Here is a 219,213-nt window from a genome sequence, read left to right as displayed (position 1 = left end):
TTATGTTGGATATGCTGCTGCGTATTTTGTTGCGTGTAGACTCGGAGGACGCTGCCCAGATAATTGGGAGATAAGTTGAGTTGCTGCGCCAGAAAACTGACTGTTGGAACACCATGCTCCTGCAATTTGTCCCGGTCAAACTGCGCGGAAAGGAGCTGTTCAAATCGTATGACAAGTTCTTGGGTTGATTTTTTTCGGGTGATAAACTGACGCTCGTAAAAACGCTCGGCATAAATAAGCAACCGCTCTATCTGCTTAAGGATCAGCTCACGGCTGAATTTGTCAATATTAGACTGATACTCTTTTTCAATGTTCTGGAGAATATCCACGATAATCGCTTCTTCCTTATCCGAAAGAAAAAGGGCCTCGTTGACTTCATATTGAAAGAAATCGTATGTATGGATATGCTTTGCCAATTCGCTGTTCCAAAGAAAGTCCGGATGGATCAGGAGGATCCAGCCACTAGGTTCGGTACGGATCTCTTGATTGATCTCAACTTTTAGAAATTGTAGGGGCGATACAAAGGTAAGTACCCTGAATCAAAATCATATTGTTGTTGTCCATAATTGAACTTGGCGTTTACATTTCGCTTTAATCCGATCGAATAAAAGTGCTGGATCCAATTTAACTTGGTGTCATTGATCGGGTAGTGTACCTGACTATAATCAACCAGACTGATTAATGGGTGTTCTGGCTTGGGCAGTCCGCAGAAGCTATGGAACTCCGAAAGGGAATGAAAGCGAAATGTATTCTCCATAATTGTAAATTTACGTATTTTATCCTTTGTTACTACCGGTTATTTTTCGATATCGGCTTTAAAGCGCTATTTAATGGGATTGCTCAAAACCAGTGGATACCGTATAACTTTTCCACTTTTCAATCTCGGCAGCCAATGTATTGATTTTATTTTTGGCAAGTTCATAAGCATCTTCACCCATCAGAAAATGAAATGGGGATTGGGTATTGTACTCAGCTCAATCAATAACACGGCTGCTCTTTGTGGATCATTGGCTTGATTGCCGTGAATCTGCTGTAGATGTGCGGCTTCGGTTTCCCTAGCCGATATGTAGTCTGCTATTGGATTCGCTGCGGTGTGGATGGAATTTTCAGATAGAAATTCAGTCCTGAAATAGCCTGGATAAACGAGCGTTGTATGGACACCAAAAGGCTGCATTTCGACCGCCAGCGCTTCGGTAAAACCAGCGACAGCAAATTTAGTGGAGCAGTATACGCCGAATGCAGGGAAATTACCCACCAGTCCGCCAATGGAAGCAATATTGAAAATATGTCCGGATTGTTGGCGACGGAAATAAGGTGTAATATGCCGGATGAAATTGAGCGAGCCAAAAACATTAACATCATAGTTGCGTCGTGTCTCCAGATCACTGAGTTCCTCTAGGGCACCTGTTTGCCCATATCCAGCATTGTTAACGAGGACATCGATCCTACCGAAGTAGTCAATGGCCGAGAGTACTGCCCGGTTGACATCTGTATCGTTGGTGATGTCTACCTCAAGGGGCAGAAAATTTTCATGATCGCCAATTTCATCTTCCAGCGCTTGTTTTGTTCGTGAAGTCGCCACAACAAGATAATCCTGGGTGAGCAATTCTCTTACTAAGGTTAGTCCAAGCCCTTTAGAGGCACCAGTGACAAACCATACTTTTGTGATTTCATGTATTTTTCTGTTTTAAATAATTTGATATTACAAAGGTGATGATTAGGTGTTTTTTGATGTAGGCAAATCGATGTATCTTGTAGTCAAATCGTGGATTCCCTATTTTTCAACGATTGCTTTTGCTTATTTCACGAATTAATTTCCCTATTCCCTCTATGAAGTGTTGAATTATTAAATTACCAGTTGTGTTATCTATAAGTTTATTTTTTATTAATAAATAGGGTGCTAAACCTGTTTATTTAGAGGTTGTGTGGTTTTTAATTAAATATTTCTTAATATTAAGGTAAATTATAAACCAAGTGAAAGTACCAACTTTGGTGCTGAATTCTAAACCAGACTAAAAATGCAGAAAACATTACTAATCAGTATGGCATTAGGGCTCTCATATCCCACGTGGGCTAATGTAGAGCGTAGTTATGTCAAATTGAACAGAGAGACGCAAGCTATTGCAGTCCAGTCTACCGTGAAAGGTGTGGTAAAGACAAAAACGGTGCAGCTATGCCCGGTGTCACCATCACCAATTTATCCAGTCAGAAAACGACATCTACCAATGCTTCGGGAATGTTTAACATCGAGGCTGCCAATGGTCAAAAGCTTAAATTGACTCAGGTGGGGTATAACGAGCAGGTTGTGACTGTCAACACAGCTCAATTACAAATTGTAATGGAGTCCAAAGATACCGAGTTGGAGGAAGTTGTCGTGGTCGGCTACGGAACGCAGAAGAAAGCAAACTTGACCGGAGCAGTTGATCAGGTCGGCTCAGAAGTTTTCGAAGGCCGCGTACTCGCCAATGCGAGCCAAATGCTACAAGGTGTTGTTCCCAACCTAAATATCGTCCCGGCTGATGGTAAACCTAACCGGGCACCGAGTTTCAATATCCGCGGTACCACGTCAATCGGCCAGGGCGGAAGTGCCTTGATTTTGATCGATGGAGTAGAGGGGATCCAGCTTCATTAAATCCGAATGATATCGAGAATGTCTCCGTACTAAAAGACGCTTCCTCTGCTGCAATCTATGGCGCAAGGGGACTTTCGGTGTGGTATTGATTACAACGAAGAGAGCGAAGTCGGGAAAATCGTCCATTAACTATTCCGGAAGCGGATCCTTCCAGAAACCAATTGCTAGACCCAAATTCGTAACGGATGGCTACGCGTATGCATCGCATTTCTTTACCGCCTATAATGCCTGGAATAATTATTCCTCTATCCCCAGTAAGCTGAATAAAACACAGATCTTTACAATGGACTGGCTCAACGAGTTCAAACGCCGCAAAGAGCAGGGGATTACGGATGAAATTACAGTCGATGATAAAGGAAATTACGTTTACTATGGTAATGAGGACTATTACGATGTCTTGATCAAGGACAATACCTTTGTACAGGATCATAACCTGTCGGTAAGTGGCAATACCGAAAAGCTGGATTACTACATCTCTGGACGTGCCTATGATTATAATGGGATGTACCGTTTTAATAGTGATAAATACAAGACCTACAATACCAGGGCCAAAGCAGGTTTACAGGTAAATGACTGGTTGCGGATCGCTAATAACATTGATTATAACTACGCGAAATACCGCGACCCTACGACGGGTGGTGAAGGGGGAATATCTGGCGTAATATTGCGGATGAAGGACATCCATCTTCGCCGATATTCAATCCTGATGGTTCGCTTAGCTTCTCGGCGGCCTATTCTGTGGGTGATTTTATCTATGGAAAAAATAGAACCGAAAGTGAAAATCGGGATCTCCGCAATACCACTTCTTTTGAGACCAAATTTCTTAACAATACCCTGCGGATAAAGGGCGATCTGACTTTTAGAAATCGCGATTTTAACTCGACCCGTGTACGTGTGCCTGTCCCTTATAGCACGCAAGAAGGTAAGATGCTCAAGCTGGAAACAGACATGAACAACAATATTTACCAGGTAGACCAAAACTGGAAATATCTATTTGGAAACCTTTACGGTGAATACGAAAAGACAATAGGTGACCATTATGTTAAAGGTTTGCTGGGGTATAATTACGAACAACGTGTCTATAATTCTTCCTATATCACGAAAACAGGCTTATTGACCGAAAATGTGGATAATATCAATCTGGCTCTCGGGCAAAATACAACCGCTACCGCTGGTTATAATAAGTATCGGAATGTTGGTGTATTTATGCGCGCCAATTATATCTTCAAAGATCGTTATTTATTTGAATTCAATGGGCGATACGATGGTTCTTCCAAATTTCCGACCAACCAGCAATGGGCATTTTTCCCTTCTGCCTCTGCGGGCTGGCGCATTTCTGAGGAACCCTTCTTTACGGTAGACAAAAAGATTATTTCTGACCTGAAATTTCGCGCTTCTTATGGTTCACTTGGGAACGGTAATGTAGACCCATATACCTATATGGATCTCTATGAAATCAAGATCATGGATCGTTTGTTGAATGGACAGAAACCTTCCTATACCTCGGTACCAAAGGTTATTCCCGATAATCTGACTTGGGAGACCGCCCGTACAGCTAATTTTGGACTGGATTTTCATCATTAAATGGCAGGCTGACCTTTACAGGTGATCTCTACCAACGTAAGACCTTGAACATGTATACCTTCAGCGTGGAGTTGCCAGATATATTCGGTGCGCAATCGCCAAAAGGTAATTATGCGGATATGACAACGAAGGGCTATGAATTGAGTGTTGCCTATAAGGACCGTTTCGACTGGAACAATAGTCCATTTAACTGGTCGGTGAAAGCTACTTTGGCGGATTATCGCTCAACCATAGATCGCTATGAAAATAAAGCCGGTCTGTTACAGACTGATCGTTATCAGACTGACCGATATTATGAAGGACAACGACTCGGCGAGATATGGGGTTATGTTACCCAGGGGCTTTTCCAAAATCAGGCGGAGATAGATGCGGCTCCGACACAAAAGGTCATCAAATCGTCCAATTCTGGTATTATCTATCCGGGCGATGTACGCTTTGCGGATCTCAATGGTGATGGGGTAATTGACTACGGAACAAATACAATCAATAGTCACGGCGATAAGACCATTATCGGTAACTACGAACCTCGTTATATCTATAGCTTCAATATCAATATGGACTGGAAAAATGTCTATTTCTCTACCTTCTTTCAAGGGGTTGGAAAACAGAATTGGTACCCAAGTAATGAGTCTATTTTTTGGGGGCAGTACAATAGACCATATAACAATTTACCCGAATGGCACCTCAATAATTATTGGACAGAAGACAATCCTAATGGATATTTTCCGCGATATGCCGGTTATAACGAGTCTATTAAAGCAACAGCCCAGACAAGGTACCTGCAGAATATCGCCTACATTCGGATGAAAAACATTCAGATTGGCTATAATTTTCCGAAATCTGTGACTTCGAAGCTCAAGATCAGTAGCTTGCGGGCTGGACTATCGGGCGAGAACTTATGGACTTGGTCGCCTCTGTATAAAAAAACAAAAGATCTTGATGTGGGCAATCTCATGAAATCTGACCCGGATATCAGTGATTCCAATAGTGGTGATGGATTTAACTATCCGGTGATGAAGAGCATTAGTTTTAATTTATCCATTGGATTATAATGTATTAAAAATGAAAAGAATCTTATTTATACCTATAATAGCACTCTTGTTCAGTTCCTGTGAATTGAACGAGCTACCGAAAGCATCGGCAACTGAAGAGGATATCTTCGGAACGGAGAATGGACTGAAAAATTACAGTAACTCTTTTTACCGGGATATCACCTCCAGAAGCGATGCTTTTAAAGGGGATGCGATGGCAGATTACGCTGCAGTAAATAGCTTGAATGATTTTATGGTGAAAGGTGCTTATTCTGCCGAAATCAGTACCGGCTGGAGCTGGACAGCCTTACGGAATATCAATCAGATGATCGTCAAATGTACAAGCCCGCAATTGAGTGATGCGGTCAAAAACAATTATATTGGCATAGCCCGCTTCTTTCGGGCCTGGTTCTATTACGATAAGGTAGTGCGCTTTGGTGATGTGCCTTGGGTAGATCATCCATTGACCGTTGATGAGACAGATATCCTTCATGCGCCAAGGGATTCACGTGAACTGGTGATGAAGCGCATTATGGAAGACCTGGATTTTGCCTATGCAAATATTACAGGAGACGGCGGGGATGGTACCTTAATTAATAAATGGACGGCATTGGGTCTAAAGACTCGTGTGGCCTTATTTGAAGGAACTTTTAGAAAATACCACAAATTAAACTTGGCGACAACACCGGCGGATTTCTTTAAGATGGCGGCTGATGCAGGAAAGATCTTGATGGAAACGGGACCCTATAGTGTGTATGTGGCCAATGATCCAAAGCTGTCACAGCGTCAATTATTTGTGAGCAACCAGCCTGTGAAGCAGGAAGTCATGTTCGGTCTTGCTTTCAGCAAAGATCAGGCATTGATGAACGATGCCAACTGGTGGTGGACCTCGGCGACCTACGGACCAAGACTGAGCCTGGTAAGACCCTTTATCAACAGCATTTTGAATCTTGATGGAACACCATACACCGATCGTCCTAATTATCAAACTGAGGAATTTTATGAGGAATGCCAAAACCGTGACTACCGGTTGGCACAGCTGATCCGTACACCAGGGTATAAGCGTGGGGGAGAGGCTGCCCCTCCAAATTTTGCAAGTTATACATACACGGGCTATCAACCGATTAAATATACCCTGGATGATCCTTATTATGATAACGGCGCCTATAACATCAACGCAGTACCTTTGATGCGTTATGCTGAAATACTGCTGAACTATGCGGAAGCGAAGCAGGAACTCGGGCAGTTGAATTTAACGGATTGGACTAAAACCATTGGTGCTTTGCGTGCACGAGCAGGAATCACTTCAGGAAATAATAGCTTGCCAACCAAGGTGGACAGCTATTTGAAAAATACATTTTTCCCGGATGTAAATGACCCTGTATTATTGGAAATCCGTCGTGAAAGGCAGGTTGAGCTAGCACTGGAGGGCTTCCGTTTCAATGATTTGAAAAGATGGAAAATGGGATCCTCGATGGCCAACCTTGCTTGGACAGGTATCTATGTGCCAGCATTGGAAAAACTGATGGACTTGGATCACGACGGCAAACCGGATGTGATTTTCTATGATGGTAGTAAACCTGCCTCTTCCATAACGGCACCGAGTGGAGTAGCTAAAGTTGCCATCGGTGGGGGAGTAAAATTTCCAGACCATGACAACGGATAATCACCTTGAATGGTATAAGGCGGTTCCGAGAAGCTGGGAAGATAAACAATACCTTTATCCACTGCCGGCTACAGCGATTGTTAAAAATTCCAACCTCATACAGAATCCAGGATGGACAAAATAAAAGCTTAGTTTCCAATTAACATAAAAAGCATCTCAAAAAGAGATGCTTTTTATGTTATTGAACCATTAGAATAATTTTGACAACTATCGTTTTGCAATAAAAAAATATCATTGTCGACACAAGTAAGCAAAGACTTATTTCACTCGTAAATCAGCTTTTAACACTTACTCCGGATGATGCTCCACTCGGAGTACATTTTTATCTCAATGATTCATACGCACTGGAAGCAGGCTCCATAGTACTTGTATTGAAAAAAGCTAACGCCGCTCCTGATAAACACCCACCTCATTCAGGACCACACGCTCTTTTTCGGGGCGGATACTCAAGCGTAATTTTGCCCCAATACCTCATCAAAGCGAAAGATCTTGATACGCCCCTGTGTGACCGGACTTGCCGCAAGGGGATACCATTTACCATCTTTAAAATAACTCAGACTATAAGTGGAGGGATTGTCCTTGCCTTCGGTAATGACAATACTGTTGAAGTTTTTGCTGCGTTCGAAATCCAGTTCATACCAGATCTCTCCTTTGGTAGATGGATTGGATACCCATGCGCTACCGAAATTGTCATCATTGGCGAAATCCATAATACTCATATCTTCAGCCCAACTGCTATAGGAAGGAACCTGCCTAGCGATGTTATGGTCTACAATCGGTGCTTGGTAGCTAGGTAATGCTTTGTAGTTGGGTGTTTTCTTGTAAAGTGCTCCGATGGTTTTTAAAGCATCCAAAGCGTTTTGATCCATCAGACCGTCACTGTTGGGTGCGACATTGAGCATAAAGTTGCAATAGGCATCGTTGTAGGGAATGACGAATTTCTCTACGAGTTCCTTCACATCTTTTACCGGCGTCGAAGGAAAAGATGTTTTCCAGAACCAGCTCTGTTGCAGCGGTAAACAAGCCATTGCCGGTAACTTATTATGTTCTTTGGAGATAAACTGTCCCGCTCCTGTTCGTAAGATTTGATATCTGTGTAAAATAAGGCGTCCCCAGGATATTTTGCTGAATTGAGATCCATCAATAGACACTTGGGCTGTAGGGACTTGACCAGATAATAAATGTCGTCAAATGGAACATCATCATACGAGATACGTGACCAAGGAGCATCCCAGCCGTCGATTACCAAAGCATCGATCTCACCATATTGTGTTAACAATTCAGTCAGCTGATCTTTGATCAACTGGATATGGGCTTTGGTGATGGTATGTGGACGTATCCCCTGATGCATGTCCAGGATGGAATAATAGAGCATGACACGCAGACCATTTTTACGGAAGGCGTCAGTAAATTCCTTGACAACATCGCGGTGCAATGGGGTGTTCATCACATTGTAATCCGTGGTTTTGGTGTTCCAAATTGGGAAACCACTGTGATGTTTTGTCGTTAGACAACCATAGGTCATATTGGCCGACTTGGCTGCTTTGGCCCATTGGTCGGCATTGAGTTTCGGCGATTTGAATAGCTCCAAAGGGGCATTTGGATCGGACCAGTCTTGCTCCATAAAGGTAGGCATGCCGTAATGAATAAACATGCCGAATCCCAGATTGACAAAATCAAGCTGGCTCTGTTCAAGTACTTTCTTTGAGAAATTTGACTGTGCATATACGATATTACTCATCAATAGGTAACATAAGCCGTAAAGTAAGGTCTGTGAAATTTTGGACATAATTTGCTAATTTGTTATCTGGTAAAGATACGATGCAAGAGATTACACTGTGCCTAACGGAAACCTAACGAATGCCTAATAAAAGGTTAATAGCTATTCCGAATAGATAAATAGATGTTATTTTTAACAGATGAACAGCGCCGATAGAAATATATACCCTTGGGCATTTGGTACCAGCTTCCTAATTCTGACTGTACTGATCGGCTTTTTGATTTTCAAAACCTACCAATTGGAAGATAAGAATTATCAGATCGGCCAGCTCAATTTGGTCCAGAATGCCTATGGTACCGCCATTATGGATGACAAGATCTTTCCTGGAGGAGATGCCTTATTTCAGACGGAACTGGTGCCTTACCTGAATACCTGGTTTAAGAAAGTGACGGATAAGTCGCCCGATGCAGTGCAGTATGGTGAGACCCGAATGGAATTATTTCTCAAAACTATGCGGACGAAACAGTCTTTGGACAGCATCTTTAAGCAAATCGTACAGCAACAAAAGCTCGATCCTGCACTCATTTACTTGTTCCATTTCGATAAGTTGGAACTTTACAATGCTGCGGATAATAGCTGGCAGGTCTTCTATGAAAGTGCCAGTGACGATAGCTCTGGAACCATCAGTGGTTCGCTCAGGAAAACCTCGCTCAACAATCGGGTGTTCCAGTTGGCGGTCAGTGATAAGGAGCCCATACCTTATCGATTTACCTATAGTCTCTATGTGGATTATGAGAACCGGAACTGGCGGATCATCCGGCAAATGGTACCTGTATTTTTGCTTTCCTTGGCCTGTATTGCTGTTATCGTGCTGCTGAGTTTTCGAACATACAAAAACTGGGTCAACCAACGTAAGCTGGCCGATCTGAAAACGAGTTTCTTAAACCACATGCGGCATGAATTTAATACTCCTTTGACAACAATCCTGGTCAGTGCACATAGCTTGATCGATAGGGACGCTAGTCTGGACAATAAAGAGGTGGTACAATTGGGACGGATTGTGGAGCGACAGGCGAAACGGCTCCGTGATTATTTTGAGCAGGTAATGGGATCTGTTGCATTACAAGAGCAGCAGGCTAAAATCATACAGGCTCCTATAGACTTATTGACAAGGGAGATCCTGGATGAATTGTGTCTTCGTTATCAAGGGAGGTTGAAATTGATTATATCCCACTTGAAAAGGATTTGCCCATACGGCTGGACGAAGGGTATTATTTCTCGATACTTGACAATCTGATTTCAAATGCTATCAAATTTAATGACCATCCGTGCAAGACGATTCGATTGAGCTGGGAACAGAAAGCTGAAAAGTATTGCCTCAAAGTTGAGGATAATGGACGAGGAATTGACTCTTCGGACAAGAATGCGTTATTTACGGCATTCTATCGTGGAAGTCTTCGGTGGGCAAGCCAGGACTCGGATTGGGATTATACTATGTGAAATCTTGTTTGGATCGGTTGGGATGGACAATTCGCATCGAAAATAACCTAAGTGGTGGTACTATTTTTTATATTTACATGGACAATGGGTCTTTCAATAGCAAAAAACAGGATTGATATCCTTTTGATCGAAGACGAACCCGATTTGGGCGAGGTTTTCTCGCGCTATCTCCGGTACAAGGGATTTACCGTGATATGGGAATGTACCGCGAAAAAGGGACTGGAAGCTTTTGGAGAGTGTGCAGCAAAATTGGTGATTATCGATGTGCAATTACCAGATGGGAATGGTTTCGATTTGGCCCAGGAGATCTTGCAGCTTAGAGCCGGGCAGCCGATTTTCTTTTTGACAGCCCTGCAGGAGCGTGCATCGCGTCTAAAGGGACTCTCGTTGGGTGCCGTTGACTATATTGCCAAACCCTTCGACATGGATGAAATACTGCTCAAGATCCGTAATTTATTGGCTGTGGCCTCGACTCCCGAAATAGTGCCCGAACGTAGGCTACAGATCGGTCAGCTGTGTCTGGATATGGAGCGCCATAGCTTGACTGATAAGCAGGGTAAAGCGCAAAAGTTGACCGTTCGCGAAGCGGAATTATTGCGTCATCTGATCCTTCATAAAAACGTATTGGTCAACAAGAAGGATCTCTTATTGTTATTTTGGGGAAATACGGATTTCTTTAATGGTAAAAGCCTGGAGGTTTTTATCTCGCGTATCCGTAAATTGCTTCAGCTCGATAATAAACTCCATATTGAAAGTATCTATGGTGCGGGTTATATTTTACACGAAAATAATTAGGTTTAACAAATTGCTATGCTATACGAAAATATCCTCAAAAATGTATCAAAGTGTATAACCTTGACAGATGAGGAAACTGAACGGTTCACCGATCTGTTGACCATACGGAAGGAACCCAAGAAAACGATGCTTCTGCAAGAGGGGGAAATCTGCCAGTTTGAAGGATATCTTCAGAAAGGCTGTGTACGTATTTATTATCTTGACGAAAATGGTTTTGAGGTGACTTTGGCTTTTGCGGTCGAAGATTGGTGGATCAGTGATATCGCTTCTTTCCATTATCATACAGCATCGAGCCTGTATATGGAAACATTGGAAGAATGTGAATTTTTGATGCTGACTCCTGAAACTAAAGAGAAACTACTGGAGACAATACCCAAGTTTGAGCGTGTCTTTCGTATGTTGGTACAGCGCCGGCTTGCTGTGCTCCAAAATAGGCTAATCCATACCATGGCCAAACCTGCGGCTGAACGTTATCTTGAATTTATCGACTTATATCCCACGATATCACAACGGGTACCGCAATATTATATCGCGTCTTACCTCGGTGTTTCGCCCGAATTTGTCAGCATCATTCGCAAGCGGCTGGCCGCAAAAAAATAGTTGTCAACCTATCAAGAAAAATGATTATGAGTATCGAAGAAAAGATTTTGGAAAGGCCTTTTTGTATTCTTGTTACGTAGATAAGGCTTTTGGTCATGAACAGTTTATTCCCGAACATGTGGTGATGTTCCAGCTATCTGGTGAAACACATTTTGACCATGAAAAAGGAAAGCTGGTGACAAAGGAAGGTCAGCTACTGGTTGCCCGAAGAAATCAATTGGCAAAGGCATTCAAATACCCATCGAAAAATACGGCCTATCAGTCTATTGCAATCTTGCTCCACACCGACCGGATCAAGAAGTATGCGTTGGATCATCAGCTCTCTTCGGATAAAAAGCAATCGACAGATATCAACATCCTTCTGAAAGGTGATGCGTTTATCAAAAGTTATTTTGAGTCGCTGGCACCCTATGCGGAAGCTTCGGATCGAGTCAGCCCACAAATGGAGACTATCAAAATATATGAATTGATCACCTTACTATTGGAAAGATATCCCTCGTTGAAAAATTTGCTATTTGATTTCTCCGAACCTTTTAAGATTGACCTGGAGGAATTTATGCTAAAAAATTATAAGTATAATGTTCCTTTGGAGAATTTTGCCAAATTATCCGGTCGTAGCCTAGCGAGTTTTAAACGTGATTTTGAAAAAATATTCCGCACCTCACCCCGGAAATGGCTGCAGGAGAAGCGTCTTTCCGAAGCCTACTTTCTGATTGAGAATAAACGGAAAAGACCCGTGGATATTTACCTTGATCTTGGTTTTGAAAACCTCTCTCATTTTTACGCTTCCTTTAAAGAGAAATTCGGAATAACGCCGGCGACAATTAATTCCATTGCTTAATCAGTTTTCCACCAGTAGTTGGGGCTGTTGTGGGGCTCATCCAGATCAACAACTTCACCGATGCGGGGGTGAGTAGGGGTTGTCGTTGTATGGATGCTTCTTTGGAAATACGCTCTAAGGGTTCGTACCAGGCATGATTGGCAAGGACAAATTTGGAGGAGTGTACGGGTAATAATTTTGCTGCCTGTAAATCTTTTGCCGCCTGTACCACTTCTTCGGGCATCATGTGGATGTATTTCCAACTCAGGTCATATTGTCCATTTTCGAGTATCGCCAAATCAAATGGCCCCAGTTTATCACCTATTTCTTTAAAATGGCTGTCATAACCACTGTCTCCACCTAGGTACAGTTTCCGGCTCGGCGTCTTTAAGACATAGGAGGCCCAAAGTGTATTAGCCGACCAAATGCTGCGACCTGAAAAGTGTCGTGCCGGTGTGATCGTTACATGAAATCCATTTCCTAGATCCACCTGATCCCACCAATCTTTTTCGATAATCTGATCGCTGCGGTAGCCCCAATATTCCAAATGTTCACCCACACCAAGTCCAACGATAATTTTGCCGACTCGGGGTTGCAGTGTTTTGAGTGTTTTATAATCCATATGATCGTAGTGATCATGGGAAATAAATAGGTAATCGATCGCTGGAAGCGCATCCGCTGTTGTTACATCAGCGCCTGCAAAGGCTTTGCCACTGCCCGGTATGGGCGATATGCTGCCGCTTAGTACTGGATCGACAAGGATAGTTTTCCCGTCTGCACGTAACAGATAGGAGGAGTGCCCCAGCCAGACCAAACCATTGGATTTGGTAAAAGACTGTCCCAATCGACAGGGACAGAAGGGATCTTATGTTTGGGACTGGTCTCAGCTGATCTTTTGAAAAAGTAATCGGAAAAGGCTACCGTCCAGCTTTGTGTCAGCTGCGGTGTTGGGCTGTTGTTGCGAAATTTTCCATCCTTGAATTGCTTCGATTGTTGGATACGTTTAAGTCTTTCACCTGAGGGTCTCTTGCCAAATTGGGGATGCATCATATAGCTAGTGATTAAGCCGATGAGAACAACAAGCGTTAGGGCTGACCATTTCAAAAATCGGAAGACGCCTTTGGCTTTGTGCTTTGTTTTCATCTTTACTTGTTTTACAATACAAAAATAGGTAGCCGAGCCATCTATTGTTTTTGTGTAAAGCTCAATTTTTATGTTCTGTATGGCTCACCCACCGTATGGGTATCTTATGTTGTTCGAGATAAATTCACTGTAGATCTATTCTGCTGGTTACAGAAGCTGACTAACTAGAGGTAATGGGTTTTTCTGGCTACCCAGTATCTTTATCCCTGGTAATGATGTATCCGTTTTATAAGGTTTAAAATAAAAGCCTTTGCGATCAGATCACAAAGGCTTTGTATAAAAGTTGACGCCAACTTAAAAACTATTTTGTTGACAAGAAATGCTATTGGTCAACAGATTTGAGCTGATCGGGATAGGGGATCTGTTGTCCCGTAGTTTTGTAGTTCGGCAACTGGGCTTTCCATGTCCGCAGCTGATCAGACAGTAGTTTGCTGAGCTCGCTAGTTTTCCCTTTCATTTTGGGAGCAAAGGTTATTAAGTTCACCGATATCCTCCCGCAGGTTATAGAGCTCCAATTTCCCCTGTTTCATATCGTAAAGTAACTTATAGTCACCTTGGCGTACAGCGGAGAAGAAATTGATACCTGGACCATCGGGAACAGTCCATTTATTGGGGACATTCCAGATAAGGGGCGACTATTCCAACTTTCGTCGTTCTTTCCCGTTAGCAGACTTGTCAGATCTTTCCCGTCTGGTTCTTGCTGTACAAGTTGGTACGCTTTTACTTTTGCCATTTGGAGGATAGTCGGAAATAGATCTTCGACCATGACCGGTGTCGAAGTACTGCTTCCGCTATGTCCGCTGGCCTGTTTAATCAGCAGTGGAATACGGATGCCACCTTCATAAAGAGAGCCTTTACCGGCCTTCAGGGGCAGATTTTGAGTATGGGCAGCGCCAGAACGTGGTGGGCTAAGGCTGAGCCCGCCATTATCACTCAAAAAGATAAGCACTGTATTATCGTATATACCTTTGTCTTTTAAAAACTGAATAATATCACCCATACTTTTGTCATAGCCTTCCACTAAAGAGGCGTAGGCGGCTTCGGTAGAATCCAGACCACGGTCAAGGTATCGCTGTACAAAGCGCGGATCGGGCTGAATCGGGACATGGACAGCATAGTTGGAGAAATGAAGGAAAAAGGGTTCTTTGCGGCGAATAGGTTCGGCAAGTGCTTTCAAGGCTTCCTGCGTCAACGCCTCGGTCAGAAAGGTGGAGGAGCCATGATATTCCATCAGGTCAGGTACAGCCTGGTAACTGGTTTTGCCTGGCAGATTCCCGTAGTTTTGCTCCCCATAGTAGTTTTGTGGATGCCCGGCTGAATGGCCCGCTACGTTGACCATAAAACCTAGATTGAGCGGACTGGCACCCGGAGTGCCAGCTGATCCCCAGTGGGCTTTACCGATATGGATCGTATAATAGCCGTTGGCCTTGAGAATACTTGGAAATGGTGTAGCATAGACCGTGTGGGGAATATTGGGCACGGGGCTTAACCCATTGATATTCCAGTCCGGTGGATTCAGTAGCTCATCCTTACTATCAGTGGGTGTATTGGCTTTGGGATTTGTCCAGTTTGTGACCCGGTGATGTGCAGCATTTAAACCTGTGAGAAAGCTCACACGTGAAGGTGTACACACAGGCGTGGCATAAGCATTGGTAAACTTGACGGCATCTTTGGCCAGTGATTCGATATGTGGCGTATGAAACTTCTCGTTAATAGCTGTTTTGGTGGTATAAAATGGTTCGGACATATCCTGCCAACCCAGGTCATCGACAAAGAATACCACAATATTAGGGCGTTCGGTTGCTTGGCGTTCCTGCCTGCGATTGACACTCTGGGCAAAGGCCCTGATCCTATGCTGCTGCATAAGAGCGATAAAATCAGTAATCTATAGTTTTTGAAGGACAACATAGAGACAAATGGTTTGCTATTGATCTAATTTGTTAACTCACTTTTCTTGCCATCAATGGTATTGTTCGAAATCTCACTGTGCGTAACACGCTCGAAGAATACACTTTTTTGTTCCAATGGAAGGCTGGATAAGCTGTATTTGTCTTGATTCGATTGCCGCGAAAAACAAGACCATCAACAGACTTCGCATAAAGTATGGGCTTATCAAAGGTCTCAAAGAGATTGTCTTCAATGATAATACCGCTATGAAAATACTTCCGTTGATTTTTAAGGTCCGGAATTTCAGGATAGATTGAGATAATAGCATTGGTAAACTGGAACATATTGGTCAGGGCATTGATAAATGTATTGTGTCTAATCACAATGTCATGACAGCTGCCGGTTTCATACCAGCCATTGGCGTCGCCACAGAGCAGGATCGCGGTACCGGAAGTATGGTCAAAGAGGTTTCGTTCGACAAGTGTTTTTCTCGGCGTGCTGAACAATGCACCACGTGCACGATTGTGACGAATGGTATTGCCACTGAAAACTACACGTGGCGTCCAGCTTAGATTTTCAATACCCATCGCTGTTGTCGCTGGGTCTATTACAGGATCAAGGGCCTGTTTAAACGTGATCTTAAATTCACGGATCGGATCATCGGCTTTATCCCGCAAGATCTGAATGGACTGAATCTGGTTTTTCTGACCCCAAAGTTCCATGGTACCTGACTGGATAAATTGGACGGTATCACCAGCATTGCCCCAATCGAATCCGTAGGATTGGTCGTGCATATAACGGCCGACCAGTGTTTTATCATCCAGACGCTTGGTGATTTTCAGGTAAGTACCATGGATGTTGATTGCGTCGTCCATCATATTTTCATACAGCCCATTTTTGGAGACGATAACGCCTTTACAGCCTGAAAAATGGGTCGCATCGGCCTGCGCGGTAAAATACCGGGGATCTTGATCGCCGCGTAGTGCCACTTGAAATCTGTCGAGGCTGATGTTTTCGGTGAGTTGGGCCAATAAGCCCATGCCTTCCGCATAATGCACGCTGATATTTTCAAGTCGAATATCTTTTCCTTTATGGACAAAAACACCGGGGCTGGGACGATGCCACGAACGCATAGCCACGACGGTGCCCGGAATAAGCTTTGGATTTTTCCATTGCTCAGCTTGGATAACACCCGGCGAAAGCTCGGTTACTTTTTTTGTTCCTACCCCAATATCGCTGGTATTGTAAACAATGCGTTTGGTTTTTTCCTCAAAGGCGATTCCGGATGTTGGGCGCATGGCCCAACCTTCGCCGGTATTGTAAAATACACTGTCTTTGATGGTATAGGTCACCCAGGGAGCTGTTTTGTAAACGATCGTACCATTGATTGTGTCATTCTTCAGGATCTGGACCTGGCAGATCTGCGGACGTTCAAAATCGATGTGTATATTTTTGAGTGTCAGGTTTTTATTTTCGATTAAGGCAATCGGTAACATTCGACCATGGTAAATAAAATCGGAACCTTGGCCATCGACTGTGAGGTTGTTACAGTGTTCAAATGCAATCCCTACTGTCTTGGGATTGTCCTGATCGTGGTTGGAAATATAGTATGTCCTTGACAAAGCTCCCTCAGGATAAAAGTCGTAGCGTCCCTTTCTGAATTTTAACACAAGGCTTTGTTTTCTATCGGTCTTCCCGAGAATGGTCTGAAGGACTTTATTGATTGCTGCGGAGCTGTTGGTCCCGGTGTTAGGAAGGATACCATAGTCGGAAAGATAAACGACCTTGGGGACTTGTGAAGCTATACTGTTTAGGTAAAAGCATGTTGCCAGTAAAATAATCAGTGTTGATCGGATCCAGCAGGTTGGTGTTTTCATATTGATTGTTGGTTTATGCGCTATTGTAGCCCATTGGATGAATGCTTGCCGAATATAGGTATTATCCCTTAACATCCCAATTCTACTCCGGTCCGTAGCGATATTTTTACCCGAAAGGAAGCAACAGAGGTAACCATCATATGTCGTTGTTGGTAGCGAAAAATAGGTTGTTTTGACGAGCTGTTAATAGTTGGATAAATGTTCTGTTTCTATCTAAAATTTTATATTTTTGAGATCAGGCTAAATCTAAATTGTGAAGGGATTATCGAATCGTTTTTTGCTGTGTTTTTGTTTTTGCTGATCTGCAGGATTGGAATGGCACAGTATGGATTGGAATTTGCTAGCCACAATAAAGAAGCTGACAAACGTACGAGCCTACTGATCGGCGCTCGGGAGTCACTGTCTTTTGAGCATAAACTCTCTATCGCTTTTGACCTGTCTTTTCTCCCCTTTCAACAGGATTATTTTGGTTATATCTTTCGGCTTATCACGGAGGATGGTGTCAATATTGACCTGATGTACGACCGGCGCCCTGATCAGGACAAACATTTCAAGCTGGTGGTAGGGGAGGATTTTACACCAGTATCTTTTAATATTCCGCCTACCCAACTGTATTACCATTGGACGCCAATGCGTCTGGAACTCGATGCAGACAGAAGGCAAGTCTATTTTGTGTGTGCTGGAAAACGGTATAGTTACAACTTGAACAAAAATTTAGGCACACGATTCAAACTTATATTCGGGGCAAATGCCATCAAAAATTTTCAGACCATGGATGTGCCGCCCATGCGACTGAAAGATATTAAAATCGAAGATAACGGCCGTTTGAAATTCCATTGGCCATTGGATGAAGTTGTGGGAAACAAGAGTTCGGATCTGCTGCGTAAGAGTAAGGCGGAAACCGTTAATCCCATTTGGATCAAACAACAACGCAGCGAATGGAAATTGCAGTCTACATTTACGCTTGAAGGACAGGCAAGCGTGGCCTTCGACCAAACTGAAGAAACCTTGTTTTTGTTGGCAACAAACGTATTGTGATCGGTAAAATTGGTGGAACTGACTTGCGTACGCAGGAATATGATAATGGAAAGCTCTTGCTTGTCAATGGCAGCCAGTCTTTATTTGATCCCCTACAGAAAAAAGTTCTCAATATTTCCATCGACCAGAAGATTGTTTCGGTATACGATTCAATCGCCCGTACCTGGACAAAACAATTTGATTTCCCTGCTGTGGGGACACACTATTGGTTGTTCAATAAATACTTCAGTCGCTCGGATACCAGTATTTATATGATTGGCGGCTACGGTCATTTTACCTATAAATCGAGTGTGTTACGCTACCATATTCCCAGTCAGTCCTGGGATAGTATCCCTTTACTGGTGATGAGATCTTTCCTCATTACCTGGCTGGAATGGGACAGGGCAAAGACGGGGTGTATCTCGCCGGAGGTTATGGCAGTTCTACGGGTGACCAGATGTTGAGTCCACGTGTGTCTACAGATTTTTAAGACTTGATTTTCAACGGAGGAAAGCCTTTAAAATCCATGAGTTTTCAGCGCAGTTTGCCGAAATGGTTTGGGCAAACAGTTTGGTTATTGATGATAACCGAAAGACCTTTTATGGATTGATTTTTCCCAATAATAAATTCAAAAGCCAGCTCCAATTGGTAGAAGGTAAGTTAAGGGGAACTGAAACCCAATTTTGGGAAACCCGATTCCTTTTGATTTTCATGATATTCGTTCTTTCGCTGATCTCTATTATGCACCAAAGTCGAAATCCTTTGTTGCCATTACGTTATTCTATGATGATAAAACCGATCTGACAAAAGCATCTATTTATACCTTGATGGGCCCACCTTTGGCAGCAGAGCAGGGGATGAATACTGTGGTAAATCCATTGACATTACGCTATATTTTGTATGCTGGCTTGCTCGTTATTGTCCTGCTGATCGGATGGTGGCTTTATCAAAAAAACGAGCAAGGGCAAGACTGTCCGCTCCGCAAATAACTGTCGATAAGGCTGTAGATTCTCCGAAAGCTGTTCAAGGGCAGCAGGAACAGGCAATCCAGCAACAGGAACTAGATCGTGATCAACAACACAAGGTGAAGGTATTCACTGCAGACACAATGCCACAACATACGGCTGGCATTTATCTTTTCGGCGGCGACATACAGATTGTAGATGGACATGGAAAGGAGATTACCAAAAAGTTTTCACCACTATTGAAAGAGCTGCTGCTTATCTTCATTATCTATACCGTACGCTGGGAAAGAGGGATCAGTTCTGAAAAATTGACTGAACTCTTTTGGTCTGACAAAACACAGTCAAGCGCACGAAACAATAGATCCGTAAATATTGCCAAGCTCAATAGCTTGCTGGAACAGCTGGGGATTTTAAGGTAACCAAAAAGAGTGGTTATTGGTGCATTGAAACAGTCGATAAAATATATATAGACTACCTACGTTTCAATCGACTGGTATCAAATAGGAAAAGTTTTACCGAAGCAGAAATTCGAGAGCTGCTGCATATTATTGATAAAGGCGGTTTCCTCTTCGAAGTGGACTACGAATGGCTCGACCATTTCAAAAGTGAGATGTCCATCCAAGTGTTGACGACCCTCGGCAATTTTATTGAAAGTCTTCTGGTCACCGAAAACGCTGAATTGATCATCGAGATCTGTAATAAAATATTCTATTTTGACGAGATAAATGCCGAGGCAATGGTTTATAAATGCCGTTCCTTGTTGCAGCTTGATACCACAGCTTGGCACTGCAGTGTTATGAAAATTTTGCCAGGTCTATCAGCGATTATATGGTGAGGCTTACCCAAAGAGCTTCAAGGATAGCCTGGAATAAAAAATATTAATATTTTAATGTGTTGATATACAGTTGTTAATGAGCGTTTGTGAGCTTTATTAATATTCTGTTAATCATCTGTTATACCCTGTTCCAATATATTCGTTTTCATACTTAATAACCAATCCAATGAAAGCGAAAAAAACTCTGCATTCTTCTTACAGGAATAATGGCTATGGACAGCTTGAGATAGGCATGCCCATTACGTCGAATAAACCTGTATAGCATTTAATAACCAATTTAAAACAATTTATGAAAACAAACTTCATTTTTAATGAAATCCCATTGCCGTGGCATAAACTCGGTAAGTATCCCCGACAATGGGCTTTGTCCTCGCTGCTGTTGCTGGCGCCGCTTGCTACGCTTGCGCAGCAACAACAGATAGAAGGTAAAGTGCAAGCCCGCAATGACAAACCTATTGCTGGTGCCTCAATTACCGATCTCAGGACGGGACAGACAACTTCTTCAGATAGTAAAGGCCGCTTTACAATAAATGCCATGCCTGGCGATAGACTGCAGATCACGTATGTGGGCTATCAGAAAACTGAAATGATCGTCGGACAACAACGGCTCATGGATGTACTGCTCAACGAAGACAATACCAGCTTGGAAGAAGTCGTAGTGGTGGGCTATGGTACGCAAAAGAAAGCCTCATTGACCGGGGCTATTTCTTCGGTCAATAATAAGGAAATTGCGGTCACCAAAAATGAAAATGTGGTTAATATGCTTGCCGGAAAGCTTCCGGGCGTACGTATCAGCCAACAATCGAGTCAGCCCGGATCCTTTGAATCGAATATCGATATCCGTGGCATGGGCGAACCACTCATAGTGGTGGATGGTATTCCCCGTGACAAAGACTACCTATCCCGTATGGATGCCAATGAGATCGAAAGTGTATCGGTGCTCAAAGATGCTTCGGCGGCGGTATATGGGGTACGTTCGGCAAATGGGGTGCTCCTGGTTACCACCCGAAGGGGAGCAGTGCAGATGGAAACTTCGAAATAAATTATTCTTACAATCGCGGTTGGCAGACGTTTTTATATGTCCCCAATACAGTGGATGCACTGGCTTATATGCAGCTTAAAAACGAACAGATAGGCCGTGATTTTAATAGCAATTATCCGGTTAAGATGCCCAATATCTTTGGCGAAACGGACTTCGAAGCATACCGCAGCGGTGCAAAAAGACATCCAATTATGTCGATGCCGCTTTTGATAAAGTATCGCCCCAGTATCAGCACAATTTGTCCATCAATGGTGGTGGTAAGAAAGTGAACTACTTTTTCAACTTGGGACATATGGATCAGATGGGAGCCTACAAAAGTAAAAGCCTGAATTACAACCGCTGGAATTTTAGATCAAATATTGATGCGCAGATTACCGACCGCCTCCGGGCTTCGCTCGATCTCGGTGGCTATGCAGATGCAACAAACCAGCCGCGCACGGATATCTGGGCGGTCTATAAGCAGGCCTGGCGTCAGCGTCCAATCGTGCCCATTTACGTCAACGATAACCCGCTCTATCCCAATTTTGAGATGATAGACAATGAAAATCCCGTTGTTGTGACGGACTCGAAACAGACGGGGTACCGCAAATTTCTGCGGAAGCAGTTCAATGGTATTATTGCGCTCGACTATAAAGTACCTTTTGTGGAGGGATTGAATGCTAAGGCAACCTATAACTACGATTTTAAATACAGTGATCATACGGATTATAAAAAGTCGTACTTCCTCTATAGCTATACACCACCGGTCTACGATGGGAATGGCCAGATCATTACACCCGAAAAGTATAATGCACATGAAAAGAATGCGCCTACAACAGTACGTCGAAGTGCCTATCCGGACACACATTCCTTAATGCAGTTTTCCCTGAATTATAACCGCCGCTTTGCGGATAAGCATCAGGTATCCGGCTTACTTTTATTTGTTGAAGAATATAATAAGTGGGATAGCTTCTACGCACAACGGGAGATTATGGTCAATTCCGAATACCTTTTTGCCGGGGAAGACAAAAACCAATTGGCCAATATGGAAGGGATTGGAGAGCGTACCGCAAGGGGACTTGTGGGCAAATTCAATTACGATTACTCGGGCAAATACCTAGCGGAATTCAGCTTTCGCTACGACGGGTCCTCTAAGTTTCCGAAAGAATCCCGCTGGGGATTTTTTCCTGCCGCTTCCTTAGGCTGGCGGATCAGTGAGGAGTCTTTTATTAAAGACAACTATAAATTTATCAACAACTTAAAAATCAGGGCTTCCTATGGTAAGCTGGGGATGACCGTTCGGCAGGAAATTATCCATCGACTATCGTGGGGTACGCACTAGAACCCAATGAAACAGGTTGGATTTTTGGCGGCAATCTTGTCAATGGTGCATTGCCGACCGCGATCCCCAATCCAAACTTAACTTGGTATACTTCCAAAACAGCTGATCTGGGCTTGGATCTTGATCTCTGGAACGGAAAACTGGGGATAATATTTGATTATTTTAACCGTAGTCGTACGGGATTATTGGCGACGAGCCTGGATCTTATTCCGGGGACAGTAGGAGCAAATCTTCCGCAGGAAAATTTGGAAAGCGATCGGACCTTTGGTTACGAACTATCCTTGACCCATCGCAATAAAATAAATGATTTCCAGTATTTTGTGAATGCACAGGTTTCATCAACAAAAATCAGTTTGTGGACCGTGTCGAATCCAAGGCCGGAAATTCATACGATAACTGGCGCAATCGTAATTCCAACCGTTATAAAGACATCTGGTGGGGGAAAGAATATGCAGGCCAATTTGGGTCCTATGAACAGATCTATAGTCACCCGACTATGGTCAGCAGTGGTACACTCCCTGGTGATTACTATTATCAGGACTGGAATGGTGATGGGCTGATCAATGATGCGGATAACCATCCCATTGCAACTTACAATATGCCTTTGATCAATTATGGGCTAAGTATTGGCGGCTCATGGCGCGGTTTTGACCTGGCGATGAACTTTCAGGGGCCGCGAAAGTATACGTCCAATATAGCGAGGTGCTGGCCGGACCGCTCCAGTTTGACGGTGGCGCATTGACGCAATTTTTGGATCGTTGGCGTCCAGCAACAGCCGGAACAGATCTTTTTAACCCAAGTACACAGTGGATCCCGGGATACTACCCATCGACAGGCTCAGCGATGGCCGAAGGAACCCGTGCGGTACAAAATGCATCGTACCTGCGGTTGAAAACATTGGAATTCGGGTATTCCGTACCCAAGGAGTGGCTCAAAATACTTAAAATCAAGAACCTCAGGATCTATGCCAGTGCGTATAATTTGCTAACCTGGACAGGGTTGAAATATACCGATCCTGAGCATCCCGGATCTGCTGGCGGCTCATCATCTGGAGACATTGACGTGTACAAATACCCGATCAATAAAACGTATAACCTGGGCGCATCCATTAAATTTTAATTTCAAAACGTACAAAACATGAAAAAATCAATCACGATGGCAATCATTGGCCTTTTCCTGTGTTCGGGGATGCAATCCTGTAAAAAATGGACCTGGATCCGCTTGGGGTACTGGGCGAGGATGCTCTTTTTGGAAATGAGGCTGGTGCACGTAAATACGTGGCCGGAATGTATAGCTACTTACCCATAGAAGACTTTGTCTATCATCCGGAACGTGGATTTAGATGGGATAACTATTGGCAGAATTCCGAAACACTGGCTGCTATGAGCGGCGAGATGACGGGGCAATTTTGGGGCGTAGCGGGCGCTCAGGGCTTTGGATACTGGCCTTACGACCGTATACGGAATGTTAATACCTTGATCGCCGGTCTGCCCAAATATAAAACGAATTATACGGAGCCTGGGTATAAGCAAATTTTGGGCGAAGCCTATTTTCTGCGAGCTTTCTATTACTTTGCCTTAGTCAAGCGATACGGTGGGATACCGATTATCACCGAGGTACAGGATCCTACAGGCGATAAAGAACAGTTGCAGGTAAAAAGAAGCAAGGAATCGGAGGTATACCGTTTTATTTATCAAGATTTACAGCAGGCAATGACACTGATGGCCGCAACGAGTGAACGGGGGCGAGCCAACAAGTATGTTGCGGCGGCATTATGTTCCCGCGCGATGCTCTATGCCGGCAGTATTGCCAAATACAGTGGGTATAGCAATCTGGCCGGAGATGCGACAGAAAAGGAACTGGTCGGTATCAAAAAGGAAGAAGCCGAATGGTTTTTTAAACAGGCCTACGACGCGGCAACACTTGTGCTGACCGGACCTTATAGCTTGTACAATAAGAATGCTCAGGACAAGGAACTCAACTATGTTAATCTATTTTTGGATCTGGATAGTCCCGAAGATATTCTTATCAAAGAATACAGCCTCACAGCACCGCACAACAATCGACTTAAGCACAGCTATGATGCCACGCATTTACCCAATCCGACTTTTTCGAGTGACAATGAGTCTGCGGCATACCCCGTATTGAATATGGTGGAACTCTTTGGCGAGCTGCCCATCACGGATGCGACCGGTAAACCCATTCGTTACTCTGACAGGAAACAACTTTATTCGGAGCTCGAACCACGGCAGCGGGCTACTTTTTACTTTTCGGGAATGGAATTGCGCGAGGGGCCGAGCGCCGTGCTTTTGACATCCAGCGTGGACTCTATAAAACTTTTCCGGGAAAGGCCGCCGATGCACAGATGGGCTCGGGAACCGCAGCGATCAACAGCGAGTCAAACCGGATCCTTGCCGGCCCAAAAATAGCCTGTACGATTACAACGGTACTAAGATCAATATCACGGGTGAGCACGGTATGTGGAAAGATGGGCATGCCAACAACACCCGCACAGGCTTTTATATTCGTAAATACATCAATTATAAAATGTCAACCAAGGATGTTAAGCTATACAACAGTACGCAGCCCTGGAAAATATTCCGGCTGGCTGAAATCATGCTGAACAAGGCCGAAGCTGCCTACGAACTAGGTCTGATCAAAAACGATGAAACACTCAAACAGGAAGCTTTTCAGTATATCACCCAAATTCGGGACCGTGCCGGAGCAAAGCCTTATCGCTACAATAGTGCTGCGGCTAACCTATCGGGCAAATATGGATATCCTCTGGACGGTAATCTACAATTTATCCGTGAGGAACGTGAGCGTGAACTTTGTTTTGAAAATCACCATTGGTGGGATATCCGTAGGTGGCGTATCGCCGATGTGGAGCTTAACAACTTTGTGCCCAATTCACTCATGCCTTACCTTGTACTGGATGAACTGAAGTATGCACCCAATGGTGAACGCATCAACTCCTTTATCTTTATCCGTGAAAAGGAGCCTTGGAACAAAACCTTCAACTTTGAGAAAAAATGGTATTATGAACCTATTCCGGGCGGGGAATTGAATAAAAATCCCAATCTATATCCGCAGAACCCTATTTATTAAATGAACGACAATGAGAACGTTATTTTTATATACAGCTTTGGCAGGCCTATTTTTTTAAATGCCTGTGCAAAAACAGATAACTACGATGGCCCCAATGCTAGCATGCAGGGTCAGGTGATCGATAAGGTGACCAAGAAACCTTTATTGACGGGGCAGGGTGAATTTAGTATCCGCCTGCTGGAAACCAGCTGGAGCGACAATCCAGCGCCACAGGATCTTGCTGTCAGGCAAGATGGCTCATACAGCAACAGCAAACTTTTTCAGGCTACCTACACGCTGCAGCCCTATGGTGGAGCCTTTTGGCCTGCTGAAAAAATCGAAGGCTTTCAATTGGGGGCCTCTGCCGAACAGAATTTTGAGGTGACACCTTACTTACAGATTAAAAATGTGAAATGGACCTTGAAAGCTGAAAATAAATTGATGTATCCTGCTCACTGACGGCTCCGGTTACGGCTGGGTTGCCGCAGGTCATCGAAGTACGCCCATTCCTGAGTTTGACACCTTACTGTGGCGCGGGAAATCGGATTGATGCTTATTACAAAGATGAATACCGGACATTGATCAATAAAAACTGGTCCGAGATCGGCGATATGCAGACTGGAGAAGGTAAGGAAACATATACCATCAACGGCCTGACACTTAAATCGGGATACACCTATTATGTCAGAATGGGGGCAAAAGTTCGTGACACGTACGAGAAATTTAACTACTCGGAGATCGAAGTGATCAAGGTCCCTTAATAGCAGCTGATGATCATCGCTGCGATATCCAGGTAAAGTTCCTCCATGAGGAGGAGCGTTTATTTGGTAAGAGATCAACGCGGATAGCCGATCAAAATTGCTATTGAACAGGCTGTTTCAGCAGGAATGATTTCATGATAAAACAATTAGTGAACAAAATAATATGAAGATGAATAAATTAATCAAAGCCGGTTCCAGCTGCCTATTGGGCATTTCATTACTTTTTACCGCGCACCTGAAGGCGCAGGAGAATCCTTTTATCAAACATATGTATACCGCGGATCCCTCGGCACGGGTATGGGCCGATGGTCGCCTGTATGTCTATGCATCCCATGATATTGCTCCGCCGCAGGGTTGTGATCTGATGGATCAATACCATGTTTTTTCAACTGCCGATATGAAGACCTGGACCGACCATGGCGAAATATTACGTGCGTCGCAAGTACCTTGGGGTAGGAAAGAGGGCGGGTTTATGTGGGCTCCGGACTGTGTTTTTCGCAATGGGACCTACTATTTTTATTTCCCGCATCCCAGTGGTACCGAATGGAACAAAACCTGGAAGATTGGGGTTGCCACCAGCAAGTCGCCCGCAAAAGATTTTGTCGTCCAGGGGTATGTGACCGGAGCAGATGCCTTAATTGATCCACATGTATTCATTGATGACGACGGTCAGGCATATTTCTATCAAGGTGGGGGCGGTGTGTGCAAAGCGGGCAAGCTCAAAGATAACATGATGGAAGTGGATGGTCAGCTGCAAAGATGGAAGGACTGGAAGACTTCCATGAAGCTTCCTGGGTACATAAGTATAAGGGGAAATATTATCTTTCCTATTCCGATAACCACGATGATAACCAGAAAGATGGTGTCAAAGGTGACAACCGCATGCGCTATGCGATTGGCGATAGTCCGCTGGGACCTTGGAAATCGATGGGGATTTATATGGAGCCGACAAACAGCTATACTAACCATGGCTCGATCGTTAAGTTTAAAGGCAAATGGTATGCCTTTTATCATAATAGTGAACTTTCACAAAAAAACGGCGAGTTCAATGATTGGCTGCGTTCGATCTGCGTAGACCGCCTGGAGTATAATGCTGATGGAAGCATTAAAAAAGTAAAGCAGACCGGACTTTTAACAGGGCCCAAATAATGTAAGCTAAGACAATAAATGTGGTCAAAAAAATTAACTTTAAGGGCGAAACAAATGTTTTGCCCTTAAACCATTAATCACTTAATAATTTAGAATGCTAAACAAGAATATCAATCTGAAACATAAAACCTTTCTACGGACAGTCTGTTGTTTCTCTTTTTTGTCTATCTTTTTGCTAAAAGGTTTTTCCCAATCCCAAAAGCCGAAAGACTTTGTGGATTATGTGAATCCATATATGGGTAATATCAGTCATTTATTGGTGCCCACTTATCCGACTGTTCACCTGCCGAACAGTATCTTGCGGGTCTATCCCGAAAGAGGGGATTTTACCTCGGACCGTCTCTATGGTCTTCCACTTATTGTTACAAGCCACCGTGGATCGTCAGCTTTTAATCTGAGTCCAATGCTACAGTTGCCCAAGGAGCTTAAACCTGTGCAGTTGTACAGTTATGATCAGGAAGAGATTAAGCCTTATCGCTATGCTGTTGTGTTAGACCAGGAAGATATTAAAGTAGATTATGCGCTGTCGCATCAGTCGGGTATGTACACGTTTACTTTTCCAGGCGCAGCGGCAAAATACCTGCAATTCAATTCGCGTGACGGGGAATTGAATTGGGATGGACAAGCCCTTTCGGGCAGTCAGGAAATTGGTAACGGCACACGTGTATATATCTATGCCGTTCCTGAGATCAAGCCGAGTGTGGTGAGTAAGCTCCAGGAAAACAGCTGGAAAAAGGTACAGGTGCAAAAGGCAGAAATGCCTGTCTGATCTTGCAATTTGATAAGGCAGGGGCCGGTTTAAAGATGAAGTACGGTGTTTCCTTTATCGATGCCGCACAGGCTAAGGTTAATCTAAACCGGGAGATTGCTGATTTTGATCAAGAGAAATTAGCGGAAAATGGCCGTAAAATCTGGAATCAAGCACTTGGAAAGATCGCTGTCGAAGGTGAGAGTGAATCGGATAAAAATGTCTTTTATACCTCTTTGTACCGCACTTATGAGCGTCCGGTTAATATTTCCGAAGGTGGTCGTTATTTTAGCGCATTTGATGGCAAGGTGCATTCGGACGAAGGTAAACCATTTTTTACGGACGATTGGATCTGGGATTCGTACCGCGCGCATCATCCTTTACGCGTTTTGCTGGACCCAGCTGCGGAGTCGGATATTCTCAATTCTTTTGTGCGGATGTCGGAGCAGATGGACAAGCCCTGGTTACCAACTTTTCCGGAAATCACCGGGGATAGTAGAAGGATGAACTCCAACCACGGTGTAGCAACTTTGCTGGATGCCTATCGCAAGGGAATTCGTGGTTTTGATATACAGAAAGCGTATCTCGCCGCAAAAGGAGCGATCACGGAAAAAACTTAGCACCATGGTCGGATAAGCCGGCGGGAAAAATGGATGACTTTTTTAAAGAAAAGGGATATATCCCGGCTTTGCACCCAGGTGAAAAAGAGATTTATCCCGAGGTACATGGTTTCGAGAGACGTCAGCCGGTAGCAGTTACCCTCGGTACTTCTTATGACCTGTGGTGTCTTGCGCAACTGGCGAACGAATTGGGTATAAAAGCGGATTATGAGCTATTTATGAAGCAGTCTTTCAATTACCGAAATCTGTTCAACGAACAGACTAAATTTTTCCACCCCAAAGATGAAAAAGGTAATTTTATCATGCCTTTTGACTATGTTTTCGCCGGAGGACAGGGAGCCCGGGAGTATTATGGTGAAAATAATGCCTGGATCTACCGTTGGGATGTACAGCACAATATCCCGGATCTGATTAATTTGATGGGTGGCAACCAGCTGTTTGTCCAATATTTGGATGAAATGTTTCAACAGCCATTAGGACGTTCCAAATTTGATTTTTATGCGCAACTGCCAGATCATACAGGAAATGTTGGTCAGTTTTCGATGGCCAATGAGCCCGCCCTCCATATTCCGTACCTCTATAATTACGCTGGACAACCCTGGATGACACAAAAACGCATCCATAAACTGATCGGCGAGTGGTTTAGAAATGACCTGATGGGGGTACCGGGAGATGAAGATGGCGGTGGTATGTCGGCCTTTGTGGTCTTTTCGCAGATGGGTTTTTATCCCGTTACACCGGGACTGGCATCCTATAGCATTGGGTCACCATTTTTCCGGAAAACAACGCTAAGCCTGCCAAATGGAAAATCTTTTGTGATTATCGGAAAAAACGCTTCAGCAAAAAATAAGTATATCCAATCAGCTACGCTAAATGGAAAACCATTGAATAGCACAGAGCTAAAGCATGCAGATATCCTAAAGGGCGGTACACTTGAGTTCATTTTGGGCGACAAAGCGAACAAAAACTGGGCAAATTAAAATCGCTCTTTTTGTTTGTCGGTAGCCGATACGCTGCTGGTTTATGGCTATTATATTACTGATAGCGCTGTTGCTTAATAAAAGGTCCTTTGGTCAATTGATCAAAGGACCTTTTTCGTTAAGTCATTTCCTTAGCTTATTTTTGTTGCATATAAAGCTTGCTCAAGCTAAAACATCTGGGATGTAATTTGGATAGATTTTCCTTTGATTCCTTCCACTTGGATCTGCTTACCGGCATAACTGATACAGATCGGTCCATTTTTGCTTGGGATAAGTTCGGCATTTTCAAGTACACCATTGCTCCACTGGATATTGACACTGATATTGCCGCGGGCTTTCAATCCAGTGATACTGCCTTTATTTATATGTTTGCTTAAAGCGGGTAACAATTCGATTAAATAGTTGTTGTTTTTATCGCGTACCTGACTCTGTAGGAGCATTTCGGCGATGGCAGCTGTAGCACCAAAATTGCCGTCAATCTGAAAAGGTGGATGATTGTCAAATAAATTGGGTAAGGTCTTTTCACTGATAAGATTGTAAAGCAACTTGTAGGAATGTTCACCGTCATGCAGGCGGTTCCACATATTGATTTTCCAGGCCAGGCTCCAGCCGGTGCCATGATCACCCCGGCTCAGCAGAGTCTTCTTTGCTGCTTCGGCTAGATCGGGTGTATTGGCAATGGAGATCTGATTGCTCGGATGTAGTCCAAAAGATGTGAGGTATGTCTGTGATTCACTTCCGTTTCCTGATAATCTTCGATCCATTCCATAATCCGTCCCGTCTCTTTGCTGATCTGTGTAGGGATCAGTTTTTGTAGGGCGGCCTGGCATTCTTGCCTAAAGTCTGGATCGTTGTCTAGCAAGGTCGACGCTTCAATATAGTTTTGTAGCAGATCGCGGATAATCTGCGTATCCATCGTAGCACCATATGTAAAACTGGAAACCTCACCTGAAGGTAAGATAAAACTGTTTTCGGGAGAATGGGAAGGATTGGTTGTCCAGTATCCCGCAAACGGTTTATCAGAAGGAATCTGTATCATGAAATCCAATATAAAGCGGGCGGCAACTTTCATAATGGGATAAGCCTGTTCTTTCAGAAACTGACGGTCGCCGGTATAGCTATAGTGCTCCCAGGGATGTTGCGCTAGCCATGCCGAGCCCATAGGCCAAATCCCCTGTACGCCATCCGCCGGAGCGGTATAGCCCCAGGCATCAGTAAGGTGGTGCACTACCCAGCCCCGGGCCCCATAAATGGTACGTGCTGTGCGTTCACCAAAGGGAATCAGGGCCGAAGTGAGGTCAAAGAGGGGCTGATGCAATTCGGACAGATTGGTTAGTTCCGCAGGCCAATAATTCATCTGCAAATTGATGTTGGTATGAAAATCGGCATTCCAGGGCGGGTCCATCTGCCAGGCCCATAGACCTTGCAGGTTTGCCGGCATATGCCCTGGGCGCGAGCTGCTGATCAACAGGTAGCGGCCAAACTGGAAAAACTTGCTGATCAGTGCGCTTGGAATCTGCTGTTGTCCACGTGTAAGCTTAATCAGTGAATCCGTGGGAACCTGCTTCCATTTTTGCTGCTCCGCATCGGCGAGATCCAACTGTACACGTTTGAAAAAATGCTGGTAATCCGCAATATGTGCTTGCTTTAACTGTTGATAATCCGATTTTGCCAATGCGTGCATTGTCTCACGACAGCTTACCAGCGGATCTATGCCAACTTGTTTTGCAGGATAACTGATCTGCTTTAAACCCGGATAATCTGTAGCTGCGGTAATCAGCAGCATGATCTCATCGGCACCTGTAATTGTTATCCGGCCAGCCGTGTTGGTCAGCTTACCACCTTTAAGAAAAACTTTTGCAATAGCGGAAAATTTGGTACCCTTCTCGCCTTCGCTGACTGACTGTCCGATCTGGCCTTGAAGCAGCAATTGGCTGGGATCTTTTGGATCTGTAAGACAAGTGAAATCCTGGGCACGCTTCCAGCTGAAGTTCAGGTCCAGTGCCTGCTTTTTGTTGGCACTATACTGAATGACCATAGCATTGGCCGGTGCCGAAATAAAGGATTCACGCGTGTATTTTATGCCCTTATGTTGGTAACTGCTCTGCTGTATGGCGGTCTCCAGGTCCAAGGAACGTTGATAGTGTTCAACGTGGAGATGCGGCATATCGAGCCACAATTCACCTAGCGATTGATAGGGCTTAATCCTTTTGGAATGCCCATCAGCGTGCTATCAGCCAGTTCGACGGCTTCCTTGTTTTTTCCTTCAAAGAGCAATTGTTGGATACGTGGAAGGTAGGTTTTCCTTTTGGGTTATTGGGATCCTGTGGCGCACCAGCCCATAATGTACTTTCGTTAAATTGGATACGCTCATCGGCAACTCCCCAAAGACCATGGCGCCAAGCTGTCCGTTACCCAGGGGCAAGGCTTCCTCCCAGACCTTCGCCGGACGCGTATACACAAGGCTTAGTGGAGCAACAGAAAGTTTTTCCAGGGGTTTAATCTGCGCTCGGTCGGTCCAGAATTGATCTATCTTTTGTTGCCGTTGACTAGCAGCTGTGGCATTGTTTTTCTGTTGTTGTGCCTGACTTTGGGTAAAGCATACGAGTACCAGGAGTGTACTGCTTATAAATTTTATATTCATCTTTTAGTTTCTTTTTGGTTGCGTAACGGGGGCTTCGGTTTTAGTCTTCAGGTATTTGCCAGCTTGTCCCGTTAACCAAAGATAATGATCATTGGGTAAATTATCTTCAATTCCGACAAATGAACCTTCTCCATTGAGCGGAACATCTTTTTGATGCAGAGTTTTGAATATGGCCGTACCTTCATCGACTTCGTCAAACATGGCAATATAGAGCATTTCGGCACCAATAGAAAGATTGTGCTGTAGCTGTTTCAATAAAAGTTGCCCGAGTCACGTGGTACAAAGGCGCGAGAACTTCCGGTCATATTGGTCCATGAAAAACCCGGAAAGCAGAGTGGAACATAGTCTACCTTGTTTTTTTGCACCAGTCCATGTCGGCTCGAATCAAAGGTTTGAACTGGTCAAATCCGGATTGATTATAACGGCCGACAAACCAGGGCATAATGATATCGGACTTTTGATCAAGCTGTGTAAGAAGGAATCAGATTCGGTGTCCTGGCGAAGTTCGCGCCAGTAGGTCGGAACACCCAATAGTACACTGTAGCCATTTTGTTTGAGGTAATTGACAATGCGTTCGGCTGTTTTGAGGTTATACTTGCGACCATCGTTGAAACCTACGCCCCAGACGGCAATCAGTGGTTTGCCCTGATGGAACAGGTAGGTATGCGCTTTATTGCGCCGTTTTAATTCCCATTTCTTGTCCAGTGCAGCCACATCATCCATTAAAATCTTCTCGTCACCGTCCTTGATACCACTGAGATCATACATGATACAGATTGCGCGGTCCGATTCATTGGCCGATTGAATGGCAGATTGCAGCACCTTGTTGAAATGATTTAACCCACTTGGATTGGCGATTTCGCCAACAAAACGTTGCATAAAAACGCCGTCAATACCATACTGCTTCATCCATTTAAAATGAAGATTGACGGAAGAATAATCATGGGCGCTGTACAATTTTGCGGGTTTGCCCGTCTTGGTCATAAAGGGACTGTCGTAGGTCTTTTGGTAGGCACTGACATCAGGCCAAAAGTCGATATTCGTTGACCCGGGCTGAAAACCATTTTTACCCCGATAATGGTACCACCCGCGATCGGCACCGTCTTGTGGACTATTAAACCAGCCTTGGTAACCGGCCATGACCAGACCCTTGTAGGAATCGTATTGCTTTTGAGCCAATAACATGTTTGCCGGCAGCAATACCATGCTGAGCACATAAAGTTTGAGCGTTTTAACTAGCATAAAGATCTATATTGTTTGTAACTCCCAATATCAACGGATACCATTAATAGTCCATTAACAAAAGCATTAATATACATAGAAGAACCAAAAGAAGGATGAAAATAAATGTATTCGACGATCTGTAGCAAGCAGTTAAAGATGACTACCGAGTCGGATGATGAGCGAGCGGATGGATATATTCAATGGTAAAACGGAGCATTTGACTTAACAGAAACATAATACTAAACAAACACTACCCACACATTTCTTTATGAATTTAGTGATGGGATCTGTACACCTGTCGATCAGCTCCGTAACAGAGATGAGCTAACTTCGGTTGGATTGAAAATATTCGCAGGGGCCACTTGCGCTTAGAGACAGACAGAGATATATCATTATATACGATTGAAATTATTAACCAGGGGTGAATTATCATAGCGCATCAGATCGTGAATTATTGGAAAGCTGTTGTCTTTATGAAGACCTGAAAGCTTATAATGAATTGGTGGCCCGTTATTCGCCCAAGCTTTATGCCGTTTGTAAGTATTATTTAAACGATACTTTCCTAGCAGAAGAGATTGCACTCGATGTTTTGTTCTGGCTTTGGAAGAAACGGCAGCAGCTCGAAATCCCCGTAAACGTATCGGCTTATCTGCACCGTGCTGCCCGCAATGCTGTCATCAGTCACCTGAGGAAACAAAGTCAGAATATTGTTTCGACAATTGAAAAATATGCTGAAGATGACGTTATAGAACAGCAAATGGCTGATTACGCTATTATTTGCCGGGAAGGAGAGGATCAGTATAAACAGCTTCTCGCAGAACTAAGCCCGCAGCGCAAAGAAGTCTTTGTACTCAGTCGGGAAGGTGGCTTCAGCTACAAAGAAATAGCACAGAAAACCAATCTTTCCATCAATACGATCGAAAATTATATTTCCTCCGCACTCAAACATTTTCGAAAAGGCATCTTGCCGATTATTATCCTCCTCCTTAGCCTGTTTGCTTAGTGTGTTTTTTAATTGCTGATTATCAGTTTGTTATTGTTTTTGTTCTTTTTTATTGATCACGGTAGGTGGTAAGCCGCTATTTCTGCGCCTACAGTAATGAAGGAGCAAATAATGGGCGAACAAATGATTACAAATGAGCTGTTGAAGCGGTATCTTCAGGGAAAATGTACACTAGCGGAGAAGAAGCTTGTTGCGGATTTTCTCGCAGATCCTGATCATACTGCTGTTCTTCATCGGTTGATGGAGACAGAAACAACATTTTTATGGGATCGGCCCGAAGAAGTCGAACCTATCGATGCAGCGAAAATTTCCGAATGGCAGCTGCGGTTAAAGGAAAGAATAGGACCAGTACAACCCATGGTCCAAGCCGAAGAAACGCAGCCCCAAGTAAAATCAAAGATCGTTGCTATTGGAAAGAGAACAATACGATATGTTGCGGCGGCAGTTCTATTCGTTGGGTTGGCCGGATTGATTTGGTCGCTAATGCAACGCGATGATTTTAAAGAAAATCAGACTGCTGACTTAAAAAGGAAATCGTCCCCGGAAGTGAAAAAGCTATCTTGAAATTGGCGGATGGATCCACGATCTCTTTGTCAGATGCAGCCAATGGAAACATTGTAGATCGAGGTGGCGTGAAGGTGCAAAAGACAGCGGAGGGTGAAATTGTCTATGCCGCTTCAAATAGGAATGCATCCCCGCAATCTTATAACAGTATTAGCACACCCAATGGCGGACAATACCGTGTCACATTGCCCGATGGAAGCAAGGCCTGGCTGAATGCGGCTTCTTCGCTAACCTATCCTGTGGAATTTGAGAAAAAGAACGTCGGGTAAAAATGACCGGGGAAGTGTACTTCGAAATAGCAAAAGTCAGTAACAAAAAAATGAACATATACCATTTTTTGTCGAGACCAATAAACAGGTGATCCAGGTGCTGGGAACCACCTTCAATGTCAACGCTTATGCCAATGAACCTGATGACTGCACAACGCTGGTGGAAGGGAGCGTGCGTCTGATTGCTGCGCATAGTGGAAAATCGGAATTGCTCAAACCTGGACAGCAGGCATTGGTCGGAAAAAACATGCAGCTCTCAGAAGCAGATATGCAACAAAACTTAGCCTGGATAAATGGGTATTTTATATTCCGTCGGGAGGAGTTAGGTAGCATTCTGCGCAAGATCGCCCGATGGTACGATGTCACGGTGGAATGCCCTCCTGAATTAAGCACAATGAAATTTACGGGAAAGGTATCCCGGAGTCAATCGCTATCGGCGGTAACGGAGATGATTGCTTCCATCGATAAGGTGAAATTGGAGATCAAAGAAAGGAGGATTATCGTGAAGAAATAATTACCCATTACCATGACATTGGATAAAAAATAAGCGGCGATGCTACCAACATCACCGCCCAAAATAGCTAAAGTCATTAAAAAAGATGTGTCGTCAATTTTTAACATTTACTATAACTACAAGACAAAAGTATGAATTTTCATCAAGTCATGCGTGTTATGAAAATCACCATGGTATTATTAACCTGTGTACTAGCACATTTAAGTGCAGCTACATATGGTCAGCGCCTAACTATTAATAAGCAAAAGACCCTTTTGGCTGATCTGATGGAACAGATTAGTGTGCAGACGGGCTACGATTTTTTTATGATGCAGAGATCTTTGATCATGCGCCACGCATCACGATTAATGTGGTAAATGCACCCCTAGAGCAGGTGTTGGAACGCTGTTTTGAAAAGCTCCCATTTGCTTACACGGTCAAGAATAGAATTGTAACAATTCGGCGTACGGATTTGGAAAGTCCAAGTGATGAAAAAAGACGAAACGTTGGATGCAGACCACTACGATCCGTGGGCGGGTACTGGACGGAAGTACAGGACAGGCATTGGCTGGAATTTCGGTGAGCGTCAAGGATACCAGGAATTCGACGTCAACGGATGCAAATGGAAATTTCACTATCGGAATTTCCGGACAAAATGGGGTATTGGTTTTGACCTCATTGGGGTATCAGCGTAAGGAGTTGGTCGTCAGTGCGAAACAGGTCGATATAACCGTTCGGCTACAATCTTTGAGTACAGCATTGCAGGAGGTCGAAGTTACCGTACAGGCCCGAAAAAGAGCGAATACTGAAGCATCAGTACTTGAAGAACGCCGCAAAGCATCCATTGTACAGGATGCCATCTCAGCGCAATTGATCGAGCGTACCGGTAGCAACACCACAACACAGGCTTTACAACGTGTGACCGGAGTAACCATAACGGATGACAAATATGTGGCTGTACGTGGACTGGGGACCGCTCGGTGATCGGTCAGCTGAATGGCGTACGGTTGGCATCTTCGGATCCTGACCGCAGTGCTATTCCACTGGATCTGGTCCCGGCTTCATTATTGGATAATATTACGGTTTATAAGACCGTTACACCCGATAAGCCTGCCGATGCGGCTTCAGGCATCGTCGAACTGAAAACCAAATCGGTACCAGAAAAGATGACGTTTGAAGTGATTGCGCAGACAGGCTTTAATTCCAATATTGGTGTTGGCGGCAAGTATAACAGTTTCTGGAATAGCGACATGGGCGTATTAGGTACGGCAATCAATAAGAAAGATCTTTCCAATGACTTTCTGAATCTATCCAAACAATATCCTAATGGTCTAAGCTCGATTCAGCAGCTGATTGCCTCCAGCAATTATAGTCCCGAAGTGCGCCAGGAAGTCAATCGCATCAATGGGATTATGCAGGGATTTGATCCCGTATTGACCTCGCAGACCAAAAGAGCACCACTCAATCAATTGTATTCCGCGACCTTTGGTAACAGTTACACCCTTTTTGATAAACATAAATTGGGCGTGATCCTCGGGGAAACTATTACCGACGGACAAGCAATATCTACGACGGAGACCTGACGCAATATAGCATCTACCAAGGTGTGGTCACAGGTAGCCCCTATATCTATAGCCAGCGCAAGATCCCCAATTTTACCACCACCAATAATATTGTGATGGGAAAATACCAGACCTATAAGGAAAACACAGGCGTCGAAACGCTCAACTATGGCCTATTGGGTGGTCTGACCTATCGTTTTAATCCTAGACATGAAGTGAGTTTTCAGTACCTAGGTAGTTGGGGTGGGGAGAATACGGCAACCAATCTGCGTGGCGGGTATTTCTATGCAGGCTTGCCCGGTGAAGTAAACAGTACCACCTACTCGCTAAAACAGACTTTTCGTACCCTGCATACCTTCAATCTGCAGGGCGAACATAAATTTTTAAAAAGTGATTATTCCCCACGCCTGAGCTACAATATGGCTTCTTCCAAATCCAACCAGAATGATCCCGATTACCGTTTTGTCAATATGGTGGACTACAAACCGCGCTATGGCGGTGCCATTGAACGGCCAAATATTTCACATCTCCCGAATACGGGCAATATAGACTATGTGTATACCGAACGCTATTATGCGTTAAGCTCGGGCTATGTCAATGGATTTGGTCCTTTTGGTATTCTTCAGGCTGATCCGAATGGACGGCGCTGGCGGAATCTGGACGAAACCAATTATAATTACAAAGCTGATCTGACGATTCCTTTTAAGTTATTGGGCCATAAACAGGAATTTAAAACAGGTTTCAACTACCTGAACCGCGAACGAAAATTTGGCGAAAACGTATTGTTTCTACCGGGATCTAATTTTACAAGTTATGGCGCGTATGGTCCCGGTAAATTCTCTTCGATTCCGCTCTATGATGTGGAAGGTAATCTGGACCGACTGGTCAGCAATGAGGTGGTTGGTGTGCGCGTACCTACAGGCGGGGTAGGCGAAGGTGACTTTCCTGTGGGGGCTTCTTGTACAACATCCAAAAATCACCAAACAATTACACCGGATTTTATGAAACCAATGCGTTCTATGGGATGCTGGACCTGAAACTGACGGACGAACTCCGTGTTGCTGGTGGATTGCGTTTTGAAAATACCAATATACAGTCCGCGGTGGATACGGCAAATGTGTATCTGGATCCATCACTAACAGCAGCCAATGCCAACGGGACCGTAAACCTCAATCCACAGAATCCCAATTCGGCCTATAAGCAGGGATACAAACCGTATTATTCAGTCAATGCAACGTATACCCTCAACGAGAACATGAACTTTAGGGTAGCCTTCAATACCACATTGGCGCGACCGGAATTACGGAAATTACCAATGTTTACGAATTTGACGCTTTCCAGATGGGCTTGGTCGTTGGAAACAGAAACTTAAAAACCAGTCGACCAAAAACCTGGATTTCCGCTGGGAGTGGTTCCCAAATAGCGGTGAAGTCATTGCTGTCTCGGCCTTCGGGAAAGAAATCAATGACCAGCTCGTGAAGGTATTCAGTCTGCAAACCCAGGGACTGGCCGCTACTTTCCCGGAATTTCCGATCATCCAATTTCAGAACGATCCCAATCGGGGCCGGGTTTATGGAGTTGAACTGGAATTGGTGAAAACTTAGGCTCATTCTGGGAACCCGCGCATGACTTCTTCTTGGGATCCAATCTGCTGCTTGCGCAGAGCAATATTAAGAAAACACCGGAGCGGCTTGCTGCCAACTGGTCTATCGACCGGAATGCACCGACCAATAGCCCGCTCTTTGAGCAGGCACCCTATAGTATCAATGCCTGGCTGAATTATAACAATAAAAAATGGGGTACGGATATCACAGCGACTTACAATACAGTAGGTGAAAGGCTGGTACAGATCAATCTTACGGGTGAGCCCGACCTCTATACACGACCATTCTCCATGTTGGACCTGGTATTCAGCCAAAAGTTGAATAGGAGGTTACTCTTCAAAGGCTATGCAAAGAATATGCTGAATCCGGCCATCAAAACGGTCTATGCCAATCCGGATACAGGTGGCAAATGGTATGGACGCGAATACCTAAACCGGAGTTACAAACGCGGAACAGAGATTATGGTTGGATTTACCTATAACATTTTATAAGTATGAAACAGCAAAAAAAAGGAACAAATGGACAATGCTTGAATGCGATGGGATGGATATCCCTGCTACAGGTCATACTGCTGTTGGTCAGTATTTTTGTCCTCTCCTGTAAACGGGAAAACTTAGATTATACCTTTGACTATAGACCTAACCCCGATGCTCAAAAGGCCTCGAATACACGTTTGGTCAATTTATCCGAGAATGCGCAGCTGATTGCCAATGGCGACAGTCTGACAAATTTCTTTGTGCCCCCACAGCGTTCGGGCTATATTCCACCCGAAGAGCTGACGCCACCGGGAACACGCTATTTTCCGAAAGATGGACGCTTGGGGCAGAGCTGGACCGTACCGCAAGATCTCTTTCAGACCGATGGCACGGTACGTTTCAGAACAACCTTTGTACCGATACCAACGAAGACGATAGCTTCTCATGATGTCGAATTTACGGTCCGCGATTCTTACGACGCTCCGAAGGACTATTACCTGCTGATCAATCACGAAAGCCGGGTGCAGAAACCGGATAGGCTGGTAGAGGTACCACGCAGTGTGACCGCTCCGAAGCGTCCGGATCATTTTAAAATCCGGATTATTAATTTCGCCAAGAAATTGATGCCTACCAGCTCCATGGAAGACATTACGGGACCGATTACACTAACTTATGCCGATGGAACCCCGTTAGCAACAGCACAACAAGGATTGCAAGCGATGCTTGGTCTGATTATGTGGAACTGCCTTATGGTACCTATCAGTTTAAACTGCTGACGGCTGATGGTAGGCAGATTCCGGCTGTTGGGCATACCTATTACAATAATATTGACCGTTTCAATTCAACAATGGAAATGGGTGGTGGTGCGATTAGCCGAATGTCTTCTGGCCAGACCTATGCACCGGTTCAGAATTTCCAGCCCGGCGGTATCTATACTATTGTTGTCCATCCGAAAGAATTTACCTGGACCACAGGGACAGATGATATCAGCGAACTACAAAATGGTTTCCAGATTATCGCCGATATCAGCGAGCCGCTCAATCGGACATATGCACAGATACAGCTTGCTAATACCATCACAGGACAAGATGCGGTGCTGCGGGCAAAGGGACAGACCACGGCTACCACAGCCTATGGCAAAGCATCAGATTATTTCCCTGTGGTCGCTGGTCAACAGCCTATTGTTATTGAAACAGCTTCAGGACAAGTTTTGGCTGCCATCGATGCCGAACTACAGGCCGGACAAAATTATACGGCGTGGCTTTACATGGATCCGGATAAAAAGTGAAGGTGTTATTAGCAGCCAATAACTTGGCGGGAACGGCCTATACAGGGAAAGAAGGTGGGGTAATAATGCGACAATAGACCGGTTCCGGTCCAGCTACATGTTTAATTTCCGTTTCTTGAATTTCTGTGCAGCTTTACCCTATGCCACATTCACTAATGGTGAGGGACGTCCTTTTGGTACAGGGGCAATGGATAGTGGTGTAAATATGGCTCCTGGCATTTTAAACATCCTGCAACCTTATACATCGCTGCTCTATAGTGCCTCCAATGATACGGGTGGTCCCTATCAGTTTATGGCTTACAGTTCGCTGCCAACACGCATTCCCGGCGATTGGCTGCAACAGGTCAAACCTTTGTCCAGTACGCAACTTGTTGCAAATCCCAAACTGTATACCGCTGTGGGACGTAAAGTTCCGCTGCATGAACCTGGTGTATATTCTATCGCGGTCATTGGTGATCTAAAAGGCACCACGGAAACCGACAAAGCGAAATTTATGGTAGTAAAACATACCAAATAACCATTTTTATGAAACACAAGATTTTAACTAGTCCTCTTTTTGCAGTTATCGCGTTATCGTTTGTTTTTTGCGTAGCTAGCTGCACAAAAACCGAATATAGAACCGTCGAAGACCCTGCCTATATCCGGGTATTTAATAATTTGACCTATACACTCACATTGGATAATAAAGAAGAAGCGCAGCCTTTTTTTTGCATGTTTATTGATCCGGAGTTTGATGCATCAGGCAAACCCATTGACGGATTGGCGATAGGTGATTTTTGGATAAACGGAATATTTATGCCGCACCCAATGCGGCACATGCCGGATTGAGCACCTCTAAATATAACCCAGAATACCCGGGTAAAGAACTGGTGCCCACGGCGCCGATCTTGAATGGTTTTGATCTGACGAATTGGGCGCAGGTGTCTGCGGGCAAACGTCGTTTTTTATTTATGGCACGCCCGATCAGCAGTGTGCCTTTTGCGAAACTGCCCGATGAGCAGCAGCGCAAAGTATTTCTGGATACAATTATTGATCTGTCCTCGCGTGAAGTGTATACATTACATATACTGCAGAAGGACTTTAAAACAAAGGAGAATGGACTCTATGTACGTCAGGAGACTTTTCATAAACAGGCCTTTTCGGATACCCTGACTTATGTTAATTTTTATAACCTGAGTGCCAGAGGTTTTCTACAGGCAGATCTTTCACAGAAATTGCCCGTGCCGGGAACAACAAGATCGTTGCGCTACGGGTTACTTGATACGATGAATATTTTTATCACGCATATTCAGCCAAGTGTGAACGCTGCTGGAGCGACAGTGCAGCAGCGTATTCCAAATTTTAGTTATCAATATGCTGGCCGGCTGCTACGGAACATTGATGCCCCTAAAGTGACGCCCTATTATGGTTTCCCGATCTTCTTGCAGGATAAAAATAAGGTCTATTCCAATACCTGGCAATATATCCAGTTTTTTGCACCTTCCATTGACCCGCGTACCGCAGGATCCTATCTCGAACCGCCATCGGTCCCGGGAGGGCTTACCGAACCTGCTGTTAAAGACGGTACTTTTGGTTATATGCTGATGGATCATGCACAGTATTCCCCAGTTATTACCTAAACACTTTTTCCCCGGTCTAACCGTCAATGTTCACTCAGGAACAGCTAATCCGCGAACTTTTGGTGTAGTCAATAGTATTGAAGTCGTCAACGGCAATGCCTTTCTGACCACAGTACAACGTAAATATCCGCAACCTATCTATTAATTATGAGACCTGATATTTTAGCTATGAGATGTAATGTATTCGTTCCGCTCGCCTTATTTTTCAATATTTTCTTTTTTTTGCGCCTGTAACAATAAGGATCTGGACGTATATGTCGAAAGTGACAAGTACAGCAATGCCGCCGATTTCATTGGTAACAACTATAACCTGACTTTGTTGTATGCTGCATTGAAGCAGGCAGATTTATTGAATCTGCTCAAAGAGGAGGGACCATATACTCTCTTCGCTCCAACGAATAAAGCTTTCAATGACCTTGGGATTGTTCGTGCCAGTGATTTCTCCAGCATGAAGCGGGATAGCCTACGGCAGTTATTGCTTTATCATATTTTGCCCCGAAGGTTGTATACCAGTGATGTACCACCCAATACCATTGACAACAAATATGTTAACATGATGGAAAAAGAACTGTTTATCGGTTATAAAACACAGAAAGTATGTGCGGAATGTAATTTAATTTCAGACTTATATGTCAACGGCTCTAAATCAGTTTCTGCGACACAGAATATTGTATTGGCGAATGGGGTGTTGCATGTCGTTGATAAAGTACTAAAATATAATCCCACCATACAGGATGTCTTGAATTCCAAACCTGAGTATAGCTTATTTATTGCGCTGCTCAAACGTATGGGTGATTGGGAGCGTCTGGGAGAACCTGTCAATACCACTGTTTTTGCCCCGATAACGCGGCTTTTGAGAAGGCGGGAATAACAGCCAATGATATCGCTCGTTTGGATCCCGGCAAGTATGGCAAACGATTGTCGCGTGTTTATCTGCTGTATAACCATTTCTTTCTTTCTGATATGGCGATCTATGGACAACTACCGGGCTCAGGCTATTACGGCAGTCCTTATTATCGTGCGCGCATCGTGGGGATGAATTATATTATTTTGGCATTTCCGCCAATACACCAATGGAGCCCTTTATTATTCACAGTCAGGCTCCTGAAGCCAATACTCCGCTCCGGATCAGCAATTTTCAGCCGGATTATCAAACGGATTATAAAGCGGATAATGGTGTTGTACATGGAATCAACAGCCTGTTGGTATTGCCCGAAGAAGCACTGATCAAGGAATCAACTAAGACAAATTAACGATGAAAAGCAATTTAAATCAATATATTACGCTTGCAATATTTGCTGTCCTGCTCTTATTTTCCGCCTGTAAAAAACAGAGTTTATGCCTGATGCAGTAGGCGAGAGATTCCGGCTCCAACATATCCTTCGCTGCTAGAAGGACTGCCGGACAATACCGGTTTGTTTAAAGCTATGTGGCAAAAGGCCGAAATGGATAACGTACTTGCGACCGAACAGGCGCAGGCAAAGCTAACCTTTTTGGTACCGGGCAATAATGCAATGGAAACCGCCGGATATACTGCCGCAAAAATACAGCGGCTCACAAAAGACTCCTTGCAGAACATATTACGCTATCATGTACTCAATGGAGCAATCAGTTCCGATCAGCTGTCGACGATCGGGCGGGACTTGACTTTTTTACCCTATTGAAGCATCCTAAATTTTTGGACGGTGAACCCCGAGATGGTACATTGGTTAGGACGGTACCTTATTTCTATCGGCAACAGCTGAGTGTGGAGCAAGGCAATCTGATTATTGATGGAAAGAAATTAAAAATCGGGTCGGAACTCGCCGTTGCACAGGGACATGTTTTTGTTATCGAACAGATGCTTAAAGCACCCAGCCAGCAGATGTACGATTTTCTGGTAAAGGATGGGCGTTTTCCTTGTATTTAAAGGCTATGGAGCTTAACAATATCGAGTATGCCAATGATTTTATGATGAATATGTTTCCAGGTTTTGGTTTACCAGTTCGTTTTATGCTCGATTGGAACTATTATTTCGAGGGGACTTTTCATTATAGTGCTGAGCGCCCTAGAAATGTCATCCATTGCACACTGTTTGCACCAACCGATGCTGCTTTCAACCGGATGGGCATTTATACCGAGGCTGATCTGAGGGCGTTGAATGGTCGGATAGAAACCCCATGGTATTATGAAACGAACCAATTGACTCCGGTGGATAGCCTGCTCAAGTACCAGTATATCGGTGGCGCGAGATTGGAGACAGGGTATAATGAAGATTATTCCATGGTTACGGTTGACGTGCAAACGGATCGTTTTCTAAATAATTCAACTATTTTTTCGCAGATGTTGGACAACAAAAAGCTGGCTGGGTTCAAGAATATCTACCATCGATTTTACCATTCAGGCAAGCATATACAGGTTGGCCATATGAAAAGCAAAGAACAGCCTGTGAACATTATCGAGGAAAATATCAACACCATTCAGGGGCCCGTTCATGTTGTCGACCGGATTATCGTACCGGATGATTTTAGCATGTGGCACAAGAAAAAATAGTAGACACCGTATAAACGATTAGACAAAAAGACATGAAATCAATGAAATACCTATACGCCATTCTATTGATGTTATCCCTGGTGAACTGTTCTAAGGATGCCATAAATCCAAAGGCTGATGTCGAAAAAATACCTTAAACGATGTGGTCCGGGATAACTTTGGACTGACCTATCTCGCGACGGCACTGTATAAAAGCGGGCTGAATAAAATGTTGATGCAGGATGGCTCTTACACCTTGCTGGCCCCATCCGACGATGCTTATAAGGCTGCTGGTTATCAAAATCCAGCCGTAGTATATGCTGAACCGACGGGTAAACTCGTTGAACAGGGCAATTACCATATCCTGAAAAATGTTGTGCTGTTTACAGGAAAGGATTTAAAAATGAATCAGGAGGAGGAAACGGTATTGGGTACCAAGGTGTATTGGAGCCGGGTGAAGCGCGGAAAAGATACGCTTACGACTATCAATGGCGGCCGACTGCTGCAAGCGGATACCAAGGCCGCGAACGGGGTAATGCAGGTACTCGACCGTTTATTGGTTCCCAATGTACATGGCAACCTGAAACAGGCGCTGGCAGCAAATGCTGATCTCAGTTTGTTTTACCAGGCTTTAAAGGTTTCGGGTCTATTGGAATCACTGGCGGGCACAACGAATTATACGGTGTTTGCTCCCAATAATATGGCGATCAAACAACTTGGCTATCCTGATCTGGAAGCGATCCAAAAGGCTGACCCCGTAGGACTGAAAAAACTACTGAGCTACCATATAGCCAAAGAACGCAAGTTTGCACAGGATTATTTTTGCTGACGCCTGATGGAACGACGAGTTATACCGAAACGATGCTGAATGAAAAGACCCTGACCATTAATTTACTTGGCCAATACAATGTGCCCAATAGTTTTACGGGGATAACCATTAAAGGTACCGGCAATTCTTGGGCACTAACACCGCTACGTATGGATGTACTTGCTGGAAATGGAGTCATTCATGTAATGGGACAGACACTCCAACAATAAGGTTAAAGACTGTATGTGATTCACGCAGATTTATAAAAATGTTTACATGAGAACAATCAAAAATACAATATATCGTTGGCTAGGGATACTTATTGCCATATTTCTGCTGCAATTACAGCCAACAAGAATTTTTGCTCAGGAGACTTCTGGCGCGCTGAGGGGCCGTGTGCTTGATGGGACAAAAGTGCCGATAGCGGAGCCTCCATCGAAGCTGTGCACACACCTTCGGGTACGAAATATACGCTGTCAGCAGACAAAGATGGCCGCTTTACCATCAATAATATGCGGATCGGCGGACCTTATCGCGTTACGGCTACAGCTGTAGGGCTGCAGCCCGATATACGGGAGGATATTTATATCCGTTTGGGGGAGCCCAGGAGCTTGAGCTCCTGCTGACTGCAGCAAACCAACGGATAGAAGAGGTGGTCGTCAGCGCCCGGGCAAGGGTCAACGCGCCGATACATTTGGCGCAGGTAAAAATATTTCGGGTGAGCAGATCAGGAATATGCCGACAGTATCACGTTCAATTACCGACGTTACACGCCTGACACCTCAGGGAAGCCGTGACAATAGTTTCGGGGAACCAATTTCCGTTACAATAACGTGACTGTGGATGGGGCAATCAACAACGATGCAATCGGTTTTTCACCTTCTTTGGGAGGACAGACTGGTACCTCGGGTATGGCCGGAAGCTCGACCCGAACCAATCCGATTTCTATCGATGCGATTCAGGATGTTCAGGTTTATCTTGCGCCCTATGATGTCAAGATCGGGAACTTTACAGGTGGTTCGGTCAATGCCGTCACCCGATCGGGAACAAATAAAATTGAAGGCTCCGTATATGGTTTTGGCCGCAATGCAGCGCTGACCGGAAAAGACAGGGTTGGTACATTGGGAAAAATGAACAGTGACTTCTACGACTACCAGTCTGGTTTCCGGATCGGTTTCCCAATTATTAAAAATAAACTATTCTTCTTCAGTAACGAAGAAATTGCGCGACGGCAGGATCCGACACAGCTGCTAGTTGGCACAGCTGAAACGGCGCAGATACTGAGTATGACGGATGCCGAAAAAATAGCAAATACCGTCAAAGAACGCTATGGTAACTTATTTGACGCCGGAACTGCTGGTTTGTATACCAATTGGAGCAAATCGGTCAAGTTCTTTAACCGTATCGATTGGAATATCAACACTAAGCATCAGCTAGCAGTGCGGAACAATACCATCCGCAGTTCGGCGACGCATATGGACCGCGATCAACAGGACTTTCGCTTTTCGAGCATGGCCTTCAAACAGACTAATAACCAGAGCAGCACCGTGGCTGAACTGAAGAGCCGGTTTTCAAACAATCTTTCTGCCAATGCAGTGATCGGTTATACAATTGTCAATGACAGCCGTGATCCGCTTTCGGACCCCACCTTGCCGCAGGTGCAGATTCAGGGACGTACCCCGGAACGACGATTTATATCGGTACGGACCGCGAAGCGAGTATTTTTGATATGCAGCAGCGGACATGGGAGTTTACAGCCAATTTAACCTGGAACACAGGAAGGCACAAACTGCTGTTCGGTACCCACAACGAGCTGTACAAAATTCGTTACGGATTTGTCAATAGCTGGAACGGGCGGGTGGACTACAACAGCATCGAAGATTTTGTTGGCAACAACCCGTATCGGGTGCGCGGTAGCTACAATTATAACAACAATACCCGCGACTATATTTTAGCGCACCCAGCGGCAGATTTTGCTGTTAATATGTACAGTTTGTATGTACAGGACGAAATCAGGATACACGATCGACTGCGGATCACACCCGGACTGCGGGCAGATTTGGCAAGCCTTCCGGAGATGCCCGGACTGAGTGATAAAGTGAAGAGTATTCTCTCGGATCCTAATTTTGGCACGACATATCAATATACCCCATTAAGCCGTCTGCGCAATGACTTTATGAACAGGGTACAGCTGTCTCCGCGGGTGGGATTTCGCTGGGAGGTGACAGCGGACCGGAAGTTGGTGTTGCGTGGCGGGGCCGGATTGTTTACAGGTCGGATTCCCTTTGCCTGGTTGGCTTATGCGTATTACAATACCGGAAATAGTTACGGTGCCTTTGACCAACGCGCAGATCAGAAACCTTTTGCTCCGGGCAGTGATGCAATACGTCCAAGTGAAAATGGCCTGGCAGATTTTATTGCTCAGAATGGTGCTGTCGTCAATGACCCGAATAGCGGAAAACGCAGGTCGATCTGGTGGATAATGGCTTCACACTACCGCAGGTATTCCGTGCAAGCTTAGGCATGGATTATGAAATGTCCGGTGACTGGAAGTTTACGCTCGAAGGGATCTATACCAAGAATATCAGTGATGTATTATTCCAGCAACTCAATACCTCCGATAATCCACGTTGGTACGGTTATGACCGCACACACCAACAACCCGTATACAGTGGTGCGGTAGATAGCCGTTTTTCGAATATTTACTTGTTGAGCAATACCAATCAAGGGTATAAATATAGCCTGACAGGAACGGTCGCGAAGAAATACAAAACTTTAAATACAACTGCGAGCTATACCTACGGCATGTCAAAAGATCTATCCAATGGGGTACGGAATTCCATGGAGTCGAATTGGCAGCTCAATCAGTCTCTGGTTCCTAACAATCCAGGTCTGGCCTATAGTAATTTTGATGTCCGGCATCGGATTGTAGCGAGTGTCGGTTATGATAAACTATGGCATCGTGCCGGACGGACAAGTGTCACACTGTTCTTTTCCGCGCAGTCTGGTTCGCCATTTACTTATGGTATTGTAAACAATAGCATACAGGGATTACCACAACAGGTATCGCTGGTCTATATACCGACAGCGTCGGAAGCAATCCGATATTTTAAGGACATTACCGATGGGCAGACAGCTGCACAACAAGCTGCCGCTTTCAATGCTTTTATTGATGCAAATGAATACTTAAGCGGACGAAGGGGCGATTTTACCGAGCGTAATAAAGCACGTACGCCCTGGAATGTACAGGCCGATTTGCGACTAGCGCATGAACTATCGGTTAATGGAAAGGGACATATTCTGGCATTTTCGGCTGATGTGATGAATCTGACCAACCTACTTTACAGGAAATGGGGAGTACAGTACTTTTCACCGAATACATTCAATTCCACCAGCTCGGTGGGGCTGACGCCGACGCTGTTTCCGCCACAGCAGAATGAGGGAAATTGGCCTGTATTTGAGTTCCGCAATCCCGGAACTCCTTATAGTATTGATTATTTTAATTCAAGAGCTCAGGTACAGCTCGGCTTGCGCTACTCATTTTAGATCGTAACACAGGATGGGGCATCCGGGGTTTTCTTGCTCCAGATGTCCATCTTGCTTAAATAGATAGAAAATTGGCTACCGGAATAGATAGAAAACAGCATAAGATGCTGATGGAGTGTATAGATAGACTACTTGAAAGTGAGACTGATCCACAGGAATGGCTCAAACGCAAAGAGGAACTGAAAGAAGCATTTGGAGAGTTACTCCGTGCGATACAACAGGTTGAACAATCCATCGTTAACTATAAAGTCTGTATGCCAGCATTCGGCCTTTAGCATCCAAAGCACATCGAAGGCGGGCTAAGAAATTATAAAATTCCTTTCTTGACAACAAAACTCAGGTTACTAATCGCGCGATAAGCGAGATTTAGGAAGGTTTGTTGAACACTATAACGCGTCTTAAAAACGGTTAAGCATCTTATGCTTAACCGTTTTTTATTTTCGAAATAATAGGTGATTTTTATTAATTATTTATGGAAATGACAGAAATTATCATCTTATATTAGAAGTTGTTCGGAATAGTGTATCTTTAATTACCTATTTCTGGAAATATAAACCGAATTAATCGTGCAGAATGAAGCGTATACTTCTCGTAATAACGGCTCTTATTGCCATTATTTTAATTTTTAATAAACTTATTTATAATGACCGGCTTCCACCGAATTATCAGGCCCTGCGGGTGGATGTAAATCGTAATAAAGCGGTAATCAATAGTATTTCCATGATGGATAGTAACTTTTCCGATCTCCGTGTATTCGATCGTATTTTAAAGGATAATAGAATACTGATGTTGGGGGAAATGATGCACGATGATGGGGAAACTTTTCGAGCCAAATCGAGGTTGATCCGCTATCTCCACGAAAAATTAGATTATAACATTGTACTCTATGAAGCCGGACAATATGATATGTGGCTCATGAATAAGGAAATGGAAAGTCCAACTATGCAGCTTCCTGAAAAATCTTTGGCTGGTCTGGGATTATTTGATTTCTGGTGGCGGAACAACGAAACGGATCCACTGATCAGCTACTATCAAAAGTCTAAACTATCCGGCAAGCCAATTACGCTCGGTGGATTTGATATTCAGTTTTCCGGTCGTTTACTTGCTGATAAACGAGCAAAGTTGCTCGAGGATTTTTGCCTTAAAAATAAGATCGATCTAAAAGATTATCCCTTATTAAAAAAAAAGAACTTAACAATCTGGAGTATCTGACCCTAGCCAGGTATGCGGATAGAAAACTTGATTCTACAGCTAAAAACAGTTCTTAAATGAAATAGGGAAATTGAGATATGCTTTTCAGGTCTCTGGCGGAGACGAGGAACAGCGGGTTTATAACCGATACCTCGCGGATATAAAATCTAATTATGAAAAATCTTGGTCGTATGCGCCAGGATCCATGGCAAGTATGCAGCTACGGGATTCCTTAATGGCTCAAAATCTCCAATACCAAATAGATTCTTTATATGCCGGAAAAAAATCATTATATGGTGTGCCAATATCCATACATTTTCGGCAGCTTATAACAAAGAATACCTTCCTTTGGGCACCTATATTAAAAAGAAGTATGGCCATCAGGCTTATATGCTTGACTTTGGTTCTTACGGACGGGAAAATGATGCGGGTCAAATCGTAGGAAACCCGGTAAATTGGCCATTGAAAATTTATTCCATCAAACAGGGGTACCTTATTTCTTTTTGGATCTACGGGGACTCCTGATACCACTCAGCTCAGGGGCCGTTTGTTTCAGTCATCAATCAAGGCATTGAGGAGGAAAGAAAATGGACAGACTATATTGATGGCATTTTTTATATTGATCTAAATAAAAGACCAACTTATCTCGAACGTTAATGGAAAGTATCCTAACACAACAGCTCAACTTTAAAATAGGCTCAAAAACCATTTTAAATAACATTGACCTCCATGTTCCAGACAAAAGTATCTACGGTTACCTTGGACGGAATGGTGCTGGAAAGTCTACTACTATCAAACTCCTCTGGGGCTTCTACGGACGAGGCTGATGCTATTTTTATCCAGGGACAAAGTTTAAAAGATTATCGTAGCGACATTTATGCAAATGTGGGCAATCTCATTGAAGCACCCTGCTATTACACCAAACTAACCGTTTTTGAGAATTTAAAATATTTGGATATCATCCACAAAAAGGGAGATAAGCGAATCGATGCGGTGCTCGAAATGGTAGATCTTGGAAGGAGAAAAAGAAAAAGCGAGTACCTTGTCGATGGGGATGAAGCAGCGGCTCGGAATTGCCATGGCTATATTTCATGATCCACAACTATTGATCCTGGATGAACCACTCAACGGGCTAGATCCACAGGGAATTGTTGAGATGAGGAATCTGTTTCGCTTGCTCAATGAACAGGAAAGACCATATTTCTGTCGAGTCACATTCTAAGCGAGCTCGAAAAGATAGCCACACATATAGGTATTATTGAGGGGGAAAAATGATATTTCAAGGAACCAAAAATGAGTTGTTACGTGAGGTGGAAAGGAGACTCTATTGCGGACTTCTGATGCTACACGTGCGGCCACGGTTTTAAATAATGCCAAATTTTCGGTGTTAAGAACCGATGGACAGACGGTGGTGGTGAAAATAGCAGATGACAATCAATTTGATCAGTTGATTAAATGTTTGGTGCAACAAAACATAGAAATCTATGGGCTAGAATCCCATAGTGCAGATCTTGAACAGATTTTTATAAACTTAATTTCCCGCTCGAATGACTAATACATTGTATACCGCCTTTTTGTCTGAAAAATATAAACTGCTCAGAAACCGTCAGATTTTTGGCGTCCTTATCGCGCCGGTATTGCTTATTTTCGCGATTGATGGTTATATTATATACGATATTATACGGTCGGGCAGTATAAGTGCGGTACCTAACCCCTGGAAGGTATTGCTAGGAAGATATGTCTTTCAGTTTTTTTATTTGCTGTACCCTATTCTGGTCGCATTGTTTGTTTATGCCTGTTGTGATGTGGAGTATAAGAACAACAATTATAAGGTACTGTTTACTTTACCGCTTGACAAATCGAAGATATTCTTTTCAAAGGCTGTTTTTATACTGCTAACCATACTGTTTTCTATACTATTTGCCTATGCAGCCTTCTTGATCAGTGGGTATATACTGGGTTTGATCTACCCAGTGCTTGGTTTCCAGAATTACGATTATAGGTTGGTGATTTTCTTGACCTTTCTGAAGCTTTTGATTACGCTGTCGGCGATTTCTATGATTCAATTGGCATTAAGTCTGCTATTCAGAAGCTTTATTTATCCTATTGGCGTGAGCATGTTTATGTTGGTTTTTTCGGTATTTGTGGCTCAAAAAAGCTTCTCTGACTTTATTCCTTACACGGGTACTTATAAGGCTTTTTGGATATAATGAATGAAAATGATGGCTTTGAAAGACTTGATTATAATAATATTGCTATGATCGTCTTATTTATGCTGATCAGTTTTTACATTTTCAAACGAAAGAGGCAATTTTAACAAGTGTCTTACACACTTTAATTTACAGCAATGGTCGTCTATTTTTGAAATGACGACCATTGTTATTTATTTTAATTCAATATTGTCTTGAGGTATTTTTCCAGTTCCGCTCCCCGCAGGTTTTTAGCGATAATAACCCCATTGGGATCGATCAGGAAATTGGTTGGAATAGCTTCGACCATATATCGCTTTCCAGCTGATTGATCGTCTTTGCTGTCAAGGACCTGGGTGAAGGGCATATTCTCTTCCGCGAGGGCCTTTGTCCAGGCTTTAGAATCTTTATCTATGGATACCGCAAGTACCGTAAAATTCTTTTGTTTAAAATTTTCAAAAGCAGCTTTTACATGCGGCATTTCTTTTCGGCATGGGCCACACCAGCTTGCCCAAAAATCGAGCAAGACATATTTGCCTTTATAATCACTCAGCTTAACTGTTGCAGCACGGTCGGATATCAGCGCAAAATCAGGTGCTTTTTCCCAATTTCTATTTTTCCAAGTTGTGCAAGAGACTGCTGCATCTGTTTGAGGTAATAGCTTTGTTGAAGTACCTCGGGACCAAATTGTCCGAGAAATTCTTGAAGCTCGGTAGCATTGTTGCGTGGAGTAAAATATTGGCTGGCGATAGTTGCATACACCATTGAATTCGGGTTTTCACTGATTTTTTCTGTAATCTCTTTACGCTGTATCTGATAGATCGAATCAATCTTTTGTCCTTCGCGTTTTAGCCACAGCTTATTTTCTTCCGTCTGAGCCTGTTTATTATAAGCATCGAAGGCACGATTGTACGCTTCGCTGCTGTTTTTAGCAGTTTCGTGCTGGGAAGATTATCATAAGTTTCTGTAAATGCCGTCATGGCCGGTGAACCGATGATTTTATTCTCCTCTAGGCTTCCATTCGTTAGTTTGGCATGTATAACCGTCTTGGTTGAACTAACCAAAAAGTGTATAGCCGGGCGTTTCATCGAGGGGCCAAGATTGCCCAAGCTCGGTACATGGATGCCATAAAAACGCTGATCTGTGGTATTTAATTTTGTTTCATACCGAAAACTGTCTTGTACGGATTGGAATGTACCGATCGTTTTCATATCTGCATCTAACAATCGGATCTCGCGATTACCCAAGCCCTCGATTCTGCCGCCGATGCTAACTTTTGTTTCCTGTGCCTGTGCTGTAAAAAACAGTAGCGCGACGCCGATGCTTAAATAGCTTTTTTAGTTGTGATCATATTTCTTTTTTAAGTATGCTAATAATTCTTCATGGTCGATATGTTGTTGGACAACTGTGCCATTCTCATCTATCAAAAATAATGTTGGCAGTTGTTTAACGTAATAGGATTGCGCAGCGGTATTATTGTCAAAACCTGTTAAATCTGATACCTGAATCCAGGGAATACCATCTTTTGAATCGCATCTAACCATAGTTTTCTTTTGTTATCCATCGAATAGGACACCACCTCAAATCCTTTGTCTTTGTACTGCTGATAGGTTGCAACTAGTTTACGGTTGGCAATACGGCATGGTGCACACCAGCTTGCCCAAAAATCCAACAGCACAAGTTTGCCTCTCAGCTGTTCAAGTTTAAATGTCTTTCCCGTACTAGTTTTTGAAGTAACTGCTGGTGCTTGCTGGCCAACGAGGTATTGACTCTTTTCTCCTGGCGGGATTTCAACAGTTCCTGATAGGTACTGTATTGTTCAAGCCGCTTATCTAGTTTTGCGTGCAGCTCTTCCAGTTGATTGTAATTCATGACTGCGAGGTAAGGTCGATACCAGTCAAGTACAGCTAGTGATTGTGGAAAAGCCGCAAGATAGCTCGTACGAATACTATCGAGCTGACTGTTGAATCCTTGCATTTGCAGTCCTAGACTGACCTTACCCTCTTCATCAGCTTTTTCGTAATTCCTGCCGATTTTTGAAAGTGTATCCTGGAGGTACTGGGAGTCGAGTTCATACCCTTTTTGATGCTGTTTTCAAGTCCACCAATGACAATATTAGGCCGGTTCCAACTTTCATAAAGCTGAAGGTTGATCACCGCATTTTCCAGATAAAGGTCCTGGCTTTTTCTGATGCCTTTGACTTGTATGCTAGCAGCGATGGGGACCGCTGTTTGTCCTTTAAATGAAAATTTGCCATCAACGATAGTCGCTGAATCCAACAACTTTCGACCTTTATCCATTTGATATAAATAGACTTTGCTGACGGATTTAGCGCTGTGGATCTGACCTGCTATCTGATAGGAGGTCTGTCCTTTGGAAATCTGGGTACTTAAAAGGAATACCCAAATTAAAAGTGTATTGTATAATTTCATCTTTAAATAATGCATTATGCTAAAATTTTATTTTCACTATCTCTTTTATCTGGGATTAGGTACGATATTACTGTTCATCAAAAGCACTTTAGGTGGAATTTGACAGATAAATTTTGGTGATCCCTGTTTTAAGGTATAACTGCCTTCCATATTTGCTCGCTTATAATCTTTTTTAAACAAGGGATCTTTGTCCAGACGTTTCATGTCAAACCAGCGTTGGCCACGGCCAAATAATTCGATCTGACGTTCTTGAATAACGAGTTTAAGTGCGGCTTCGGCCGTTGCCGTTTGAAGAGCTTTGAAATCACTGGGAGCAAATCTTTTTCACGAAGCTTGTTTAGGTAGGAGAGGGCTTCGTTAACTTTTCCCAATCGGGCTTGGCATTCTGCAGCGATTAACATCATTTCGGGAACACCGATGTTGAAGTTTAGTTCGCTACGGATATACACAGGGTAGGGCTCGGTCGTCGGTTTGCCATTGTTTTCCAGATTGGACCAAAAGAATTTGAAACGGAGATCGTTTTTGTCGACAATGGCCAATAGATCCGGTGAAATGCAGGTATTCGTCAAAGCGGTACCAAAAGAAGTGGTGCGATAAGCGATGCGCTCACTGTCATTTTGTGGTAGTGGCCTGTTGGTTGTGCCGCCATGAGGTCGTGCCGGATTGACGAAGGACCAGGTGTTATAGTCGATAAGCGTAGATTTGACAGCAAGGACTTTTTGGGCGTAAGCCAATGCCTCTACGTAATTTCCCATTTGAAGATAGGTACGGGCAAGGATGGCCTGTGCAGTTTTCTTATCGTTGCGAAGTATATGTTCCGCTTGTTCTGGTAGCAATTGCTCGGCCTGTGTCAAGTCATTTAAAATAAAATCATATACTTCCTTACTCGAAGCACGTTTGGGCTTGGCCTCCAGGTCTGGTTCTGTAAGAATAGGTACCCCGAGATCACTTGCAACGGTAGATGCTTGATATACGGGGCATATAATAGGATGAGATTGAGGTAAGCGGATCCACGATTGCAGTAGGCATCACCCTTAATCTGGTCTATACGTGTTTTCTCATTAGCTGGTAGTTTAGGAATATTTTGCAGAATAATATTTGCGTTGAAGATATTTGCGTAATTCGGATCCCAACCATTGTCAGGTTCGGGATTAACATAGAAGCTTTCGGCCCACATATAGGTTTTGGAGCTGCTGGTATTGAAGCCACTCTTGACATAGGATTCAGGCATATAGATGCCATCGGAAAGGCGCTCGAGTAGTGCATAACCCGATGAACTATAGGATGGGTTGCCTGATAGATCTTCAAAATCATCAACGGTTTCAGGAATAAATTTTCCTTTGGGGATAATATCCAAATATTTATTGCAGCTACTGAGGCTGACTAAGAGTAAAATGAGGCTACTTATTTTTTTATCATCTGAAGTCTAGGTTAAAGGGTTACATTAATACCAAAAGTGAAGACTTTGGGTTGCGGCAACTCAAGTCGTGCAGCTACTAAAGCCTCCGGATCAATACCTGATTTATTGGCTTTCCATACCCAAAGATTGTTGAACTGAGAGACCAGACGGATCTCGGAAAATGGAAGTTTTCCTTGCAACTGTGGACGTTTGAAAAGACATTTCCCGTACACGCAGGTAGGCCGCATCAATCACAGAGTTGCTGGATCTGGTCGTTAAAAAGAAGAAGTATTCATTGCTCAGATCTTCCCAGCCCGGGAAAGTTGGTATATCGGTGATCAGTTCATCTCCCGGAGAACGCCAGCGTTTGGCGATCTGATTATTATAGGAGCTGGACCAGGTAAGGCTGTTCATCTCAGGCATTTCCTTCCGCGCATAATGCCCCCAATTAAATACAGTATAGATCGATAACTGGAATCCTTTATAACGGAATTCATTGGACCAGCCGCCTGTGTAAAGTGGTCGTGAGCTACCATGGTAGATGAGTGATTCCAGTACAGGAACTCTGGTTTTATTTCCTTCGGCATCAAAAGTCTGTGGTCGACCTTGCTCGTCTAGACCTGCCCAACGATAGCTCCAAAGAGATTCCCTTGGATATCCTTCTAGGAAAGGCACCGTATTTTTAGGTCGATTGTTTGTTGGATCGCTATCCGTAATCTTATTTTTGGTCACCTTGCTTTTATTGAGCGCAAGATTTAGGTGCTGCTCCATTGAAAGCGCTATTTTTAAGATGGTAGCATTCAAGCCAAACTCAACCCCTTTGTTGATCATGTCCGCACCATTGATATAGGAATTGGTCATCCCTACCGTTGGGTCTAGATCCTGGCTCCCCAATAGATCATAGCTAAACTTGTGGTAATAATCTGCGTTGAGGGTGATTCTATCCTTTAAAACTCCTAAATCTAAACCGATATTATAGGTTTTGGTGCGTTCCCATCGTAATTTGGCATTTGGTGGATTATCGACCCGAGCAACATAATCGTTGGCTGTCGCATTAAAAAACCTCCTTGCAACTAGATAGGTAGAAGATTGGTTACTGCGGTCGAAATTTCCAGTCAAGCCCAGGGTTGCCCGTAGGTTTAATTGGGAGATCCAGTCGATATCGAAAAAGTGTTCATTGTCAATCAGCCATTTTCCACCGATACTCCAAAGGGGTGTCCGCTTGAATTTTGGATCTGATCCGAAAAGGTTGGAGTGATCATTACGCCAGCTTCCTGTGACTGTGTAGCGGTTATCGTAAGTATATGCTAACGTACTATAGAAGGAATATTCCCGATTTTCGACATAGTTATTTCTGACGTAACTGCTGTGATCATAAACATATGTTTTTCCTTCCCAATCTTTAATCCCAACATTTAAGGCTATAAGATCTATATTTTGTGAGTTCAGCAATTGATCGTTGTATCCATAGAGTCGGTTACGGTCTCCTTCGCTAATCTTTCTATTCAAATCGAAACCGGCAAGAACGTTGATATAATGTTTCTCATTAAATTTCTTTTCGTAATTGAGGAAATTGCGTGTCGATAGAAAGGTCGACTGATCGCTTCTTGTATCAAGGTAATCACCATAAGGGATATAGGCTTTTATACCATTATTTTTGTCAAGTACCGTATGTCGGTTCATAAAACTGCGTGTCGCGTAGCTATCCTTATCGTATTGATTTCGCCCATTCGTTGTTTCCCTTTCATAGACAAAATTGTTGGTAAGTCGGAGGCCATCCATGATTTTCCAGTTGAGCCCAAAGAGACTGCGTATAGCTAAACTGCGACTTTTGTTGTTTGCAAGCTGATTTTCTTCATATAAATTGAGTCCATTGTCCCGATAACCTAGAGACATTAATCGGTCATTTTCGACCTTGTTGTATTCTGCATAGCTCCGGATATAATTTCCTTGTTCATCCATCAGCATTTGATAGGGCTGCAAAGCGCGGATTTCGCCGGGTAGATCATTCATACCTTGCTGATCCCAACCATAAAGAAATCCGACATTGGTCGTTAGACTAACAAATTTGGCGAGATCATATTGCATACGATTGCTAAAATTGAAGGTTTTGGTACTTGTCCCCTGCAGCCCCGTAAGATCAAACTGTCCATTGACAGTAGTCATATGACGGAACTTGTCTGTCCCGCCAGAAATACCAATATAATGACTTTGGTTAATGGCCTTGCGGAGCAACAGTTTGTTGATTTGATCTTGATTATTGATCCCTGCTAAAGCTGCTAGTCGGCGATCGCGCTCTTCCAAACTGATTTCCTTACGATCGTAAGCGGTAAATATACCAATGGATTGGGTATAGCCTGAGGAGTTACCGTCATAGATATCGATGACAAATTCTTTGTCATATTGTTCTTTTCGTAATCGATAATTTCAGCGGAATTAGCGCGTTGCAAAGACTTATAGTCTGGACGCATCTGTACACGTAAGTTGCCCGAATAGGTGACGCTTGTCTTGCCTATGTTTCCTTTTTTTGTCGTAATCACGATGACACCATTCGAAGCCTGTGATCCCCAGATTGCCGCTGCTGCAGCATCTTTTAATACCGTTACTCCTTCAATCTCATTGATATTGGGTATGATGCTGGAGGCGAAGCCATCTACGATAATCAGGGGCTGTGTGCCAGCGCGGAGTGAACTACCTCCACGGATGCGCATATCACTGGCACCTTTCTCGTCTTTGTAAAAACTTAAACCCGGTACTGCTCCTTCCAGTGCGGTTTCTAAGAGTGTTGTTTCGTTTTTTGAAGTAATTGGAATCTAAGACGGTAGTGGATCCCGATGCATTGTTTTTGTTTAACCGCTGATAACCTGTACTAATAACCACTTCTTCAATACGGTTATTACTAAGTTCCAGTTGAACAAAAATGGATTTTTCGGGATTATCGACACTATATTCCTGTGGTTGATAACCCACGGAACTGATAATGACATGGACTGGACCCCGATCAACAGTAAATGCAAATTGTCCCTTCGAATTTGTCACCGTAGTCTTCTGTCCAGATCCATCGTCATAAATGATGGTAGCGCCTTGGATGGGATTCCCGACTTCATTGAGTACACGGCCGCGATAAGTGCTTTCTTGGATCTTTTTGTTTGGATCGGCCTCTACAATAATGGTCTTTTGTTGGATGCGGTATTTTAAAGGCAGCTTGCTAAAAAGCTTGTCCAGTACTTCATGAATATCACCCTTGACATCGACTGTAATCAACGTCTGGGAGAAATCTTTACCCTCCCAAAAGAAATGATATCCGTTTTCGTGTTTTAACTGTTCAAATACTTTAGTGAGTTTTTGCGCTTTGGCATGAACTTCAATGGTCTGACCAAAGGAATAGGCTGGGTTAGATTGCAATAGGTACAGACTGAGAAAAGCAATGCCAAGCTTTTTTGCCATAGGGCTGCGCATGCTCTTCCAAGCTAATTGGGTAGTTTTTTGATTCATAAGATTGATTAGGTAGGGTTACTTTACTTTTGTTTTAATCGGACAATAATTTGGTCGTTTCTGTTTTTAAATTCGACATCTAGTTTGTTTTTGGTTAATATATCGAGTACTTCATTTAAACTATAGGATTTGGAAATAGATCCATGATATTCTCCGGCCGGTATATGGGGATCAATTTCGAAATCTACCGGGTACCAGCGTGAAAGCTGCTGGCATACGGATTGGATAGACTCACCGTCGAAATTAAAGTAGCCTTCCCGCCAGGACTGCTGCTCGATGTCCAGTAGGCTTCTGAAATCCAGTTGTTGTGAATGTTTGTTTAAAATACTCTGCTGACCGGGTTTGAGCAAAACGGATTTCCTGACTGAGCGGTCGAGCTGGTTTGTTTCAGGCGGATAGATCCCTCGTATAAGCTCGTTGTACTGAAAGGATCTTCTTGATAATTTTTAATATTGAATTTTGTGCCTAAGACCTCGACTGTCTGATGTTCTGAACGAACAAGGAAATGTTTTCGTTGACCTTGTTCATTGACCTGTTTTGTAACTTCGAAATAGGCTTCTCCTGCAGTTCGACGTGGCGCTCATTTTGGTCCATATTGCCAAAGAAACGAAGTGTAGAAGCTGAATTGAGCCATACTTTTGTCCCATCAGCGAGAATAAGCTTGATATTACTCCCTGCTGGGGTTTGAATGGTCTGGATATCATTGTTAGTAGTCGCGGCGACGACAGGTCGGTAGATGAGGAATCCAGCTTTGTCTTTAAAGATAAGGAGTCCATTTGTTTTTAAGGTATCTTTTACCGCTAATTGAGCGAGATCAATGCGCTGGCCCAGTTTATTTGTCCAAATGGGCTGCGCATTCTTCACTGGCTGAATATTTGTGAGGACTTTTTCTGTCCCCTGTCGCTCGACCGTCTTTAACTGCCATAAGCTTAGGCCTATAGCACCGAGTAAAACGGCCGCTGCGGTCCATTTGATCCAAAGTTTTCGGATAGGAGCGGAAATATTTTGAGCTATGTTAAGGATAGGCAGCTGCTGTGCAATGCGGTTCAAGCGGAACTGCACTTCCTGCGCATCAACAGGTACTTGCTCCGATGCCGCCCGATTATACCAATCGAACAGTTCTTCAAGTTCCGCCTGTTTAATTTTACCATGCTGATATTTGTGTAGCAGCTCTTCTTTTCGCTTAGCCTCCATTGGATCGTATTAATGCTTTAGCTATATGACAATCTAAAGTCTCCGAGGATATAGATCAATTTTAATTTTTTTATCCGGCTATTAAAACAACGATCGCCTGTAGGAGCTTGCTTTTTAAAATCTTGAGTGCATTGGAGACTTGTAGCTTCGAGGTACCCTCAGAAATATTCAGCAGTGTTGCAATTTCTTTGTGACTTAATCCCTCTTGACGACTTAACTGAAAGATATGGCGCATGCGTTCGGGAAGATGGGTGATTTCTTGATCGATGATAGCACGGAGCTCCTTTTCGAGTATCCAGGATTCAGTCTGCTCATGGAAAGGAGGATTGTTCTGAGTGACATGATCGAGGTATTTATCGATGACTTTACCTCGGTTTAGTTTATTCAATACCTTGTTGCGGGTAGCACGATAGAGGTAAGAGGAGACGTATGCCTGCTCGGGTAGTTGAGCCCGTTTCTCCCAGATCTCAGCAAATAGTTCTTGAACAACATCTTCCGTTTCATCTAGATCGCGAAGAATTTGATAGGCATGTCGGAAAAGTACTTCTTTGTATTGATGAAATAAGAGGGCAAAAGCAGTATGGTCTCCAACCTTTATCAGCTGAAATAGATGCTCTTCTTTGATCTGATCCCCTTGCATGTTTTTTATTGGTAGCGTTGTTATTCAGGAGTAATATCGTCAATACCCGTTAATACTGCCAAATTTATAAATTTAATTCTATTTTTCTTTTTCTTTAGTTTACGGTATTTGTTGCCATTATTTTCGATCCAGTTCTTTCTTAAAGGTACTTGGTGACAGTCCATATTTCTTTTTAAATGCCGAGGCAAAATAGGAGGCTGAGGAGAAACCGACGTTGCTGTAGATCTCATTGATATTGAGTCCGTCAGCCATCAGGCTTTTTGCTTTTTTGAGCCTCCTTTCGACAATATATTCGCTGATGCTACAGTCGAGCAATTGTTTGACTTTACGATAAAGTTGCACACGGGAGAGGTTGAGCTCGCCAGCAATATCGTCGACACTCAGCCGCTGATCGGACAGTTTCGATTCGACAATAGCCGAAAAGCTATTGAGAAACCGTCTGTCGCTTTCATTAATGGTATCTGACTGGGGTGAATCAAATTGCTCGACATTACTACTATATTTTTCTTTAAGTTGATGCCGTGATTGTAGCATATTGGCAATCTTTGCCCGAAGGACTGCGGCATTGAAGGGCTTGGTTATATAATCATCTGCCTTCAGGAGGCTCCCTTCAAGGATCGTCTCCTCATTGGCTAATGCGCTCAACAGAATGACAGGAATATGGGCTGTCTGGTAGAATGTTTTGATGTCTTTGAGGATATCTAGTCCGTTGCCGTCAGGCAACATAATATCGGTGAGCACCAAATCTGGGAAATGTGCTTTCATCAGAGTGCCGGCCTGATGCGAATCCCGCGCTAAAAAAGATTATAGTCGTCTTTCAAGATAGATCTCAGGTAATCCCTGATTTCATCATCATCTTCAACAATCATAATGCTCTTCGATTTATTGGAATGAAAAGAGAGATTCTTATCAGAAGATTTTATTCCAGTATCCAGAAAGTCTTGTTGCTTGAACACCGGTTTTACACCAGATACAGTTGTTATGATCTCCTCCTGTTCATAATGGGTATTTCCGATAGGCATCCGAAGGGTGAAGATCGAACCATGGCCTAATTTGCTGCTGGCGGTGATCTGGCCATGATGCAGTTCGATGATCTGTTTGACGTAGGCCAGACCGATTCCGGATCCGTTCCGGCTGCCTGTTCCTTGATAGAAGGGATCAAAAATATGCTCGATATCAATGGGCGCTATCCCTAGACCATTATCCAGTACACGTAAGTAGAAATAATCTTTGAAGCTATTTTCTTCGAGTGAAATTTCAATTCTACCACTGGTAGCGGTATGTTTTATCGCATTGGAAAGGAGGTTGGATAAAACCTGCTCCATCAGATATTCGTCGATCCAGACCTCTTTGAGCATACTCTTATTGATGTAACTGATGGATATTCTGCTTTTTTGAGCAGTGGTTTAAAACTGTTGATGACCTGCTGAATAAAAGGGTCGATAGGTACAGCTGACACCTGAAGCTTTATTTTTGCTTTGTTGATCCGATGAATGTCGATCAGGTCGCTGACCAGTCGCTGCAGTTTTTTTGCACTCCTTTTGACCCGAGATAATTGCTCTTTGATATCTTCTGCTAGATCTTTTCGTATTTCGAGATCCTCGATAGGTGCCAGGATAAGGGTGAGGGGTGTTTTAAACTCGTGGGAGATATTGGTGAAAAAATTGTTTTTGATTTCCGCGGCCTGCTGAATCTGGCTATTCATTTCAACGATCTGTTTCTGCTGGGATAAGATCTCGCCATTTTGGATTTCAAGATGTTTATTTTTTTCCCAGTTGCTTTTGATCACAATAATAGAAATACCGCCAAATACAACTGCAAGCACCAAACTGACAACGAGAACATTGAGAACAGATTTTTGATTTTGATAAATCCGGTTCTGCTCAGTGATAAATTCCTGTCTTTTGTCGATGTCTACCTGTTGCTGTTGTATCTTTTGTGACTGTAGCGCCAATAGTTCGGCATTTGTTCTGTCGATCACAGCAGTAGCGAGGATATTTTCACGTCGATATTGTTGATTGTTGATAATCGCCAGTGCCGTTCTGATCGCTTCAGTTCCGCCAGTAGGGTAGAGCATAGAAGCATACATATGACCTTGTATAATCTGCTCAAGACCATTACCCGGTCCTGGCAGCGCATCTACACCAATGATTTTAATATCTTTTGAAGCTGCGCCTCATCCAGTGCTTTTTTACGCCCATGGCCATTTGGTCATTGAAGGTAAAAATAATATCACTTTGTGCCATTTGGACGATATGCTCGCGCATTTCCGTATAGGCTATATTCTTTTCCCATCCACCGTGGATCACAGCACTGACCTGCATGCCACTTACTACTGAAATACTTTGCATAAATCCCTTTTCACGCTCAATCGAGGCGGAGGTCCCCGATAAGCCGGTTACCAATCCGACCCTACCTTTACCCTGAAGGACAGCTTGGCTATATTGACCGGCTAGTTTTCCAATAGCAAGGTTGTCGGCACCGACATAAGCATTGTATTGACCCGAAGAGGTTTTGCGATCTGTTACGATCACCGGTATTTTGCGCTGGAATACCGAGTCAACGATAGGTGTAAGCGGTTCGGCCTCATTGGGTGATACAATCAACAGATCGATTCCCGCTTTGGTCAGCTCGCGTATCTGATCAATCTGAACAGCATTATTGCCTTGGGCATCGCGGTATAAGAATTCAATATCGGGATTAAAGGAGAGTTCCCGTTTCATTTCCTCAAGCATAGTTTGCCTCCATGCATCATTCCCGATGCACTGTGAAAAAGCAATGACCCGCTTCTTTTGCTGGTTTGCCGATTGGCACCCCAAAAAGCAACAGGACCAATATGCCACAGAAGGTATATTTTCCCATGTTTATTTCCCCTTTACTATCCGAATATACATCATTTCAGTTTTTTTAGATAATAAGCCGAAGGTTAGTGTATTCCTTACACTAAAAAGAGATGGTTGAAATATGTATCATTTTCTATAAGATATGTCTAAAAACTGAAAGTCTAAAAAATATGAATTAGTATAAGTTGTTGATGTGTAGTGTTTTGTGTTATTTCTGAAAATGTTACATAAATAAATGTTTTTGCTGTCTTCAAATTTAAGTAACCGTGAAGCCAGGGTTAAATTTGGGTTAATCAATTATAGATGATAAGATGAACAAAAACAAAGTATTAGCCTGGTCTTTTGTAGTGGCATTAGGCGGATTTTTATTTGGCTTTGATACAGCTGTTATTTCAGGAGCTGAAAAGGCAGTACAGGAGCATTGGCATTTGAGTGAGTTTCAACATGGGCTTACGATGGCCATCGCGTTAATAGGTACGGTAGTCGGTGCGGCATTGGGCGCGTTGCCTTCGGACAAGCTCGGCCGGAAAAATACATTATTTGTTGTAGCCGCATTATATTTTATTTCAGCGATCGGAAGTGCGCTGGCCAATGATTGGACAATTTTTATTTTATTCCGGTTTTTGGGCGGTATTGGTGTCGGTGTGTCCTCGGTAACGGCACCTATTTATATTTCCGAAATTTCACCCGCCGCTTCCCGGGGCAAGCTGGTGGGTCTCTTCCAATTCAATGTGGTACTGGGTATTTTGATTGCTTATTTATCAAACTATTTTATCGGACAGGTTGGGGAAGAATCCTGGCGCTGGATGTTGGGGTGCAGTGTTTTCCGTCGTTGCTGTTTTTTGTGCTGATTTTCTTTATTCCCGAAAGTCCCAGATGGCTGCTATTGCATAAGAACAACTTACCTGAAGCAACAATGATCATGCAGCGAATCAATTCTGAGGGCTATGAGCTTGAAATCGAGAAAATTCAGGCATCGAAAGATGCAATGGCAGGTGAAGGCAAATTATTTATACGGGAAAACGCCAGACCAATTTTATTGGCCTTATGTTTTGCGCTGTTCAATCAGCTCTCGGGTATCAATGCGATTATCTATTATGCACCGCGTGTTTTTGAAATGGCAGGCCTCGGTTCCCAAAGTTCCTTGCTTTCCACGGTAGGGATCGGAGTAATCAACTTTATTTTCACTTTGGTGGCTATCAATTTTATAGATAAGGTAGGTCGCAAAAACTGATGCTGGTGGGGTCTATTGATTGATCGTATCGCTCGCAATGGTATCGCAAGCTTTCTATACAGGGCAAACAACAGGATTTGCTATTACAATCTACCTGATGAGTTTTATTGCCTTCTTTGCCTTCTCTCAGGGAGCTGTGATCTGGGTGTTTATTTCCGAAATTTTTCCGAATGATGTGCGTGCCAAAGGCCAGACATTTGGCAGCTTGACCCACTGGGTAATGGCTGCGATTATTACTTTTTGTTTTCCGGCGCTGACAGAGATGCTCGGAGGTGGCGGCACCTTCCTGATTTTTGCGCTATTTATGATTTTGCAGCTTGTTTATGTGCTGAAATTTATGCCTGAAACAAAAGGACGGTCGTTGGAAGATATGGGGCAGACCATCAATCTGCATTAAGTATCAAGCTATTATTGATCCATTTGCTTATGCATACAAATAATGATGACAATGAAAAACCTGAATAAATCAATACAAGGAGTTTGTTTCGGCGAAGTTCTTTGGGATAATCTGCCGACCGGAAAAAACTAGGCGGTGCTCCGCTAAATGTTGCTTATCATCTCAATAAGCTAGGTGTTGTTGCACAAATGCTTACCCGTATCGGAAGGGATGAAAATGGATATGAACTGCTTACTGTATGCGAACAGCTGGGGATTCCGACGGCCTTCTTTCAGTACGATGACAGCTTGCCGACCTCTACCGTTGAAGTGACAATTGATGCAGACCGTAATGTACAATACGATATTGTATACCCTGTTGCCTGGGACAGAATTACAGCGGAACTGGCTGTACTGGAAGCTGTTTCCAAAGCTGACTTTTTGGTGTATGGCAGTTTGGCCTGTCGCGATGATGTGAGTTTTCAAAGCTTGTTGACCCTGTTAAAGGAGGCTTCCTTCAGGGTCATGGATGTCAATTTGCGTGCTCCTTTTTCGCTCCTCATCGGGTACATGAACTATTACGCTACGCGGATCTCGTTAAGATGAATGCAGAGGAACTGCATATTATCGCTGAATGGAGTGGGGCACCCTCAACGTACACAGATCAACAGCGGGTAGATCTACTGTTAGATTGTTTCTCTATTCAGGAAGCTATCGTTACCTACGGCGCTGCAGGAGCGGTATACCATCATAAAAAAGCAAATATCAGTTATCATTTTCCTGCATTGAAAGTACAGGTGGAAGATACCATCGGAAGCGGAGATTCGTTTTTAGCAGCTTTTTTGACCAAGCGGTTCCAGATGGCAGAAGGAGTAGCCTTGGAGGAAGTGCTCGAATTTGCAGCCACTTTAAGTGGGTTTGTGACGCAGAGTAGTGGTGCATGTCCTGCTTATAATGCGGCGGATATCAACCGCTTTCACTGGCTGAATCCCATCTTCCGTGATAGCGAACGGAAAATGAAACAGTAAAGAGCTTATGACGCAAAAAGGGAAAATGCGAAATAAGCAACAGCAAGAAAAATAATCAATTAATAATCTACTTATAATAACCAGTTATGTTTACAAGACAGCAAGCTATGTTGCTTCCGTCTTTGGCTCTCTTTTCAGTTGTTGCTTTTGCGCAGCAGACAGAAATTCGGGGCGGATTACGGACAGCGGAACAGCCGCTCCCATCGTCGGAGCGTCGTTAGTGGTCAAGGGAACCAGTCAGGCAACAAAGACAAATGAAAAAGGGGAATTTATGCTCCAGTTATCGGGCAACAACGGTACATTGAAATAACCTATGTTGGCTACGAATCCCAGACAATACTATTGGGGACAAGAAATTTTTAGATATCCGGTTGGTCAGTACCGAAAAAGGGCTCGATGAGGTAGTTGTCACCGGCTATCAGCGAGAGCGCAAGAAGGATCTGACCGGCGCTGTGAGCGTCGTCAATGTGACGGAAATGATGAAAGCCCCTGAAAATAATCCTATGAAGGCGCTTCAGGGGCGCGTAGCGGGTATGACAGTAACTTCTGATGGTAGCCCAAGTGGCGCAGCTACTGTACGGATGCGTGGTATCAGCTCGATCAACAGCAGCCAAGATCCACTCTATGTTATCGATGGTATACCGACACAAGGTGGGATGCATGAGCTCAATTCCAACGATATCGAGAGCATTCAGGTATTAAAAGACGCCTCCTCGGCAAGTATCTACGGCTCACGCGCTGCAAATGGTGTTATCGTGATCACAACAAAAAGAGGAAAACTCGGAGCGCCAAAGCTTACTGTAGACGCTTATGTGACCAGTACACATTTTAATAATCGCATGAAGGTGCTCAATGCTCAGCAGTATGGTCAGGCGCTGTGGCGGGCAACGATCAATAGCGGCGGTAATCCGAACAGCAATAATATCGGTTATCAATTTGAGTGGAACAACGATGCCAATGGCTTGCCGCAGCTCAACAATGTATTTGTATCCAAATATATCGATCGTGAACGTACGATGTATGCCGCAGATACCGATTGGTTCAATGAAGTTTCCAAACCAGGCCTACTCCAATCGTACAATGCGACTTTGAGTTCGGCTACGGAAAAGTCAAGCTCTTATTTTTCCGTAGGTTATCTGCATAATAGTGGAACACTTCGGTATACGGATTTCCAGCGTATATCAGCCCGGATGAATGCCGATTATAAACTGTTTGATGGTAAGTTGGTTGTCGGCGAGAATTTTACAGTGAACAACACGGGAGAGGTGCAGGTGCCCGGGGATGTGCTCGATCTATCCTTGAAGGCATTGCCGGTTATACCTGTACATACCGTAGATGGAATAGGTTGGGGCGGCCCTGCCCTTGGTATGAATGATCGTCATAACCCGATGCGCCTGTTGCATGATAACAGGAATAATAAATACAATTACTGGCGCCTATTCGAAAATGCTTACGCCGATTTGCAGCTTATCAAAGATTTGCATATACGCACAAGCTATGGCATAGACTATAGTAATTTTTACAAACGTAACCTGGAAGTTTCCTATCGCTCAGGTTTTATGAGTAGCAACAGAAGTGCTGTTAATATGGAACAGTCTCAGGGATTGAAGTGGACTTGGTCGAATACTGCAACATACAGAAAGGAGATTGACAGACACACGATAGATCTACTGGCTGGTGTAGAAATGAACCGACAGAACGATATTAATTTTAATGCATATACCGCGGGAGATGGAGCTTTCGCCATTGAAACACCAGAATACATGTGGCCCGGTGTAAGTACAGGCACAGCTGCCGTTGGCGGTGGTTCCACAGGTTTTTCGCTCCTTTCATACTTTGGAAAGGCAAACTACTCCTTTGATGACCGCTACCTGGCCTCTTTCACCGTGAGACATGATGGTTCTTCCCGTTTTGGAAAAAACAATCGCTTTGCGACTTTTCCGGCCGTAACAGCAGGATGGCGAATCTCATCCGAACGATTTATGGCCGGAACCAAAGATTATGTCTCCGATCTTAAACTGCGCGCCGGCTGGGGACAGACCGGTAATCAGGAATTGGCAACCTGGCGACCTATGGGCTCTTTGTACCTGAATATGGGGTGGGGATCCCACCTGGAATATTGTCGATGGTACCGCTTATGATCTTTCAGGTAACGGAACAGGGACTCTCCCTTCAGGGTACCGAAAATCCAGACTGAAAATAATGATCTAAAATGGGAAACAACGACACAGACCAATATCGGCTTGGACTTCACGCTATTTGGCCAGAGTCTCTACGGATCAGTCGACTGGTACATTAAAGCGACAAAAGATATGCTGATCAATCCTGCTTACATTGGTGTCGTCGGTGAAGGCGGCTATCGCTGGGCTAATGGTGCTTCGATGGAAAATAAAGGTCTGGATATTACGGCAGGCTACCGCAATAAGACTTCCTTTGGTCTGGATTATGATGTGACGGCAGTCCTTTCGTCGTATAAAAATAAGGTGACCCATTTGCCCGAAGCCGTGGAAAACTCCTATGGTGGTCGTCAGGGCGATAATATTATCGGTAGACCATTGGGCTCATTCTATGGCTACTTAACGGATGGGATCTTTCAGAATCAAAAGGAGGTGGATGATCATGTCAACCAGACCGGTAAAGGAATTGGCCGTTTACGTTATCTTAATGTCTATGGTGCTGATCAGCAGATCACAGATATGGACCGCACCTGGATCGGCAACCCGCATCCCGATTTTTCATATAGCTTGAATATTGCATTGAAGTATAAAGGATTTGATCTGTCCGCCTATTTTCAGGGGTGCAGGGCATAGACGTTGAAAACTGGTTGAAAAAACAGACTGATTTCTGGAGTGTCGATGATGTGAACTCCAATAAAGGTGTACGGTTACTTAATGCCTGGACTCCACAGAATCCGACCTCCACAATTCCGGCCTTGCAGACAACAAACAATAATGATGAGGGGCGTCTGTCCAATTACTTTATCGAAAACGGATCCTATATGAAACTTCGAAACCTGTCGCTTGGCTATACCTTACCAACGGCAACAGTTTCTCGTTTGCGGATGAACCGCCTACGTGTGTATGTTACCGGCCAGAACATGTTTACAGTTAAATCGAAGAATTTCACAGGTGTAGATCCCGAGAATGTAGGTTGGGGGTATCCGATCCCAACGACATGGACAGCGGGGGTAAATATTGGCTTTTAGAAGAGAGAACTAAAAGCCTTAGCGGATGAGAGGGTAATGGAGGAGACGGGGAACCAAAACAATAAATCCATGGAAATATGGAATATAAAAAAACAGAATTCCAATGAAAAAAATAACCAATAAAATCGCGATAATGATGGTGTTTGCGGGGCTGCTGTCCGGATGCACCAAGTTCTTGGATCAGACACCTAATGGCGTACTGAGCTCCGACCAGGTAAAGGAACCAGAAAGATTACTGACAGCCACTTATGCAGCTTTAGGCAATGATCATTATGATGTGCCTTTTAGTTTATGGCCTTATGGTACAGTACGATCTGATGATGCATATAAAGGCGGATCGGGACCGCAGGATATACAGACGTTCCATTTTCTTGAGGTCTCCAATAATGTCACGACCAATTTTGCTGAGGTGGATAAACTGTGGTTTCAGCTTTATGTCGCTATTTCACGGGCCAATACCACCATCAAAACGATTCAGGAAATGAACAATTTTGATGGCAAGGAAGGGAAGTTGGCCGAAGCGAAATTCCTACGGGGCACTTCTATTTTATGCTCAAAACGCTTTTTAAATATGTACCCTACATTGATGAAAATGTGCCAGTAGATAGCTATGAGACTGTGTCAAATAGAGCATTGAGCAATGATGCTCTCTGGCAAAAGATTGTCGATGATTTTCAATATGCAGTAGATCATTTGCCAGCTGTACAGACGGAAGTCGGTCGCGCAAATCGAATTGCGGCAGCAGCTTATCTTGCTAAAACATACCTGTACAAAGCCTACCGTCAGGATAGCGAGGAACGCCATGCGGTAACTGGAATCAATCAGGGAGATCTGGAAAAAGTATTGCAGAATGCAGACATCGTACTTGCATCAAACCATGCTCTTGAAGCAGATTTTGCCTTCAACTTTTTGCCGGGGAAATATGAAAATGGTACAGAAGCATTGTTTTCAATCCAATTTTCAAAGATGATGGTACGAAATTCGGCCGTGTGAATTTCTCGGATCTGCTCTCTGTTCCTATGGGTCTGGGCTGTTGTGATTTCAATAAACCTAGCCAGAATTTGGTGAACGTATTCCGTACAACGGGAAAAGGGGTACCGCTGGATAATTACAATACATTGAATAGCTTCAATGCATCGGAAAAATACGACCCAAGACTATTCCATACCGTGGCAATTCCGGGATTACCTTATAAATATAATACCAAACGCATTTACGAGGAGAGCTGGAACCGCAATCCTGCGGACTATTCGGTGTATGCATCGTTGAAGGAGAATGTCGATCCAGATTGCGATTGTTTTGTTCCAATGGCACCATTCTTTGCAAATACAAAAAACCGTATTGTACTGCGAGTTGCCGATGTCTTATTGATGCGTGCTGAGGCGCTGATAGAATTGCACCGTTCTGCCGAAGCTTTGCCGCTGATCAACCAGTTGCGTATCCGTGCAAAAAATAGTGCCACCATGACGGGCTATGCAACGGATAAAATGTTGGTAGAAACCTATAAAAATGGAGATAACATTATATGGAATGAGGAAAATGCACGGCAGGCTTTACGTGCGGAACGTCGTCTGGAATTAGCCATGGAAAATGGACGCTTCTTCGATCTGGTACGTTGGGGAATAGCAGAACAGACCATGAATGCTTATTATGAAACAGAGAAATCGCGTCGTTCTTATTATGCCACAGCTCATTTTACAGCGAATAAGAGTGAATATTTGCCTATTCCGGAAGCACAAATCAGACTGAGCAAATACCTATACAAGCAGAATCCGGGATATTAACTAACATACTAACCAATTTATACCAATGAGAACATTAAAATATAACATCGGAGTGGGGCTTATGCTTCTGTTTATAGGCTTGTTTTCAGCTTGCAAACAGGAAGTTGAAAGCGCTCTTGATCTAAATGCTGACGTAGACATCTTGTCTTTTAAAGTTGGTGCCGCCATAGGGACGATAGATCAGCAGAAAGGCAGCATCAGCGTGTTGGTACCAGCAGGAACAGATCTATCAGCGCTTGCTCCTGTAATTGCATTGCCCAGTGAAGCGAGGGTATCTCCAGCTTCGGGGCTGGCGCAAAATTTTTCCTTTTCTTCCACGACACCAGTCACCTATCGTGTGTATAACGGTAATTTGTACAATACTTATCAGGTTACTGTCAAAGAAATAAAGGCGGAAATAACGGCTTTTCGTATCGGAGACCGATCAGGACTAATTGATCAGCAAAATAAGCAAATCAAAATTTATCTGCCATTAGGAACAGACTTGAAAAGCCTCACACCATCTGTCGAGTTTACATCAGGAGCGAGTATTGCACCGGGATTGGGCGGATTTGTGAATCTGAGTTCCCCAGTAAAATATACGCTAACCTACAAGGGGCAAACATTTCAATATACTGTAACGGCCATACTCGGCGAGGAGCCAAAGCAGGTACTGACAATTTATAATGGTGAAACTGTTGTGCCGCATTTCGATGGTTTGGGTGTAAGTGGGGTAGACTCACCTTATGCTAATCCAAAAACGAAAGGTACCAATACCACTCCTTTCTGTGCATCCTTTATCAGAGATGCTGAAACAGGTGCTGGCTGGCACGGTGGCGCATTATGGAATGCCAATAAGGTAAATATTAACCCTGAAGCGTACAACCGTTTCTCTATCATGGTATTGAAGGATGTGGAAGGAGATGTACAGCTGGAGATCCAGTCGGATGGCGAACAGAATAAAGATTGGCTACGGGCAAGGTATGTGAAAGCACATGTCGGTGAATGGCAAGAATTGATCTTTGAGATCCCTGCTGGGAGAACAGCAAACATCAATAATATTCTTGTAATGCCCCATGAACATCCCAATGGACAACCTGTGGTTTTCCCGACCCAGCGGATGTATTGGGATGAGTTGAAGGCATTGCCAAAAGAATAGCCGGAGTAAATAATTGGAATATGGTTTTATTAGGAGATTTTAAATGAAAACTAACTTGTATTTATTTCCAGCATTATGCTTTATAGCATTGCTGACGAGCTGTAAAAGTGGGGAGCAGACCCTGCCTGTTGACAAACCTGATGGCCCTGCTTCGGTAGACCGATCCACCTCCTGTACCATGGTACAGGAGACAGGTATGTTTCAGACTTTTTATAAGCCACAGCAAGGATTTGTCGGTGATCCAATGTCTTATTATAATGTCGATGACAAAAAGTACTATTTGTTCTATCTCTACGAAAATGCAAATCGCCACCCGATCTATGTTACCAAAACCAGCGATTATGCAACATTTGAAGGCTTTACGGAAATATTGCCCGCTGGTGCTGCCGGAAGTCAGGATGAATGGATTGGAACAGGCAGCTTTATGAAAAGAGGTCAGACTTATTACTGTTTTTATACTGGTCATAACGGTAACCTGAATCCGGCTGAAAAGTGATGGTCGCAACATCGGCAGACTTGCTGAACTGGACGAAACAGCCTGGTGGGACAATACAGGCCAGTGTAGGCTATGATCAGAATAATTTTCGGGATCCACATGTATACTGGGACGAAAGTCGCGGTAGTTATGTGATGCTGGTCACGACCCGTAAGGACGGCAAAGGGGCGATAGCACGGTATGTGTCCACAGATCTGAACAGTTGGTCTATCATAGATCCTCTGTTGGCGACTGCAGCACCCGCAGTGGGTAAACATGAGATTGAAACGGATGCTGAAATATTGGAATGTCCCGATATCTTTAAAATGGGCAGTAAATGGTATTTAACATTTTCACGGATCAACAGGGATGAGCACCGGAAGACTTTTTATCGAATTGCTGATTCGCCGGATGGTCCCTGGAGGATCTGTCGTGATGCAGATGGTCATCATGAAACTTTCGATGGTTTATTTCTGTATGCTGGCAAGACGGCTACGGATGGAACGACACGTTATCTCTCAGGTTGGTGTTCAACAGGTCAGACGGTGAACAGCAACAATGAATTACCTTGGTCAGGAAGTTTAATCTCGCATACATTAGTTCAGGGACCGACGGGGAGATTATATCCAACCATTCCTGCTGCAATAAACAATAAATTTAATAAGGAACTGGCTTTTGAAAAGCTGAATGTCGTTGGAAATGTTTCTGAAAATAATAAAACATATAGTATTACTGCACAGTCTGACGCCAGAAGTTATGCACGATTCAACCGCAATACAGCTAGCGTTAAAATGTCGCTGACCATAGATGCTTCGCAATCAGATCATTTCGGTTTCTCTTTTTGGTGCCTGTGACGATCCTTCGGAGCTGTATAGTATTGCCTTTGATCTGACGTCTTCAAACCGTTGGGGTATGCCTGCATTATTTATGAATCGTGAAACGGGTCTCGGTGGAACAGCCGGTAAAACAGAAGTTAATTTTACGCCGTTGATTGTACCCGCCAATAAGGTCTTTGATGTGAAAATTGTAATCGAGAAATCGATCTGTGTGATTTACGTAAATAATAACGTCGCTTTTACCAATCGGATCTATAAAATGGATCAGAACCCATGGACCATTTATGCCGATCAGGGTACGATTAAAGTCAATACAATGAAAGTCGAGAAATCATAGGAATTTTAGCTATTTTATTGGCTAAGGCACGGTGAGGATAATGTGATATAAAACTTAATAAGATATGAATAGAATAAAGAAATATGGAACCCTCATGCTCTTTACGAGTTTGTTGAGTTCAGCTTTTGCTCAAGTAGGGCAGCGGGACATGAATGAGCCTGTTGAAAAATACCGGCCGATCTACCATTTTACCCCAAGCAGGGCTGGATGAATGATCCCAATGGAATGGTGTATCTTAATGGAAATTACCATCTCTTTTTCAGCATAACCCCGAAAAATCTGTTTGGGGTCCCATGCACTGGGGGCATGCCATTAGTAGGGATCTGATTCATTGGGACGAACAAAAATTGCGTTGTATCCCGATAGCCTGGGGACGATCTTTTCGGGAAGTGCAGTGATTGATAAGAATAATACCGCTGGGTTTGGAAAAGGGGCTATGGTCGCTATTTTTACGCATCACAACCATCAGGAGGAAGACCGAAAACAGGTCTGCACCAAAATCAGAGCTTGGCTTACAGCTTGGATCAGGGAGCAACCTGGACCAAATATAAAGGTAACCCAGTATTGCCAAATCCAGGAATCTGGGATTTTCGGGATCCAAAGGTGATGTGGTTCGAAAAAACAAAAAGCTGGATTATGACTTTAGCGACCAAAGATTGCATCACCTTTTATTCATCCAAAGACTTAAAAGAGTGGAAAAAGGAGAGCGAATTTGGTAAGGAAGTGGGCGCACATGGTGGAGTCTGGGAATGCCCTGACCTGATTCCAATGAAATATAACGGTGAAACCAAATGGGTATTATTGGTCAGCATCAATCCGGGAGGGCCCAATGGTGGTTCGGTAACACAATATTTTGTCGGTGATTTCGATGGACATCAATTTCAGCCCGCAGATACATCAGTCAAATGGTTAGATTGGGGGCCAGATAACTACGCTGGTGTAACCTGGAGCAATTTAGGAGAACGGCACCTGATGATCGGTTGGATGAGCAACTGGCAATATGCCAATGTGGTGCCAACGACGCGCTGGCGCTCATCTTCGACAATCCCACGTGAATTGACTTTGCAAAAGGTAGATCAAAAATATTATGTAAGCAGCACAGCAGCACCCGAGGTGGCTAAAGCATTTCAGTCTGTAAAAAATATCAGGCAAATCAATCAAAAGAACTAACGGTGCAAGAGCAGCTGCCACAAGCATTTCGGTTGGAGATCAATAAGCTAAAAGTACAGAATTTTAAACTTATTTTGTCTAATGCTGTTGGAAATGAGTTGGTTGTCGGTTATGACAAAGGTCAGGATGCCTATTATATTGATCGTTCAAAATCTGGCGAAATTGCTTTCAATGCAGATTTTCCAAAAGAAGCATAGCGGGGCGACTATCCAATAGCGAAACATTATCATTAAGCCTATATATTGATGTCAGTTCCGTAGAGCTCTTTGCTGATAATGGATTAACCGCAATGACCAGCTTGTTTTTTCCGGAGGAACCAATGACTCGGATACGTATTGTGGGCGATAATAACTTAATATTTCGGGATGTAAACATTGCCACATTCAGGGACAAATAAACCAATTACGCATAAAACAAGCGGGCCTTTTTTTTTTTAAAGGCCCGCTTGTTTTATGGCTTAATCTCATCGCAATCAGGTTACTATCACATTGTAAAATAAATACCTGATTAGCTAGAATAATTTTAAAGACTAGCTTCGATTTGATATATTTAACAGTTGTTTTGCGGGATGACAATTACTAGACCTAATTTGTAACGCCAATTTACTTTTTAGCGAAGGCTCTTTTGCGATGAACTTTTATGTATAACACAATATAATAATGACACTTAATTTTTTTAAATGGAAATGCGCAGCAGCAGTGGGAATGCTTTTGTGTATGACCGAGGGATCATTTGCCCAGACAAAATCAATACCTTATGAAGGTGTGCCCGGATGGACCGAAAGCCAGAATAAAAGGATGGAATGGTTTAGAGAAGCACGTTTTGGACTTTTTATCCACTGGGGCTGTATAGTGCAGCTGGGGGTAGTTTTGAAGGAAAGCAATATCCGCAACATTATGCCGAATGGATTCAGACCTGGGGAAAATCCCCAGCAAGCAGTACGCTGCGGTGCTGAAACCAAAGTTCACCCTGCGTTCGTTTGAACCTAAAGCCTGGGCACGTTTGGCCAAAAAAGCAGGAATGAAATATATGGTATTGACTTCCAGACACCATGAAGGTTTTAGCCTATTTAATAGCCAGCAACCATACGCTGTAAAAAATGATATTACAGGAAGTGCCAACTTATCCCCAAAAGGCCGGGATTTATATAAAGAGATCATGACAGCATTCCGTCAGGAAGGACTGAAAGTAGGTGCTTATTATTCTTTACTCGATTGGCAGCATCCAGATTCTTACGAAGCTTTTAATCTGAATCCTAACACAGATAATCATCAACCTGATCATAACCGTTACAAGGAGTATCTCTATGGACAGGTCAAAGAACTTGCTCAGAATTATGGTCAGCTGGATATGCTATGGCCCGACTTTAGCAGCAAACAACACCAGGGTGAGGCATGGGGAACAAAACGCATACTGACAGATCTGATCAAATGGCAACCCAATATCATTATCAACAATCGGTTTTGGGATGGGTTAGAAAACAAAAATGGTGATATTGGAACCCTGAAAATATATTCCACCAACAGGGCTTCCGGGGATGGATTGGGAGGTTAGTCATACCATGAACGAAAGTTATGGCTATAGTGCACACGATCAAAATTGGAAGAGCTTTCCTAAAATCATGCAATTATTTGTAGAAACGGTAAGCAAAGGCGGTAATTTTTTGCTGAATGTAGGACCGGATGGGGATGGAGCGATTCCCGCACCGGCGATTAAAATTATGGAGCGTATAGGTGATTGGATGCAGGTCAATAGCGAGGCAATCTATGGTACCACGGCAAGTCCTTTTCAGGCATTGGATTGGGGCTATTGTACGCAAAAAGAAGGTAAACTGTATTTACATATATTTGATCGACCTGCCAGCGGAAAAATTGATCTACCGATCAAAAACAAAGTCAAAGTCGCCTATGCGATGGCAAGCCCTAAAACCAAGCTGAATGTTACGATAGATAAGGGAAGACCTGTGATTCCGGTTGATGTTTTTGACATAGAAAAAGGACCGAAGGTAATTGTTGTCGAAATTCAGGGCAAACCGGATGTGGAAGAGAATTTGACGCAAACTCAGGCGGATGGGCGTATTGTGATGAATGCAAATAACGCTAAATTGCAAGATGGAAAAGGCCTTAAAATCATTGGTGCAACGACACATGATCCCAATCGTCCAAATGCCATCGGACAATGGAAAGATAGCAATGACCGGATCTATTGGGACATCAAAATCCAAAAACCGGGTAAATACCGTGTATTGATCAGTTATTTGCCAAATGCAAAACACAAAGGTAAGGTGATACTTTCGGCACTTGGACAGCAGCTTCCATTTGCTTTTGGGGCAGAAAATGGAACAGGATTTAAAGAAGTGGAACTGGGTATGGTGGAAGTATCGCAGCAGGTTATTGGCGAGCCGAGCACCAGGGTAACATTACAGGCAGCGGCAATTGAAGGTGATATGTTACCAGAAATTGCATCGCTTACGTTGGTGCCAGTGCAGGAATAAGTTACTTAGATAAGTACAATTGTGCCAGCTGTTTTTAACCGTTGAGCCAAAGTAGCCCCGGCAAATATATCTTGTCGGGGCTGTTTTTTGTTGCAAAACGTAAGCAGTAGTTACCTTCACTTGGTTCCCAATTTTCTTATAGCAATAAATACCGGAGGTAAAAATTGGGTTCCGTTTATTGTTTACTGTGTTCGATTATATACGTACTCGGTGGCATTCCATAATGTTTATGAAAATCTCTGGAAAAATTTGACTGTACGGTATAACCTACCATCGTGGAGATCTGTGTAATATTATATTCTTTCTGGGTAAGCAGTTCGGCCGCCTTTTTTAAACGTGATATGTTAATCAGTTCATTTGGCGTCAGATCAGAGAGCCCCTTAATTTTACGATATAAAGTCGGACGGCTCATATTCATTAACTTAGCAAGTTCTTCGACATTTAGATCGATATCTGAGATATTGTCATAAATTACGGTATTGAGCAAACTTATAAAGTCTTTATCAGGTGCGGAAACATTAATTTCGGCTAAATGTGCACTTGGAGAGTTGGTAAAGTAATTTTTAATTATTTTTCGATTGTTTAAAATATTACGTAGCTGTACCATTAAAAATTCCATGGAAAAAGGCTTTTCAATATAAGCATCTGCCCCGATCTTCAGCCCTTGAATTTTAGCATCCAGTGCATTTTTTGCGGTCAGGAATATTACTGGAATATGGCTGTAGAGAATATCTGTCTTAATGCGCTTACATAGTGCAATGCCATCCATAATAGGCATCATGATATCTGTCAGAACAAGCTGTACATTGTCGCGGTCCAATATCTCAAGAGCTTCAGCTCCATTGTTAGCTCTTAGGATGGTATAGTTTATTTTGAGTTCCTTGTTGAGGTAGGCGAGTATTTCCTTATTGTCTTCAACGATAAGAATCACCGGTTTTTCAGTAGCTTCCTCCTCTTTGGTGTACATTCCACGTTCTTCAGTCCTGTAATTTTCTTCGAGAAAAGGTTTGATATCGAGCGACTGTTCCTGAAAGATAGGAAGTGAAAGTAGAAAAATATTTCTGTGTTCTTCGGTATAAACTAGCGATAAGGAACCCTGATGAAGCTCCACAAGTGAGCGGGAGAGTGGAAGACCAATGCCAGTACCAGTATCTTTATCAGACTCATTAAGGCGATAAAATGGCTCAAAGATCTTTTCTCTTTTGTCAAAAGGGATGATTTCGCCATCGTTTCGAAACTCTATATTAAACATGATATCATCACTGTTGAAGGGAAGCAGTTTGATATGTACATGATTGTCGGCGTATTTTATGCCATTATGAATTAAATTTGTGAGAATTTTGCGCAGAGCCTCTTCATCTACAAAGGCTGTTAGTGTAACACGGGGCAAAGAAAGATCATAATGCAGCAGTTTTTCTTTTGCCAGGAGTTCAAATCATTGAATACATCGGACAACAAACTGTTGATATCCGTTTTAGTGAAAATAAGGCTCATATTATTTGTTTCTGCTTTTCTGAAATCTAAAAGTTGATTGGTGAGACGGATAAGCCTGCTGGTATTTTTCTCCATAAGAGCAAGATCACTCGCTGTTTCGCTATCCGTGAATTGTTGTGTGCGGATGAGTTTCTCGAGTGGCATTTTTATTAAAGTCAATGGCGTCCGGATCTCATGGGCGAGATTGGTGAAAAATTCAAGCTTAAGATTATATACTTCTTGTTCTTTTTACGTTCATAGTTGTCCATTTTCTGGGCATTATTTGCCTTAATAAGCAGGAAGTAATATCTTAAAATCAACAAAACAATGGTGCTAACAGCGAAGAAATAAGCAAAGTATGCCCATGAAGACAACCACCAAGGGGAGACACTACAATACGCAGTTCTTTTTCAGTTGGATTCCATATTCCATTATTGTTAGCCCCTTTAAATCTAAAGGTATAGGTTCCGGGAGGAAGTTTATTGTAATATATCCTTTGGTTGCCTGTAATATCCGTCCAGCCCTTATCATACCCCTCCATGATATAACGATAGGCATTGCTTTTTGGAAACAAAGCTCAAGGCTGCGATATTAAAACTGATATTGGAACTGTTATAGGACAGTTGAATCTCTTTTGATAGCGAGATGGATTGTTTCAGTATGCCATTTTCACGAACTGGTATGCTTTCGTTGTTGATCTGAATGTCACTAATGAATATAGGTGGAATAAAGCTATTCTTAATGGATTTTGTTGGGTTAAAGCTTACCATTCCCTTTATGGTACCAAAATATAATGTGCCGTCCTTATCTTTAAATGCTGAATTATAGTTAAACTGATCCGCGGGAAGCCCGTCTCTCGATGTATAGATGACCATATGGGGATATTTCCGTCCAGTCTGACCAATCCACCACCTGTTGATATCCAAATACTGTTATTATCGTCTTCCAGTACTTTAAATACTTGATTGGAAGGTAAACCCGATTCGGTCAGATAGTTGGTGAAACGCCCATCACGACGGTATTTTGAAAGACCACTTTCGGTACAAAACCAGAGATTTTTTTGCTGTCTTCAAATAAACCGTTGACGTAATTATTGACGAGCGTATTGCGCTTACCTTGTTCGGAGCTTAAATGTTGTATTTCGCCTGTACCGCGATTATATTGGTAGACTCCACTGCCATACGTATTGACCCAAAGTATACCATATTCGTCTTCGTAAATTCCTTGTATCCAGGCTTTAATGGGGAGGAGGTCAAAATTGTCATTGTGTTTATTGTAGCCATATAATGCGCGGTCTGTTCCTACAAACATGCTGTTGTCTCTGGACTTAAAGATGCAAACGGCGAAGCTGCTTTGCAAGGGACCTCTACCGATGCGGTCGTAGTGCTTTTTAATTCTCCGGTCTTTACGTCGAGTATATCCAGTCCATGTGTTGTGGAGCCTACCCAGAGTTCATCGCCGATTGTTGCCAGGCCATGGACATTGTTATGCGCAATACTTCCCTTTTTCCATTGGCAACAAAATGCTGAATCTGTTGTGTTTGAGCATCTATTTTGTTTAGACCACCATCTTCTGTACCTATCCAGAAATTTCCATAGTTATCTTTTTTTTTATATCGTGTACGATATTCCCTGATAAAGCAGATTTTCCAAATCCATATAAGTACTTTTTGAAATTGTCGAATTGGTTGCTGTATTGGTTAAAACCGCCGAAAAATGTTCCAAACCAGATGTTATCTTCACGGTCCCGATAGAAATTCAAAACAGCATTGTCCGATATGGCAAATGGATTGAGCAGATCTTTTTGATGTGTTGGCTCTGACCGGTATGAATGTCATAGGTATATATTCCCGTCTCTGTTCCGATCCAGTATACTGACTCTGCCTGTTGGATAATACAATTTGCCTGGATGACTTTTTGGGGTAATGGTTTGCAAATAAGTTTTTAAAGTTCCGTTTTTAAAATCAAACAGGTAGGATGAATTGATGGTGCCGACCATGAGCAGGGAGTCGTTGATGGCGTAGACGGTCTTAGTGTTGGCCAGTGCTTTCCGATTTGTTTTTTTGACTGCAATTTGAACAAACCTGCCTTCGTTGACCTGATACCGTTCTATCGTACTGTTAATATCTGTGGTCCACAGCCCGCCTTTTTGCTACTGGTAATGGCCACTAGGGTATTTTTGTTTTGATCAAAAGGAACGATCTCCGTCGTGTAAGGATTATAACGATAGAGTTTTCCCGCGGAAAGCAGCCAGATAAAGCCGGCGTATTCATGTATGGCATTTACCTCTCCAATCGGTATTCTATTGAATGGTTGGAAATTTTCCTTAACCGGATTGTAACAATAGGTCCCCGTGTTGTTCCCACCCATAGTACACCTTTGCTATCGGTAAGGATACTTAAAATAGATGAACTCCCGATGCTTGTGGGATCGGAAGCATTGTGCCTAAATATCTTAAATTGATTGCCATCAAAACGATTAAGACCATTCCTAGTCCCTAGCCAAAGAAAGCCCTGGGTATCTTGTGTAATACACTTAACAGAACTATTGGAGAGACCATCGTGGGGTTGATAATTTTTAAAATAGAACGATTGCGCCTGTAGGTTAGTCCATACAAGTAGGAGATAGAGTATAGGTATAAGGGTTATTACGCGCAAAATTGATAATGTATCTCTAAAAATAGTCAATAAAAAAGAAAAAAAAGAGTTTTGCTGATACACTGTGATATAAAATTGAGACGCTATGATTGGGGTTGCAGTAAAGATTTTCTCATTTTTATGGAACGATAATAACCAAATATAAACGTATGTCTTGCCCTAAAATTATGACAGTGAAAACCTGTAATCTTATTTTTCAGCGAGTTTCTTCTCAATGTTTAGCGTTGACGATGCTATATTTCAATGTCTTAACTTTTTGCACTGTTTCTAATTTGGTTTCTCTCGAAGTATGTTGTTTTAAGAAGGTCAGTTGTCGCTATTTGACGGGTGCCTAATGAAGCACGAAATTTTTGATTGCGATAGATTTTGAAATCACTTAACATTATTTGAACAGGACAAAGTTCAACATAATATAATCAATTAAACCACCAATTTAGAAGCGTATGAAAAACAAACTACTTGCGCAATGTGTAATGATGCCAGCATTACTGCTTACAACCTTTTTGCGGTAGCCCAGACTAGGGTGCTGAAAGGAAAGGTCGTGGATGAGACCCAAAGTCCATTGACTGGTGCTACCATTAAAGTAAAAGGGAGTACTACAGCAACAACCACCGATGCTGACGGTGGATTTTCAATAAATATCAGTACTGATGCGAAATCACTTGAGGTATCCTATATTGGCTATGCAACCAAGGAAGTGCCAATTGCAGGCAACGACATGACCATTGCACTTGAACCGGGCTCCAATCAGGGGTTGGATGAAGTGGTTGTTATTGGTTACGGTACTGCTCGCAAAAGAGACCTGACGGGATCTATGGTAACGATTGGTGCCAAGAATTTTAATAAAGGTATAATGACGAGCCCTGATCAATTGATTCAGGGAAAAACTCCTGGTGTAATGGTTATTAACAACAGGGGCAGCCGGGTGGATCAACCACAGTACGTATCCGTGGTAACTCATCGATCCGGGCGAGCAACAATCCGTTATTTGTACTTGATGGGGTGCCAATGTCAGGTAACTCTCCATTGCCGGAGGGTAGGGGCGGATTTTCCTCGGATAGAGGGAACCCATTGACTTACCTGAATCCAGGTGATATTGCAAGCATGGATATCTTGAAAGATGCTTCCGCTACAGCAATCTATGGGTCACGTGGAGCAAATGGAGTTGTTATCATCACAACGAAAAAGGAAAAGTCGGACCGCCGGAAATTTCTGTTGGTGCATCAGCGGGGTATCTACGATGCGTGAATATCCAGATGTGCTAAATGCGTCGCGCTTTAGAGAAGCGTTAAATTATTATACGCCTTCTGAAGTAGCAAATTCTGACTTTGGCGGTAATGAAGATGCTTTTAAAGCAATTACAAGAAAAGCAATTACCCAAAATTACTATGCAGATGTAGCCGGGGGTACTGAGCACGGGAAATATCGTTTATCGGGTGGATATCTAAACCAAAATGGTATTATCCGTGGATCCCAATTGAAGAAATATACAGCAAATTTTAGCGGTAATTTTCGCTTTTTGGAAAACAAAAGATTAGGACTTGACTTTGCTGTGTTTTTAACTCAAATGGATAACAAATATGCGCCAATCAACGCAACTGTCGGGTCAGAAGGTAATGTAATCTCCCAGGCGCTACAATGGAATCCAACAAGACCATTGCGCGATGATAAAGGCAATTTAACCTTTGTTAGTTCAACCACGCGTAATCCATTGACCAGTATCGAAGCGTTCAAGGACGTAGCAACGACAAACACCATGGTGGTCAATTTGGCGCCTTACTATAAAATTACGGATGATTTAGAATACCGATTTATCTATAGCGCCATGCGACAAACCGGTAACCGTGAGGGTATGTATAGAGCCGGGTTAATTGATCCATCGGCAGTGAATAATGAGCAAGCATTTATCTCTAATAATGGCGAGACAAATTTGCAGATGACACATATGCTTTCTTACAACAAACAAATCAACGACGACTGGAGTGTAAACGCTGTTGCTGGTTATGAGTATTTGGATTATAATTACAACAACAACATCTCATTCGGTGGTGGATTTAAGTATATGGGATTAGATTACTTTGATTATTTGCAATACTCGACAGTTTCAACCCGGGAAATAGCTTCTTACAGAAGTCCGACCAATCAATTGCAGTCATTTTTCTTACGCGGTGGATTTAATTATTTGGATCGCTATTTATTTACAGCGACAGCGCGACGAGATGGGTCAACTAAATTTGGTGCTAATAACAAATATGCAATGTTCCCATCCCTTGCGATCGCTTGGAATGTGGCGCAGGAAGATTTTTTGAAATCCAGCGGAATTTTTGATCAGTTGAAAGTTAGAATAGGATGGGGAAAAACAGGGAATCAAGAATTCCCTTCAGGTGCCTCCTTGAATAGATTTACGTTCGGCAATCAAAGTGTAGGTAGAGCCAACTTTCAAAATAGAGACCTAAAATGGGAAACCTCTACAACCCTCAATGCTGGTATTGATTTCTCTGTATTAAAAGGACGTTTGTACGGCTCAATAGACTATTTTAATAAGAAAACTACGGATGCTTTATTTGAACAAACATTAGCACAGGATGGCCCTGCTGGACGTATCTGGGTAAATTTGGATGGTGAAATTGTCAATAAAGGGGTAGAGATTGCATTGACAGGTACAATTGTGAAAAATGACAACTGGACTTGGGATTTGACCGGTAATGCTACATTCCTAAAAAATAGTGTGAGTGGTTTGGTCGGTTATTATGAAACTGGTGCATTGAGAGGACAAGGTTTCTCAGGTGTATTGGGACAGCGCATGGTCAATGGACAACCATTAAATGTATGGTATTTGGCCGATTATCAGGGTATTGATCCGCAGACAGGGACAAGTATGTATCGTGGTCACGACGGGAGCATCAATACAACGAATGACCCCGCTAGTAATAAATTCTATATGAATAGTCCTAATCCTACTACTTTGCTAGGTATTTCGACCAATGTTAGCTATAAGCAATTTTCTTTGGCGGCCAATATGAATGGTGCACTTGGGCATTACCTGTTCAATAACACTGCCGCGACAACTTTAGGCATCAGTAATTTGTCTTCCCGTAATATCGGCTCGGCTTTCTTTAATACATCTGTTAAAGAATCCACATCGAATTCAGCGTCAGCCTCAACACGTTATCTGGAAAAAGGAGATTATTTAAAAATGGCTAATTTGACATTGAGCTATAAGGTGGGCAACGTAGGAAAACACTTAAAAATTTAAATGTTTCCCTCACCGGACAAAACCTCTTTATCATAACTAAATATACAGGCTTCGATCCGGAGGTTAATACCGACGGTTCCAATAATGGTATCCCATCATTGGGTATCGAGTATTTGCCTTATCCTCCAGCCAGAAATATTCTATTGGGGGTGAACTTCTCACTATAAGTATATTGTTAAATGTCATTGGATAACAAAAATATAAGACAGATGAAATTAAGAACTTTATTATATATCGGAATAATCGGTTCAGTTGTTACAAGTACGTTCTCTTGTACAAAACTGAAGGAAGAATTTAGAGGCGAACTGGAGGAGGGAACATCGGCTATAGATCCGGGGCGCTCTTAGTGACTGCTTATAATTCTTTGAATACGCCTTATCAACAGGAGCAACGTTGGGTGATGCAGGAAATATCGACGGATGCGGCGATGGCCCCTACGCGTGGTGGCGATTGGGATGATAACGGAATGCACCGGGCAATCCATCTTCATACCTGGAATGCAGATAATGGTTATATGAATAATACTTTTGTCAGTTTGGGTACTGCAGTTTACAACGCAGGTGTTGTTGTGCGTAGCAATCCAAATGCACAGCAGGCTGCAGAAGCAAGATTTATCCGCGCTTTGGCTATGTTTGATCTCTTGGATCTCTATGGAGTAGTGCCTTTCCGACAGGGCCCTTCACTAGAAGATTTTAAAATAGCGCCAGATGTATTACAACCGCAGGCAGCCATTGATTTTATGGTAAAAGAACTCAACGAAATCTTAAGTAGTTTGCCCGCAAATGGGCCAAGAGCGGCTTATGTAGCCAATAGGAATGCCGCAAGAACATTATTGATGAAAATCTACTTGAATAAGGGTGCATTTTTAACTAGGCAAACCCCAACTTTTGCGGCAGAGGACATGAATAAAGTAGTTACTTTAGCCAAAGAAATCACCGCAAGTGGAGCATATACGGTATCTGCAAAAGGAAAGTATTTTGATAATTTTGCCCCGGATAATGATGAAAAATCGACTGAGAATATCTATACCTTATTCAATAAAAACGGAGAACGAGGCGGTAACGTGGATCGAACCTGGAATACAGTTGCCCATTATAATCTGAATCCAGGAGGATGGAATGGCTGGTGTACACTCTCGGATTACTATGATAAATTTGGAGCGACAGATGAGCGTAGAGGCATTTACTATGACTATCCAGCAGATACTACCTCAAATAGAACCAAGAAATTCCAACGTCAGAATGTAGGTTTTTTTGCGGGACAGCAATATAATTGAGTACCAATAAGCCGCTAATGGCTCGAAACCCTTCGACAGCACCGTTATCATTCACACGTGAAGTAACAATCAGAACTTCCGGGGCCACATTGGAAACCGCAGGTATCCGCCCAATGAAGTATGCATTTGACTATGCGGTGACTGGACAACGGAATAACGATTGGGTTGTGTTTCGTTACTCTGATGTGCTATTAATGCAAGCCGAAGCTGTGTTAAGAGGTGGGACGGGTTCTGCTTCAGAAGCGCTAGATTTAGTCAATAAAATTCGTACCAATCGTGGCGTTACTAACTTCACGACCTTGACGCTCGATAATCTATTAGATGAGCGTGCACGTGAATTGTATTGGGAAGGTTGGCGGAGACAAGATCTGATTCGATTCGGTAAGTTCTTATTAGCATGGCAAGAAAAGGCCGCAGATCCAGATCCAAAAACCTTGATTTATCCAATTCCTAGCCAACAGATTGCGGTAAACCCTAACCTGAAACAAAATCCAGGTTATTAATAAAAATTGCTTTAGCTGCGATGTTTACCGTAACTAAAGCAGTTCTGAGAGCGTATCGAAAGTCTTTAGATGATAAGGGACACCTTATCATCTAAAGACTTTTTCTTTGGCTGAATTGGATTGTAGGCAGTACAGAATTGCTCGACAAGTTATTTCTTTGAAGTTTTTGATGTGACTTCTTGAAGATGAAAATATTATCTTGTTTTTGATAAAAATAGTCACTTTAGTTGTGGATAACTAGCCAAAAAAGATTGGTAGCTTGATGGACGAAACTTAAGAATCTATCAGGGGCCGAGTTCCGATGTGATGATTGTGAACAGTGATCGCAAGGAAGCAAGACCATCTAAATGTAGAATATGATTAATGACATCCTACAGCGTGCACCGACTGACGAAAAAGAATTTTTTCTAGTCTATCGTTATTGGTATAGAAAATTATATTATTTTTTATACCACAAAACGCAGTGTTCGGATCTTGCTGAAGATGTTGTCCAACAAACATTTCTGATCGTTTGGGAACGTAAAAATGGGGCGGATCAGCGGGTGCTATTCAGTACACAGCTTTTTCAAATTGCGCGTACCAAGTTGATCGACGAACTTCGCAGACAGGCCTTAAACCGAAAATACGTAGATTTTGAGAAACCTTTTGTGCTGAGCCAGTATGAAGATATGGAAAGACGGATCGCCTACAAAGATGAGTTGGAATATGTCAAAGGGCTGATTGCGCAAATGCCCTTTATGAGGCAGCAGGTCTTTTATCTACATAAGTTTGAAGAGTTGAGTTACAAAGAAATTGCTGTCAAATTATCCATTTCGCCTAAGACCGTAGAGAACCACATCAGCATCGGTTTAAAATTCATTAAAAAATTTTTCAAATTGCTTTAGGGGATAAGGTAACCTTTATTCGTATAACAGTTAAATACCTGCTCGCAACTGGGTAGCAACTGTTATGAATCGTAAGCAATTATTAAATAAATTCCTGGCAAATCAATGCTCAGCGGAAGAGGCTAAACTTGTCTTCTCCTGGCTTAATGAGAACCCGAAATTATTGGATGATCTGATCTCGGAGGATGATTGGACCTCTTATATTGCACAGGAGAAAAATGTTAAGCGTAGGAACGGCAATATTTCAAAGATATTTACTGTTTTTGTCGTCTTTGGCTTGCTGTTTTTTTGCTCAAATCTGTTTGAGGAACGGCATGGTCAAATTGCACAAGACATCATCAGGAAGACCTATTATAATCCGTTATCTCGGCCCAAAGAAATTATTACGGACGATGAATCTCATCTTATTCTTGCACCGGGGCATTGGTGCAGGTCAGAATAAAATCAAATCTTGATTTCAGATATGTAAAGGTATTGGAGGGAAAAGTTCAATTTGAAGTAGCAAAAGATCCATCTAAGCCTTTTATTGTGGAGAGTGACCAATTGACAACAACCGCACTCGGAACACAATTTATTGTAAACTACACAAGCCGCTCTAAAGACGTCCTTGTACAGTTGCTGGAAGGAAGGTACGTGTGGCACATATCATGCAAAGTGCAGCGCAGGTAAAAATCCTGAAACCTGGACAGCAAATTCACTTCTCAGCAGCTTCGCAAATGGTTCTTTCCGACTTCGGAAACACTAGTAAAGGAACTGACCGTTTAGTTAATTTCTTACCACGGCTTATAAGTACAGCGAAAGAAAAAGAATATAGTTACCCAATGACGATTCATCAATCGACAAACTGGTTGGAAATGGAAGAAACTTCCCTGTCTGAAATTATCCAATATATCAATCATGAACTAGATATGCCCGTATCGTATGACTCGCTACTGGTCAGGAATTATCGTTTAAAAGGACGTTTCCGAAGGAATGCGACAATGGATTTACAGGATAAAACACAATTGGCTGAATCCATTCTACAATTGATTGTTGAAGTAAATCCGTTTAAGTTGGAAAAACAACAGAACACATATATACTCAAACCTAAAAAATAGAATTATGGTAAAACTCAACTTAACCAAGAAACCATTTTTGTTTTGCTGCTGCTGACACTGATGTCCTTTCAATGTCTGGCTGGAACGATCAATGGTATTGTCAAGAATGCTGCCGGACAGCGTTTAGCTGGGGTCAGTATTATATTGAAAAATGCGGAAGCAATTTTTCGACGAGCAGTTCTAGTGCGTCAGACGGGAGCTTTCGTTTTGCGGAAGTCCCCAATGCCAAAGGTTATGAATTGACCTTTTCCTATGTAGGTTATCAGACTTATGTAGAAAAAGATGTACAAGTGTCAGTTTCGGGTGCGACAACCCTTTCTATTATCCTGGAGGATCAGGTCAACCAATTGGAAGATGTAGTGGTGATCGGCTATGGTAAGCAGAAAAAAGTGATCTGACGGGGCCATTGCTTCGCTTTCGAGCAATGAACTAACAAAAGGTGGTGCCGTGAGTAATGTCGGGCAAGCATTGCAAGGAAAAGCTTCAGGAGTAGTAGTAACACAAAACTCGAAAGCTCCCGGAGGGAGTACATCTATTCGGATTCGAGGAACAAATTCCATCAGTGGAAGTAATGATCCATTATATGTTATTGATGGTTTCCCGACAAATAATGGGATCAATATCAACCCAGATGATATCGCCTCTATGGACATTCTCAAAGATGCATCAGCAACAGCGATCTATGGATCCAGGGGTGCAAACGGTGTTATCATCATTACGACGAAACGAGGTAAAACAGATCAAAATAATATTACTTATAGTGGTTATGTGGGGACGCAAAATCCGATTAATCCCTTCACTTTTTGGATGGCAAGCAATATATGAATCTGGCTAATGCATTGTATAAAGAAATTAAGGGGCGAGAAAATCAGGAATATGCAGTATACACAAAATCACAGCTTGAGTCGGATGTCAATACCGATTGGATAAAAGAGACGATGCGCAATAGCATTTTGCAGAATCATAACCTACAGTTTTCGGGAGGTGGCGAGAAAACAAAAGTATTGACAAGCCTAGGCTATTTTGATCAAAAAGGGTTCTGAAGACAACGGATTTTAATCGGGTATCGGGGCGTATCAATGTGGATCAAAAAGTTAACGATTTTATTCGAGCTGGTGCAACTTTGTCTGCCCAACGAGAGAAATCCAATATGCAGGTATATGATGGAAATATTTTGAATTCCAATGTATTGTATAGCATCCTGACTTATGATCCTACGGTTCCAGTGTATAACGCTGATGGTAGCTTTGGAAGGCCTCCAGGCGGACAAGGTGATAATCCATTGGCCAACTTAATTTCTCGAATCAACGACGTGCAACGCGACAAATTAAACGGAAATATCTTCGTCGAAGTCAATCCGATCAAAGAATTGACATTACGTATGAATGCTGGGACAGAGATCACCCATGATCAATTAGGCAGCTATCTGACCAGAGATTCTTATCAAGGGGTATCGACGATGGGGTTGCTAGTCAGGCTGACTATAATGAAACACATAATCTTATTGATTTTTATGCGACATACGCAAAAGTATTTAACGAAAAGCATAGCTTGAATGTGATGGGTGGTTATTCGTACGAAAAATATGTGCGTAACAATAAGGGCATAAACGTCAAAGGATTTTCGACTGATTTATTAGAGTACAATAATGTAGGGATGGCCTCAAGTATTACTGGTGTGAATTCTGCAAAATCTGAGAATCTTGTGATCTCTTTCTTTGGCCGTGTAAATTATGCTTATAACGATAAATACCTGTTGACGGCGACCTTAAGGCGGACGGCTCTTCACGTTTCAGCCCCAATCACCGTTGGGGAACTTTTCCTTCGGCGGCCTTTGCCTGGAAAATTAATAACGAAGACTTTATGAAAGAACAACAGTTGTTTTCAGATTTAAAGTTTAGATTGGGCTACGGTCAAACCGGAAATGACCGCGTGGCGGACTACGCTTCCTATGGTTTAATGGATAATGGACACTATACTTTTGATGGTGTCAATAATGCGGGTGGTGTAAAGCAAAATCCGAATTACCCCGAAAACGATAAACTAAAATGGGAATCCACCACGCAGTATAATGTAGGTGTTGATTTTTCATTCTTTAAAAATAGATTGGCATTTACCTTGGATGCTTACTATAAGAAGACAAACGATCTCTTAATAAGAAGTATACTACCATACTACACTGGATATAGTTCTGGACAGCGCAATCTGGGCACGATGAATAATAAAGGATTGGAATTTTCGGTAACCAGCAAGAATATGACGGGTGAATTTACCTGGGAAACAAAATTAAACTTAGCTATGAACCGCAATAAAGTTTCCAGTCTCGGTGGTGAACCCGATCAACTATTGACTTCTTCAAAACCAATGGGCAATGTCTCGGAGGAGGCTTATTCTGTGATCCGTGTAGGTGAATCGTTAGGATCCTTGTTTGGTTATAAATATCTTGGTGTAATTCAACAAGGGAGAAGTATGCTCCTCAACCTAACGCAGATCCCGGTGATCCGAAATTTGCGGATGTCAATGGTGACGGCACGATCAACTCAGCTGACCGTACAATCATTGGTCGGGGATATCCGAAATTGAATTTTGGTATGACCAATACATTTACCTATAAACATTTCGATCTAACTGCGTTTGTCTATGGGAATATAGGAAACGATATGCTCAATATGACGCGTATGAATCTCGAATGGCAACGGAGTACAGAAGCGTTAAATCGATGGACACCGACCAATACCAACACGGATATTCCAAGAAATGGATTTTATTATATGAGTTATGGCGGATATATCAATGATCATTTTGTTGAAAATGCATCTTTCTTACGCTTACGGAACTTGACATTGGGTTATACCGTTCCATTGAAAACGAAAGCAATTCAATCCATCCGTGTGTACGGCATGGCGGAAAACTTATTTACAATCAGTAATTACTCCGGTTGGGATCCAGAGGTGGATACCAAAGGTTATGAAAATGATGCCTTGGTAAAGAATAGGTCCGGAAATAACCAGAGTGCTAATGCCGGTGTGGGATTGGACTTCAATTCCTATCCTTCAATGCGTTCATTTACTTTTGGCGTTAGTGCCACATTTTAATATGTAACACCCAAAATTCTATACGACATGAACAAGATTAAAACGAATATAAAATATATGCTGGGAATAGCTGGACTAGCCTCTATTCTTACGGAAGTTTGCAAAGTTGCACCAAGCTCGAACCAAAGTTATATAGCGATCTAACAACTAAAAACGCCTATTCAACAGAAAGCGATATTAATGCAGCCTTAACAGGTATATATACAAGTTTGTCACCTTATCCCGGTGATGCTTATTTATATTATGCGGGATATCTGGTAATGATTACAGATTACGCGACTGACATAGGCTTTTCTACGGCAGCTGGAGACCCTACACGGATGAGTAATTTTACATACGATGACAATAACCGATATTTTAAGTTCAACTACCAAAATATGTATCAGGTTATCAGTAATGCGAATATGCTGATTGACCGTATTGAAAATGTAACGATTTCTGAGGGGCGAAAAAGGAAATTATTGCACAGGCGAGATTTCTGCGCGCTTTATCCTATATGGATCTAACAGATGCTTGGGGCCTGTGCCACTAATTACTACGGTTAAAAATCCTACAGAGAGCTACAATGAGCCCTTGGCTCCCGTTGAAAAAATCGACGCACAGATTGCAGAAGATTGTCAATATGCAATGGATAACCTTCCGGAAAAATGGGCCGCCGAAATTGGACGTGCGACAAAAGGTGCCGCGCTTACACTGATGGGCAAGATGTATATGCGTTCACATAACTATGAAAAGGCAAAGGTTTATATTGATCAGGTACTGGCGCTGCGGACCAAAGGGATATATAAATTAAACCCTGACTTTAAGAAAGAATGGTCTGATGACAATAAGGTGGATATGGGCTTGATCTTTGGAGTTCTACATGAACCTACATTAAATGGAGGCGAGATTACAAATCACTTTGGTCCAACCGATAATCCAGAAGTACCGGATAGATGGCAATATTACGGTGTATCATTGGATTTTTGGCGGAAGTATAGTGATCTCGATCCGCGGAAAAAATTCTTCTATTACAATTACGAGGGTAAAGCGGCACGTGATAAAAATACGAAACATGGATTTTTTTACATGTTACCAGCAAAAGGGCAGACAACGCCTCCTAGTGATACAGTGAAGTTTTTGCAAAATGTCGCTACAAAAAAACTCCTACGATATGGTCAACAACTCCTATCTTGATGGACGTACCATACAAGTATTTCGTTTAGCGGATGTGATTTTGTGTAAAGCGGAAATTGAAAATGCATTGAAAGGACCCGCAGCTGCATTGCCTTACATCAATGAAGTTCGCAAACGGGCTGGTGCACCAGCTTACGGTGATCATCCAGACTTTCCAGTACCGACAAGTAAGGAACAGATGATCGATGCATTGGTGGATGAACGTGGTTTTGAACTGGTATTCGAGTATAAAAGACGCCAAGACTTGATCCGATTGGGACGGTATGAAAAAGTGAGTAATGCCTATCTTAAAGGTCGCGGATTGAGGGAGAATGTTACTGAAGCAATGCGGTATTTTCCTTATCCATTGGAAGAGGCCCGTTTACATCAGGAAATGACTGCAGCAAATCCATCGCGATTGCCTAAATAATAATAAGACGGAATAAAAAAATTTGTGCAGATGAAATTCTTCAAAGCAATTATCGTATTAACGGCCATAGTGGCTGCCTCTGCCGGTTACTATTATTACAGCAATCAGGTAGAAATCGAAACGATTGAACTCACATCACCCAATAACCTGCCCCTTGATGAGGATATTCATGTACGTCTGAACAAAGCGGCGGATGCCTATGTCGAATATTGGAAAGAGGATGGTGGGCAGGTCCATCAAACCGTTGTGTCGAAATCGTCACTGAATCATAACTTTCATCTCTTGACGCTGGAACCTAATAGCAGTTACAAATTTCGGGTGGTCATCGATCAAGTAATCCCCGTCAAATCCAGTGAACAGTCTTTTAAGACAAGACCCCAATCGCCATGGATGGTGCATGATTGGATCAAAGCCGACCACCCTCATGATGAAAAAGCACTGGGGAATGGCTTGATATTATTATGCTATCGTGGTTATCCCGGTTATATGGCTATGGTCGATGGGAAAGGAACGATCAGATGGTATTGGCAAGATGAGAAATTGGGCGTGCGCCTAGCTTCATTAACACCAAGGGGAACAATTTTAGCCTTACTGGCTCCTGCAAGTAAAGATGAGTTCAATAAACCCAACCAACCGAGTAAGAAATCAACCAATGCGAGTTATTATCTGCGTAGCGGAAGGATCGGATTTGTAGGTGGAACTGTATTGGTGGAGATTGATCTGACAGGGAAGGAAATTACCCGAATCGATCTGGATAAAAAGGGGATCGTCATGCATCACGATGTACAGATGGATAAGCAAAATAATATCGTTGGTATCGTCAGGGACTTTAGAATAGATGATAGACCCGGTCATCCAAAAGATACGCTCTGGGGAGACGCTATAATGACTATGGATACCAAAGGCAATGTGTTGAAAAAATGGTCCCCCTGGAAAAAATGGGATATTCAGAACGATAAAAAATTGGATAGCCTAAAACATGACCGATTCCACTTTAACACTATTTCTTTTGACAGAGACAGCAATTACCTCACTTCATCTCCAATTGAAAATCAAGTTTGGAAAATTGATGCGAAAACGGGCGATATCCTTTGGAAACTAGGAAAGGACGGTGATTTTAAATTGAATGAAAAAGACTTGTTCTATTTTCAGCATGCACCGCATATCACCAAAACTGGTGAACTGCTTCTTTTTGACAATGGTGATTTCTCTCCTCGCGATAGTACAACAGCCAATAAACAGTCCCGCGCCATCGCCTTCAACCTTGACCAAAAGAACAAAACGGCAACATTGGCTTATGCGGCACCTATTCCTAAAAACAATTTACAGCAAGAATGGGAAGTGCTTATGAATTGGAGAATGGCAATCTGCTGCAAACGAGTTCAAAGACAGGATCGGTGCTCATAACGGATAAAAAGGCAAAGTACGCTGGGAGTTAAATGCCTATTTTATACCTTATCGTGCCCTGTATGTCCCCGAGGAAATTTGGAATAAATATCGAAAAAACTAATGCATAAAAAGTATAAGATCACCTTGAGCAGAATGTGGTATACTGCAGGTATACCACATTCTGCTCAAGATGACTTTAATGGCAATTAATAACTATTTACGTGTACTGGTTTTTGCGTACACCTAACACCTTGTATGATGAAGAAAAGAACAGCCTATAGTAAGCTGGCAACAATCCTTGCCGTATCATTATTCGTAAACGCTGTCCATGCACAGCTTGCTTATCCGCCTGAAAAGCAAAAATGGGATGCGGATCAACTTGGTAATCACCGTGCGGTTCTCAAGATAAACACAGATCAAAAAGAGGTTCAAGCTGTTATTCCTTGGCGTAACCGATGGGTTGAGGCCAATCAAGAGGTCATAATTGTTGATAGTGCAAGTAATCAACAGCTATCGTCGATTAATTATCTCTGGATGAATACGGAATCAGGAGGCTTACGTTTTCGTCCGACTTCAGGCAAGGGAATATATTATGTTTATTATTTACCTTATAAAATGGGTGGACGTAGCCGAAATTATCCGGATGCGATCTACTTGAAAAATTCGACGCCAGCACCGGCTCAAGCTGCAAAAATGGCGCTATTAGTTCCAAAGGTATCACTGTTGAACGGTTTGAAGCGGTAGATCAGTATAATAGCAATGATCCGATGGAAGTGCTGGCTACTAAAGCGGAGATCAAAAGCTTCTTGAACAGCAACGCAAAAGAAGATTATTTTGTTTTTCCCGAAAGACGGGAGTCTCCCATCAAAATGGAAAATAACCTTCCACAACTGTGGGTGAAGAAAACTAAGGTTCCGAATCAACTGGAGGAAAAGCGCAAAAAGGGGAATACTATGCTTTTCAATTGGGATTGTGGTCGCCGAAGCGAGATCTTCAAACAGTTCAGGTATCATTTTCGGATTTTAAGTCTAGCGATGGGACAATTATTGCTGCCAATAACTTGAACTGTTTAAATACGCAAGGCACGGCTTATACAGGAGAGGCGATGCATTTGACGGTGAATGTACCTGTGAACAAGATACAAGCCCTTTGGTGTGGCATGCAAGTGCCGGAAAATATTCCGGGGACTTATGTCGGCACAGCCACCGTAAAAGCGAATAATGCTACAGCCAAGAAGGTCAAGCTCGTATTTCATGTGACGGACAATGCCAGTGGACTGGCAAGTGTTGACCAACCCTGGAAAATGACTCGATTGCCCTGGCTGAATTCAACGCTGGCGCAAAAGAATACTGTCATTGCACCCTATACGCCAATTGCTTTGACAGCTGATTCAACCTTACAGCTCTTGGGACGTGAAGTTAAGTTGAGCGCAACTGGTCTGCCCAAACAGATCAGTACATTTTTTACGCCGGAAATGACATCGATCTCCACAAAGCCAAATATATTGTTGTATGAACCTGTACATTTTCATTTCTATCGTGCTTCAGACGGAAAAGAAATACAGCTACAAGCTGCAGGCGTTCAATTTAAAGAGAAAAATGAAGGGGAGTTTCGTTGGATAGCGAAAAATGAATCCGCTGACCTGACAATGGAAGTGGAGGGGAAACTAGAATTTGATGGTTATCTACATTATGTCGTTAAACTAACAGCATTAAATGATATCACTTTAAAAGATATCAATATGCATATTCCGGTCATGCCTGACAAAGCAAACTATTTTATGGGGCTAGGACAGAAGGGCGGAAAGCGACCGGAACAGCTTTCATGGAAATGGGATGTCGCAAATAAGAATCAAGACGGTGGCTGGATTGGTGCTGTAAATGCAGGACTTCAGTTTTCACTGCGTGATGAGCATTATTCGCGACCACTTAACACAAACTTCTATCTTCAAAAACCATTGGTGCTACCAACCTCCTGGGGTAATGAGAATAAAGGTGGAATAGATATCGGTCTCAAGGGCAAATCGGTTTTGGTCAATAGCTATAGTGGTGAACGTCATCTTAAAAAAGGAGCAGTACTTTATTATAATTTTAATCTATTAATTACACCATTCCATCCCATAAATACGGAAGCACAATGGAATGAACGCTATTATCACGCTTATAAACCGGTGGATTCGGTCGTGGCAAGCGGATCCAATGTTATTAATATCCACCATGCTAATGTGATCAATCCCTATATCAATTATCCATTTATCGCGACCAAAGAGATGAAGCAATATATTGATCAGGCACATCATGCAGGGTTAAAAGTGAAGATCTACAATACGGTACGTGAGGTTTCCAACAGAGTGTACGAGCTCTATCCTTTGCGGAGCCTAGGCACGGAGGTATTTTCACCTGGAAAAGGTGGCGGTTATTCTTGGTTGCAGGAACATGTGGGCAACAATTACATTGCCGCTTGGTATGTGCCCGAATTTAAAGATGCTGCCCTTATCAACAGTGGTATGAATAGATGGCACAACTATTATGTGGAGGGTATGAACTGGCTGGTAGATCATATCGGTATCGATGGGATCTATTTGGATGATGTTGCTTTTGATCGGGTAACAATGAAGCGCATCAAACGAGTGTTGACCAAAAATGGGAAATCCGGTCTGATTGATTTACATTCGGCGAATCAATATAATAAAAGTGATGGCTTTAACAATAGTGCAAATCTCTATCTCGAGCATTTTCCTTATATCAATAGATTATGGTTTGGAGAATATTTTGATTATGAAAATAACCAACCTGATTTCTTCTTAACAGAAGTAAGTGGGATCCCTTTTGGATTGATGGGCGAAATGCTTCAGGATGGCGGTAATCCGTGGCGCGGAATGATCTATGGGATGACTAATCGGATGCCTTACCAAAAACTGACACCGAAGGACTTATGGAAGACTTGGGACAATTTTGGTATCAAAGGAAGCAATATGATTGGCTACTGGTCACCAAACATTCCGGTAAAGACAGATAACGAGAAGGTATTGACAACAGTTTATAGCAGACCTGGAAAAGCGATGGTCGCTATGGCTAGCTGGGCCGATACAGATGTTGATGTACGACTAGTTATTGATTGGGATAAACTAGGTATTGATCCGAAAAAGGCGAAACTGTCGATTCCAACAATAGCCAATTTTCAGTCGGGTACAGTATATAAATATGGAGATAAGATTTCTATTGCTAAGAATAAAGGAATCATTCTGCTCATAGAATAATAGACGTAGTCAGTATATAGCGTGGAGCTATTCTAGGTTCCAAGAAAGTAAGGAGGAATGTTGTTGTTGTCGAACTTGCCAGAGGTTATATAAAAACTTTTGGTAGCTAGTGAATTAATGAATAAATAGATATTTCAATGAAAAAATGGATAGTGATATTATTGCTGGGCAATTGTGCGCTCAGGGTATTGGCACAGCAGCCCGCAAGGATTTCTGAAGTAAAAAAGCGTTATACGACATACTCGTTTTCGGATCCAGACCCGATTGCTTCAGCACAGAAACTTTATCCTTATTTTCGATTTGACGGTTTTACAAATACTGCCATTGAAAAGGAATGGAAGACCGTGATCTTGGAAAATGACTATATCCGGGTTCAGGTTATGCCCGAAATAGGAGGCAAGATCTGGTCTGCCTATGATAAAGTAGGAAAGCGGGATTATATCTATAACAATGGGGTTGTGAAATTTAGAGACATTGCGATGCGGGACCTTGGACAAGCGGTGGTATTGAAGCGAATTATGGAATTATTGGTCATACCCCAATACATCTACTCCCGTGGATTATCTGTTACAAGAGCATGCCGATGGCAGCGTTAGTTGCTTTATCCATGCTTTTGATCTTTTGAGCCGTAGCAACTGGACTATGGAAATTCGCTTAGAAAAAGATAAAGGTTATTTCTCCACGCGTTCTTTCTGGTCCAATAGCAATGCCGTCGAACAACCTTACTATACCTGGATGAATCTAGGAGTGGCGGCTGGCGAGGATTTGAAGTTTTTGTATCCAGGGAATAAGTACATCGGTCATGATGGGGATGCACATTCATGGCCCATTGACGATAAAGGACGTGATCTATCCAATTATCGAGAAAATGCATTCGGCAGTTCGAAATCTTACCACGTCCTTGGGGCACATAGTAAGGCCTTTGGGGTATATTATAAAGATCGCGATAATGGTATGGCGCGATATGCCCTGCGTGAAGATAAATTGGGTAAGAAAATATTTCTGTGGTCACAAGCGGGCGATGGTCAGATCTGGGAGAAGCTGCTGACAGATCAGAGCGGTCAATATGTGGAGATTCAAAGTGGTCGACTATTCAATCAAAATGTGCCGTCAAGTAGTTTAACCCCATTCAAACAAATCGGATTTGCCCCTATCAGAGTGATGCATGGACGGAGTATTGGATGCCATTTGCAGGAATAGGCGAACCGAAAGGTTTTCAATTATCAGCTGCACTACAGGTGAAGCAAGACGCAAAAAAGCTACTGTTGACCGTCGATCCCAAACGAACGCTACAGGACAGCATCTTTGCTCTCGACAGTAATGGTATGATGCTTGGGGGAAACTATCTGTCCGCGCAAGTGGGGAAGTAAAACATATTGTTTTGGAACTAAAGAGTGAAGATGTTCCCTCTTATCTCAAAATAGGGAAAGATTATTTTGATTTAAGACAGAATGAGCTTGCTGCTGCTTTGAATCGACCTACTGAATCAAGCAGTGGTACGACGATAGATAGCAATCAAACCAAATTATTTGAAGCACGGGATTTGCTCCGGTTTAGGCAATACGGTCTAGCAGAAGACTTGTTAAACAGGTTGACGGAAAAGCAAGTTTCCAAATTGGATTTCTTGTTGGAAAAGGTCAAACTTGCTTGGTTCAGAATGGATTATAGGCAATGTTATGACTATGCAGGTCAGGCGCTAGCGATTGATACATACCATGCTCCCGCTAATTATTACTATGGTCTGGCTGCGATTAAGTTGGGGAAGAAACATGATGCTTTGGACGGATTTGAAGTTGCATCGTTAGATCCTACATGGCGCAGTGCTGCTTATCTACAGCTTGCCAAGTACCACTACCGGATTAAGCAGGATGAGCCTGCGCTTGCCTATACCGAAAAAGCGATACTGGCAAACGCCTTAAATATAGATGCCCTACAATTGCAGCTGCTTATTCAGAAGCGAAAAGGAATAACGTTGGATACGGCTTTGTGTCGCCGCATTGCTCAATACGATCCTTTCAATGCTTTTATTCAATTTGAAGAGAAAAATGAAGTGTTATCAAGGCAGGAATTCGCTTCGGAAAAATGCTTTGAACTGGCTATTTGGTATGCCGATCTACACGAATATAAACGAGCGTCTACCCTACTTAATAAAAATAAACCGCATACAGAGATGTTATTGTGGTTGGCTTGGCTGACCAAAGATGAACCGATGGTGAGCCAAGGCTACCTAACACGTGCCGCAGCAAGCAACCCTGCCTTTGTGTTTCCTTTTCGAGAAGAGAGCGCACCGGTGTTTGAATGGGCCGGAGAACAGCTCAAAAACTGGAAAGTAGCTTATTTGAAGGCCCTACTTTATCGTTTCCGAAATCAAGGCGAAAAAGCAAAGCAACTATTAGCTGCCGTGACGACTGAACCTTCGGATTTTGGGGCTTACTTTGCCCTGAAATCCAGTCTTGAGGAAGATAAACAGATCGATATGTCTATTACAGCTATGCGACAAGCGGTAACCACGGAGCCGAATGAATGGCGATATGGCCTTCGTTTAGTTGAATTATTAAATAAAGGAAAACAGTATGACCAGGCGCTCCAGGTCAGTACAAAGTATCGCGACGCATTTCCAAAGAACTATATACTGACCTTGGCACATGTGCGGACTTTGTTGTTGAATAAAGAATATCAACGCGCTGAAGCTGAATTGCAAAAGATCGAAATACTTCCTTTTGAAGGGGCAACCGAAGGACATAACTACTATGTACAAACCAAATTAATGCTGGCTTATCAATACCTGCAGCAAAAAAGTATAAGGAAGCAAACCTGAAGGTGGAAGAGTCTAGAGCTTGGCCATCTCAACTCGGTGTAGGTGAGCCGTATCCGGATGAAAAAAACGAAATTCTGGCAGATTGGCTGGCAGCATATCTGCAAAAGAAAATTGGGAATAGTACCGGTGAAACAAATCTTCTACAGCAGATAAGCCAACGCAAGCAGTCCAAAAATAGGTACGAATCGCTACTTCAACAGGCGGCTATACAGCAATTAGCAAATAAGGGAGTTACGGGCGGCTGCGGGAAAGCTGCCCCTTAATAGACCAATCAAATGCAAACTTTTTGATCAGATACAAAAGATAATTTAACAGTGTATTGGCCGGAGTTGATCCGACGAATCTATTTTGAACAAGATCAACGTATGTTTTAACTTTGATAAAGTCGATAATGAGTTGTTGTTCTATTCGGTCGATCAGAAGGAGTTATACCATCGGTCATGCTATAGGGTCGGATTTTTGATCGCTTTATACTGAATCCGGATGGAGGTAATATTACCAACCGGTCTTCCGTCGTTTTAATGAACAATAGAACAATGTGTTATAAAAACAAAGCCCATACTTAATTTTAACAGTTAAGTATGGGCTTTATTTTTGTCGGGATGGCCGGATTTGAACCGACGACCTCCAGCACCCCATGCTGGCGCGATACCGGGCTACGCTACATCCCGAATTATTCCAATATAGATCTGAGGATCCTAAACTTGTTTTTTCAGGAATAATTTTTGGTGGTGCTAAAATAATAATTATTGACAAAAATAAAATCTAAATAAAAAAAAGGATGTCCAAATAAATGGTCGGACATCCTTTTTTTTTTTCTTCAATTCGTATCCTCCTGTGCACTTTTTCAAAAAGTCCATTCTCAGAGTACTTTTGTTATGGTATCAACTTCTTTTGAAACTGTTTTTGAGAAATTGCAGTTAGAATTTATACCCAACCATAATGCCGACCGTTTTGTTTTTGGCATCCAAAGTTTTGTCCACACTTGTGAATCCATGGCTGTAGTAAGCGTCTACTGTAAAGCAACTGACGTCAATACCGATTCCTGCTCTTCCATCAAGAGAGAATTTCTTATAATCTGTAGCTGCGCTGGATTTGACCGTCTTTAGATCATAATTTAATTGTGGCCCCAATAGGCCCCGAAGGCTGAAATCACCATTTTGCAAAAATGTATAACCGACTTGGAGTGGAAGATTGATCTGATAGAATTTAGGCGTCTTTTGTGTGTTTTCAAAAGTATATTCTTTTCGCAATAGACTAGCTCCAATGCCCGGTTGGAAGAAGATACGATCTCCAATCCGTGCAAATGCTGCAACAGAAACACCTACTTTGCCGTTATTGTCTTTAACGGATTTATTGCCAAATGACGTCATGTGATAGTTGCTCCCTATTTGTATGCCATAGGTAACTTCCTGTGCTTTTAATGTACCTGTTACTCCTAATAATGTCAATGCCACTAAGGCCGCTTTGATTGTTGTTTTCATCTGTGATACTATTTTTTTGTTATCTAGTTTTTAGTGTTCTTTTATTCTATGACAACGGAAAATCAGTATACCCTTAGAAAAAAACATTTTTCTATTTTTAGATAATTAACTTTAGTTCCAATCTTACATAGCTGATAGCACATTGTCATCATTTAATTCGACTGGATGTACATCTCGTAGGATCAACTCGAGTATACAGAGAGGATAATAGCAGTTTATACTGAAGAATTATGTTCTCGGAATATATGGAGGATAGGGGAACGATCGTACATATTGATCGATGACCTCAGGTATAGAAATAGCGTGTAATGGTTTTTAATAACTGGTTATTAGTAAGTTGATGGAGGGCTATTATCAGTGAGAAAAAAAAGTAAAAATAAATAAGGGTAATGACTACTTGTGTTGTCTTAGTATAAAGTAGATTGTTTAATCAAATGGTAGATTTGGCCAATGTCGGAAAATAAAGAAAAGAATTTCGAGCAGCTTTTTCGAGCGCATTACAAGGAATTGCATCGTTATGCTTTTAGATACTTGGGGGATAGTGATGGTGCTGAGGAAGTCGTACAGCAAGTATTTCTGAGGTTATGGGAGAAAGATTGGGAAGAGCAGATTCATACTTCGCTGAAAGCTTACCTCTATCGTGCTATCTATAATGAGAGCATGAATGTTCTCAAAAAGGAACAACGTAAGTTCAAATATCAGTCTTATGAACAACATAGACAGGAATGGGAGCCTGCGGTGGATGAAAGCAGTAAGGACCTGGATAAAAAACTGCAGGTAGCTCTGGCTGAACTGCCCGAAAAAGCAGGACGGTGTTTGAGCTGAGCCGCTTTCAGGAGATGAAATACAAGGACATTGCAACAACATTGGATCTTTCGATAAAAACAGTCGAAGGGCATATGAGCAAGGTCCTGCGTCATCTACGTGTTGAGCTTATGGATTATTTAACATTGATTATTTTCTATCTTATCTATATGCTATGAATAAGGAATTACTGGAAAGATATATCGTTGGGGAAACTAACGAAGCAGAGAATAATCTGGTACAACGCTGGTTGGAGGAAGATCCTGACAATAAAGCGGAATACCTAAAAGTGAAAAATGTATTTCTATCTTATCTATATGCTATGAATAAGGAATTGCTAGAAAGACATATGGTCGGGGAAACGAATGAAGCTGAGCGTATGATCGTAGAGGAATGGTTGGAAAAAGACGCTAATAATAGGGAGGCATATTTGCAAATGAAAAAATTATGGGATAGTCTACCTAAACCCTGGAGGTTCCAGAAGTGGATGTGGATAAGGCTTGGATGGATTTTAAAGTTGTTCGGGACAGGAGAGCATCGGAACTTACTGAAATCCCCAACAGGAAAACAAAACTGATTCAATGGAATTGGTGGGCTGCGGCGAGTATTTTGTTGCTATGCATGGTGGGATTCTATGTATTTGACCGTTCACAGCGAAAAGAAATGCATCTTGCCAGCCAAGACACAATACTTCAAGATTCGCTACCCGACGGGTCTATGGTGACACTCAACAAAAATACTGAGCTAGCGTACTCAAGCACCTGGAGCAATAAAAACAGAAATGTGGAATTGAAAACAGGAGAGGTGTTTTTTCAGGTGCAAAAAGATAAAAAGCATCCTTTTGTGATAGCAACAGGTAATACGAAGATCACAGTACTGGGGACAAGTTTTAATGTGCGTCGCATTCCCAATGCAACGGAGGTCATCGTCGCCACAGGATTGGTTAAAGTGGCTTATGCAGATAAAGAGATTTTCCTGCGACCAGATCAGATGCTGACGATCAGAGATGCAGATACCATGAAAGTTGAAAAGAAACCCGTTCAGGATAAATTCTACAAATACTATGTAGATCGTGAGTTTAATTTTGAAAATACACCTTTAAAGAGGGTTGCTGAGGTACTTAGTCATGCATATGATTATAAGGTTATGATCGACGATCCTGCTCTTGAAAAAATACCGTATACTGCCGAATTTAAACAAAATAGTTTGGCAGAAATACTCAAGGTGATGGCAAAGAGCTTGGACTTAAAGATTGAGGTCCGGGACAAAGAAATCCACTTAACAAGTAATAAAAAGCAATAACATGTTTTCGAAACAAAATCGTACAGATAGCATCATGATACTATTTTTATAAAGCGAATCAGGTTTTATATCCTATTCTTTCTGCTATGCTCCTTTCATTGGGGGCTAGCGCAGCAAAAGCTCGCTGCTGAAATTCAAATGCCTGCTTTCTCTAAAGCAACGGTTGGCGAAGTCTTTCAGCTACTAAAGGAACGGCAAGATGTGCTGTTTTCCTTCAATGGAAATATCTTACAGATGGATAGTGTCATTTACCCAAGGGCTTTTAAGGAAATTTATATGATTATCTCGATGGGATTTTGGGTAAGGAGTATAGCTTTAAAGAATTAGGGAAACATATCATTGTTCAATATACACCACAACGGATGTCGGTTGATTTTGAGGTACAGACCCCAAGGAAAGACAAGGTTGTGATCACAGGGTATATCAAAAATATCCGAACCAATAATCCGATATCCAATGCCAGTATTTTTGACCGAAGCGCTTTACTATCTACGTTGACAGACAAAAATGGTTATTTTGAATTGGATGTCAAGAAAAAAAGCAATCTGATCGCAGTGAATGTAAGTAAGGAGATGTTTCGGGATACCAGTGTAATGGTTATTTTTCCTATTGAAGCAAAAATAGGAGATAAAAAGAAACGTGAATACGGTTATTTCGAAGGCTATGAAGAAGATCATGGCCTTTATAAGTCTTTTTTTTGGCCGGATATTCCTGTCTCCTGCCCAACAGATCCAGAGCCTGAATCTAGGTGGTATGTTCTTGTATAGTCCCTATCAAATATCTATGACACCGGGACTAAGTTCACACGGCTTTATTAGGTCACAGATTGTCAATAAGTTTTCATTAAATATTATCGGCGGTGCAACCGCCGGAGTGAAGGGCGTTGAGCTCGGGGGTATTCAATATCAACCAATATAATATGCAGGGATTTCAGGTGGCAGGGGTATTTAATACTGTTGGCGGCAATGTAAGTGGAGTACAGTTAGCGGGGTAGGCAATCGGGTTTTGGAACCGTTAAGGGTGTCCAGATTGGGGGTATTGAATAAGGCTGATACGGTACGGGGTGTACAGATCGCTGGTGTTGCTAATACCGCAACGGAAGCTGCGGAACAACCCAATTAGCCGGTGTATTGAACAATAGCAGTGGAGATGTGGGCATCCAAATAGCGGGTATTGCAAATAAGGCAAAAAAAAGTAAGGGGTTTCAGCTCGCAGGAATAGTTAATATTGCCGATAGTAGTGATTACCCGATCGGTCTGTTAAATCTAATTAAAAACGGAGAAAAAAATCTGTCGTTGGCCATAGACGAGGATAGCTATCTTTCATTGCAGTTTCGTTCCGGAGGTCGGGTACTCTATAGTGTCTTATCTATTGGTACGGCTCTTGGCAACGATGGTCCTGCGAAATATACCTTTGAAGCAGGATTGGGTGCTGTACTGTTGAATAAGTCCAAGTTTGCACTCCGCGCGGAAATTACCACACGTAACCATTTAACGGAAAAATTTAAATCATTGGACAATCACCAATCTTCCTTTCGTGTGATCCCAGCATATAAATTGACCGATGCGTTATCGATATTTGTGGCGCCAAGTTTCAATTATGCTGAGCGGGATGAAGATGCTGTATCAGGCGGTGGTACCCAATGGAAAGCTTGGGGAAGAGACCGTACGAGAAACACGTTTTATGGTGGTGGAACAGCGGGGTTAATGTTAAAATTATAAAACTAAAACTATTTGGGTTGTACAACTGTTATATAAATAGCTTTTAAACATTTAACATTTTAGATAAGCGCCCTTTGTTGAAATAACAAAGGGCGCTTATGTGTTAACTAGTCCATAGACCAGTATGTATCATCGAGTTATAAATCTATGTTTTAGTTATGCAACAACTGTAGCAGTCTTCAATACATTCCGATAAGGATAGGAATGAAAAACATGTCTACGTGCAAATCGTCCCAAAGAATCGGCATTGACAAATTTTACATAGTCATTTCGTTGGACGCCAAAGTATTCATATTGACTGCCATCATGAAAGGTGATCGTCAATATCTGGGCTTTCCAATCAATATCTTGAATACCTGAATTCGTGATTGTCTCTGTATAGATCGGTAATTGTTGTTCAATTGTCTCGGGGCAGATGCTTACCAAAAAATGATAAGCTTCAATCATTTCTACACTCTTTTGTTCAGCAGCCAAACGACCTTCTTCGTCATTGACAAATTTATCCGGATGACATTCTTTCATGATCGTCCGGTAAGTGGATTTTAGGGTTTTGAGATCCACTGATTTATCCACATTTAACAACTTACGGTAGTCGGTAATTTTTTCATGGCGGCAAAGATATGCTTAATAATCAGATTATTTGCATTATCCTAGAAATAAGATTATTTTTTACCTAAGGTTTTTACATAGAGCTGTTCAACCTTCTCTCGGGCCCAGGGTGTTTTTCGTAGAAAAGTTAGCGAGGATTTAACACTCGGATTTTCATTGAAACACCGGATGGATATCCTTTGTCCCAGTTCTTCCCATCCATAATATTCCACTAAATACGCGATGATTGTATCCAGCCGTTTTCCGTGTAATGGATTATTGACTTGTTCTTGCATGTTGTAAAGTTAGAAATCTTTGTATACTTTATAATAACTTTTTATTGTGTTAAAATACCATTAAGCTTAATCCAATGGTATGTTAACTAAGAGTTTTTGAGCTGTGCTGCAAGCAAATCAAGCTGCTGATCGAGCTTTTCATCCCAGATATTTCCTACTGCATCAAGTTTTCCTTTCACCCCTGAATAAGAAGGTTCCTTTCGGGATCAAGTTGAGCACCAAGTCCCTGCATAATACGTTGTAGCTCGGCATGGCCCGTTTCCCCTGTGCTGATGCGGTAATAATACTGACGGGTTTTTCTGTAAAAATGGTCGTTGCTGCACACCATTCGAGTAGATTTTTCAATCCACTTGGGACACTGAAAATGTACTCTGGACTGCTGATCAATACTAGATCTGCATCCTGAATGACCTGACGCAAAGCGATGATTTCGATTGGCGGACGGGATGTACTTTCCTCTGGATCGAAATGTGGCAGTTCTTTCAGGCGGTCAAAGAGAATAAGATTGACCTCGGGGTTTACCTTATGTTGGAGATGACGTACGAGCTGATGATTGGATGAATGTTCGCTTGCGCTGCCTATTATCGCGAAAATGGTTTTCATTGAATATATTTACTTGTTGGGACTAAAGACCCTTATTTTTTAATCTATTAATTTGCCGACACTTCCGTGTCAATTTTACGATGTAAGATTTTGAAGCGACTAATTTACGATTATAGATCCATACGGTTGACATAGTTTTTTGCCTGAAGGTAATTTTTCCGCTCCAGAAAAAATAACAGTACAGTGGGGTACAGCGTGAAAATATGGCTACTATCGAACCTGTTTTTTTGTCCCGACAATAAGATCTCACAGATAATCATCACCAAAACAAATAGAAATAGATTGAGTATAATAATTGCTTTTAAATCTCTTTTTCGCGCAAATTGATACCGAATGAAACTAGGATAATCGATCGTCATAAAGGCAAGTTGGGCGAGTAGGAAGGTAATTATTCCAACAAGAAAAAAGATACCCTGGTTAGTATAGGATTGAGTGATTAGCGATTCTAAAGTGATGAAATCTGCGCGGAAATAGAAAAAACAGATGACACCAAGTAGGATAAAAAGTGAAAACTTATAACCTCTTTTCTCCATTTGGATCAGATTGGTTAATCTATTCAGCGTATCAAACAATTTGCAGATGATAGCAGTGATGACCAAACATACAATACTGTTGAGCTGAAAAGTGCCAAAAAGGCCAATGATATCATCTTCTGCGTCTGTTTGTAAATAAGTTCTTCGAATAATTAGAAAGAGACAAAAAATAAGGTTATAAATAGTCGCGTAAAAGAGACACGTTGTAGCATTAAAAGTCTTCGATCTTTCTTTTGTTGTTCAGCCTGCATTTCGGTTGCTTTGTCAACAGAAATAGCCGTGTGTTGTAAATTGAGTTGCTGTGGGCTATTAGGTCCTACACTGGGAGGATCTGAATGAATGGTCTGGACTTCACCTATACCTGATACCTGCTCAGAATTGGTTGGTTTCTCAGGATAGACAATAGGTTCATCAAGTTTGCTGTCAACGATTTCGGGTTCTATTACCTCTTCATTTTCTGGGGAAATTTTTGTGGCGTCAAATAGTGAATAGATTTCCGGAGCAAAAAGATAATAATCCCGATCCAGGCCACAGCAAAGACAGTAATAAATACCCATTTCATCATCAATAAGCGGATGCATAGGTAAAGTATTGGCGTGATTAAATAGGCCAAAATTCCTTTTGGACGCATTTTTCGATTATCTTTAAGCCACCGCAATACATAGTAGTTCAGTACAATACAGATAAATAGGGTGATTATAATTTCTGACCACATACAAATAACTATACCTAAAGATAAAAACTTTTTCCTTTTACGGATTAAGTTTATACTTTTGGAAACAGGGACGTAAATTAGCTTGAATACAGATTATATGCTTTTGTTATGAGAAATAAAATGGGGTACCGCCTGTTGTGGGAGCGTATTCGTACGGGGACGAGGCTGCATTTTTGATCTGTATGGGGCACTTTATCAGGAACTTGTTAATTTTGGAATCCGTACCTGTGGGGATACTGACTTGGCAAGTGAAGCGACGGATCAGGTTTTTGTCAAGATTTGGGAGAAAAGAACGCAGCTTGAACGTGTCGAAAATGTACAGTCCTACCTTATTACCTTTCTAAAAAGACGTATGCTACGCCTGATTGAAAAGCAACATAAAATTAATACTGCCCTTCAGAATGTAAAAGCGGAAGATGAATGGATTGAGATGCCTTATGAAGAGTTTGTAATCAAAGTGCAAACCAATGAGATTATTCAGATCCGTTTGAAAGAAGCACTGGAGAAGTTGTCTTTTCGCCAAAAACAATTGGTCAATCTAAAATTTTTTGAAGGTTATTCGTATGAAAAGATTTCTGAAATCACGCAGATGTCTGTCAAAACAGCGTATAATACGCTCTACGACGCGCTAAAAATATTGCGGGAGGAGCTTAAGGACATTTAATGCTAGCAGAGATAATCGTTGTTACAGGGTAACGATAGCCTATTTGTTGCACATTATACCTCATTTTTTGTGTTGTTTTTTAAAATAAATAGTTTGAATATCAGTGTTTTATAAAATAGTTTGTTTTTTCTTAGGAAAAAGATCTCTTCTTGGGCACTATAGGGTAAATATCCATTAGAATGAGCCAAAAAGATTATAAACAGTTAGAAGATTTTTGATTGACGATACTTTTCAAAAGTACTGTTCTGGAGAAGATAAAAACTGTATCCTTTACTGGCAACAATACTGCTTAAATCATCCAGAGCAGGCCGAAATGATCCTAAAAGCAAAACGTCTTTACCAAATTTTGGTCGGAAACCGAAAATCTATCCATGAACAGATGGAGAGATTGAAGACTGACCTCAAAGTACGCCAATTGAATCTGCACCTATCCGCCAGATTACCTGGCAAAAGTGGGGCGCTATTGCTGCAGTATTTGTCGCTTTGGTCGGGGGCGGATTATGGTACTATTCACGTCCAATGAATGATATTGCTCGACAAACGATAACAAACGTTGGTCAGGTGTATCAGACAAAGAAAGGTGAAAAGAAGACCTTTGAGTTAATTGATGGCAGTACCGTTACCCTCAACTCAGCAAGTAAATTGGAGCTGTCTTCGGATTTTAATGGTGAATTGCGCTTGGTGCGTTTGGTCGGTGAAGGTTATTTTCAAGTCGCAAAGAATAGAGAAAAGCCATTTATGGTGCAGGCTTCTGATTTTGATATCAAAGTTTTGGGAACGACCTTCAACGTGAAAAGTTATCCCGAAGAACCAACGGCTGAAGCTGTATTAGTGGAGGGGTCTATTGAGATGAAAAGCAAAGGGCAGCGTGAGAATTCCGTTGTCATTAAGCCAAATCAAAAAATTACGATATTTAAAAACCAAGCTGAACTTGCGGTAAATGCAAGTAAAGGAAATAAATCAACGTTAAGTAAGTTGCCCATTAAGGAAATTGCAATCGAAAATATCCCTGTAGTTGAGTCAAATACCACTGAAATACCAGATATCGCATGGAAAGAAAATAGATTGGAAATCGTGGACCAAGATTTCGAATCTTTACGAAGAACCCTGGAGCGCTGGTATGATGTGGATATTCAGCTTCAAAGTGAAGAATTGAAAAGATATCGCTTCACGGCAACCTTTAGCAAAGAAAATATTACTCAGGTACTGAGTGCTTTACAAAAAGTCGAACCATTTAAATTTGAACTATATGGGAAAAAATAACTATCTCAGAAAAATAAAAAGGATGGTGGACCAACACCATCCTTCATTGAAAAAATGATTAACCAAAAGCAGCAACATTGGGGCGTGCTGCTTAATATTAATTTTAACCAACACTAAAATATGATTAAAAATTGCTTATTGCAAATGCGCAATGGATATATTGTGCATTTTAGATTCATTATCCGGATGAAACTAGCCTTAATTATGACTACGTGTGCTGTAATCAATGTTTCAGCATCTGTATTTTCCCAACAAAAAGTGTCCTTGGATGTTCAAAAGACAAAACTGAGCAAGGTACTTAAACTGATCGAAGAGCAAAGTGATTATTATTTTGTCTATAATTCGACAAACGAGAATTTAAATAAAGAAGTGTCTGTCAATGTCAATAATACGAAGGTATTGGACGTGTTGGCGAAGCTTTTCAATAAAAGTGGACTGGCTTATTCAGTATCCAAAGAAGGACTTGTTGTGGTCAGTCAACAACAACAGGTTGTCGTTTCGGGTACGGTAACAGATGATAAAGGGAATCCGTTAGCGGGAGCCAGTGTACGTGTTAAAGGTACCGCTGTAGGGCGGGCGACAGATATTAATGGACGGTTTTCCATCGACGCCGCAACCGGCAATACATTGATCGTTTCTTTTGCTGGCTATGCATCACAGGAAGCGGCTGTGACGAAAGATGGCGATATGAAAATCATCTTAATCGAAGACAATCGCATGTTAAATGAGGTGGTGGTGACAGCATTGGGTATGAAAAAGGAAAAACGCTCTTTGGGATATTCTGTGACACAGGTTGCAGGAGAATCTTTGACTACAGCACGTGAAAATAACGTCATGAATTCACTTGTCGGAAAAGTAGCGGGTTTGGATATTAGTTCAACTTCTGGTGGTGCGGGAGCGGCTTCGAATGTAACTATACGCGGTGTTTCCAGTATCTCACAGTCCAATCAGCCTTTATATGTGATCAATGGTATTCCAATGGAAAGCAAACCTGTCGGTGTTGGAAATGCGAATTCCAGGGAAATTCAGGTAGTCAATGGGACAACGCGCCGGATCTGGGGATGCAATTAGTAACATCAATCCTGACGATATCGAAAGTATTTCGGTATTAAAAGGAGCTGCGGCTTCAGCATTATATGGTTCGCGTGCCAAAGCAGGTGTCATTTTGATTACGACCAAATCCGGAAAAGGAAATTCAATCGATTTTAACAGCAACTATGTAGCTGAAAGAATTATTGACCAAACGAACTGGCAAAAGGTATACGGTCAGGGTGCCAATGGTGAAAAACCAGCAGATGGTAAGGCTGCCGCACAGTTGGAGGTTCTAGCTGGGGAGCGAAATTGGATGGTAGTCCAGTGGTTCAGTTTGATGGTGTATCGCGACCTTATTCCTATCAATCGGGTAACCTTGGACGTTTTTATCGTACAGGCTCGACTTGGACAAATACTTTAGCATTGAACAAAACATTTGACGGCGGTTCAATCCGTTTCTCTGGTACGAATGTTAAAAATAACTCTGTTGTCCCGAATTCGGGGTTGAATCGACAATCATTTAATTTGGTCGGCTTGTTTGAACCATTGAAAAGGTTGACCATTGATGCGCGTTACAATATGATCTTGGAGCAAGTGAAAAATAGGCCTATGGTATCCGATATGTCGGGTAATGCCAATTTTAATGCGATGTTCCTACCAACAAGTGTCAATGTGAACGATTTAAAACCTTGGAAGAAAGAAAATGGGTTTGAGCTTCCGTTTACAACTGGTAATACCTATGCAACCAATCCTTGGTTTGCTGCTTACGAGTTTCAGAATAACACAAAAAGAGATCGTTCAATTGCCTCATTGACGGCGAAATATACGCTTGAAAATGGTTTATTTATCCAGGGACGTGCTGGTCGCGATGCCTATAATGATCACTACAGAAATGTTTTGCCTACTGGGACAGCTTATTATGAGTATGGAAAAATAAATGAACAGCAAACAAAATTTGCGGATATCAATGCGGATATCTTATTGGGAAAAGCGTTTAGTTTTGGTGATTATACAGTGACACCAAATATCGGTGCCAGCTATCGCAACACAAAAATGTCACAGTTAACGAACTCGGGAACTGATTTTATTATCCCGTTCGTTTATAATATATTAAATGCCAAAAATAAATCTGTCAATTACCTGGAAAGCGAGTCTGAAACGCAGTCTGTGTATGGTACAGCAGAATTCGCCTATAAAGATGTGTTTTATCTGACAGGTAGTTTGCGCTCGGATTGGTATTCTACTTTGGCAACACCAGGTTACGACAATAAATTGAATTCGGTTTATCCTTCAGTTTCGGGTTCATTTATATTTTCAGAGTATTTCAAACCTTCTTGGTTGTCTTACGGTAAATTAAGAGCAGGTTTCGCTCAGGTGGGGCAGGCTACTGATCCTTATCAGACATTATTGACCTACAATTTTAGAGGTGAGAATTTAAATGGAGCACCTTTGGGATCGATTAATAACAGGAATATCCCAAATACTTCGTTAAAAGCTTCAATTGCAAATGAGTTGGAAATTGGTGCTGAGCTTCGCTTGTTGAATGATCGTGTAAATCTAGATTTGACTTGGTACAACAAGAAATCCAAGAATGAAATTATCTTCAATACAACAACGCCGGCAACAGGTTATGCTGCGGCTGTATTGAATTCGGAGAAATGCAAAACAAGGGTTTTGAAGCATTACTTTCGGCAACTATTGTTAAAACCGAAAGCTTTAAATGGATTTCTTCTCTAAATGGATCCTACAATGACAATAAGATTATATCATTGGCCGATGGATTAAAGGATCAGTTGGTCGCTACTTCGCGTTCCAATGTAGGGTTTATTATGAATAAAGTAGGTTTGTCGGCATTTCAGGTAATGGCCTACGATAATAAATATGATAAGGATGGAAATATCGTAAACTTAGCTGATGGTTCACCTGACCGTGGCGAATTAAAGGCGTATGGCTCAGCAATGAATAAATGGTTTGCCGGCTGGAATAACGAATTTAACTATAAAAATTTCAATCTTTCTTTCTTAATAGATGGTAAATGGGGTGGTAAGTTATTCTCGGCGACAGATTATTATGGTTATATCTGGGGATTGCATCAAAATACGGTAGAAAGACGTGAAGAGATAGGAAGGGCAGCAGCTAAATATTATGAAAATACGGCGAACAACGTTTCTAAAAACTTTGTTAATAGTGCCGACTTTATAAAATTTAGACAGGTTATCATTGGTTATACCTTCCCAACAGCAATGTTTAATAATAAAATAAAATCCTTGAATGTAAGTGTTGTGGGACGGAATCTCTTTACATTGATGCGTAAAACCGATAATATTGATCCTGAATCAAGTTATAATGCAACATTCCCTGGGCTTGAATTGGGAGGGGTACCGGCTATCCGCACGTTTGGAGCAAACTTAAGTGTTAAATTTTAAATCTAAATTGAAATGAAAACAATGATTAAACCTATTATATCTACGCTTGCCCTAGGTCTCCTATGTGTGATGGGAAGCTGTACAAAAGATTTTGAAAAAATAAATACTGATCCAATATCTTATGGTAAGGAGACTTGGGATCCAAATTATACCTTGTCTTCATCTCAATTATTCTATACGGGTAGTTTTGACTTCGCTTACGATACCTGGCGTGGAAATTTAATTTACTCAGCGACTATGATGCAAGGATTGTCTACAGTAATCAGTTATTGGGCAGGTGATAAATATTTGCTAAATGAAGGGTATACTGCAGCTTACTGGGGGAATGGTACTGTCGGGGCATATATCGAGCAGGTTCGGAATATCCAGGACGTTATTGTCAACACAAAGGATAAACCAGAATTAAACAACTTATATCAGGTAGCAAGGATCTGGCGTGCAGTTATTTTTGCAAGACTTACTGATCTCTATGGTGATGTGCCCTATTCTGAAGCTGGTGTTGGATTTTATGAAAAAATTTACAAGCCCAAGTTTGATAAGCAACAGGATATCTATACAGATCTACTAAAAGAAGTGGATGAAGCGGTAGCCGCTTTAAAAACAGATGGTGATAGGGTCTTTGGTGATGTTATTTACAAGGGAAATATTGATAAATGGAAACGTTTTGGAAATTCTTTTTACTCCGTCTAGCAATGCGCCTGGTGAAAGTAGATGAGACCAAAGCAAAACAATATGCGACAAAAGCTGTAGCGAATACATTGACTAGTAATACTGAAAATGCTTACATCTCACACGATGAAAGTGGTTCGCGTGTAACTCAGAATAGAAATTCGCAGGTGCTGTTGGGTGATGGAGGACAAGAATGCTATTATGTAAAGTGGTCAAATACCTTTATTGATTTTCTGAAGAAAAATAATGATCCTCGTTTAGGTTTAGTGGCTGTGACCAAATTATATTTAAAAGACGATGTCAAAGCACAGAATCCGGATTATGTAAGTAATGCCGCTGTTCAAAAAGGAATGCCAAATGGAAAAGATTTAAGTTCTGACCCTAAGTATAAAATTAGCAGTGATCCAAGTTTTACCACATTCCCAGATTATTCATCACCAAATCCGAAGATGATAAAGCGGAATGGTGTGACATTTATCCTGACATATGCAGAGACGGAGCTGTTGAAGGCAGAAGCTGCACAACGTTGGGGGATTGGCGGTTCGGCTGCTGAACATTACAAAAATGGACTGAAAGCGTCTATTACATATTTGAATCAATATGATTCAGAATTAGCTGTTACCGACGCGAGTGCTGAATCTTTGCTGTTGCTAATCCTTATGATGCAAGCAAGGGGTTGGAACAGATCAATATGCAGTATTGGGCACATACGATTACCATGCTGGATTTTTATGAAACTTGGGCCAATTGGAGACGGACAGGATTTCCAAAGCTGACTCCTGTAAACTATCCTGGAAACGCTACTTCGGGAACTATTCCACGTCGTTTTCCATATCCTTCTACAGAGGAGGCTATCAATGGCGAAAATTTTAAAGCTGCAGCAGCAGCAGTGCCCGGCGGTGATAATCTTGCCGGCCGGGTCTGGTGGGACAAATAATCACAATGGTTTGTTTTTTATGAGGCTGAACTTTCGTAGTTTGGCCTCTTTAAACCCTTTATAAAATACTATGAACCTAAAAAATCAAATTTTACTAATCGTGGCCTTGCCATGTATTGCTCTTTCGTGTAATAACGCAGTTGATAAAACGAAGGAAAATGAGACCACAAAAAACAAAACATTGACCGGAACGTACAGACTCTTAGAAGCTAAGACTATCAAAGGGAAAGATACCGTGACTGCTTTCACTGATACAAGCAAAACCGAAATGTTTAAAATGTTTAACGAGGATCATTTTTCATTTTTCAATCATGATAAGGAAAAGGAAAAGGAAAGGAACCTCATTTTATTGCGGGTGGCGGAACTTATTCTTTTGATGGTAAAAAATATCAGGAGCGATTGCAATACTGTAGTCTACGTGATTGGGAAAGTAAGAAGTTTGATTTTGAATTGGAATTTAAAGGGGACACACTTGTCCAGCACGGGGAAGAGAATTTGCCCGAATTGGGGGTAAAACATACGATTATTGAGACTTATCTGAAAGTGAAATAAAAGCGCTCTAATTGAGGAGTCCACAAAACTTCATTAAGTATATTTTGTTAATGCAGGCACCCACGGTATTTTCCATGGGTGTTTTTTTGTTGATTTAAAACCTAAAAAACAGATTTAATGCTGTTCACCAATAGCATGTTATTTATTTTAGAAAAAAAAATAAAATTAAATTGCAACATTTTCCAAAACGATCCGACTATACAATAGAAACATAGGAATTAACAGTATTAAATAGTAAACGTGCAAAACCAACTTAGCGATAAAGATTTATTAGCGATGTGCCAATCCGGTAACGAGTCGGGCTTTGCACAACTCTATCATCGCTATGCGAAGAAGATTTTTAACTCGATCTATCGGATTTTGTCAAATCAGGAGGAAAGTGAGGATATTTTGCAGGAGACTTTTGTAGAGTTTTTCTCAAAATCGGATAAATGGCAGGCGGTACTTAGTGTTGAAGCTTGGTTGAGAAGGATGGGCGTGAATAAGGCTATTTCTCTTTTACGGAAAAATAAGCAATATTATACACCTATTGATGATCTGGAAATCCAGGATGAAGGCGAAGATGAACTGTTGGAAAAGGAGTGGCGAGAATGTCGGCTGACTGATTTGGAATCAGTCATTGATCAGCTGACCGGGATACCCAAGATGGTGATCAATCTGTATCTTTTTGAAGATATGAGCCACGATGAAGTCGCGGAATCTTTGGGAATGACAGCGGTAGCGGTGCGTAGTCAATACCATCGCGCCAAAAAGAAAATTTACGAACAATTGAAGGAGAGGTATAATTATGCGGGATAATTTGAAGGATTTTGTGAACACCAATCGGGATGCATTTGACCATAAAGAACCGTCAGCGGATTTATGGAATAAAATCAGACCACAGGTTGTTCCTCCGGTACAGGAAAAGAAGATTAAACCTTTGTGGCGATGGGCAAGTATTGCGGCAGCTACATTATTGGTCGGAGCTGCGGCTTTTGTCATCTTCAATCAGGAGAAAAAGGATGATCATATGGGCAGAGTAGCAGATTTGAAATCTGTCCCTGTTCAAAAAGAGCCAGTGGACATCCTGCGCCCATCTCAACAAGAGGTCGTGGTAGACGCTGGTCAGAAGGAACCGATACGGTCAATACAGACGATGACAAGTACGCAAAAATGCATCGTGCAGTTAACAAGACTGTGCAAAAGGTTCCTGTAGATAAGAAAGAAGGGCTTGAAAAAGATTATATGCAAATGCTTCAGGACTCTGTTTGGGCAAGTACACGATTGGCAGCCGTACTCGCACTCCAAAAACAAGGAAATCTGAAAAAGGATGCAGCGCAAGCATTAGAAAAAATAGCCGTTTCGGATGAGAGCAGTAATGTGCGTATGGCAGCGATTGAGACCTTGCTGGACGGAATGACACCAGAAGTTAGGCAACAAAAGGTTCAGGACTTTTTGTCGCACAGAATGATCCTACATTACAGGTTGAGCTGATGCAGATGATTGCACAAAGAGATGAACCGGAAATAAAAAATAGTACAAAGGATAAGCTGAACGCGATTGTAGAGGATCCCTTTACATTGAAATTTGTGAAAGAACAAGCTTATGCCGTACTGTTGCATCAATAGAACAAACAATATATACGATGAAGCTGTAGAGACGTGCTAAGCTAAAGGAATAAACCTCCAGGCTTCATCACTTTAATAAAAAAATGGGGCTTGTGAGCTCATGAATACCATTGAAAAATGGACTAGACAGTAATAATTATGAAGATGAAAAAGATAAGAATAATGATTATGGGAATGGCACTGCTCTTTGCTAATGCGTTGCAGGCCCAAATAACAGAGAATGCAGAACGTGCCGTTCCGCCAAAGGCACCTAGACCTCCTAAGACAATGCGAATGCCATATGGTGACAGTGGGAAGAGAGTTTGGAAAGAAATTAAAGTCCCCAATGTTGGTGAGAAGCTATTGCTGAAATTTGACAATGTTTCTATTGAAGGCTATAATGGAAAAGATGTCGTGATTACAGCGAAGGTGGAGGTGCAGGAAGAGAACGACCGGGCTAAAGGCTTACGTGTGGTCAATGGTTCTGGCTTGTCCGATAATTCGGGAATGGGAATGAACATTCAAAATATTGCTGGTGTTACGGAAATCAGTATGGTTGGAATGCCATTGGAAGATTCTGTGCATGTTCGGGTTCCTTTTGATCTATCGATTAGTGTAAAAGGTGGTCGTGGAGGGTTCTTTAATGACGGTGGTATTGAAATAAAAGATATTAAAGCCGAGGTTGAGATCTCTAGTACAATGGGGATGTTAAGGTGATCAATGTCACTGGGCCGCTCAATGTGAAAGTCGCCCAAGGAGATATTGTTGCTAAGTTTGTGCAGCCAGTCAAAGGACCTATTTCACTCATCGCAGCAATGGGTGCGGTAGACGTAGCCTTCCCGGTAAAATTCGGGGCTAATGTAGATATGAAGACCTCAATGGGTAATATTTATGCCGCGGATGAGTTTCAATTTGAAAAGCCTGTTGAGGAACCTAAAAGTACTTACAATATGTCAAATACTGTGAAAGGGAAAATGAATGGTGGCGGACAGGATGTGATCTTGAAGACTTCTATGGGGATATTTATATTAGAACTCAAAAATAGCATGTGAAGTCCTGAAATAGGTAGGTTATTTTTGATTCACAAAAACCTTAAATACTTAATTGGTATTTAAGGTTTTTTTCTAAATAGAGCCTTGAAATAGTTAGATTATTTTTTTGTTCCATACGAACTAGATATTGATCATGTTCATCTTCATATAGAATCTGAACAACCCAGCCTAATTCATGGGCTATTTTGATCAGTTTATCCTGATCTAGATAAAGCCATTTGAAGGATTTCCCTTTTGTCCTTTATATTCGTATTGATATTGGATCTCCCAAAATAATGGTTGGGTTTTTGATGTTATAATCCTCGTAGAGATAACCGATATCGGATGAATCAAAAATAAGCTGCCCCTATCAGTCAGGAGCTCTTTACTATGCTGCAACAGCTTTTTAAAACCATCAATGTCGCCAGCGATACCCACACCATTCATAAGAAACAAAAGCGTATCGTACTTTTGTCCACTGAATTCATAGAAATCTTGGCATATGATATGTTGCACACCACGCTGTTGCATGATATGACAAGCTGTTTGCGATATTTCCAGCGCATCGACCTCAAATTCCTTTTCTTGTAGATATAAGCTGTGACTGCCTACGCCGGCCCCACATCTAATACCCGGCCGTCACAGAGCGATAATCCGATGAATTCCAGTTCTGGAAAATCGTCAGCATCCCTAAAGAAAACTTCTACTGGCATTTCGTCTTGGTCGCCATAGCTTGTATGGAGTATTAAAGGGAATTTTTCTTCTTGATGGATAAAGTAATCATCCAGGGCCTCACCATATACGTCTCTATACATTGTCATTATCAATCATTAATACTTTTTTGCGATATAGATAGAATCTTCATCACCCGTGTGCTTCATAGGTTCATCGGATAGTTTGATGACTGGGGTCCATTGATCATCTTCGGGAAGAGCATCGGTCATTTTAATGACAATATTCATAGGTCTAAGTCCTACATCGTTTGTAAAGTTGGTCCCCACACCAAATGAGTGTAATATTTTGCCCTCGCAGTAACTTGCTATTCTTTCGACTTTGTCGTAATCTAGGCCATCGGAAAATATAATTGTCTTGGACAATGGATCAATACCATTTTTCTTGTAGTGTGCAATAACCTTGTCTGTAAACTCCAGCGGGTCACCACTGTCGTGACGTACTCCGTCAAATAATTTGGTAAGCTTTTTATCGAATTGCTGAAAGAAAACTTCCGTTGTATAGGTATCAGACAGGGCAATTCCAAGATCACCGCGATAAACATCTGACCAGTGCTCCAATCCTAAGAGGTTGGCCATTTTGTAGCCATATTTTGCCGCATGAAACATAAACCATTCGTGTGCGTGGGTGCCGATCGGTTTGGTTTCATATTTCATAGCCAGGTGAACATTACTGGTTCCGATAAAGGTTTTTTCGCCGTATTGTTTTAATGTACGGACAACCAAGTCGTGGACTTCATAGGAATGTCTTCTACGGGTGCCAAAATCGGCAATCGTGATATGTAGTTTTTATATTTTTCGATTTTATCTTTGGCCGTTGCAATAACCTCTTCATCTGATGCGCGAACCAAATCCTGAGATTCATAGAAAAGCTCACAGATCAGTGACATGAGCGGTACCTCCCAAAGAATCGTTCGATACCAATACCCTTCGATAACAACTTCGAGATCGGGACCATCCTGCGTGATTTTTATTTCATCAGGATCATACCGATAACCTTGTAGAAAATCAAAATAGGTTGGATCAATGTAGGGACAAGTCCGCGCAAAAAGGCTTTCTCGGCTTTGGTAAGCCGCAGGTCTGCCATTTCATTTACCGCTTCCTTTAAAAGAATGTCAAATCCTTCTGGAAACTTATGATGTCCCCGATTGATAAAGTGGTAGCGTGCTTTTGCCTTTGGAAATAGCTTGACTACCGCATTTTGCATCGTGAATTTGTAAAAGTCGTTATCTAATATAGAGGTGAATGAAGCCATCTTTATTAATCTGATTTTTGTTTGAAGCTGTAAATTTACTAATTAACATGAAAATGTGCGGATTGTTCATCATAAATAAAACAAGAGTCCATACGAGTTGATGCAAAAAAATGGGTCAGTGATGTGCTGACCCATTTTTTTACTTTATAAATTTGATCTGTTATCGTGTTCTTGAACTACCTCCTGAACGAGTTGATCCTTCAGATGATCTGGTTCTTGGAGCTGAAGAACTTCCTGAATTTGAGGAATTCGATCTTTCAACTGTAGGAGCTGAGGACCGTGTTCTGGTATTCTCATAACTTCTATTTTGCGCCGGCTGGCTGGGTTGCGCTGCAGGTTGACTGGAGCGCGATCTGCTGTTGCCAGTGTCATAACTTCTATTTTGCACCGGTTGACTAGGTTGTGATACAGGTTGACTAGCACGTGTTCTAGTATTACCAACATCATAATTTCCATTTCGTTGCGGCATTGTAGTTGGCTGCCCACTACGGGACGAACCTGCGTCACTTGTATTGCTAGTGCCTGTTCTTACTCGTGTATTATAGTCCGAATTTCGGCTATTGACAACGCCGCCGTTGTCAACAGCATTTCCTTGTCTGGTTCTACTGGTAGAAGTAGGGTTATTCGTATTTGATGGATTCGACTCTCTGCCGGATCGGGTTCTAAAATCGTAATTGTCTGAAGTAGCTGTTGTACCTACATTATTTCTGTTGTTCGAACTATTGTCTCTTGTACGTCCATTCGTATTACTGGAGCTACGTGTAGATCCGCTATTATTATTCGCATCATTGCGTGATCTTACCGAAGCATTACCGCTATTGTCAATATACAGCTCACGATTTCCAGATCTGGTATTGATATTATCCCGGTTGGAAATGACACGATTGTTGCGGTCCGAAATTTCACTATTATTGCTACGTGTTCGAGTTGATGCGTCCACAACATTGGTTGGACGTGCAGATGAACGTGTGTTGCGGTCTACACTTGGACGATACATATTGATTTCGCTTGATCTTGTACGGCTATTACTACTACGCACCGATCCTGGCCGATCTACATTGTTAATACGGTTTACGTTGACAGTTCTGCCTGTATAACGCTCGATGTCAGATTTACGCGGGCCGCCCACATAATAGTTATTATTGATGATCGTTGTATTGTTGATCACCGTGGTTCTATTATAAATGCTGTTATAATTTCGACGGTTCACATAATATCTATCCATGTTGCGGTTCATAAAATGATTGACCGAAACAAAGGTCCAGAAGTTCATTGGGATATTGACCGAGACATTGATATTCATGCCCGGACCTAATGGAGCCCAACCATAATAATCATTGCTTTGGCGCCAGTTTACCCACGCCGGTCCCCATTCGTAATCTGGAACCCATCCCCAACCATAACGATCGTTGTAGTTCCATCGGCCATAGTGGAAAGGAGCCCAGCCCCAATCGTAATTGGAGACCCATGTATTACCATAATCTGTCATGGACCAATAACCATTGGTTGCATAAGGCTGGAAGTCTGGCCCGGCATCAGGAATCCACACATATCCATAATTTGGATCATTCACCCATTGTCCGTATGGTGAAAGTTCATCATAGAACGTCTGAAATGAAATACCAGAATTGTTGTAGTTATTATAACCTGTATATCCTCCTCTTTGAGCCATCGTAGTTGTGCAACTTGTAAAGGAAGCAACACCGATCAATCCCAGTACCCAATATTTTATGTTTCCTAAATTTTTCATCTTCGTAATATTTTAAGTAAGACAAAACTCTATGCTATTGTCTTTGTTATTATGACAGCATAACGTATTAAATGGTTTAATTGGTACACTATAAATCTGATTTTTTTATATAAAAGTCAAATTGATGATCTTTTTACATAAACGACAATTTTAGATACATATTTTTTATTTACCTTTACCGCTCGAATTGTTACGTGTTTGTTGAGCATATGAGGTGTTTTATGACACATTAATTTGACATAGACATATTTTTAAATGGCTAAAAAACTTCAGACTTTTTTTCTAGAATTCGCAAACATTCATCGTTTCTTATTACGGTTTTGGCGCGAATTAGTAACTCCACCATATGAATTCAAAGAAATTATACGCCAATGCTATGAAATAGGCTATAAATCTTTGCCTTTGATCAGCTTAACCGGATTTATCGTTGGTTTTGTTTTTACGAAACAATCGCGTCCTTCGTTGGAAGAATTTGGTGCAACCTCCATGTTGCCATCGCTGATTTCAATTGCGATTGTTCGTGCCTTAGCGCCCTTGGTAACTGCTTTGATTGCATCGGGTAAAGTGGGGTCGCAGATTGGGGCTGAATTAAGTTCGATGAATGTGACTGAGCAGATAGATGCAATGGAGGTGTCAGGTACTAATCCTTATAAATATTTGATTGTAAGTAGAATTTTAGCTACAACTATTGGTATTCCTGTGTTATGTTTTTATGTGGCGGGTATTGGCCTTTTAGGTGGTTATCTGAGTATGATGAGTAAAGATGACTTGAGTTTTTTGAGCTTTTTTACGCAGGTATTTGAAACAATTGCCTTCAAGGATTTAGGCGCTATGGTATTACGTGCTGTAATATTTGGCTTTACTATTGGGGCTGTAAGTTGCTATTGTGGTTATTTTTCCTCTAAAGGTACAGAAGGAGTAGGTAAGGCAGCCAATGCGGCTGTGGTTGCTTCGATGTTTCTTGTCTTTATTGAGGAGATCATTATTGTTCAGATTTTGTCGTTCTTTGGATAGTGGTATATGGAAAAGGCTAAAGTAAATATAGATCATTCTCAGTCAGTCATTGAAATCAGAAATGTGAGTAAATCTTTTGGGGATAACCATGTACTGAAGGAGGTTAACCTAGATTTATATAAAGAGGAAAATCTAGTTGTGTTAGGACGTTCGGGTACAGGTAAATCAGTTTTGATCAAGTTGATTTCTGGATTATTAAAACCTGATGAAGGAACAATTGATGTATTGGTGAATCTGTCACGTCATTAAATGACCGTGAGTTGCGTGAGTTACGATTAAAAATTGGTTTTTCTTTCCAGAATAGTGCACTCTATGATAGTATGACGGTTCGTGAGAATTTGGAGTTTCCATTGGTGAGAAATAAACGAAATCTCACACGATCTGAGATTAATCATGCTGTGGAGGAAGTGTTGGATGGTGTAGGTTTATCTCAGGCCATCAACCAAATGCCATCTGAATTGTCTGGAGGTCAACGTAAGCGGATTGGTATTGCGCGTACCTTGATTCTTCGGCCGGAGATCATGATGTATGATGAGCCTACAGCAGGTCTCGATCCGATCACTTGTTTGGATATCAATGGATTGATCAATGAGGTTCAGGAGCGGTATAAGACATCATCAATTATTATTACACATGATTTGGCCTGCGCGAAGGAAGTAGGTGATCGTATTGTAATGCTATTGGATGGTAAGTTTGAAAGACAGGGGTCTTTTGAAGAAATTTTGATACAGATGACGCACGTGTTAAAGCGTTTTATAATTATAATTTTATTCTATAATATACATGAGTAAGGCAGAAAATAAAAGAGCAATCATTGTTGGTGTTTTTGTTTTTTAGGCGTATTGATTCTTTTGGCCGGGATTTTTATTTTAGGCAGTCAACAAAAGAAATTTACAAGAAACATCGAGATCGCGACTTCATTTCCTGATGTTGCGGGATTGAAAGTAGGAAGTAATGTTTGGTTTTCTGGGGTTAAGGTGGGGATCATTAAAAATATCCACTTTAAAAGTGTACAGGATGTCGAAGTTGTTTTAACTATTGAAGAGAAATCTGCGGAATATATTCGCAAAGATGCTGTCACAAAATTGGGCTCCGATGGATTGATTGGTAATAAAATTGTTGTTATCACTGGGGGTCTCAAAATGCACCTACTGTGGAAACTGGTGATTTTTTAAGATCAGCGAAAACTGCAGACATGGAGGCCATGATGGAAACATTGCAAGTAAATAACGAAAACTTGGCTAAGATTACGACTGACTTTGTCGAGATATCACGTGGTTTGGCTGATGGTAAAGGCATGGTTGGTGCAATGTTGACCGATACTGCTATGGTGAATACGTTACGTGCGAGTTTACTGTCCATCAGCGCTGCAATGAATAATGCCAATAAAGCATCTGCAAATTTGGTTACATTAACAAATTCGCTGAACAGCAATAAAGGGTTGATCCACGATCTGACTACCGATACTGCTATCTTTTCAAATTTGCGTCAGTCTGCAGCGCAGTTGCAGGGTGTGTCGCAGACTGCAAATGCATTAATCAATAACTTGAATAATGCCTCTAGTCGATTGAACGATAAAGACAATGCGGTCGGTGTCTTATTGAATGATCCTGCTTCAGCAAATCAAATCAAGTCAGCCATTAATAATCTGAATTCTAGTACTGAAAAGTTGGATGAGAATATGGAAGCTTTGCAACATAATTTCTTGTTACGAGGATTCTTTAAGAAAAAATGAAAGAGAACGCTAAAAAGCAGAAGCGCTTAAGGCAGATAGTGTGCAATAAGTTTTAGTAAGAAGATATGAAAAGGCTTTACGCTTGCGTAGGGCCTTTTTCGGTATTTCAATCCGATTATTTTAGATAATAACAGAGGTTCGCGTAACCTTTTAGTATAGAAGAAATGAATAAATCTGAAATTACAGATAAAGAGGTGATCTTTGAAGATAATCATCTGATAGCGATTAATAAAAAAGCGGGCGATATTGTGCAGGTTGACGAAACTGGGGATGTTTCATTGGAGGATATGGTGAAGATCTATCTGAAAAAGAAATATGACAAGCCCAATGATGCTTATGTTGGTGTCATTCATCGTTTGGATAGGCCTGTCAGCGGCATGATTCTTTTCGCGAAGACAAGTAAAGCCCTCGAACGTATGAATAAGTTCTTTCAAGACCGGATGGTGAAAAAACTTATTTTGCAATCGTGCGGCAACGCCCACGTAATGCTGAAGGTAAATTGATCAACTGGTTGATTCGAAATAGACAGACAAGAGTAACGAAAGCATTTCCGCGTGAAGTGAAAGGTGGTACCTACGCTGAATTGGACTATGCAATAGTGGGTGAATTAAATGGATTCTACCTCTTGCGGGTTGAACCCCTAACAGGTCGTACACATCAGATACGAGCACAGTTGGCAGCAATGGGTTGTCCTATTGTTGGCGATAACAAATACGGGTATCCAAGAGGAAGTTCAATGGGAAGTATCTGTTTGCACTCACGGTCGTTAGCGTTTACACATCCCATTAAAAAGAAAAGATGGAATTGGTAGCCTCATTGCCGCAAGATGGTTTTTGGGACAAATTTGAAGTATTGGTGGGCTAATCGCTAAATTTTCAGTAACTTTGGACTATGAAATGGTTTAAATATCTACTCGTAATATTTACCCTAAGCTGCTCGACAGTATCTATTTCTCAAGCACAATGTGCGATGTGTACATTGACTGCTGAGAATTCTACCAAAGATGGTAATATGCAAGGACGAGGGTTGAATGATGGAATCTTATTTTTATTGGTGATTCCCTATTTGGCAGCAGCAGGACTGGGGTATCTGTGGTATAAGAAATACCGTAAAAAGAATTCTCCAACCAAGAAATTTATTAACGAGATAAAGTAGACTCTGATGCCGACATCCAAATTTCACGCAATGATACATTCCAAATGTCCTAGATGTCATGTTGGAAAAGTATTTGAAGGAAAGGTCTATAGCCTGCGGAAGCAGCAGATGAATGACGTTTGCCCGCATTGCGGTGTTAAATATGAAGTTGAGCCGGGCTATTTTTATGCGGCGATGTATGTCAGTTATGCTCTTTCTGTTGCTGAGATTGTATCTGTATCTGTTGCTATTGCGATTTTGACCGGAAGTGAGTCTCCTTGGCTCTATTTGGTTGGCTTGGCGGTTACTATTTTCGTTTTTGCTCCCTTTAATTTTAGGTACGCGAGATTGATCCTATTACATTTCTTAACGCCTAAAATAAGTTATGATCCACGTTATGAATTAGCTTTGGAAATTGGTGAAAAGGATCAGGAATCCAAGAAAAATAAGATGAATTAAGAATTTTAGTTTGTATACATACTTAAAAAAATAAAGAGCGCTAGAGCTCTTTATTTTTTTAAGTATTTCATTGTACTGTCGAAAAGGAAAACTTTGTCCTTGTACAGCTCTGAAATAAATTGTTGCAATGGTATCAAATGTACCTGTTGGAAGTCTGCAATATGTTCTTCAGAAGGTAAAACTACTTGGATGCAATAAGTCATTCCTTCATGGGGCGACTGGAGCATTTCGAGGAAATGCACTTGGAATTTTTGGGATTGCACGATATTATCCTGAATCCAAGAAACGATGTCATTGTGGATCGTTTCTTCTGCTATAACAGAGACATTGTATAAAAACATAAACAAAAATACGGTTTTATACGCTATTTTTGAATATTACGTTTAATTACTATATCTTGTAAAAATAAGGTTGCATTGACTGCAATTTGGTATTTAATTACAATATTTGAGTTAATTGATAAGGACGCATTTGGGATTATGAGGTTGCAATTTTGGACTGTTTTATTTTTTTGTGCATTGACTATGTTGGGATGCCAACAACATAAGGTTGATCCTATACCCATCAATCAATTCTTTTCCACACCTGAAAAATCAAATTTTAAGATTTCCCCTAATGGTCGGTTTATTGCCTATATCGGCATGGACAATCATTGCAAAAATATCTATTTGATTGATTTGAAGCATCAGGATAGCTCCAAGCAATTAACCTATCAGAATGATATCAATGTAAAATCTTTTGCCTGGAATAACGATTCTAAGATTTCTTTTTTGACAGAACAATCTTCCCAAGACAGTTTGCGTTTGTATGCTGTGGATATTAACACTGAAAAAATCTGGGCATTAATTAAGCCAGTTCGTGCGCGGTTTAGATGGATTCATTCGACGGTGTCTGGTGGAGAGGGTTTTGTTGCGGGGATTAATGATCGTGATTCCTCTTTTTTGATCTATATCGTATTTATTTGGATGGTCGACCACGTGAATTGATCTTACAAAATCCGGGCAATATGAGCTCCTGGATTGCTTCCAATGATGGACAGATACGTTTGGCTATTGCAAACGATTCCGTACAACAATCTGTTCTTTTCCGTCCTTCTGAGAAAGAACCTTTCAAGGAGATCATACGTTGTGATGTAGAAAGTAGTTTCACTCCGCTGGGATATAAAGACAGTTCAAATAGTATTATCTATGCACTATCGAATATAAACCGTGATAAATTGGCCTTGGTGAGCTATGATCTGGTCAATGAAAGGGAACTGGGCGAGCTTTTTAGCCATAAAGAGGTTGACATGAGTCCAGGAGGTTATTTTCCGAGCTAAATCGCTTGTTGTTTGTAAATTATACAACCTCAAGGCAAAGCAGACATTTTTTCGATGAGCAGACAAAGCGGAAATATGATGAATTGTCTAAGCAGATTGATGGTTTTGAATTCCAAGTTCTTAATACCGATGCTTCAGGCGAAAAAGTGATTATTAAAACCTATACAGATGTTAATCCTGGTGGAATTTATTTTTATGATTTTACCACAAAAAATTGACCAAATTAACCGATAATAATTCTGATCTTAAAGACAAGGAGTTGTCTCCAAATGAGTTTATTACTTATAAAGCGAGAGATGGGGTAGAGATATCCGGATACTTAACCTATCCAGTTCATTCCAATCGAAAAGATCTTCCAATGGTGGTATTGCCACATGATGGACCAAATGGGCGTGAGGTGTGGGGCTTTGATAATGAGGCACAGTTTTTGGCAAACAGAGGATATTTGGTTTTTCAGATGAACTATAGAGGCTCGACAGGGTTCGGAAAAAGTTTTGGACAGCAGGTTTTAAAGAATGGGGCGGAAAAATTCAAGATGACATTACTGATGGAGTGAAGTGGCTGATCAAAGAGGGGATAGCGGATAAGAATCGTGTCGCTATTGTCGGAAAGGGATTTGGGGATACTCTGCGCTTCATGCTGCTTGTTTCAATTCGGATCTTTATAAATGCGCGGTTTCTTATTCGGGATATACAAACCTATTCACCTATTTTAGGGACATTCCACCTTATTTTAAATCTTATGTACAGAAGATGTATCAGATCGTTGGTAACCCTATCAGGGAGGCAGAGCTGTTTAAAAATATATCGCCTGTTTTTCATTCTGATAAAGTAAGGATCCCTGTGCTGTTGGTTCAAGGTGGAAAAGATCGGTTTAGTTCTGTGACGGATGCCAATCAATTTGTTCAAAAATTAAAGAACAATAATGTTCCTGTGCAGTATTTTCTAAAGGAAGATGAAGATAGGACCTTTAAAAAAGATGAGAATGTATTTGGCTATTATAATGAGCTGGAGCGGTTTTTGGCAAAATATCTAGCAGACTAGAGGCAGCATATGAAAGCAGAAAAATACAGCTATCGAAAAAATTACGGATTATTGTTGATGTTTTTATCGTCATCAGTGGCCTTTATATTTTTGCGCTTTTTCTATCTAGAAATTATACTGAATCGCATATAAAAATGAATTTACGAATAGAAAATCTGAAATTTTTGATCAGACTCTGATTCCTTTTAACGACTTTTTTTTTCAAAATAGAATCCCCGAGGTGTCTTTTTACCAAGGTTTTCTGGATTCTGTACAAGCGGAAAAATATGCATATAGTATTTTAAGTTCTTATCCTTTTGTACGTGAAATAGGTTTTTTTGATCTGCAATTCAATAATGATCATAATTTGAACTATGGTTTTATCGTTAATAACCTGCGGATTCAGCCCAAAACCATCACCTTTTTTACGGTGTCCCGATCGGGATTGAATAAAAATACAATTCTCGACCGTGCTCAAATGGGGCTGCATTCTGAGGAAATTAATAATATTGGGGTTAAACTTGCTACTTATATTGATAAGCTTCAGGCAAATGCGAAGCTTTCTGATAAGGATATTTTAAAGGTATTTTATACGATCAGGCCGGGGCAGATTACGTATTTAAATATACCCAGGGTTAATGATCTGATTGTTTATAAATCCATTATGGAAGGGAATCTAGATCATACTGTCGGCTATGAACAGGATATGTTCAACTTTCAGATTGACCCAATGTATTTGGAGGTGAAAAATAGTTATGCAAATCTTTACGAAAAGGTAGCGATTGTGCCATTGGTCGGCGCGCCAATTACACCTGAGGACGATGAAATTTCAACAGAAATGCCATTGCCCGGAGCTTTGGCTGATTATAAATTGCTTTTCAGATCGAGTAAAAGTTTTCTTTCGGCAGAAATAAATCGTAGTTTTTGGCCTGTACTAGGTGGCATTTCATTGATTTACATTATTTTAATAGCAATTCTATATTTAATTTATAGAAATTTAGAAATTAACGGAAGACTTTTTAAATTGCAATATGATTTTATTAACAATTTGACCCACGAGTTTAAAACACCTGTTAGTGTAATAAAAATTGCCGGGAATAATATTAAGAGTACACAAATACTTTCCGATGAGGAAAGAAAAATGTATGGTAATATATTGGACCAGGAGGCTGATCGGCTCAATAATCTAATGAATAAATTATTGTCTTTTAGCCAGATTGAAAATAAAACCATTAAATTAAACAAAGAAGAGGTCGATCTGGAGGAATTTACCGAAAATCTGGTTGCTTCTTCAAGAATAAAATATGCTGACTTTAAAATTAGCACAAAAATTGATGTAAGAACATCGATGCTGGCAGATCCAGTGTTATTAAGTAGCGTGTTTCAAAACATGATAGATAATGCCTATAAGTATTCGAAAGCGGGGCATAAAATCTTGGATATTACGATACAACAAAATAAGAAGAATTTTGTTATCACTTTTAAGGACGAAGGGATTGGGATAGAGAAGGCGGAGTTTAACAATATCTTCAAAAAGTTTTATAGAATAAAAAGTCAATATAATCAGCAAGGAAGTATTGGTTTAGGTTTGGCTTTCTGTAAGGAAATCACTGAGTTTATAGGTGGGGACATTACAGTCAAAAGTCAATTGGGGCAAGGCACTACCTTTACGTTGGTATTTCCGGTTTAAAAAATAAATTTAAATATGAATAAAGACATCACTGTTGCTGTTATTGAAGATGATGAGAACTTACGTTTCTTGGTAAAACATCGATTAGAATCTGAAGGCTATCAAGTCATCCAAAGCGGAAATGGGAATGAAGCAGAAAGTTTAATCTTGGAAAAGAGGCCCGATGTGGTCCTGTTAGATTGGATGCTCCTGGAAAAGAAGGTAACGAGATCTGCGAAGATGTCCGTAAAGCAGGATTTGAGAATATCATTATTATGATGACTGCTAAATCCCAGGATGTGGACAAGATTGAGGCTTATAGCTTTGGTGTGACGGACTATATTAGTAAGCCGTTCAATATGGACGTGTTGATTGCTATGATAGATAATAAGGTGAAGTTTTTTCTTCCTAAAAATAGTCCAGAGATCTACAAGTTTGGGCAGACAGAGCACCACAAATATCCATTCATTAATCCGTGATGGTAAAAAGGTTGAACTAACTATTCTGGAAAACAGAATTTTATTGCATTTTCTTCAAAATTTGGGTCGGGAGATTACACGTGAGGAATTGATGGAAGTGGTATGGGGCTATAGTTCAAATGTAAATACACGTACGTTGGATATGCACGTTGTGCGCCTGCGGAAAAAGATCGAAACAAACCCTGATAAGCCGCATTATCTGCAAACGGTGAGAGGGTTGGGTTATAAATTTGTTGACGAAGAGGAGATTTGATTATATTTGATAGATAAGAATTTGTTTTGTTGAAAACAATTATTATCTTCGTATAGATTGAAAGCGAGACCATGTTTCCCGACGAGGGTAATATGGTCTTGTTTCTTTTTTAAAATGTAGAAAATAAGAAAAAAGATAAAATTATGGCAGAAGTAACTTATTTTACGGAAGAAGGATTGCGTAAGCTGAAAGAGGAACTAGCTTATCTGAAGACGGAAGGAAGATCTAAAATTGCCAATGCAATTGCAGAGGCTAGGGACAAAGGTGATTTGTCTGAAAATGCGGAGTATGATGCTGCTAAAGAAGCGCAGGGGCTTCATGAAGCTAAAATTGCCAATTTGGAAAACACATTGGCTACAGCTCGCTTGATTGATGAATCCAAATTGGATACATCGAAAGTATTGGCTTTGTCAATTGTTAAGATCAAAAATAAAAAAATGGAGCTGTGATGACTTATCAATTGGTTGCTGAGTCTGAAGCAGATCTTAAATTAGGTAAGATCTCTGTTAAGTCACCAATAGCGCAAGGGTTATTGGGTAAATCGAAAGGTGATACTGCAGAGATTGAAGTGCCTGCAGGTAAGATCGAATTTGAAATTGTAGAAATTTCAAGATAATATATGTCGGTTATGTGCGGTACGCCATAACCGCACATCCACAAATTAACTTTATATTAAGAAGGTCGGGTTCTAGCAATCGCGACCTTTTTGTTTATATTTGTTGTGAACATCATAAGTATGTTACGTATGGTCGTTTTTATAAAATGTATTTAGATAGGAAATATTAGACATTAGACTTTCCTTATGCAAGCCGATGGCTGGTACAACCCGAAGTCTCAATACCCAATACTAATATCTCAATACGTTATTACAAAAAGAATTTATTCCAATATAGAATAATATGTCAACAATTTTTTCAAAAATCGTTGCTGGAGAGATTCCAGCTTACAAAGTTGCAGAAAGTAATGATTTTCTAGCCTTCTTGGATATCAGTCCTTTGGCAAAAGGTCATGTACTGGTCATCCCGAAGAAAGAAACAGATTACATTTTTGATATCGAAGATGATGAATACATGGCGCTTTGGGTATTTGCGAAAATTGTTGCACAAGGGATAAAAAAGGTAATTCCATGTGTTAAGGTTGGTGTGGCTGTCGTAGGATTGGAGGTTGCGCATGCACATATCCATCTTGTTCCGATCAATAAAATAAGTGACCTAAATTTTGCTGGGCCTAAGTTAAGTCTAGGTGAAGACGAGCTTCATCAGATTGCTGAGACTATCCGTGAGTCCATTATTAGCATAACTGCACAAAATCAATAACAAGATTATATTACACTTGATTTACTTTCGTTTTTTAGAAGAATACTATATTTGTACTTTGTTGTTTTAAAATTGTACAGGGATAAAAGTAGGTTTGGATTCTAAAATGAAGAAAACAACATTGATTTTTACTGAAAGTTATGCATGAACTTTTGTTGTCATTTCAACAACTAATGAATCCCGAAGAACTTTTAAGTTCGGGAGGGTTTTATTTAGTTATTTTAATCGTATTTGCCGAAACAGGTCTGTTTTTTGGTTTTTTCTACCCGGCGATTATTTATTATTTTTAGCGGGATTGTTTTGTCTCAATAAGATTGACGTGAGTATTTACACGCTTTGTTTGGGCTTGTTGGGGGCAGGAATATTGGGTAATTTTACAGGTTATTGGTTCGGTTATCGAGCCGGTCCCATGTTATTTAAGCGAAAGGATAGCATCATCTTTAAGCGGAAATATGTGGTGATGGCGGAAGAATTTTACCATAAATATGGAGGAACAGCATTAATTATAGGTAGATTTGTCCCAATAGTTCGTACTTTTGCTCCTATCTTTGCGGGTGTTGTAAAATTAGATTTCAAAAAATTCGTTTTATATAACGTCAGTGGAGCTTTAATATGGGTCTTGATATTGACTCTTTCCGGTTATTTCTTGGGGATGGAGTTCCCATGGATTATCCATTATGTTGAATATGTTGTCGTTGGGATGATCGTGGTCGCATTTTTGCCTATTGCAATTACTTTGCTTAAAAAGCGAATAAAAGACAAAAGAAACAAACAAAATATACAGTAAAATAAAAAATGAGTAAACAAAACCCTTGGCACATGGTTTCTCCAGGTGAGAATGTGCCAAATGCCGTAAACGCTATCATTGAGATTACAAACGGATCCAAAGGAAAGTACGAATTAGACAAAGAAACAGGTTTGTTGCTTTTGGACAGAGTAATGAGTTCATCTGTTGTCTATCCCGCCAATTATGGTTTTATTCCACAGACTTATTGCGATGACAAAGATCCTTTGGATATTTTGGTGATTTGCTCGGTTGATATCTTACCTTTAACATTGGTGGAAGCGCAAGTTATTGGTGTAATGAATATGGTTGATGGTGGCGAGCAAGATGATAAAATCATTGCTGTTGCCAAAAATGATCCTGTATTCAATTACATTAAAGACATTGAACAATTGCCGCCACACACAATGAAGGAAATTGTACAATTCTTTGAAAGCTACAAAGCTTTAGAAAAGAAACACGTTATCGTTGAAGGGGTGAAAGGACGTGAAGAAGCACAAAGAATCTTGATAGAAGCTATTGAGTTGTACAAAACAGAATTTGTTAACAAATAACCCCAGCATGGCGCTCGATATTTTTGGACATTGTTTTTAGTATTGGCCAACGGTTTTTTCGTTGCAGCTGAGTTTGCTATTGTCAAAGTCCGAGTCTCCCAAATTGAAGTTCAGGCGAAAACAGGTAGCAAAGTTGCTACAATTGCCAAAAGTATAACGGAGCATTTGGATGGTTATTTGGCCGCTACACAATTGGGTATTACACTTTCTTCTCTGGCTTTAGGTTGGGTAGGGAAGCTGTAATGACCCAGATTGTGCAGGGCGCATTGGGTTTCTTTGGTGTTGAATTGACCGGTAGCATAGCAACGAAAGCCGGACATGTGTTAGCCTTTGCGATCATTACCGTATTGCATATTGTTTTTGGTGAGTTAGCTCCCAAGTCAATTGCAATTCAAAAACCCGTTGCGACAACAATGAAGATTGCGGTCCCACTGCAATTTTTCTATTTTATCTTTAGACCCTTTATTTGGATCCTGAACGGTTTTGCTAATTTTCTGCTTAAAATTTTAGGATTTGAAGTAACAAAAGGTGAATCTGCCCATTCTTCTGAGGAATTACAATACCTTTTAGATAAAGGAAAAGAATCCGGAGCATTGGATATTTCTGAGCATGAGTTGATCAAAAACGTCTTTGATTTTAACGAACGTATCGTAAAGAATATTATGGTACCGAGGACTAAGATTGTCGCTGTTGAGGTGACCGCAGATGCATCTGAATTGATTGAGACGATGACCGAGGAGGGCTATTCACGTATTCCGATCTACGAGGATAATATCGATCAGATTGTTGGTATTGTGCATACCAAGGATATCCTTCCGCTTTTGGCTAAAGGCAAAGAAGTGGTGATGAAAAATATCATGCGGAAACCATACTTTATTCCTGAAACCAAAAAAATCAATGATTTGATGGCTGAGTTTCAGCAACGACGCCTTCAATTGGCTATTGTGCTCGATGAATTTGGAGGTACAGCAGGGATGGCTACCTTGGAGGATATTGTGGAGGAGTTGGTAGGTGAGATCCAAGATGAGTATGATGAGGAAACACCTGTTGTCGAACGTATCTCTGAAACAGAGTATATGGTAGATGCGGGAGCTAGCATTCATGATGTGAATGAGTTTCTTCCGATCGAATTACCAGCAAGCCAGGATTACGATACCATGGCTGGATTGGTCAGTGAAATCTTTGATAAAATTCCTGAAGTAGGTGAGCGGAAGCAAGAATATGGTTATGTATTTACAATTATCCGCAAAGCCCAACAGAATATTGAATTTGTCAAACTGGAATTGGTCGAGTCTGCTGACGATGATGTAGCGGAATAAGGCCACAATGAACAGTACATGCAGTTATTTTTTACACCGGAATTAAATCCTTCTTTAGAAAACTTTATCCTCTCTGAGGAAGAAAGCAAACATGCTATTCGTGTGCTTCGCATGAATACGGGAGATCGCTTATATTTAATAGACGGTCGGGGCGGGCTGTACGAAGCTGAGATTATAGATCCACATCCGAAACGTACTGTACTTCGCATTTTAAGTATCAAGGAGAACTACCAACAGCCAAACTATCATTTGCATATTGCTGTTGGGCCGACCAAGAATATCGATCGTATTGAGTGGTTTTTGGAGAAAGCTACCGAGGTGGGGATTCAAGAGATTACACCTATTATCTGTGAACATTCAGAACGCAAGGAAGTAAAGTTGGACCGCTTGAATAAAGTCATTGTATCAGCCATGAAGCAATCTTTAAAAGCGTATTTACCTCAATTGAATCCCGCTGTATCGTTTAAACAGTTTATAAAGGATATTCCGAAGGACGGTACCCAAAAAGCGATTGCGCACTGTGTTGATTCCGATAAGAAATATCTAAACCAAATAGTTGAAGCAGGACAGCATTATATTATTTTGATCGGCCCAGAAGGTGATTTTTCAGCAGAGGAAATTGATTTGGCTTTAGCGGCGGGCTTTCAACCGATATCCCTTGGGGATGCACGTTTACGTACGGAGACAGCAGCTTTGGCAGCTTGTCTTGAGACCTCACTAATCAATAGATAAATCTGTACGATAAAAGATCAATGTGAACCTAATCTATTTCGATAGACAAGATTCAGCATTGATGATATGCTGTTTCTATTTATTTTGCAAGCTCAGCATCTATGATCTGGATTTCGGAGTTTCCTTTAAGAGGATCCTTTGTAAAAACCATCTTTCCTTTTAGTTTGATAGGATCTTCAGAGAATTTAATTGCCCCACCCTTTAAGGTTACTTCTACCATGGGCGGGATTCCGTTGGAACCACAAAACTGACACTGCATAACAGGTAGGACAGACATCATAAAGTTCTTGTGATTACGTCCACTATGTAGTGGTACCATATAGCCCGGTAATTCGACCACTTTGTTTTCAAGCGCTTTGAGCTCTTTTGGATAAAAAGGAGTATAGACCTTTTTAGCGCCGTTATAGGTTACTTTGTAAGCCATTTTATCAATAGCATCCCATGTTTTGTTCATCATGGGGTGTGATCGGGTACATCGGGATTATTACCAATCTGTGCCTGTGCTTGTATAAAGAAGCATATAAATGCGAATGCTGTAATAATTTGTTTCATCTGTTTTAGTATTGAGTATATCGTATTGAGCATTGAGATGTTGGTGACGCAAATTTAAGATTTACCTCGTATATGATATTCGTACGCTTTTACCCCAATTATCCATTTATTCTATTTTTAACCTATTTGTTCGACAAAGTTCCTGATATACTTGTCTTATAAGCCTTGATTGCTGGAATTAAAGCGGCTAGAATGCCAATGAGACAAGCTACTAACAAAAATACCAATTCTTTTGGATGTAACTTAAAAGCTTCGATAAAATCTGCACTCTGGCTTGTTTGGTTGCTGATATAATATAATGCCAAATGTGCCAATAGCAAACCTATCAGTCCACCGACAATTGTTATGGTCAAACCCTCGAGCAGGACAATGTTGAATAATTTGCCCTTAGAGGCACCGAGTGTACGCATAATAGCAAGATCATATTTACGTTGTTTCAGTGCATTATAGAGATTGATAAACACGCTCAGCCCCGCAATGAACATAATGACATAGGCAAGGATGGCTAATGAGTCTATTCCTACACCTAGGAGTGAAAACAGACGTGTACTTTCCATTGCTGGAGAAGCAGCCTGCATATCTGTTTGTTGATCGATCATTTTGGGCAGTATACCAATAGCGGCAGGTGACTGATATTTTACTAAGATAGCCGTTATTTCCAGTCCGTTTTGTTTAACCATATCGGCTCCAATAGATTTGACAAATACACCTTCCTCTTCATGATCATGGTCGTGATCTGCGTGATCGTGATGCTTTTTTTCTTCGGTTGTCGTCTGAACTGAAGAATTTTCCGGGAGGTCTTCGCCGTGGTGATGTTGGTGTGCTTTGACAGTCTCTTGCCCATCTTCTTCGCGTTCACGTTGTTCTTTCTGTGCCGGAGTTTCCTGGTCGTTGTGTGCATGTGCAATACCATGCACATCCCAAACGCTTTCAAGGTTGGTCAATATGAGGTTGTCCGTTACGTTGTTATTTTGCTTTAGAATACCGACGATCGTAAAAGGGTGTTCGTCATGGCTATGACCATCTTTGCTCAGTCCATGTGAGCTGTTGATTTGGTCGCCTAGTTTAAAGTGGTGTTTTTTTGCGACCTGCTCACCAATAACAACTTCAAAGTTTTTTTGCCAAATGCGCCCTTCGTTTATTTTAGTATCGTAAATCGTCAGAAAGGAAGAATCTGTCCCCACAATACGGTGTCCTTTAAAATTATCGCCCAGGGATAGCGGAACCGCCAATTGGACAAGAGGATTCTGGCGTAATGGTTCGAGTTCATCTAAGGGGATATTTCCTGTTGGATTGTCGATATGATATACGCTGGATAAGATCAATTGAAGTGGACTACCTTTGGCTCCGATGACAAGGTCAATGTTCTTACTGTTGTTGTCGAGTTGCTTTTCAAATGTTTCACCTGTGATGGAGAGCACTGCCAGTATGGAAATTCCAAAAGCTGTCAGTAAGATACTCAAAAACAGAACCAAACTGTCTACTTAAATTTTTCCAAACCAACTGTATCGTGTTCATAGCAAATGTTGAATAAAAAGGGTGAGAGATATGGGCTGTAAGCAATTATTTTAAGAGATACATTTTTGAAAACTGATCCTTGATCCGTTTATCGTGTGTTGTGATCAACAACGTTGAGCCAGCGGTATCTGCAATGCCCAAAAGAAGTTCTAGTACACGATTTGTATTATTATCATCTAAAGCTGCTGTGGGTTCATCCGCAATGAGTAGGGCCGGTTTATTAATGACACTACGTGCAATCGCGGCACGTTGCAATTGACCACGGCTCAGTTCATTTGGATAGGCCGCGGTTTTGTGGTCCAACTGCAATTGTTTCAATACCTGATGAATCTCATCTACATCGACTTTTTTACCAGCCAGCGACTGTGCCAATTTGATGTTTTCTAGCAAAGTTAAATTTTTGAGAAGGTGAGCTTCTTGGAAGATAAACCCAATATATTGCGATCTGAACTTGTCTAGTTTGCTATTTGATAATAGCGAAAGATCCTGATCATTAATTTTGACAAGGCCCGTATCAGGTCGGGATAGACCGCCTAACATATTCAGCAAGGTCGTTTTCCCTGTACCTGAATCTCCTAATAGTAGTGTATGTTGTCCTTTCTCGATATGTATGTCAGGAAATTCGATGCTTTTTGCATTGGTATATCGGAATGTTAGCTGCTCAGTAGATACGATCGGATTGCTCATATGCTCAAAAATTGAAAATATATTCAAACTTAGAGAAATTGCTTTGCATATGCAATATTATTGCAATAATAAGATCATTCTTGCTTCTAAACAATAATATGAACGAACATCTATTCTTATCGAATTACAATGATATGTTTAAGTAAATGTACTAAAACCTAAAACTAACCTTTATATGTTAATAACTTTTCGACTTAATAATTTTATTACACTTCATTAATATCATCTCATCGAAATAATGGAATAATCGCTCAAATCCTGCTTCAGGTGGGTTTTTGTCCAAAATCTTAATTTAAAATTTCCAAAGTAACATTAAATTAACAAGTGGTTTACGTAATGGTAATTCGTTGTTAATGTTAATATAATATTCTGCCAATAGCTTTGCAGAAACAAAAACAAAATAAATTGGAACCACAATTACAACTTAAAAGAATCGCTGCTGCCATTACGTTCGTCGTAGCTGCGTCAACAACAGTTTATGCACAAGGGAGTGGGAAGGTTGCAGGTAAAGTTACAAATGTCAAAACAGGAGAGACCATCGCGGGGTGACGGTAAAGGTTCTTGGCACAGCACGTGTAGGAAGTTCGGATGTAACAGGTAATTATAATATTCCTGCAGTACCAGCAGGAAAGTACACATTAGAATTTAGCTATTTAGGTTTCGCAACTAAGCAAATCACCGATGTAGAGATTAAAGATAAGGATGTAACGAATTTAGATGTGGTTCTTGACAATTCCGAGGGAAAAGTATTGGATCAGGTAGTGATTACAGGTACATTTAAAAAGAATCAATAGGTGCATTGTATGCACAACAGAAGAATAGTATTTCAATTTCAGATGGTATTTCAGCTGAAGTAATTAAGAAAACACCAGATAAAAATACGGGTGAAGTATTAAAGCGTGTTAGTGGTGCAAGTGTTCAAGATAATAAATTTATTATTATCCGTGGACTAAGTGATCGTTATAATTCAGCATTGCTAAATAATAGTCCGTTGCCAAGCACGGAATCAGATCGTAAAGCATTTTCATTTGATATTATTCCTTCTTCACTGATCGATAACATTGTTATTAGTAAAACGGCAAGCGCTGATTTACCAGGAGATTTAACAGGAGGCGCTATAAATGTAAAAACAAAAGACTTTCCTGACAGAAAATCTTTTGAGGTATCTGTTGGTCTTGGGTATAATTCTTTGAGTACTTTTAAAGATTTTTATGGAAATAAGAGAACAGTTGGGAATTATTTTGCGACGTTGAATCCTGATAATAAACTACCAAACAATTTTCCAGGGTCTTTTCAAGAATATTCCAATCTGAATCTTAGTGATAAAGTAAATTATAGTAAACAATTTAAAAATACTTGGGTAACTGAAAAACTCGAAAAGTACTACCGGCTCAAAATGCACAGGTTACATTTGGTAATTCCTATCTACTTAGAAATGAAGGTAAATTAGGTGTTATCGGATCCTTATCCTACCGTAATTCTGAAACAATTTCACCAGAAGTAAGAAATGACTTTAATACTCTTGATCAAGGTAAAGATCTTAAAATTTTTAGTTATAATGATACATACTATCGCTTCAATTCAAATATCGGTGCATTGGGTAACATATCATATATCAAAAATGATCTTAAGCTATCCTTTAAAAATATCTTTAATCAAGGTTTAGAGCAATCCTATACTCAACGAGAAGGATGGTTTGATGATGGAACGAAAGAGATGAGGAAAGTAACCTTACTGGAAACGGTTCAAAAAAGAATGTTTAATTCTGTTTTCGATGGAGAGTATTTACTTAATAACGATAAACAATCCAAACTTTCTTGGAATCTTTCTTATAGTAACGTAAATGTGGATCAACCAGATTTGCGAAGAACAATTTATTCGAAAAAAGAGGGGAGCGATCCTAATAGTCCATACGCTGCTAGTGTAGGTACAATACCTTCTCCATCAGGAGCTGGTCGGTTTTATAGCTCATTAAATGAAAATATTTATGGTGGGGCTGTAAACTGGTCTATATCGACAAAATTTTTAGGTCAAGAACAAACTTTTAAAACAGGAATTTTAAAACAAAATAAGAAACGCACTGTCGATGCTAGAGTTTTGGCATATAGGGATTTAAGCGAAAGTACAACAGATCAGCAGAATTTATTAGCTATGCCATTGGATAAGATTTTTGCTCCAGAAAATATTTCCAATAAAACCCTGATATTAGAGGATATTACAAACCCAGATAATTATTATGAAGGTACAGGTGATCTAAATGCAGCCTTTGCAATGCTTTCGGGGAAAGTTACAGAAAAATTGAAAGCTAGTTTAGGTGTTCGTTATGAAAATTACAAGGAGAAATTGCTTACTGGAGCATTAAATTCTAGTGAGGAAAACAATGTAAACAATACCTACAATGATTTCTTGCCATCACTTAACTTGACATATGAACTAAATTCAAAAACCAATTTGAGATTTAGTTTCTCTAATACCTTAGCGAGAGCACAATTTCGTGAATTAGCATCTTTTTCTTTTTATGACTTTGTGACTGGTATTACAAAAAAAGGAAATCCAGATGTTAAAAGAACAAGAATTTCAAATTTTGATTTGCGCTATGAGTTTTACCCCAGCCTCGGAAAACTGATCTCAGTTTCGGCATTTTATAAAGATTTGAAAGATCCGATTGAATCAAATATTATTTCAGGATCTTCTCCAGCAAGTAAGTTAATGTCCTTCACGAATGCTCCGAAAGCATATATATTAGGAGGAGAAATTGAAATCCGTCATGATTTTGGATTTATTGATCCAGATGTAGAGTTTTTCAAAAATTTGGTTTTTAGTACAAATGCAGCGATTATGAAATCAGAGGTGAATTTTGAAGGTTCTCAATCGACTATGGAAAATAAAAGATCACTATATGGACAATCTCCTTTCTTATTGAACTTGGGTCTTCAATATTCATCTGATCGCCTTTTGACGCGAATTTGTTCTTTAATCGTATCGGTCGTAGAATAGATATAGTAGGATTTGGACGCTATGAGAATGGAAATTTTATAAGCGAATATCCTGATATCTTTGAAGCCCCGAGAAGTGTTTTGGATTTCCAGCTTTCCAAAAAAATTTGCTGCAAAAAAGCTGAGCTAAAATTAAATGTTGGAAATCTATTGGATAGTAAATCTATTTTCTATCAAGATGTAGACAAAAGTGGAAAGTATAATGAAGCGGGAGATCGTTTAATAAATTCTATTCAATATGGTAGAAATGTATCTCTTTCATTTGGTTATAGATTTTAAAGATTAAATAAATATTAGTTAACATTAAGGTTACACTTGGCGCGTAGCTTTGAAAAAAAACAAATTATGAAATTAAACATGAGTTCAAAATGGTTTGCATTAGCTTTAGTAGCGACCTCAATGAGTATTGCCAGCTGCAGTAAGTCGGATCCAAACCCAGTTGACCCTAATCCTAATCCAGGAAATGGAGATGTTGAGGTAATTGAAGGAAAAATTACGAGTAACAAAGTTTTAAGTGCTTCAAAAACATATTTGCTAAAAGGATATGTACAAGTAATGGATGGTGCGACCTTAGAAATACCTGCAGGTACTATCATAAAGGAGAGAAAGCGACAAAAGCCGCTCTGATTGTTGAAAAAGGTGGTAAACTAAAAGCAAATGGTACTGCTGATAAGCCAATTGTATTTACTTCGGACCAAACAGCGGGAAATAGAAACGTGGGAGATTGGTCAGGTATTATTATATGTGGTAAATCAACAGTGAATTCTGCTGATGGAACTTCTCAATATGAGAGTGGTGTATTAGGTGCAAATGTTGCAACTTATGGCGGAGGAACAAATCCAGTGTTAAATGATAATTCAGGAGAATTGACTTACGCACGGATTGAATTTGCTGGAAATGCAATTCAGACGGATAAGGAAATTAATGGATTGACCTTATGTGCTGTAGGCTCTGAGACTAAGATCCATCACATTCAAGTGTCTTATGGTGGGGATGATGCTTTCGAATTTTTCGGCGGTACAGTAAATGCTACGCACCTTATTGCGTACAGAAGTACAGATGATGATTTTGATTTTGATCAAGGTTACTCAGGTAAAATCCAGTATGGAATTTCTATTAAAGATCCTATTATCTCAGATGGAGCGGAACTTCACGCGGTATTGAATTGGAAAATAAGGCTGCTGTGGCAAATAATATGTATTCGAAACCCGTATTGTCAAATTTCACTTTTATTGGTCCTGGAACCGAAGGAAATGAAAAACACGGTGCCTCGGTACACTTTGGATTAAATAGTCGTATGGTATTGGCTAATTCAATAATTGTTGGAGCAAAAACAAATGCGATAGAATTTAATTCTGATTTTCCAGCGGCGGAACTAAAAGCAGGTCGATCTATCTTATCTAACAATATGGTATTTGGAACGGCTGCAAATTATTCCTTGAAAGATGTTACGTCTTTTGGATCGGTAGCCGATTTGACGGGTTATTTAAATGGATTTGGTGATTTCACTGTTGCAAATGTAGCCGCAGCGGGTCTTACCAGTACAAGCATTTCAGCGCCAAACCTTCTATTGAAGTCTGATTCACCAGCATTAGGAAAAGCTAAGTATGAAGGTGATTTAGCTTCTTTTACCAAAGAAACTTTTATTGGTGCAATGGGTACAACAGACTGGACAAAAGGATGGGCTAGTTGGGATCCTAAAAACAATAAATACTAGAATAATTATAGTTTAGTAAAATAGAAAATCCTGCCTATGGCGGGATTTTTGTAACTCTTTTGGAATATTTCCTTATGTAGTCAAATAATTTAAATTTAAAATTATGAGAAAAAAAATATTAAAAAGTTCAATCAGGAATAGTACTCTTCTAAAGATAGCATCCCTAGTGTTATTGTTAAGTTTGTCCTGTAGTAAAAATAACAAACTTGAAAATGCAGAAGAAATCAAAGAGGAAAACGTTTTACGAAAAACAAAAGCTACTGCGATTACAGATCAAAATGAGCAAAATGCTAATAAAAATTGGAAATGGGATGATCCAGCTTTAACAACAGTGAAATTATATTTTAAGCCAAAGATTAATAATCAACCTAGTCCATCTATTGAAAGATCATTGCCTTGGTTTATCGCTGGTAATCCTATAAATAATAGTGATAAAGATTATCGTTCCGAACTTGGTTGGGTATTATATTTGAAAGACTTTGGAACTCCTGATAGACCAGCTCAAACACCATTTTTTGCTTTATATAATAGATACTCAGGTGTTTTAAGGTTCTTTGTTTATAATTATAGAACGCAGGATCTTAATGAAGGATCAAAAACTTATTATATCGGAAAACTTAGCTATACTGATCCAGATAAACATAATGGGACATTGTCCTTTTTGGCTCCCCTGAACAATTTGTTGTTGATAAGGAAAATAAAAATACATCGTTAATAAGTATTACAAAAAAGACCGCAAGTGATATTTGGATGAATTTTGATTTTCTACTTGCTAAACCTGCAGAACTGGCTGAACTTCCTGCTGAAAGTGTGAATTTGAATTTAAATATATTCGGAGCCAATGAGACGGAGTTAAATCTTGGGTCGGATTTTTCTAATATTACAGCAAAATCTGTCATTGGTGGTGCAGGTACAACATCGGATTTTTCCAAGTTTATCAATGGCGGAGTGGAATATACTACTTCTGGTGGCGCTTTGTTGAGTCGATAAATAAACTACAAACATTGACTGCTACAAAAGTCCAATCTAAAGCTGATTTATCAGTGAAAGCAGGAAATGGTTTAGAGACTCCTAAGGTTCGAGCTGCAATCCCCGTTGCAACTATTGCCGCAGCAGTTAGTGTAGTAAAAGGAGTATTTGGATTTGTTAAGTCTTTTGTAGGGGGATCAAAATCTGGAACCAATACGCAAAGTTCTTTACAATATAATGGCATTGTCAATACAACGGGAACTGCGATTCTATCCAATAATTTGTATAATATCCAATTTAGCCTAGATAACCGTAGCCCAATTTCTCCAAGTTATTATATTCCTCTATATGAATATCCAATTGGAATTTTGAGGGCTCTTCCTCCAATTTCGGATACATATGGAACGGGAATTTATTTTGAAGAAAACCAATACTATTGTGGTAAGCCAATGCCGTTGGATGTTTTAAAACAAGCGACATATGCCATTAAGCGTACCGCCTTGCAGAATATCTATAGAGATTTTACAAATGAGTATCGGGGATTGGAACCATATATCCGATTAGATAGTATAAACTTAACTTTAATAAATCGTAAGTATTCAGGGGATGGAGTATTACCGAATTCATTTGAATATTTTCCGAAGGGGTCTACTCCTATAGAGCCAAGAAATTTTGATGTGATGAATGAATTTACATTTCCAGATAGTAGGAATTCTGGTTGGAGACAATATTATCCATTCACTCAGTTAGGACAAGAATACTTTTACGTAAAAAAATGGTATTATTCTAATTCCCAGTTTGCATTTAATATATTTAATGATCCGTATCAATTGCATAAACCTTCATTAGGTATATATATAAAATTTACTATTACTGATCCTAATTATCCAAATAATGAGTCAAGAGAAAGGGTCATTTTTAAAGTTGTGGATTTATACAGATCTACCAAACAAAATTTGAATATTAAAGGATGCCCTGTTATAGATTATAATTAACGCAATTTTAATAAATGAAAATCCTGCTAATGGCAGGATTTTTTTGTCGCATTTTGGGTGGATATTTCGTTATATAGTCAAATAATATAAGTTTTAAATTATGAAAAAACCAATCTATTTATTTGTATTAAGTATTGTCCTGTTTTTTGGGTGCAAAAAGTCAGATGATAAGCCTGACACTGAACCTGATGGACTTAAAATAGAAATAAAGGGAATTTCTGGATGGGGTGATATTGTAAATGTCATCATTGATAAAAATAAGACTGAAATTAAATATCCGAAAAGTCTTGTTCCAGAAGCTAAAAAGATAAAGTTTACAAAACGAGTGAGGCCACATTAAAGCAGTTGTCGAGCTATATTGATAGGTATAAGTTAATGAATGCAAAAATTCAGGAATGCGCACGCTGTGCAGATGGAACGGATTATGTGATCACAATAAAATATGAAGGTAGGGAGAACACGGTTACTATTGCAGCTCACCGTACAGATGGTAAATATGCCGATCTATTGGATTTTATTGATAAACTTTAATAACTAAGCGTTCTTATTAGTTTGTTTTACAAACCTTAAATAAAAATCGAAGAACTTAGTATTATTGGTTTTCGCTACAATTTACACTGTTTGTAGCTTTCGGAACAGTATTTTACCTCGGTTCATAATGGTATACAATCTGGTAGGATTGTTTTTTAAGTTCATCAGATAATTGACCTATAGCCAAACTTTGCGCTTGCGGAGTAGGTTCACATACTGAATAGTATTTTCCATTATATAAAATAGCATCACCGATAGGCTGTTCGAATTGAACGGCCATGGTGATATGTGTGGGGTACAAGAGTGTGATCATTGGGAGATTGTAAATCTCTTTGACCAAGTAAAAGAATAGTGCTGCACGATCGTCACAGTCGCTATATTTATTTAATAATGTCTGTTCTGGGGATAGTCGTTTTCTGTCCCAAAATTCTCTTCATCATTTTCGTATAGAAAAGCATAACGTGTAAACCGCATTAAATAATCTACGCCTTCTTTTTCTTTCTTCCCTTTTAGATTTTCTTTCAGAGCAGGAACCAATGATTGATAGGTTTCCTTACTCAATGGAATATTGAAGTAGGTCTCGAAATCAACTCCAGGATAGTTTTTAAAAAGATCACTGATATCATTGTTCAATTTAACATTAAAATGATAGGCTTTATGACCATAATTGAATGCAATTTGTTTTTCAACGTAGTTTGCAGGTACAAAATCCGGCAGCTTTGTGATTTTATAGCTGAAATCGTTGGTTGCTTCCGGCACTTTAATATTTACAGGGATATAGGTGTCTGCTCGTTGAAATAGTTTTCCATAATCATGAAAATTTAAACAGGTATATTTTTTACCATCAACTTCAAAAAAGGAATATCAGAAATATCCTCATTGTTTTGAATAAAAAGACAATCTGATTATTTCCTACTGCCAAACGCGCATCATATCCAGATTTGCACATCAGAAACCATTTGTATAGCGTGTAACGTGCATAGTTCTCCGCTTTTGGTGCAATTTGTTGTGCTGTGCGACGCACAAGCTGATAATATACCCAGTCGTTGAGGTGTTGTTTATCTTTGTATTCGAGTAAACTATTTACCAGATTATGGTATTCTGCCTGATCGGCAGTTTGGTAGAACTCCTGTACGCGAGCTCCCGTTAAACTATCATTGAATGGAATATTGAAAGATGGGGGACATTAATTGATACTTTTCCATCGTAAAAATCGAAATCATGATGCTGCGCCCTAGCAATTTGTAGACTGCATGTAAACCAATATAAAATGGTCAAAAAGGCAATATGGCATCCTTTGATATTCAATTATTAATAATTTGATAACATTAGTGTAATATAAATTTAACAATTATCGATGCTTTTTCCAAGGATTTAGGAAAAATGTTTTTGGATTACATACTAGGAAATTTTAATTGTATGTTTTTAAGACCGTGGAGTCGTGGTGTTGTTAAATGTATAATACAATGTTAATTTTAATTTAATATTTGTTCTTTATTTTTAATCTAAATGTAAAAAGGTTATTAACTTATAATATTTAATTTGTATGGTAAAAGTGGATCTTAGAAAAATTATTTTCTATTCATTATTTTTTTCTCTTTTGTTTGTGTTGAGTTGCAGAAAAGCGGATATGAAAAATGATAATAGCATCGGTTCAATCGATCATTCAAAAGTTAAGGCGGGAATACCATCTTACTATTTCGATTGGGAAACTGCTGATTTTATGCCTGGGCCAGCGGGGAGTCCAAAAGTTTTGGTTCCTTGGGCGTCAGGCGCAAATAGGAGTTTTCCAGATGAACTAGCTTTTGATTTCAAGAAGAAGGATGGTTGGGTTCTGCTTTACAATTCATTTAACCAAACATTTGAGTCATCTCCGAAATTTTTTACGTTATACAATAAGTTTAATGGACTTATTCGGTTTTACCTCTATATCCCACCGGGCACACCCGCTCCGTCTTCTTATTTTAGTGATGGACTATCCATCGCTGGTGGCGGAAAAAGTTCGATTTTGAATTTTGGTAACGATGTCGCTGATATCACAAAGACTGTAGGGTCAATTAGTCGAATCCAAAACTTTCAGCTTCAGGCCACGGGCTCTTGGTATTTGTCACAATATGAACTTGCGTATGACCCAAATATCAGTCAATTGACACCGGAAAATATTGTCTTTTGTGGAATACAGCTGCGACAAATCTTTCTTCGGTGACCTTAAATGGGGAAACTAGCGGTAGTTTGTCTGGGACTATTGGAACTGAGAGTCCCGGAGGATTCAATTTGGGGAGCTTATTGGGAAATGTAGCAAACGGAGTGTTATATGCAACAGGAGTAAAAGGAATAGAGATTCTTAAAATAGGGAATAAATCAATAAATGAAAGTCTCTTAGGAGGGGCTAAGAGCGGACTTTCGGGGCTGTCAAAGGCTTTTTAGTGCTATTTTAGGAGGTACATCTACCAGCCCTCAAGTGGTCAATCTTACCTTAAAAACAAAATCAAAATTAGAGGGAAATATATCAAATGTTAGTGGTATTACTAATCTATCGTTGGCAGTCCCAGGTTCGTCTAATATACAAAATTCAGCGGGGTATATACCTTCATATGATAAAAAATTAGGCGTGGTCAATATGTTGGAGCAACCGAGAATTGTTTTCAGTAAAGACAGTGTATGGTATGGTATTGGAAATAACCTTAAATGGAAAGATGGTAGTTATTTAGGTGGGCCAATTGTATCATTCAAATACCGATTTTATAATTATTTTGACAATAAGAAGAAACTGGTTTTTAATCCCGAGCTCGTCAATGAAGGAGTAACGTTCAAAGTTTTACGAGAAGATATTGTCGTACCTTGCGATAGTATAGATTTAGCGACTTCGAACTATACTGGAAGAGACAAATTGAAACCTTTTTGGAATATTACGGTTTTGAATTTGAACCGGATTCCCATAGTGGTGTTTATTCCGATATTGAATTCATAAGTAACCGTAATTTCGCTGTTTTTGGGTCAAAGGACTCCGAAACATCGGCGGTAGGTGTATTAACAAGCTGGATTTGGGAAAATAGATATGTGAGTGGTGTTCGTTATACAGACAATGTAAAAGCTAAAGAAGCTTTTATTAGATATACAATATTAGTAACTCCTCCTAACAACAGTGCACCAATCACTATAGTGAAGTCTTTTAAAGCGAATGTAGTAAGGTTGTAAAGAGCTACTTTTCGGATGTAAATTGATATTTATATTCCCCGGTTTGCCTTCTGTTGCAATAAAAATTAAAGAAAAATAGGGATGTCCGACCTTTGAAGTGACCCCAGAAAGTTGGACATCCTTATTAATTACTGACTTGCGATTTTTAGGTTTTAGTTTCTCCATTTTCTTTTTTAATTCGTATCTTCGTGCAATGGATAATTTTATTGTTTCTGCACGTAAATACCGCCCGATTACCTTTGATTCGGTTGTAGGTCAGCAACACATTACGGGTACCCTAAAGAATGCAATTCACAACAATCAGTTGGCGCAGGCATTTCTATTCTGTGGGCCACGTGGTGTTGGTAAAACTACTTGCGCCCGTATTTTAGCCAAAACAATAAATTGTGAACGGATCTTACCTGGAACTGAGCCTTGTGGCGAATGTGACAGCTGTAAATCCTTCCAAAACGGTAATTCTTTTAGCATTCACGAACTCGATGCCGCATCCAACAACTCGGTAGATGATATCCGTAACCTCATTGATCAGGTCCGTATACCACCTCAGGCAGGAAAATATAAGATTTATATCATCGATGAGGTGCACATGCTCTCACAGGCCGCTTTCAATGCATTCTTGAAGACATTGGAAGAACCACCTTCTTATGCGATTTTTATCCTTGCAACAACCGAAAAACATAAGATTTTGCCAACGATTCTTTCACGTTGTCAGATTTTTGATTTCAACCGTATAAAGGTGGAGGATATGGCAGGCCATCTGGCGAGAATAGCTGATCGTGAAGCGATCGCTTATGACCAAGATGGTTTACATATCATTGCGCAAAAGGCAGACGGTGGTCTTCGTGATGCATTGTCTATGTTTGATCAGATTGTCAGTTTCTCGAATAAAAATGTAACCTATCAGGCTGTTATTGACAACCTGAATATTCTGGATTACGATTATTATTTTAAGCTAACGGATTCGATCTTGGCTGAAGATGCTGCACAAACGCTCTTGACATTTAACGAGATTTTGAATCATGGTTTCGATGGAAGTCATTTCATTGCTGGTTTATCAGCCCATTTTCGGAATCTGTTGGTGGCTAGAGAGCCGGCGACATTAAAATTATTGGAAGTTAGCGATAGCATACGTCAAAAATACTTACAGCAAGCGCAGAAAGCTTCTTCGGGATTTTTATTGTCCGCATTGAATATCTCAAACCAATGTGAAATAAATTACAAAACAAGTAAAAACCAACGCTTACAGGTAGAACTTGCTTTGTTGAAAATGTGCCATATCGCAAGTGCCATTAAGTTAAGTCAGCTCGGTTCTATACAGGTTCCTTCAGCAGCTGAAGGAGTAAAAAAAACTCCCTGAGTCTGTAGTCTCGCAGGCAAAGGAAAGTCCTTCTGCGGCAGCACCTTCTGGAAATCCAGTGCAAAATGCGACTCCAGCACCCGTTGTATCAACTCCCACGCCTGTATCCAACCCACAAACAACAGTTTCCAATCCCCAGACTTCGGCTGTTAAACCCGAGGTAAAAAATGATGTCGTTTCAAATGTACCACCAAAAGTAAAAAAGGAGGATGGGGGCAACTGCCTCAGCGATTATTCCATCATTACCGGATTTGAACACTATTTATGACAACAACTCGGTTGCCAAAGAAGGTGATGAGCCTGAATTAATAAGAGGTACCGAACAACGTGAGGTAAGCTTTAATCAATTCATAGCCATTTGGAATGCCTATGCTGAGCAGTTGAAGACTGAAAATAAAATCAACCTGTATACGATGATGACGACTACGCAACCTCGTTTGAACGGTACGTTGATCGAGATTGATGTCGAAAATGGCGTACAGATGGATGTACTGCAAAGCGCGAAAGTGGATGTGTTGAATTATCTTCGGGTAAAACTGCAAAATTTTGCGCTAGATCTACAAGGTGTGATGATGGAATTCACGGTTTCCCGCAAACCGTACACTTCGCAGGAAAAGTATCAGGCTATGGTAACCAAAAATCCGCTTTTAGATACTTTGCGTAAGGAGTTTAACTTAGGTTTAAGCTAAATCGACCATTCTAATTCCTGTTAATTTTTGTACCTTTGCAATCTCTTCTATTTGGAAGGTAATATTTAGTTTTATGATGCAAGGAAATTTTCAGAGACGTGATCGCGATCACGGCGAAAGACGTGAAGTAAATCAGATGGTATTCGGTATCCGTGCCGTCATCGAAGCGATCGATAGTGGTAAAGAAATTGAATCGTTATTTGTGCAACGCGGATTAAGTGGTAGCTTGATTCTGGAACTGAAATCCTTGTTGAAAGAACATGATATTGCTTTCCAGCAAGTGCCTATTGAAAAACTGAACCGTATCACACGGAAAAATCATCAAGGAGTAATTGCGGTTATATCGCCAATTACCTATCAAAATATTGAAGATCTCCTACCTCAGATCTATGAGAAAGGTGAAACTCCTTTACTTTTGATGTTAGATGGTGTAACTGATGTTCGTAATATGGGGGCTATTGCACGTACGGCTGAATGCTCAGGTGTGCATGCGATCATTGTGCCGAAAAAGGATCTGCTGAAATAAATCCGGATGCAATTAAAACATCCGCTGGAGCATTGTATAAAATTCCGGTCTGCCGCCATGATAGTCTTTCAAAAGTGGGTAAATTTCTGATAGATTCAGGAGTGCAATTGGTTGTGAGTACAGAAAAAACAACGTCGAGTATCTATGACGTGGATTATACAGCACCTACCTGTGTCATCATGGGCGCTGAGGATGTCGGTGTATCGAATGATTTAATCCGTATCGCGGATAATCTTGCCAAGATACCAATGTATGGCGAAATAGGCTCTCTTAATGTGTCTGTATCGGCTGCCGTTGTTATTTATGAGGCAATTCGTCAACGTCTGCCTAAGAAGTCGTAAGAACAAAATTCTGCTATATAAAATAGCCTTTGTCAGAGACAAAGGCTATTTTTTTGAATATCGATCTTATTGATTTTTACTTTAATATTGAAGCAAAAGGGTTTTGGTTCAATTTTATACCGCTCTTGCTGATCCTTATTTCAATCTGCAGACGAAAGTCTGATCCAGATCCCGACATCTTACATGCTTTATTGTTTGTCCCTGATAAATAGATTTGTTTATTTATTTAACTAAGTATTGTAAATCGCTTCAACCTCTTTTTCGTACTTCTGAAGAATGATTTTTCGCTTCATCTTTAAGGTGGGGGTTAATTCACCCGTCTCTATTGTCATTTCGTTTGGAATAATTGCAAATTTCTTGATCTGTTCCCAGTTACCAAAATTTTGATTGATGCGATTGAGTTCGGACTCAATCTGCTGTTTAACTTCAGGATGGTTCAGGAATTCTATTTTTGACAATGTTGCCAATGAAAGAGCGGAGTTCTTGCTCCATTCCAAAAGATTGACATAGTTTGGAACAATTAAAGCTGCGGGAAATTTTCGCGATTCGCCGATCACCATGACCTGTTCAATAAAGGAAGATTCTACGATCTTGGACTCAAGCTGTTGGGGAACAATATATTTGCCGCCAGAAGTCTTGAACATCTCTTTCTTGCGGTCTACTATTTTAAGAAACTTGCCGTCAACCCATTGACCGATATCTCCAGTATATAGCCAGCCATCTTTGAGTACCTCAGCAGTGGCTTCTTCATTTTTATAATAGCCAAGCATATTGTTTTCGCCTTTGGTGAGGATCTCCCCATCTTCGGCAAGTTTGATTTCAATATTAATCAATGGTAGACCTACTGTACCGATTTTCATCCCTCTTTTAAAGCAGTTTACAGCAATACAGGGGCCTGCTTCGGTTAGACCGTAACCTTCATAAATAGGGATTCCGGCAGCCATATACAAACGGATTAATCTTTCTTGTAAAGCAGCACTGCCCGATGCAACCCCTTTGATGTCCCCACCCAAGGCCTCCCGCCATTTTGAAAAGACGAGTTTTCTTGCGATACTTAATTTGATAGCATACCACCAAGAGCGGTTCTCTAATGTGTATTGCTCACCAACACGAAGAGACCAAAAGAATATCTTGCGTTTGAATCCAGTCAGCTTTTCACCGGTTGCAATAATTTTCTCATATACTTTTTCAAGTACACGGGGCACAGCTGAAAAGATATGTGGTCGGACTGATTTGAAATCTTCGCCAATGGTATCCATCGACTGGGCAAAGAAGATTGTTAAGCCCTTATACATATAGACATATTGGAAGACACGTTCGTAGGCATGGCAAACGGGCAGAAAGGAAAGTGCTCGGTCTCCGCGTCCGACAGGGAAGGAGTACTCACTACTCATGGTATCGGCCAATAGATTGCGGTGAGCCAGCATAACTCCCTTCGGATTTCCGGTTGTACCTGATGTATAAATGATAGAAGCGAGGCTCTCGGTACCGACGGCATTTCGAAGTGTCTCAAGCTGCTCATCAGTGATGGAAGTACCATTAGTAACGAAACTCTGCCAATGCGGTATATCCTCTTCTTTGTCTAAACTAAAAATATGTTCAAGGAGCGGACATGAGTCTCTGATCGAAGTGATCTTCGTATATAGCTTTTTGAACTTACGATACAGTTTTTAATCTCAGCATGATTGAATATATAGCTGTAATCTGATTCAGAGATATTTGGATAAATCGCGACGACGACAGCACCGATCTGTTGGATTGCAAAATCAAGAATATTCCATTCGATGCGGTTTTCACTGATTAAAGCAACTTTTTCACCTACTTGGACACCGAGCGCAATCAGACCTTTGGATACCTGATTGACACGTTCAATAAATTCTGTATTACTTACTGCTACCCAATTCGCTCCGGCTTTGTAGGAAAACATAGGAAAGCCAGGTGCAGTTTCTTGTTGCAAATAGGCTAAATCAAATAATCTTGTTGCTGTTGGCATTGTGAAAATCCAGTTCGTGTAATTAAGCTAATTTACGTTTTTTTGCGGAGATTAAGGCATGTGAACAATGGAATAAGGCACATTAAGATAGCGATAAGGTGGAGGGTATTTGGGGTTTGGATGTATGAACTACTATAAAGAAAAAGACTCTGATCTGCAAAGCCGGGGCTTTCCAAATCAGAGTCTTTATACGCTTATCTAAATACTAAATCTAGTATTTGCTTTTAGATTCTTTACGTTTACCTGAGAAATCACGGAAACCTCCGCCATTGCTACTACCACGGTCACGTTTTTCGCCGCTGAATCCGCCTTCACGTCTTCCGCCACGGTCACCGCCTCCGTATCCACCTTCACGTCTTCCACCGCGATCACCACCACGGTATCCGCCTTCGCGTCTTCCGCCACGATCACCACCACGGCTTCTTCCACGATCACCACCACGGCCTTCGCTTCTAGCTTCACCAGATACTTCGATACGTACTTGACGACCGTTGTAATCTACACCTTGGAATCCTTGGAATACTTTCTCAACTTCAGCATCTTGTACTTCAAAGAATGTAAACACACCTTTTAAGTCAATTTTACCGATAGATTTTCCGGAGATATTCGCGTTGTTACAGATAAAGCCTAACATGTCTCCACGAGAGAATTCATCTACTGAACCTAAGTTCATGAACAAACGGGTATAACCTTTTGAACCTTCACGAGAACGACCATCACGTCTATCGCCACGATCTTCACGAGAACCTTCACGGGCTTCGATATTTAAATCTGGAGCGTTTTTATAATCTAAGAAACGGTTGAATTCAAGGGATGCAAATCTTTTGATGATATCTTCTTTTGAAAGAGATTCCAGATTTTCCATAATTGCTGGCAAGAATGGACTGATTTGCTCATCATTTACTTCAACGTTTTCAATCTTTTTAACGATTGAGAACAACTGTTTTTCGCATACTTCAGCACCTTGAGGAACTTGTTTTTTCTCAAAAGGCTTACCGATGATCTTTTCAAGATGACGGATTTTGCTGAGTTCTTTTACGTTTACCAAAGAAAGAGAAATACCAGTTTTACCTGCACGGGCAGTACGACCTGAACGGTGCGTATAGTTTTCTGTTTCATCAGGTAAAGAGAAGTTGATAACGTGAGTTACATCACTTACATCAATACCACGAGCGGCTACGTCTGTTGCGATCAATAATTGTAAACTACGGTCACGGTAACGTTTCATTACTTTATCACGTTGTTGTTGAGACAAGTCACCGTGCAGCGAGTCTGCATTGTAACCATCTTTGATCAACGCTTCAGCGATATCCTGTGTTTCGATTTTTGTACGACAAAATACAATACCAAAGATATCAGGGTTTGAATCCACAATACGTTTGAACGCAGCATATTTATCTTTTGCTTTGATCAAATAATAGTGGTGTTCGATGTTGGCATTACCGGTGTTTTTGTACCTACAGTAAGCTCAACAGGATCGGTCATATAATTCTTTGCGATACGACGTACCTCAGAAGGCATTGTCGCCGAAAATAACCAAGTTTTTTTCTCGTCAGGAGTTTCTGACAAAATGTTGTTGATGTCTTCTTTGAAGCCCATATTGAGCATCTCATCCGCTTCATCTAATACAACATATTTAACATTTGAGAAATCAATTGCATTTCTGCCAATGATATCCAACATACGACCTGGGGTCGCAACTACAATTGCACTCCACGTCTAATTTGACGTAGCTGGTCTGAGATATTTGCACCTCCATATACAGCAACAACATGTACGTTGTCAACGTATTTAGCAAATTTTTCTAAATCTTTTGAGATTTGTAAACATAATTCCCGAGTAGGGCAAAGGATTAATGCCTGTGGGTGTTTTTGAGAAAAGTCTAATTGCTCTAATAATGGAAGACCAAATGCCGCGGTCTTTCCTGTGCCAGTTTGGGCTAATCCGACAAAATCGTCGTTACCAGTCAATAAAACAGGAATGGCTTTTTCCTGAATTTCAGAAGGTTTTTCGAAACCTAATTCTGAGATGGCATTAACAACTTCCTCACGGATTCCCAGTTCTAAAAATGGGTTCATGAAATATTATATACAATAGGCACTATTGCCTAAGGCGTTGCAAAGGTAAAAATAATATTTGAATAATCAAAGAATTTAAATAATTGATTTTTAATGAGATTGAAGATTGCAAATTAAGGGGATAAAAATTTATTCGCGGTATATAGCTAGTGACCGACTGAAAAGTATTATTTTGATTGTAAACTATTTTGCTTTTTTGTACTTTCTTTATTCATTTATTAATAAAAACTTAATATCTCAACCTTATTTTTGGTATTAGTATGGATCAGATACCAATTATATATCAGCAATGGCTAAGGGCTATTAAAGAGCGGAATGATACGAATGCTTATGCTGAGTTATATCAGTATTGTTGGAAAGATCTTTATCAACATGCCGCCCGGCGTATTCTTGATTCGCAGGATGTAGAAGATATTCTTCAGGAACTGTTTGTTCAGTTTTGGGAAAAACGTCATACGATCGATATCCAAATGAATCTTCCTGCCTATCTCAAGGGAATGCTCAAATATAAAATTATAGATTTTTTCAATTCCAATAAGGCAAAGGATAAACTCTTGGATCATTGGAGTAAACATATTTTCGATTACGTACAGCATCATCCGGAAGAACTTGAAACTTACCTCATGCTAGAAAAGATGCTGGAAGATGAATTAGAAATTATGCCGCATAATATGCGGCAGGTACTCTTGTTGAAGTGGGAGCATCTATCAATTCGTGAGATAGCACTGCGGATGGGACTCTCTGAACAAACTGTAAAAAATAACCTTACCGAAGCATCCAAAAGACTGAAGAAAGCAATAATCGGCTATCAAAATGTTCAAGATGGCAGTTTTACCCTCCTGCTTATTTTTGTTCTGGAAGAGCTCTCAGGTAAATGGCAGCCGTCTGGTGGTCATTGCAGCATTAAAAATCAATTTAACAATTCTTTTATAAAACGTTAACTATTTATTGAAGTACTTTCCAGCTTTTTTGAAGACTTGTATATAAACAGCAGGCAAAAAGTGAAAAGAAGAATTTTTGAATCCTTAATCTATAGATATCAGCAGAACAAAGCCAACAAGGCTGAGCAGTCCCTGATTGATCGCTGGTATGATACACTTGATCAGGAAGAACTTCCTGCAGGAAGCTAGATGAGGTTCAGTTGTGGAATAGCATAGAGCAACGGATCGGAAGTACTGCTCCTAAAAAATCAACGGTTCGGAAAATAAGCTATTGGAGCGGAGCAGTTGCCGCAAGCCTGCTGTTGTGCTTTGGTATTTTATTTTGGAAAAAACAGCATGATCTGAATTTCTCCCGAAGAGAATCGAATTTAAAACCGGGTTACCGGATTTTTGAAACAGGGGCCTCGCAACGTAAACGGGTACTTTTGGCCGACGGATCAACCGTTGTAATGAACGCATATTCCAAAATTAAATTGGATACCGTCTCTTACGATAGGCGGGACCGGGTTGTCGAGCTTATGGCTGGAGAGGCATTTTTGAGGTCAAGAAAGATTCTACGAAAGCTTTTATTGTGAATGCCCAACAAATACAGACAAGAGTATTGGGTACCTCATTTACCGTGAAAAACTATGCGGAATTGGATGATATATCGGTGTCTGTATTTACAGGTAAAGTGCAGGTCACCGCCAATAATAATCCACTGGGTGTGCTGACCCGTGGGGAACAGATTCGGTATACCAAAAATAACCACAATAGCAATCAGGAGACTTTTGATCTAACGACACGTAATAGCTGGATTGAGGGAAGAGTTTACCTTAAGCAAAGCAGTTTTGCAGAGTTGGCACTGGCGGTTAAAAATATCTATGATGTAGATATTAAAACTGACGACCAGCGGATTGCTCAACAACGGTATAGCATGCCGATATCAAAGCAGCTGTCCTGGACGGCAACCCTCGAAAGTATCAAAGCAATTCATCACAATAAATCCAGGAAGGAGGGCAGGATAGTGCATATTTACTAGTTTGGGGATAAAAACAGAGCTGACGACGGCCATCGTCAACTCTGAATCATACACCATTTGGAGATGGTATAAATAACATATACAACAACTTATAGAGATATTATATATACGTATACAAATTTATGAAATTTAAGCAATACGTTACGCAAAACGGTATTAAGTTTATGATAAGGACATCGTTGGTAGGTTTACTTCTTTCGATCGTATCGGCCGAAATGCTTTTAGCTTCGGGCGCATACGGCCAGTTACTCAATAAAAAGATTACAGTTTCTTTTAGTGAATCCAATATTCCAGCGGCTTTCGAACGTTTGGAATCCCAAAATATACATATCGCTTTCGATGCTGCGAAATATAATCTGGCAAAGAAAAAGGTAAATGCCAAAATTTTTAAAAGTAACAGCGTTCGGGATGTCATGCGTTATCTGCTCAGGAGACTGACCTGATGGCTCAAGACAACGGTGTTTATATTACATTGGTCGAAAAGCCGGTACAGCAGGATGGGCGTATCTCAGGTAAAGTTATTGATGATCGCGGTCAGCCTTTGGCCAATGCCAGTATCAAACTGATCGGTGTCAATAAATCAACACAGAGCGGTATCGATGGGAGCTATCTTTTGAATGCTGAACCGGGAACCTACATACTGGAAGTCAGTTATCTCTCTTACCAGACCCAACGTATTGAGGGGTCAAAATACAGGCTGGACAAAGGACTGGATTAAATATTGCCATGAAGACGCTGGTAAATGCGCTGGAAACGGCTGTTGTCAGCGTATCGTTTAAGAAAGCTTCCGTAGCTGGATTGTATGCGGTACAAAAAAATGCAGCTTCGGTGACGGATGGAATATCCGCCGAACAGATCGCCCGCACACCAGACAATGATATGGGGCAGGTTTTAAAACGTGTTACCGGATTGACGACTGTCAATAACCGGAACGTCATTGTACGGGGATGTCCGACCGCTACAATCAGGCCATGCTGGATGGGGTGGTGATTCCGAGTACTTCGCAGAATAGACGTGATTTTTCCTTTGATATTATTCCGACAGAGATGGTGAGCTCAGTGGTGGTCAATAAAACGGCAACACCGGATGTATCCGCTGAATTTTCGGGTGGACAGGTTTCTGTGAATACATTGGATATTCCGGAGAAGAATTTTACGACAATACAATATGGGATAGGTGGTAATTCCCGTACAACTGGCAAAGACTTTTATCGGCTGGGAGAGCGACATACGAGTGAATATTTCGGTTTTTTCGACAAATCGTCTAAAATGCCCGATGGAATAAAAACTTGGCAGTGGAACAGTCGGGCGATACAATTGGATGCGCCTCCCGGCTATATTTTGACTGATCCTGAATTGAACAATACCCCTTTAAATCCAACGGAGTTTGGCGATGCAGTGAAATATAACGATTTAGATGCTATCGCACAGTCCAAGCGTTTTAATAATGATGCATTGCGACAATATAAGTATAAAGCATACCCCAATCAGAATATGCGTTTTTCGCTTGGACGGGTTTACGAATTAAATAATGGACAGCGATTAGGGTTTGTGGCATCCGCAAATTTTAGAAACGAACAAAACATTACTGCATTTAATAATGTACGTAATTCGGTAAGTATCAATAATTACATTGATAGTATAGGTCTCGGTGACAATGGAGCAGGAACATCCTATCGCTTCAATAGCAGTGGCGGATTAATGGCCAATATGGGTTGGCAGGGACAGGTTTTTAAAGTTTCCTTAAAGAACATGTATGCGCGTACGTACAGTGATATTTATAATGAGTCTATTCAAAAACCTTATAGTGATTCTAATCCTGAAGTAAGCAAACTGATTTATCAATTGCCTGAAGCAATGTCTTTGCAGCAACACCAATTGGTAGGAGAATATCAATTGCCGTGGGCAATAAAAGCTGAAGGAATGATTACTGTTAACAAAATCAAACAGCAAATTTTGGATGAACGAAAACTTTCCTATAGGGTAACCACTATGATAGATGATATTCCTTATTTTCAAACCCCGGGGCTATTAACTCACCGTAGTTCATCTGTGGTGGGGATTTTCAGGGACTCTCGAAGATGGACAAATATCGATGAGACAGATTATAATTGGAGCGCGGCTTTTTCGCGAAAATTCAACGAAAATACAGCTGTTCCAACGTTGGTGAAATTAGGCTATCAGGCCTGGTCTAAGAAGAGAGCGTTGGATTTATTTAATTTTGTCCCTTGGACGAGAGCATGGGCAGAGGGTACTACGAATCAATTGCCTCCCGAGATAGAAATCCCTTATGCTCAGTTATTCAGCGCTGATAATATTGGCAATGGAAACGGGCAGGCCTATTACTACGCAGATGCATTGGGCGGTCGATATTATGATGGTAAAATGTCTTCACAAGCAGTGTATCTGATGGCAGATCAAATGCTATGGCATAAATTGCGTTTGGTATATGGTGTTCGTGCAGAATATTTTAATTTAAACTCTAAGCAGGAAGAATTATATAGGAGAACTTATCAGGATGAGCCAGATCCCAATGACGTCCAAAGGCATCGTTTTGGTGTAAAAGAAAATAACTGGCGGTTTTTGCCCTCTATTAATGCTACCTATAAGGTAACATCCGATTTCAATATTCGAAGTAGTTATTCAAGGACAGTAGTTAGGCCAGATTTTAGAGAAGTGGGCATGTTTGCCATGTATGATTATGAGTTAGACGGTTACGTTTATGGAGAGCAAGTTAAATCCACCTTGATCGATAATGTAGATCTTCGATTTGAATGGTATCCATCTCCGGGGAAATAATTTCAATAACAGGATACTATAAATACTTGGATAAACCCATAGAACTTGTTCATAGCGGGGGAACACGTATACTTTCGCCAACATGGAAAATGCGAAAAATCTTGGCCTTGAAATGGAGATTAGGAAAAATTTGACATTTCTATCGGATCAGGACTGGTTAAAAGACCTATTTATATATGCCAACGGAACATTGCTCAAATCGAAGGTTAATGTCTTAAGTCATTGGGAATGGATTAATAACCCTGAAACTCAGGTTGCTGAGCGTATTCAACAACGCTACCCCAATCAAGATAGGCCACTTATGGGGCAATCACCCTGGTTGGTGAATTTAGGCGTAGGATATTGGGGGAGCTTTTCGGGGTAACGGCAAGCTATAATCATCGGGGTATCGCACAAATTTAGCGAATGTTAATATGAACAATGTCGAATATGAGTTGGCCCCAAAACAATTGGATGCACAACTTTATACGCGTTTTCTAAAGGGAAAGATGGAAGTAAAATTCAATATGGCCAACCTATTTGATGAATGGACGCGGTATTATATGAATATTCAAGATTATGAACAAGATGATACAAAATTTTATGTATTGAAAAAGGTAAATCTATAAAATATAATAAAGGAGAGGGGGATATTATCACCTATCGCAGAAGAGATGGGCGAAGGTTTAATCTCTCATTGACTTATAATTTTTAAAAATACTAACTGCGCGAGGCAGGTTCATTCTAACCCATAAATACATTAAGCAGCGTTCCAAGACTTGTCCATTAGCACAATCTGGAAGATATTAAAATTTATCATAATGGGGAATGAAAAACTATGCAACTATAGGAATAGCTATCCGCTATAGAAGCATAGTCTAAAAAGTGATCTTGTGATGGCTAAGTTATGTAAAAGTTAACAAAAATGAAAAAAATCTTAACGCTAGCAAGTGTATGCGCAATCGCATTGGCATCTTGTAACAAGGACAACTTGGCTCCGGTAAATGGTTCAACAGCTGGATTACCATCTTTACCTCAAGCAACAGTTCCAACTGATGCTAATGGTGTAATCACTGCAACAACCCTTACTTCGGATAAAGTATGGAAAATCGATGGCGTAGCTTTTGTAAAACCCGGTGCAACATTGACCATCCAACCAGGTACTTTTATTACTTCTGGGGTAACTAAAGCATATCCAGATCAAATCACTGGTATTACACAAAACATCAAAGGTGTATTGGTTGTCCCTAAGACTGCAAAATTAATTGCTAATGGAACGGCGACAGCGCCTATTGTATTTACTTCGCCGAATGCAGCTGGATCACGTAATCCAGGTGATTTCGGAGGTGTTGTTTTGTTGGGATCATCTACGACAAACCAACCTGCGACCAAAAGAATTGAAGGCATTCCTCAACCTGTAAACGTTGATGTTACGTATGGTGGTTCAGTACCTGCGGACAATTCAGGTTCGTTGAAATATGTACGTATTGAGTTTGCAGGTTACAACTTGACTGCTGACAATGAAATTAACGGTTTGACTTTAGGTGGTGTTGGTTCAGGTACTACATTGGAAAATATCCAAGTTTCTTGGGGTAAAGATGATGCTTTCGAATTTTTCGGTGGCACTGTCAATGCAAAAATTTAGTGGCACTTTCAAATGATGATGATGATTTTGATTTTGACCATGGTTATACAGGAACAATTCAATATGCTTTATCCTTAAAAGATCCCAATTCAACCAACAGTACTTCAAGCGGTAGCTCAGATTCAAATGGTTTAGAATCTGATAACGAAGCAACCTCACCTTGGTCAGCTACACCTAAAACACGTCCAGTATTGAAAAACTTTACTTTTTAGGTATTGATAATGCTTCGGTAGCTGGTACTAAATTAAAATTTGGTAACCGTTGGAGAAGAAATACTGAATTAGATATCCAATATTCAATTATCGCTGGATATGCTACAGGTGCTGCTTTCCAAGATGGAGCTACTGGAGTATTTAGCAACAATGTGGTTCAAGCTTATACTGCAGCTTTTAGTGGAACTGCTCCAGGTACGGGAAATTCAACTAATATTGGTGCAACACCAAATAGCTATTTATTATTGGGAGGTGCTGGTATAAATCCTTTTACACAACAACTGGTGCAGCTAGTTTTGATGTATGGAACTTAGTGCCGTCTTCAACAAGTCCTGCCGCTGGTGTAAATTACAAGGGTGCTTTTAATCCTGCTGCAACAACTTTGTGGACAGATAATTGGACGAAATTTACTCCAAAGACTTATTAATCATTATTTCTAACTTCTATGATCCTGCCATATTCCATGGCAGGATTATATTTTTTGTTATACTAAAATCATACTATGAAAAGCCAATTAATAGCTTTTATTTTATTTCTGGCATTCTTTATTTTCTCTTGTCAAAAAGGAGAACATATCGAAACTTTCCAAAAATTCACTAATGTCTTTATCAAAGATATTAATTTATTGATTGGGCCAGACAAGGGTAAATTGTTGATCGATGAGCATGCAGTGTCTGTTAATAACAATTCAATAGTAAAAATAATTTCTGGAGAAAAGAAATTTACACTCTTGGATAGTGCTGGAAATATAATATTTAATGAAACTATCATTATTAAAGACAATACAGATACGTTGCAATATGTAAAGCTAACAAATGATATTCCCCAAGTTTGATAAAGATGAAAGCAGAAAGTCGGGTCGAAGGGAAGGTGAAAATTCGAATCGTAAATGGAAATAATGAGTTGAACACACTATTGGGAGGAAAGAAATTCCACTTGGTTTTCTACCATGTTGTAGAAAGGTTATCAGGGCCACCTTCAAGAAGAAGAATTGTCTATAGTGCGAAAGGAGATACATTAAAAATATTGGAAAGACCTTACCTGCAGATTATCAGTCTCTAACGCTGCCGAGTGCAGATGTTCTTTACAACTATGGTTTTTACGGTAGGGCACAAATCCTAAAAGAAGATTTCAAACCACTTTTGATCAATGGTATGGAGGCTTATTATGGGTATTCTGTAGATTATCATAATTATGGTGTCTTAACCTCATTTACCACCAATAACTCGGGAACAGCCAATAGCCCTGCTTCTAATATCCCAACATTTTGGGAGTTTAATGGTCTAGAGGTTGCATTTGGCAATTAAAAATATTTAAATTATGAAAGGCATAAACGAAATCAAATACCAGCGCTTACTCCATCTGATGATCGAGATGCAGTATAAGTTGGCATCTGAGGATGACGAGGTGCTGATCAAAAACTACAGGCTGAAGGTGAGAATTTAAAAGCTTTATACCTTCATTATTTAAAGCTACTGGATGAGATAGGTACGGTGGTGAAAAACTATGAGCTCAAAGAACGGCAAGTCCGTTCGGGCTTATTATCTAAACGTATTCGTCTGTTATCAAAAAAAATGGAACTGAATCAGCTATTGCTTCTTGGGTCTCTGCGATCAATTCCTGTGCACGTTAGTTATTCTTTTTATTTGGTTTTTAGTGAATGTTGAGAGGGGATAGAGGAAATGTCATAGGTATAGCGCGATAGCTGCTTCCGTAATACGATGAAGTTAACGTTTTTGTACTAGTGTTAGCCTTTTTGTTGATCGATTGAGTTGTCTTGTTCTGTATGATGTTAAACACTTGTTGTAGTAAAGGGTCTTTTTCATCGCCAAAAGGAAGTAAGGGCAATTGTGCAAACTCATCTGTATGGTAATGCGGGATGAGTCCAGTGCTGTAATCTCCTAATCCATCTTTATTATAAATCTTGTATACCAACGGCATCAGCAACCAAGCACGTTGATTGCCATTGACCTGTGATGGTGAGGAAAGGGTCGTCGAAGCCATATCCTTGCCCAAAGTTTTTGTACCAATCTGAATGACCTCGATATAAGGTTTTAAACTGTTGATCAACATCTCCGAAGCGGATGCGGTATTGGGGCCTGTGAGTACAAAAATTCGCTTTAATTGCAGTCCGCTCTTTAGAGCTCTTCTGCTTGAAAGCTATAACCTTCGGGTTGCTGAGCTAAAGCAGATTGAAAGGTCTCCTCGCTGTTGCCCAACTTTTTGTTGCCCTTGAATTGGACAAATACATAATTCGGCGCAATATCAGCAAATGTTAATGCGCAAAAAGAGGCAAAAGCTACTTGTCCTCCAGTATTATAGCGAAGATCAAGAATCAAATCTTGTACTAGGCCAGCTTTGAGTTTTTGGATGGCCTCCAATACCGAATAACCACCGCTGAAATCAAACTGGCTTAAAAATAGGTACCCTACCTTTGTTTGCTTATGAAAGATCTGAGCTGTGTAGACTACTGGTTGGGATATGTAGGAAGCGGGCAACTTCATTTTCTTCCCATTCTGTAACTGCAATTGGATTGAAGGTAATTTCAATGCCGCTTCCAATACCGGAGCAAAATTGTATGCAGCTAAGGGCTGCGCATTGATTTGCTGGATGGTGTCTCCTCTATGCAGGCCAGCTAAGTCGGCTTCTGAATAGGGAACTACCTGTGTCACCAGTTGCATGGTCTGACCATTGTGCTGAAGCTGAGCTATATCAAACCCAAAGGTATTCGAGAGCGTGTTGCCATAAGTGTCACTGTTGAGCGCTTGTAGAATGGTAGAATAACGGTCGTCACGATACAATAGGTTTTTGAAAAAGATATTCGGCTTGTCATCGAGTGTAATTTGATTGGGCAACTTACTGTTCCAATAATAATATTGTTGCATCTGCTTCAAGGTCCATTGATTGATCGCTTCATTTGACCCCGGTTCGTTCAGTGGCGGGTCTTTTTCACAGGCGGAAAAAATCAGCGAAAAAAAGGGCTAAAACAAGAATTTGTGGTTTACGCATTTTTTAAGATCTTAGCTTAATAAAAATACGAATAATGTAAGTTTTGTTGGTGTTATCTTTTTGTTGTTCAAATGTTTATTTACTTTAAACACAAGAGAGATGTCAAATTTAGCCTGTTGATTCCACAAGAAAAAAGGCATCACTCTTAAGTGATGCCTTTTGGTTTGTATAGATCGAATATTATCGATTAATAAAGTGTGAACTCTACACGACGGTTTTGTTGACGACCAGCAGCATTCTTATTAGATGCAATTGGTTGGTCAGGACCGTAACCTGTAGCTTCTATACGAGAAGCATTAGCGCCTTGAGATACTAAATAAGATTTTACTGACTCAGCACGCTCTTTTGATAAACGCATATTCAATTCACGTGAACCTGTATTATCTGTGTGGCCAGCTAATTTCAAGCTAAAGTTTTCTCGATCAACAATTCCGCAACTTTGTTCAATGTTGCATAAGAAGTAGGACGGATAGTTGCTTTGCTCAAATCGAATTCTAGGTTTTTGATCGCATCAGCAACAACTTTTTGTCTGCTTCCGTAACAACAACTTTTTCTACAATTTTAGTTTCGTTTTTAACAAGAATCGGACAACCTGATCCATCTACCTGTACACCAGAAGGAGTACCTGGACATTTGTCGTATTTGTTGGCCACACCATCACCATCATCATCTTTTAAATCACTGTTCAAACCATCCAATTGACTTTGTAAAGCTTGATTCTTAGCGTTTAATGCATCATTTTGAGCTTTTAAATCATCGTATTTTAATGTATAGTCATTGACTAATGTCGCTACCGGATTTGAGTTGTTCAATGCTGGTTTGCTACCGCTTCCCAATGCAAATTCTAGACCACCGTGGATATAAGTGAATAGGTCATTCTTGTATTGGCCTCCTTGGATACCATCAAAGTTTTGGTTAACCCAATTCAATTGGTAACCTAATTCAAAGTTGATACCCTTAGCAACTGCAAATTTGAAACCCATATCCAGTGGTACATAGATTTTAGAGATACCATCTGCTTCTACTGAAGTAGAGCCCGTAGTTAAGGTTGTTTTGCTGTTCATGACACCCACACCGATTGATGCATAAGGTTTGATGAAACTATTGAAAAATCTCCAGTTGGTATTTGCTGCTAGGAATTCTCCAGATAAAGCCGCCGACCAAGGTGTTTTTGCTTCGAATGATTGTGAACCATCCTTGAAAGCACCACCTGTTTTACCGCCGAAATAAGTTGCCTTAATTCCAAATGAAGGAGAGATTTGCTTTTTGATGTAAGCACTATAACCTAGGTTCCATGCTAAATCATCGTATCCTTCACGGTTGAAACCAGCAATGTTAGTTTGGTTTGTTACACCTGCACCGATACCGATCGACCATGTTCTGTATTGTGTAGCAGAACCAAAAGGAGTTGTTCCTTCAATCGATGCTACCTTTGCAGTTTGAGCAAAAGCGGAATTGGCGAATAAGCCTGCAGTTGCGAAAGCAAGTGCTAATTGTAAATTTAGTTTCATAGAATTTGTTTGTATAAACCGAGGCAAAAGTAATAGGTTAAAAATTAAATTCCTAATCGGTTTGTAGTTTAAATATGACAAAGGGTAAATAAAATGGTATTTTACTGAAAAATACCATTTTATTACGTGTAATTTATTAGCTATTAATAAAGTGTAAATTCTACACGACGGTTTTGTTGACGGCCAGCAGCATTCTTATTAGATGCAATTGGTTGGTCAGGACCATATCCTGTCGCTTCGATACGTGAAGCGTTAGCACCTTGAGATACCAAGTAAGCTTTTACTGACTCAGCACGTTCTTTGGATAGACGCATATTCAATTCACGTGAACCTGTATTATCGGTGTGGCCAGCTAATTTCAAGCTAAAGTTTTCTCGATCAACAATGCTGCAACTTTGTTTAATGTTGCGTATGAAGTTGGGCGGATGGTTGCTTTACCTAGATCGAACTCTAAGTTTTTAATCGCATCAGCAACAACTTTTTGTCTGCTTCTGTGACCACAACTTTCTCTACAACTTTAGTTTCGTTTTTCACAACAATTGGACAACCTGATCCATCGACTTGTACACCAGAAGGTGTGCCTGGGCATTTGTCGTATTTGTTTGCTACACCGTCACCATCATCATCTTTCAGGTCATTGTTAATTCCATCCAGTTGACCTTGTAAAGCTTGATTTTTGCATTAAGAGCATCATTTTGAGCTTTTAAATCATCATATTTTACCGTGTAATCATTTACAAGCGTAGCTACCGGATTTGAGTTGTTCAATGCTGGTTTGCTACCACTACCCAAAGCGAATTCTAGACCTGCGTGAGCATAGGTGAATAAGTCATTCTTATATTGTTGAGTTGGTCCAACTTTATTGTCAAATCGTTGATTTGCCCAGTTCAACTGGTAACCTAATTCGAAGTTGATACCTTTGGCAACTGCAAATTTCAAACCGAAGTCTGCGGGTACGTAGATCTTAGAATATGAATCACCATATTCGCCTCTGTTTCCGCCAGCAATTGCTGCTGTCTCTGCATTCATTACCCCGACACCAATTGATGCATAAGGTTTAATGAAACTATTAAAAAACCGCCAGTTGGTATTGGCTGCAATAAACTCACCGGATAAAGCAACTGACCAAGGTGTTTTTGTTTCGAAGCCTGTTTGTTTATCACTGGCTTCATATCCTGAAGTCTTTCCGCCAAAGTAAGTTGCCTTGATTCCGAATGAAGGGGAGATTTGTTTTTTGATATAGGCACTGTAACCTAAGTTCCAGTCCAACTTGTCATAACCTCCATTATTGAATTTAGCAATGTTTTGCAAGCTCGTTACACCGGCGCCTACACCGATAGACCAAGTCCGGTATTGTGTTGCCGGACCAAATGGGGTAGTGCCTTCAATTGATGACTGCTTTGCGCTTTGGGCAAAGGATGCGGTTGAGATGATTCCTGCCGCTACTAGTAATCCTGATTTTTAAGGCTAATTTTCATAATGTGTTTTTGTAAAATTTTCTACTATAAAATTCTTGTTAAATTAACTCATTGACTACTCTTGCAATAAATTTGCCAAAAATTATTTGGTCAGCTTACTCGACCGAAAAAATTTGGCACCTCAATTTCGAAAGCCATGTGCTTAACAATATTCTCAGTAAAAATGTTTTGAAAAAAGTTTTCCTACTTTTTGTAATCAAAATCACATCAATATCTTCATCTCGAATAATCGTATGTATACCATTTGCAATGTTCTCCCTTGAGCCGGCAAAATAGCTTGGTGCTTTAACGATATAAGAGATGTCTTCTATACCAGTCTCCGCTATAATCTGTTCAATCCACTTTTCAAGATTTGATCCTAAAATGTTGATTTCTAGTTCATTTTTGTTGATATGGATGAGTTGTAAATGAAAATCTTTTCCATATAATGGGATTGCCTGTTTGAGGACTTCCAGCTCACCAGGTTTAAAATTTGTCAGCAGCGCGATGTTATCTTTTTTAATTTTACGGCATTTTTGGGGATCGCTAATACAGGGATTTTTGACTCTTTAATGACGTCATAAGTATTGCTTCCAATCAGTACAGATTCAAGTCCTGTGACTCCTTTTGTACCCATAATCACCGTCTGGTAGTTCTCTTTTATCTCCTGTTTTTCCAGTGATTCGGCTAAAATTCCATTCGTAAATAAGGTCGAAATTTTTATCGAAGGATATTTTTGTAGAAGTTCAGCGACAAGTTTCTCCATCTTACCACGGGCGTCCTCTTCGGTAGGGTCTATTAAATGCTTCGCATTTGCGAATTTGTTTATATGTGAAGTGAAGGAGTGGAAGAGTGTAATTTCATCATGTGTTTCCTGAGCGATCTGAGCCGCATAGTTTGCTGCAACTTCCGCATTTTCGGAAAAATCTACGGGTATTAATAATCTAGACATAGCGATATACTTATTATGCTTTGGTAAAAATATGGGAACTAAAGGGTGGCTAAATAATGCTTTTGCCACTGATCTGGTGAAAGTACGTTCAAAAAGGATTTTCTTGAACGTGTTACGAGTAATATCTTGATTTTTTCGGTATGGATCATTTCATTGATCACTTCGGGGACAGTGTCCAGGTCCTCAATGTCGCCTTGTATCGAGTCAACTTCGATGGCTATGTTGGTCACACCAATGTATTTTTGATTTTATATTTCCATACCTCCAATTTATCTTCTATTCGGTTTTCCGAAGAATGATCATAATGGACATGCATCAGTTTTAATTCAAAATCCTTACCCATTATATTGACGAAATCCTGGACAGTCTGTACTTCTTCTTCTTTGAAGTTGGACAATAAACCAACCTTGTCAACCTGCTCAAACGATGCTTCTGTTGGAATGGCCAAAACAGGTATTTTTGCTTTTTGCTAATGACGTAAGTTGTGCTGCCAATAAGTTGGCTATCATCATTGGTAATACCTTTTGTGCCCCATGATGACAAAATCAAAACGATCAGGTGTGGCCATTTCAGGGAGAGTTTCTGTGATCATGCCACGTTCGCATTGGGTAGTCACTTCAAGAGTGACATGTGTCGATTTTATCTGCTCTGAAAGATTTTTAATAAGGACATCAGCTTTAAATATGGGGCTTCGCTTTCCAATGGAATCAGTTTCTTCCTCAAATACAGCCGAAGCAGAGGTATAATTGTGATAAAGGTGGATGCTGTAGCCTTTTGAATAGCTAGATCCACAGCATAATTTACCGCATTGTTAGAATGAGCCGAAAAATCTACCGGTAGTAGAATGTTTTTTTCATCTGTTTAAATTATTTATAAGTGTTGTTCTCATCGGTATAAATGAGCTCGTTTCACCTGGTTTGTTTGTTTAGTTGTGATGAAGCCATCAAATTTATCTTTCTCAATTTTTTAGAACCCTCTTTCCCTATCAAATGTAATAAAACAAACGCAATTGTGAATGACTAGCAGTCAAAATGTTTTTATTGTTTAACGTATTAAATCTGATCCCGATAGCACAAAGGTGGCTAACATTTAATGCTTTTAAAATGTTGCATTTAATGCATATTTGTGATTGCGGTCATCCCGCAAATAGGACAATCCTGTCTTTCTGAATCTTATGTCCTGATTTTTTTGTTTGAAAAGTCAGTTGACGATGAAAACTGGGCATTATTAAAATCATTGTGTCATGGTTATTATCTCGTATTCTACATTGCATAACAGACCAATTTTGAGTAAGTTTGCACATATTTTTAGATAATTAAATGACAAGTAGAGAAATTCGTCAAGCCTTTTTAGACTTTTTTAAAAGCAAGGGGCATCAAATAGTACCTTCAGCACCAGTAGTTGTAAAAATGATCCTACATTGATGTTTACCAATGCAGGGATGAACCAGTTCAAGGATTTATTCTTGGGGAAGCACCGATTAAATTTCCACGTGTTGCAGATACACAGCGTTGTCTGCGTGTTTCAGGTAAGCATAACGATTTAGAGGAAGTCGGTATTGATACTTACCACCACACTTTATTTGAGATGTTGGGAAACTGGAGCTTTGGGGATTACTTTAAGAAGGAAGCTATTGCTTGGGCTTGGGAGCTATTGACCGAAGTATATAAACTTGACAAGGATCGTTTATACGTGACTATTTTTGAGGGCGACGCAAGTGAAGGTTTGGACCGGGATATGGAAGCGTTTGATTTCTGGAAACAGTGGATAGCTGAGGATCGTATCTTGCTTGGTAATAAAAGGATAATTTCTGGGAAATGGGAGAGACTGGTCCTTGTGGACCTTGTTCTGAAATCCATTTTGATATGCGTAGTGCGGAAGAACGTGCGGAGGTCACAGGACAAAGCTTAGTTAATGCAGACCATCCACAGGTGATTGAAATATGGAACTTGGTCTTTATGCAATTCAATCGCTTGAAGGATGGGTCACTCCAATCTTTACCAGCTAAACATGTGGACACAGGTATGGGCTTTGAGCGTCTTGTCAGATGTATCCAAGGTAAAACCTCAAATTATGATACGGATGTCTTTACGCCGACTATTGATTTTATTGCGGATAAGTCTGGTATAAAATATGGTTTAGATGAGAAGACTGATATAGCGATGCGTGTAGTATCTGATCATATCCGTGCGGTAAGTTTTGCGATAGCAGATGGACAATTACCCTCTAATAACAAAGCTGGATACGTAATCCGCCGTATTTTACGTCGTGCGGTACGTTATGCTTATACATTTTGGGGTTCAAAACGCCATTTATTCATGAGCTTGTTCCAGTTTTGGCGGCACAATTCAGTGGCGTATTTGATGAATTGATCCAACAACAGGATTTTGTTCAGAAAGTAATTTTAGAGGAAGAAGTATCGTTTTTAAGAACTTTGTCCACTGGTGTACAGCGTTTTGAGAATTATGTGGAAGATCATAGCGTTATTAATGGTGATTTTGCGTTTGAATTATACGATACATATGGCTTCCCAATAGATTTAACAGAATTGTTAGCACGAGAGAAAGGATTATCTGTTGATATGGAGGGTTTTAAACAGGCGCTTCAGGTTCAAAAGATCGTTCCCGTGCGGCAACAGCAATTGACACCGGTGACTGGATTCTTGTCAATGAGGATGAGGGGTTTGAATTTGTTGGTTATGACACCTTGACCGCAAAAACAGAAATCGTAAAATACCGTAAAGTTGTCGCAAAAAATAAAGAGCAGTACCAATTGGTTCTTTCCGTCAGTCCGTTTTATGCTGAAGGTGGAGGCCAGGTCGGTGATTCTGGTGAATTGATTTCAGAGGAAACAGGTGAAAAGATCTACATTACGGATACAAAAAGGAAAATGGAATTTTCGTTCATTTTACCAATAAGTTGCCATTGGATCTGCAAGGGACTTTTATCGCGGAGGTTGACAGCACCAAAAGATTGGATACGGAGAATAATCATTCTGCAACCCACTTATTGCATGCTGCACTAAAACAGGTATTAGGTACGCACGTGAATCAAAAAGGTTCATTGGTCAATGCTGATATCTTACGTTTTGATATTTCTCATTTTGCAAAGATGAGTGAGGATGAGATCAAAGAGGTAGAGGATATCGTGAATGCTAAAATTCGGGAGAATATCCCGTTGAAAGAAGAACGGAATGTACCTTACCAGCAGGCTTTGGATTCAGGTGTGACAGCTTTGTTTGGTGAGAAATATGGTGATTTTGTTCGTGTGATTACTTTTGAAGATAAATTCTCAAAAGAGCTATGTGGCGGTACACATGTGAAAGCGACGGGGCAGATCGGATTCTTTAAGATTGTCTCTGAGTCAGCCGTTGCGGCAGGGGTGCGTCGTATTGAGGCGATTACAGGAACTCGCTCAGCGGCGGTCATTCGTGAACATTTTGAATTGGTACAGCATCTAAAAGAACTGATGAATAGTCCGAAGGACTTTGTGTCTGCTTTGGGTAAGATCATTGACGAAAATGGAGCGCTGAAAAAGAAATTGAAAAAGCATTACAGAAAAATCTTTAGCATTGAAATCGGATCTGGAAGCTAAGATCGAACAGGTTGGCGATATCAACTTCTTGTCGACGTTGGTGGATCTGCCGAATGCTGAAGCGGTTAAAACCCTAGCTTATGCGCTGAAGGGAGCTGTCAATAATTTATTTTTGGTTATTGGAGCGGAATTCGATGGAAAGCCAAGTTTGACAGTCGTAATTTCGGATGATTTAGCAAAAGAAAAAGGTTTAAATGCTAGTAACATTGTTCGTGAATTGGCAAAAGATATCCAAGGTGGTGGAGGGGGCAACCTTTCTTTGCGACAGCCGGAGGTAAAAACTCAGCGGGATTAAAAACAGCTGTTGAACGGGCGAAGGAATTTTTAAGTTAAATTTGAGTATTTAGATCGGAGACTTAGGATGCTTGTTGAATAGACTTCAAACGTAGTGGATGTCTCCTCTAAAATTCTACTACATGAAACTATCCTATTTAGTCAAACCGAGTGTAACGAGTTCACTAATTCCGCTGAAGGGCAAATTGTGAATGAATAATCACAGGTGGTATAAATAGGATAGTTTCTTTAAAAGGAAACCGAGTGCAAGACATTTATATTATAGATGAACCTATGGCACTCACAAAACGATATACAAATGAAAAAGGCAATTTTTTTAGTAGTTGGTGTGGTTGGATTAATGTTTGGTTGCCAGAATAAAGAGCAGTTTACCATCGAAGGAAATATAGAAAATCCTGGTAATATAAAAGTCGTCTCCTTGTATGAGGGAGAGACCAAGCTGGATTCTATGTTTTTGGTGATAATAACAAATTTCAGTTTGTTCGTCAAGCTAGTCAATCGAGATTGTTGTCGCTACGTGTCGGTAAAAATCGCTATGACCTAATTGCTTCTCCGGGTGAGACAATTTCATTTAAAGCAGATTTACATAAGGATGTTAATGATTATCTCGTTGAAGGGTCTGAATTGTCGAAAGCGATCCAGCCATTTGCTAAGGAACGAAATCATCGCGATTATGTGCAAGATTCTTTACAGGGTGTCTTTTCCAAATTAACAGCAAATTCAACTGCTGATGAAATAGAAAAACTTCGTGCAGAATATAAGGCCAAATTTGCGGATGAACTTCGCGACTATACCAACAAGGCTGTCGATTTTTCCGCTAAACATAATGACCTGGCTGGATTTTATGCCATCTCAACCTTGGATCCTGAAGTAGCAGAGGCAGAAATTATTGCTTATGCAGATAGAATTAAAAACGAATTCACGGAAAATAGATATGTGACTCAATTTAAGGAGGAAACCCAAAAGCTGAAGAAAATGGCTATTGGTCAACCTGCACCGGAGTTGACGTCATTTACGCCTTCTAATAAAGAGGTGAAGTTGTCTAGTTTTAAAGGAAAATATACTTTGGTTGATTTTTGGGCTTCCTGGTGTATGCCTTGTCGTCAGGAAAATCCGAATCTTGTCAAGTTATATAATACTTATCATACCAAAGGTTTTGATATCCTCTCTGTTTCATTTGACGATAACCCTGGCTCATGGATGCGGGCTATTGCGGATGACAAGTTGGCTTGGACACATGTATCTGATTTAAAGGCTTGGAGTTCACCGATAGTCATAGACTACCGTGTCAAGGCATTGCCTACTTCCTATATGCTCGATCCAAATGGTATTATCATTGCAAAGAATCTGCGTGGCGAGGAACTAGCCGATTTTTTGAAGAAAACAATTAAGTAATCAATGTGTTATTGTTAATTGAAATATTACTTAATAATTTGGTAACATTAGATTAACTGATTGTTATCATTTTGTTCATATTTTAGCAGAAAAATAAGACAAATGAGTTCTTCGAAACAAAAGATTTTAATTGTTGATGACGAAAAAGATATCTTGGATTTAATTGCATTCAACTTAAATCGTGAAGGTTATCAGGTCTCTACAGCGCAAAATGGGGAAGAGGCAATACAAGTTGCCAAGCAAGTAAACCCCGATCTGATCATCTTAGATGTGATGATGCCTAGGATGGACGGTATTGAAGCTTGTCGCATCATGCGTGCTATGCCTGAATTCAAAAGTACCTTTATGGTGTTTTTGACAGCCAGAAGCGAAGAATATTCAGAAATTGCCGGATTTCATGTTGGAGCGGATGACTATATCGCTAAGCCAATTAAGCCCCGAGCACTGATGAGTCGTATTAATGCGATCTTAAGAAGAAATGCTTCGGAGGAGTCTGATTCAAACGCACAGGATAAAATCGAGATAGCTGATCTGGTTATTGATAGAGATTCTTTCTTAGTTTACAAAGGAGAGCAAAAGATTGTGCTTGCCAAGAAAGAGTTTGAATTGCTTTACTTGTTAGCTTCCAAACCAAATAAAGTTTTCACAAGAGAGCAGATTTTAAAAAGTATTTGGGAGGACTCGGTGGTTGTCACCAATCGGACAATCGATGTACACATCCGAAAGCTCCGCGAAAAAATAGGCGACGATTACGTCACTACCGTAAAAGGAGTAGGTTACAAATTTGATAAAGAATAATAGAAGAGGCTTAGGCCTCTTTTTTATTCTCTTATTTGGGAAACTCTTTGACCGGATAACTTGATATCACGGTAACAAATCTTTACTTTTGACAGATACCAAAGTAAAGAGATCAACATGTCATCTATTCTTATAAAATCTGCGCAACTTGTTAACGAAGGTAAAGTTGAGACTGCTGATATATATATCAGCAATGGTCGAATCGAAATGATCGCTCAGGAGATAAATCATCCTGCGGATCAGGAAATCAATGCTGAGGGACTACATCTGTTTCCGGGATTGATTGATGATCAGGTTCATTTTAGAGAACCGGGGTTGACCTATAAAGCGGATATATGGCATGAAAGTCGTGCTGCGGTAGCAGGCGGACAACCTCCTTTATGGAGATGCCAAATACAGTTCCCAATACCCTGACGCAGGAGTTGCTCCAGGATAAATATGATATTGCCGGAAAGAACGCATTAGCCAATTACTCATTCTTTATGGGAGCGGCCAACGATAACTTGGAGGAGGTATTGAAAACTAATCCACGTGATGTCTGCGGTATAAAGGTGTTTATGGGGTCATCCACTGGGAATATGTTGGTGGATAATGAAAAAGCTTTGGAAGGCATCTTTGCTAATTCGCCTACATTGATCGCTACACACTGTGAGGACGAAGCAACAATCAAGGCTAATCTGGCGATATTTAAGGAACAATATGGTGAAGACGGATTGAAGATTGAAATGCATCCGTTGATCCGCTCCGCTGAGGCTTGTTATTTGTCTTCATCCAAGGCTGTGGAATTGGCCAAAAAGCATGATACAAGATTACATATTTTACATATATCAACAGCAAGAGAGATTGAACTATTCCGGAATGATATCCCATTAAAGGATAAGAAAATCACTGCTGAAGCTTGTATTCATCATTTATGGTTTTCTGATCAGGATTACGTAACAAAGGGAATTTTATCAAGTGGAATCCTGCTGTTAAGACGGTCAATGATCGTGACCATATTCTTAAAGCTGTATTGGATGGACATATTGATGTGATAGCGACAGATCATGCCCCACATACTATAGAGGAAAAAACACAGCCATATGCATCGGCTCCTAGCGGTGGCCCCTTGGTTCAACATGCTTTACAAGCATTATTGGATATGGTCAAAGCTGGTAAAATGACCTTGGAACAATTGGTTCAAAAGTCTGCGCATAATACTGCTACATTGTTTCAGGTTGAGGATCGCGGCTATATCCGTGAAGGCTATTGGGCGGATCTTGTACTCGTGGATCTGAATAAGCCATATACAGTTTCCAAAGAAAATATCCTTTCTAAATGCGGATGGTCTCCTTTTGAAGGACACACGTTTAGTTCAACCATTGAACATACCATTGTATCTGGTAAAGTCGCATTTTCTAAAGGGCAAATTATTGAGAAAGGTGCTGGAGAGCGTCTGTTGTTCAACAGATAAGTTGTCATAATATGGAAAAAAGGGTTTTTATTAAATCAATTGCTTTGGGCACATTGGCCATTCCGGTATTGGGAGCTGGGCGCGCTACAGCAATCGCAGCGGAGTTTGCAGGGGCGGCTACTTTGCTGGCAAAGAAGCTATACCCAGGGGATACTATAGGGTTGATAACTCCAGCAGGTGTATTGGACGATGAGGAATCGATCATTATCGCACGCGAGATCTTTGAAACATTGGGTTTTAAAGTGAAGGAGGGAAAACATATCCGTAGCCGTTACGGTAATTTGGCGGGGACAGATCAGGAACGTATTGCTGATATACATGATATGTTTGCTGATAAGGCTGTCAAAGCAATAGTCTGCATAAGGGGAGGTTCGGGAACTTCCCGTCTTTTGGACAGACTTGATTATAAGATGATTGCTCAAAATCCTAAGATTTTGTTGGGATATTCTGATATAACTGCGTTAATCTTGGCTTTGTATGCGAAAACTGGACTTGTTACTTTCCATGGAGCGGTTGGTATAAGCACTTGGACAAAGAAGCTGGCCGAGGCCTTTAATGCACAATTTGTAGCGAATAAGCCTGCGGTATTTGAAAATCCTAAATCGAAGGGGATAATATTGTACAGACGAAAGACCGGATAGCTACAATCTCCCCAGGTGTTACTGATGGGGTGTTGCTGGGCGGGAATATGACCGTATTGACGGGCTTATGTGGTACCCCTTATTTACCAGACTTTAAAGATAAGATACTTTTTATTGAGGAGGTCGATGAAGATATGGAACGCGTCGACCGGATGTTTTGCCAGTTGAAAAATGCAGGGATATTGGCAGTGATCAAAGGTTTTATTTTTGGGAAATGTACCAATTGTAAACCATCAGGAGGCTATGGTTCTGTGACATTGGATCAGCTATTCAATGATTATATTAAACCCTTAAATGTGCCTGCTTATAGCGGAGCTGTCATTGGGCATATTGCAGAGCAATTTATCCTTCCGGTAGGTGCAAAGGTGAAAATGGATGCATCACAAGGAACGATTACCTTAATTGAGGCAGCCTTAAAAGATTAACATGAATTTAGTGAAAGAAGATTTTATCAAAGCCTTTTCTTTATATGAAGAAAAGGCTTTGCAGCATAGACGATTTAAGCATGCTGATATCTTGCCACTTTTGCAAGGAAAAGAGGTCAGTAAGCAATTTACTGTTGAAGAGATCGGACGGTCAGTGGAGGATCGTTCAATTTTTAGATTGAAATATGGGCAGGGGCCGATAAAGGTACTGTTGTGGTCACAGATGCATGGCGACGAGCCTACGGCAACAATGGCGTTATTTGATCTGTTTAATTTTTTAACGGGGAGGTGGATGGCTTTGATACCTTTCGAAAGGAAATAGCAGAGAAACTGACTTTATATTTTATTCCGATGTTGAATCCTGACGGCGTGGAGCGTTACCAGCGTAGAACGGCAATGGATGTGGACATGAACCGCGATGCACGTGCAGTCGCTACTGTGGAAGGGGCTCTGTTGAAAGAACAAGCAATGTTGTTGAAGCCAGATTTTGCTTTTAATCTTCATAATCAGAATAATTACTATAATATTCCAGGTACGGCCACCCCAGTAACAATTTCCTTGCTGGCCCCGGCATATGACTATGCCAGAAGTGTTAATACGGTTAGGGCAGATGCCATGCGGGTAATTGTGGGAATCAATAAGATATTACAGGAATTTATCCCGAATGCTGTCGCGAAATATGATGACGAGCATACCCCTCGTGGTTTCGGGATAATTTTCAAAAATGGGGTGTAAGTACCATTCTAATTGAATCAGGAGCCTATGTCGGCGATCCTGAGAAACTGGAAGTTCGAAAATATAATTTTATTGCATTATTGCATGCCTTTCAGGAAATTGCCAAGAAATCTTATCTGAACCATGATATTGCTGCGTACCACAAAATTCCATTGAATGATGAAAAATTACATGATCTAGTGATCCGGAATTTATCCATCGAAAAAAATGGAAAAAAATGTTGGTAGACGTGGCGGTTCGGCAAAATGAAAAGACAGTTGGACGAGATTACTACGTGGAAGCTGTAATTGAAGATATAGGTGATCTGCAGGACTTTCATGGTTATATTGACATCGATGTAGAAGGGCTTCAATTCATTCCGGCAAAAATACATAGCGATCAGCTATTGTTATTTGGAGAATTAACCTCATCATTTGTAGAAAGCCTATTGAAACAAGGGTATGGAACAATTGTGGTTTCTGATAGTTTAGCGCAAATTAGGTTACATTCTTTTCCTATCCAAGTGCGGAGCGATGCTAATTTTCTAGCTGACAGCTGTCTTCGGCTAGGTGGGGATGCCCATTTTTTCATTGGATCCGAAAAAGAGTTACAATATGCATTGATAAATGGTTATCTGATCAATTTAAAGCAATCGATTGATAATAAATCAAAAAATGTAGTGAAATAATACTGTTTTATCGCTTGAAATAATATTTAGCCCATAATTCTATGGGCTTTCTTGTGTTTTTTTGTCTTTTTATGCCTTGTTTGGAATTAATTAAAATACAACAAAAATTTTACATTAAATTCTAATTAATTTATATTTGGCGCTAGAATCTACTAAGTAAGAGAGACTAACTTAAAACCATCCCACTAATTATGTCAGAAAAAACAAAATTATTTTTCGCATTGACTTTAGTAGCGTCAAGTGGATTTGCATTCGATGTGCATGCTATGCCGAATACTGCAAATACAATTGAGTACAAAGTCACACAACAGGAGATTACCGGTCAAGTCAGTGATAAGAACGGACCCATTGTAGGAGCTTCTGTCAGTGTCAAAGGATCTGCGATAGCGACCTATACCGATCAGCAAGGGCGTTTCAAATTAAGTAAACTGAATCCCGGAGCAATTATCGTCGTATCCTACGTAGGCTATGGATCTAGGGAAGTGAAATATGAAGGCCAATCAAACCTGTCTATTTCTCTAGATGCCACATCAACCGATTTGGATGAAGTGATGGTTGTAGCCTATGGTACGGCAAAAAAATCGACTTTCACAGGATCCGCGACTGTAGTTAAAAAAGAACAGCTGGAAAAAATAGGCGGTTCGGGATTTGCTGAAACTCTCCAAGGGATGAGCCCAGGGGTCAATGTAACTAACAACGAAGGTAACCCGGGTGGTGATTCACGTATTCAGATTCGCGGGATCAGTTCCATGAGCGGTTCATCCAATCCATTGTATGTGGTGGATGGTATGCCTTATGACGGGCAGCTGACTTCGATAGCGCCTTCCGATATTGAATCTATTACAGTACTGAAAGATGCGGCAGCTTCTTCGCTGTATGGATCTAGAGCGGCCAATGGTGTTATTGTGATCACCACAAAGAAAGGTAAAAGTGCTAAGCCTACCCTGAACTTTAAGTCTACCTGGGGCACCTCAGATAATGCTGTTGGCAATCCCACCAAAGCTACGCCGGAAGAACAATTGTTGAACACTTGGGAGGGGATGTATAATGACCAGTTTTACCGTTATAACAGAACTTCGAAAGAAGCAGGAGATTGGGCATCTGAGAATGTACTGGGTAAGCTACTGAAAAAAGCAGCGCCGGTGTTTACGTATCGCCATTTAAAGATATCAATGAAAATTATGTACTTCATGATGGAAATGGAAATGCGTATATCAACCCCAAATTGGAAAAGATCTGGAATGAGTCGGACTATGACTATTATGGTGCTGTATTCTCACGCAAATTAAGACAAGAGTATAATCTGGATGTGAGCGGTACCGCTGGAGATGGAAAAACTAACTATTTCCTGTCTTCGAATTATTTGGATGACAAAGGTTATGCAATGGCTCAGTATTTTAAACGTTATGGCTTTAGGGCTAATGTGACATCACAGGTGACCGATTGGTTGCAGCTTGGTGGAAATATGTCGTTCTCCTCTTCTAAACAGAATCTCTCCGGAGCCAGTAGAGCCCTAGACTTTAGTACAACCCTGACGTCGCCGTGGCTACGTAATGCTGACAATACAGATTGGGTGTATTCCGAGAAGACGGGACGTCGTATGTTTGATTATGGTACCTATGGAAATAATTTTTTTGGTATCCATGTGTTGAACAATGGTGGTGACTACTGGGATAATCCGAATGATGAAGGATTTACCAACAACCAGCGCAACATGATATCAGCACGCTACTTTGCTGGAATAAAATTGCCATACAATTTAAACTTTAAGTCAAGCATTAGCATAGATAATAATATTTATAAAGAATTTACCTATGGTTCAGCTGTGCATGGGCCTGGACAACAAGCGCCTTACGGAACGAGTGTATTGACCAGTGGTGGAAATGCGGGGCGTAGAAATGATGAAACTCGTGCTGTCACTTTCAATAATATCCTGAGTTGGGAGCAGGATTTCGAGCACATCATTTGTCAGCATTGGCTGGTCAGGAATCCTATACTAGAAATGCTGTTGGGGATAATGGTTATGGTGAGGGTATTATGCAATTAGGTCAATATGAGTTGGCTTCGACAACGACCAATTGGTCTGTCGGGTCTTATAAAGATCGTTATGCCTTATTATCATATTTGGCTAAAGTGGATTACAACTATAATGATAAGTATTTTGCTTCGGTCTCTTTCCGTCGGGATGGATCGTCACGTTTTCACCCAGACAACCGTTGGGGTAATTTTCTGTCCGGTGGGCTTTCCTGGAAGATATCAAAAGAGAACTTCTTAAAAGATGCGACTTGGTTGGATAATTTATCATTCCGAAGCAGTTACGGTACCACCGGAAATGACCGGTTGATCCGACGCAATGGACAAGGAGTGGCTACCGATGAGATTCTTTACGGCTATCAGGCATATTATAGTGCTGATAACCTCTATGGACTACCGGGATTAAAACCTAATACTGTTGCCGCACCTGATCTGCAATGGGAAAAAAATAAGCAGTTTAATATTGCTGCAGATTTTGCTTTCTTAAAACGTTTTTATGGAACAATAGAATATTATTCAAGAAATTCTTCCGATCTCCTTTTTTACAGGGAGTTCCCTCTTTCAGCACAAGCGGAAATGCGATTGGACAAAACTCAAATCTTGGAAATTTGAAAAATAGTGGTTTTGAATTCTCATTAGGTGCTGATATTTTTAGAAAAGATAATTTTAGCTGGAAAGTTGATGCCAATTTATCAACCTTAAAAAATGAGATCACTTATTTACCAGGCGGTGCTCTTACGTTTAATAATCGCGGTGCCGGTTATCGTCTAGAAGAAGGACATTCATTGTACGATTTCTATATGGTGAAGAACGCTGGTGTCAACCCGGATAATGGTAATATGCAATATTGGGTGAAGGATGATAAAGGGGCTGGAAAATTTCCGAAGACTATGTTGGTGAGGTCACATCTGATGATTATCAGTGGATCGGTTCGGCATTGCCAAAAGTATATGGTTCATTGACCAATAGTTTTAAATTACATGGACTGGATTTCTCCTTTATGTTCTATTATTCGCTTGGCGGGAAAATGTATGATTACTCCTATTCTGAACGTAGTACACTCCGCGGTGGTGTGGGGTGACGCAGGATCTGGTACAGGATCGTTGGCGTAAACCGGGTGACCAGGCCCTATTGCCAAAATGGTCGGATGATAATTATGCTGCGACACGCAGGGCTTCTGACTTTTATATTTTTGACAACGATTATCTGCGTTTGCGGAATATCACACTGGGTTATTCCATCCCGAAAAATACCTTACAAAGAATAGGATTATCCAATGTCCGGTTTTTCGTGTCAGCAGATAATTTATTGACTTTTGGTTCAGCCAAAAATCGGTATACCGAACCAGAGACCGGCTTGTCGGGTAATAACTATAATGGTAATGCGGATACGGATAATGGTCGGCAAGGAGCAAGGAGAATCTATACTGGTGGCTTGCAGGTTACATTCTAAGGATAAATTAAATCGAGGAAAATTATAGGAACCGGCCATCTGACTGACGTATAGATCAAGTGAAACAGGTCTATGCAGGATGATAAGGTTGCTAGTATAAAAAAATATTAATGAAAAAGATATTCAAGACCATAAACTTTACAATTTTAGCATCTTCATTGCTGTTCATGGGGAGCTGTAAAGACTTTTTGATGCCAATACCTCTGTCGATACCGAAGAGGGGACGGCTTTATCCAGTGCAGGGCAGTTACAAATGGTGCTGACTTCTGCTTACCGACAACTATATTTTAATGATCAAGGTGCAGACCGTGTTTATGCGGGATTACCGGGATTGCAAATGTATGTGGATCTAGGTGGAGCAGATATTGTCAGCCATACCAACATGGGGGAATCAGGTTGATACGTATAAATATGAACCAGGGAGGACACAGACTACAGGCACTTCGGATGCAATTTGGTCAATGATGTATAAAATTATCAATCAGACCAATAAAATTATCCACGCTGTGCCTGCAGCACAGGGAGATGAAGCAATTAAGAATCAGATTTTAGGACAAGCTAAAGCTATTCGGGGAATCTGTTATTTTCATTTGATCCAGAACTATCAACAAACCTATATGATCGCCAAAGAAAAGAAAGGCGTGATATTACGTTTGGATCCGAAGGAAGATCTTAACTTGCCTAGGGCTACCGTACAACAGGTCTATGATCAAATCCTGGCTGATCTTGGCGAAGCGAAAGCACTGTTAAAAGGATTTGACCGCCCGGATAAATGGACGATTAATGAGGATATCGTTTCTGGGCAACTAGCGAGAGTCTATCTTGTGATGAACAATTGGCAGGGCGCCTTGACTGAAGCTTCAACAGTTTATAATAAATATAGTCAACTAATGACACGTGACCAGTACCGTAGCGGTTTTGATGATGCGATCACCAATGCCTATCCGGAAGTTGTCTGGGCAATGAAGTTTACAACAACGAATAATTTAGGGGCGGTACGCAGTTTAATTTCTGGTATAACCAAGATGAAAAATATGGTGAGGGGTATACAGATGGGCCGATTTATGCCTTCTTGGATTTCTTCGCAGATGGACAGTACGAAAAATTGTTTGAAAAGACAGAAGATCGTTACCAATTCTGGAAGCGTACGAAAAATGCAAATAAAGAATGGTCTACCAAATGGGCATACGATAAATATAAGCATTATGGTGATGCCAATGGTGCGGTCCAAGGAAACACACGACCAGAGGTTACACTGATGCGCGGTTCCGAGATGCTACTGATTATGGCAGAGGCAGCTGCCCACTTAAATAACGGAATGGGGCTTGCTTACCTTAATCGTTTACAAACAGCTAGGGGGTTAAAAATTTAACTAAAGCAGCTACGGGAAATCCTCTTTTAGAGGCAATTTACGTGGAACGGCGCAAAGAATTACTTTGTGAAGGTGTGACTGGTTTATATGACCTGCTTCGCTTACAAAAACCTTTGACGCGTATTCAGGAAACTCCTACTTATGTGGAGGGACATTATACTTGGGGAATGACCAACCTGGATGGTTATGATCCAAAGAGCTCAAACCCAATCGGGACATTACCTTCTAATGATTACCGCTTTATCTGTCAGATTCCACAGTTAGAAATGACAAGAAATACACAGTTAAAAGAAAGTGATCAAAATCCGTTTAAAGGGCAGTAATTCGAAAGCGTATTTACAATCAAAAAAGCACCCCGAGCCGGGGTGCTTTTTCATTGTAGAGATGGCCTATACAACTAGTAACTCGGGTTTTGTTGATTTGCGATAGCCGGATTCGCATTCATTTCATCTAAAGAAATTGGAAGAATCGTTTTGAAAAAGTTCGGTCTATTGTCTTAGGTCTATTGGTTGTGCTGATATTACCAAGATCATCGTCAAATGTGATCGACTTATTCCAGCGCATCATATCGAAGAATCGATGGCCTTCACCTAAGAGCTCTTTGCTTCTTTCGTCAGCTATCATATCCAAAGTAACTGTATTGGAGGTTGCGGCATCCAGTTTTGGAGATCGTTGACGAATAGCATTCAAATAGGTTGCTGCAAGGTTTTTGTCTGGAGATGGTTTCAGTAAAGCGGATTCAGCAGCGATGAGGTACACTTCTGAAAGGCGAATGACTTTGATATTTACGGCAGTACTATTTGCTGGTGAATTTTTGTCTCCGGCAAGGGTAGTGCTTCCACTATACTTGTACAAAGCGCCCAGATGTGTGCTGCCAACCTCATCAGATCCCATTACTCCCCATCTCACATCAGTGTCGTCAGTTTTAAGTTTCGTTAGGAATGGGTCTGCGGCGATAAAATTTCCCAAAATAGCCGCACTTCCATGTCCTTTCCTACGAAACATTGCCCCAAGAGAATTTACACCCGCATCGGCTTCATTGGGATAGACACCAAGTTCAAAAATTGATTCTGTACCAAACATGCTAGTCCAGGATTTTACCCAGTCAGCGTTGCTGTACAAGGTATACACTTTGGAGTCGATTATCTCCTGAGCAGCTTTTAGCGCATTGTCATAATCGTTCATGTAAAGATAGACACGTGCTTGCAATGCTTTATTCGCAAAATAGTTAATATATCCGTTTGCTTTTGATTTAGATAATAAGCTTTCAGAATCTTTAAGATCTTGGAGAATCTGCTTATAATTTTCATCGACAGAGACGCGTTTTTCCTGTGCGTTGTATTCAAGTACTTTGGTTACATTGGGAATACCCAAGGATGACTTATCCATATTATATGGCTTGCCATATAATCTCACTAGATCAAAATTAATTAATGCTCTAGCTGTTAATGCTTGTCCTTTATAGGAAGCAAAATCTTCCGTTGAACCGGCGTTGACCAGTTTATCTATACTTGCTAGGAGATTATTAATTTGTACCAGTGAGTGGAATCCTTGGATCCAAATGTTAGCATAGGGATTTGATGATGCAGAATGATTAAATACGTATAAGTAGTCGTAACCTCGTCCTTGCGAGGCGATGGTAAAGTCCCCACCTTTTGCATCCGCATAAAGTGGGAAATTTCTACCATAATAATCAACATTTGCCATTTTGCTCATTAGTCCATTCATAATAACTTTTGCATCGGCTGCAGTTTGTATAGATGTATTGGAATCTCCCATGTTTGTAGGAGTGACATCCAGAAAATTACTGCAGGAGCTAATTGCTAAAGATATAGATATGCACGAGGCGATAAAAAGCTTTTTCATATTACTGTTTTTTGTCCATTAAAAACTAAATTCAACACCAAAAGTGTATGTTTTTGCCAGTGGTGTTTCCCAACCGCGGGTACCAAATTGATTCACTTCAGGATCCATGTATTTGTACTTGGAAAGCGTGAGCAAATTACTGCCATTAAAATATAGTCTAGCATTTGAAATTCCGGCTCTACTCAATAATGTATTTGGTAATCTATAGCTTAGGGAGATATTTTTAGTCTGATATAGGAGGCGTCAAATAATTGTCTACTGCTAATCTGGTTGACATCTTCTAGATCTCTACCGGTTACCATGGGATAAGTTCCCCCTGTGTTTGATGGTGACCAAGAGTCTTCAACAAAGTATTCTGAATGGATCCGTTCCCAATAATACCCATCATCTGCGACATCTTTTGATGTAGCATCATATAGTTTGCCGCCTATCTTGTAAGCAAAGTTCAATCCCAATGAAAAGTTTTTATAGTCAATATCCGAATTTATACCACCATATAATTTGGGATTGGCATTTCCAATAATTGTCTGCTTCGCATTTTTATAATTATAAGTTGCTGCTTTCCCATTAAACATGAATTCACCTGTGGTGCCATCATTGGTATACCATACATTTTTTCCATTGGTTTGGTCCGTGCCAGCCCATTCCAGTCCAAAGAAAGACAACGCAGATTCACCTTCACGGTATACGTACCTTGCCCTATTATCTCCACCGGTAGGGTCAAACCAGACAATATCTTGTCCGCCGTATAGTTTTGTCACTTTCGATGAAATAAAAGTCGCATTAGCACTTAAAGTCCATTTCCAGTTTTCATTTTTAACAATATCCGACCCTAGTTCAATTTCTAAGCCTTTGTTGTTCATCTCACCCACATTTCTCAGTATAGACTTAAAACCCGTGATTGTAGAAATCGGAACATCCTGTAGCAGACTTTTTGAATCCCTATTGAAATATTCGAGTGTACCAAAGAGCTTGTTGTTAAATAACCCGAATTCCAAAGCGATGTTGGTCTGGTAATTTAATTCCCAGGCGACGTCCGGATTACCCAGGTTGTTTAATCCGCCTCCAGGTTGTGTCATATATTTATTGGAATAACTGGTCAAGTTTCTCCAGGCATAGTTACTTGTGGTAAAGTTCCGTTAGTTCCGTAAGAACCTCTAAATCTCAGGTTATTGATTTGTTCAATGTCCTTGATAAAAGATTCTTTTGCTAGATTCCATGAAGCTGCGACCGACCAAAAATTGCCCCATCGCGGACCAGGTCCTAACCGTGATGCACCATCCCTTCTAAAGGAAGCTGAGGCAAAATACCGTTCATCAAAATTATACTCAGCTCTGGATAAAATGGACATCATGTTGAAGCCTTCTGAATATGCGGAGGCATCCAAAATACCAGCAGTAGCGACTGTATGAAGAGATGAAGAGGGAAGATCTTTACCTGTGGCACGAATAAAATCTGTGGTGTTTTTTCAGCCTCGAAACCTGCCAATAAACTCAAATTGTGCAGACCGAAGCTTTTGTTATAATTGGCAGTTGTGGAGGAGACTAATTTCTCGATGGATGTAGAAACTTCGGTGACACGACCATTGTCTGCCATGCCATTATAATGTTTGGCACTGTAGTAAATATGGTCTTTTACCTCTGTATTATCGTAAGAGAAAATCGTTTTCAGGGTTAGCTCTGGTAGGAGCTTTAAAGTCAACGATTCTATGGCGGAAATTTTGCTCGTTTTTGATGAGTTCTCCCATTCTTTGTTGTAGTATAATGGGTTATAAGCTAGACTGCCATAGCGGGCAGTGTATTCTTTGCCTGTTTTATAATCAGTTGGCCAATACATCTGCCATAAAAGATTGCGCGTTTGATACAGGTAATTTGTTCCTGTATTTCGCGTATCGTTCATGCCAATTAATTTGTTCTTTGCGTAGTTGATATTGGATCCAAATTCTAGGTATTTTCCGATTTTCTGTGTTAAATTGACCCGTCCATTAATGCGGTCAAAATTATTTTCAATAATCCTGCTTTTATCTTGTGTATAGTTCAACGATGCATAGTAGTTTGTCTTCTCCGTTGCTCCACTGACCGATATATCGTTGGTGTTAAATATACCTGTTCTAAATAATGCTTTATTCCAATCGTAGTATTTTCCGTCGCGGTTTTCCATTCCGTCAGTTTTTCCCGAAATATGGACGTTCTCCCATTGTGATGTGCCATCGGTACTAAATTGGTAACCATGGATACCAAATCCATAGGCAGGATTTGGTTTGCCATAATTTGCAGAATTGGGATTCCATTCCAATGAATTCAGGCGGTTGAGTGTATTCTTGTTTGCTTGCTCTGCTGTCTGGCCTGATGCTATCCGAGAATCATATAGGATGCTATAGAGCATATTGATCTGGTCTTGTACAGAAGCAGTTTCATTATTTTTTGTGGCCCAGGATGGGCTTATGCCGATCGAGGATTTAACGTTGATCTTAGGCTCGCCATTTTTTCCCTTTTTGTTGTAATGATGATTACTCCATTAGCCGCCCGAGATCCATACAAAGAGGATGCAGCAGCATCTTTCAGTACGGAGATTGATTCGATGTCACTTGGATTCAATGTACTCATTACATTGTTTGTATTGACGATGTAATCGCCCATTTGCCCAACACTTCCGGAGATAACTGGGACGCCATCAATCACATATAACGGATCGTTGGACGCGTTCATTGATCCAATTCCTCGGATACGTATGGCCGAGGTAGCTCCCGCTTGACCTGATCCATTTGATAGTTGCAAACCAGCGACACGTCCAGTTAATGCTTTTTCAAAAGATGTGACCGGTTGTTTATCTATTGCATCAGATTTTACCTGTGCAGCCGAGCCTGTATAAGTGCTTTTTTGCAGTACCATAGGCAATGACGATAACCTCATCTAAGGCTTGTTCGTTGCTGACGAGTGTAATGCTGATCGTTTTCCGGCCATTAACCTGAACCTCCTGCGCATTATAGCCAACAGCAGATAGCATTAGTGTGGTATTCGAATTTGCATTGAGTGTGAATAAGCCTTGTTCGTTGGTGGATGTTCCTTGGCTGGATCCTTTAACATTTATGGTAACTCCACTGATGGGATTTCCATTGCTGTCGGTGATTTTTCCAGCAATCTGAATCTGTTGCGCGTATAGTGACTGCATCGAACTACAGGCTATGAGACACAACGTTGTGAGCACATGTTGTTTCATAAAGTGTGAATTGATTAATTTAGTTTGTTAATATCTTGGTAAAATTGGCTATTGGTTACAACTCCGATAGCGATTCAATGCAATGTTTTTCTTTAAGACAAAAAACATTGCATTGAATATAATGTTATTTTCTTAAAATTCCAATTCCAGGACGGTCCGGCAAGATGCAGTTTCCGTTGATCACTGTCATTCCGTCGTAGATATCATTATCGATCAGTAATGCCCCATCTAGATCTGCCCAGTCGGTCAATGGTGCTAATTGCGCTGCGGCGCTGATGGCACATGAGGTTTCAGTCATGCAACCGATCATTACTTTCATTTCGAGAGAACGTGCAAGTTCGGCCATTCGTTTGGCTTCACGCATGCCTGTGCATTTCATCAGTTTGATGTTGATACCACTATAAACTCCTTTTAGGGCAGGTACATCAACCAAACGTTGACAGCCCTCATCCGCAATTGTTGGTATTGGACTATGTTCAGTCAGCCAGGCATTATCATCAATCTGTTCTTTGGGCATGGGTTGTTCAAGGAAAGATACATTTCGCTCAGCTAGCCAATGAGCCATTTCCAGCGCTTCTTCCCGCGTTTTCCAACCTTGATTGACATCTGCACATAATGGACGGTCAGTGACCTGACGAATGGTGTCAATGATCATCTTATCGGTATCCAAACCCAATTTTACTTTTAGGATCTTAAATTGATCCGCTTCAGCGACCTTTTTACGGATCATATCCTCCGTATCGATGCCGATAGTGTAGGACGTCGGTGGAATAAGATCGGGGTTTAATCCCCAGATTTTATAAAACGGCTGGCCCATAATCTTACCAAGTACATCGTGCAATGCGATGTCTATGGCTGCTTTTGCTGCAGTATTTTTGTTGCTACTTGATCTATATAGTGTAAGATCTCTTCGGTTTGGAAAGGGGAGTTGAATGCTGATAGATCAATTTGATTTAAAAAAGCCATAACACTTTCCTGCGATTCACCAAGGTATGGTGGCATGCTGGCCTCACCATAACCTACAATGCCATCGTACTCCAGTTCGGTCAACACCACAGGTGTTGTACTTCGGCTGTAGGAAGCAACAGTGAAAACATGGCCTAGTGTTAACGTATATGGACGGAACCGTAATTTAAAAACCCCAAAGTCTTTGCTGATCCATTCAGATTGGTTGCTCATCTTGATTTATTTGTTGATGTAATAATTGCTTTCAGCGATTTTTTGAATTGCGCTATCTTTGGCTCCAAGGTAACGGCGGGCTGCTACCACAGTACGTGTTTGGAAGTCGTCGTAATCTGGCGAATCTTTTAGCATGCTGTTTATACGGACTAATCCTGCAGCATGAATAAAAGTACCATTGCCAATATAAAGGGCTACATGGGTTACCCGGGCGTTGGGATTACTGTTTTTACCAGCAGCAAAGAAAAGTAAATCTGCAGGTTTAAGGTTTTTGAGTGCTTTGCTCGCATCGAAATGACCCTCATTGTCTAGAATGTCTATCTTCTCGCCGGCCAGTACCTGTTGCGATGCATCTCTGGGTATAACAAAACCATTCATAAAGAAACTTGTTTTGGTAAAACCACTGCAATCGACTCCTTTAACGGATGTTCCACCCCATAAGTAAGGTAGTCCCAACATTGTTTTTGCGCTTGCGATAATATTGTCGGCCGTAGGGGTACGCGTATCCAACCAGTTTTTTAAGGTTAGACTTTCAGATTTCTTGATATATCCTTTTCGGCCATCGGGGTAAGCAATCGTATAAAAGTTGCCTTTCTGTCCTGTTAATTTTAAGATGTCGCCATAAACTAAATCCGATACCCGTAGGCTCTTCTCATCGGCTTCGGTATAGGATTTGCCAAATTCATTGGTGTAGATCAGTTTGTCCGCTTGTCTCCAGCTGTCAATTTCAGTTTTATCCATTACAGCTATTGAAGAGCTAGGTACCCATGCGATATAGCCGTCGGGTGTCCGTACACGGTATTCACCACTTTTTTTCTGCAATAAATCTACTTGTGTGCCCAGTAAGACCTGACTTGTCAATTCTGCGGCATTATTCGGATCGGTACGCATGTTGGCAACGGACAGTCTTATTACGCCGTTAGTTTTACCTTCGACACTCGCGTCAGGTAATAGTTGGATTTGGATATTAGCGGATATTTCTTTCGCTTTTTGTTCGAGTACGAACTTCGCATCTTTTCGGTTGTTTCGAGGATATATTGATTTTGTGGAATATCCGCTTTCTGAATGGCCACAATTTTCGTTCTGCGATCTGGTGCAAATTCACGTTTTACGTTTTCTTGCAATTCTTTGACTTTGAAATATGTTGTGGAATCTACCTGCTGTGCATGGCCATGACTTGTGCCAATAAGACTTGCACATGCTAAAATGGCGAATTTTAGTGTGTTTTTCATGCTGATTAGTTTGTTTCTAAAGATAGGATTAATTCACAATATAAATCAATGTTTATTGTCGATTTTTAAGTGATTGGAATATTGTGTTGCTAAAAACGAATCTTTAGGCCTAATTTTAATTAATTTGTCTATTTGCTAAAACCATTTTGTATTATTGCTTATTGATAGCGAAATCAGCTTTTTTGGTGATTCTCCTTCTGAAGATAAGTCAGGGAGCGATTGAGATCCTTTTTGGGGCCAATAGGCATGCTAAAAAAGCAGATATTCTTGTTCCCGATTTCGTTGGATTGCAAGCGTAATTGAGCGGTTTTATCATGCAATTGTTACGATAATCCAATAGGAGGTAGGAGCATCTTAGAATCATCGTTATGGAGCATTATGCTCATGAGAATCAAAAAGTAGTATATCCATGTTTGGAGGGTAGGAGGCTACTCAAATGAAACAGGGGTTAAAAGATAAATAATTTACATATGAGTTCTAGACGTAATTTTATTAAGCAAGGTTTTATGGCGGCTACGGCTATAGGTACCTTGAGTGCATTCGATACAAAAGGGTTGACGATTGCATCTAGTGTCAAGGTGAAGAAATATCCTATCGTGATATCGACATGGGATTTTGGGATAGCGGCAAATAAAGCAGCATGGGAGATCTTGTCGAAAGGTGGAAAAGCGCTTGACGCTGTCGAGCAGGGTGTACGTGTACCCGAAGCGGATTTGAAGAATATGACTGTAGGTAAAGGGGGTATCCAGATCGTGATGGACATGTGACCCTAGATGCCTGTATTATGGATGCTGATGGTAATTGTGGCGCAGTGGCTGGTATGGAAAAAATTGGTCATCCGATCTCCGTGGCCCGTCTAGTGATGGAGAAAACACCACATGTCATGCTTGTTGGTGAAGGGGCATTGCAATTTGCATTGGAAAATGGTTTTCAAGAAGAGAATTTATTGACGCCAGAAGGGGAGAAAGCGTGGAAAGAGTGGTTAAAGGAGAAGAAATACAAGCCTGTTGTTAATATTGAAAATAAAACTTTTGCTGCGGAGCGCCTACCAGGCAATCAATACAATCACGATACTATAGGTATGTTAGCCTTGGATGCCAACGGAAATATCTCCGGAGCCTGTACGACCAGCGGAATGGCATTTAAGATGCATGGCCGGGTAGGGGATAGTCCGATTATCGGAGCTGGACTCTATGTGGATAATGAAGTTGGAGGGGCTACTTCGACCGGTGTCGGTGAAGAAGTTATTCGAAATGTTGGTAGTTTTTGGTGGTTGAGTTAATGCGCCAAGGATATTCACCTGAAGATGCCTGTAAGGAAGCGGTAATGCGTATTGTGAAGAAAAAGCCCGCAATTGCCAAAGAAATACAAGTTGGATTTTTGGCGATTAACAAAAAAGGGAGTATGGAGCTTATGCATTGCAGGAGGGATTCTCTTATGCTGTTTGCGACAGCAAACAGCAAGATCTATTGATCAAAGGAAAACATTATTATTAGTAACTAGAGATATTAGTATCTAGATATTAGATTTTAGATGTGAGATTTGAGACAAAGGATCAGGGACTGGTTTAACAAGCGTCCGGATTTGATGTTCAGCTTAATCTTTGTTCTTTAATCCAGATCTTATGCTCCATAATCCTTATTATTCTTTAGTCTCTTTTAGAATACGGGTTTAGATAGAAGTATTAAATTTATTATTGATTATCTTTGTATAAGCGACGTTAGCGTGAGAACAATGAGATAACAAGTATGTCAAGGGCTTAAAAATCAAAGTCTCAATACTCAATACTAAATACAATAAAAATATGAAAGCAACATTTGGAGGTGGATGTTTTTGTGTACGGAAGTGATTTTCCAAAATACCGAGGGAGTGACATCCGTATTGCCTGGATATATGGGAGGTCATATCGATCATCCTACTTATGAACAGGTCTGTACAGGTACAACCGATCACGTAGAAGTGGTGGAGTTGGAGTATGATGATGAGTTGGTCAATTATGAGGATCTGTTGAAAATTTTCTTTAAGACTCATAATCCGACAACATTGAACCGCCAGGGTAATGATGTGGGTACGCAGTATCGTTCTGTGGTCTTTTATCACAATGAAGAACAGGAAATCTTAGCAAAAAACTTTATTGATGAGTTGGAAAACGAGGATGTCTATGAAGATCCAATTGTAACAGCGGTTGAACCGGCATCAACATTTTGGCTTGCTGAAAATTATCATCATAATTATTTTAATGATCATCCTGAGAACCCGTTCTGTTCGGTGGTCATTGCGCCGAAACTTCAAAAGTTCTTAAAGGAATTTAAAGCCTAAAAGCTTTATATAGGAGCTTTGTGTCAAGCATAGCGAATTGATAGTGGGCTGTTTATTAGAGGGGGAGGAGGATTGAAACAAGTCCTTGGTTACCTTTGAGAACTAACAGTGATCAATAACAATATAAAAGGCTCGAATATATATTCGAGCCTTTCCTTTATGCGGATTACTTATTGAAAAATGCTGTTAAAACATTTCCATTTGCCCTTTGTCATCAATTTGGATGTCGTCAGGATTAGTGATCTCTAATTTGATGTCATCTTCTTTTTATCATTGGATGCATCTGTCGCAGTTTCAGTAGTTGCAGCCTCCGCCTTTGTCTCTTCGGATTTTGTTTCTCCGTCTATAGAAGCTGCCTCCGTTTTTTCTTTCCTTTCTCACTGAGATCCTCATCTGCAGTAATTAAGGCAACAGATTTTACGGTATGGAAGGAAAGACGATTACCTTGCGCCTTTATGCCTTTGACATCAATGATTTCAGTCAATGGTTGTTCCAGCGTTTCCTCCGTTTGAGATTTACCTTTTAGAATATCTAATTTGACTGTAGGTTCAGCCGCATTGCTCATTAGAACTAGTTTTGAACCAGGTTCTTCATTGATAAACGAAATGCGTTTACCAATAGGCTGGTCATCAAATTTAAAACGTTTGACGAAATAGGTGCCGCTCTTACCATCTTGATGTACTACGGTATAAACATGTTCAGGATAGAATTTCTCAATACGGATCATTTTCTCATCAAAGTGGTTGCTAAGATCGAAGTTCGATAACTCGTAGCTACCATCAGAAAGTACAACCAATATTTTATCATCACCATCAAATTCGCCTAAATATTGGCCGCGTTCATCTGCATTTAAGCGTTTCATGATAGTGTCGTACCAAATTTTTCGTCCGGCAAGTGTTGAAATACCGGAGCTTTTGAAGGCGATTTTCTTGACTGGGTATTTGGAAACAATATTTCCTTGGGATGCACGACCTTTAATGGCAATTTCAGCGAAATCCATGTCGAAATTCAATTTGCGTAATTTCGTGTGCGGTTTGAGCTGTATATTGACAACTTCTGCCTCGCCGTTTGGATTAGCAGTGAAATACAAAACTTTTGATCCTTTAGATCCTTTGGATACGTCGTATTCCTTGTCGCGGGTAACGCCAACAACAGAAAAACGTTTGATATAACTTGTACCAGTTTCGCCTTCTTTATAGATAACGTTGTATATCGTGCGTTCGTCACCTTTTTGAAGACCGCCACATGAATAATCCCTTTACCAACAAATACTTTATCCTGAATCTTGCTGACGACATATTTGCCATCTTCGCGGAAAACAATGATATCATCTATATCTGAGCAATCGCATACGAACTCATCTTTCTTCATTCCTGAACCGATGAAACCTTCTTCACGATTGACATATAGTTTGGCATTGGCTAATGCAACTTGCGTTGCCTCAACCTTATCAAAGATGCGTAATTCTGTTTTGCGCTCACGATCTTTGCTGTATTTTTCACGCAATTTTTCATACCAGGCAATGGCATATTCGGTCAACTGACGCAAATGACGTTTAACTTCTTTGATCTCATTTTCGAGCGTCTTCATCGTTTCGTCTGATTTTTTACGTCGAAACGTGTAATGCTACTCATTGGTTTATCGATCAATTTCTTATAGTCCTCAGGAAGAATTTCACGATAAAACTGTTCAAAGAATGGCTCAAACAAGCGATTTAAAACCTGAACGACAGTATCAAAGTCACCGGCATTTTCATAATCGGCATGTTTGTACATCCCTTCTTGGATGAATATCTTTAATAAGCTATTGAAGAAGATTTTTTCCTGAAGATCATTTAAACGGATCTCTAGTTCACGCTTCAATAGATTTTTGTGTTTTTGGTGTTTTCAATCAAGATGTCATTGACACTCATAAAATGAGGCTTCTCATCCTTGATGACACAGGTGTTTGGAGAGATAGAAACCTCACAAGCTGTGAATGCGTATAGTGCATCGATCGTAACATCAGGAGATATTCCCGGTGCTAAATGCACGATGATTTCAACATTTCCAGCCGTGTTATCTTCGATTTTCTTGATTTTGATTTTACCTTTTTCATTTGCGGTGACAACACTTTCGATAAGCCCGCCAGTGGTGGTACCAAAAGGAATCTCGGTGATCGCTAAAGTCTTTATCCCGCTCCTCAATTTTAGCACGCACACGGATCTTTCCGCCACGTTGACCTTCGTTGTAGTTAGACACATCGGCCATACCACCTGTGGGAAAATCAGGAAGAATATTCGGGCGTTCGCCGTTCAGTACCTGAATTGAGCCATCAATGAGTTCAATAAAGTTGTGCGGCATAATCTTGGTCGCTAAACCTACAGCAATACCTTCTGCTCCCTGCGCCAGAAGCAAAGGGAATTTAACAGGTAAAGTGACTGGCTCACGATTACGTCCATCGTAACTCTGTTGCCATTCCGTCGTTTCGGGATTGAAGACAACTTCATTTGCAAATTTAGAAAGTCGTCCCTCAATATAACGTGGTGCCGCCGCCGAATCGCCAGTAATGGGAACCCCAGTTACCTTGACAGTCAATCAATAGATCTTTTTGTCCCAACTGTACCATGGCATCTCCAATGGACGCATCTCCATGTGGGTGATACTTCATGGTGTTACCAATAACGTTGGCGGCCTTATTATATCGTCCGTCATCCATTTCCTTTAAGGAATGGAGAATACGACGTTGTACGGGTTTCAAGCCGTCATTTATATGGGGTACAGCTCTATCCAAGATCACATAGGACGCATAATCCAAAAACCAGTTCTCGTACAGTCCAGATAAAGGTATTGTCTGACTTCCGCCCTCTGTTTTCCTGATCCTAATTCTTCTTGGTTATCTTCCGTTGGGAAGTTTGTTTCGTCACTCATTTACTCAGCAATAGATTAAATTGTACAATACAGAAATGTTCAAAATTTTATTTTATTCGAACGTGTAAAAATACAAAACCATTTTGTTTTATCCCAGTGAAACTATGAAAAGTTAAAAAAATTAGTTTTTAAAGCTAACATAATTAGTTTGATTTAGCGTCTTCGACCAGATCATACCAAAAACAACGGATATCCCAACGGTCGAAATGAAACTCTTCGGTGACCTGAAAACCCACTTTTTCCAATACATGTCTTGATCCCTCGTTTTCGGTATGGGTGATGGCATGGAGCTCGAAATGAGTCAGATGCTCACGATAATACTGCATACAGGCTAATGCCGCTTCAGTAGCATATCCTTTGCCCCAGGATTCCATCCTGAAACGATAGCCGAGGTCCAGGAATCCGATACGTCCATTTTCCAATTCATCAATATATTTAAATCCTGTCCAGCCGATCCATTGATTGCTTGATTTTTCAACGACTCCCAGTCGGCCAATACCATATTTTTCATATTGTTGCAGAATGAGAGCGATCGCTTTTTCCATATCTTCGATGGATTGAACAGGCTCTTTATTGAGAAAGGTATGTACCTCAGGCTGTGAATCCATAGCAAAAAAAAGTCCTTATCGTCCATGCTTATCGGACGGATGATTAGACGTTCGGTTTCTAATGTGGGTAGGTATTTTTCCATCTTATTTCTTTTGAGTTTTACAGGGCTTCAAAGCCAGAGTTTATCGATATCTTTTTTAATATTTTTTCCTTCATTTCTTCTTCAAAATCACCAAACTGTTCTTTTTGACAGATTTGCTGATCCGGCCTTCTTCAAGGACCAAGATCTCATCACAGGTATCCTTTAATGTCGAAAATATATGCGATGAAATCAGGATGGTTTTGTTCATGGATTTTAGGCGTAGTATAATTTCGGTTAGGATAATACTGCTTTGTAAATCTATCCCGTTAAAAGGTTCATCCAGAATGTAGAAACTGTTGTCCTGAAGCAGGGTTGCTGTCAGCGCCAGTTTCTTTTTCATCCCTGTAGAATAGGAACTTGCATACTCTTTCAACGGTAGCTCGAAGATATTTCTTTCATCGAGGTTTTTAATGCTTTTCCCACGGGCATCGGTAAGGAGGTAGATATACTCTTCACCCGTCAGTTTTGATAAGAAATACGGATCTGATGTTAGATAGCCTAGGTGGTTCTTAAGTGGTTCTAAGTTCGCATTGATCTGCCCTGAAGCTGTTTCTAAACCTGCTATACAACGAAATAAGGTTGTTTTTCCAGCACCGTTTTCGCCTACGATACCGTAGACCTTTCCGTCCTCAAAAGTAAAGGTGACCTCGTGCAAGACCTGATGCTGACCAAAGGATTTACTGATATGAATAAGCTCGATCATAAATAGTTTTTAGATTTTTGAGGGCTTTAAAGTAATAGAAAGGTAATAATGCCAATATCAGTGGATAGAAGCTGAAACATAATACCAGTGCAAAGCCCTCCGGAAAATTGATCTCTCTAGGATAAGCGACATATTTTAAGGTAATAGCAAAAGGGAGTAGGAATAGTATACCACCCAATACAATTAACGCATTAAACCATTCTGCTGAAAAAAAAAAAACGTATGTCACTATGAGCGGGAGAACAAATAAAAGGCATTGCAGTATTCCACGTCTAAATTTACCCAGGAGAAATCTGGCCGGCGTTTCTCGGCTGCTCCAAAGATAAAATACGGGTTCTGGTAGCTGATAATAGAACATAGAGGTTAGTGCTATACCTACTACGCAAAATAGAACGAGGTTGGGGTTGGTTACATAGAAACCAATTGCCGCCAGCATATACAAAACGAGAATCAGCAGATAGCTCCTTCGGAACCCGATAATAAATTCAAATGGTTTCTTTGCGAATGGGGTTGGGAGGGATTTGCCAAGAGTTTTAAAGACCAAAAGGCAAATATAACAGCTAAGGCAATGAGCGCGAGGCTATATAACCATAGCCCTCGAAATAGAAAAATAGCAAGGGTTGGCAAAATGACGATGTTATTTTCCAGTAGTCTGATCGTGTAAAAATCTTTTTTACTAAAGGTATTTTTCAGAAAATCGTTCCTATTTTTTTCGGTCAGGAGAAAGAGTAATTGGAAGTTGCTAAGCAGTAGGGCATAGCTCCCAAAAACAGGATACTGTAGCAGCAGGTAATAGGCCAGATAACAGGCTCCCAGTAACAAAAGTGGTGCAACCATTATCGGAAGGCCAGTCGCCTTAAAATGGCGTGTCAACAATTTATATTGAAGCTTTAAATAATTATTTATCATTTGCTATCTGTTTATAAATAGTCATGCAAGCGATCCTATCGTCTGCTAATTGTAATAGCTATAGATCGGATGATTTTTATTTGTGCTACTCATTGCAAAATTTTCTCGATTTATAAAAATCAATCTCATATCTTTTTTATATCTAAAACTAAGATTTTCTTTGCCAATTTAGCATATAGAGTAAAGCGATCACGAGTACGACGGCATTTGCATACATAATTTGTGGAATGCGAAGAATAACATCCGCATAATATAATCCAGCGAGGAGCGCCCCAAGACCAATTCCCGCTTCGAGTGAAATATACATGGTTGCGACCGCCTTGCCGCGATGTTCAGGGATACTCAGGTCAATAGTCCAGGCGTTAACCGCGGGAGATAATATACCGGTGCCAATACCATAGATGCTCGCTCCAATCATCATACCGATAAAGCTATCCCCAAAACCAATCACCACCAAAGCAATGGCAATAATCACTATGCCTGTGATAATAACTTTTGGCCTTCCATAGCGATCGGAGACCTTTCCCGAAACAAAGCGTATCAAGACGGATGCGATTGTAAATGCCAGGAAAAAAAGACCCTTATTTTTAAGTCCTAGGTGTTCACTCCAGTCTGGTATAAGGGTCAGGATTACACCGTATGCCGTATAGGATAGAAATGTAACTATTCCAGCCGGAAGTGCACGCCATTCAATGATATCCTTTCGGTCTATTTTCAGCATGGAAAGGTTGAATCTTTCCTTTTTGACAAGGGTTTCCTTCATATTGATGACAATGAGGATTGATAATAAAGCCATGAAGGAAGAGGAGTAAAACATGATGTTAATTCCAAAAGCGTCAAAAATTGCGCTCCCTATTGCAGGGCCTACTGCGGTGCCGACACTGAATGCAAGCCCATGCATTCCCAAGGCTTCGCCCCATCTTTTTGGGGACAAGATCCGCAACATAAGCTGAGGTGGATGTAGGCTTAAAACCGGTCGAGAAACCGTGGATCAACCGAAGAAACAGAAAGCCTGCGACGGAAGTTAAGATCGGATAAAGAAAACCACAGATAAAACAGACGATGGATCCGATGGCCATGACGGGTACACGGCCCCAGCGATCGGTCAGCTTACCGCTGAATGGTCTTGAAATTCCGGCAGTCAATGTAAATAATGCGATGATCAGCCCCTTGTATTCGGCCCCACCCAAACTACTCAGGTAATTAGGGAGCTCTGGAATAATCATATTGAAACTCGAGGAGAATAGGAGTGAGCTCAGGCAGAGTAAAATAAATTGAAGCGTATAGATGGATTTCTGTTCAGATGGCATTTTAAAACAATTGTCGTGCATGAATATTTCTTCAAGTCTGCGATACCGTGGAAGATACCTTTACTTTTTGAAGAGTAGGTCAAATGTACAGCTTTTGAAACGATTAAACTTTTTCTTTTGTTCAAAATTTTAAAATCCTTTCAATGGTAACATAAAAATAATCATGCGGAAATCCACTTGACACAAATTTGTATATTTGATCTTCACCAGCGATAGAAAACTCTTTTATTGGCTGAACATTAAGAAACCTCCAATTGGTCATATGTTAAAAGAAAAAGAAATCCAGGGGTCTATTTTGAGATTCCTGTACTAAATATGGAGCGGCAGTTCATTTTTACAGTGAGTTGTTTGCCTTTACCTTTGATCAGGAAGAATTTGATGGAATTCAGATGGCTTACTTCCCTTTTGAGGAAAAGCTGTCGGGGATTACCGGTGCGTTGGCAAAGGGGGAAATCTATCAGCCTACGCATCAGGGGGTACTGCTTTATTTGCATACTGAAGATCTGGAAGAGACCTTAAAAGGGCAGAAAAAGCTGGCGCAAGGATATTATATCCTGCCACCTTTCACAAAGATTTAGGTTTTGCAGTCGCTGAAATAGAGGATTCTGAAGGAAATCGGATCGGACTTCATCAACGTTTATAGGGTGTTTTTGGAAATAAATTCGCTAAACCAGCTGCCGCCGGACGATCTCGCTGCAAAATATTGTTGTTGCAACGGCAACATTCAGCGATTCCGCTTGGCCGATACGGGGTATGGTCACTGCTTGATCTATTAATGTTATAATTTCTTCACTTATACCATTGCCTTCATTTCCCATGACGATCAATCCTTCTGTACTCCATTCGGTCTGGTAAATGGATTGCCCATTGAGCAGTGCGCCATAGACCGGTAGATCTGTTGAAGAGATAAATTCATGCAAGTCTATATAATGAACCTGTATTCTTGCCAATGAGCCCATAGTCGCCTGCACAACTTTTGGATTATAAGCATCTACTGTGCCAATGGAGCAAATGATATGTTTGATCCCAAACCATTCCGCTGTGCGAATGATGGTTCCCAGATTACCGGGATCTTGTACATCATCAATACGATATTGTAGCAATTTCTTAGATCACTTACTTCGACCTGTTGTTGTTTCGGAAGTTTCACCAGGGCTAGAACACCCTGAGGAGATTTTAGGGTACTAATCTTTTGGAATTCAGCCTCCGTCAGTTCATGGGATTTTATATTATGCGAGATTTTACCCACTTTTGTGTTTGCGTCGTCTGTATAGAAAATCGACTCAACCTGGTAGCTCGATGAGATAAATTCCTTGACGGACTTTATGCCCTCAACGATGAATAAACCATGTTGTTTTCTATACTTTTTGTTTTGTAGAGACGTTATTAGACTGATTTGCGCTTTTGACAACATTTTTATTGATGATTAAGTACCCTCGTTTTATCGGATTTGCAAGTATAATGCTTTTGACGCTATTTTTGCATCTTGCCGATCTTCAAAATATATAGATGACGACCAAGCCCTGGTTACAAAAATACAGATTTCCGGTGTTTCACCAGCATTGAAAGAGTCTTCCGAAACCTATATATCCAATCAGATAAAACCTAATTCGAGGGTCAATCTATTTATTTACAATACCTTCAATACTACAAAAGGACGCTATAAGACCAAGAAAATTCGAAATGTAGGCGAACCACCCCATTTGCTTGACTCAGCAATGGTTGACCTTTCCGCTAATCAGATTAGACGTTTTTTGTTTACTAAGGGATATTTTAATGCCAAAGTCAATCCCGAGATTACAGTTAACAAAAAAAGAGCGCATATCAATTTTAACGTCGATGAAGGAAATGCATATCAAATTAGGAACATAGAACGGAAATTTGAAGATGGGGATGCCAAATGGTTATTTGATCGGATATCCTACCAAAAACTAAAGTCAAGCCCAATACACAATATGATGCCGCCAAATTACTGGAGGAACGGGAAAAGTTATATGTTGTTATGCGTAACAATGGGTATTATGACTACTTGAGGCAATATATGCGTGTGGGTATTGACTCTACATTGACTGGAAACTTGATCGATTTAAAAATAAATGTAGAAAATCCCAGTGATTCAACTATACATAAAAAGTATCAAATTGATAGTGTATATATGACTATTAGGAATTATGGGGCAATGTCAAAGAAACCAGCTCGCCGTATAACTGATTCTGTCAAACGACTTCTTTTTGTGGATGAAACAAATAGCTTTCGCTGGAAACCATTGGAAAGGTATATGTACCTACGATCGGGAAATTATTATTCCTTGGCTGAAGAAAATAAGTCTTATGATCGGCTTTATGAGATGAACGGTTTTCGGTCTGTGAAAGTGCAGTTTGTGAAAAAGATTCCAATAAACTCGATGTTCATTATGATTTCGTCCCGCGGCCACGAATGGGTAACCAGATCGAAGGAGAGTATACTTTTAGTTCGGGGATGAGCGGTTTTAATATCGGAAATACGTTTTCACAGCGTAATATTTTTGGTGGTTCTGAGCAATTGGAGGTGAAGTTGCGGTATGGTGTGCTATTTGATCCTCGTTTGGCAGGGGGCTTTCGAGTAAGATATTCAATAATGATTTTCAGGCGGGTGTCAATTTAGTAATTCCACGACTCATGGTACCTTTCCATATTAATCCAGGTGGCAAATTTGGTTTACCAAAAACAACATATTCGATGACTCTTCAGTTGTTTGATCAGGATCGTACTTATTCCAACCGCTATTTTATTACTTCGCTGAATTATTCCTGGTATGAAACAGAGAACAAATATCATAGCTTTACCCCGATAGTATTGGAATATCGGGATGGGAGGTTAGATTCAAATTTTCGAAAAAATCTCGAACAGGAGGGGTATCAATTGTATGTACGTAGTAATGACCGTCAATATTTCGGATTGGGAACGCAATACACCTTTATTCTGAACGGAAAAAGCTGACGAGCAAGGAAGATTTTCAATATTTCCGTGGTACAGTAGATATCAGCGGTAATGTGTTGGATCTGATCAGTAGTATTGCTAAACTACCGGCAAATGCCGATGGTGAGAAAAAATCTTTGGTGTACCGTTTTTGCAATATGCGAAAACCGAATTTGATTATCGTTTGTACCGTAACCTTGGCGGAAATAGACAATTTGTCTTTCGCTTTAATCCGGGGATCGCAATTCCGTATGGTAACAATTCGAAGTTACTGATATTTGAAAAGAGTTTTTATAGTGGAGGGATGAATGGTATACGGGCTTGGCAAGCACGAACCCTAGGGCCTGGCGCATACAATAGGCAAAATTTGAGCGAAGATCTTCGTCTGAATCTAAGGAATTTAGATCAGTTGGGAGAGATCAAATTGGAGGCTAATGCTGAGTATAGATTTCGCATCTTAAATAATTTTTTGGGGGCCAAGATGAACGGAGCAACGTTCGTTGATATGGGGAATGTCTGGCGGCTAAAAAGATGACGATTTAAATCCTGGCGGCGAATTTAAATTCAACAAGTTTTTGGGACAGGTAGCCATTGGTACCGGTTTTGGACTACGCTTTGATTCAGATTACTTTGTGATCCGTCTGGATGCAGGATTAAAGGTAAAAGACCCTCAGTTTTCAGGAAGCAATCAATGGGTCATCAAGAATTTCTTCGATTCAAAAGAATTTAAGGAGCAATATTATCAGACCCATAAACCGGACCGTTATAATTTTATACAGTACAATTTTGGGATAGGTATGCCGTTCTAGGGAACACTATTTTTTTATAAAAAGCTCACTCACCTAGATTACGACTTTGACGTACTGATATTGAATGCTAGCCCTAGCCTAAGAGATTCTTTAGGCTGGAGAAGATTGACTCAAAGATCTTGCTTAAATCTAATCCTTGTGAGTGATTGAATATAAAGAAAACGATTGCCAGTGCAATGGCTGTCATGATTACTTTTTTAAACATGTAGGCGATACCTAATACAATAGCAGGGATGATCAAAAACATCAATCCACTGATGGCAAAAGGAGAAAGCCCATTATCAGTCTTATAGATGTAAAACAGGCGACCTTTAGATTTCTCTTGGTTTTTGTGATTAAAAAATACAAAGGTAGACGATTCGATTTTTTGATTTGGAACAGCTACACCATCGTGAAATTGGAGCGCCTGAGAGAATCCGTTAATGGTAAACATGTAGTTTCCATTGATAGTCTCATTGGTATTACCGATTGAATCCAAAGCGACCACCGCAAGTTTTCCGTTTTTCGAAAGATTCTCTTTTATTACAAAGTCTTGGATATTCTGCTCCTGAGCACTTGCCCAGAAAGGTATCAGTAATAGAAAAAATAGAACCTTTTTCATCTTATTTATATGCTTTTAAATTTTAACTCACCTGTAACAACAGGTCTGACTGATTCCCTTATATCCAGATCTACTATGGAGATAAGTTCATACTGGATGTGTTAAAGAAAGTCCAGTCAAAATGAGAATGCAATTTTAGGAATTTTAATCTTCTTTTGGAAATCTTAAATTATTCGAGGACTGATTCTAATCGAAAACTTCCTTTTTGTTCTCAAATCTTATGGCTAATTTTTCCTTTCGGTGAAGCTCGGATTCTCCAACTTATCTTTTAGTCTATTGATATTAAGTTTCTTCGAGAGATTGCTCCTTTTCATTCTGTCCCCAAATCAAGATGTCAGCAATATTATCTACCTTAAATTCTGCCGCTAGATTGTCCAATTTTTCGGAGAAAGAATGCAGTTGACTTAGCAAGGTGATGAAAGCATTTTTGTGGTTTGATAATCAAGTTCGATTTTATTTTTTGAAAAATATGGAAAGAAAGGTTCGTCTTTATCGTCGTAGAAAATGGTAATCCTTTCTTGATTTTTGGTGATTAGGGGTGAAGGGTGGCACTCAATAACGAAAAATCTTCGAAATTTTCATTTAATATTTTTTTCCATTGTTGGATTTCTTCCATTAGACCACAGCATTGTGGATACAATTCAATCTGTCCATTAATGGAAATTGCATACCCTCCAAATAGTGAGCAAGAGTCTTTTATGGGCATGTCTCCAATATGTAGTTTGATTATTGTTCTTAAATCCTCGATCTTAATGTCAAAAAGTCTATATTGATAAATTCCCATTGCGATTGGATGGGGATACCAATATAGTTTTTCCTTAATTCATTTTCTTGATATAGATCCCATTCTTTCGTATTCGTAAAGGAAGTTCCCTCAGGTACTCTATTGTTTTGGGCTCCCTTTGTGGTAGGAAGTTCAATCAGCGGTATAAAATCTATTTTGTCCGTTAACTTCATTTGTATTGAATCTCATATATCCTAGTCTTTTGGGAGGACTTGCCATCAAAAGTACAATGTAAGAGAATACATTGTACTTAACAAATTTCTAGTTTAAAAAACAGAAGCAAAAAGCAACAATAGTGGGGGCTAGTCATTGCCGGATTCGAACCGGATAATCTTGTTGATTTTACAACTTCATTATTCCTCCCCTTAACGGTGACGAAGTAACTATCGTTTACGGCATTCTGTTTAGAATCAGAAAGGCAGCTGACGAAAAGAGTTTTTTCCGACGTTTTCGATATCGTCTATCTAGAACTGATCGGAAGCAGGATTTGAACCTGCCATTGGACCGAAGTAACTCTTTTCTACGGCACTTATCCAATTTTATCATAAAGCAAGGTAACTAACGAAAAGAGACTGTTTTTCCTGCTCTACCAACTGAGCTACTCTATATACCTATAGAGACAGGACTCGAACCTGTGACACGGGCAACCCAAATGCGAAGTAACTCTTTTCTACGACACTTGCTTATTTTATTCCTTTGATTAATCCCGCAGCCAAATTACTGCAGGATGATCTTATATTTCCACTTGATGGATCTGTTTGACTGCAGATAGGGCGTTGTCCATGCCAGAAAGTATATCAAATACTTTATCCGACCAGCCTGCTAACAGATAAACATCATTTTGTTTAACATCTATGGGCTGTTTTCCATATCCCGCCAAATCGAATAGGTAGAGTTTCGCCGTTGGAGCTAAACTTTTGTAATTATTCCATGACCTCTCTAAAGAATTGCCATTATGATTACTATCCCATAATTGACAGTCAGTAAATATCATTACTTTATCCACAATCTTTTTCTACGGATTAGATCGTCCACGACCAGGTATCCATTTGTCGAATAACCCACTTCACCTTCTCGTTTGTAATACTCCATTACATTCGTCAGCACCTGATGTTTAGGCATATTGATTATCTTGTATGTATCGCCGAATATCCCTGTTGTTACATCTTTACACTGTGATTGTAATAGCATCGCTAACATTAGGCCCACATCATACAGTAAAACCGTACTTTTTGCCGAAATAGGCTTTTGCATAGATCCTGAAACATCACAGGAAATCACAACCGAAGTCTCAAAACCGAAGCCTTTTATATTTCTGGCACTGCATAATGTGGCATCTTCTAGTGCAGTCAATACAGTTGACGTTAAACCCGATTTCAGCACTTTCAACTCTCTATAAGCTGAAAGAAATCTGAACGGAAGTTGCCTAGAGTTGAGTACTGCTTGCTCATTCGATAGATAATTGCAGACCATCAACACATGTTGTGCTGATGCGTTAGCCTCCAGTATATTACGGAGATTTCTGAGCAAAGCCATATACCCCATTTTTTTACTTTCGATCAACTCTTCCCATTTTCTGGCGAAAGCATCAGATCTGGCCAGGGTGTTATCAAAATTTTCCTGACCCAATTTAGAAAGTTCCGTTTCCCAAGTATAGGGGTCGAAAGATTATCCGCTGCGATTCGGTTAAAAATAGCCTGCTGTTGATCGTTCTTAGGACTAGGGTGTACAAGAAAAAGCGCATCTTTTAACTTAATTTCAGCTTCCCTGTTATATTTTGCAAACTGGTATTCATCAAATCTGTTAAAAGAGGCTACAAGACCTTTTTGGATTTGCTTGGAAAGTCTACTTAACTTTTTCGCTCCATTTCTGTTATTTGCAATCTGGTAATAGGCCAGAAGTTCAGTTATCTCGTCAGCACGCAATACTACCCGGCTCACTGTTTTACTAACGATCGACTCGCCAGAGGCTTTCTTCGCTAATTCGACAGCTAGTACTATCGGGATGGACCTTAAGTTCATCACTGTACGTGCATAGACGGCGAGTTTGGCAACAAATATCGATTCGCATGTCATGACCAACTCCTTGATTCGATTTAATCTACTGTTGCCGCTTTCATAAAATGAATCATGCAATCCAGTTGTGACTACCGTAGTATACAATTCCAGTTCTGGTGTCATGAGGTAAGCCTTTGCTTTTTCATGATTCGTAACCAGCTGTTTTTTAGTGTTAAGGAAGTTGAATTTCATAATCATTACATTATCGTTAAACATTTGTGCCAGACTATTCTGAACTGACATTACAAAATTGCAAGCTGACCTACGCGTTATATGTGCGCAATTAGAGGTTAATGTGTGATTAATGTTTATTTTGCTGATTATTAGATTTTTATTTTTTTATTTCGAAAATAAAATGGCTTTGGATAAATGAGTACGCAGACTTATTGCGTAGTTATCTTGTGGGGTAGCGCTAATTGATATAACAACTTTAGATAATTACTTGTTTTGTAGGGTAAATATGCCATTAGAAAAAAATATGGTGGATATATAATACTTTGTAAGCTAGGGGTAGTTCTTTGAATATGTAAAAGGATAAATATTCAGAATACTGACCTGAGCTTAGCTCGTATTTTTTGATAATTCCCACCCTTTTGGGTAGAATGCTAATAAATTGGTTAATGTTCAGGAATAGATATCGAGCAATAAGAACGAGTTAGTGCCCCAATATGGGATGGCGTTACGATAAGCTAGACATTGCATTTATTCAACAGAGTCAAGAGCATGTTCATTAGCGGATAAAGTTACCCGTTGTATTTTTTGCTTTGTTTTTTCTTCGTTTGCCCCACCAGATTAAGAAACCAGTGATGGGCAACGTTGTACTGATGAGTCCGGCTATAAAGGTAGAAAGCTTCCCAATCTGACCAAACCATTGCCCCATATGGAGTTGCCATACCCAATTCTCCACCTTATTGTGTATATGCTCTTCTTTTTTATAAGATAGGGGATCCGGAATATTTGTCAAAGTAATAAGTATAATTGTTTTCGTCGCTTTTCAAGCCAGCACGATCTGCAAGATTGAAGGCAAATACGCCTGATTTTTTAATCATATACCCAATATTTGATCACTTTTTCTGTGGTTGTACTTTAAATAGTTGATCCATCAGCGGGAAAGCATCTATAAAATGTTTGGTCTTATCCGCTTTTGGGAGATCACGATGCCAATCGACAGCGGTAGCTCCAAGAGATTTCATTGTCAGGTTCATCATGGGTTGAAAGAAAATAATTAATCCGGTCATCCCAAGTATAAAACATAAAATTAAGGAGTAGAAACCAAAAACATTGTGGATGTCATAGTTAAATCGCTTGAATTTGGCTTTCCATCGTACGGTAAAGCTGGCTTTTCGGGTGGTTTTGGTCCAACGTTTGGGCCACCAAAGAATTAACCCCGTTAATGTGCTAATGACGAAAATAATGGTCGATAAAATGACAATCCAACCCCAATAGATCCTAACTTCATATGGGCGTGCAGATGTGCCATAATAAAGAAAAAATGAATTGTCTTGTCGTATTTCAGGATCTCACCGGTATATGGGTTCATGTAGATCATCGATAGCCGGATATTCTTGGGGTCGAAACCGTTGATTATAACACTACGGTCGGGGGCATTGTAATAAAGGACATAGGATGGCAAGATCCCTGGTATTTTTTTCTTCTGTATCTCCAGCAGTTGTTCTAATGTCAGCTTTTTTCCGCGTTTGGTGTGATATACTTTGCTGATCCTGCAGAAGCTTCGATGATCTCGTCCGAATATACGATAATGGTGCCCGTGAGGCATACAAAAACCACAATCAAGCCCGATACCACACTTGGCCAGAGGTGTAACCAATTGGCCAAGCGTAATAACGTGCTTTTCTTCTTTTCTTTTTCTTATAAGCGTTCATAGAAACTTAAAATCGATAAGATACGGTTCCCAATATGGTTTTTGTAGGTTGCGCATACAACCAGAAATTGGTGGTCATATAATGTACATTTGTTAGGTTGTTGCCTTTTAAGCTTATCCTGAACTGATCCCTTTCGTAAAAGAGATTTGCATCCAACAAAAAGTAGCCTGGCATTTTAAAGGTATTGAAATCGTCTCCATAAAAACCATCGGAATAGTTACCGCCGACCCCAAATCCAAATCCTTTCATATGTCCGGATTGAATGCTATAGCTCGTCCAGAAGTTGCCTACGTTGAATGGGGTGCCCTGAGGTCTATTGCCTATGGTCTTTTCATCACCTTCGGTAAATTTGGAGTCGTTATAGCCGTATCCCAAAATGAGGTGAAAGCCTGCAAATGGATTGGCCGTAATGTCAAACTCGAACCCGCGACTTAGTCGTTTGCCATTCTGAACGGTCGATGTTTTGCCATTTTCAGCTACAACAGAGAAAGGTACATTCTTAACGTCGATATTATAGTAAGAGGCATTACCATGTAGTTTTTTATTAAAGAGTTCGTATTTAAAACCGAATTCATATTGATTGGCTTCCTGTGGTTTGATCGTTGCAGCATTGAATTGCACACTCTCGATCATTAAATAGCCATTGTTGAAACCGTTGGTATAATTCCCAAATAGGGAAAGCTGATCCGAAAGAACCTCATAAACGGCACCAAATTTTGGCGAGAAATAAGTTTCTTCGAAATCAGATACTAAATTTTTATAGCGGTCCATACGTAGTCCTGCATTCAGGTGAAGACGATTGTTCAGGCTGAAGACATTTGAGAGGTATACCCCATAAGTCTGAAATTTTGTGTTGATTTCGCTTTCTGCCGCAGAACCAAACATTGTCTCAACCTTGGACATATTAATTGTAGGTGTGGTTCCAAAGCGGTCTACCTTGTCATAAAAATTCAGCATCTTACGTGTCGTTAGATATTTATCGTTGTTGTAGTCTACACCGATCAATATCTTATTTTTCCAATTTTCGCCGGTGTAAGTACCTACAAAATTTTGTTGTAAACTGGTTGAGACGAAATGGCTGGGGATACGCATAATTCTTCGCCCAATGGTATCTTGTGTCAAGGGAACTACAAAGAGATAATCGGATTTGTTCGTTGTATTTGCACTGGATACAACAGTCTGTGAATTCCAATGATCGGACATTTTATAGTCCGCAGTGGCCAGCATATTCAGTACATTGGATTTCATGGTCAGGTCATTGGAAGAAAATGATTTCTTGACATCCCAGTTGAAATCCTTTAGGCTATTGAATCCTTTAGGAGATAGCCAACAGCAATCATGTTACGCTCGTTCTGACTCAATTCAGCTTCGATATTTAAGGTCAACCTATCGTTGACTAGAAAGCGGAGGGCAGGGGCAATGAAAGTTGTATTGTCAAGCCCAAAATCCTGGAAGGTCTTCCCGCGTTGGAATGCGCCGTTCACACGAAATAAAACGGTTTTACTATCATTGACGGGGCTGTTGAAATCAAGGGTCAATCGGCTTAGATCATAGGCACCGTAGCTCAAGCTTACATCACCAATTTTATATGGTTTGGGTTTCTTGGTCACTAAATTGATCATCCCGCCATAGGAGATTTCTGTGCTGCTGCCAAATAATGTGCCGGCAGGCCCTTTAATGACCTCGATAGCTTCTATGTTAGCGAGGTCAGCCATTGTCGTCGTACTGGTCCGATAGCCATTTCGTAATGAGCCTGCCCCGTGGAAAAACCACGCATCCGCGCGATTACGGTGAACCCGCCTGCACCTAAGCCATTCGTTACATTGGCAATACCAGGTGCTGCTAGCAACGCTCCTTTCATATCAGTCACTGAACGTTCCTTGAGCAATTCGCTAGGGATAATATTATAAGTCTGTGAGGTTTCTAAGTTTTCCTGTTCGACCTTACCTACTGTGTTGGTTTGCTTTTCGGCAAATTTCATTGAAGCACTTACGGTAATCTCATCCAAAAGGTGATGTTTATTTCCGATATAGACAGTATATTGTTTTAAACCATTGAAAGATAGCTTCTCTTCATAACTCTCGTTGTTGTAACGAATCAACAAAGTGTAAGGTTTGAATTCTGTAAATTCTAATTCCACCCGACCGTTCTTGTCTGTTACTAGTTCTTGATTGTTTTCCATTACCTTTACTGAAGCAGTAGGGACGGGGTTATACGAAAAGTCGAGAATACGTACGAGAACCTTGCTGGATTGCGCATGGGACAACTGTGCGAAGACAACAAATAGAAATATAATATAGTAGGACTTATTCATTTGTATTTAGATTAATTATTAACAACGGCAAAATTATCCCTAATTTCACACAGTTTTCTACGAAATATGGATTTGAAAACCTACGATTTTGATACCTTAAGAGAAATTGCACATGAAACCACTAAAGGAACGATATAATCTCAAGTATTTGCGGAATAAGCAAAAAATGGTGTATCAGGAAAATGATTTTAGCGAATGCTTTTTCAAGGTAAATTTTTATAATATTCCTATTCAGGAACGTTTTATTATTAATGACGACTTTATCATCATTAATTCTTCGGCTGAAGTTGGTCATCCTGTTACTGTGCCTGTCTTGTTGGAAGACGGTGTATTTAAAGTACAGTTTGAATTGGAAGGATATTCAAAGTATACTGATGGAGATACCACAATTGAAATTCATGAGGATTGTTTCAATCTGTTTTATCTGCCTCGCGTCAATGGCAAGTTACATTATAAAAAGAACCGTAAATGTGTCGATATCATGTTTGACAAGGCTTGGTTTGAACGAGAGGTATACCGGAAGTTTCCGGGGTATGCCGGATTCGTTGACTCGCTCAAAATCAATAAACCCACGCTCTTGTTCCGTGAATCCCTACCAATCCGGGCGGATATTAAACAGTTGTTGTATAGTCTTTTGAGTTGCAATCTGCATAGTGATTTAAAATCAAGTTTTTATAGGATCAAGATTGACGAGTTATTATTATTAATACTGTCCTGTCTGGAAGAGTATCAACTGGTTGCGCCTAAAGTTACGAGCCTTTCAAATGATGAGAAGATCATACAGGTCAAAAATTGGATTGCGCAGCAAGAAATCGGAAATATTCGGTTGAAAGAAATTGAAGAATTATTTAATGTGTCAATAAAAGTGCTCAATGCAGGTTTCCAAAAATATGAGGGTTGTTCGATAGCACAATATCTGCGCAAACTGCAAATGGAAAAAGCCTTCATTTTACTAAAAGAGAGGGGATACAGCGTCAATGAGGTTTCCGAGCTATTACGGTATAGCTATCCGCAGCATTTTACAACGGCTTTTACCAAATATTTTGGCTATTCGCCCAAAGAGCTGAAGAATAGTTGAATGGTCTTTTGCTTTATATATTTTTTAATTGGAGCATATCTTGTATCGACATAGAATTTTTATTAATTTTAGAGATAACCATGTAAAACTATTTTTTTGATGAGAAGAATATTATTCGTATTTCTGTTGCTGAATTCAGTGTGTTTCGGCCAACAGAACGTTAATTATAAGATAACCGAGGAATCCATGTCTGAAGGGAAGCTTATACAGTCCAAATCGACCTTTTTTACATTGTCTGCTAACAAATCCGCTTCAAAAAAGACTTTCCGTCAGAAATAACGATTAAAGCTGTAGAATATAAGGATTCCCGTAATCCATTTTTCTTTTCCAGTTTTCATCCTGACAGTAACCAAAATGTTTTGTCTTCCAGCATACTGGTTGATATTTTGATGAACTTACAACAGCCTATTCGATTCAATTTTCAGCATCAAGAGACCATTGTTGATACTTCTTCACTTAGAAAAGAGATCCTGTTAAAGGCCAGGGACTGGCAGTTATCAGACGATATCACAGAGATGGTAAGGAATAATGTTATGGTAGGAGCAGGGTTCCTTTGTAGCAAACTAAATTACCAGTATCTAGACAAAGGTCTGATAAAGAGACTCCAATCCGAACCTATACTCGTCAAAAGCGAACGTTATCAATTAACTAGAAGTGATAAGAAAAATTTGTACCTAGATTTTAGGGATACATCAGGTATTTCGGATGGAGAACTTGTCGTTGATAAGAAAACACTTCAGCCTATCATGTTTTCACGAAGAAGTGAGCATATCCAAGATAATCATTCATTTATCACGACCACTATCATGCAGATGTTGGATACGAATGTATCCAGTACTTACGATCAAACCTATGCGGAGATGTTGTTGTCGGGTAGTTTTGTTAGTAAGGCACTTTATACAAACGAAGCAATTGATAGTGTGAAGGTCATGAAATACATCACTAAAAATGAGGCTATTTTTACGAATAATAGGACATTCGTAAAGAAAAAGTTAGATCTGCTTCAGCAGATTCAAAACTATAAATTATATGATCTGAGTTTGAACGATGTGCCGGTCAACTTGCTTTCGGGTACACATCATCTTTCAAACTTTCTCTACAATGGAGCCATTTCAAGGGATAAATTTATAATCGTAATACCGCTATTAGACAACGAAAAACGATATAATTGGATTCAGAATGTTTTATATCAACAGCTGGGGCGTCCAGCTGCCACAGGAGTGTTGTCTTCTGATGAACAAGCCGATTTATTAATAAATCATTTTTCCGAAATTGAGAAGCAATATACCTATCCGATGATTTTGGGGCAACGGATTATACAACAGGCAGATGATCTGTCACAAGCTAAAAAATTGCTTGAAGAGTTAATGAACCTTAACGATGCTTATTGGATCAATGGAAACGTAGGGAGATATGCGCTACTGGCCTATCAGCGTTTGGTTTCTGTAGATCCGGACTATACCCACCAATTGCTAAAGGATATTATTTCAAGATTAACAGTGCTTTATAATGCCGATAAGACCGAGCATCGAAATATAACCCGTGCACATCTTGCTACAGCTAACTATTTGGCCTACCAAATGACCAGCAAAAGCAATAAGGAAGACGCCTTGAACTATTTGGAGAAAGCGGCTCTGTACTCACCAAAAAATCAGACGGAGACTGCGTATAACTCGTCTTACGATATTATATTTTTGAAATCTAAGAAAAGCTATTCGGAAGATTATCTTACAGAATTGGCCGCGGGCGGTAAGAAAGATGTCGCTTTACAGAAATATATCGATGAGTTTTTGACCGTTCAGGGAACAAGCTATAAGGGGTTACGTGATTTTTACCAGCATTATTATCCAGAACAGAAATTCAGTGAGTTTTTCATTCAGAAGGTCATTCCACAATTACCCGATGCACCAGATTTTGCTTTGGGAATCTGGAGAACAGTAAAATTGCAAAGGCTGACCTGAAAGGTAAATGGACATTGGTTGACTTTTGGGAACTTGGTGCGGCCCCTGTGTCGCAGAGATGCCTAAACTCAATAGTTTTTATGAGCACTTGAAAACTGATAAATTGAAGTCGGACAAAATTGGTTTTATGAGTATTGCATGTAATGATGCTGCAGACAAAGTGAAAAACTTTCTTGCTAAAAACAATTACATTATACCGGTGCTGATGTCAGATGGTCAGGTGGAAAAAACTTAAAGTCAGGGGTATCCAAGCAAGTATATTTTAACACCGGGCGGGAAGCTGATCGCTATGCCATTCGGTTTTGACTGGCAACCTCTGTTAGAAGAAGTCGCGACTTTCTGATGTCACTTTCGTAGTTTGAGGACGTTTATTCATCTTGGATTTTCTTTCTGAAATCATGATATAAGTCCCAGTTTTTGTCCGTTGAAATTTTATAGTTAAATTCTCTTATTTTTTTGAATCCTTTATGCTGTTGAATACTTTTGTCGCACCTATTTTGTCGTTTGTTACAATATAAAAATTCCTTATACCACTGTGTGTATCTCGAAAAACATAGTAATATTTGATATTATTTTCTTTTAGGTACATTTCAATAGTATGCTCAAATTGGTCTAATTCATTAAGTTCCTCATTCGTTGGCAACATTGTCTTTGACGCGTTGCTTACAAAAACTGTCGTTACTTTTACAAAGTTGCAAAATTCTGCCTTATGAGGAAATCTATCAAAAGCCGTATTTCCAACCAGCAAATAAGGAAGATCGTCTTTTGAATTATCAATAGTTTTAAATTCTTCGGGTACTACGTAGGTATCCCGTTGTATTGGTTGACCTTTGTTTATATTTCCGATATCGAAACCGTCATAAGTGGTTTTATATTTATCAGCTATTTTATAGAGTTCTTTGTCTAGTTCGAATAAGCTTTTTGCATTGTGGATCTCTTGTCGTTCCAGATGCAGCCAATAGCTTTTATCATCAGCCTGAAAAATTTCTACAAATTCAAAATTCTGTTTTTTAAGTTCTTTGGCGATTTGATCGAAATGATCTTTTCTATCTGAGGTGAAAAAAATACCCCAAAGCAATATTGTATCTGTATATACTCCATTTGCTTTCATTTTTGAAAACATTCCTTCGATCTCTTCTAAAGGAATTTTGTAAGATTGGGATTTAGGGCTATTACAAGCGAACAGCCCTAGCATACATGTCCAAATAAATAAAATTCTCATCTCCCAGTCTGGATATTATTTCTATTGTCAGAAATTAGGTGGTTAAATGCTATCAAATTCTAGTTAAAGTTCAAATATACCAGTTCATCCAATTAATGAATAATCTAATCATACCACCAATCCATGATTTCATTGGCAAATGATTCTGGATCTATTTCATGGTTGAGAAAGCCATATCTTATAACAAGATCGCTCGCGATAATCTCACTGATTTTCGTACTATAGGCACGCTCTGATAAGTGTTTTAATAATTTATGCGCTAATGGATCAAATTCATCCGATGGTGCACCAGGAATTAAATTCCAGGATTTAATGATTTTCCTGATAATTCTTATTTGACTGTTATATTGGTTTTGCAGAAAATTTCTGTCCATATTTTGGTAAATCCGATAATAACATCATTTATTTTTTCATTAATTCTTGAATCAGTTGACTTTTTACCGTTTTTAAGATTCCTTTTGGGTCATCAATAATTATTTGTCCAAAAATATCTTTTTCAATCGAGGCTCTATTTCCTTTATTGTCGCTAGCGTTATAGTTTCCAAATATATCTTTTGATACCGTTGTACGATTACCTTTGTTGTCACTTATTTCTAAATTATCGAAAATATCTTTTGATACCGTTGTACGATTGCCTTTATTGTCACTTATTTCTAAATTATCGAAAATATCTTTTGATACCGTTGTACGATTACCTTTGTTGTCACTTATTTCTAAATTATCGAAAATATCTTTTGATACCGTTGTACGATTACCTTTATTGTCACTTATTTCTAAATTGTCAAAAATATCTTTTGATACCGTTGTACG

General features: G+C 40.7%; 314 protein-coding genes, 2 tRNA genes and 29 pseudogenes (2 of these 345 cut by a window edge). 232 read left to right on the top strand and 113 right to left on the bottom strand.

The window, feature by feature from the left end:
• From KUH03_RS45590 to KUH03_RS08445, 3 genes are all read right to left on the bottom strand, one after another.
• Positions 1 to 416, bottom strand: the 5' portion of a protein-coding gene (locus KUH03_RS45590; protein WP_306429518.1) for an AraC family transcriptional regulator. 223 nt of this gene lie to the left of the window's left edge; only the first 416 of its 639 coding nucleotides appear in the window; it begins with the start codon at positions 414 to 416; its stop codon lies beyond the left edge, outside the window.
• 83 nt (positions 417 to 499) lie between these two features.
• Positions 500 to 757 (bottom strand): hypothetical protein, encoded by a 258-nt coding sequence (locus KUH03_RS45585; protein WP_306429517.1) that lies wholly within the window; start codon positions 755 to 757, stop codon positions 500 to 502.
• Positions 758 to 937: 180 nt separating this feature from the next.
• Positions 938 to 1,606: an SDR family oxidoreductase gene (locus KUH03_RS08445; protein ID WP_257092442.1), complete on the bottom strand. Its 669-nt coding sequence runs from the start codon at positions 1,604 to 1,606 to the stop codon at positions 938 to 940.
• Positions 1,607 to 2,173: 567 nt separating this feature from the next.
• Between KUH03_RS08445 and KUH03_RS08440 the strand changes: the two genes are divergently transcribed.
• The 6 genes from KUH03_RS08440 to KUH03_RS08410 all read left to right on the top strand — a co-directional run bounded on the left by KUH03_RS08440 (position 2,174) and on the right by KUH03_RS08410 (position 7,037).
• Positions 2,174 to 2,632 carry a carboxypeptidase-like regulatory domain-containing protein gene (locus tag KUH03_RS08440; RefSeq protein ID WP_257092440.1) on the top strand — a complete coding sequence of 153 codons (459 nt, stop codon included), beginning with the start codon at positions 2,174 to 2,176 and terminating at the stop codon, positions 2,630 to 2,632.
• A gap of 85 nt (positions 2,633 to 2,717) precedes the next feature.
• Positions 2,718 to 3,476 (top strand): hypothetical protein, encoded by a 759-nt coding sequence (locus KUH03_RS08430; RefSeq protein WP_257092437.1) that lies wholly within the window; start codon positions 2,718 to 2,720, stop codon positions 3,474 to 3,476.
• Entirely contained in the window at positions 3,371 to 4,216 is an 846-nt protein-coding gene (locus KUH03_RS08425) for a TonB-dependent receptor domain-containing protein (protein WP_257092435.1), read from the top strand. The genes KUH03_RS08430 and KUH03_RS08425 overlap by 106 nt, the downstream gene beginning before the upstream one ends.
• A gap of 50 nt (positions 4,217 to 4,266) precedes the next feature.
• Complete coding sequence (locus KUH03_RS08420) at positions 4,267 to 5,268, top strand: hypothetical protein (RefSeq protein WP_257092433.1); 1,002 nt, start codon at positions 4,267 to 4,269, stop codon at positions 5,266 to 5,268.
• A 10-nt stretch (positions 5,269 to 5,278) separates the two neighbouring features.
• Positions 5,279 to 6,913 carry a RagB/SusD family nutrient uptake outer membrane protein gene (locus tag KUH03_RS08415; protein ID WP_257092431.1) on the top strand — a complete coding sequence of 545 codons (1,635 nt, stop codon included), beginning with the start codon at positions 5,279 to 5,281 and terminating at the stop codon, positions 6,911 to 6,913.
• Positions 6,900 to 7,037: a RagB/SusD family nutrient uptake outer membrane protein gene (locus KUH03_RS08410; RefSeq protein WP_257092429.1), complete on the top strand. Its 138-nt coding sequence runs from the start codon at positions 6,900 to 6,902 to the stop codon at positions 7,035 to 7,037. Before KUH03_RS08415 ends, KUH03_RS08410 begins: the two co-directional genes overlap by 14 nt.
• Positions 7,038 to 7,359: 322 nt before the next feature.
• On the opposite strand, the gene KUH03_RS08405 is transcribed toward KUH03_RS08410, so the two are convergent.
• Both KUH03_RS08405 and KUH03_RS08400 read right to left on the bottom strand, forming a co-directional pair.
• Positions 7,360 to 7,872 carry a discoidin domain-containing protein gene (locus KUH03_RS08405; RefSeq protein ID WP_257092427.1) on the bottom strand — a complete coding sequence of 171 codons (513 nt, stop codon included), beginning with the start codon at positions 7,870 to 7,872 and terminating at the stop codon, positions 7,360 to 7,362.
• A gap of 5 nt (positions 7,873 to 7,877) precedes the next feature.
• Positions 7,878 to 8,702: an alpha-L-fucosidase gene (locus KUH03_RS08400; protein WP_257092425.1), complete on the bottom strand. Its 825-nt coding sequence runs from the start codon at positions 8,700 to 8,702 to the stop codon at positions 7,878 to 7,880.
• Positions 8,703 to 8,832: 130 nt separating this feature from the next.
• Between KUH03_RS08400 and KUH03_RS08395 the strand changes: the two genes are divergently transcribed.
• The 5 genes from KUH03_RS08395 (at position 8,833) to KUH03_RS08375 (ending at position 12,369) form a co-directional block, all read left to right on the top strand.
• Entirely contained in the window at positions 8,833 to 9,930 is a 1,098-nt protein-coding gene (locus tag KUH03_RS08395; protein WP_257092423.1) for a histidine kinase dimerization/phospho-acceptor domain-containing protein, read from the top strand.
• Complete coding sequence (locus KUH03_RS08390; RefSeq protein ID WP_257092421.1) at positions 9,825 to 10,133, top strand: sensor histidine kinase KdpD; 309 nt, start codon at positions 9,825 to 9,827, stop codon at positions 10,131 to 10,133. Before KUH03_RS08395 ends, KUH03_RS08390 begins: the two co-directional genes overlap by 106 nt.
• Before the next feature lie 123 nt (positions 10,134 to 10,256).
• Positions 10,257 to 10,928, top strand: a complete 672-nt coding sequence (locus KUH03_RS08385) for a response regulator transcription factor (RefSeq protein WP_257092419.1) — start codon at positions 10,257 to 10,259, stop codon at positions 10,926 to 10,928.
• Between the two features lie 60 nt (positions 10,929 to 10,988).
• Positions 10,989 to 11,528, top strand: coding sequence for a Crp/Fnr family transcriptional regulator (locus tag KUH03_RS08380; protein WP_257092417.1), 540 nt, complete (start codon positions 10,989 to 10,991; stop codon positions 11,526 to 11,528).
• A 61-nt stretch (positions 11,529 to 11,589) separates the two neighbouring features.
• Positions 11,590 to 12,369 (top strand): AraC family transcriptional regulator, encoded by a 780-nt coding sequence (locus tag KUH03_RS08375; RefSeq protein WP_257092415.1) that lies wholly within the window; start codon positions 11,590 to 11,592, stop codon positions 12,367 to 12,369.
• On the opposite strand, the gene KUH03_RS08370 is transcribed toward KUH03_RS08375, so the two are convergent.
• From KUH03_RS08370 to KUH03_RS08350, 5 genes are all read right to left on the bottom strand, one after another.
• Positions 12,353 to 13,162: an MBL fold metallo-hydrolase gene (locus KUH03_RS08370; protein ID WP_257092413.1), complete on the bottom strand. Its 810-nt coding sequence runs from the start codon at positions 13,160 to 13,162 to the stop codon at positions 12,353 to 12,355. The two genes, KUH03_RS08375 and KUH03_RS08370, sit on opposite strands and share 17 nt — an antisense overlap.
• Complete coding sequence (locus KUH03_RS08365; RefSeq protein ID WP_257092411.1) at positions 13,090 to 13,491, bottom strand: hypothetical protein; 402 nt, start codon at positions 13,489 to 13,491, stop codon at positions 13,090 to 13,092. The genes KUH03_RS08370 and KUH03_RS08365 overlap by 73 nt, the downstream gene beginning before the upstream one ends.
• A 322-nt stretch (positions 13,492 to 13,813) precedes the next feature.
• Positions 13,814 to 13,948 (bottom strand): hypothetical protein, encoded by a 135-nt coding sequence (locus KUH03_RS08360; RefSeq protein WP_257092409.1) that lies wholly within the window; start codon positions 13,946 to 13,948, stop codon positions 13,814 to 13,816.
• 69 nt (positions 13,949 to 14,017) lie between these two features.
• Positions 14,018 to 15,355 (bottom strand): sulfatase-like hydrolase/transferase, encoded by a 1,338-nt coding sequence (locus KUH03_RS08355; protein WP_257092407.1) that lies wholly within the window; start codon positions 15,353 to 15,355, stop codon positions 14,018 to 14,020.
• Positions 15,356 to 15,431: 76 nt separating this feature from the next.
• A complete protein-coding gene (locus KUH03_RS08350) occupies positions 15,432 to 17,330 on the bottom strand; it encodes a hypothetical protein (RefSeq protein WP_306429516.1) in 1,899 nt (632 codons plus the stop codon).
• Between the two features lie 240 nt (positions 17,331 to 17,570).
• On the opposite strand from KUH03_RS08350, the gene KUH03_RS08345 reads away from it, so the two are divergent.
• The 4 genes from KUH03_RS08345 (at position 17,571) to KUH03_RS08330 (ending at position 19,656) form a co-directional block, all read left to right on the top strand.
• Complete coding sequence (locus KUH03_RS08345) at positions 17,571 to 18,293, top strand: hypothetical protein (RefSeq protein WP_257092406.1); 723 nt, start codon at positions 17,571 to 17,573, stop codon at positions 18,291 to 18,293.
• Positions 18,290 to 18,736, top strand: coding sequence for a hypothetical protein (locus tag KUH03_RS08340; protein WP_257092404.1), 447 nt, complete (start codon positions 18,290 to 18,292; stop codon positions 18,734 to 18,736). The genes KUH03_RS08345 and KUH03_RS08340 overlap by 4 nt, the downstream gene beginning before the upstream one ends.
• A 219-nt stretch (positions 18,737 to 18,955) precedes the next feature.
• A complete protein-coding gene (locus KUH03_RS08335; protein ID WP_257092402.1) occupies positions 18,956 to 19,261 on the top strand; it encodes a hypothetical protein in 306 nt (101 codons plus the stop codon).
• Positions 19,207 to 19,656, top strand: coding sequence for a hypothetical protein (locus KUH03_RS08330; RefSeq protein ID WP_257092400.1), 450 nt, complete (start codon positions 19,207 to 19,209; stop codon positions 19,654 to 19,656). Before KUH03_RS08335 ends, KUH03_RS08330 begins: the two co-directional genes overlap by 55 nt.
• A gap of 77 nt (positions 19,657 to 19,733) precedes the next feature.
• Here KUH03_RS08330 and KUH03_RS08325 read toward each other — a convergent pair whose 3' ends face one another.
• On the bottom strand, positions 19,734 to 20,024 hold the full coding sequence (locus KUH03_RS08325) for a hypothetical protein (RefSeq protein WP_257092398.1): 291 nt from the start codon (positions 20,022 to 20,024) through the stop codon (positions 19,734 to 19,736).
• A 337-nt stretch (positions 20,025 to 20,361) separates the two neighbouring features.
• Between KUH03_RS08325 and KUH03_RS08320 the strand changes: the two genes are divergently transcribed.
• From KUH03_RS08320 to KUH03_RS08255, 15 genes and pseudogenes are all read left to right on the top strand, one after another.
• On the top strand, positions 20,362 to 21,114 hold the full coding sequence (locus KUH03_RS08320; protein ID WP_257092396.1) for a TonB-dependent receptor plug domain-containing protein: 753 nt from the start codon (positions 20,362 to 20,364) through the stop codon (positions 21,112 to 21,114).
• A 50-nt stretch (positions 21,115 to 21,164) separates the two neighbouring features.
• Positions 21,165 to 21,383: a hypothetical protein gene (locus KUH03_RS08315; protein ID WP_257092395.1), complete on the top strand. Its 219-nt coding sequence runs from the start codon at positions 21,165 to 21,167 to the stop codon at positions 21,381 to 21,383.
• Entirely contained in the window at positions 21,353 to 22,435 is a 1,083-nt protein-coding gene (locus KUH03_RS08310) for a TonB-dependent receptor (RefSeq protein WP_257092392.1), read from the top strand. Before KUH03_RS08315 ends, KUH03_RS08310 begins: the two co-directional genes overlap by 31 nt.
• Positions 22,420 to 22,995 carry a TonB-dependent receptor domain-containing protein gene (locus KUH03_RS08305; RefSeq protein ID WP_257092390.1) on the top strand — a complete coding sequence of 192 codons (576 nt, stop codon included), beginning with the start codon at positions 22,420 to 22,422 and terminating at the stop codon, positions 22,993 to 22,995. The genes KUH03_RS08310 and KUH03_RS08305 overlap by 16 nt, the downstream gene beginning before the upstream one ends.
• Positions 22,932 to 23,177, top strand: a complete 246-nt coding sequence (locus KUH03_RS08300) for a hypothetical protein (protein ID WP_257092389.1) — start codon at positions 22,932 to 22,934, stop codon at positions 23,175 to 23,177. Before KUH03_RS08305 ends, KUH03_RS08300 begins: the two co-directional genes overlap by 64 nt.
• A complete protein-coding gene (locus KUH03_RS08295) occupies positions 23,138 to 23,554 on the top strand; it encodes a TonB-dependent receptor (protein WP_257092387.1) in 417 nt (138 codons plus the stop codon). The genes KUH03_RS08300 and KUH03_RS08295 overlap by 40 nt, the downstream gene beginning before the upstream one ends.
• Positions 23,555 to 23,640: 86 nt before the next feature.
• Complete coding sequence (locus tag KUH03_RS08290; RefSeq protein ID WP_257092385.1) at positions 23,641 to 24,864, top strand: RagB/SusD family nutrient uptake outer membrane protein; 1,224 nt, start codon at positions 23,641 to 23,643, stop codon at positions 24,862 to 24,864.
• Between the two features lie 49 nt (positions 24,865 to 24,913).
• The gene (locus KUH03_RS08285; RefSeq protein WP_257092383.1) at positions 24,914 to 25,543 is read left to right on the top strand and encodes a RagB/SusD family nutrient uptake outer membrane protein; all 630 of its coding nucleotides are present in this window, start codon (positions 24,914 to 24,916) and stop codon (positions 25,541 to 25,543) included.
• Positions 25,544 to 25,981 carry a DUF3823 domain-containing protein gene (locus KUH03_RS08280; RefSeq protein WP_257092380.1) on the top strand — a complete coding sequence of 146 codons (438 nt, stop codon included), beginning with the start codon at positions 25,544 to 25,546 and terminating at the stop codon, positions 25,979 to 25,981.
• Between the two features lie 20 nt (positions 25,982 to 26,001).
• On the top strand, positions 26,002 to 26,283 hold the full coding sequence (locus KUH03_RS08275; protein WP_257092378.1) for a DUF3823 domain-containing protein: 282 nt from the start codon (positions 26,002 to 26,004) through the stop codon (positions 26,281 to 26,283).
• Between the two features lie 163 nt (positions 26,284 to 26,446).
• Positions 26,447 to 27,025: pseudogene (locus KUH03_RS48375) on the top strand (family 43 glycosylhydrolase); the annotation flags it as partial.
• A 17-nt stretch (positions 27,026 to 27,042) separates the two neighbouring features.
• Complete coding sequence (locus KUH03_RS48370) at positions 27,043 to 27,432, top strand: family 43 glycosylhydrolase (protein ID WP_373564798.1); 390 nt, start codon at positions 27,043 to 27,045, stop codon at positions 27,430 to 27,432.
• Positions 27,433 to 27,646: 214 nt separating this feature from the next.
• Positions 27,647 to 28,201, top strand: coding sequence for a hypothetical protein (locus KUH03_RS08265; protein WP_257092374.1), 555 nt, complete (start codon positions 27,647 to 27,649; stop codon positions 28,199 to 28,201).
• 35 nt (positions 28,202 to 28,236) lie between these two features.
• Positions 28,237 to 28,800 carry a glycoside hydrolase family 92 protein gene (locus tag KUH03_RS08260; RefSeq protein WP_257092372.1) on the top strand — a complete coding sequence of 188 codons (564 nt, stop codon included), beginning with the start codon at positions 28,237 to 28,239 and terminating at the stop codon, positions 28,798 to 28,800.
• Positions 28,801 to 28,829: 29 nt separating this feature from the next.
• Positions 28,830 to 29,780, top strand: coding sequence for a glycoside hydrolase family 92 protein (locus tag KUH03_RS08255; RefSeq protein WP_257092370.1), 951 nt, complete (start codon positions 28,830 to 28,832; stop codon positions 29,778 to 29,780).
• 167 nt (positions 29,781 to 29,947) lie between these two features.
• On the opposite strand, the gene KUH03_RS48365 is transcribed toward KUH03_RS08255, so the two are convergent.
• The 5 genes and pseudogenes from KUH03_RS48365 to KUH03_RS08230 all read right to left on the bottom strand — a co-directional run bounded on the left by KUH03_RS48365 (position 29,948) and on the right by KUH03_RS08230 (position 33,666).
• Positions 29,948 to 30,220 carry a glycoside hydrolase family 95-like protein gene (locus KUH03_RS48365; protein WP_373564797.1) on the bottom strand — a complete coding sequence of 91 codons (273 nt, stop codon included), beginning with the start codon at positions 30,218 to 30,220 and terminating at the stop codon, positions 29,948 to 29,950.
• A 54-nt stretch (positions 30,221 to 30,274) separates the two neighbouring features.
• Positions 30,275 to 31,986 (bottom strand): annotated as a pseudogene (locus tag KUH03_RS08245) (glycoside hydrolase N-terminal domain-containing protein); the annotation flags it as partial.
• Between the two features lie 60 nt (positions 31,987 to 32,046).
• Positions 32,047 to 32,424 (bottom strand): glycoside hydrolase family 95 protein, encoded by a 378-nt coding sequence (locus tag KUH03_RS08240; RefSeq protein ID WP_257092366.1) that lies wholly within the window; start codon positions 32,422 to 32,424, stop codon positions 32,047 to 32,049.
• Positions 32,425 to 32,427: 3 nt separating this feature from the next.
• Entirely contained in the window at positions 32,428 to 32,679 is a 252-nt protein-coding gene (locus KUH03_RS08235; RefSeq protein ID WP_257092365.1) for a hypothetical protein, read from the bottom strand.
• 129 nt (positions 32,680 to 32,808) lie between these two features.
• On the bottom strand, positions 32,809 to 33,666 hold the full coding sequence (locus tag KUH03_RS08230) for a hypothetical protein (RefSeq protein WP_257092363.1): 858 nt from the start codon (positions 33,664 to 33,666) through the stop codon (positions 32,809 to 32,811).
• A 403-nt stretch (positions 33,667 to 34,069) separates the two neighbouring features.
• Here KUH03_RS08230 and KUH03_RS08225 point away from each other — a divergent pair, with 403 nt between their 5' ends.
• The 35 genes and pseudogenes from KUH03_RS08225 (at position 34,070) to KUH03_RS08060 (ending at position 52,792) form a co-directional block, all read left to right on the top strand.
• The gene (locus KUH03_RS08225; protein WP_257092361.1) at positions 34,070 to 34,651 is read left to right on the top strand and encodes an RNA polymerase sigma-70 factor; all 582 of its coding nucleotides are present in this window, start codon (positions 34,070 to 34,072) and stop codon (positions 34,649 to 34,651) included.
• Positions 34,652 to 34,747: 96 nt separating this feature from the next.
• The gene (locus KUH03_RS08220; RefSeq protein ID WP_257092359.1) at positions 34,748 to 35,215 is read left to right on the top strand and encodes a hypothetical protein; all 468 of its coding nucleotides are present in this window, start codon (positions 34,748 to 34,750) and stop codon (positions 35,213 to 35,215) included.
• A complete protein-coding gene (locus KUH03_RS08215) occupies positions 35,212 to 35,484 on the top strand; it encodes a FecR family protein (RefSeq protein ID WP_257092357.1) in 273 nt (90 codons plus the stop codon). Before KUH03_RS08220 ends, KUH03_RS08215 begins: the two co-directional genes overlap by 4 nt.
• A gap of 88 nt (positions 35,485 to 35,572) precedes the next feature.
• The gene (locus KUH03_RS08210; protein ID WP_257092356.1) at positions 35,573 to 35,998 is read left to right on the top strand and encodes a FecR family protein; all 426 of its coding nucleotides are present in this window, start codon (positions 35,573 to 35,575) and stop codon (positions 35,996 to 35,998) included.
• 307 nt (positions 35,999 to 36,305) lie between these two features.
• A pseudogene (locus tag KUH03_RS48360) lies at positions 36,306 to 36,560 on the top strand (STN domain-containing protein); the annotation flags it as partial.
• Complete coding sequence (locus KUH03_RS08205; RefSeq protein WP_257092355.1) at positions 36,488 to 36,961, top strand: carboxypeptidase-like regulatory domain-containing protein; 474 nt, start codon at positions 36,488 to 36,490, stop codon at positions 36,959 to 36,961. The pseudogene KUH03_RS48360 and the gene KUH03_RS08205, both read left to right, overlap by 73 nt.
• A complete protein-coding gene (locus KUH03_RS08200; protein WP_257092354.1) occupies positions 36,958 to 37,560 on the top strand; it encodes a hypothetical protein in 603 nt (200 codons plus the stop codon). The genes KUH03_RS08205 and KUH03_RS08200 overlap by 4 nt, the downstream gene beginning before the upstream one ends.
• 23 nt (positions 37,561 to 37,583) lie before the next feature.
• Complete coding sequence (locus tag KUH03_RS08195; RefSeq protein WP_257092353.1) at positions 37,584 to 38,576, top strand: hypothetical protein; 993 nt, start codon at positions 37,584 to 37,586, stop codon at positions 38,574 to 38,576.
• Complete coding sequence (locus KUH03_RS08190) at positions 38,564 to 38,911, top strand: TonB-dependent receptor (RefSeq protein WP_257092352.1); 348 nt, start codon at positions 38,564 to 38,566, stop codon at positions 38,909 to 38,911. The genes KUH03_RS08195 and KUH03_RS08190 overlap by 13 nt, the downstream gene beginning before the upstream one ends.
• Before the next feature lie 103 nt (positions 38,912 to 39,014).
• On the top strand, positions 39,015 to 39,143 hold the full coding sequence (locus KUH03_RS48355) for a hypothetical protein (RefSeq protein ID WP_373564666.1): 129 nt from the start codon (positions 39,015 to 39,017) through the stop codon (positions 39,141 to 39,143).
• 32 nt (positions 39,144 to 39,175) lie between these two features.
• Positions 39,176 to 39,634: a hypothetical protein gene (locus KUH03_RS08180; protein WP_257092351.1), complete on the top strand. Its 459-nt coding sequence runs from the start codon at positions 39,176 to 39,178 to the stop codon at positions 39,632 to 39,634.
• 2 nt (positions 39,635 to 39,636) lie between these two features.
• Complete coding sequence (locus KUH03_RS08175; protein ID WP_257092350.1) at positions 39,637 to 40,395, top strand: hypothetical protein; 759 nt, start codon at positions 39,637 to 39,639, stop codon at positions 40,393 to 40,395.
• Positions 40,356 to 40,907 (top strand): DUF4397 domain-containing protein, encoded by a 552-nt coding sequence (locus KUH03_RS08170; protein ID WP_257092349.1) that lies wholly within the window; start codon positions 40,356 to 40,358, stop codon positions 40,905 to 40,907. Before KUH03_RS08175 ends, KUH03_RS08170 begins: the two co-directional genes overlap by 40 nt.
• 97 nt (positions 40,908 to 41,004) lie before the next feature.
• The gene (locus tag KUH03_RS08165) at positions 41,005 to 41,424 is read left to right on the top strand and encodes a hypothetical protein (protein WP_257092348.1); all 420 of its coding nucleotides are present in this window, start codon (positions 41,005 to 41,007) and stop codon (positions 41,422 to 41,424) included.
• 8 nt (positions 41,425 to 41,432) lie between these two features.
• The gene (locus KUH03_RS08160) at positions 41,433 to 41,735 is read left to right on the top strand and encodes a hypothetical protein (RefSeq protein ID WP_257092347.1); all 303 of its coding nucleotides are present in this window, start codon (positions 41,433 to 41,435) and stop codon (positions 41,733 to 41,735) included.
• Positions 41,684 to 42,526: a hypothetical protein gene (locus tag KUH03_RS08155; RefSeq protein ID WP_257092346.1), complete on the top strand. Its 843-nt coding sequence runs from the start codon at positions 41,684 to 41,686 to the stop codon at positions 42,524 to 42,526. Before KUH03_RS08160 ends, KUH03_RS08155 begins: the two co-directional genes overlap by 52 nt.
• Entirely contained in the window at positions 42,498 to 42,671 is a 174-nt protein-coding gene (locus KUH03_RS08150; RefSeq protein WP_257092345.1) for a hypothetical protein, read from the top strand. Before KUH03_RS08155 ends, KUH03_RS08150 begins: the two co-directional genes overlap by 29 nt.
• Before the next feature lie 33 nt (positions 42,672 to 42,704).
• The gene (locus tag KUH03_RS08145; protein ID WP_257092344.1) at positions 42,705 to 43,397 is read left to right on the top strand and encodes a fasciclin domain-containing protein; all 693 of its coding nucleotides are present in this window, start codon (positions 42,705 to 42,707) and stop codon (positions 43,395 to 43,397) included.
• A 202-nt stretch (positions 43,398 to 43,599) separates the two neighbouring features.
• The gene (locus KUH03_RS08140; RefSeq protein WP_257092343.1) at positions 43,600 to 43,779 is read left to right on the top strand and encodes a fasciclin domain-containing protein; all 180 of its coding nucleotides are present in this window, start codon (positions 43,600 to 43,602) and stop codon (positions 43,777 to 43,779) included.
• Between the two features lie 162 nt (positions 43,780 to 43,941).
• Positions 43,942 to 44,190, top strand: coding sequence for a fasciclin domain-containing protein (locus KUH03_RS08135; protein ID WP_257092342.1), 249 nt, complete (start codon positions 43,942 to 43,944; stop codon positions 44,188 to 44,190).
• Complete coding sequence (locus KUH03_RS08130) at positions 44,187 to 44,435, top strand: hypothetical protein (protein ID WP_257092341.1); 249 nt, start codon at positions 44,187 to 44,189, stop codon at positions 44,433 to 44,435. Before KUH03_RS08135 ends, KUH03_RS08130 begins: the two co-directional genes overlap by 4 nt.
• Positions 44,426 to 45,058: a fasciclin domain-containing protein gene (locus tag KUH03_RS08125; RefSeq protein ID WP_257092340.1), complete on the top strand. Its 633-nt coding sequence runs from the start codon at positions 44,426 to 44,428 to the stop codon at positions 45,056 to 45,058. Before KUH03_RS08130 ends, KUH03_RS08125 begins: the two co-directional genes overlap by 10 nt.
• A gap of 142 nt (positions 45,059 to 45,200) precedes the next feature.
• Positions 45,201 to 45,866: a fasciclin domain-containing protein gene (locus tag KUH03_RS08120; protein ID WP_257092339.1), complete on the top strand. Its 666-nt coding sequence runs from the start codon at positions 45,201 to 45,203 to the stop codon at positions 45,864 to 45,866.
• A complete protein-coding gene (locus KUH03_RS08115; protein ID WP_257092338.1) occupies positions 45,860 to 46,075 on the top strand; it encodes a hypothetical protein in 216 nt (71 codons plus the stop codon). Before KUH03_RS08120 ends, KUH03_RS08115 begins: the two co-directional genes overlap by 7 nt.
• Before the next feature lie 213 nt (positions 46,076 to 46,288).
• Positions 46,289 to 46,471: a carboxypeptidase-like regulatory domain-containing protein gene (locus KUH03_RS08110; protein WP_257092337.1), complete on the top strand. Its 183-nt coding sequence runs from the start codon at positions 46,289 to 46,291 to the stop codon at positions 46,469 to 46,471.
• Between the two features lie 207 nt (positions 46,472 to 46,678).
• Positions 46,679 to 47,611, top strand: a complete 933-nt coding sequence (locus KUH03_RS08105) for a hypothetical protein (protein WP_257092336.1) — start codon at positions 46,679 to 46,681, stop codon at positions 47,609 to 47,611.
• Entirely contained in the window at positions 47,575 to 48,366 is a 792-nt protein-coding gene (locus KUH03_RS08100; RefSeq protein WP_257092335.1) for a TonB-dependent receptor, read from the top strand. The genes KUH03_RS08105 and KUH03_RS08100 overlap by 37 nt, the downstream gene beginning before the upstream one ends.
• Positions 48,321 to 49,391 carry a hypothetical protein gene (locus KUH03_RS08095; protein ID WP_257092334.1) on the top strand — a complete coding sequence of 357 codons (1,071 nt, stop codon included), beginning with the start codon at positions 48,321 to 48,323 and terminating at the stop codon, positions 49,389 to 49,391. The genes KUH03_RS08100 and KUH03_RS08095 overlap by 46 nt, the downstream gene beginning before the upstream one ends.
• Before the next feature lie 71 nt (positions 49,392 to 49,462).
• Positions 49,463 to 49,666, top strand: coding sequence for a hypothetical protein (locus KUH03_RS08090; protein ID WP_257092333.1), 204 nt, complete (start codon positions 49,463 to 49,465; stop codon positions 49,664 to 49,666).
• Positions 49,667 to 49,964: 298 nt separating this feature from the next.
• Positions 49,965 to 50,603: a hypothetical protein gene (locus tag KUH03_RS08085; RefSeq protein WP_257092332.1), complete on the top strand. Its 639-nt coding sequence runs from the start codon at positions 49,965 to 49,967 to the stop codon at positions 50,601 to 50,603.
• Between the two features lie 162 nt (positions 50,604 to 50,765).
• Complete coding sequence (locus tag KUH03_RS08080) at positions 50,766 to 51,107, top strand: hypothetical protein (RefSeq protein WP_257092331.1); 342 nt, start codon at positions 50,766 to 50,768, stop codon at positions 51,105 to 51,107.
• A gap of 131 nt (positions 51,108 to 51,238) precedes the next feature.
• Positions 51,239 to 51,409, top strand: a complete 171-nt coding sequence (locus tag KUH03_RS48350; RefSeq protein WP_257092330.1) for an ATP-binding cassette domain-containing protein — start codon at positions 51,239 to 51,241, stop codon at positions 51,407 to 51,409.
• A 221-nt stretch (positions 51,410 to 51,630) separates the two neighbouring features.
• A complete protein-coding gene (locus KUH03_RS48345) occupies positions 51,631 to 51,804 on the top strand; it encodes an ATP-binding cassette domain-containing protein (protein ID WP_373564796.1) in 174 nt (57 codons plus the stop codon).
• Between the two features lie 105 nt (positions 51,805 to 51,909).
• Positions 51,910 to 52,137, top strand: a complete 228-nt coding sequence (locus KUH03_RS08065; RefSeq protein WP_257092329.1) for a hypothetical protein — start codon at positions 51,910 to 51,912, stop codon at positions 52,135 to 52,137.
• The gene (locus KUH03_RS08060) at positions 52,130 to 52,792 is read left to right on the top strand and encodes an ABC transporter permease (protein ID WP_257092328.1); all 663 of its coding nucleotides are present in this window, start codon (positions 52,130 to 52,132) and stop codon (positions 52,790 to 52,792) included. Before KUH03_RS08065 ends, KUH03_RS08060 begins: the two co-directional genes overlap by 8 nt.
• Before the next feature lie 178 nt (positions 52,793 to 52,970).
• Here the strand turns inward: KUH03_RS08060 and KUH03_RS08055 are convergent, their stop codons facing one another.
• From KUH03_RS08055 to KUH03_RS07965, 22 genes and pseudogenes are all read right to left on the bottom strand, one after another.
• Complete coding sequence (locus KUH03_RS08055; protein WP_257096778.1) at positions 52,971 to 53,324, bottom strand: peroxiredoxin; 354 nt, start codon at positions 53,322 to 53,324, stop codon at positions 52,971 to 52,973.
• A gap of 26 nt (positions 53,325 to 53,350) precedes the next feature.
• Positions 53,351 to 53,536, bottom strand: coding sequence for a hypothetical protein (locus tag KUH03_RS08050; RefSeq protein WP_257092327.1), 186 nt, complete (start codon positions 53,534 to 53,536; stop codon positions 53,351 to 53,353).
• Between the two features lie 83 nt (positions 53,537 to 53,619).
• Complete coding sequence (locus tag KUH03_RS08045) at positions 53,620 to 54,018, bottom strand: hypothetical protein (protein ID WP_257092326.1); 399 nt, start codon at positions 54,016 to 54,018, stop codon at positions 53,620 to 53,622.
• A 90-nt stretch (positions 54,019 to 54,108) separates the two neighbouring features.
• Positions 54,109 to 54,315, bottom strand: coding sequence for a peroxiredoxin (locus KUH03_RS08040; RefSeq protein WP_257092325.1), 207 nt, complete (start codon positions 54,313 to 54,315; stop codon positions 54,109 to 54,111).
• On the bottom strand, positions 54,261 to 54,560 hold the full coding sequence (locus tag KUH03_RS48340) for a TlpA family protein disulfide reductase (protein ID WP_373564795.1): 300 nt from the start codon (positions 54,558 to 54,560) through the stop codon (positions 54,261 to 54,263). The genes KUH03_RS08040 and KUH03_RS48340 overlap by 55 nt, the downstream gene beginning before the upstream one ends.
• Complete coding sequence (locus KUH03_RS08035) at positions 54,461 to 54,748, bottom strand: hypothetical protein (protein ID WP_257092324.1); 288 nt, start codon at positions 54,746 to 54,748, stop codon at positions 54,461 to 54,463. The genes KUH03_RS48340 and KUH03_RS08035 overlap by 100 nt, the downstream gene beginning before the upstream one ends.
• Before the next feature lie 8 nt (positions 54,749 to 54,756).
• Positions 54,757 to 55,218, bottom strand: coding sequence for a DUF4369 domain-containing protein (locus KUH03_RS08030; protein ID WP_257092323.1), 462 nt, complete (start codon positions 55,216 to 55,218; stop codon positions 54,757 to 54,759).
• A 30-nt stretch (positions 55,219 to 55,248) separates the two neighbouring features.
• Positions 55,249 to 55,443, bottom strand: coding sequence for a hypothetical protein (locus tag KUH03_RS48335; RefSeq protein ID WP_373564794.1), 195 nt, complete (start codon positions 55,441 to 55,443; stop codon positions 55,249 to 55,251).
• Positions 55,404 to 56,117: a RagB/SusD family nutrient uptake outer membrane protein gene (locus KUH03_RS08025; protein WP_257096776.1), complete on the bottom strand. Its 714-nt coding sequence runs from the start codon at positions 56,115 to 56,117 to the stop codon at positions 55,404 to 55,406. Before KUH03_RS08025 ends, KUH03_RS48335 begins: the two co-directional genes overlap by 40 nt.
• On the bottom strand, positions 56,063 to 56,560 hold the full coding sequence (locus KUH03_RS08020) for a RagB/SusD family nutrient uptake outer membrane protein (RefSeq protein ID WP_257092322.1): 498 nt from the start codon (positions 56,558 to 56,560) through the stop codon (positions 56,063 to 56,065). Before KUH03_RS08020 ends, KUH03_RS08025 begins: the two co-directional genes overlap by 55 nt.
• Before the next feature lie 165 nt (positions 56,561 to 56,725).
• Positions 56,726 to 58,906 carry a TonB-dependent receptor domain-containing protein gene (locus KUH03_RS08015; RefSeq protein WP_257092321.1) on the bottom strand — a complete coding sequence of 727 codons (2,181 nt, stop codon included), beginning with the start codon at positions 58,904 to 58,906 and terminating at the stop codon, positions 56,726 to 56,728.
• The gene (locus KUH03_RS08010; protein ID WP_257096775.1) at positions 58,882 to 59,370 is read right to left on the bottom strand and encodes a TonB-dependent receptor plug domain-containing protein; all 489 of its coding nucleotides are present in this window, start codon (positions 59,368 to 59,370) and stop codon (positions 58,882 to 58,884) included. Before KUH03_RS08010 ends, KUH03_RS08015 begins: the two co-directional genes overlap by 25 nt.
• Positions 59,315 to 60,097: a carboxypeptidase-like regulatory domain-containing protein gene (locus KUH03_RS08005; protein ID WP_257092320.1), complete on the bottom strand. Its 783-nt coding sequence runs from the start codon at positions 60,095 to 60,097 to the stop codon at positions 59,315 to 59,317. Before KUH03_RS08005 ends, KUH03_RS08010 begins: the two co-directional genes overlap by 56 nt.
• A gap of 23 nt (positions 60,098 to 60,120) precedes the next feature.
• Entirely contained in the window at positions 60,121 to 60,447 is a 327-nt protein-coding gene (locus KUH03_RS08000; RefSeq protein ID WP_257092319.1) for a DUF4974 domain-containing protein, read from the bottom strand.
• Positions 60,417 to 60,602: pseudogene (locus KUH03_RS48330) on the bottom strand (hypothetical protein); the annotation flags it as partial. The pseudogene KUH03_RS48330 and the gene KUH03_RS08000, both read right to left, overlap by 31 nt.
• Complete coding sequence (locus KUH03_RS07995) at positions 60,563 to 61,291, bottom strand: FecR family protein (RefSeq protein WP_257092318.1); 729 nt, start codon at positions 61,289 to 61,291, stop codon at positions 60,563 to 60,565. The pseudogene KUH03_RS48330 and the gene KUH03_RS07995, both read right to left, overlap by 40 nt.
• 70 nt (positions 61,292 to 61,361) lie before the next feature.
• Positions 61,362 to 61,931: an RNA polymerase sigma factor gene (locus tag KUH03_RS07990; protein ID WP_257092317.1), complete on the bottom strand. Its 570-nt coding sequence runs from the start codon at positions 61,929 to 61,931 to the stop codon at positions 61,362 to 61,364.
• Positions 61,932 to 62,048: 117 nt separating this feature from the next.
• Positions 62,049 to 62,465: an AraC family transcriptional regulator gene (locus tag KUH03_RS07985; protein ID WP_257096773.1), complete on the bottom strand. Its 417-nt coding sequence runs from the start codon at positions 62,463 to 62,465 to the stop codon at positions 62,049 to 62,051.
• 18 nt (positions 62,466 to 62,483) lie between these two features.
• Positions 62,484 to 62,714, bottom strand: a pseudogene (locus tag KUH03_RS07980) (PleD family two-component system response regulator); the annotation flags it as partial.
• Positions 62,715 to 62,725: 11 nt separating this feature from the next.
• Positions 62,726 to 63,289: a sensor histidine kinase KdpD gene (locus tag KUH03_RS07975; protein ID WP_257092316.1), complete on the bottom strand. Its 564-nt coding sequence runs from the start codon at positions 63,287 to 63,289 to the stop codon at positions 62,726 to 62,728.
• Positions 63,256 to 64,020 (bottom strand): histidine kinase dimerization/phospho-acceptor domain-containing protein, encoded by a 765-nt coding sequence (locus KUH03_RS07970; protein WP_257092315.1) that lies wholly within the window; start codon positions 64,018 to 64,020, stop codon positions 63,256 to 63,258. The genes KUH03_RS07975 and KUH03_RS07970 overlap by 34 nt, the downstream gene beginning before the upstream one ends.
• Before the next feature lie 64 nt (positions 64,021 to 64,084).
• Complete coding sequence (locus KUH03_RS07965) at positions 64,085 to 64,774, bottom strand: substrate-binding domain-containing protein (protein ID WP_257092314.1); 690 nt, start codon at positions 64,772 to 64,774, stop codon at positions 64,085 to 64,087.
• A gap of 311 nt (positions 64,775 to 65,085) precedes the next feature.
• Between KUH03_RS07965 and KUH03_RS48325 the strand changes: the two are divergent.
• The 4 genes and pseudogenes from KUH03_RS48325 to KUH03_RS07940 all read left to right on the top strand — a co-directional run bounded on the left by KUH03_RS48325 (position 65,086) and on the right by KUH03_RS07940 (position 67,411).
• Positions 65,086 to 66,008: pseudogene (locus KUH03_RS48325) on the top strand (sugar porter family MFS transporter).
• A 97-nt stretch (positions 66,009 to 66,105) separates the two neighbouring features.
• Positions 66,106 to 66,405, top strand: coding sequence for an MFS transporter (locus KUH03_RS07950; protein ID WP_373564663.1), 300 nt, complete (start codon positions 66,106 to 66,108; stop codon positions 66,403 to 66,405).
• A 131-nt stretch (positions 66,406 to 66,536) separates the two neighbouring features.
• Positions 66,537 to 66,989, top strand: a pseudogene (locus KUH03_RS07945) (PfkB family carbohydrate kinase); the annotation flags it as partial.
• Positions 66,986 to 67,411, top strand: a complete 426-nt coding sequence (locus KUH03_RS07940; RefSeq protein ID WP_257092311.1) for a carbohydrate kinase family protein — start codon at positions 66,986 to 66,988, stop codon at positions 67,409 to 67,411. The pseudogene KUH03_RS07945 and the gene KUH03_RS07940, both read left to right, overlap by 4 nt.
• Positions 67,412 to 67,516: 105 nt before the next feature.
• Here KUH03_RS07940 and KUH03_RS07935 read toward each other — a convergent pair whose 3' ends face one another.
• Positions 67,517 to 67,639 carry a hypothetical protein gene (locus tag KUH03_RS07935; RefSeq protein ID WP_257092310.1) on the bottom strand — a complete coding sequence of 41 codons (123 nt, stop codon included), beginning with the start codon at positions 67,637 to 67,639 and terminating at the stop codon, positions 67,517 to 67,519.
• Between KUH03_RS07935 and KUH03_RS07930 the strand changes: the two genes are divergently transcribed.
• The 18 genes and pseudogenes from KUH03_RS07930 to KUH03_RS07850 all read left to right on the top strand — a co-directional run bounded on the left by KUH03_RS07930 (position 67,632) and on the right by KUH03_RS07850 (position 78,850).
• Positions 67,632 to 67,721, top strand: a complete 90-nt coding sequence (locus tag KUH03_RS07930) for a hypothetical protein (protein WP_257092309.1) — start codon at positions 67,632 to 67,634, stop codon at positions 67,719 to 67,721. The two genes, KUH03_RS07935 and KUH03_RS07930, sit on opposite strands and share 8 nt — an antisense overlap.
• Positions 67,722 to 67,737: 16 nt before the next feature.
• Positions 67,738 to 69,552 (top strand): SusC/RagA family TonB-linked outer membrane protein, encoded by a 1,815-nt coding sequence (locus KUH03_RS07925; RefSeq protein WP_373564793.1) that lies wholly within the window; start codon positions 67,738 to 67,740, stop codon positions 69,550 to 69,552.
• 45 nt (positions 69,553 to 69,597) lie between these two features.
• Positions 69,598 to 70,221, top strand: a complete 624-nt coding sequence (locus tag KUH03_RS48320; protein WP_373564792.1) for a TonB-dependent receptor domain-containing protein — start codon at positions 69,598 to 69,600, stop codon at positions 70,219 to 70,221.
• Entirely contained in the window at positions 70,209 to 70,616 is a 408-nt protein-coding gene (locus KUH03_RS07920) for a hypothetical protein (RefSeq protein ID WP_257092308.1), read from the top strand. The genes KUH03_RS48320 and KUH03_RS07920 overlap by 13 nt, the downstream gene beginning before the upstream one ends.
• A gap of 103 nt (positions 70,617 to 70,719) precedes the next feature.
• On the top strand, positions 70,720 to 71,220 hold the full coding sequence (locus tag KUH03_RS07915; RefSeq protein WP_257092307.1) for a hypothetical protein: 501 nt from the start codon (positions 70,720 to 70,722) through the stop codon (positions 71,218 to 71,220).
• Entirely contained in the window at positions 71,211 to 71,609 is a 399-nt protein-coding gene (locus tag KUH03_RS07910) for a hypothetical protein (RefSeq protein WP_257092306.1), read from the top strand. Before KUH03_RS07915 ends, KUH03_RS07910 begins: the two co-directional genes overlap by 10 nt.
• Positions 71,606 to 72,400 (top strand): RagB/SusD family nutrient uptake outer membrane protein, encoded by a 795-nt coding sequence (locus KUH03_RS07905; protein WP_257092305.1) that lies wholly within the window; start codon positions 71,606 to 71,608, stop codon positions 72,398 to 72,400. The genes KUH03_RS07910 and KUH03_RS07905 overlap by 4 nt, the downstream gene beginning before the upstream one ends.
• A 25-nt stretch (positions 72,401 to 72,425) precedes the next feature.
• Positions 72,426 to 73,538 (top strand): hypothetical protein, encoded by a 1,113-nt coding sequence (locus KUH03_RS07900; RefSeq protein ID WP_257092304.1) that lies wholly within the window; start codon positions 72,426 to 72,428, stop codon positions 73,536 to 73,538.
• A gap of 43 nt (positions 73,539 to 73,581) precedes the next feature.
• Positions 73,582 to 74,034: a hypothetical protein gene (locus KUH03_RS07895; protein ID WP_257092303.1), complete on the top strand. Its 453-nt coding sequence runs from the start codon at positions 73,582 to 73,584 to the stop codon at positions 74,032 to 74,034.
• Complete coding sequence (locus KUH03_RS07890; RefSeq protein ID WP_257092302.1) at positions 74,034 to 74,867, top strand: hypothetical protein; 834 nt, start codon at positions 74,034 to 74,036, stop codon at positions 74,865 to 74,867. The genes KUH03_RS07895 and KUH03_RS07890 overlap by 1 nt, the downstream gene beginning before the upstream one ends.
• A complete protein-coding gene (locus KUH03_RS07885) occupies positions 74,821 to 75,186 on the top strand; it encodes a glycoside hydrolase domain-containing protein (protein WP_257092301.1) in 366 nt (121 codons plus the stop codon). Before KUH03_RS07890 ends, KUH03_RS07885 begins: the two co-directional genes overlap by 47 nt.
• 64 nt (positions 75,187 to 75,250) lie before the next feature.
• Entirely contained in the window at positions 75,251 to 75,397 is a 147-nt protein-coding gene (locus KUH03_RS07880; protein WP_257092300.1) for a hypothetical protein, read from the top strand.
• Positions 75,394 to 75,584, top strand: a pseudogene (locus KUH03_RS48315) (hypothetical protein). Before KUH03_RS07880 ends, KUH03_RS48315 begins: the two are co-directional and overlap by 4 nt.
• 109 nt (positions 75,585 to 75,693) lie before the next feature.
• Positions 75,694 to 76,356, top strand: a complete 663-nt coding sequence (locus KUH03_RS07870) for a glycoside hydrolase family 32 protein (protein WP_373564662.1) — start codon at positions 75,694 to 75,696, stop codon at positions 76,354 to 76,356.
• Between the two features lie 2 nt (positions 76,357 to 76,358).
• Positions 76,359 to 76,753, top strand: a pseudogene (locus KUH03_RS48310) (GH32 C-terminal domain-containing protein).
• Between the two features lie 262 nt (positions 76,754 to 77,015).
• Positions 77,016 to 77,339: an alpha-L-fucosidase gene (locus tag KUH03_RS07860; protein ID WP_257092297.1), complete on the top strand. Its 324-nt coding sequence runs from the start codon at positions 77,016 to 77,018 to the stop codon at positions 77,337 to 77,339.
• Complete coding sequence (locus tag KUH03_RS07855; RefSeq protein ID WP_257092296.1) at positions 77,305 to 77,910, top strand: alpha-L-fucosidase; 606 nt, start codon at positions 77,305 to 77,307, stop codon at positions 77,908 to 77,910. The genes KUH03_RS07860 and KUH03_RS07855 overlap by 35 nt, the downstream gene beginning before the upstream one ends.
• Positions 77,894 to 78,850, top strand: a complete 957-nt coding sequence (locus KUH03_RS07850) for an alpha-L-fucosidase (RefSeq protein WP_257092295.1) — start codon at positions 77,894 to 77,896, stop codon at positions 78,848 to 78,850. The genes KUH03_RS07855 and KUH03_RS07850 overlap by 17 nt, the downstream gene beginning before the upstream one ends.
• A gap of 175 nt (positions 78,851 to 79,025) precedes the next feature.
• On the opposite strand, the gene KUH03_RS07845 is transcribed toward KUH03_RS07850, so the two are convergent.
• The 8 genes and pseudogenes from KUH03_RS07845 to KUH03_RS07810 form a co-directional block, all read right to left on the bottom strand.
• Positions 79,026 to 80,240: a response regulator gene (locus tag KUH03_RS07845; protein WP_257092294.1), complete on the bottom strand. Its 1,215-nt coding sequence runs from the start codon at positions 80,238 to 80,240 to the stop codon at positions 79,026 to 79,028.
• A pseudogene (locus tag KUH03_RS07840) lies at positions 80,222 to 80,536 on the bottom strand (sensor histidine kinase); the annotation flags it as partial. The gene KUH03_RS07845 and the pseudogene KUH03_RS07840, both read right to left, overlap by 19 nt.
• Positions 80,537 to 80,639: 103 nt before the next feature.
• Complete coding sequence (locus tag KUH03_RS07835) at positions 80,640 to 80,864, bottom strand: triple tyrosine motif-containing protein (protein ID WP_257092292.1); 225 nt, start codon at positions 80,862 to 80,864, stop codon at positions 80,640 to 80,642.
• The gene (locus tag KUH03_RS07830; protein ID WP_257092291.1) at positions 80,851 to 81,249 is read right to left on the bottom strand and encodes a hypothetical protein; all 399 of its coding nucleotides are present in this window, start codon (positions 81,247 to 81,249) and stop codon (positions 80,851 to 80,853) included. The genes KUH03_RS07835 and KUH03_RS07830 overlap by 14 nt, the downstream gene beginning before the upstream one ends.
• Positions 81,250 to 81,310: 61 nt before the next feature.
• A complete protein-coding gene (locus tag KUH03_RS07825) occupies positions 81,311 to 81,634 on the bottom strand; it encodes a two-component regulator propeller domain-containing protein (protein WP_257092290.1) in 324 nt (107 codons plus the stop codon).
• Positions 81,635 to 81,901: 267 nt separating this feature from the next.
• Positions 81,902 to 82,102, bottom strand: coding sequence for a two-component regulator propeller domain-containing protein (locus KUH03_RS07820; protein ID WP_373564791.1), 201 nt, complete (start codon positions 82,100 to 82,102; stop codon positions 81,902 to 81,904).
• A gap of 329 nt (positions 82,103 to 82,431) precedes the next feature.
• Positions 82,432 to 82,692: a hypothetical protein gene (locus KUH03_RS07815; RefSeq protein WP_257098111.1), complete on the bottom strand. Its 261-nt coding sequence runs from the start codon at positions 82,690 to 82,692 to the stop codon at positions 82,432 to 82,434.
• On the bottom strand, positions 82,605 to 83,042 hold the full coding sequence (locus tag KUH03_RS07810) for a two-component regulator propeller domain-containing protein (RefSeq protein ID WP_257092288.1): 438 nt from the start codon (positions 83,040 to 83,042) through the stop codon (positions 82,605 to 82,607). The genes KUH03_RS07815 and KUH03_RS07810 overlap by 88 nt, the downstream gene beginning before the upstream one ends.
• A 403-nt stretch (positions 83,043 to 83,445) precedes the next feature.
• Here KUH03_RS07810 and KUH03_RS07805 point away from each other — a divergent pair, with 403 nt between their 5' ends.
• The 28 genes and pseudogenes from KUH03_RS07805 (at position 83,446) to KUH03_RS07665 (ending at position 102,403) form a co-directional block, all read left to right on the top strand.
• Positions 83,446 to 84,054 carry a carboxypeptidase-like regulatory domain-containing protein gene (locus tag KUH03_RS07805; RefSeq protein ID WP_257092287.1) on the top strand — a complete coding sequence of 203 codons (609 nt, stop codon included), beginning with the start codon at positions 83,446 to 83,448 and terminating at the stop codon, positions 84,052 to 84,054.
• Positions 83,943 to 84,227, top strand: coding sequence for a TonB-dependent receptor plug domain-containing protein (locus KUH03_RS07800; RefSeq protein ID WP_257096766.1), 285 nt, complete (start codon positions 83,943 to 83,945; stop codon positions 84,225 to 84,227). The genes KUH03_RS07805 and KUH03_RS07800 overlap by 112 nt, the downstream gene beginning before the upstream one ends.
• Positions 84,220 to 86,235 carry a TonB-dependent receptor domain-containing protein gene (locus tag KUH03_RS07795; protein ID WP_257092286.1) on the top strand — a complete coding sequence of 672 codons (2,016 nt, stop codon included), beginning with the start codon at positions 84,220 to 84,222 and terminating at the stop codon, positions 86,233 to 86,235. The genes KUH03_RS07800 and KUH03_RS07795 overlap by 8 nt, the downstream gene beginning before the upstream one ends.
• A gap of 209 nt (positions 86,236 to 86,444) precedes the next feature.
• Positions 86,445 to 86,582, top strand: coding sequence for a hypothetical protein (locus KUH03_RS07790; RefSeq protein WP_257092285.1), 138 nt, complete (start codon positions 86,445 to 86,447; stop codon positions 86,580 to 86,582).
• Positions 86,582 to 87,511 carry a hypothetical protein gene (locus tag KUH03_RS07785; RefSeq protein ID WP_257092284.1) on the top strand — a complete coding sequence of 310 codons (930 nt, stop codon included), beginning with the start codon at positions 86,582 to 86,584 and terminating at the stop codon, positions 87,509 to 87,511. The genes KUH03_RS07790 and KUH03_RS07785 overlap by 1 nt, the downstream gene beginning before the upstream one ends.
• A complete protein-coding gene (locus KUH03_RS07780) occupies positions 87,508 to 88,014 on the top strand; it encodes a RagB/SusD family nutrient uptake outer membrane protein (RefSeq protein ID WP_257092283.1) in 507 nt (168 codons plus the stop codon). The genes KUH03_RS07785 and KUH03_RS07780 overlap by 4 nt, the downstream gene beginning before the upstream one ends.
• A gap of 356 nt (positions 88,015 to 88,370) precedes the next feature.
• Complete coding sequence (locus KUH03_RS07775; RefSeq protein WP_257092282.1) at positions 88,371 to 88,898, top strand: RNA polymerase sigma factor; 528 nt, start codon at positions 88,371 to 88,373, stop codon at positions 88,896 to 88,898.
• Positions 88,899 to 88,962: 64 nt separating this feature from the next.
• Positions 88,963 to 89,340, top strand: a complete 378-nt coding sequence (locus KUH03_RS07770) for a hypothetical protein (RefSeq protein ID WP_257092281.1) — start codon at positions 88,963 to 88,965, stop codon at positions 89,338 to 89,340.
• Positions 89,325 to 89,567, top strand: a complete 243-nt coding sequence (locus KUH03_RS07765) for a FecR domain-containing protein (RefSeq protein ID WP_257092280.1) — start codon at positions 89,325 to 89,327, stop codon at positions 89,565 to 89,567. The genes KUH03_RS07770 and KUH03_RS07765 overlap by 16 nt, the downstream gene beginning before the upstream one ends.
• Complete coding sequence (locus tag KUH03_RS07760) at positions 89,534 to 89,995, top strand: DUF4974 domain-containing protein (RefSeq protein ID WP_257092279.1); 462 nt, start codon at positions 89,534 to 89,536, stop codon at positions 89,993 to 89,995. The genes KUH03_RS07765 and KUH03_RS07760 overlap by 34 nt, the downstream gene beginning before the upstream one ends.
• A 71-nt stretch (positions 89,996 to 90,066) precedes the next feature.
• Positions 90,067 to 90,393: a carboxypeptidase regulatory-like domain-containing protein gene (locus KUH03_RS07755; protein WP_257092278.1), complete on the top strand. Its 327-nt coding sequence runs from the start codon at positions 90,067 to 90,069 to the stop codon at positions 90,391 to 90,393.
• Between the two features lie 7 nt (positions 90,394 to 90,400).
• Entirely contained in the window at positions 90,401 to 90,820 is a 420-nt protein-coding gene (locus tag KUH03_RS07750) for a TonB-dependent receptor plug domain-containing protein (protein WP_257096764.1), read from the top strand.
• Entirely contained in the window at positions 90,817 to 91,038 is a 222-nt protein-coding gene (locus KUH03_RS07745) for a hypothetical protein (RefSeq protein WP_257092277.1), read from the top strand. Before KUH03_RS07750 ends, KUH03_RS07745 begins: the two co-directional genes overlap by 4 nt.
• Before the next feature lie 38 nt (positions 91,039 to 91,076).
• On the top strand, positions 91,077 to 91,550 hold the full coding sequence (locus tag KUH03_RS07740; protein WP_257092276.1) for a hypothetical protein: 474 nt from the start codon (positions 91,077 to 91,079) through the stop codon (positions 91,548 to 91,550).
• Positions 91,547 to 91,861 (top strand): hypothetical protein, encoded by a 315-nt coding sequence (locus tag KUH03_RS07735; RefSeq protein ID WP_257092275.1) that lies wholly within the window; start codon positions 91,547 to 91,549, stop codon positions 91,859 to 91,861. The genes KUH03_RS07740 and KUH03_RS07735 overlap by 4 nt, the downstream gene beginning before the upstream one ends.
• Positions 91,744 to 92,331: pseudogene (locus KUH03_RS07730) on the top strand (TonB-dependent receptor domain-containing protein); the annotation flags it as partial. The gene KUH03_RS07735 and the pseudogene KUH03_RS07730, both read left to right, overlap by 118 nt.
• A 101-nt stretch (positions 92,332 to 92,432) precedes the next feature.
• Positions 92,433 to 92,519 (top strand): annotated as a pseudogene (locus tag KUH03_RS48305) (hypothetical protein); the annotation flags it as partial.
• A gap of 54 nt (positions 92,520 to 92,573) precedes the next feature.
• Complete coding sequence (locus tag KUH03_RS07725) at positions 92,574 to 93,089, top strand: hypothetical protein (protein ID WP_257092274.1); 516 nt, start codon at positions 92,574 to 92,576, stop codon at positions 93,087 to 93,089.
• Between the two features lie 209 nt (positions 93,090 to 93,298).
• Positions 93,299 to 93,595: a hypothetical protein gene (locus tag KUH03_RS07720; protein WP_257092273.1), complete on the top strand. Its 297-nt coding sequence runs from the start codon at positions 93,299 to 93,301 to the stop codon at positions 93,593 to 93,595.
• A 16-nt stretch (positions 93,596 to 93,611) separates the two neighbouring features.
• Positions 93,612 to 94,265 (top strand): hypothetical protein, encoded by a 654-nt coding sequence (locus tag KUH03_RS07715; protein WP_257092272.1) that lies wholly within the window; start codon positions 93,612 to 93,614, stop codon positions 94,263 to 94,265.
• On the top strand, positions 94,243 to 94,674 hold the full coding sequence (locus KUH03_RS07710; RefSeq protein WP_257092271.1) for a RagB/SusD family nutrient uptake outer membrane protein: 432 nt from the start codon (positions 94,243 to 94,245) through the stop codon (positions 94,672 to 94,674). The genes KUH03_RS07715 and KUH03_RS07710 overlap by 23 nt, the downstream gene beginning before the upstream one ends.
• 30 nt (positions 94,675 to 94,704) lie before the next feature.
• Positions 94,705 to 96,081: an aryl-sulfate sulfotransferase gene (locus tag KUH03_RS07705; RefSeq protein ID WP_257092270.1), complete on the top strand. Its 1,377-nt coding sequence runs from the start codon at positions 94,705 to 94,707 to the stop codon at positions 96,079 to 96,081.
• 237 nt (positions 96,082 to 96,318) lie between these two features.
• The gene (locus tag KUH03_RS07700; RefSeq protein WP_257092269.1) at positions 96,319 to 96,807 is read left to right on the top strand and encodes a glycoside hydrolase domain-containing protein; all 489 of its coding nucleotides are present in this window, start codon (positions 96,319 to 96,321) and stop codon (positions 96,805 to 96,807) included.
• Positions 96,808 to 96,830: 23 nt separating this feature from the next.
• Positions 96,831 to 99,322 (top strand): annotated as a pseudogene (locus KUH03_RS07690) (glycoside hydrolase domain-containing protein).
• A gap of 137 nt (positions 99,323 to 99,459) precedes the next feature.
• Positions 99,460 to 100,522: pseudogene (locus KUH03_RS48300) on the top strand (DUF5107 domain-containing protein).
• Positions 100,504 to 100,692 (top strand): hypothetical protein, encoded by a 189-nt coding sequence (locus tag KUH03_RS07675; RefSeq protein WP_257092265.1) that lies wholly within the window; start codon positions 100,504 to 100,506, stop codon positions 100,690 to 100,692. The pseudogene KUH03_RS48300 and the gene KUH03_RS07675 overlap by 19 nt, the downstream one beginning before the upstream one ends.
• Positions 100,693 to 100,703: 11 nt before the next feature.
• Positions 100,704 to 102,140 (top strand): hypothetical protein, encoded by a 1,437-nt coding sequence (locus KUH03_RS07670; RefSeq protein WP_257092264.1) that lies wholly within the window; start codon positions 100,704 to 100,706, stop codon positions 102,138 to 102,140.
• Positions 102,141 to 102,142: 2 nt separating this feature from the next.
• Positions 102,143 to 102,403, top strand: coding sequence for a hypothetical protein (locus tag KUH03_RS07665; protein WP_257092263.1), 261 nt, complete (start codon positions 102,143 to 102,145; stop codon positions 102,401 to 102,403).
• A 334-nt stretch (positions 102,404 to 102,737) separates the two neighbouring features.
• Here the strand turns inward: KUH03_RS07665 and KUH03_RS07660 are convergent.
• Both KUH03_RS07660 and KUH03_RS07655 read right to left on the bottom strand, forming a co-directional pair.
• Positions 102,738 to 102,811: transfer RNA gene (locus tag KUH03_RS07660), tRNA-Pro, on the bottom strand.
• Between the two features lie 249 nt (positions 102,812 to 103,060).
• Positions 103,061 to 103,624 (bottom strand): porin family protein, encoded by a 564-nt coding sequence (locus KUH03_RS07655; protein WP_257092262.1) that lies wholly within the window; start codon positions 103,622 to 103,624, stop codon positions 103,061 to 103,063.
• 450 nt (positions 103,625 to 104,074) lie between these two features.
• On the opposite strand from KUH03_RS07655, the gene KUH03_RS07650 reads away from it, so the two are divergent.
• The 6 genes from KUH03_RS07650 to KUH03_RS07625 all read left to right on the top strand — a co-directional run bounded on the left by KUH03_RS07650 (position 104,075) and on the right by KUH03_RS07625 (position 107,451).
• Positions 104,075 to 104,449 carry an RNA polymerase sigma factor gene (locus tag KUH03_RS07650; protein WP_257092261.1) on the top strand — a complete coding sequence of 125 codons (375 nt, stop codon included), beginning with the start codon at positions 104,075 to 104,077 and terminating at the stop codon, positions 104,447 to 104,449.
• A complete protein-coding gene (locus KUH03_RS07645) occupies positions 104,437 to 104,607 on the top strand; it encodes a sigma-70 region 4 domain-containing protein (RefSeq protein ID WP_257092260.1) in 171 nt (56 codons plus the stop codon). The genes KUH03_RS07650 and KUH03_RS07645 overlap by 13 nt, the downstream gene beginning before the upstream one ends.
• Positions 104,604 to 105,005, top strand: a complete 402-nt coding sequence (locus KUH03_RS07640; protein WP_257092259.1) for a hypothetical protein — start codon at positions 104,604 to 104,606, stop codon at positions 105,003 to 105,005. Before KUH03_RS07645 ends, KUH03_RS07640 begins: the two co-directional genes overlap by 4 nt.
• Entirely contained in the window at positions 104,933 to 105,730 is a 798-nt protein-coding gene (locus KUH03_RS07635; protein WP_257092258.1) for a FecR family protein, read from the top strand. Before KUH03_RS07640 ends, KUH03_RS07635 begins: the two co-directional genes overlap by 73 nt.
• A gap of 296 nt (positions 105,731 to 106,026) precedes the next feature.
• Positions 106,027 to 106,497 (top strand): carboxypeptidase-like regulatory domain-containing protein, encoded by a 471-nt coding sequence (locus KUH03_RS07630; protein WP_257092257.1) that lies wholly within the window; start codon positions 106,027 to 106,029, stop codon positions 106,495 to 106,497.
• Positions 106,498 to 106,860: 363 nt separating this feature from the next.
• A complete protein-coding gene (locus KUH03_RS07625) occupies positions 106,861 to 107,451 on the top strand; it encodes a hypothetical protein (protein ID WP_257092256.1) in 591 nt (196 codons plus the stop codon).
• Positions 107,452 to 107,607: 156 nt separating this feature from the next.
• Here the strand turns inward: KUH03_RS07625 and KUH03_RS07620 are convergent, their stop codons facing one another.
• The 5 genes from KUH03_RS07620 to KUH03_RS07600 form a co-directional block, all read right to left on the bottom strand.
• Positions 107,608 to 108,033 carry a KTSC domain-containing protein gene (locus KUH03_RS07620; RefSeq protein ID WP_257092255.1) on the bottom strand — a complete coding sequence of 142 codons (426 nt, stop codon included), beginning with the start codon at positions 108,031 to 108,033 and terminating at the stop codon, positions 107,608 to 107,610.
• Positions 108,034 to 108,113: 80 nt separating this feature from the next.
• Positions 108,114 to 108,335 carry a VF530 family DNA-binding protein gene (locus KUH03_RS07615; protein ID WP_120259894.1) on the bottom strand — a complete coding sequence of 74 codons (222 nt, stop codon included), beginning with the start codon at positions 108,333 to 108,335 and terminating at the stop codon, positions 108,114 to 108,116.
• Positions 108,336 to 108,497: 162 nt separating this feature from the next.
• On the bottom strand, positions 108,498 to 108,938 hold the full coding sequence (locus KUH03_RS07610; protein ID WP_257092254.1) for an NADPH-dependent FMN reductase: 441 nt from the start codon (positions 108,936 to 108,938) through the stop codon (positions 108,498 to 108,500).
• Between the two features lie 110 nt (positions 108,939 to 109,048).
• Positions 109,049 to 109,510, bottom strand: a complete 462-nt coding sequence (locus tag KUH03_RS07605) for a hypothetical protein (RefSeq protein ID WP_257092253.1) — start codon at positions 109,508 to 109,510, stop codon at positions 109,049 to 109,051.
• 113 nt (positions 109,511 to 109,623) lie between these two features.
• Positions 109,624 to 110,052, bottom strand: a complete 429-nt coding sequence (locus KUH03_RS07600) for a hypothetical protein (RefSeq protein WP_257092252.1) — start codon at positions 110,050 to 110,052, stop codon at positions 109,624 to 109,626.
• Between the two features lie 249 nt (positions 110,053 to 110,301).
• Between KUH03_RS07600 and KUH03_RS07595 the strand changes: the two genes are divergently transcribed.
• From KUH03_RS07595 to KUH03_RS07515, 17 genes are all read left to right on the top strand, one after another.
• A complete protein-coding gene (locus KUH03_RS07595) occupies positions 110,302 to 110,850 on the top strand; it encodes an RNA polymerase sigma factor (RefSeq protein WP_306429708.1) in 549 nt (182 codons plus the stop codon).
• A gap of 214 nt (positions 110,851 to 111,064) precedes the next feature.
• Entirely contained in the window at positions 111,065 to 111,373 is a 309-nt protein-coding gene (locus tag KUH03_RS07590) for a hypothetical protein (RefSeq protein ID WP_257092251.1), read from the top strand.
• The gene (locus KUH03_RS07585; protein WP_257092250.1) at positions 111,370 to 112,113 is read left to right on the top strand and encodes a FecR family protein; all 744 of its coding nucleotides are present in this window, start codon (positions 111,370 to 111,372) and stop codon (positions 112,111 to 112,113) included. Before KUH03_RS07590 ends, KUH03_RS07585 begins: the two co-directional genes overlap by 4 nt.
• A 186-nt stretch (positions 112,114 to 112,299) precedes the next feature.
• Complete coding sequence (locus tag KUH03_RS07580; RefSeq protein ID WP_257092249.1) at positions 112,300 to 113,184, top strand: carboxypeptidase-like regulatory domain-containing protein; 885 nt, start codon at positions 112,300 to 112,302, stop codon at positions 113,182 to 113,184.
• A complete protein-coding gene (locus KUH03_RS07575; protein WP_257092248.1) occupies positions 113,150 to 113,566 on the top strand; it encodes a TonB-dependent receptor plug domain-containing protein in 417 nt (138 codons plus the stop codon). Before KUH03_RS07580 ends, KUH03_RS07575 begins: the two co-directional genes overlap by 35 nt.
• On the top strand, positions 113,455 to 114,882 hold the full coding sequence (locus KUH03_RS07570) for a TonB-dependent receptor (RefSeq protein WP_257092247.1): 1,428 nt from the start codon (positions 113,455 to 113,457) through the stop codon (positions 114,880 to 114,882). The genes KUH03_RS07575 and KUH03_RS07570 overlap by 112 nt, the downstream gene beginning before the upstream one ends.
• On the top strand, positions 114,804 to 115,571 hold the full coding sequence (locus KUH03_RS07565; RefSeq protein WP_257092246.1) for a hypothetical protein: 768 nt from the start codon (positions 114,804 to 114,806) through the stop codon (positions 115,569 to 115,571). Before KUH03_RS07570 ends, KUH03_RS07565 begins: the two co-directional genes overlap by 79 nt.
• Before the next feature lie 12 nt (positions 115,572 to 115,583).
• Complete coding sequence (locus KUH03_RS07560) at positions 115,584 to 116,261, top strand: SusD/RagB family nutrient-binding outer membrane lipoprotein (RefSeq protein WP_257092245.1); 678 nt, start codon at positions 115,584 to 115,586, stop codon at positions 116,259 to 116,261.
• A gap of 2 nt (positions 116,262 to 116,263) precedes the next feature.
• The gene (locus KUH03_RS07555; protein ID WP_257092244.1) at positions 116,264 to 117,016 is read left to right on the top strand and encodes a SusD/RagB family nutrient-binding outer membrane lipoprotein; all 753 of its coding nucleotides are present in this window, start codon (positions 116,264 to 116,266) and stop codon (positions 117,014 to 117,016) included.
• Entirely contained in the window at positions 116,932 to 117,177 is a 246-nt protein-coding gene (locus KUH03_RS07550) for a SusD/RagB family nutrient-binding outer membrane lipoprotein (protein ID WP_257092243.1), read from the top strand. The genes KUH03_RS07555 and KUH03_RS07550 overlap by 85 nt, the downstream gene beginning before the upstream one ends.
• 399 nt (positions 117,178 to 117,576) lie before the next feature.
• Entirely contained in the window at positions 117,577 to 117,729 is a 153-nt protein-coding gene (locus tag KUH03_RS07545; RefSeq protein WP_257092242.1) for a hypothetical protein, read from the top strand.
• Positions 117,730 to 117,969: 240 nt separating this feature from the next.
• Positions 117,970 to 118,527, top strand: a complete 558-nt coding sequence (locus tag KUH03_RS07540) for an RNA polymerase sigma factor (protein ID WP_257092241.1) — start codon at positions 117,970 to 117,972, stop codon at positions 118,525 to 118,527.
• On the top strand, positions 118,517 to 118,924 hold the full coding sequence (locus KUH03_RS07535; protein WP_257092240.1) for a hypothetical protein: 408 nt from the start codon (positions 118,517 to 118,519) through the stop codon (positions 118,922 to 118,924). Before KUH03_RS07540 ends, KUH03_RS07535 begins: the two co-directional genes overlap by 11 nt.
• Positions 118,906 to 119,202 carry a HEAT repeat domain-containing protein gene (locus tag KUH03_RS07530; protein WP_257092239.1) on the top strand — a complete coding sequence of 99 codons (297 nt, stop codon included), beginning with the start codon at positions 118,906 to 118,908 and terminating at the stop codon, positions 119,200 to 119,202. Before KUH03_RS07535 ends, KUH03_RS07530 begins: the two co-directional genes overlap by 19 nt.
• A gap of 5 nt (positions 119,203 to 119,207) precedes the next feature.
• Entirely contained in the window at positions 119,208 to 119,336 is a 129-nt protein-coding gene (locus tag KUH03_RS07525) for a hypothetical protein (protein ID WP_257092238.1), read from the top strand.
• Positions 119,337 to 119,480: 144 nt separating this feature from the next.
• Complete coding sequence (locus tag KUH03_RS07520) at positions 119,481 to 120,032, top strand: hypothetical protein (protein WP_257092237.1); 552 nt, start codon at positions 119,481 to 119,483, stop codon at positions 120,030 to 120,032.
• Positions 120,029 to 120,367: a DUF4097 domain-containing protein gene (locus KUH03_RS07515; RefSeq protein WP_257092236.1), complete on the top strand. Its 339-nt coding sequence runs from the start codon at positions 120,029 to 120,031 to the stop codon at positions 120,365 to 120,367. The genes KUH03_RS07520 and KUH03_RS07515 overlap by 4 nt, the downstream gene beginning before the upstream one ends.
• 204 nt (positions 120,368 to 120,571) lie before the next feature.
• On the opposite strand, the gene KUH03_RS07510 is transcribed toward KUH03_RS07515, so the two are convergent.
• The 6 genes and pseudogenes from KUH03_RS07510 to KUH03_RS07495 all read right to left on the bottom strand — a co-directional run bounded on the left by KUH03_RS07510 (position 120,572) and on the right by KUH03_RS07495 (position 124,082).
• Positions 120,572 to 120,877, bottom strand: coding sequence for a hypothetical protein (locus tag KUH03_RS07510; protein WP_257092235.1), 306 nt, complete (start codon positions 120,875 to 120,877; stop codon positions 120,572 to 120,574).
• Between the two features lie 77 nt (positions 120,878 to 120,954).
• A complete protein-coding gene (locus KUH03_RS07505; RefSeq protein WP_257092234.1) occupies positions 120,955 to 121,161 on the bottom strand; it encodes a hypothetical protein in 207 nt (68 codons plus the stop codon).
• A 15-nt stretch (positions 121,162 to 121,176) separates the two neighbouring features.
• Complete coding sequence (locus tag KUH03_RS45575) at positions 121,177 to 121,803, bottom strand: hypothetical protein (protein WP_306429513.1); 627 nt, start codon at positions 121,801 to 121,803, stop codon at positions 121,177 to 121,179.
• Positions 121,785 to 121,967: a hypothetical protein gene (locus tag KUH03_RS45570; protein WP_306429939.1), complete on the bottom strand. Its 183-nt coding sequence runs from the start codon at positions 121,965 to 121,967 to the stop codon at positions 121,785 to 121,787. The genes KUH03_RS45575 and KUH03_RS45570 overlap by 19 nt, the downstream gene beginning before the upstream one ends.
• A 48-nt stretch (positions 121,968 to 122,015) precedes the next feature.
• Positions 122,016 to 122,284 (bottom strand): annotated as a pseudogene (locus KUH03_RS45565) (nicotinate phosphoribosyltransferase); the annotation flags it as partial.
• 208 nt (positions 122,285 to 122,492) lie between these two features.
• A complete protein-coding gene (locus tag KUH03_RS07495; RefSeq protein WP_257092233.1) occupies positions 122,493 to 124,082 on the bottom strand; it encodes a DUF6600 domain-containing protein in 1,590 nt (529 codons plus the stop codon).
• A 255-nt stretch (positions 124,083 to 124,337) separates the two neighbouring features.
• Between KUH03_RS07495 and KUH03_RS07490 the strand changes: the two genes are divergently transcribed.
• The 7 genes and pseudogenes from KUH03_RS07490 to KUH03_RS07460 all read left to right on the top strand — a co-directional run bounded on the left by KUH03_RS07490 (position 124,338) and on the right by KUH03_RS07460 (position 128,424).
• Positions 124,338 to 125,096 carry an ABC transporter permease gene (locus tag KUH03_RS07490; protein WP_077438387.1) on the top strand — a complete coding sequence of 253 codons (759 nt, stop codon included), beginning with the start codon at positions 124,338 to 124,340 and terminating at the stop codon, positions 125,094 to 125,096.
• Positions 125,097 to 125,102: 6 nt separating this feature from the next.
• Positions 125,103 to 125,874 (top strand): annotated as a pseudogene (locus KUH03_RS07485) (ABC transporter ATP-binding protein).
• 73 nt (positions 125,875 to 125,947) lie between these two features.
• Positions 125,948 to 126,271: an MlaD family protein gene (locus tag KUH03_RS07480; protein WP_257092232.1), complete on the top strand. Its 324-nt coding sequence runs from the start codon at positions 125,948 to 125,950 to the stop codon at positions 126,269 to 126,271.
• A complete protein-coding gene (locus KUH03_RS07475; protein WP_257092231.1) occupies positions 126,250 to 126,831 on the top strand; it encodes a hypothetical protein in 582 nt (193 codons plus the stop codon). The genes KUH03_RS07480 and KUH03_RS07475 overlap by 22 nt, the downstream gene beginning before the upstream one ends.
• A 164-nt stretch (positions 126,832 to 126,995) precedes the next feature.
• Positions 126,996 to 127,642, top strand: a pseudogene (locus tag KUH03_RS48295) (RluA family pseudouridine synthase).
• An 80-nt stretch (positions 127,643 to 127,722) separates the two neighbouring features.
• The gene (locus tag KUH03_RS07465; protein WP_257092230.1) at positions 127,723 to 127,986 is read left to right on the top strand and encodes a hypothetical protein; all 264 of its coding nucleotides are present in this window, start codon (positions 127,723 to 127,725) and stop codon (positions 127,984 to 127,986) included.
• Positions 127,987 to 127,992: 6 nt separating this feature from the next.
• Positions 127,993 to 128,424, top strand: coding sequence for a DUF983 domain-containing protein (locus KUH03_RS07460; RefSeq protein ID WP_257092229.1), 432 nt, complete (start codon positions 127,993 to 127,995; stop codon positions 128,422 to 128,424).
• A gap of 50 nt (positions 128,425 to 128,474) precedes the next feature.
• On the opposite strand, the gene KUH03_RS48290 is transcribed toward KUH03_RS07460, so the two are convergent.
• On the bottom strand, positions 128,475 to 128,765 hold the full coding sequence (locus KUH03_RS48290; protein ID WP_120259911.1) for a DUF4286 family protein: 291 nt from the start codon (positions 128,763 to 128,765) through the stop codon (positions 128,475 to 128,477).
• A gap of 138 nt (positions 128,766 to 128,903) precedes the next feature.
• On the opposite strand from KUH03_RS48290, the gene KUH03_RS07455 reads away from it, so the two are divergent.
• From KUH03_RS07455 to KUH03_RS07395, 13 genes and pseudogenes are all read left to right on the top strand, one after another.
• Complete coding sequence (locus KUH03_RS07455) at positions 128,904 to 129,410, top strand: hypothetical protein (RefSeq protein WP_257092228.1); 507 nt, start codon at positions 128,904 to 128,906, stop codon at positions 129,408 to 129,410.
• The gene (locus KUH03_RS07450) at positions 129,407 to 129,742 is read left to right on the top strand and encodes a hypothetical protein (RefSeq protein ID WP_257092227.1); all 336 of its coding nucleotides are present in this window, start codon (positions 129,407 to 129,409) and stop codon (positions 129,740 to 129,742) included. The genes KUH03_RS07455 and KUH03_RS07450 overlap by 4 nt, the downstream gene beginning before the upstream one ends.
• 5 nt (positions 129,743 to 129,747) lie before the next feature.
• Positions 129,748 to 129,960, top strand: coding sequence for a hypothetical protein (locus KUH03_RS07445; RefSeq protein ID WP_257092226.1), 213 nt, complete (start codon positions 129,748 to 129,750; stop codon positions 129,958 to 129,960).
• Positions 129,961 to 130,100: 140 nt separating this feature from the next.
• Positions 130,101 to 130,785, top strand: a pseudogene (locus KUH03_RS48285) (alpha/beta hydrolase family protein).
• Positions 130,786 to 131,005: 220 nt separating this feature from the next.
• The gene (locus KUH03_RS07430) at positions 131,006 to 132,454 is read left to right on the top strand and encodes a sensor histidine kinase KdpD (RefSeq protein ID WP_257092224.1); all 1,449 of its coding nucleotides are present in this window, start codon (positions 131,006 to 131,008) and stop codon (positions 132,452 to 132,454) included.
• 15 nt (positions 132,455 to 132,469) lie between these two features.
• Positions 132,470 to 133,165 (top strand): annotated as a pseudogene (locus KUH03_RS07425) (response regulator transcription factor).
• A 143-nt stretch (positions 133,166 to 133,308) separates the two neighbouring features.
• Positions 133,309 to 133,781 (top strand): annotated as a pseudogene (gene greA, locus KUH03_RS07420) (transcription elongation factor GreA).
• A 283-nt stretch (positions 133,782 to 134,064) separates the two neighbouring features.
• On the top strand, positions 134,065 to 134,481 hold the full coding sequence (locus KUH03_RS07415) for an HIT family protein (RefSeq protein WP_108635710.1): 417 nt from the start codon (positions 134,065 to 134,067) through the stop codon (positions 134,479 to 134,481).
• Positions 134,482 to 134,800: 319 nt separating this feature from the next.
• Positions 134,801 to 135,268, top strand: a complete 468-nt coding sequence (locus KUH03_RS07410; protein WP_306429510.1) for a DedA family protein — start codon at positions 134,801 to 134,803, stop codon at positions 135,266 to 135,268.
• An 8-nt stretch (positions 135,269 to 135,276) separates the two neighbouring features.
• Positions 135,277 to 135,819, top strand: a complete 543-nt coding sequence (locus KUH03_RS07405) for an inorganic diphosphatase (RefSeq protein WP_120259915.1) — start codon at positions 135,277 to 135,279, stop codon at positions 135,817 to 135,819.
• Positions 135,820 to 135,849: 30 nt separating this feature from the next.
• The gene (locus KUH03_RS48280; RefSeq protein WP_373564661.1) at positions 135,850 to 136,062 is read left to right on the top strand and encodes a CNNM domain-containing protein; all 213 of its coding nucleotides are present in this window, start codon (positions 135,850 to 135,852) and stop codon (positions 136,060 to 136,062) included.
• Positions 136,062 to 137,138 (top strand): hemolysin family protein, encoded by a 1,077-nt coding sequence (locus KUH03_RS07400; protein ID WP_373564660.1) that lies wholly within the window; start codon positions 136,062 to 136,064, stop codon positions 137,136 to 137,138. Before KUH03_RS48280 ends, KUH03_RS07400 begins: the two co-directional genes overlap by 1 nt.
• An 18-nt stretch (positions 137,139 to 137,156) precedes the next feature.
• Positions 137,157 to 137,870 carry a 16S rRNA (uracil(1498)-N(3))-methyltransferase gene (locus KUH03_RS07395; RefSeq protein WP_257092223.1) on the top strand — a complete coding sequence of 238 codons (714 nt, stop codon included), beginning with the start codon at positions 137,157 to 137,159 and terminating at the stop codon, positions 137,868 to 137,870.
• Between the two features lie 79 nt (positions 137,871 to 137,949).
• Here the strand turns inward: KUH03_RS07395 and KUH03_RS07390 are convergent, their stop codons facing one another.
• From KUH03_RS07390 to KUH03_RS07380, 3 genes are all read right to left on the bottom strand, one after another.
• On the bottom strand, positions 137,950 to 138,327 hold the full coding sequence (locus KUH03_RS07390; RefSeq protein WP_257092222.1) for a hypothetical protein: 378 nt from the start codon (positions 138,325 to 138,327) through the stop codon (positions 137,950 to 137,952).
• A 217-nt stretch (positions 138,328 to 138,544) separates the two neighbouring features.
• Positions 138,545 to 139,885 carry an FtsX-like permease family protein gene (locus KUH03_RS07385; RefSeq protein ID WP_257092221.1) on the bottom strand — a complete coding sequence of 447 codons (1,341 nt, stop codon included), beginning with the start codon at positions 139,883 to 139,885 and terminating at the stop codon, positions 138,545 to 138,547.
• Between the two features lie 100 nt (positions 139,886 to 139,985).
• Positions 139,986 to 140,627, bottom strand: coding sequence for an ABC transporter ATP-binding protein (locus KUH03_RS07380; protein WP_257092220.1), 642 nt, complete (start codon positions 140,625 to 140,627; stop codon positions 139,986 to 139,988).
• A 405-nt stretch (positions 140,628 to 141,032) separates the two neighbouring features.
• Here KUH03_RS07380 and KUH03_RS07375 point away from each other — a divergent pair, with 405 nt between their 5' ends.
• The 13 genes from KUH03_RS07375 to KUH03_RS07315 all read left to right on the top strand — a co-directional run bounded on the left by KUH03_RS07375 (position 141,033) and on the right by KUH03_RS07315 (position 147,835).
• Positions 141,033 to 141,176 (top strand): hypothetical protein, encoded by a 144-nt coding sequence (locus tag KUH03_RS07375; protein WP_257092219.1) that lies wholly within the window; start codon positions 141,033 to 141,035, stop codon positions 141,174 to 141,176.
• A complete protein-coding gene (locus KUH03_RS07370; RefSeq protein ID WP_257092218.1) occupies positions 141,173 to 141,421 on the top strand; it encodes a carboxypeptidase-like regulatory domain-containing protein in 249 nt (82 codons plus the stop codon). Before KUH03_RS07375 ends, KUH03_RS07370 begins: the two co-directional genes overlap by 4 nt.
• Before the next feature lie 5 nt (positions 141,422 to 141,426).
• A complete protein-coding gene (locus KUH03_RS07365) occupies positions 141,427 to 142,077 on the top strand; it encodes a TonB-dependent receptor plug domain-containing protein (RefSeq protein ID WP_257092217.1) in 651 nt (216 codons plus the stop codon).
• A 146-nt stretch (positions 142,078 to 142,223) separates the two neighbouring features.
• Complete coding sequence (locus KUH03_RS07360; protein WP_257092216.1) at positions 142,224 to 143,624, top strand: TonB-dependent receptor domain-containing protein; 1,401 nt, start codon at positions 142,224 to 142,226, stop codon at positions 143,622 to 143,624.
• Positions 143,594 to 143,902, top strand: a complete 309-nt coding sequence (locus KUH03_RS07355; RefSeq protein WP_257092215.1) for a hypothetical protein — start codon at positions 143,594 to 143,596, stop codon at positions 143,900 to 143,902. Before KUH03_RS07360 ends, KUH03_RS07355 begins: the two co-directional genes overlap by 31 nt.
• A 36-nt stretch (positions 143,903 to 143,938) precedes the next feature.
• Positions 143,939 to 144,250: a hypothetical protein gene (locus KUH03_RS07350; RefSeq protein WP_257092214.1), complete on the top strand. Its 312-nt coding sequence runs from the start codon at positions 143,939 to 143,941 to the stop codon at positions 144,248 to 144,250.
• 89 nt (positions 144,251 to 144,339) lie between these two features.
• Positions 144,340 to 144,912 (top strand): hypothetical protein, encoded by a 573-nt coding sequence (locus KUH03_RS07345; RefSeq protein WP_257092213.1) that lies wholly within the window; start codon positions 144,340 to 144,342, stop codon positions 144,910 to 144,912.
• Positions 144,807 to 145,340, top strand: a complete 534-nt coding sequence (locus KUH03_RS07340) for a hypothetical protein (RefSeq protein WP_257092212.1) — start codon at positions 144,807 to 144,809, stop codon at positions 145,338 to 145,340. The genes KUH03_RS07345 and KUH03_RS07340 overlap by 106 nt, the downstream gene beginning before the upstream one ends.
• A gap of 103 nt (positions 145,341 to 145,443) precedes the next feature.
• Positions 145,444 to 146,055: a hypothetical protein gene (locus KUH03_RS07335; protein ID WP_257092211.1), complete on the top strand. Its 612-nt coding sequence runs from the start codon at positions 145,444 to 145,446 to the stop codon at positions 146,053 to 146,055.
• A gap of 35 nt (positions 146,056 to 146,090) precedes the next feature.
• Positions 146,091 to 146,330, top strand: a complete 240-nt coding sequence (locus tag KUH03_RS07330) for a hypothetical protein (RefSeq protein WP_257092210.1) — start codon at positions 146,091 to 146,093, stop codon at positions 146,328 to 146,330.
• A 14-nt stretch (positions 146,331 to 146,344) separates the two neighbouring features.
• Positions 146,345 to 147,304 carry a hypothetical protein gene (locus KUH03_RS07325; RefSeq protein ID WP_257092209.1) on the top strand — a complete coding sequence of 320 codons (960 nt, stop codon included), beginning with the start codon at positions 146,345 to 146,347 and terminating at the stop codon, positions 147,302 to 147,304.
• 100 nt (positions 147,305 to 147,404) lie between these two features.
• A complete protein-coding gene (locus KUH03_RS07320; RefSeq protein WP_257092208.1) occupies positions 147,405 to 147,644 on the top strand; it encodes a hypothetical protein in 240 nt (79 codons plus the stop codon).
• Positions 147,645 to 147,679: 35 nt separating this feature from the next.
• Positions 147,680 to 147,835: a hypothetical protein gene (locus tag KUH03_RS07315; RefSeq protein ID WP_257092207.1), complete on the top strand. Its 156-nt coding sequence runs from the start codon at positions 147,680 to 147,682 to the stop codon at positions 147,833 to 147,835.
• 112 nt (positions 147,836 to 147,947) lie between these two features.
• Here KUH03_RS07315 and KUH03_RS07310 read toward each other — a convergent pair whose 3' ends face one another.
• A complete protein-coding gene (locus KUH03_RS07310; protein ID WP_257092206.1) occupies positions 147,948 to 148,148 on the bottom strand; it encodes a hypothetical protein in 201 nt (66 codons plus the stop codon).
• 71 nt (positions 148,149 to 148,219) lie between these two features.
• A complete protein-coding gene (locus tag KUH03_RS07305; protein ID WP_257092205.1) occupies positions 148,220 to 148,594 on the bottom strand; it encodes a hypothetical protein in 375 nt (124 codons plus the stop codon).
• A gap of 871 nt (positions 148,595 to 149,465) precedes the next feature.
• On the opposite strand from KUH03_RS07305, the gene KUH03_RS07300 reads away from it, so the two are divergent.
• The 6 genes and pseudogenes from KUH03_RS07300 to rlmB all read left to right on the top strand — a co-directional run bounded on the left by KUH03_RS07300 (position 149,466) and on the right by rlmB (position 153,946).
• Complete coding sequence (locus KUH03_RS07300; protein WP_257092204.1) at positions 149,466 to 150,041, top strand: hypothetical protein; 576 nt, start codon at positions 149,466 to 149,468, stop codon at positions 150,039 to 150,041.
• A complete protein-coding gene (locus tag KUH03_RS07295; RefSeq protein WP_257092203.1) occupies positions 150,005 to 150,262 on the top strand; it encodes a hypothetical protein in 258 nt (85 codons plus the stop codon). Before KUH03_RS07300 ends, KUH03_RS07295 begins: the two co-directional genes overlap by 37 nt.
• A 34-nt stretch (positions 150,263 to 150,296) precedes the next feature.
• The gene (locus tag KUH03_RS07290; protein ID WP_257092202.1) at positions 150,297 to 150,806 is read left to right on the top strand and encodes a hypothetical protein; all 510 of its coding nucleotides are present in this window, start codon (positions 150,297 to 150,299) and stop codon (positions 150,804 to 150,806) included.
• A 420-nt stretch (positions 150,807 to 151,226) separates the two neighbouring features.
• Positions 151,227 to 152,390, top strand: a complete 1,164-nt coding sequence (locus KUH03_RS07285; protein WP_257092201.1) for a DNA polymerase III subunit gamma/tau — start codon at positions 151,227 to 151,229, stop codon at positions 152,388 to 152,390.
• Between the two features lie 209 nt (positions 152,391 to 152,599).
• Positions 152,600 to 153,079, top strand: coding sequence for a hypothetical protein (locus tag KUH03_RS07280; RefSeq protein WP_257092200.1), 480 nt, complete (start codon positions 152,600 to 152,602; stop codon positions 153,077 to 153,079).
• 73 nt (positions 153,080 to 153,152) lie between these two features.
• A pseudogene (gene rlmB, locus KUH03_RS07275) lies at positions 153,153 to 153,946 on the top strand (23S rRNA (guanosine(2251)-2'-O)-methyltransferase RlmB).
• A gap of 230 nt (positions 153,947 to 154,176) precedes the next feature.
• Here rlmB and KUH03_RS07270 read toward each other — a convergent pair.
• From KUH03_RS07270 to KUH03_RS07260, 3 genes and pseudogenes are all read right to left on the bottom strand, one after another.
• Entirely contained in the window at positions 154,177 to 155,475 is a 1,299-nt protein-coding gene (locus tag KUH03_RS07270; protein ID WP_257096754.1) for a long-chain fatty acid--CoA ligase, read from the bottom strand.
• 53 nt (positions 155,476 to 155,528) lie between these two features.
• Complete coding sequence (locus tag KUH03_RS07265; protein WP_257092199.1) at positions 155,529 to 155,939, bottom strand: AMP-binding protein; 411 nt, start codon at positions 155,937 to 155,939, stop codon at positions 155,529 to 155,531.
• A gap of 211 nt (positions 155,940 to 156,150) precedes the next feature.
• Positions 156,151 to 158,017, bottom strand: a pseudogene (locus tag KUH03_RS07260) (DEAD/DEAH box helicase).
• 260 nt (positions 158,018 to 158,277) lie between these two features.
• On the opposite strand from KUH03_RS07260, the gene KUH03_RS07255 reads away from it, so the two are divergent.
• The 17 genes and pseudogenes from KUH03_RS07255 to KUH03_RS07175 all read left to right on the top strand — a co-directional run bounded on the left by KUH03_RS07255 (position 158,278) and on the right by KUH03_RS07175 (position 166,059).
• Positions 158,278 to 158,958, top strand: a complete 681-nt coding sequence (locus KUH03_RS07255) for an RNA polymerase sigma factor (RefSeq protein ID WP_257092198.1) — start codon at positions 158,278 to 158,280, stop codon at positions 158,956 to 158,958.
• A 60-nt stretch (positions 158,959 to 159,018) separates the two neighbouring features.
• Entirely contained in the window at positions 159,019 to 159,147 is a 129-nt protein-coding gene (locus tag KUH03_RS07250; protein WP_257092197.1) for a hypothetical protein, read from the top strand.
• 260 nt (positions 159,148 to 159,407) lie between these two features.
• Positions 159,408 to 159,577 (top strand): annotated as a pseudogene (locus tag KUH03_RS48275) (FecR domain-containing protein); the annotation flags it as partial.
• Entirely contained in the window at positions 159,578 to 159,979 is a 402-nt protein-coding gene (locus KUH03_RS07240) for a FecR domain-containing protein (protein WP_373564790.1), read from the top strand.
• Between the two features lie 122 nt (positions 159,980 to 160,101).
• On the top strand, positions 160,102 to 160,422 hold the full coding sequence (locus KUH03_RS07235; RefSeq protein ID WP_257092194.1) for a hypothetical protein: 321 nt from the start codon (positions 160,102 to 160,104) through the stop codon (positions 160,420 to 160,422).
• Complete coding sequence (locus tag KUH03_RS07230) at positions 160,422 to 160,697, top strand: carboxypeptidase-like regulatory domain-containing protein (RefSeq protein WP_257092193.1); 276 nt, start codon at positions 160,422 to 160,424, stop codon at positions 160,695 to 160,697. Before KUH03_RS07235 ends, KUH03_RS07230 begins: the two co-directional genes overlap by 1 nt.
• Positions 160,698 to 160,705: 8 nt before the next feature.
• A complete protein-coding gene (locus KUH03_RS07225; RefSeq protein ID WP_257092192.1) occupies positions 160,706 to 160,969 on the top strand; it encodes a hypothetical protein in 264 nt (87 codons plus the stop codon).
• A complete protein-coding gene (locus KUH03_RS07220; RefSeq protein WP_257092191.1) occupies positions 160,927 to 162,777 on the top strand; it encodes a TonB-dependent receptor domain-containing protein in 1,851 nt (616 codons plus the stop codon). The genes KUH03_RS07225 and KUH03_RS07220 overlap by 43 nt, the downstream gene beginning before the upstream one ends.
• A gap of 82 nt (positions 162,778 to 162,859) precedes the next feature.
• Positions 162,860 to 163,141 (top strand): hypothetical protein, encoded by a 282-nt coding sequence (locus KUH03_RS07215; RefSeq protein WP_257092190.1) that lies wholly within the window; start codon positions 162,860 to 162,862, stop codon positions 163,139 to 163,141.
• 49 nt (positions 163,142 to 163,190) lie between these two features.
• Complete coding sequence (locus KUH03_RS07210; protein ID WP_257092189.1) at positions 163,191 to 163,385, top strand: hypothetical protein; 195 nt, start codon at positions 163,191 to 163,193, stop codon at positions 163,383 to 163,385.
• Between the two features lie 296 nt (positions 163,386 to 163,681).
• Positions 163,682 to 164,401 carry a hypothetical protein gene (locus KUH03_RS07205; RefSeq protein WP_257092188.1) on the top strand — a complete coding sequence of 240 codons (720 nt, stop codon included), beginning with the start codon at positions 163,682 to 163,684 and terminating at the stop codon, positions 164,399 to 164,401.
• Complete coding sequence (locus KUH03_RS07200; RefSeq protein ID WP_257092187.1) at positions 164,401 to 164,613, top strand: hypothetical protein; 213 nt, start codon at positions 164,401 to 164,403, stop codon at positions 164,611 to 164,613. Before KUH03_RS07205 ends, KUH03_RS07200 begins: the two co-directional genes overlap by 1 nt.
• 152 nt (positions 164,614 to 164,765) lie before the next feature.
• Complete coding sequence (locus KUH03_RS07195; protein ID WP_257092186.1) at positions 164,766 to 164,927, top strand: hypothetical protein; 162 nt, start codon at positions 164,766 to 164,768, stop codon at positions 164,925 to 164,927.
• Between the two features lie 188 nt (positions 164,928 to 165,115).
• The gene (locus KUH03_RS07190) at positions 165,116 to 165,448 is read left to right on the top strand and encodes a hypothetical protein (RefSeq protein ID WP_257092185.1); all 333 of its coding nucleotides are present in this window, start codon (positions 165,116 to 165,118) and stop codon (positions 165,446 to 165,448) included.
• A gap of 5 nt (positions 165,449 to 165,453) precedes the next feature.
• Positions 165,454 to 165,675 carry a hypothetical protein gene (locus KUH03_RS07185; protein WP_257092184.1) on the top strand — a complete coding sequence of 74 codons (222 nt, stop codon included), beginning with the start codon at positions 165,454 to 165,456 and terminating at the stop codon, positions 165,673 to 165,675.
• 80 nt (positions 165,676 to 165,755) lie between these two features.
• The gene (locus tag KUH03_RS07180; RefSeq protein WP_257092183.1) at positions 165,756 to 165,920 is read left to right on the top strand and encodes a hypothetical protein; all 165 of its coding nucleotides are present in this window, start codon (positions 165,756 to 165,758) and stop codon (positions 165,918 to 165,920) included.
• Positions 165,921 to 165,933: 13 nt separating this feature from the next.
• Positions 165,934 to 166,059 (top strand): hypothetical protein, encoded by a 126-nt coding sequence (locus KUH03_RS07175; protein ID WP_257092182.1) that lies wholly within the window; start codon positions 165,934 to 165,936, stop codon positions 166,057 to 166,059.
• Between the two features lie 207 nt (positions 166,060 to 166,266).
• On the opposite strand, the gene KUH03_RS07170 is transcribed toward KUH03_RS07175, so the two are convergent.
• The 9 genes and pseudogenes from KUH03_RS07170 to KUH03_RS48270 form a co-directional block, all read right to left on the bottom strand.
• Positions 166,267 to 166,728 (bottom strand): S41 family peptidase, encoded by a 462-nt coding sequence (locus KUH03_RS07170; RefSeq protein ID WP_257096752.1) that lies wholly within the window; start codon positions 166,726 to 166,728, stop codon positions 166,267 to 166,269.
• A 23-nt stretch (positions 166,729 to 166,751) separates the two neighbouring features.
• Positions 166,752 to 167,522 (bottom strand): S41 family peptidase, encoded by a 771-nt coding sequence (locus tag KUH03_RS07165; RefSeq protein ID WP_257096750.1) that lies wholly within the window; start codon positions 167,520 to 167,522, stop codon positions 166,752 to 166,754.
• Between the two features lie 287 nt (positions 167,523 to 167,809).
• Positions 167,810 to 169,133 (bottom strand): annotated as a pseudogene (locus KUH03_RS07160) (OmpA family protein).
• Between the two features lie 143 nt (positions 169,134 to 169,276).
• A complete protein-coding gene (locus KUH03_RS07155) occupies positions 169,277 to 169,495 on the bottom strand; it encodes an OmpA family protein (protein ID WP_257092181.1) in 219 nt (72 codons plus the stop codon).
• A 267-nt stretch (positions 169,496 to 169,762) separates the two neighbouring features.
• Complete coding sequence (locus KUH03_RS07150) at positions 169,763 to 170,443, bottom strand: hypothetical protein (RefSeq protein WP_257092180.1); 681 nt, start codon at positions 170,441 to 170,443, stop codon at positions 169,763 to 169,765.
• A 642-nt stretch (positions 170,444 to 171,085) separates the two neighbouring features.
• Complete coding sequence (locus tag KUH03_RS07145; protein ID WP_257092179.1) at positions 171,086 to 171,541, bottom strand: universal stress protein; 456 nt, start codon at positions 171,539 to 171,541, stop codon at positions 171,086 to 171,088.
• Positions 171,542 to 171,579: 38 nt separating this feature from the next.
• Positions 171,580 to 171,771 carry a hypothetical protein gene (locus tag KUH03_RS07140; protein ID WP_257092178.1) on the bottom strand — a complete coding sequence of 64 codons (192 nt, stop codon included), beginning with the start codon at positions 171,769 to 171,771 and terminating at the stop codon, positions 171,580 to 171,582.
• A complete protein-coding gene (locus tag KUH03_RS07135; protein WP_257092177.1) occupies positions 171,768 to 171,989 on the bottom strand; it encodes a hypothetical protein in 222 nt (73 codons plus the stop codon). The genes KUH03_RS07140 and KUH03_RS07135 overlap by 4 nt, the downstream gene beginning before the upstream one ends.
• A 191-nt stretch (positions 171,990 to 172,180) precedes the next feature.
• Positions 172,181 to 172,387, bottom strand: coding sequence for a hypothetical protein (locus KUH03_RS48270; RefSeq protein ID WP_373564789.1), 207 nt, complete (start codon positions 172,385 to 172,387; stop codon positions 172,181 to 172,183).
• Positions 172,388 to 172,960: 573 nt separating this feature from the next.
• Between KUH03_RS48270 and KUH03_RS48265 the strand changes: the two genes are divergently transcribed.
• From KUH03_RS48265 to KUH03_RS07040, 24 genes and pseudogenes are all read left to right on the top strand, one after another.
• Positions 172,961 to 173,452 (top strand): alanine--tRNA ligase-related protein, encoded by a 492-nt coding sequence (locus KUH03_RS48265; protein ID WP_373564788.1) that lies wholly within the window; start codon positions 172,961 to 172,963, stop codon positions 173,450 to 173,452.
• Positions 173,359 to 174,251: pseudogene (locus KUH03_RS48260) on the top strand (alanine--tRNA ligase-related protein). Before KUH03_RS48265 ends, KUH03_RS48260 begins: the two are co-directional and overlap by 94 nt.
• Positions 174,248 to 174,565, top strand: coding sequence for an alanine--tRNA ligase-related protein (locus KUH03_RS48255; protein ID WP_373564658.1), 318 nt, complete (start codon positions 174,248 to 174,250; stop codon positions 174,563 to 174,565). Before KUH03_RS48260 ends, KUH03_RS48255 begins: the two are co-directional and overlap by 4 nt.
• On the top strand, positions 174,550 to 175,134 hold the full coding sequence (locus tag KUH03_RS48250) for a hypothetical protein (protein ID WP_373564656.1): 585 nt from the start codon (positions 174,550 to 174,552) through the stop codon (positions 175,132 to 175,134). The genes KUH03_RS48255 and KUH03_RS48250 overlap by 16 nt, the downstream gene beginning before the upstream one ends.
• Positions 175,112 to 175,429, top strand: a complete 318-nt coding sequence (locus KUH03_RS48245) for a DHHA1 domain-containing protein (protein WP_373564655.1) — start codon at positions 175,112 to 175,114, stop codon at positions 175,427 to 175,429. Before KUH03_RS48250 ends, KUH03_RS48245 begins: the two co-directional genes overlap by 23 nt.
• Before the next feature lie 297 nt (positions 175,430 to 175,726).
• Complete coding sequence (locus KUH03_RS07125) at positions 175,727 to 175,972, top strand: hypothetical protein (RefSeq protein ID WP_257092176.1); 246 nt, start codon at positions 175,727 to 175,729, stop codon at positions 175,970 to 175,972.
• The gene (locus KUH03_RS07120; RefSeq protein WP_257092175.1) at positions 175,936 to 176,823 is read left to right on the top strand and encodes a TlpA disulfide reductase family protein; all 888 of its coding nucleotides are present in this window, start codon (positions 175,936 to 175,938) and stop codon (positions 176,821 to 176,823) included. Before KUH03_RS07125 ends, KUH03_RS07120 begins: the two co-directional genes overlap by 37 nt.
• A 102-nt stretch (positions 176,824 to 176,925) precedes the next feature.
• Positions 176,926 to 177,621 carry a response regulator transcription factor gene (locus KUH03_RS07115; RefSeq protein WP_120259941.1) on the top strand — a complete coding sequence of 232 codons (696 nt, stop codon included), beginning with the start codon at positions 176,926 to 176,928 and terminating at the stop codon, positions 177,619 to 177,621.
• Positions 177,622 to 177,738: 117 nt separating this feature from the next.
• A pseudogene (locus KUH03_RS07110) lies at positions 177,739 to 179,074 on the top strand (dihydroorotase).
• Positions 179,075 to 179,118: 44 nt separating this feature from the next.
• Positions 179,119 to 179,715 carry an LD-carboxypeptidase gene (locus tag KUH03_RS07105; protein WP_257092174.1) on the top strand — a complete coding sequence of 199 codons (597 nt, stop codon included), beginning with the start codon at positions 179,119 to 179,121 and terminating at the stop codon, positions 179,713 to 179,715.
• A 29-nt stretch (positions 179,716 to 179,744) separates the two neighbouring features.
• The gene (locus KUH03_RS07100) at positions 179,745 to 180,140 is read left to right on the top strand and encodes a hypothetical protein (RefSeq protein WP_257092173.1); all 396 of its coding nucleotides are present in this window, start codon (positions 179,745 to 179,747) and stop codon (positions 180,138 to 180,140) included.
• 1 nt (position 180,141) lies between these two features.
• Complete coding sequence (locus KUH03_RS07095) at positions 180,142 to 180,462, top strand: hypothetical protein (RefSeq protein WP_257092172.1); 321 nt, start codon at positions 180,142 to 180,144, stop codon at positions 180,460 to 180,462.
• Complete coding sequence (locus tag KUH03_RS07090) at positions 180,429 to 180,875, top strand: M14 family zinc carboxypeptidase (protein WP_257092171.1); 447 nt, start codon at positions 180,429 to 180,431, stop codon at positions 180,873 to 180,875. Before KUH03_RS07095 ends, KUH03_RS07090 begins: the two co-directional genes overlap by 34 nt.
• 217 nt (positions 180,876 to 181,092) lie before the next feature.
• Entirely contained in the window at positions 181,093 to 181,542 is a 450-nt protein-coding gene (locus KUH03_RS07085; protein WP_257092170.1) for a hypothetical protein, read from the top strand.
• A gap of 191 nt (positions 181,543 to 181,733) precedes the next feature.
• A complete protein-coding gene (locus tag KUH03_RS07080; protein ID WP_257092169.1) occupies positions 181,734 to 182,831 on the top strand; it encodes a TonB-dependent receptor plug domain-containing protein in 1,098 nt (365 codons plus the stop codon).
• Positions 182,768 to 183,589 (top strand): hypothetical protein, encoded by an 822-nt coding sequence (locus KUH03_RS07075; RefSeq protein ID WP_257092168.1) that lies wholly within the window; start codon positions 182,768 to 182,770, stop codon positions 183,587 to 183,589. The genes KUH03_RS07080 and KUH03_RS07075 overlap by 64 nt, the downstream gene beginning before the upstream one ends.
• Positions 183,580 to 184,188, top strand: a complete 609-nt coding sequence (locus KUH03_RS07070; RefSeq protein WP_257092167.1) for a hypothetical protein — start codon at positions 183,580 to 183,582, stop codon at positions 184,186 to 184,188. Before KUH03_RS07075 ends, KUH03_RS07070 begins: the two co-directional genes overlap by 10 nt.
• Positions 184,185 to 184,538 (top strand): hypothetical protein, encoded by a 354-nt coding sequence (locus tag KUH03_RS07065; protein WP_257092166.1) that lies wholly within the window; start codon positions 184,185 to 184,187, stop codon positions 184,536 to 184,538. Before KUH03_RS07070 ends, KUH03_RS07065 begins: the two co-directional genes overlap by 4 nt.
• Complete coding sequence (locus tag KUH03_RS07060) at positions 184,514 to 184,657, top strand: hypothetical protein (RefSeq protein WP_257092165.1); 144 nt, start codon at positions 184,514 to 184,516, stop codon at positions 184,655 to 184,657. The genes KUH03_RS07065 and KUH03_RS07060 overlap by 25 nt, the downstream gene beginning before the upstream one ends.
• Entirely contained in the window at positions 184,654 to 185,028 is a 375-nt protein-coding gene (locus tag KUH03_RS07055; protein WP_257092164.1) for a hypothetical protein, read from the top strand. The genes KUH03_RS07060 and KUH03_RS07055 overlap by 4 nt, the downstream gene beginning before the upstream one ends.
• Positions 185,029 to 185,281: 253 nt before the next feature.
• Positions 185,282 to 185,428 carry a hypothetical protein gene (locus KUH03_RS07050; RefSeq protein WP_257092163.1) on the top strand — a complete coding sequence of 49 codons (147 nt, stop codon included), beginning with the start codon at positions 185,282 to 185,284 and terminating at the stop codon, positions 185,426 to 185,428.
• Positions 185,382 to 185,792, top strand: a pseudogene (locus KUH03_RS48240) (RagB/SusD family nutrient uptake outer membrane protein); the annotation flags it as partial. The gene KUH03_RS07050 and the pseudogene KUH03_RS48240, both read left to right, overlap by 47 nt.
• Before the next feature lie 308 nt (positions 185,793 to 186,100).
• Positions 186,101 to 186,400 carry a RagB/SusD family nutrient uptake outer membrane protein gene (locus KUH03_RS48235; protein ID WP_373564654.1) on the top strand — a complete coding sequence of 100 codons (300 nt, stop codon included), beginning with the start codon at positions 186,101 to 186,103 and terminating at the stop codon, positions 186,398 to 186,400.
• A 2-nt stretch (positions 186,401 to 186,402) separates the two neighbouring features.
• A pseudogene (locus KUH03_RS07040) lies at positions 186,403 to 186,723 on the top strand (hypothetical protein); the annotation flags it as partial.
• 127 nt (positions 186,724 to 186,850) lie between these two features.
• Here the strand turns inward: KUH03_RS07040 and KUH03_RS07035 are convergent.
• From KUH03_RS07035 to KUH03_RS06990, 10 genes are all read right to left on the bottom strand, one after another.
• The gene (locus tag KUH03_RS07035) at positions 186,851 to 188,179 is read right to left on the bottom strand and encodes a RagB/SusD family nutrient uptake outer membrane protein (protein WP_257092161.1); all 1,329 of its coding nucleotides are present in this window, start codon (positions 188,177 to 188,179) and stop codon (positions 186,851 to 186,853) included.
• 296 nt (positions 188,180 to 188,475) lie between these two features.
• Complete coding sequence (locus KUH03_RS07030) at positions 188,476 to 189,345, bottom strand: TonB-dependent receptor (RefSeq protein WP_257092160.1); 870 nt, start codon at positions 189,343 to 189,345, stop codon at positions 188,476 to 188,478.
• Positions 189,346 to 189,365: 20 nt separating this feature from the next.
• Positions 189,366 to 189,620: a TonB-dependent receptor gene (locus KUH03_RS07025; RefSeq protein ID WP_257092159.1), complete on the bottom strand. Its 255-nt coding sequence runs from the start codon at positions 189,618 to 189,620 to the stop codon at positions 189,366 to 189,368.
• Entirely contained in the window at positions 189,617 to 190,651 is a 1,035-nt protein-coding gene (locus tag KUH03_RS07020; RefSeq protein WP_257092158.1) for a hypothetical protein, read from the bottom strand. Before KUH03_RS07020 ends, KUH03_RS07025 begins: the two co-directional genes overlap by 4 nt.
• Positions 190,652 to 190,707: 56 nt before the next feature.
• Entirely contained in the window at positions 190,708 to 191,157 is a 450-nt protein-coding gene (locus KUH03_RS07015) for a TonB-dependent receptor plug domain-containing protein (protein WP_257092157.1), read from the bottom strand.
• The gene (locus KUH03_RS07010) at positions 191,105 to 191,485 is read right to left on the bottom strand and encodes a carboxypeptidase-like regulatory domain-containing protein (RefSeq protein WP_257092156.1); all 381 of its coding nucleotides are present in this window, start codon (positions 191,483 to 191,485) and stop codon (positions 191,105 to 191,107) included. The genes KUH03_RS07015 and KUH03_RS07010 overlap by 53 nt, the downstream gene beginning before the upstream one ends.
• A gap of 124 nt (positions 191,486 to 191,609) precedes the next feature.
• Positions 191,610 to 192,332, bottom strand: coding sequence for a dipeptide epimerase (locus KUH03_RS07005; RefSeq protein ID WP_257096749.1), 723 nt, complete (start codon positions 192,330 to 192,332; stop codon positions 191,610 to 191,612).
• Positions 192,333 to 192,334: 2 nt separating this feature from the next.
• Positions 192,335 to 192,664, bottom strand: a complete 330-nt coding sequence (locus KUH03_RS07000; RefSeq protein ID WP_257092155.1) for a hypothetical protein — start codon at positions 192,662 to 192,664, stop codon at positions 192,335 to 192,337.
• Positions 192,665 to 192,670: 6 nt separating this feature from the next.
• Positions 192,671 to 193,555, bottom strand: coding sequence for a C40 family peptidase (locus tag KUH03_RS06995; protein WP_257092154.1), 885 nt, complete (start codon positions 193,553 to 193,555; stop codon positions 192,671 to 192,673).
• Positions 193,556 to 193,575: 20 nt separating this feature from the next.
• Positions 193,576 to 193,896: a hypothetical protein gene (locus KUH03_RS06990; protein WP_257092153.1), complete on the bottom strand. Its 321-nt coding sequence runs from the start codon at positions 193,894 to 193,896 to the stop codon at positions 193,576 to 193,578.
• A 470-nt stretch (positions 193,897 to 194,366) separates the two neighbouring features.
• On the opposite strand from KUH03_RS06990, the gene KUH03_RS45540 reads away from it, so the two are divergent.
• The 4 genes from KUH03_RS45540 (at position 194,367) to msrA (ending at position 196,215) form a co-directional block, all read left to right on the top strand.
• A complete protein-coding gene (locus tag KUH03_RS45540; protein ID WP_306429507.1) occupies positions 194,367 to 194,663 on the top strand; it encodes a hypothetical protein in 297 nt (98 codons plus the stop codon).
• Positions 194,660 to 195,178: an isoaspartyl peptidase/L-asparaginase family protein gene (locus KUH03_RS06985; protein ID WP_306429506.1), complete on the top strand. Its 519-nt coding sequence runs from the start codon at positions 194,660 to 194,662 to the stop codon at positions 195,176 to 195,178. The genes KUH03_RS45540 and KUH03_RS06985 overlap by 4 nt, the downstream gene beginning before the upstream one ends.
• Entirely contained in the window at positions 195,178 to 195,369 is a 192-nt protein-coding gene (locus KUH03_RS06980) for a hypothetical protein (RefSeq protein WP_257092152.1), read from the top strand. Before KUH03_RS06985 ends, KUH03_RS06980 begins: the two co-directional genes overlap by 1 nt.
• A 396-nt stretch (positions 195,370 to 195,765) precedes the next feature.
• A complete protein-coding gene (msrA, locus tag KUH03_RS06975) occupies positions 195,766 to 196,215 on the top strand; it encodes a peptide-methionine (S)-S-oxide reductase MsrA (protein ID WP_257092151.1) in 450 nt (149 codons plus the stop codon).
• 186 nt (positions 196,216 to 196,401) lie between these two features.
• On the opposite strand, the pseudogene KUH03_RS48230 reads toward msrA, so the two are convergent.
• The 6 genes and pseudogenes from KUH03_RS48230 to KUH03_RS45530 all read right to left on the bottom strand — a co-directional run bounded on the left by KUH03_RS48230 (position 196,402) and on the right by KUH03_RS45530 (position 202,737).
• A pseudogene (locus KUH03_RS48230) lies at positions 196,402 to 199,080 on the bottom strand (DNA gyrase/topoisomerase IV subunit A).
• A 187-nt stretch (positions 199,081 to 199,267) separates the two neighbouring features.
• Positions 199,268 to 199,732: a GNAT family N-acetyltransferase gene (locus tag KUH03_RS06950; RefSeq protein WP_257092147.1), complete on the bottom strand. Its 465-nt coding sequence runs from the start codon at positions 199,730 to 199,732 to the stop codon at positions 199,268 to 199,270.
• A gap of 153 nt (positions 199,733 to 199,885) precedes the next feature.
• Complete coding sequence (locus KUH03_RS06945) at positions 199,886 to 200,518, bottom strand: ATP-binding cassette domain-containing protein (RefSeq protein ID WP_257092146.1); 633 nt, start codon at positions 200,516 to 200,518, stop codon at positions 199,886 to 199,888.
• 450 nt (positions 200,519 to 200,968) lie between these two features.
• Positions 200,969 to 201,427, bottom strand: coding sequence for a hypothetical protein (locus tag KUH03_RS06940; protein ID WP_257092145.1), 459 nt, complete (start codon positions 201,425 to 201,427; stop codon positions 200,969 to 200,971).
• A 148-nt stretch (positions 201,428 to 201,575) separates the two neighbouring features.
• Positions 201,576 to 202,328: an MFS transporter gene (locus KUH03_RS45535; protein ID WP_306429505.1), complete on the bottom strand. Its 753-nt coding sequence runs from the start codon at positions 202,326 to 202,328 to the stop codon at positions 201,576 to 201,578.
• A complete protein-coding gene (locus KUH03_RS45530; RefSeq protein WP_306429504.1) occupies positions 202,264 to 202,737 on the bottom strand; it encodes an MFS transporter in 474 nt (157 codons plus the stop codon). Before KUH03_RS45530 ends, KUH03_RS45535 begins: the two co-directional genes overlap by 65 nt.
• A gap of 344 nt (positions 202,738 to 203,081) precedes the next feature.
• On the opposite strand from KUH03_RS45530, the gene KUH03_RS06930 reads away from it, so the two are divergent.
• Complete coding sequence (locus tag KUH03_RS06930) at positions 203,082 to 203,315, top strand: hypothetical protein (RefSeq protein WP_257092144.1); 234 nt, start codon at positions 203,082 to 203,084, stop codon at positions 203,313 to 203,315.
• 87 nt (positions 203,316 to 203,402) lie between these two features.
• On the opposite strand, the gene KUH03_RS45525 is transcribed toward KUH03_RS06930, so the two are convergent.
• Together KUH03_RS45525 and KUH03_RS45520 are read right to left on the bottom strand one after the other, a co-directional pair.
• Positions 203,403 to 203,840: an RNA methyltransferase gene (locus KUH03_RS45525; RefSeq protein ID WP_306429503.1), complete on the bottom strand. Its 438-nt coding sequence runs from the start codon at positions 203,838 to 203,840 to the stop codon at positions 203,403 to 203,405.
• Positions 203,729 to 204,151 (bottom strand): RNA methyltransferase substrate-binding domain-containing protein, encoded by a 423-nt coding sequence (locus tag KUH03_RS45520; protein WP_306429502.1) that lies wholly within the window; start codon positions 204,149 to 204,151, stop codon positions 203,729 to 203,731. The genes KUH03_RS45525 and KUH03_RS45520 overlap by 112 nt, the downstream gene beginning before the upstream one ends.
• Before the next feature lie 148 nt (positions 204,152 to 204,299).
• On the opposite strand from KUH03_RS45520, the gene KUH03_RS06920 reads away from it, so the two are divergent.
• The 6 genes from KUH03_RS06920 to KUH03_RS06895 all read left to right on the top strand — a co-directional run bounded on the left by KUH03_RS06920 (position 204,300) and on the right by KUH03_RS06895 (position 206,503).
• The gene (locus KUH03_RS06920; protein WP_257092143.1) at positions 204,300 to 204,770 is read left to right on the top strand and encodes a POTRA domain-containing protein; all 471 of its coding nucleotides are present in this window, start codon (positions 204,300 to 204,302) and stop codon (positions 204,768 to 204,770) included.
• Positions 204,740 to 205,219 (top strand): hypothetical protein, encoded by a 480-nt coding sequence (locus tag KUH03_RS06915; RefSeq protein WP_257092142.1) that lies wholly within the window; start codon positions 204,740 to 204,742, stop codon positions 205,217 to 205,219. Before KUH03_RS06920 ends, KUH03_RS06915 begins: the two co-directional genes overlap by 31 nt.
• Positions 205,216 to 205,380, top strand: coding sequence for a hypothetical protein (locus KUH03_RS06910; RefSeq protein WP_257092141.1), 165 nt, complete (start codon positions 205,216 to 205,218; stop codon positions 205,378 to 205,380). The genes KUH03_RS06915 and KUH03_RS06910 overlap by 4 nt, the downstream gene beginning before the upstream one ends.
• Positions 205,381 to 205,394: 14 nt before the next feature.
• Entirely contained in the window at positions 205,395 to 205,715 is a 321-nt protein-coding gene (locus KUH03_RS06905; protein ID WP_257092140.1) for a hypothetical protein, read from the top strand.
• A gap of 130 nt (positions 205,716 to 205,845) precedes the next feature.
• Positions 205,846 to 206,229, top strand: a complete 384-nt coding sequence (locus tag KUH03_RS06900; protein WP_257092139.1) for a BamA/TamA family outer membrane protein — start codon at positions 205,846 to 205,848, stop codon at positions 206,227 to 206,229.
• Positions 206,230 to 206,269: 40 nt separating this feature from the next.
• On the top strand, positions 206,270 to 206,503 hold the full coding sequence (locus KUH03_RS06895) for a hypothetical protein (RefSeq protein WP_257092138.1): 234 nt from the start codon (positions 206,270 to 206,272) through the stop codon (positions 206,501 to 206,503).
• Between the two features lie 73 nt (positions 206,504 to 206,576).
• On the opposite strand, the gene KUH03_RS06890 is transcribed toward KUH03_RS06895, so the two are convergent.
• From KUH03_RS06890 to KUH03_RS06825, 14 genes are all read right to left on the bottom strand, one after another.
• Positions 206,577 to 207,104, bottom strand: a complete 528-nt coding sequence (locus tag KUH03_RS06890) for a hypothetical protein (RefSeq protein ID WP_223584644.1) — start codon at positions 207,102 to 207,104, stop codon at positions 206,577 to 206,579.
• Between the two features lie 282 nt (positions 207,105 to 207,386).
• On the bottom strand, positions 207,387 to 207,515 hold the full coding sequence (locus KUH03_RS06885) for a hypothetical protein (RefSeq protein WP_257092137.1): 129 nt from the start codon (positions 207,513 to 207,515) through the stop codon (positions 207,387 to 207,389).
• Between the two features lie 121 nt (positions 207,516 to 207,636).
• Positions 207,637 to 207,810 carry a hypothetical protein gene (locus KUH03_RS06880; protein ID WP_257092136.1) on the bottom strand — a complete coding sequence of 58 codons (174 nt, stop codon included), beginning with the start codon at positions 207,808 to 207,810 and terminating at the stop codon, positions 207,637 to 207,639.
• A gap of 29 nt (positions 207,811 to 207,839) precedes the next feature.
• Positions 207,840 to 208,061, bottom strand: a complete 222-nt coding sequence (locus KUH03_RS06875) for a hypothetical protein (RefSeq protein WP_257092135.1) — start codon at positions 208,059 to 208,061, stop codon at positions 207,840 to 207,842.
• Positions 208,062 to 208,362: 301 nt separating this feature from the next.
• A tRNA-OTHER gene (locus KUH03_RS06870) sits at positions 208,363 to 208,491 on the bottom strand.
• 130 nt (positions 208,492 to 208,621) lie between these two features.
• Entirely contained in the window at positions 208,622 to 208,882 is a 261-nt protein-coding gene (locus KUH03_RS06865) for a hypothetical protein (protein WP_257092134.1), read from the bottom strand.
• Complete coding sequence (locus KUH03_RS06860; protein WP_257092133.1) at positions 208,882 to 209,451, bottom strand: TROVE domain-containing protein; 570 nt, start codon at positions 209,449 to 209,451, stop codon at positions 208,882 to 208,884. The genes KUH03_RS06865 and KUH03_RS06860 overlap by 1 nt, the downstream gene beginning before the upstream one ends.
• Positions 209,448 to 210,137, bottom strand: coding sequence for a TROVE domain-containing protein (locus KUH03_RS06855; protein ID WP_257092132.1), 690 nt, complete (start codon positions 210,135 to 210,137; stop codon positions 209,448 to 209,450). The genes KUH03_RS06860 and KUH03_RS06855 overlap by 4 nt, the downstream gene beginning before the upstream one ends.
• 538 nt (positions 210,138 to 210,675) lie before the next feature.
• Positions 210,676 to 210,909: a PepSY domain-containing protein gene (locus tag KUH03_RS06850; protein WP_257092131.1), complete on the bottom strand. Its 234-nt coding sequence runs from the start codon at positions 210,907 to 210,909 to the stop codon at positions 210,676 to 210,678.
• Positions 210,910 to 211,009: 100 nt separating this feature from the next.
• Complete coding sequence (locus KUH03_RS06845) at positions 211,010 to 211,372, bottom strand: PepSY-associated TM helix domain-containing protein (RefSeq protein ID WP_257096747.1); 363 nt, start codon at positions 211,370 to 211,372, stop codon at positions 211,010 to 211,012.
• A 253-nt stretch (positions 211,373 to 211,625) separates the two neighbouring features.
• Positions 211,626 to 211,781: a PepSY domain-containing protein gene (locus KUH03_RS06840; RefSeq protein WP_257092130.1), complete on the bottom strand. Its 156-nt coding sequence runs from the start codon at positions 211,779 to 211,781 to the stop codon at positions 211,626 to 211,628.
• A gap of 53 nt (positions 211,782 to 211,834) precedes the next feature.
• Entirely contained in the window at positions 211,835 to 213,076 is a 1,242-nt protein-coding gene (locus KUH03_RS06835; RefSeq protein ID WP_373564650.1) for a TonB-dependent siderophore receptor, read from the bottom strand.
• A 50-nt stretch (positions 213,077 to 213,126) separates the two neighbouring features.
• Positions 213,127 to 213,543, bottom strand: a complete 417-nt coding sequence (locus KUH03_RS06830; RefSeq protein ID WP_257092129.1) for a hypothetical protein — start codon at positions 213,541 to 213,543, stop codon at positions 213,127 to 213,129.
• Positions 213,522 to 214,142 (bottom strand): hypothetical protein, encoded by a 621-nt coding sequence (locus tag KUH03_RS06825; RefSeq protein WP_257092128.1) that lies wholly within the window; start codon positions 214,140 to 214,142, stop codon positions 213,522 to 213,524. The genes KUH03_RS06830 and KUH03_RS06825 overlap by 22 nt, the downstream gene beginning before the upstream one ends.
• A 112-nt stretch (positions 214,143 to 214,254) precedes the next feature.
• Between KUH03_RS06825 and KUH03_RS06820 the strand changes: the two genes are divergently transcribed.
• From KUH03_RS06820 to KUH03_RS06810, 3 genes are all read left to right on the top strand, one after another.
• The gene (locus KUH03_RS06820) at positions 214,255 to 215,220 is read left to right on the top strand and encodes a helix-turn-helix transcriptional regulator (RefSeq protein WP_257092127.1); all 966 of its coding nucleotides are present in this window, start codon (positions 214,255 to 214,257) and stop codon (positions 215,218 to 215,220) included.
• Between the two features lie 359 nt (positions 215,221 to 215,579).
• Positions 215,580 to 217,181, top strand: a complete 1,602-nt coding sequence (locus KUH03_RS06815) for a hypothetical protein (protein ID WP_257092126.1) — start codon at positions 215,580 to 215,582, stop codon at positions 217,179 to 217,181.
• Positions 217,182 to 217,206: 25 nt separating this feature from the next.
• Positions 217,207 to 217,416, top strand: a complete 210-nt coding sequence (locus KUH03_RS06810) for a TlpA disulfide reductase family protein (protein ID WP_257092125.1) — start codon at positions 217,207 to 217,209, stop codon at positions 217,414 to 217,416.
• Positions 217,417 to 217,629: 213 nt separating this feature from the next.
• Here KUH03_RS06810 and KUH03_RS06805 read toward each other — a convergent pair whose 3' ends face one another.
• From KUH03_RS06805 to KUH03_RS06795, 3 genes are all read right to left on the bottom strand, one after another.
• A complete protein-coding gene (locus KUH03_RS06805; RefSeq protein ID WP_257092124.1) occupies positions 217,630 to 218,403 on the bottom strand; it encodes a ribonuclease E inhibitor RraB in 774 nt (257 codons plus the stop codon).
• 104 nt (positions 218,404 to 218,507) lie between these two features.
• Positions 218,508 to 218,777 (bottom strand): hypothetical protein, encoded by a 270-nt coding sequence (locus KUH03_RS06800; RefSeq protein ID WP_257092123.1) that lies wholly within the window; start codon positions 218,775 to 218,777, stop codon positions 218,508 to 218,510.
• A 28-nt stretch (positions 218,778 to 218,805) separates the two neighbouring features.
• A protein-coding gene (locus KUH03_RS06795) for a hypothetical protein (RefSeq protein WP_257092122.1) crosses the window boundary here: on the bottom strand, positions 218,806 to 219,213 show its end. 456 nt of this gene lie beyond the right edge of the window; 408 of the gene's 864 nt are visible here — the last part of the coding sequence; its start codon lies off the right edge, out of view — the gene reads right to left on this strand; its stop codon occupies positions 218,806 to 218,808.

The organism is Sphingobacterium sp. E70 (assembly GCF_019285695.1).
Classification (GTDB): domain Bacteria; phylum Bacteroidota; class Bacteroidia; order Sphingobacteriales; family Sphingobacteriaceae; genus Sphingobacterium; species Sphingobacterium detergens.
This window is presented reverse-complemented; position numbering and strand designations above follow the sequence as displayed.

What these genes read in the sequence shown, in the direction of transcription:
- KUH03_RS07550 (WP_257092243.1), top strand. Translation starts at nt 116,932, where the DNA reads ATGCAGTATTGGGCACATACGATTACCATGCTGGATTTTTATGAAACT.
- KUH03_RS06820 (WP_257092127.1), top strand. Translation starts at nt 214,255, where the DNA reads ATGAAACCACTAAAGGAACGATATAATCTCAAGTATTTGCGGAATAAG.
- KUH03_RS08320 (WP_257092396.1), top strand. Translation starts at nt 20,362, where the DNA reads ATGAAAACAAACTTCATTTTTAATGAAATCCCATTGCCGTGGCATAAA.
- KUH03_RS08360 (WP_257092409.1), bottom strand. Translation starts at nt 13,948, where the DNA reads ATGAAAGGGAAAACTAGCGAGCTCAGCAAACTACTGTCTGATCAGCTG.
- KUH03_RS07010 (WP_257092156.1), bottom strand. Translation starts at nt 191,485, where the DNA reads ATGAAACAACATGTGCTCACAACGTTGTGTCTCATAGCCTGTAGTTCG.
- KUH03_RS06990 (WP_257092153.1), bottom strand. Translation starts at nt 193,896, where the DNA reads ATGAAAAACACACTAAAATTCGCCATTTTAGCATGTGCAAGTCTTATT.
- KUH03_RS08355 (WP_257092407.1), bottom strand. Translation starts at nt 15,355, where the DNA reads ATGCAGCAGCATAGGATCAGGGCCTTTGCCCAGAGTGTCAATCGCAGG.
- KUH03_RS07175 (WP_257092182.1), top strand. Translation starts at nt 165,934, where the DNA reads ATGAAAGGCATAAACGAAATCAAATACCAGCGCTTACTCCATCTGATG.
- KUH03_RS45535 (WP_306429505.1), bottom strand. Translation starts at nt 202,328, where the DNA reads ATGCATGGGCTTGCATTCAGTGTCGGCACCGCAGTAGGCCCTGCAATA.
- KUH03_RS07745 (WP_257092277.1), top strand. Translation starts at nt 90,817, where the DNA reads ATGAATCTGGCTAATGCATTGTATAAAGAAATTAAGGGGCGAGAAAAT.
- KUH03_RS07990 (WP_257092317.1), bottom strand. Translation starts at nt 61,931, where the DNA reads ATGCAAGGGGATCAGATCAAAGAAGAGCATCTATTTCAGCTGATAAAG.
- KUH03_RS07850 (WP_257092295.1), top strand. Translation starts at nt 77,894, where the DNA reads ATGGATTGGGAGGTTAGTCATACCATGAACGAAAGTTATGGCTATAGT.
- KUH03_RS07640 (WP_257092259.1), top strand. Translation starts at nt 104,604, where the DNA reads ATGAATAAGGAATTACTGGAAAGATATATCGTTGGGGAAACTAACGAA.
- KUH03_RS08005 (WP_257092320.1), bottom strand. Translation starts at nt 60,097, where the DNA reads ATGAATCAAAAAACTACCCAATTAGCTTGGAAGAGCATGCGCAGCCCT.
- KUH03_RS07775 (WP_257092282.1), top strand. Translation starts at nt 88,371, where the DNA reads ATGATTAATGACATCCTACAGCGTGCACCGACTGACGAAAAAGAATTT.
- KUH03_RS06830 (WP_257092129.1), bottom strand. Translation starts at nt 213,543, where the DNA reads ATGGCTGACCTCGCTAACATAGAAGCTATCGAGGTCATTAAAGGGCCT.
- KUH03_RS08410 (WP_257092429.1), top strand. Translation starts at nt 6,900, where the DNA reads ATGACAACGGATAATCACCTTGAATGGTATAAGGCGGTTCCGAGAAGC.
- KUH03_RS07030 (WP_257092160.1), bottom strand. Translation starts at nt 189,345, where the DNA reads ATGACACAACCTGGAGGCGGATTAAACAACCTGGGTAATCCGGACGTC.
- KUH03_RS07700 (WP_257092269.1), top strand. Translation starts at nt 96,319, where the DNA reads ATGATGAAGAAAAGAACAGCCTATAGTAAGCTGGCAACAATCCTTGCC.
- KUH03_RS48290 (WP_120259911.1), bottom strand. Translation starts at nt 128,765, where the DNA reads ATGTTTTTATACAATGTCTCTGTTATAGCAGAAGAAACGATCCACAAT.
- KUH03_RS07215 (WP_257092190.1), top strand. Translation starts at nt 162,860, where the DNA reads ATGGAAAATGCGAAAAATCTTGGCCTTGAAATGGAGATTAGGAAAAAT.
- KUH03_RS06890 (WP_223584644.1), bottom strand. Translation starts at nt 207,104, where the DNA reads ATGAAAAAGGTTCTATTTTTTCTATTACTGATACCTTTCTGGGCAAGT.
- KUH03_RS07985 (WP_257096773.1), bottom strand. Translation starts at nt 62,465, where the DNA reads ATGCTACAATCACGGCATCAACTTAAAGAAAAATATAGTAGTAATGTC.
- KUH03_RS07070 (WP_257092167.1), top strand. Translation starts at nt 183,580, where the DNA reads ATGCAATTAGGTCAATATGAGTTGGCTTCGACAACGACCAATTGGTCT.
- KUH03_RS07995 (WP_257092318.1), bottom strand. Translation starts at nt 61,291, where the DNA reads ATGGAGGCTAAGCGAAAAGAAGAGCTGCTACACAAATATCAGCATGGT.
- KUH03_RS07220 (WP_257092191.1), top strand. Translation starts at nt 160,927, where the DNA reads ATGTCCGACCGCTACAATCAGGCCATGCTGGATGGGGTGGTGATTCCG.
- KUH03_RS07835 (WP_257092292.1), bottom strand. Translation starts at nt 80,864, where the DNA reads ATGGAGGGGTATGATAAGGGCTGGACGGATATTACAGGCAACCAAAGG.
- KUH03_RS07210 (WP_257092189.1), top strand. Translation starts at nt 163,191, where the DNA reads ATGAACAATGTCGAATATGAGTTGGCCCCAAAACAATTGGATGCACAA.
- KUH03_RS07805 (WP_257092287.1), top strand. Translation starts at nt 83,446, where the DNA reads ATGTGTAATGATGCCAGCATTACTGCTTACAACCTTTTTGCGGTAGCC.
- KUH03_RS08300 (WP_257092389.1), top strand. Translation starts at nt 22,932, where the DNA reads ATGGTCAGCAGTGGTACACTCCCTGGTGATTACTATTATCAGGACTGG.
- KUH03_RS07300 (WP_257092204.1), top strand. Translation starts at nt 149,466, where the DNA reads ATGAAAAATGATAATAGCATCGGTTCAATCGATCATTCAAAAGTTAAG.
- KUH03_RS08350 (WP_306429516.1), bottom strand. Translation starts at nt 17,330, where the DNA reads ATGTTAAGGGATAATACCTATATTCGGCAAGCATTCATCCAATGGGCT.
- KUH03_RS06875 (WP_257092135.1), bottom strand. Translation starts at nt 208,061, where the DNA reads ATGAAGTTAACGGACAAAATAGATTTTATACCGCTGATTGAACTTCCT.
- KUH03_RS07770 (WP_257092281.1), top strand. Translation starts at nt 88,963, where the DNA reads ATGAATCGTAAGCAATTATTAAATAAATTCCTGGCAAATCAATGCTCA.
- KUH03_RS07635 (WP_257092258.1), top strand. Translation starts at nt 104,933, where the DNA reads ATGGATTTTAAAGTTGTTCGGGACAGGAGAGCATCGGAACTTACTGAA.
- KUH03_RS07390 (WP_257092222.1), bottom strand. Translation starts at nt 138,327, where the DNA reads ATGATGAACAAAACATGGGATGCTATTGATAAAATGGCTTACAAAGTA.
- KUH03_RS48370 (WP_373564798.1), top strand. Translation starts at nt 27,043, where the DNA reads ATGGAAGGACTGGAAGACTTCCATGAAGCTTCCTGGGTACATAAGTAT.
- KUH03_RS08030 (WP_257092323.1), bottom strand. Translation starts at nt 55,218, where the DNA reads ATGCATTATTTAAAGATGAAATTATACAATACACTTTTAATTTGGGTA.
- KUH03_RS08230 (WP_257092363.1), bottom strand. Translation starts at nt 33,666, where the DNA reads ATGCTAGTTAAAACGCTCAAACTTTATGTGCTCAGCATGGTATTGCTG.
- KUH03_RS07320 (WP_257092208.1), top strand. Translation starts at nt 147,405, where the DNA reads ATGAAAAAACCAATCTATTTATTTGTATTAAGTATTGTCCTGTTTTTT.
- KUH03_RS07000 (WP_257092155.1), bottom strand. Translation starts at nt 192,664, where the DNA reads ATGAGCAACCAATCTGAATGGATCAGCAAAGACTTTGGGGTTTTTAAA.
- KUH03_RS08145 (WP_257092344.1), top strand. Translation starts at nt 42,705, where the DNA reads ATGTATTCGTTCCGCTCGCCTTATTTTTCAATATTTTCTTTTTTTTGC.
- KUH03_RS08345 (WP_257092406.1), top strand. Translation starts at nt 17,571, where the DNA reads ATGGCACAGTATGGATTGGAATTTGCTAGCCACAATAAAGAAGCTGAC.
- KUH03_RS07975 (WP_257092316.1), bottom strand. Translation starts at nt 63,289, where the DNA reads ATGCTCAAAGAGGTCTGGATCGACGAATATCTGATGGAGCAGGTTTTA.
- KUH03_RS08150 (WP_257092345.1), top strand. Translation starts at nt 42,498, where the DNA reads ATGCACAGTATTCCCCAGTTATTACCTAAACACTTTTTCCCCGGTCTA.
- KUH03_RS48350 (WP_257092330.1), top strand. Translation starts at nt 51,239, where the DNA reads ATGGAAAGTATCCTAACACAACAGCTCAACTTTAAAATAGGCTCAAAA.
- KUH03_RS08035 (WP_257092324.1), bottom strand. Translation starts at nt 54,748, where the DNA reads ATGCAAGGATTCAACAGTCAGCTCGATAGTATTCGTACGAGCTATCTT.
- KUH03_RS07285 (WP_257092201.1), top strand. Translation starts at nt 151,227, where the DNA reads ATGGATAATTTTATTGTTTCTGCACGTAAATACCGCCCGATTACCTTT.
- KUH03_RS45540 (WP_306429507.1), top strand. Translation starts at nt 194,367, where the DNA reads ATGAGTTCTAGACGTAATTTTATTAAGCAAGGTTTTATGGCGGCTACG.
- KUH03_RS07610 (WP_257092254.1), bottom strand. Translation starts at nt 108,938, where the DNA reads ATGAAAACCATTTTCGCGATAATAGGCAGCGCAAGCGAACATTCATCC.
- KUH03_RS07405 (WP_120259915.1), top strand. Translation starts at nt 135,277, where the DNA reads ATGAGTAAACAAAACCCTTGGCACATGGTTTCTCCAGGTGAGAATGTG.
- KUH03_RS08160 (WP_257092347.1), top strand. Translation starts at nt 41,433, where the DNA reads ATGAAACACAAGATTTTAACTAGTCCTCTTTTTGCAGTTATCGCGTTA.
- KUH03_RS07400 (WP_373564660.1), top strand. Translation starts at nt 136,062, where the DNA reads ATGACCCAGATTGTGCAGGGCGCATTGGGTTTCTTTGGTGTTGAATTG.
- KUH03_RS07900 (WP_257092304.1), top strand. Translation starts at nt 72,426, where the DNA reads ATGAGAACATTAAAATATAACATCGGAGTGGGGCTTATGCTTCTGTTT.
- KUH03_RS07490 (WP_077438387.1), top strand. Translation starts at nt 124,338, where the DNA reads ATGGCTAAAAAACTTCAGACTTTTTTTCTAGAATTCGCAAACATTCAT.
- KUH03_RS08365 (WP_257092411.1), bottom strand. Translation starts at nt 13,491, where the DNA reads ATGAAAACAAAGCACAAAGCCAAAGGCGTCTTCCGATTTTTGAAATGG.
- KUH03_RS45585 (WP_306429517.1), bottom strand. Translation starts at nt 757, where the DNA reads ATGGAGAATACATTTCGCTTTCATTCCCTTTCGGAGTTCCATAGCTTC.
- KUH03_RS06905 (WP_257092140.1), top strand. Translation starts at nt 205,395, where the DNA reads ATGGTACCTTTCCATATTAATCCAGGTGGCAAATTTGGTTTACCAAAA.
- KUH03_RS06880 (WP_257092136.1), bottom strand. Translation starts at nt 207,810, where the DNA reads ATGCCCATAAAAGACTCTTGCTCACTATTTGGAGGGTATGCAATTTCC.
- KUH03_RS07650 (WP_257092261.1), top strand. Translation starts at nt 104,075, where the DNA reads ATGTCGGAAAATAAAGAAAAGAATTTCGAGCAGCTTTTTCGAGCGCAT.
- KUH03_RS07495 (WP_257092233.1), bottom strand. Translation starts at nt 124,082, where the DNA reads ATGAAAAATTTAGGAAACATAAAATATTGGGTACTGGGATTGATCGGT.
- KUH03_RS07825 (WP_257092290.1), bottom strand. Translation starts at nt 81,634, where the DNA reads ATGTTTGTAGGAACAGACCGCGCATTATATGGCTACAATAAACACAAT.
- KUH03_RS08085 (WP_257092332.1), top strand. Translation starts at nt 49,965, where the DNA reads ATGAAGCGTATACTTCTCGTAATAACGGCTCTTATTGCCATTATTTTA.
- KUH03_RS07465 (WP_257092230.1), top strand. Translation starts at nt 127,723, where the DNA reads ATGAAATGGTTTAAATATCTACTCGTAATATTTACCCTAAGCTGCTCG.
- KUH03_RS08285 (WP_257092383.1), top strand. Translation starts at nt 24,914, where the DNA reads ATGTGGAAAGATGGGCATGCCAACAACACCCGCACAGGCTTTTATATT.
- KUH03_RS07525 (WP_257092238.1), top strand. Translation starts at nt 119,208, where the DNA reads ATGATTGCACAAAGAGATGAACCGGAAATAAAAAATAGTACAAAGGAT.
- KUH03_RS07095 (WP_257092172.1), top strand. Translation starts at nt 180,142, where the DNA reads ATGAATTTAGTGAAAGAAGATTTTATCAAAGCCTTTTCTTTATATGAA.
- KUH03_RS07020 (WP_257092158.1), bottom strand. Translation starts at nt 190,651, where the DNA reads ATGCTCTATAGCATCCTATATGATTCTCGGATAGCATCAGGCCAGACA.
- KUH03_RS07795 (WP_257092286.1), top strand. Translation starts at nt 84,220, where the DNA reads ATGCGTGAATATCCAGATGTGCTAAATGCGTCGCGCTTTAGAGAAGCG.
- KUH03_RS06980 (WP_257092152.1), top strand. Translation starts at nt 195,178, where the DNA reads ATGCGCCAAGGATATTCACCTGAAGATGCCTGTAAGGAAGCGGTAATG.
- KUH03_RS07185 (WP_257092184.1), top strand. Translation starts at nt 165,454, where the DNA reads ATGAAAGCAGAAAGTCGGGTCGAAGGGAAGGTGAAAATTCGAATCGTA.
- KUH03_RS07950 (WP_373564663.1), top strand. Translation starts at nt 66,106, where the DNA reads ATGAGTTTTATTGCCTTCTTTGCCTTCTCTCAGGGAGCTGTGATCTGG.
- KUH03_RS08050 (WP_257092327.1), bottom strand. Translation starts at nt 53,536, where the DNA reads ATGGTGTATGCAACTATCGCCAGCCAATATTTTACTCCACGCAACAAT.
- KUH03_RS08060 (WP_257092328.1), top strand. Translation starts at nt 52,130, where the DNA reads ATGACTAATACATTGTATACCGCCTTTTTGTCTGAAAAATATAAACTG.
- KUH03_RS07710 (WP_257092271.1), top strand. Translation starts at nt 94,243, where the DNA reads ATGGTCAACAACTCCTATCTTGATGGACGTACCATACAAGTATTTCGT.
- KUH03_RS07080 (WP_257092169.1), top strand. Translation starts at nt 181,734, where the DNA reads ATGTCAGAAAAAACAAAATTATTTTTCGCATTGACTTTAGTAGCGTCA.
- KUH03_RS07225 (WP_257092192.1), top strand. Translation starts at nt 160,706, where the DNA reads ATGAAGACGCTGGTAAATGCGCTGGAAACGGCTGTTGTCAGCGTATCG.
- KUH03_RS06945 (WP_257092146.1), bottom strand. Translation starts at nt 200,518, where the DNA reads ATGATCGAGCTTATTCATATCAGTAAATCCTTTGGTCAGCATCAGGTC.
- KUH03_RS06910 (WP_257092141.1), top strand. Translation starts at nt 205,216, where the DNA reads ATGAGCGGTTTTAATATCGGAAATACGTTTTCACAGCGTAATATTTTT.
- KUH03_RS07145 (WP_257092179.1), bottom strand. Translation starts at nt 171,541, where the DNA reads ATGTCTAGATTATTAATACCCGTAGATTTTTCCGAAAATGCGGAAGTT.
- KUH03_RS08205 (WP_257092355.1), top strand. Translation starts at nt 36,488, where the DNA reads ATGCAGACCACTACGATCCGTGGGCGGGTACTGGACGGAAGTACAGGA.
- KUH03_RS08400 (WP_257092425.1), bottom strand. Translation starts at nt 8,702, where the DNA reads ATGTCCAAAATTTCACAGACCTTACTTTACGGCTTATGTTACCTATTG.
- KUH03_RS07585 (WP_257092250.1), top strand. Translation starts at nt 111,370, where the DNA reads ATGAATGATATTGCTCGACAAACGATAACAAACGTTGGTCAGGTGTAT.
- KUH03_RS08165 (WP_257092348.1), top strand. Translation starts at nt 41,005, where the DNA reads ATGTTTAATTTCCGTTTCTTGAATTTCTGTGCAGCTTTACCCTATGCC.
- KUH03_RS07860 (WP_257092297.1), top strand. Translation starts at nt 77,016, where the DNA reads ATGACACTTAATTTTTTTAAATGGAAATGCGCAGCAGCAGTGGGAATG.
- KUH03_RS07280 (WP_257092200.1), top strand. Translation starts at nt 152,600, where the DNA reads ATGGGGGCAACTGCCTCAGCGATTATTCCATCATTACCGGATTTGAAC.
- KUH03_RS07790 (WP_257092285.1), top strand. Translation starts at nt 86,445, where the DNA reads ATGAAATTAAGAACTTTATTATATATCGGAATAATCGGTTCAGTTGTT.
- KUH03_RS07575 (WP_257092248.1), top strand. Translation starts at nt 113,150, where the DNA reads ATGGGACAACGCGCCGGATCTGGGGATGCAATTAGTAACATCAATCCT.
- KUH03_RS45520 (WP_306429502.1), bottom strand. Translation starts at nt 204,151, where the DNA reads ATGTTGTCAAAAGCGCAAATCAGTCTAATAACGTCTCTACAAAACAAA.
- KUH03_RS07615 (WP_120259894.1), bottom strand. Translation starts at nt 108,335, where the DNA reads ATGCAAGAACAAGTCAATAATCCATTACACGGAAAACGGCTGGATACA.
- KUH03_RS07535 (WP_257092240.1), top strand. Translation starts at nt 118,517, where the DNA reads ATGCGGGATAATTTGAAGGATTTTGTGAACACCAATCGGGATGCATTT.
- KUH03_RS45530 (WP_306429504.1), bottom strand. Translation starts at nt 202,737, where the DNA reads ATGCCATCTGAACAGAAATCCATCTATACGCTTCAATTTATTTTACTC.
- KUH03_RS08255 (WP_257092370.1), top strand. Translation starts at nt 28,830, where the DNA reads ATGGATGACTTTTTTAAAGAAAAGGGATATATCCCGGCTTTGCACCCA.
- KUH03_RS07255 (WP_257092198.1), top strand. Translation starts at nt 158,278, where the DNA reads ATGGATCAGATACCAATTATATATCAGCAATGGCTAAGGGCTATTAAA.
- KUH03_RS07915 (WP_257092307.1), top strand. Translation starts at nt 70,720, where the DNA reads ATGAAAAAAATAACCAATAAAATCGCGATAATGATGGTGTTTGCGGGG.
- KUH03_RS45570 (WP_306429939.1), bottom strand. Translation starts at nt 121,967, where the DNA reads ATGTCACTGATCTGTGAGCTTTTCTATGAATCTCAGGATTTGGTTCGC.
- KUH03_RS08280 (WP_257092380.1), top strand. Translation starts at nt 25,544, where the DNA reads ATGAACGACAATGAGAACGTTATTTTTATATACAGCTTTGGCAGGCCT.
- KUH03_RS07705 (WP_257092270.1), top strand. Translation starts at nt 94,705, where the DNA reads ATGAAATTCTTCAAAGCAATTATCGTATTAACGGCCATAGTGGCTGCC.
- KUH03_RS07755 (WP_257092278.1), top strand. Translation starts at nt 90,067, where the DNA reads ATGTCTGGCTGGAACGATCAATGGTATTGTCAAGAATGCTGCCGGACA.
- KUH03_RS07085 (WP_257092170.1), top strand. Translation starts at nt 181,093, where the DNA reads ATGTTGGTAGACGTGGCGGTTCGGCAAAATGAAAAGACAGTTGGACGA.
- KUH03_RS07015 (WP_257092157.1), bottom strand. Translation starts at nt 191,157, where the DNA reads ATGGTACTGCAAAAAAGCACTTATACAGGCTCGGCTGCACAGGTAAAA.
- KUH03_RS07025 (WP_257092159.1), bottom strand. Translation starts at nt 189,620, where the DNA reads ATGATGTCCATTTTATCCAGAGCTGAGTATAATTTTGATGAACGGTAT.
- KUH03_RS07880 (WP_257092300.1), top strand. Translation starts at nt 75,251, where the DNA reads ATGAATAGAATAAAGAAATATGGAACCCTCATGCTCTTTACGAGTTTG.
- KUH03_RS06825 (WP_257092128.1), bottom strand. Translation starts at nt 214,142, where the DNA reads ATGAATAAGTCCTACTATATTATATTTCTATTTGTTGTCTTCGCACAG.
- KUH03_RS08260 (WP_257092372.1), top strand. Translation starts at nt 28,237, where the DNA reads ATGAAGTACGGTGTTTCCTTTATCGATGCCGCACAGGCTAAGGTTAAT.
- KUH03_RS07310 (WP_257092206.1), bottom strand. Translation starts at nt 148,148, where the DNA reads ATGATCACACTCTTGTACCCCACACATATCACCATGGCCGTTCAATTC.
- KUH03_RS07520 (WP_257092237.1), top strand. Translation starts at nt 119,481, where the DNA reads ATGAAAAAGATAAGAATAATGATTATGGGAATGGCACTGCTCTTTGCT.
- KUH03_RS07335 (WP_257092211.1), top strand. Translation starts at nt 145,444, where the DNA reads ATGAGAAAAAAAATATTAAAAAGTTCAATCAGGAATAGTACTCTTCTA.
- KUH03_RS08415 (WP_257092431.1), top strand. Translation starts at nt 5,279, where the DNA reads ATGAAAAGAATCTTATTTATACCTATAATAGCACTCTTGTTCAGTTCC.
- KUH03_RS06915 (WP_257092142.1), top strand. Translation starts at nt 204,740, where the DNA reads ATGCGTAACAATGGGTATTATGACTACTTGAGGCAATATATGCGTGTG.
- KUH03_RS08395 (WP_257092423.1), top strand. Translation starts at nt 8,833, where the DNA reads ATGAACAGCGCCGATAGAAATATATACCCTTGGGCATTTGGTACCAGC.
- KUH03_RS48345 (WP_373564796.1), top strand. Translation starts at nt 51,631, where the DNA reads ATGGGGATGAAGCAGCGGCTCGGAATTGCCATGGCTATATTTCATGAT.
- KUH03_RS07460 (WP_257092229.1), top strand. Translation starts at nt 127,993, where the DNA reads ATGCCGACATCCAAATTTCACGCAATGATACATTCCAAATGTCCTAGA.
- KUH03_RS07580 (WP_257092249.1), top strand. Translation starts at nt 112,300, where the DNA reads ATGAAACTAGCCTTAATTATGACTACGTGTGCTGTAATCAATGTTTCA.
- KUH03_RS07885 (WP_257092301.1), top strand. Translation starts at nt 74,821, where the DNA reads ATGCTTCGCAATCAGATCATTTCGGTTTCTCTTTTTGGTGCCTGTGAC.
- KUH03_RS07815 (WP_257098111.1), bottom strand. Translation starts at nt 82,692, where the DNA reads ATGGGTGGGAACAACACGGGGACCTATTGTTACAATCCGGTTAAGGAA.
- KUH03_RS08290 (WP_257092385.1), top strand. Translation starts at nt 23,641, where the DNA reads ATGGACCTGGATCCGCTTGGGGTACTGGGCGAGGATGCTCTTTTTGGA.
- KUH03_RS06805 (WP_257092124.1), bottom strand. Translation starts at nt 218,403, where the DNA reads ATGAGAATTTTATTTATTTGGACATGTATGCTAGGGCTGTTCGCTTGT.
- KUH03_RS48365 (WP_373564797.1), bottom strand. Translation starts at nt 30,220, where the DNA reads ATGCTCCTACAGAGTCAGGTACGCGATAAAAACAACAACTATTTAATC.
- KUH03_RS07555 (WP_257092244.1), top strand. Translation starts at nt 116,264, where the DNA reads ATGCGCCTGGTGAAAGTAGATGAGACCAAAGCAAAACAATATGCGACA.
- KUH03_RS07415 (WP_108635710.1), top strand. Translation starts at nt 134,065, where the DNA reads ATGTCAACAATTTTTTCAAAAATCGTTGCTGGAGAGATTCCAGCTTAC.
- KUH03_RS07205 (WP_257092188.1), top strand. Translation starts at nt 163,682, where the DNA reads ATGAAAAAAATCTTAACGCTAGCAAGTGTATGCGCAATCGCATTGGCA.
- KUH03_RS08420 (WP_257092433.1), top strand. Translation starts at nt 4,267, where the DNA reads ATGTATACCTTCAGCGTGGAGTTGCCAGATATATTCGGTGCGCAATCG.
- KUH03_RS08330 (WP_257092400.1), top strand. Translation starts at nt 19,207, where the DNA reads ATGGTGGCTTTATCAAAAAAACGAGCAAGGGCAAGACTGTCCGCTCCG.
- KUH03_RS07035 (WP_257092161.1), bottom strand. Translation starts at nt 188,179, where the DNA reads ATGGGAGATTCCAATACATCTATACAAACTGCAGCCGATGCAAAAGTT.
- KUH03_RS07115 (WP_120259941.1), top strand. Translation starts at nt 176,926, where the DNA reads ATGAGTTCTTCGAAACAAAAGATTTTAATTGTTGATGACGAAAAAGAT.
- KUH03_RS06995 (WP_257092154.1), bottom strand. Translation starts at nt 193,555, where the DNA reads ATGCGTACCGATCCGAATAATGCCGCAGAATTGACAAGTCAGGTCTTA.
- KUH03_RS08140 (WP_257092343.1), top strand. Translation starts at nt 43,600, where the DNA reads ATGGAGCCCTTTATTATTCACAGTCAGGCTCCTGAAGCCAATACTCCG.
- KUH03_RS08190 (WP_257092352.1), top strand. Translation starts at nt 38,564, where the DNA reads ATGCTGGACCTGAAACTGACGGACGAACTCCGTGTTGCTGGTGGATTG.
- KUH03_RS07125 (WP_257092176.1), top strand. Translation starts at nt 175,727, where the DNA reads ATGAAAAAGGCAATTTTTTTAGTAGTTGGTGTGGTTGGATTAATGTTT.
- KUH03_RS07970 (WP_257092315.1), bottom strand. Translation starts at nt 64,020, where the DNA reads ATGTATGCTTCTATGCTCTACCCTACTGGCGGAACTGAAGCGATCAGA.
- KUH03_RS07395 (WP_257092223.1), top strand. Translation starts at nt 137,157, where the DNA reads ATGCAGTTATTTTTTACACCGGAATTAAATCCTTCTTTAGAAAACTTT.
- KUH03_RS08175 (WP_257092350.1), top strand. Translation starts at nt 39,637, where the DNA reads ATGAAACAGCAAAAAAAAGGAACAAATGGACAATGCTTGAATGCGATG.
- KUH03_RS06855 (WP_257092132.1), bottom strand. Translation starts at nt 210,137, where the DNA reads ATGAAATTCAACTTCCTTAACACTAAAAAACAGCTGGTTACGAATCAT.
- KUH03_RS06800 (WP_257092123.1), bottom strand. Translation starts at nt 218,777, where the DNA reads ATGGACAGAAATTTTCTGCAAAACCAATATAACAGTCAAATAAGAATT.
- KUH03_RS06950 (WP_257092147.1), bottom strand. Translation starts at nt 199,732, where the DNA reads ATGGATTCACAGCCTGAGGTACATACCTTTCTCAATAAAGAGCCTGTT.
- KUH03_RS07560 (WP_257092245.1), top strand. Translation starts at nt 115,584, where the DNA reads ATGAAAACAATGATTAAACCTATTATATCTACGCTTGCCCTAGGTCTC.
- KUH03_RS08040 (WP_257092325.1), bottom strand. Translation starts at nt 54,315, where the DNA reads ATGGTTAGATGCGATTCAAAAGATGGTATTCCCTGGATTCAGGTATCA.
- KUH03_RS06835 (WP_373564650.1), bottom strand. Translation starts at nt 213,076, where the DNA reads ATGAAATCCAATGTACTGAATATGCTGGCCACTGCGGACTATAAAATG.
- KUH03_RS07265 (WP_257092199.1), bottom strand. Translation starts at nt 155,939, where the DNA reads ATGCCAACAGCAACAAGATTATTTGATTTAGCCTATTTGCAACAAGAA.
- KUH03_RS07655 (WP_257092262.1), bottom strand. Translation starts at nt 103,624, where the DNA reads ATGAAAACAACAATCAAAGCGGCCTTAGTGGCATTGACATTATTAGGA.
- KUH03_RS07890 (WP_257092302.1), top strand. Translation starts at nt 74,034, where the DNA reads ATGGTCGCAACATCGGCAGACTTGCTGAACTGGACGAAACAGCCTGGT.
- KUH03_RS07230 (WP_257092193.1), top strand. Translation starts at nt 160,422, where the DNA reads ATGGCTCAAGACAACGGTGTTTATATTACATTGGTCGAAAAGCCGGTA.
- KUH03_RS08220 (WP_257092359.1), top strand. Translation starts at nt 34,748, where the DNA reads ATGAAGGAGCAAATAATGGGCGAACAAATGATTACAAATGAGCTGTTG.
- KUH03_RS07380 (WP_257092220.1), bottom strand. Translation starts at nt 140,627, where the DNA reads ATGAGCAATCCGATCGTATCTACTGAGCAGCTAACATTCCGATATACC.
- KUH03_RS08440 (WP_257092440.1), top strand. Translation starts at nt 2,174, where the DNA reads ATGCCCGGTGTCACCATCACCAATTTATCCAGTCAGAAAACGACATCT.
- KUH03_RS07600 (WP_257092252.1), bottom strand. Translation starts at nt 110,052, where the DNA reads ATGCATCCGCTTATTGATGATGAAATGGGTATTTATTACTGTCTTTGC.
- KUH03_RS07895 (WP_257092303.1), top strand. Translation starts at nt 73,582, where the DNA reads ATGAAAACTAACTTGTATTTATTTCCAGCATTATGCTTTATAGCATTG.
- KUH03_RS07235 (WP_257092194.1), top strand. Translation starts at nt 160,102, where the DNA reads ATGAAATTTAAGCAATACGTTACGCAAAACGGTATTAAGTTTATGATA.
- KUH03_RS07330 (WP_257092210.1), top strand. Translation starts at nt 146,091, where the DNA reads ATGAATTTTGATTTTCTACTTGCTAAACCTGCAGAACTGGCTGAACTT.
- KUH03_RS06940 (WP_257092145.1), bottom strand. Translation starts at nt 201,427, where the DNA reads ATGATAAATAATTATTTAAAGCTTCAATATAAATTGTTGACACGCCAT.
- KUH03_RS07940 (WP_257092311.1), top strand. Translation starts at nt 66,986, where the DNA reads ATGAATGCAGAGGAACTGCATATTATCGCTGAATGGAGTGGGGCACCC.
- KUH03_RS08100 (WP_257092335.1), top strand. Translation starts at nt 47,575, where the DNA reads ATGCAGCAGCGGACATGGGAGTTTACAGCCAATTTAACCTGGAACACA.
- KUH03_RS06865 (WP_257092134.1), bottom strand. Translation starts at nt 208,882, where the DNA reads ATGATATTTACTGACTGTCAATTATGGGATAGTAATCATAATGGCAAT.
- KUH03_RS07050 (WP_257092163.1), top strand. Translation starts at nt 185,282, where the DNA reads ATGGTGCTGACTTCTGCTTACCGACAACTATATTTTAATGATCAAGGT.
- KUH03_RS07190 (WP_257092185.1), top strand. Translation starts at nt 165,116, where the DNA reads ATGAAAAGCCAATTAATAGCTTTTATTTTATTTCTGGCATTCTTTATT.
- KUH03_RS07565 (WP_257092246.1), top strand. Translation starts at nt 114,804, where the DNA reads ATGCAAAACAAGGGTTTTGAAGCATTACTTTCGGCAACTATTGTTAAA.
- KUH03_RS07675 (WP_257092265.1), top strand. Translation starts at nt 100,504, where the DNA reads ATGCCATTTGCAGGAATAGGCGAACCGAAAGGTTTTCAATTATCAGCT.
- KUH03_RS07510 (WP_257092235.1), bottom strand. Translation starts at nt 120,877, where the DNA reads ATGCAACAGCGTGGTGTGCAACATATCATATGCCAAGATTTCTATGAA.
- KUH03_RS07505 (WP_257092234.1), bottom strand. Translation starts at nt 121,161, where the DNA reads ATGTATAGAGACGTATATGGTGAGGCCCTGGATGATTACTTTATCCAT.
- KUH03_RS08240 (WP_257092366.1), bottom strand. Translation starts at nt 32,424, where the DNA reads ATGAATATAAAATTTATAAGCAGTACACTCCTGGTACTCGTATGCTTT.
- KUH03_RS07455 (WP_257092228.1), top strand. Translation starts at nt 128,904, where the DNA reads ATGAGGTTGCAATTTTGGACTGTTTTATTTTTTTGTGCATTGACTATG.
- KUH03_RS07315 (WP_257092207.1), top strand. Translation starts at nt 147,680, where the DNA reads ATGAATGCAAAAATTCAGGAATGCGCACGCTGTGCAGATGGAACGGAT.